This is a genomic window from Pseudomonas sp. 91RF (assembly GCF_003576265.1).
Taxonomy (GTDB): domain Bacteria; phylum Pseudomonadota; class Gammaproteobacteria; order Pseudomonadales; family Pseudomonadaceae; genus Aquipseudomonas; species Aquipseudomonas kribbensis.
The window spans coordinates 1-225,031 of the sequence record NZ_QWFC01000014.1 but is presented as its reverse complement, the minus strand read 5'-3'; the positions used below and the strand labels follow the sequence as shown (position 1 = coordinate 225,031).

At 59.6% G+C, this 225,031-nt stretch carries 200 protein-coding genes, 3 tRNA genes, 1 other RNA gene and 3 pseudogenes; 91 read left to right on the top strand and 116 right to left on the bottom strand.

Annotation, left to right across the window (positions count from 1 at the left end; translation table 11 throughout):
* Positions 1-668 precede the first annotated feature (668 nt).
* Both DXT77_RS04395 and DXT77_RS04390 read left to right on the top strand, forming a co-directional pair.
* Entirely contained in the window at positions 669-1,643 is a 975-nt protein-coding gene (locus tag DXT77_RS04395) for a D-glycerate dehydrogenase (RefSeq protein ID WP_119426756.1), read from the top strand.
* 137 nt (positions 1,644-1,780) lie between these two features.
* Positions 1,781-2,290, top strand: a complete 510-nt coding sequence (locus tag DXT77_RS04390; RefSeq protein ID WP_119426755.1) for a DUF2165 family protein — start codon at positions 1,781-1,783, stop codon at positions 2,288-2,290.
* Positions 2,291-2,310: 20 nt separating this feature from the next.
* Here the strand turns inward: DXT77_RS04390 and DXT77_RS04385 are convergent, their stop codons facing one another.
* Positions 2,311-3,213 carry a DMT family transporter gene (locus DXT77_RS04385; protein WP_119426754.1) on the bottom strand — a complete coding sequence of 301 codons (903 nt, stop codon included), beginning with the start codon at positions 3,211-3,213 and terminating at the stop codon, positions 2,311-2,313.
* Positions 3,214-3,355: 142 nt separating this feature from the next.
* Here DXT77_RS04385 and DXT77_RS04380 point away from each other — a divergent pair, with 142 nt between their 5' ends.
* Positions 3,356-4,231, top strand: coding sequence for an AraC family transcriptional regulator (locus tag DXT77_RS04380; protein WP_119426765.1), 876 nt, complete (start codon positions 3,356-3,358; stop codon positions 4,229-4,231).
* Here DXT77_RS04380 and DXT77_RS04375 read toward each other — a convergent pair whose 3' ends face one another.
* The 6 genes from DXT77_RS04375 to DXT77_RS04350 form a co-directional block, all read right to left on the bottom strand.
* Positions 4,232-6,661, bottom strand: coding sequence for a TonB-dependent receptor (locus DXT77_RS04375; protein ID WP_119426753.1), 2,430 nt, complete (start codon positions 6,659-6,661; stop codon positions 4,232-4,234).
* 104 nt (positions 6,662-6,765) lie between these two features.
* Positions 6,766-7,755, bottom strand: coding sequence for a FecR family protein (locus tag DXT77_RS04370; protein ID WP_119426752.1), 990 nt, complete (start codon positions 7,753-7,755; stop codon positions 6,766-6,768).
* Entirely contained in the window at positions 7,752-8,318 is a 567-nt protein-coding gene (locus DXT77_RS04365) for an RNA polymerase sigma factor (RefSeq protein WP_119426751.1), read from the bottom strand. The genes DXT77_RS04370 and DXT77_RS04365 overlap by 4 nt, the downstream gene beginning before the upstream one ends.
* Position 8,319: 1 nt before the next feature.
* Complete coding sequence (locus DXT77_RS04360; RefSeq protein WP_119426750.1) at positions 8,320-8,643, bottom strand: DUF3325 domain-containing protein; 324 nt, start codon at positions 8,641-8,643, stop codon at positions 8,320-8,322.
* The gene (locus tag DXT77_RS04355; RefSeq protein WP_119426749.1) at positions 8,644-10,233 is read right to left on the bottom strand and encodes a PepSY domain-containing protein; all 1,590 of its coding nucleotides are present in this window, start codon (positions 10,231-10,233) and stop codon (positions 8,644-8,646) included.
* Positions 10,230-10,535 (bottom strand): DUF3649 domain-containing protein, encoded by a 306-nt coding sequence (locus tag DXT77_RS04350; protein ID WP_119426748.1) that lies wholly within the window; start codon positions 10,533-10,535, stop codon positions 10,230-10,232. The genes DXT77_RS04355 and DXT77_RS04350 overlap by 4 nt, the downstream gene beginning before the upstream one ends.
* Positions 10,536-10,710: 175 nt before the next feature.
* Here DXT77_RS04350 and DXT77_RS04345 point away from each other — a divergent pair, with 175 nt between their 5' ends.
* The 3 genes from DXT77_RS04345 (at position 10,711) to fecA (ending at position 14,551) form a co-directional block, all read left to right on the top strand.
* Positions 10,711-11,199 (top strand): sigma-70 family RNA polymerase sigma factor, encoded by a 489-nt coding sequence (locus tag DXT77_RS04345; protein WP_119426764.1) that lies wholly within the window; start codon positions 10,711-10,713, stop codon positions 11,197-11,199.
* Positions 11,196-12,125: a DUF4880 domain-containing protein gene (locus tag DXT77_RS04340; RefSeq protein ID WP_119426747.1), complete on the top strand. Its 930-nt coding sequence runs from the start codon at positions 11,196-11,198 to the stop codon at positions 12,123-12,125. Before DXT77_RS04345 ends, DXT77_RS04340 begins: the two co-directional genes overlap by 4 nt.
* A gap of 92 nt (positions 12,126-12,217) precedes the next feature.
* Entirely contained in the window at positions 12,218-14,551 is a 2,334-nt protein-coding gene (gene fecA, locus DXT77_RS04335; RefSeq protein ID WP_119426746.1) for a TonB-dependent Fe(3+) dicitrate receptor FecA, read from the top strand.
* A 116-nt stretch (positions 14,552-14,667) separates the two neighbouring features.
* Here the strand turns inward: fecA and DXT77_RS04330 are convergent, their stop codons facing one another.
* Both DXT77_RS04330 and DXT77_RS04325 read right to left on the bottom strand, forming a co-directional pair.
* Positions 14,668-15,075: an HPF/RaiA family ribosome-associated protein gene (locus DXT77_RS04330; RefSeq protein ID WP_119426745.1), complete on the bottom strand. Its 408-nt coding sequence runs from the start codon at positions 15,073-15,075 to the stop codon at positions 14,668-14,670.
* Positions 15,076-15,275: 200 nt separating this feature from the next.
* Positions 15,276-16,223, bottom strand: a complete 948-nt coding sequence (locus DXT77_RS04325; RefSeq protein WP_085711731.1) for a LysR substrate-binding domain-containing protein — start codon at positions 16,221-16,223, stop codon at positions 15,276-15,278.
* 135 nt (positions 16,224-16,358) lie between these two features.
* Here DXT77_RS04325 and DXT77_RS04320 point away from each other — a divergent pair, with 135 nt between their 5' ends.
* The 3 genes from DXT77_RS04320 to DXT77_RS04310 all read left to right on the top strand — a co-directional run bounded on the left by DXT77_RS04320 (position 16,359) and on the right by DXT77_RS04310 (position 19,617).
* Entirely contained in the window at positions 16,359-17,735 is a 1,377-nt protein-coding gene (locus tag DXT77_RS04320) for an L-serine ammonia-lyase (protein WP_119426744.1), read from the top strand.
* Positions 17,736-17,798: 63 nt separating this feature from the next.
* Positions 17,799-19,100 (top strand): HAAAP family serine/threonine permease, encoded by a 1,302-nt coding sequence (locus DXT77_RS04315; RefSeq protein WP_119426743.1) that lies wholly within the window; start codon positions 17,799-17,801, stop codon positions 19,098-19,100.
* A 199-nt stretch (positions 19,101-19,299) separates the two neighbouring features.
* The gene (locus DXT77_RS04310; protein ID WP_085729667.1) at positions 19,300-19,617 is read left to right on the top strand and encodes a DUF3509 domain-containing protein; all 318 of its coding nucleotides are present in this window, start codon (positions 19,300-19,302) and stop codon (positions 19,615-19,617) included.
* Here the strand turns inward: DXT77_RS04310 and DXT77_RS04305 are convergent.
* The gene (locus DXT77_RS04305; protein WP_003221775.1) at positions 19,614-20,114 is read right to left on the bottom strand and encodes a phosphate-starvation-inducible protein PsiE; all 501 of its coding nucleotides are present in this window, start codon (positions 20,112-20,114) and stop codon (positions 19,614-19,616) included. The two genes, DXT77_RS04310 and DXT77_RS04305, sit on opposite strands and share 4 nt — an antisense overlap.
* 293 nt (positions 20,115-20,407) lie before the next feature.
* Between DXT77_RS04305 and DXT77_RS04300 the strand changes: the two are divergent.
* Positions 20,408-20,665: pseudogene (locus DXT77_RS04300) on the top strand (YebG family protein); the annotation flags it as partial.
* A gap of 153 nt (positions 20,666-20,818) precedes the next feature.
* On the opposite strand, the gene DXT77_RS04295 reads toward DXT77_RS04300, so the two are convergent.
* Entirely contained in the window at positions 20,819-21,838 is a 1,020-nt protein-coding gene (locus tag DXT77_RS04295) for a Glu/Leu/Phe/Val dehydrogenase dimerization domain-containing protein (protein WP_085711736.1), read from the bottom strand.
* A gap of 184 nt (positions 21,839-22,022) precedes the next feature.
* Here DXT77_RS04295 and DXT77_RS04290 point away from each other — a divergent pair, with 184 nt between their 5' ends.
* Complete coding sequence (locus DXT77_RS04290; RefSeq protein ID WP_119426741.1) at positions 22,023-22,826, top strand: SirB1 family protein; 804 nt, start codon at positions 22,023-22,025, stop codon at positions 22,824-22,826.
* On the opposite strand, the gene DXT77_RS04285 is transcribed toward DXT77_RS04290, so the two are convergent.
* The 4 genes from DXT77_RS04285 to hmgA all read right to left on the bottom strand — a co-directional run bounded on the left by DXT77_RS04285 (position 22,750) and on the right by hmgA (position 27,543).
* Positions 22,750-24,147, bottom strand: a complete 1,398-nt coding sequence (locus DXT77_RS04285) for an aromatic acid/H+ symport family MFS transporter (RefSeq protein WP_119426740.1) — start codon at positions 24,145-24,147, stop codon at positions 22,750-22,752. The two genes, DXT77_RS04290 and DXT77_RS04285, sit on opposite strands and share 77 nt — an antisense overlap.
* A gap of 144 nt (positions 24,148-24,291) precedes the next feature.
* Complete coding sequence (gene maiA, locus DXT77_RS04280) at positions 24,292-24,927, bottom strand: maleylacetoacetate isomerase (RefSeq protein WP_119426739.1); 636 nt, start codon at positions 24,925-24,927, stop codon at positions 24,292-24,294.
* A 12-nt stretch (positions 24,928-24,939) separates the two neighbouring features.
* A complete protein-coding gene (gene fahA / locus DXT77_RS04275; RefSeq protein WP_119426738.1) occupies positions 24,940-26,244 on the bottom strand; it encodes a fumarylacetoacetase in 1,305 nt (434 codons plus the stop codon).
* A 3-nt stretch (positions 26,245-26,247) separates the two neighbouring features.
* Complete coding sequence (gene hmgA / locus DXT77_RS04270; RefSeq protein ID WP_119426737.1) at positions 26,248-27,543, bottom strand: homogentisate 1,2-dioxygenase; 1,296 nt, start codon at positions 27,541-27,543, stop codon at positions 26,248-26,250.
* A gap of 163 nt (positions 27,544-27,706) precedes the next feature.
* Here hmgA and DXT77_RS04265 point away from each other — a divergent pair, with 163 nt between their 5' ends.
* A complete protein-coding gene (locus tag DXT77_RS04265) occupies positions 27,707-28,492 on the top strand; it encodes an IclR family transcriptional regulator (RefSeq protein ID WP_119426736.1) in 786 nt (261 codons plus the stop codon).
* Positions 28,493-28,515: 23 nt separating this feature from the next.
* Here the strand turns inward: DXT77_RS04265 and DXT77_RS04260 are convergent, their stop codons facing one another.
* From DXT77_RS04260 to DXT77_RS04220, 9 genes are all read right to left on the bottom strand, one after another.
* Positions 28,516-31,947 (bottom strand): hypothetical protein, encoded by a 3,432-nt coding sequence (locus tag DXT77_RS04260; protein WP_147406982.1) that lies wholly within the window; start codon positions 31,945-31,947, stop codon positions 28,516-28,518.
* A gap of 141 nt (positions 31,948-32,088) precedes the next feature.
* Positions 32,089-34,641, bottom strand: a complete 2,553-nt coding sequence (locus tag DXT77_RS04255) for a LuxR C-terminal-related transcriptional regulator (protein ID WP_119426734.1) — start codon at positions 34,639-34,641, stop codon at positions 32,089-32,091.
* Between the two features lie 137 nt (positions 34,642-34,778).
* A complete protein-coding gene (locus DXT77_RS04250) occupies positions 34,779-36,146 on the bottom strand; it encodes a DUF1329 domain-containing protein (protein WP_119426733.1) in 1,368 nt (455 codons plus the stop codon).
* A 23-nt stretch (positions 36,147-36,169) separates the two neighbouring features.
* The gene (locus DXT77_RS04245; protein ID WP_119426732.1) at positions 36,170-37,963 is read right to left on the bottom strand and encodes a DUF1302 domain-containing protein; all 1,794 of its coding nucleotides are present in this window, start codon (positions 37,961-37,963) and stop codon (positions 36,170-36,172) included.
* 519 nt (positions 37,964-38,482) lie between these two features.
* Entirely contained in the window at positions 38,483-39,394 is a 912-nt protein-coding gene (locus DXT77_RS04240) for an SDR family oxidoreductase (protein ID WP_119426731.1), read from the bottom strand.
* 152 nt (positions 39,395-39,546) lie between these two features.
* Positions 39,547-40,449 (bottom strand): alpha/beta fold hydrolase, encoded by a 903-nt coding sequence (locus DXT77_RS04235; RefSeq protein ID WP_119426730.1) that lies wholly within the window; start codon positions 40,447-40,449, stop codon positions 39,547-39,549.
* Entirely contained in the window at positions 40,449-41,231 is a 783-nt protein-coding gene (locus DXT77_RS04230; protein ID WP_119426729.1) for a class II aldolase/adducin family protein, read from the bottom strand. The genes DXT77_RS04235 and DXT77_RS04230 overlap by 1 nt, the downstream gene beginning before the upstream one ends.
* Before the next feature lie 131 nt (positions 41,232-41,362).
* The gene (locus tag DXT77_RS04225) at positions 41,363-42,049 is read right to left on the bottom strand and encodes an LrgB family protein (RefSeq protein ID WP_119426728.1); all 687 of its coding nucleotides are present in this window, start codon (positions 42,047-42,049) and stop codon (positions 41,363-41,365) included.
* Positions 42,039-42,425 (bottom strand): CidA/LrgA family protein, encoded by a 387-nt coding sequence (locus tag DXT77_RS04220; RefSeq protein ID WP_119426727.1) that lies wholly within the window; start codon positions 42,423-42,425, stop codon positions 42,039-42,041. The genes DXT77_RS04225 and DXT77_RS04220 overlap by 11 nt, the downstream gene beginning before the upstream one ends.
* A gap of 95 nt (positions 42,426-42,520) precedes the next feature.
* Here DXT77_RS04220 and DXT77_RS04215 point away from each other — a divergent pair.
* Positions 42,521-43,407 (top strand): annotated as a pseudogene (locus DXT77_RS04215) (LysR family transcriptional regulator).
* Here the strand turns inward: DXT77_RS04215 and DXT77_RS04210 are convergent.
* The gene (locus DXT77_RS04210; RefSeq protein ID WP_119426726.1) at positions 43,397-43,852 is read right to left on the bottom strand and encodes a flavodoxin; all 456 of its coding nucleotides are present in this window, start codon (positions 43,850-43,852) and stop codon (positions 43,397-43,399) included. The pseudogene DXT77_RS04215 and the gene DXT77_RS04210 sit on opposite strands and share 11 nt — an antisense overlap.
* 153 nt (positions 43,853-44,005) lie before the next feature.
* On the opposite strand from DXT77_RS04210, the gene DXT77_RS04205 reads away from it, so the two are divergent.
* Positions 44,006-44,482, top strand: coding sequence for a PAS domain-containing protein (locus DXT77_RS04205; RefSeq protein WP_119426725.1), 477 nt, complete (start codon positions 44,006-44,008; stop codon positions 44,480-44,482).
* A 54-nt stretch (positions 44,483-44,536) separates the two neighbouring features.
* Positions 44,537-45,142 (top strand): hypothetical protein, encoded by a 606-nt coding sequence (locus DXT77_RS04200; RefSeq protein WP_119426724.1) that lies wholly within the window; start codon positions 44,537-44,539, stop codon positions 45,140-45,142.
* Positions 45,143-45,145: 3 nt separating this feature from the next.
* Here DXT77_RS04200 and DXT77_RS04195 read toward each other — a convergent pair whose 3' ends face one another.
* Positions 45,146-46,105 (bottom strand): MerR family transcriptional regulator, encoded by a 960-nt coding sequence (locus tag DXT77_RS04195; protein ID WP_119426763.1) that lies wholly within the window; start codon positions 46,103-46,105, stop codon positions 45,146-45,148.
* A gap of 212 nt (positions 46,106-46,317) precedes the next feature.
* Here DXT77_RS04195 and DXT77_RS04190 point away from each other — a divergent pair, with 212 nt between their 5' ends.
* The 6 genes from DXT77_RS04190 to DXT77_RS04165 all read left to right on the top strand — a co-directional run bounded on the left by DXT77_RS04190 (position 46,318) and on the right by DXT77_RS04165 (position 49,305).
* Positions 46,318-46,887 carry an antibiotic biosynthesis monooxygenase gene (locus DXT77_RS04190; protein ID WP_119426723.1) on the top strand — a complete coding sequence of 190 codons (570 nt, stop codon included), beginning with the start codon at positions 46,318-46,320 and terminating at the stop codon, positions 46,885-46,887.
* A gap of 56 nt (positions 46,888-46,943) precedes the next feature.
* Positions 46,944-47,654, top strand: coding sequence for a dihydromonapterin reductase (folM, locus tag DXT77_RS04185; RefSeq protein ID WP_119426722.1), 711 nt, complete (start codon positions 46,944-46,946; stop codon positions 47,652-47,654).
* Between the two features lie 22 nt (positions 47,655-47,676).
* On the top strand, positions 47,677-48,237 hold the full coding sequence (folE, locus tag DXT77_RS04180) for a GTP cyclohydrolase I FolE (RefSeq protein ID WP_085711759.1): 561 nt from the start codon (positions 47,677-47,679) through the stop codon (positions 48,235-48,237).
* The gene (gene folX / locus DXT77_RS04175) at positions 48,238-48,609 is read left to right on the top strand and encodes a dihydroneopterin triphosphate 2'-epimerase (protein ID WP_090281808.1); all 372 of its coding nucleotides are present in this window, start codon (positions 48,238-48,240) and stop codon (positions 48,607-48,609) included.
* 68 nt (positions 48,610-48,677) lie between these two features.
* Positions 48,678-48,974, top strand: coding sequence for a DUF1244 domain-containing protein (locus DXT77_RS04170; protein WP_119426721.1), 297 nt, complete (start codon positions 48,678-48,680; stop codon positions 48,972-48,974).
* Positions 48,967-49,305 (top strand): HopJ type III effector protein, encoded by a 339-nt coding sequence (locus tag DXT77_RS04165; protein ID WP_119426720.1) that lies wholly within the window; start codon positions 48,967-48,969, stop codon positions 49,303-49,305. The genes DXT77_RS04170 and DXT77_RS04165 overlap by 8 nt, the downstream gene beginning before the upstream one ends.
* A gap of 64 nt (positions 49,306-49,369) precedes the next feature.
* On the opposite strand, the gene trxB is transcribed toward DXT77_RS04165, so the two are convergent.
* Positions 49,370-50,332, bottom strand: coding sequence for a thioredoxin-disulfide reductase (gene trxB, locus DXT77_RS04160; RefSeq protein ID WP_119426719.1), 963 nt, complete (start codon positions 50,330-50,332; stop codon positions 49,370-49,372).
* A 312-nt stretch (positions 50,333-50,644) separates the two neighbouring features.
* On the opposite strand from trxB, the gene cysZ reads away from it, so the two are divergent.
* Positions 50,645-51,397 (top strand): sulfate transporter CysZ, encoded by a 753-nt coding sequence (cysZ, locus tag DXT77_RS04150; RefSeq protein ID WP_119426718.1) that lies wholly within the window; start codon positions 50,645-50,647, stop codon positions 51,395-51,397.
* A gap of 42 nt (positions 51,398-51,439) precedes the next feature.
* Positions 51,440-52,660 carry a glycosyltransferase family 1 protein gene (locus tag DXT77_RS04145; protein ID WP_119426717.1) on the top strand — a complete coding sequence of 407 codons (1,221 nt, stop codon included), beginning with the start codon at positions 51,440-51,442 and terminating at the stop codon, positions 52,658-52,660.
* Here DXT77_RS04145 and DXT77_RS04140 read toward each other — a convergent pair.
* The 3 genes from DXT77_RS04140 to DXT77_RS04130 all read right to left on the bottom strand — a co-directional run bounded on the left by DXT77_RS04140 (position 52,629) and on the right by DXT77_RS04130 (position 54,980).
* Positions 52,629-53,732, bottom strand: a complete 1,104-nt coding sequence (locus DXT77_RS04140) for an NADH:flavin oxidoreductase (protein ID WP_119426716.1) — start codon at positions 53,730-53,732, stop codon at positions 52,629-52,631. The two genes, DXT77_RS04145 and DXT77_RS04140, sit on opposite strands and share 32 nt — an antisense overlap.
* A 157-nt stretch (positions 53,733-53,889) precedes the next feature.
* On the bottom strand, positions 53,890-54,372 hold the full coding sequence (locus tag DXT77_RS04135; protein ID WP_007959082.1) for a glutathione peroxidase: 483 nt from the start codon (positions 54,370-54,372) through the stop codon (positions 53,890-53,892).
* Positions 54,373-54,494: 122 nt separating this feature from the next.
* The gene (locus tag DXT77_RS04130; RefSeq protein ID WP_085711766.1) at positions 54,495-54,980 is read right to left on the bottom strand and encodes a peptidylprolyl isomerase; all 486 of its coding nucleotides are present in this window, start codon (positions 54,978-54,980) and stop codon (positions 54,495-54,497) included.
* Between DXT77_RS04130 and DXT77_RS04125 the strand changes: the two genes are divergently transcribed.
* The 3 genes from DXT77_RS04125 to DXT77_RS04115 all read left to right on the top strand — a co-directional run bounded on the left by DXT77_RS04125 (position 54,949) and on the right by DXT77_RS04115 (position 58,346).
* Positions 54,949-55,275 carry a DUF3565 domain-containing protein gene (locus DXT77_RS04125; protein ID WP_085711877.1) on the top strand — a complete coding sequence of 109 codons (327 nt, stop codon included), beginning with the start codon at positions 54,949-54,951 and terminating at the stop codon, positions 55,273-55,275. The genes DXT77_RS04130 and DXT77_RS04125 overlap by 32 nt on opposite strands.
* A gap of 61 nt (positions 55,276-55,336) precedes the next feature.
* A complete protein-coding gene (gene pta, locus DXT77_RS04120; protein ID WP_119426715.1) occupies positions 55,337-57,436 on the top strand; it encodes a phosphate acetyltransferase in 2,100 nt (699 codons plus the stop codon).
* Positions 57,437-57,440: 4 nt separating this feature from the next.
* Entirely contained in the window at positions 57,441-58,346 is a 906-nt protein-coding gene (locus DXT77_RS04115) for an acyltransferase (protein ID WP_007959087.1), read from the top strand.
* A gap of 532 nt (positions 58,347-58,878) precedes the next feature.
* Here the strand turns inward: DXT77_RS04115 and cysN are convergent.
* The 3 genes from cysN to DXT77_RS04100 all read right to left on the bottom strand — a co-directional run bounded on the left by cysN (position 58,879) and on the right by DXT77_RS04100 (position 62,612).
* A complete protein-coding gene (gene cysN / locus DXT77_RS04110; RefSeq protein ID WP_119426714.1) occupies positions 58,879-60,777 on the bottom strand; it encodes a sulfate adenylyltransferase subunit CysN in 1,899 nt (632 codons plus the stop codon).
* Between the two features lie 9 nt (positions 60,778-60,786).
* On the bottom strand, positions 60,787-61,704 hold the full coding sequence (cysD, locus tag DXT77_RS04105; RefSeq protein ID WP_119426713.1) for a sulfate adenylyltransferase subunit CysD: 918 nt from the start codon (positions 61,702-61,704) through the stop codon (positions 60,787-60,789).
* Positions 61,705-61,853: 149 nt separating this feature from the next.
* On the bottom strand, positions 61,854-62,612 hold the full coding sequence (locus DXT77_RS04100; protein WP_119426712.1) for a Nif3-like dinuclear metal center hexameric protein: 759 nt from the start codon (positions 62,610-62,612) through the stop codon (positions 61,854-61,856).
* Between the two features lie 103 nt (positions 62,613-62,715).
* Between DXT77_RS04100 and algW the strand changes: the two genes are divergently transcribed.
* Both algW and DXT77_RS04090 read left to right on the top strand, forming a co-directional pair.
* Entirely contained in the window at positions 62,716-63,870 is a 1,155-nt protein-coding gene (gene algW / locus DXT77_RS04095) for a Do family serine endopeptidase AlgW (protein WP_085711771.1), read from the top strand.
* Positions 63,871-64,101: 231 nt separating this feature from the next.
* A complete protein-coding gene (locus DXT77_RS04090; protein WP_119426711.1) occupies positions 64,102-64,503 on the top strand; it encodes a hypothetical protein in 402 nt (133 codons plus the stop codon).
* A gap of 87 nt (positions 64,504-64,590) precedes the next feature.
* On the opposite strand, the gene hisC is transcribed toward DXT77_RS04090, so the two are convergent.
* The 10 genes from hisC to DXT77_RS04040 form a co-directional block, all read right to left on the bottom strand.
* Positions 64,591-65,643: a histidinol-phosphate transaminase gene (gene hisC, locus DXT77_RS04085; protein ID WP_119426710.1), complete on the bottom strand. Its 1,053-nt coding sequence runs from the start codon at positions 65,641-65,643 to the stop codon at positions 64,591-64,593.
* Positions 65,644-65,645: 2 nt separating this feature from the next.
* Positions 65,646-66,971 carry a histidinol dehydrogenase gene (gene hisD / locus DXT77_RS04080; RefSeq protein WP_119426709.1) on the bottom strand — a complete coding sequence of 442 codons (1,326 nt, stop codon included), beginning with the start codon at positions 66,969-66,971 and terminating at the stop codon, positions 65,646-65,648.
* A gap of 125 nt (positions 66,972-67,096) precedes the next feature.
* Positions 67,097-67,732 (bottom strand): ATP phosphoribosyltransferase, encoded by a 636-nt coding sequence (hisG, locus tag DXT77_RS04075; protein WP_039769308.1) that lies wholly within the window; start codon positions 67,730-67,732, stop codon positions 67,097-67,099.
* A 127-nt stretch (positions 67,733-67,859) separates the two neighbouring features.
* Positions 67,860-69,125 (bottom strand): UDP-N-acetylglucosamine 1-carboxyvinyltransferase, encoded by a 1,266-nt coding sequence (gene murA / locus DXT77_RS04070; RefSeq protein WP_119426708.1) that lies wholly within the window; start codon positions 69,123-69,125, stop codon positions 67,860-67,862.
* Between the two features lie 22 nt (positions 69,126-69,147).
* Positions 69,148-69,387: a BolA family protein gene (locus DXT77_RS04065; protein WP_039769303.1), complete on the bottom strand. Its 240-nt coding sequence runs from the start codon at positions 69,385-69,387 to the stop codon at positions 69,148-69,150.
* A 115-nt stretch (positions 69,388-69,502) separates the two neighbouring features.
* Positions 69,503-69,808, bottom strand: a complete 306-nt coding sequence (locus DXT77_RS04060) for a lipid asymmetry maintenance protein MlaB (protein WP_085711775.1) — start codon at positions 69,806-69,808, stop codon at positions 69,503-69,505.
* Positions 69,805-70,455: a phospholipid-binding protein MlaC gene (locus DXT77_RS04055; protein ID WP_085711776.1), complete on the bottom strand. Its 651-nt coding sequence runs from the start codon at positions 70,453-70,455 to the stop codon at positions 69,805-69,807. Before DXT77_RS04055 ends, DXT77_RS04060 begins: the two co-directional genes overlap by 4 nt.
* 11 nt (positions 70,456-70,466) lie before the next feature.
* Positions 70,467-70,934: an outer membrane lipid asymmetry maintenance protein MlaD gene (gene mlaD, locus DXT77_RS04050; protein WP_085711777.1), complete on the bottom strand. Its 468-nt coding sequence runs from the start codon at positions 70,932-70,934 to the stop codon at positions 70,467-70,469.
* Positions 70,934-71,731 carry a lipid asymmetry maintenance ABC transporter permease subunit MlaE gene (mlaE, locus tag DXT77_RS04045; protein WP_119426707.1) on the bottom strand — a complete coding sequence of 266 codons (798 nt, stop codon included), beginning with the start codon at positions 71,729-71,731 and terminating at the stop codon, positions 70,934-70,936. Before mlaE ends, mlaD begins: the two co-directional genes overlap by 1 nt.
* A complete protein-coding gene (locus DXT77_RS04040; RefSeq protein WP_085729619.1) occupies positions 71,731-72,543 on the bottom strand; it encodes an ATP-binding cassette domain-containing protein in 813 nt (270 codons plus the stop codon). The genes mlaE and DXT77_RS04040 overlap by 1 nt, the downstream gene beginning before the upstream one ends.
* 275 nt (positions 72,544-72,818) lie before the next feature.
* Here DXT77_RS04040 and DXT77_RS04035 point away from each other — a divergent pair, with 275 nt between their 5' ends.
* From DXT77_RS04035 to DXT77_RS03990, 10 genes are all read left to right on the top strand, one after another.
* Positions 72,819-73,793, top strand: coding sequence for a KpsF/GutQ family sugar-phosphate isomerase (locus DXT77_RS04035; RefSeq protein WP_085711780.1), 975 nt, complete (start codon positions 72,819-72,821; stop codon positions 73,791-73,793).
* Positions 73,794-74,318: an HAD family hydrolase gene (locus DXT77_RS04030; RefSeq protein ID WP_119426706.1), complete on the top strand. Its 525-nt coding sequence runs from the start codon at positions 73,794-73,796 to the stop codon at positions 74,316-74,318. It begins immediately after the preceding gene.
* 8 nt (positions 74,319-74,326) lie between these two features.
* Positions 74,327-74,899 (top strand): LPS export ABC transporter periplasmic protein LptC, encoded by a 573-nt coding sequence (gene lptC, locus DXT77_RS04025; protein WP_119426705.1) that lies wholly within the window; start codon positions 74,327-74,329, stop codon positions 74,897-74,899.
* A complete protein-coding gene (gene lptA, locus DXT77_RS04020) occupies positions 74,886-75,431 on the top strand; it encodes a lipopolysaccharide transport periplasmic protein LptA (RefSeq protein WP_119426704.1) in 546 nt (181 codons plus the stop codon). The genes lptC and lptA overlap by 14 nt, the downstream gene beginning before the upstream one ends.
* Positions 75,431-76,156, top strand: a complete 726-nt coding sequence (lptB, locus tag DXT77_RS04015) for an LPS export ABC transporter ATP-binding protein (protein ID WP_007953572.1) — start codon at positions 75,431-75,433, stop codon at positions 76,154-76,156. Before lptA ends, lptB begins: the two co-directional genes overlap by 1 nt.
* A gap of 186 nt (positions 76,157-76,342) precedes the next feature.
* Complete coding sequence (locus DXT77_RS04010) at positions 76,343-77,836, top strand: RNA polymerase factor sigma-54 (RefSeq protein WP_085711783.1); 1,494 nt, start codon at positions 76,343-76,345, stop codon at positions 77,834-77,836.
* A gap of 73 nt (positions 77,837-77,909) precedes the next feature.
* Complete coding sequence (hpf, locus tag DXT77_RS04005; protein ID WP_007953578.1) at positions 77,910-78,218, top strand: ribosome hibernation-promoting factor, HPF/YfiA family; 309 nt, start codon at positions 77,910-77,912, stop codon at positions 78,216-78,218.
* Between the two features lie 11 nt (positions 78,219-78,229).
* Positions 78,230-78,694, top strand: coding sequence for a PTS IIA-like nitrogen regulatory protein PtsN (gene ptsN, locus DXT77_RS04000; protein ID WP_119426703.1), 465 nt, complete (start codon positions 78,230-78,232; stop codon positions 78,692-78,694).
* Positions 78,695-78,696: 2 nt separating this feature from the next.
* Complete coding sequence (gene rapZ / locus DXT77_RS03995) at positions 78,697-79,554, top strand: RNase adapter RapZ (RefSeq protein WP_096818961.1); 858 nt, start codon at positions 78,697-78,699, stop codon at positions 79,552-79,554.
* Between the two features lie 15 nt (positions 79,555-79,569).
* Positions 79,570-79,845, top strand: a complete 276-nt coding sequence (locus DXT77_RS03990) for an HPr family phosphocarrier protein (RefSeq protein WP_119426702.1) — start codon at positions 79,570-79,572, stop codon at positions 79,843-79,845.
* A 37-nt stretch (positions 79,846-79,882) separates the two neighbouring features.
* Here the strand turns inward: DXT77_RS03990 and DXT77_RS03985 are convergent, their stop codons facing one another.
* The 6 genes from DXT77_RS03985 to pmbA form a co-directional block, all read right to left on the bottom strand.
* On the bottom strand, positions 79,883-80,776 hold the full coding sequence (locus DXT77_RS03985) for a ZIP family metal transporter (RefSeq protein WP_119426701.1): 894 nt from the start codon (positions 80,774-80,776) through the stop codon (positions 79,883-79,885).
* Between the two features lie 30 nt (positions 80,777-80,806).
* Positions 80,807-81,418: a superoxide dismutase gene (locus DXT77_RS03980; RefSeq protein WP_119426700.1), complete on the bottom strand. Its 612-nt coding sequence runs from the start codon at positions 81,416-81,418 to the stop codon at positions 80,807-80,809.
* 1 nt (position 81,419) lies between these two features.
* On the bottom strand, positions 81,420-81,860 hold the full coding sequence (locus tag DXT77_RS03975) for a hypothetical protein (RefSeq protein WP_114881426.1): 441 nt from the start codon (positions 81,858-81,860) through the stop codon (positions 81,420-81,422).
* Positions 81,861-81,887: 27 nt separating this feature from the next.
* Positions 81,888-83,264 carry a lyase family protein gene (locus DXT77_RS03970; RefSeq protein WP_119426699.1) on the bottom strand — a complete coding sequence of 459 codons (1,377 nt, stop codon included), beginning with the start codon at positions 83,262-83,264 and terminating at the stop codon, positions 81,888-81,890.
* Positions 83,245-83,652: a FagA protein gene (locus tag DXT77_RS03965; RefSeq protein ID WP_085711791.1), complete on the bottom strand. Its 408-nt coding sequence runs from the start codon at positions 83,650-83,652 to the stop codon at positions 83,245-83,247. Before DXT77_RS03965 ends, DXT77_RS03970 begins: the two co-directional genes overlap by 20 nt.
* A 159-nt stretch (positions 83,653-83,811) precedes the next feature.
* The gene (pmbA, locus tag DXT77_RS03960) at positions 83,812-85,158 is read right to left on the bottom strand and encodes a metalloprotease PmbA (RefSeq protein ID WP_119426698.1); all 1,347 of its coding nucleotides are present in this window, start codon (positions 85,156-85,158) and stop codon (positions 83,812-83,814) included.
* A 108-nt stretch (positions 85,159-85,266) separates the two neighbouring features.
* Here pmbA and yjgA point away from each other — a divergent pair, with 108 nt between their 5' ends.
* Positions 85,267-85,791: a ribosome biogenesis factor YjgA gene (gene yjgA, locus DXT77_RS03955; RefSeq protein ID WP_119426697.1), complete on the top strand. Its 525-nt coding sequence runs from the start codon at positions 85,267-85,269 to the stop codon at positions 85,789-85,791.
* A gap of 51 nt (positions 85,792-85,842) precedes the next feature.
* Here the strand turns inward: yjgA and tldD are convergent, their stop codons facing one another.
* The 8 genes from tldD to mreB form a co-directional block, all read right to left on the bottom strand.
* Positions 85,843-87,285, bottom strand: a complete 1,443-nt coding sequence (gene tldD / locus DXT77_RS03950) for a metalloprotease TldD (protein ID WP_119426696.1) — start codon at positions 87,283-87,285, stop codon at positions 85,843-85,845.
* Positions 87,286-87,290: 5 nt separating this feature from the next.
* The gene (locus tag DXT77_RS03945) at positions 87,291-88,151 is read right to left on the bottom strand and encodes a carbon-nitrogen hydrolase family protein (protein ID WP_119426695.1); all 861 of its coding nucleotides are present in this window, start codon (positions 88,149-88,151) and stop codon (positions 87,291-87,293) included.
* 58 nt (positions 88,152-88,209) lie between these two features.
* Positions 88,210-92,013 carry a YhdP family protein gene (locus DXT77_RS03940; RefSeq protein ID WP_119426694.1) on the bottom strand — a complete coding sequence of 1,268 codons (3,804 nt, stop codon included), beginning with the start codon at positions 92,011-92,013 and terminating at the stop codon, positions 88,210-88,212.
* A gap of 75 nt (positions 92,014-92,088) precedes the next feature.
* Positions 92,089-93,546 carry a ribonuclease G gene (rng, locus tag DXT77_RS03935; RefSeq protein WP_065260839.1) on the bottom strand — a complete coding sequence of 486 codons (1,458 nt, stop codon included), beginning with the start codon at positions 93,544-93,546 and terminating at the stop codon, positions 92,089-92,091.
* A gap of 58 nt (positions 93,547-93,604) precedes the next feature.
* Complete coding sequence (locus DXT77_RS03930; protein WP_085711797.1) at positions 93,605-94,201, bottom strand: nucleoside triphosphate pyrophosphatase; 597 nt, start codon at positions 94,199-94,201, stop codon at positions 93,605-93,607.
* Between the two features lie 63 nt (positions 94,202-94,264).
* Positions 94,265-94,756 carry a rod shape-determining protein MreD gene (gene mreD / locus DXT77_RS03925; protein WP_085711798.1) on the bottom strand — a complete coding sequence of 164 codons (492 nt, stop codon included), beginning with the start codon at positions 94,754-94,756 and terminating at the stop codon, positions 94,265-94,267.
* Entirely contained in the window at positions 94,756-95,889 is a 1,134-nt protein-coding gene (mreC, locus tag DXT77_RS03920) for a rod shape-determining protein MreC (RefSeq protein ID WP_119426693.1), read from the bottom strand. The genes mreD and mreC overlap by 1 nt, the downstream gene beginning before the upstream one ends.
* 141 nt (positions 95,890-96,030) lie before the next feature.
* The gene (gene mreB, locus DXT77_RS03915) at positions 96,031-97,068 is read right to left on the bottom strand and encodes a rod shape-determining protein MreB (protein ID WP_002555108.1); all 1,038 of its coding nucleotides are present in this window, start codon (positions 97,066-97,068) and stop codon (positions 96,031-96,033) included.
* A 211-nt stretch (positions 97,069-97,279) separates the two neighbouring features.
* On the opposite strand from mreB, the gene gatC reads away from it, so the two are divergent.
* The 6 genes from gatC to DXT77_RS03885 all read left to right on the top strand — a co-directional run bounded on the left by gatC (position 97,280) and on the right by DXT77_RS03885 (position 102,439).
* Positions 97,280-97,567: an Asp-tRNA(Asn)/Glu-tRNA(Gln) amidotransferase subunit GatC gene (gatC, locus tag DXT77_RS03910; RefSeq protein ID WP_007953612.1), complete on the top strand. Its 288-nt coding sequence runs from the start codon at positions 97,280-97,282 to the stop codon at positions 97,565-97,567.
* A 16-nt stretch (positions 97,568-97,583) separates the two neighbouring features.
* Positions 97,584-99,035, top strand: coding sequence for an Asp-tRNA(Asn)/Glu-tRNA(Gln) amidotransferase subunit GatA (gene gatA / locus DXT77_RS03905; RefSeq protein WP_119426692.1), 1,452 nt, complete (start codon positions 97,584-97,586; stop codon positions 99,033-99,035).
* Between the two features lie 10 nt (positions 99,036-99,045).
* Positions 99,046-100,491, top strand: coding sequence for an Asp-tRNA(Asn)/Glu-tRNA(Gln) amidotransferase subunit GatB (gatB, locus tag DXT77_RS03900; RefSeq protein ID WP_114881417.1), 1,446 nt, complete (start codon positions 99,046-99,048; stop codon positions 100,489-100,491).
* 88 nt (positions 100,492-100,579) lie between these two features.
* Positions 100,580-100,954, top strand: coding sequence for a septal ring lytic transglycosylase RlpA family protein (locus DXT77_RS03895; protein ID WP_085711801.1), 375 nt, complete (start codon positions 100,580-100,582; stop codon positions 100,952-100,954).
* A 46-nt stretch (positions 100,955-101,000) separates the two neighbouring features.
* Positions 101,001-102,062 carry a calcium/sodium antiporter gene (locus tag DXT77_RS03890; protein WP_119426691.1) on the top strand — a complete coding sequence of 354 codons (1,062 nt, stop codon included), beginning with the start codon at positions 101,001-101,003 and terminating at the stop codon, positions 102,060-102,062.
* Complete coding sequence (locus tag DXT77_RS03885) at positions 102,059-102,439, top strand: carboxymuconolactone decarboxylase family protein (RefSeq protein WP_119426690.1); 381 nt, start codon at positions 102,059-102,061, stop codon at positions 102,437-102,439. Before DXT77_RS03890 ends, DXT77_RS03885 begins: the two co-directional genes overlap by 4 nt.
* A 9-nt stretch (positions 102,440-102,448) precedes the next feature.
* Here the strand turns inward: DXT77_RS03885 and DXT77_RS03880 are convergent, their stop codons facing one another.
* From DXT77_RS03880 to kdgD, 5 genes are all read right to left on the bottom strand, one after another.
* A complete protein-coding gene (locus DXT77_RS03880; protein WP_085711802.1) occupies positions 102,449-103,390 on the bottom strand; it encodes an AEC family transporter in 942 nt (313 codons plus the stop codon).
* A gap of 184 nt (positions 103,391-103,574) precedes the next feature.
* A complete protein-coding gene (garD, locus tag DXT77_RS03875; protein ID WP_119426689.1) occupies positions 103,575-105,128 on the bottom strand; it encodes a galactarate dehydratase in 1,554 nt (517 codons plus the stop codon).
* Between the two features lie 11 nt (positions 105,129-105,139).
* Positions 105,140-106,504: an MFS transporter gene (locus DXT77_RS03870; protein ID WP_096819325.1), complete on the bottom strand. Its 1,365-nt coding sequence runs from the start codon at positions 106,502-106,504 to the stop codon at positions 105,140-105,142.
* A 98-nt stretch (positions 106,505-106,602) separates the two neighbouring features.
* On the bottom strand, positions 106,603-108,042 hold the full coding sequence (locus DXT77_RS03865; protein WP_119426688.1) for an aldehyde dehydrogenase family protein: 1,440 nt from the start codon (positions 108,040-108,042) through the stop codon (positions 106,603-106,605).
* Between the two features lie 61 nt (positions 108,043-108,103).
* Positions 108,104-109,015 carry a 5-dehydro-4-deoxyglucarate dehydratase gene (gene kdgD / locus DXT77_RS03860; RefSeq protein WP_119426687.1) on the bottom strand — a complete coding sequence of 304 codons (912 nt, stop codon included), beginning with the start codon at positions 109,013-109,015 and terminating at the stop codon, positions 108,104-108,106.
* 235 nt (positions 109,016-109,250) lie between these two features.
* Between kdgD and DXT77_RS03855 the strand changes: the two genes are divergently transcribed.
* The 3 genes from DXT77_RS03855 (at position 109,251) to DXT77_RS03845 (ending at position 111,229) form a co-directional block, all read left to right on the top strand.
* The gene (locus tag DXT77_RS03855; protein WP_119426686.1) at positions 109,251-110,549 is read left to right on the top strand and encodes a phospholipase; all 1,299 of its coding nucleotides are present in this window, start codon (positions 109,251-109,253) and stop codon (positions 110,547-110,549) included.
* Positions 110,550-110,560: 11 nt separating this feature from the next.
* Positions 110,561-110,752, top strand: coding sequence for a hypothetical protein (locus DXT77_RS03850; protein WP_119426685.1), 192 nt, complete (start codon positions 110,561-110,563; stop codon positions 110,750-110,752).
* A gap of 102 nt (positions 110,753-110,854) precedes the next feature.
* On the top strand, positions 110,855-111,229 hold the full coding sequence (locus tag DXT77_RS03845) for a hypothetical protein (RefSeq protein ID WP_096818914.1): 375 nt from the start codon (positions 110,855-110,857) through the stop codon (positions 111,227-111,229).
* 4 nt (positions 111,230-111,233) lie between these two features.
* Here DXT77_RS03845 and DXT77_RS03840 read toward each other — a convergent pair whose 3' ends face one another.
* From DXT77_RS03840 to DXT77_RS03825, 4 genes are all read right to left on the bottom strand, one after another.
* Positions 111,234-111,980: a FadR/GntR family transcriptional regulator gene (locus DXT77_RS03840; protein WP_085711808.1), complete on the bottom strand. Its 747-nt coding sequence runs from the start codon at positions 111,978-111,980 to the stop codon at positions 111,234-111,236.
* Between the two features lie 106 nt (positions 111,981-112,086).
* A complete protein-coding gene (locus DXT77_RS03835; RefSeq protein WP_119426684.1) occupies positions 112,087-113,814 on the bottom strand; it encodes an ABC transporter ATP-binding protein/permease in 1,728 nt (575 codons plus the stop codon).
* A gap of 96 nt (positions 113,815-113,910) precedes the next feature.
* Positions 113,911-114,471, bottom strand: a complete 561-nt coding sequence (locus DXT77_RS03830) for a response regulator transcription factor (RefSeq protein WP_003221630.1) — start codon at positions 114,469-114,471, stop codon at positions 113,911-113,913.
* Positions 114,464-115,726: an ATP-binding protein gene (locus DXT77_RS03825; protein WP_085711810.1), complete on the bottom strand. Its 1,263-nt coding sequence runs from the start codon at positions 115,724-115,726 to the stop codon at positions 114,464-114,466. Before DXT77_RS03825 ends, DXT77_RS03830 begins: the two co-directional genes overlap by 8 nt.
* A 226-nt stretch (positions 115,727-115,952) precedes the next feature.
* Between DXT77_RS03825 and DXT77_RS03820 the strand changes: the two genes are divergently transcribed.
* Complete coding sequence (locus DXT77_RS03820) at positions 115,953-116,669, top strand: SIMPL domain-containing protein (RefSeq protein ID WP_119426683.1); 717 nt, start codon at positions 115,953-115,955, stop codon at positions 116,667-116,669.
* A 169-nt stretch (positions 116,670-116,838) separates the two neighbouring features.
* On the opposite strand, the gene DXT77_RS03815 is transcribed toward DXT77_RS03820, so the two are convergent.
* Complete coding sequence (locus DXT77_RS03815) at positions 116,839-117,201, bottom strand: DUF6124 family protein (protein WP_119426682.1); 363 nt, start codon at positions 117,199-117,201, stop codon at positions 116,839-116,841.
* A gap of 907 nt (positions 117,202-118,108) precedes the next feature.
* On the opposite strand from DXT77_RS03815, the gene DXT77_RS03810 reads away from it, so the two are divergent.
* From DXT77_RS03810 to DXT77_RS03770, 9 genes are all read left to right on the top strand, one after another.
* Complete coding sequence (locus DXT77_RS03810) at positions 118,109-119,710, top strand: ABC transporter substrate-binding protein (protein ID WP_119426681.1); 1,602 nt, start codon at positions 118,109-118,111, stop codon at positions 119,708-119,710.
* A gap of 260 nt (positions 119,711-119,970) precedes the next feature.
* Entirely contained in the window at positions 119,971-121,593 is a 1,623-nt protein-coding gene (locus DXT77_RS03805; RefSeq protein WP_119426680.1) for an ABC transporter substrate-binding protein, read from the top strand.
* Between the two features lie 295 nt (positions 121,594-121,888).
* The gene (locus tag DXT77_RS03800) at positions 121,889-123,487 is read left to right on the top strand and encodes an ABC transporter substrate-binding protein (protein WP_119426679.1); all 1,599 of its coding nucleotides are present in this window, start codon (positions 121,889-121,891) and stop codon (positions 123,485-123,487) included.
* 178 nt (positions 123,488-123,665) lie between these two features.
* Positions 123,666-125,078, top strand: a complete 1,413-nt coding sequence (locus DXT77_RS03795) for an OprD family porin (RefSeq protein WP_085711816.1) — start codon at positions 123,666-123,668, stop codon at positions 125,076-125,078.
* Positions 125,079-125,156: 78 nt separating this feature from the next.
* Positions 125,157-126,752, top strand: a complete 1,596-nt coding sequence (locus DXT77_RS03790) for an ABC transporter substrate-binding protein (protein ID WP_119426678.1) — start codon at positions 125,157-125,159, stop codon at positions 126,750-126,752.
* A 73-nt stretch (positions 126,753-126,825) separates the two neighbouring features.
* Positions 126,826-127,836 (top strand): ABC transporter permease subunit, encoded by a 1,011-nt coding sequence (locus DXT77_RS03785; protein ID WP_119426677.1) that lies wholly within the window; start codon positions 126,826-126,828, stop codon positions 127,834-127,836.
* 11 nt (positions 127,837-127,847) lie between these two features.
* Complete coding sequence (locus DXT77_RS03780) at positions 127,848-128,774, top strand: ABC transporter permease subunit (protein ID WP_119426676.1); 927 nt, start codon at positions 127,848-127,850, stop codon at positions 128,772-128,774.
* Between the two features lie 10 nt (positions 128,775-128,784).
* Positions 128,785-129,753 (top strand): ABC transporter ATP-binding protein, encoded by a 969-nt coding sequence (locus DXT77_RS03775; protein WP_085711820.1) that lies wholly within the window; start codon positions 128,785-128,787, stop codon positions 129,751-129,753.
* A complete protein-coding gene (locus DXT77_RS03770; protein WP_119426675.1) occupies positions 129,753-130,733 on the top strand; it encodes a peptide ABC transporter ATP-binding protein in 981 nt (326 codons plus the stop codon). Before DXT77_RS03775 ends, DXT77_RS03770 begins: the two co-directional genes overlap by 1 nt.
* Positions 130,734-130,838: 105 nt before the next feature.
* Here DXT77_RS03770 and DXT77_RS03765 read toward each other — a convergent pair whose 3' ends face one another.
* The 3 genes from DXT77_RS03765 to DXT77_RS03755 all read right to left on the bottom strand — a co-directional run bounded on the left by DXT77_RS03765 (position 130,839) and on the right by DXT77_RS03755 (position 134,280).
* Positions 130,839-131,096 (bottom strand): hypothetical protein, encoded by a 258-nt coding sequence (locus DXT77_RS03765; RefSeq protein ID WP_114881403.1) that lies wholly within the window; start codon positions 131,094-131,096, stop codon positions 130,839-130,841.
* Positions 131,097-131,252: 156 nt separating this feature from the next.
* Complete coding sequence (locus DXT77_RS03760; RefSeq protein WP_119426674.1) at positions 131,253-132,488, bottom strand: MFS transporter; 1,236 nt, start codon at positions 132,486-132,488, stop codon at positions 131,253-131,255.
* A gap of 208 nt (positions 132,489-132,696) precedes the next feature.
* Complete coding sequence (locus DXT77_RS03755; RefSeq protein WP_085608055.1) at positions 132,697-134,280, bottom strand: peptide chain release factor 3; 1,584 nt, start codon at positions 134,278-134,280, stop codon at positions 132,697-132,699.
* Between the two features lie 357 nt (positions 134,281-134,637).
* On the opposite strand from DXT77_RS03755, the gene DXT77_RS03750 reads away from it, so the two are divergent.
* From DXT77_RS03750 to DXT77_RS03735, 4 genes are read left to right on the top strand one after another with little or no spacing between them, the layout of a single operon-like run.
* Positions 134,638-135,327, top strand: a complete 690-nt coding sequence (locus DXT77_RS03750; protein ID WP_170931630.1) for an ABC transporter permease — start codon at positions 134,638-134,640, stop codon at positions 135,325-135,327.
* A gap of 21 nt (positions 135,328-135,348) precedes the next feature.
* Complete coding sequence (locus DXT77_RS03745; RefSeq protein ID WP_119426673.1) at positions 135,349-136,242, top strand: glycine betaine ABC transporter substrate-binding protein; 894 nt, start codon at positions 135,349-135,351, stop codon at positions 136,240-136,242.
* A 13-nt stretch (positions 136,243-136,255) separates the two neighbouring features.
* A complete protein-coding gene (locus DXT77_RS03740) occupies positions 136,256-136,909 on the top strand; it encodes an ABC transporter permease (protein WP_007953690.1) in 654 nt (217 codons plus the stop codon).
* The gene (locus DXT77_RS03735) at positions 136,906-138,063 is read left to right on the top strand and encodes a betaine/proline/choline family ABC transporter ATP-binding protein (protein WP_119426672.1); all 1,158 of its coding nucleotides are present in this window, start codon (positions 136,906-136,908) and stop codon (positions 138,061-138,063) included. The genes DXT77_RS03740 and DXT77_RS03735 overlap by 4 nt, the downstream gene beginning before the upstream one ends.
* Before the next feature lie 53 nt (positions 138,064-138,116).
* Here the strand turns inward: DXT77_RS03735 and DXT77_RS03730 are convergent, their stop codons facing one another.
* Together DXT77_RS03730 and DXT77_RS03725 are read right to left on the bottom strand one after the other, a co-directional pair.
* A complete protein-coding gene (locus tag DXT77_RS03730) occupies positions 138,117-139,127 on the bottom strand; it encodes a hypothetical protein (protein WP_256662878.1) in 1,011 nt (336 codons plus the stop codon).
* Between the two features lie 6 nt (positions 139,128-139,133).
* Positions 139,134-140,078 carry a hypothetical protein gene (locus tag DXT77_RS03725; RefSeq protein ID WP_256662877.1) on the bottom strand — a complete coding sequence of 315 codons (945 nt, stop codon included), beginning with the start codon at positions 140,076-140,078 and terminating at the stop codon, positions 139,134-139,136.
* A 994-nt stretch (positions 140,079-141,072) separates the two neighbouring features.
* On the opposite strand from DXT77_RS03725, the gene DXT77_RS03720 reads away from it, so the two are divergent.
* Complete coding sequence (locus DXT77_RS03720; protein ID WP_039769212.1) at positions 141,073-142,236, top strand: type III PLP-dependent enzyme; 1,164 nt, start codon at positions 141,073-141,075, stop codon at positions 142,234-142,236.
* Between the two features lie 60 nt (positions 142,237-142,296).
* On the opposite strand, the gene DXT77_RS03715 is transcribed toward DXT77_RS03720, so the two are convergent.
* Both DXT77_RS03715 and DXT77_RS03710 read right to left on the bottom strand, forming a co-directional pair.
* Positions 142,297-142,998: a tetratricopeptide repeat protein gene (locus DXT77_RS03715; protein WP_119426761.1), complete on the bottom strand. Its 702-nt coding sequence runs from the start codon at positions 142,996-142,998 to the stop codon at positions 142,297-142,299.
* Positions 142,999-143,055: 57 nt separating this feature from the next.
* A complete protein-coding gene (locus DXT77_RS03710; RefSeq protein ID WP_119426670.1) occupies positions 143,056-143,736 on the bottom strand; it encodes a Fe2+-dependent dioxygenase in 681 nt (226 codons plus the stop codon).
* 208 nt (positions 143,737-143,944) lie between these two features.
* Here DXT77_RS03710 and DXT77_RS03705 point away from each other — a divergent pair, with 208 nt between their 5' ends.
* Positions 143,945-146,269 (top strand): TonB-dependent siderophore receptor, encoded by a 2,325-nt coding sequence (locus DXT77_RS03705; RefSeq protein ID WP_119426669.1) that lies wholly within the window; start codon positions 143,945-143,947, stop codon positions 146,267-146,269.
* Between the two features lie 132 nt (positions 146,270-146,401).
* Positions 146,402-148,930, top strand: coding sequence for a sulfite reductase flavoprotein subunit alpha (locus DXT77_RS03700; RefSeq protein ID WP_119426668.1), 2,529 nt, complete (start codon positions 146,402-146,404; stop codon positions 148,928-148,930).
* A gap of 121 nt (positions 148,931-149,051) precedes the next feature.
* Here the strand turns inward: DXT77_RS03700 and DXT77_RS03695 are convergent, their stop codons facing one another.
* The 4 genes from DXT77_RS03695 to ptsP form a co-directional block, all read right to left on the bottom strand.
* Positions 149,052-150,593, bottom strand: coding sequence for an alkaline phosphatase (locus DXT77_RS03695; protein ID WP_119426667.1), 1,542 nt, complete (start codon positions 150,591-150,593; stop codon positions 149,052-149,054).
* Between the two features lie 171 nt (positions 150,594-150,764).
* Entirely contained in the window at positions 150,765-152,498 is a 1,734-nt protein-coding gene (locus DXT77_RS03690; protein WP_119426666.1) for a PTS fructose-like transporter subunit IIB, read from the bottom strand.
* Between the two features lie 11 nt (positions 152,499-152,509).
* Positions 152,510-153,451 carry a 1-phosphofructokinase gene (gene pfkB / locus DXT77_RS03685; RefSeq protein ID WP_119426665.1) on the bottom strand — a complete coding sequence of 314 codons (942 nt, stop codon included), beginning with the start codon at positions 153,449-153,451 and terminating at the stop codon, positions 152,510-152,512.
* The gene (gene ptsP / locus DXT77_RS03680) at positions 153,451-156,312 is read right to left on the bottom strand and encodes a phosphoenolpyruvate--protein phosphotransferase (protein WP_119426664.1); all 2,862 of its coding nucleotides are present in this window, start codon (positions 156,310-156,312) and stop codon (positions 153,451-153,453) included. Before ptsP ends, pfkB begins: the two co-directional genes overlap by 1 nt.
* A 306-nt stretch (positions 156,313-156,618) precedes the next feature.
* On the opposite strand from ptsP, the gene cra reads away from it, so the two are divergent.
* Both cra and DXT77_RS03670 read left to right on the top strand, forming a co-directional pair.
* On the top strand, positions 156,619-157,614 hold the full coding sequence (gene cra / locus DXT77_RS03675) for a catabolite repressor/activator (RefSeq protein WP_119426663.1): 996 nt from the start codon (positions 156,619-156,621) through the stop codon (positions 157,612-157,614).
* A gap of 3 nt (positions 157,615-157,617) precedes the next feature.
* The gene (locus tag DXT77_RS03670; RefSeq protein WP_119426662.1) at positions 157,618-158,394 is read left to right on the top strand and encodes a TatD family hydrolase; all 777 of its coding nucleotides are present in this window, start codon (positions 157,618-157,620) and stop codon (positions 158,392-158,394) included.
* On the opposite strand, the gene DXT77_RS03665 is transcribed toward DXT77_RS03670, so the two are convergent.
* The 5 genes from DXT77_RS03665 to DXT77_RS03645 form a co-directional block, all read right to left on the bottom strand.
* Complete coding sequence (locus tag DXT77_RS03665; RefSeq protein WP_119426661.1) at positions 158,395-158,784, bottom strand: hypothetical protein; 390 nt, start codon at positions 158,782-158,784, stop codon at positions 158,395-158,397. It lies immediately after the preceding gene.
* Between the two features lie 152 nt (positions 158,785-158,936).
* On the bottom strand, positions 158,937-160,967 hold the full coding sequence (locus tag DXT77_RS03660) for a methyl-accepting chemotaxis protein (protein ID WP_119426660.1): 2,031 nt from the start codon (positions 160,965-160,967) through the stop codon (positions 158,937-158,939).
* A gap of 184 nt (positions 160,968-161,151) precedes the next feature.
* Complete coding sequence (gene ampE / locus DXT77_RS03655) at positions 161,152-161,988, bottom strand: regulatory signaling modulator protein AmpE (RefSeq protein ID WP_119426659.1); 837 nt, start codon at positions 161,986-161,988, stop codon at positions 161,152-161,154.
* Positions 161,985-162,545 (bottom strand): 1,6-anhydro-N-acetylmuramyl-L-alanine amidase AmpD, encoded by a 561-nt coding sequence (gene ampD, locus DXT77_RS03650; protein ID WP_119426658.1) that lies wholly within the window; start codon positions 162,543-162,545, stop codon positions 161,985-161,987. Before ampD ends, ampE begins: the two co-directional genes overlap by 4 nt.
* 64 nt (positions 162,546-162,609) lie before the next feature.
* Positions 162,610-164,799: a DUF1631 domain-containing protein gene (locus DXT77_RS03645; protein ID WP_119426657.1), complete on the bottom strand. Its 2,190-nt coding sequence runs from the start codon at positions 164,797-164,799 to the stop codon at positions 162,610-162,612.
* Positions 164,800-165,053: 254 nt separating this feature from the next.
* On the opposite strand from DXT77_RS03645, the gene nadC reads away from it, so the two are divergent.
* A complete protein-coding gene (nadC, locus tag DXT77_RS03640) occupies positions 165,054-165,902 on the top strand; it encodes a carboxylating nicotinate-nucleotide diphosphorylase (RefSeq protein ID WP_119426656.1) in 849 nt (282 codons plus the stop codon).
* A gap of 51 nt (positions 165,903-165,953) precedes the next feature.
* Here the strand turns inward: nadC and DXT77_RS03635 are convergent, their stop codons facing one another.
* Positions 165,954-166,253, bottom strand: a complete 300-nt coding sequence (locus DXT77_RS03635) for a DUF6388 family protein (protein ID WP_119426760.1) — start codon at positions 166,251-166,253, stop codon at positions 165,954-165,956.
* A gap of 276 nt (positions 166,254-166,529) precedes the next feature.
* On the opposite strand from DXT77_RS03635, the gene DXT77_RS03630 reads away from it, so the two are divergent.
* Entirely contained in the window at positions 166,530-167,033 is a 504-nt protein-coding gene (locus DXT77_RS03630) for a hypothetical protein (protein WP_085711844.1), read from the top strand.
* 7 nt (positions 167,034-167,040) lie between these two features.
* Here DXT77_RS03630 and DXT77_RS03625 read toward each other — a convergent pair.
* From DXT77_RS03625 to rlmE, 16 genes are all read right to left on the bottom strand, one after another.
* Positions 167,041-167,116 (bottom strand) — tRNA-Thr (locus tag DXT77_RS03625).
* A 129-nt stretch (positions 167,117-167,245) separates the two neighbouring features.
* Positions 167,246-169,351, bottom strand: coding sequence for a polyribonucleotide nucleotidyltransferase (gene pnp / locus DXT77_RS03620; RefSeq protein WP_119426655.1), 2,106 nt, complete (start codon positions 169,349-169,351; stop codon positions 167,246-167,248).
* Between the two features lie 193 nt (positions 169,352-169,544).
* The gene (gene rpsO / locus DXT77_RS03615; RefSeq protein WP_085698397.1) at positions 169,545-169,814 is read right to left on the bottom strand and encodes a 30S ribosomal protein S15; all 270 of its coding nucleotides are present in this window, start codon (positions 169,812-169,814) and stop codon (positions 169,545-169,547) included.
* A 115-nt stretch (positions 169,815-169,929) separates the two neighbouring features.
* Complete coding sequence (gene truB, locus DXT77_RS03610; RefSeq protein ID WP_007953739.1) at positions 169,930-170,847, bottom strand: tRNA pseudouridine(55) synthase TruB; 918 nt, start codon at positions 170,845-170,847, stop codon at positions 169,930-169,932.
* Positions 170,848-170,851: 4 nt separating this feature from the next.
* Positions 170,852-171,250 carry a 30S ribosome-binding factor RbfA gene (gene rbfA, locus DXT77_RS03605; RefSeq protein WP_119426654.1) on the bottom strand — a complete coding sequence of 133 codons (399 nt, stop codon included), beginning with the start codon at positions 171,248-171,250 and terminating at the stop codon, positions 170,852-170,854.
* A 160-nt stretch (positions 171,251-171,410) separates the two neighbouring features.
* A complete protein-coding gene (gene infB, locus DXT77_RS03600) occupies positions 171,411-173,930 on the bottom strand; it encodes a translation initiation factor IF-2 (RefSeq protein WP_085711845.1) in 2,520 nt (839 codons plus the stop codon).
* 27 nt (positions 173,931-173,957) lie between these two features.
* Positions 173,958-175,439: a transcription termination factor NusA gene (gene nusA, locus DXT77_RS03595; RefSeq protein ID WP_003221546.1), complete on the bottom strand. Its 1,482-nt coding sequence runs from the start codon at positions 175,437-175,439 to the stop codon at positions 173,958-173,960.
* A 47-nt stretch (positions 175,440-175,486) separates the two neighbouring features.
* Entirely contained in the window at positions 175,487-175,945 is a 459-nt protein-coding gene (rimP, locus tag DXT77_RS03590) for a ribosome maturation factor RimP (protein WP_065260004.1), read from the bottom strand.
* Between the two features lie 137 nt (positions 175,946-176,082).
* Positions 176,083-176,159 (bottom strand) — tRNA-Met (locus tag DXT77_RS03585).
* Between the two features lie 97 nt (positions 176,160-176,256).
* Positions 176,257-176,342 (bottom strand) — tRNA-Leu (locus tag DXT77_RS03580).
* Positions 176,343-176,364: 22 nt separating this feature from the next.
* Positions 176,365-176,748: a preprotein translocase subunit SecG gene (gene secG, locus DXT77_RS03575; protein WP_011332406.1), complete on the bottom strand. Its 384-nt coding sequence runs from the start codon at positions 176,746-176,748 to the stop codon at positions 176,365-176,367.
* Positions 176,749-176,752: 4 nt separating this feature from the next.
* Positions 176,753-177,508 carry a triose-phosphate isomerase gene (gene tpiA, locus DXT77_RS03570; RefSeq protein WP_119426653.1) on the bottom strand — a complete coding sequence of 252 codons (756 nt, stop codon included), beginning with the start codon at positions 177,506-177,508 and terminating at the stop codon, positions 176,753-176,755.
* A 65-nt stretch (positions 177,509-177,573) separates the two neighbouring features.
* Positions 177,574-178,911, bottom strand: a complete 1,338-nt coding sequence (gene glmM / locus DXT77_RS03565; RefSeq protein WP_119426652.1) for a phosphoglucosamine mutase — start codon at positions 178,909-178,911, stop codon at positions 177,574-177,576.
* 16 nt (positions 178,912-178,927) lie between these two features.
* Positions 178,928-179,779 carry a dihydropteroate synthase gene (gene folP, locus DXT77_RS03560; RefSeq protein WP_119426651.1) on the bottom strand — a complete coding sequence of 284 codons (852 nt, stop codon included), beginning with the start codon at positions 179,777-179,779 and terminating at the stop codon, positions 178,928-178,930.
* An 8-nt stretch (positions 179,780-179,787) separates the two neighbouring features.
* A complete protein-coding gene (gene ftsH, locus DXT77_RS03555) occupies positions 179,788-181,698 on the bottom strand; it encodes an ATP-dependent zinc metalloprotease FtsH (protein WP_085711849.1) in 1,911 nt (636 codons plus the stop codon).
* A gap of 202 nt (positions 181,699-181,900) precedes the next feature.
* Positions 181,901-182,530, bottom strand: coding sequence for a 23S rRNA (uridine(2552)-2'-O)-methyltransferase RlmE (gene rlmE, locus DXT77_RS03550; RefSeq protein ID WP_085711850.1), 630 nt, complete (start codon positions 182,528-182,530; stop codon positions 181,901-181,903).
* A 101-nt stretch (positions 182,531-182,631) separates the two neighbouring features.
* Here rlmE and DXT77_RS03545 point away from each other — a divergent pair, with 101 nt between their 5' ends.
* Positions 182,632-182,940, top strand: a complete 309-nt coding sequence (locus DXT77_RS03545; RefSeq protein ID WP_011332401.1) for a YhbY family RNA-binding protein — start codon at positions 182,632-182,634, stop codon at positions 182,938-182,940.
* A 9-nt stretch (positions 182,941-182,949) separates the two neighbouring features.
* Here DXT77_RS03545 and DXT77_RS03540 read toward each other — a convergent pair whose 3' ends face one another.
* The 8 genes from DXT77_RS03540 to grpE form a co-directional block, all read right to left on the bottom strand.
* Positions 182,950-183,354: an MFS transporter gene (locus DXT77_RS03540; RefSeq protein ID WP_119426650.1), complete on the bottom strand. Its 405-nt coding sequence runs from the start codon at positions 183,352-183,354 to the stop codon at positions 182,950-182,952.
* A gap of 28 nt (positions 183,355-183,382) precedes the next feature.
* On the bottom strand, positions 183,383-183,859 hold the full coding sequence (gene greA / locus DXT77_RS03535; protein WP_085711852.1) for a transcription elongation factor GreA: 477 nt from the start codon (positions 183,857-183,859) through the stop codon (positions 183,383-183,385).
* Positions 183,856-187,077 (bottom strand): carbamoyl-phosphate synthase large subunit, encoded by a 3,222-nt coding sequence (gene carB / locus DXT77_RS03530; protein ID WP_119426649.1) that lies wholly within the window; start codon positions 187,075-187,077, stop codon positions 183,856-183,858. Before carB ends, greA begins: the two co-directional genes overlap by 4 nt.
* A gap of 126 nt (positions 187,078-187,203) precedes the next feature.
* The gene (gene carA, locus DXT77_RS03525; RefSeq protein WP_085711854.1) at positions 187,204-188,340 is read right to left on the bottom strand and encodes a glutamine-hydrolyzing carbamoyl-phosphate synthase small subunit; all 1,137 of its coding nucleotides are present in this window, start codon (positions 188,338-188,340) and stop codon (positions 187,204-187,206) included.
* Between the two features lie 257 nt (positions 188,341-188,597).
* Positions 188,598-189,404: a 4-hydroxy-tetrahydrodipicolinate reductase gene (gene dapB / locus DXT77_RS03520; protein ID WP_119426648.1), complete on the bottom strand. Its 807-nt coding sequence runs from the start codon at positions 189,402-189,404 to the stop codon at positions 188,598-188,600.
* A gap of 9 nt (positions 189,405-189,413) precedes the next feature.
* Entirely contained in the window at positions 189,414-190,538 is a 1,125-nt protein-coding gene (gene dnaJ, locus DXT77_RS03515) for a molecular chaperone DnaJ (protein WP_085711856.1), read from the bottom strand.
* Positions 190,539-190,834: 296 nt separating this feature from the next.
* Positions 190,835-192,751 carry a molecular chaperone DnaK gene (gene dnaK / locus DXT77_RS03510; RefSeq protein WP_119426647.1) on the bottom strand — a complete coding sequence of 639 codons (1,917 nt, stop codon included), beginning with the start codon at positions 192,749-192,751 and terminating at the stop codon, positions 190,835-190,837.
* Between the two features lie 102 nt (positions 192,752-192,853).
* Complete coding sequence (grpE, locus tag DXT77_RS03505; RefSeq protein ID WP_085685597.1) at positions 192,854-193,423, bottom strand: nucleotide exchange factor GrpE; 570 nt, start codon at positions 193,421-193,423, stop codon at positions 192,854-192,856.
* Between the two features lie 240 nt (positions 193,424-193,663).
* Between grpE and recN the strand changes: the two genes are divergently transcribed.
* Positions 193,664-195,337 carry a DNA repair protein RecN gene (recN, locus tag DXT77_RS03500; RefSeq protein ID WP_085729539.1) on the top strand — a complete coding sequence of 558 codons (1,674 nt, stop codon included), beginning with the start codon at positions 193,664-193,666 and terminating at the stop codon, positions 195,335-195,337.
* Positions 195,338-195,412: 75 nt separating this feature from the next.
* Here the strand turns inward: recN and fur are convergent, their stop codons facing one another.
* A complete protein-coding gene (fur, locus tag DXT77_RS03495; protein WP_064119476.1) occupies positions 195,413-195,817 on the bottom strand; it encodes a ferric iron uptake transcriptional regulator in 405 nt (134 codons plus the stop codon).
* Positions 195,818-195,914: 97 nt separating this feature from the next.
* Between fur and DXT77_RS03490 the strand changes: the two genes are divergently transcribed.
* Positions 195,915-196,442, top strand: coding sequence for an outer membrane protein assembly factor BamE (locus DXT77_RS03490; RefSeq protein ID WP_085711859.1), 528 nt, complete (start codon positions 195,915-195,917; stop codon positions 196,440-196,442).
* Positions 196,443-196,503: 61 nt separating this feature from the next.
* On the opposite strand, the gene DXT77_RS03485 is transcribed toward DXT77_RS03490, so the two are convergent.
* Genes DXT77_RS03485 through DXT77_RS03475 form a run of 3 tightly spaced genes read right to left on the bottom strand, consistent with a single transcriptional unit; the run spans position 196,504 to position 198,656 of the window.
* Entirely contained in the window at positions 196,504-196,818 is a 315-nt protein-coding gene (locus tag DXT77_RS03485) for an RnfH family protein (protein WP_119426646.1), read from the bottom strand.
* Positions 196,811-197,245, bottom strand: a complete 435-nt coding sequence (locus DXT77_RS03480) for a type II toxin-antitoxin system RatA family toxin (RefSeq protein ID WP_003221509.1) — start codon at positions 197,243-197,245, stop codon at positions 196,811-196,813. Before DXT77_RS03480 ends, DXT77_RS03485 begins: the two co-directional genes overlap by 8 nt.
* Positions 197,246-197,252: 7 nt before the next feature.
* Positions 197,253-198,656 carry a sodium-dependent transporter gene (locus DXT77_RS03475; protein ID WP_119426645.1) on the bottom strand — a complete coding sequence of 468 codons (1,404 nt, stop codon included), beginning with the start codon at positions 198,654-198,656 and terminating at the stop codon, positions 197,253-197,255.
* 119 nt (positions 198,657-198,775) lie between these two features.
* Here DXT77_RS03475 and smpB point away from each other — a divergent pair, with 119 nt between their 5' ends.
* Entirely contained in the window at positions 198,776-199,258 is a 483-nt protein-coding gene (smpB, locus tag DXT77_RS03470; protein WP_007953781.1) for an SsrA-binding protein SmpB, read from the top strand.
* A gap of 50 nt (positions 199,259-199,308) precedes the next feature.
* Here smpB and DXT77_RS03465 read toward each other — a convergent pair whose 3' ends face one another.
* Positions 199,309-200,076: an FCD domain-containing protein gene (locus DXT77_RS03465; protein WP_085711862.1), complete on the bottom strand. Its 768-nt coding sequence runs from the start codon at positions 200,074-200,076 to the stop codon at positions 199,309-199,311.
* A gap of 261 nt (positions 200,077-200,337) precedes the next feature.
* Between DXT77_RS03465 and DXT77_RS03460 the strand changes: the two genes are divergently transcribed.
* The 17 genes and pseudogenes from DXT77_RS03460 (at position 200,338) to DXT77_RS03385 (ending at position 217,712) form a co-directional block, all read left to right on the top strand.
* Positions 200,338-202,032, top strand: coding sequence for a lactate permease LctP family transporter (locus DXT77_RS03460; protein ID WP_085729534.1), 1,695 nt, complete (start codon positions 200,338-200,340; stop codon positions 202,030-202,032).
* Between the two features lie 161 nt (positions 202,033-202,193).
* Positions 202,194-203,018 carry a (Fe-S)-binding protein gene (locus tag DXT77_RS03455; protein WP_119426644.1) on the top strand — a complete coding sequence of 275 codons (825 nt, stop codon included), beginning with the start codon at positions 202,194-202,196 and terminating at the stop codon, positions 203,016-203,018.
* A complete protein-coding gene (locus DXT77_RS03450; protein WP_119426643.1) occupies positions 203,015-204,469 on the top strand; it encodes a LutB/LldF family L-lactate oxidation iron-sulfur protein in 1,455 nt (484 codons plus the stop codon). Before DXT77_RS03455 ends, DXT77_RS03450 begins: the two co-directional genes overlap by 4 nt.
* Complete coding sequence (locus tag DXT77_RS03445) at positions 204,469-205,140, top strand: lactate utilization protein (RefSeq protein WP_119426642.1); 672 nt, start codon at positions 204,469-204,471, stop codon at positions 205,138-205,140. The genes DXT77_RS03450 and DXT77_RS03445 overlap by 1 nt, the downstream gene beginning before the upstream one ends.
* The gene (locus DXT77_RS03440; RefSeq protein ID WP_119426641.1) at positions 205,137-207,959 is read left to right on the top strand and encodes an FAD-binding and (Fe-S)-binding domain-containing protein; all 2,823 of its coding nucleotides are present in this window, start codon (positions 205,137-205,139) and stop codon (positions 207,957-207,959) included. The genes DXT77_RS03445 and DXT77_RS03440 overlap by 4 nt, the downstream gene beginning before the upstream one ends.
* Before the next feature lie 130 nt (positions 207,960-208,089).
* Complete coding sequence (locus tag DXT77_RS03435) at positions 208,090-208,368, top strand: hypothetical protein (RefSeq protein WP_085711868.1); 279 nt, start codon at positions 208,090-208,092, stop codon at positions 208,366-208,368.
* A 95-nt stretch (positions 208,369-208,463) separates the two neighbouring features.
* Positions 208,464-208,853, top strand: a transfer-messenger RNA (tmRNA) gene (gene ssrA / locus DXT77_RS03430).
* A gap of 167 nt (positions 208,854-209,020) precedes the next feature.
* Positions 209,021-210,254, top strand: a pseudogene (locus tag DXT77_RS03425) (tyrosine-type recombinase/integrase).
* Positions 210,255-210,519: 265 nt separating this feature from the next.
* Positions 210,520-211,368 carry a hypothetical protein gene (locus DXT77_RS30040; RefSeq protein ID WP_236193297.1) on the top strand — a complete coding sequence of 283 codons (849 nt, stop codon included), beginning with the start codon at positions 210,520-210,522 and terminating at the stop codon, positions 211,366-211,368.
* Between the two features lie 93 nt (positions 211,369-211,461).
* Positions 211,462-211,743, top strand: a complete 282-nt coding sequence (locus DXT77_RS03415) for an AlpA family transcriptional regulator (RefSeq protein WP_119426640.1) — start codon at positions 211,462-211,464, stop codon at positions 211,741-211,743.
* Positions 211,740-212,348 carry a hypothetical protein gene (locus DXT77_RS03410; RefSeq protein WP_064383919.1) on the top strand — a complete coding sequence of 203 codons (609 nt, stop codon included), beginning with the start codon at positions 211,740-211,742 and terminating at the stop codon, positions 212,346-212,348. Before DXT77_RS03415 ends, DXT77_RS03410 begins: the two co-directional genes overlap by 4 nt.
* Positions 212,345-212,650: a hypothetical protein gene (locus tag DXT77_RS03405; protein ID WP_119426639.1), complete on the top strand. Its 306-nt coding sequence runs from the start codon at positions 212,345-212,347 to the stop codon at positions 212,648-212,650. The genes DXT77_RS03410 and DXT77_RS03405 overlap by 4 nt, the downstream gene beginning before the upstream one ends.
* Before the next feature lie 376 nt (positions 212,651-213,026).
* Positions 213,027-213,185, top strand: a complete 159-nt coding sequence (locus tag DXT77_RS29870; protein ID WP_170930078.1) for a hypothetical protein — start codon at positions 213,027-213,029, stop codon at positions 213,183-213,185.
* Entirely contained in the window at positions 213,182-213,466 is a 285-nt protein-coding gene (locus DXT77_RS03400) for a hypothetical protein (RefSeq protein WP_119426638.1), read from the top strand. The genes DXT77_RS29870 and DXT77_RS03400 overlap by 4 nt, the downstream gene beginning before the upstream one ends.
* Complete coding sequence (locus DXT77_RS03395; RefSeq protein WP_119426637.1) at positions 213,463-213,735, top strand: DUF3077 domain-containing protein; 273 nt, start codon at positions 213,463-213,465, stop codon at positions 213,733-213,735. Before DXT77_RS03400 ends, DXT77_RS03395 begins: the two co-directional genes overlap by 4 nt.
* Entirely contained in the window at positions 213,732-216,650 is a 2,919-nt protein-coding gene (locus tag DXT77_RS03390; protein WP_119426636.1) for a DUF927 domain-containing protein, read from the top strand. Before DXT77_RS03395 ends, DXT77_RS03390 begins: the two co-directional genes overlap by 4 nt.
* Before the next feature lie 219 nt (positions 216,651-216,869).
* Complete coding sequence (locus DXT77_RS03385; protein WP_119426758.1) at positions 216,870-217,712, top strand: chromosome segregation protein SMC; 843 nt, start codon at positions 216,870-216,872, stop codon at positions 217,710-217,712.
* Between the two features lie 392 nt (positions 217,713-218,104).
* Here the strand turns inward: DXT77_RS03385 and DXT77_RS03380 are convergent, their stop codons facing one another.
* The 3 genes from DXT77_RS03380 to DXT77_RS03370 are packed head-to-tail and all read right to left on the bottom strand — an operon-like array spanning position 218,105 to position 223,005.
* The gene (locus tag DXT77_RS03380) at positions 218,105-219,289 is read right to left on the bottom strand and encodes a response regulator (RefSeq protein ID WP_147406981.1); all 1,185 of its coding nucleotides are present in this window, start codon (positions 219,287-219,289) and stop codon (positions 218,105-218,107) included.
* On the bottom strand, positions 219,282-219,731 hold the full coding sequence (locus DXT77_RS03375) for a two-component system response regulator (RefSeq protein ID WP_119426634.1): 450 nt from the start codon (positions 219,729-219,731) through the stop codon (positions 219,282-219,284). The genes DXT77_RS03380 and DXT77_RS03375 overlap by 8 nt, the downstream gene beginning before the upstream one ends.
* Positions 219,706-223,005, bottom strand: coding sequence for a hypothetical protein (locus DXT77_RS03370; RefSeq protein ID WP_119426633.1), 3,300 nt, complete (start codon positions 223,003-223,005; stop codon positions 219,706-219,708). Before DXT77_RS03370 ends, DXT77_RS03375 begins: the two co-directional genes overlap by 26 nt.
* A 799-nt stretch (positions 223,006-223,804) precedes the next feature.
* Here DXT77_RS03370 and DXT77_RS03365 point away from each other — a divergent pair.
* Complete coding sequence (locus tag DXT77_RS03365) at positions 223,805-224,782, top strand: ATPase (RefSeq protein WP_119426632.1); 978 nt, start codon at positions 223,805-223,807, stop codon at positions 224,780-224,782.
* Positions 224,783-225,031 lie beyond the last annotated feature (249 nt).

The window sequence follows — 225,031 nt, the reverse complement described above, 5'->3', positions numbered from 1 at the left end:
GCGGCTCGCTGATCCATCGGGGACTCTTGATTCCAGGGCATGGTCAGTACCTCCTGACCATGATTGATACCTGTAAACCATGTCCCCGGTCTCAAACGTAAAGGATGTACCCGGTCTTTACCCACCCTAACCCTCTCCCAGAGGGAGAGGGGACTGACCGCGTTGTTCGGGAGAGGTACGCCGACGTGAACGACCGAGTCGAACTCAAGAAAAAAAGCACACATTCCGCTTCTGCTTTGGCTTCCCACCACTCAACACAATGAGCGTTAGCTCGAGTACCGCTTTTGACGTGCCGGCCCCTTCGGCCGGCTGAGTGGAGGGATTCATCCGGGGGTGGGCGCGTAGCGCCGTTCGACGAAGTCGAACACACCGAGAGGAGGTGCAGCGAAGCAAACCGGAGGCGGTGCCCCCGGATGAATCCCGGAGCGAAGGAACACCGAGCCACAGCGAGGTGCCGAACGCCGGGGCCAAGCGTTTTGGTTACTTTTGGGCGTCTGCAAAAGTGACTCGCTGTAAGAGCGAAACCGCCAGCCGCAACACCCGCAGAAACGGATATTCACCCAAAACCCCAAAAGCCTGGTCGGCCCAGAGGCCGCCAAGACAACCCCAAACAGAAAATGTTAGCTTGCTTGGCATCACACCAGCCGCCAAGTCCGAGCCCAATGCCAATGAAAAAAACAGTCCTGGCCTTCAGCCGCATCACCCCACCCATGATCGAACGCCTGCAACAGGACTTCGACGTCATCGTCCCCAACCCGAAAAACGGTGACATCAACGCCCAGTTCAACGAAGCCCTGCCCCACGCCCACGGCCTGATCGGTGTCGGCCGCAAACTCGGCAAGGCTCAACTGGAAAACGCCGCAAGACTCGAAGTCGTCTCCAGCGTCTCCGTCGGCTACGACAACTACGACCTCGCCTACTTCAACGAGCGCGGGATCATGCTCACCAACACCCCGGACGTCCTGACCGAAAGCACCGCGGACCTGGCCTTCGCCCTGATCATGAGCAGCGCCCGCCGCGTCGCCGAACTGGACGCCTGGACCAAGGCCGGTCAATGGCAGGCCAGCGTCGGCGCGCCGCTGTTCGGTTGCGACGTACACGGCAAGACCCTGGGCATCGTCGGCATGGGCAACATCGGCGCCGCCGTCGCCCGTCGCGGACGCTTCGGCTTCAACATGCCGATCCTCTACAGCGGCAACAGCCGCAAGACCGGACTGGAACAGGAACTTGGCGCACAGTTCCGCAGCCTGGATCAGTTGCTGGCTGAAGCGGATTTCGTCTGCCTGGTGGTCCCACTCAGCGACAAGACCCGCCACCTGATCAGCCATCGCGAACTGGCACTGATGAAGCCCGAGGCAATTCTGGTGAACATCTCTCGTGGCCCGGTAGTCGATGAACCAGCACTGATCGAAGCCCTGCAAAACAACCGCATTCGCGGCGCCGGCCTTGACGTCTACGAGAAAGAACCGCTGGCCGAATCACCGCTGTTCCAGCTGAAAAACGCTGTGACCTTGCCGCACATTGGTTCGGCCACGAATGAAACCCGTGAGGCCATGGCCAATCGGGCGCTGTCCAATCTGCGCAGCGCCCTGCTTGGCGAGCGGCCGCAGGATCTGGTCAATCCGCAAGTCTGGCGCGGTTAAAAAAGATCGGGCAAGTGTTGTATCGCACTTGCCCGACTTTTTATCCGGTGCACATAACTTGCAATTCAACCAAACAACAAAACAGACATTGGCGCTATAGACTCTTCAGAAATTAAAACTTATGGAGAGCCCCCACCTTGAATAGCCTGACCACCGACCAAATTGTCCGCTACAGCAAAGTCATACTCATGGCTTACATCAGCTTCTTCGGGATCCTCGTGATGTACAGCAACTTCACCGACTATCCGTCAAACTATGAATATGTCGGACACATCCTCAGCATGGACACCACACAGGTCAACGAAAACATACGATATCGGGCAATCACCTCACCCATGCTACACCACCGCATTTACTGGCTGATCATTACCCTCGAGGTGATTTACACCGTTTGTTGCCTGCTGGGCACTTATCACCTTTATCGAAAAATCAACGAATCGGCAGAAGCTTTCCACGACGCAAAGAAACTTTCGATCATTGGTCTGATGATCGCCATGTTCGTTTATTACGTCTGCCTGCAAACCATCGGCGTTGAATGGTTCGACATGGACACTTCACAAACATGGAATGCCAAGGACTGGGCCCGGCATATTGTCGATTTCATATTTCCGCTATTGATTTACATCGTCATAAAAGTTGAGCGCTGAATATTCAGCGCTCATGTGCATCAGGCCAGTTTGCCTTGAGTCGGCAGTATCGGTGCGCGGGGTTTGCGAAACACCAGCACGTTGCCCAGCATGACCAGCACCAACCCGGCCAACGCCGGCGCCGTCCACTGGTAGCCTTCGGCAAACGCCGAAACGTTCAACGCCACCACCGGGAACAGCACTGTGCAATAAGCCGCACGTTCCGGCCCCATGCGACCGACCAGGGTCAGGTACGCGGTGAAGCCGATCACCGAACCGGGGATGACCAGGTACAGCAGCGCGCCGATGTAGCGCGACGTCCATTCCATCTCGAACGGAATGCCTTTGACCAGGCACCACACCGACAGCATCACCGCGCCGTAGGCCATGCCCCACGCATTGGTGGTCAGCGGTTTGAGGCCGGCCTTCTGTTGCAGGCTCGACAACATGTTGCCCGCCGAGAAACACAGGGTGCCACAAAGCGCCAAGCCAAGGCCGAGTAAGGTTTGCGGACTGGCGTGATGCCCCGCCAATTCCGGCCAGAACAACAGGCCCAGACCGAACAACCCCAGCGCTCCGCCCATCAACACATTGCGCGCAATACGCTGGCCGAAGAACACCCGTGCATTCAGCGCGTTCCACAAGGTCGCGGTGGAAAACACCACCGCCACCAGACCGCTGGGGATCCATTGGCTGGCGGTCAGGAAACACATGAAGTTGACGCAGAACAGGCACAGGCCCTGCGCCACACAGATCAGATGCCCGCGCCGGTTCATCGGTTGCAGACGGCGGCTGAGCAGCAACAGCGCAAACAACACCATCGCGGCGAGGCCGAAGCGATAGACGATCGACACCGGAATCGCCACCACGCCCAGTTGCCACTTAAGGGCGATCCAGGTGGTGCCCCAGATCAGTACGGTCAACAAATACAACGACAGGTTCATGGCAGACACTCCTTGATTGGGTTTCAGTGTCGTCCGCGCCATCCGCTCACGCTTGCATAAACTTGCGCTTTTGTCGGGCCGCAGGCTGGCAGCGGAAAATCCAAGGAGTAGGATGCAAGGCGTTGAAGAGAACCGACTGACCATGGCCGCCATCGATACCCTGCAAGTCTTTCAAGCGTTGAACAGCTCGCCGAACGCACGCCTTGTGCACAGCGCCGAGCTGGGTGACGGCTTGTCTGCCGCTTTGTGGACCAACCACCACGATGCGCAGAATTATGAAGCGCCGAGCCATCACACCCTGTCCTGCTACATCGCCGGCGGCACCGGTACATTCCGTCGCGATCAACCCGGGCAGAAAGGCGGGCCGGACAAACTCTGTATCCTGCCCGCCGATCATGAGTCGGGCTGGGTGATCAACGGTGATATCCGTCTGGCGCATCTGTATTTCAGCGCCGAACAATTTGCCCTGGGTTGCGTCACGCTGCTGGATCGCGAGCCCCGGGAAATGCAGTTGCGCGAACAGACATTTCTCGAAGATCCGCAACAGGCCCAGCGGTTTCGCCAGTTACTCACCCTCAATTGGGACGAACCCGCCGAACGTTTGCTGACCAGCAGCCTGGCCCATGAACTGATCAGCCATACCTTGCTCAGCCAGGTCGGCGTACGTGAGGGTTTGCGTCTCAAGGGTGGACTGGCACCGCATCAGCGCCGGCAACTGGTGGAGTTCATCGACAGCCAACTGGCCGAGCCGATCAGCCTCGGGCAACTGGCGGGATTGTGTGCGTTGTCGGAATACCACTTTGCGCGGATGTTCCGGGTGAGCTTCGGCTTGCCGCCGCATCAGTATGTGCTGGCGCGGCGCTTGAGCCGGGCACGGGAATTGTTGCGCGGGACGGCGTTGCCGTTGGGGGAGATTGCGCTGGCGTGCGGGTTTTCCAGTGCCAGTCACTTCACCAACCGCTTTCGCCAGGTGCTGGGCGGAACGCCCGGCGAGTATCGCCAGGCGTTTTTGCGCTGATCAGAACTCCAGCGTGCTCGACAACGAAATCTGCCGCGAATCGCCCATCGACACGAAGAACCGGCTGGCCGCCGAGGTGTAGTAGGTGCGGTCGAACAGGTTCTTCACGTTGAACTGGAACTTGACCTTCTGACCTTCCACCTTGGTGTCGTAAGTGGCAAACGCATCGGCCACGGTGTAGCTCGGCAGCTCGAAATCATTGACCGCGTTGCCTGCCCGCTCACCAACATACCGCGCGCCGGCGCCGACCCGCAGTTGATCACCGCCGATCACGCTGCCGAAGTCGTAGACCGCCGACAGCGAGCCGGTATTTTTCGCCACGTTCTGCAGCTTGTTGCCTTTGTAGTCCGGATCTTCCGTGACCTCGGCGTCGGTGTAGGCATAGCTGCCGATCATGCTCCAACGGTCGCTGAGCTGGCCGGTCAGGTCCACTTCCAGACCACGGGAACGCACTTCACCGGCAGCGCTGTAAATCGTGGTCGGGCCTTCGGCGTTGGCCACCAGCACGTTGCGTTTCTTGATGTCGAACAGGGCGATGTTGCCGGTAACACGGCCCGGAATATCGAGGCGTGCGCCCAGCTCCCAGGACTTGGCTTCTTCCGGCGCGATGCTGCCGTCGAGCACGGTACTGCTGCCGCTCAACGGGGCGATGGTCGAGTTCGGTTTGAACGACTCGGTGTAACTGCCGTAGAACGACAACGCGTCGGTGTAGCGATACACCAGACCTGCGCGCGGCACCCACTTCTGCCCGTTGCTGTCGGTGTTGGCCTTGAACGGCACGCCTTTGCCGGCGTACTGGTCGTACTCCTGGAAGCGTCCGCCGGCCACCAGAATCCACTGGTCGTTGAGGTGGATCGAGTCCTGCAGAAATACCGAATCGCTGCGCAGCAGATCGGTCTGTGCACTGTCCGCCGGGCTGACGGTGGTGCCGGCGACTTCACGGCCGTACACCGGATTGACGTAGCTGAAAGTGCTCAGGCTTTTCTGGCGGATCAGGTCGGCGCGGTAGATCTTGCGGTACTCGTCGTCGACGCCGAACACCAGGTCATGCTGCATGCCCAGCACGTTGACCTTGCCTTCGAGGCTGGCGGTGGTGAAACGGTCGGTGCTGATCGCGCCCTGAGTGCCATCCATGCTGCGAGTCAGGGTGCCTTTCTTGGTGTCGATGGCCGTCACGCGGACCTGGCTGGCGTCATAGGTCTCGCGGTTCCAGCTGTAGCCGAAATGGGCTTTCCAGTCGTCGTTGAGTTCGTGGTCGGCCTCAAAGTGATAGAGGTCCGAGCGCCCTTCCATGTCGTTGAATTCCTCGTCCAGACGCTCGTTGCGCGAGATATCCAGCGGATGGTTGGTGCGCGGATCGATCAGGGTGCCACGGTCGAACGGCGTCAGGAATTCCCGATGCTCATACGCGAACAACAGCTTGGTGCGCTCGCCGTACCAGGCCAGCGACGGTGCAATCAGGCTTTCACGGTGGGTACCGAAGTTGCGCCAGTAATCTTCGTCTTCATGGTCCAGCACCATGCGATAGGCCAGGCCGGAGTCCCCCAGCGCACCGGTGCTGTCGAAGGAACCGCCGCTGCCGTTCTTGCCGTCGCCGTAGGTCGAGCCGCGCAGGGTCAGCGCGTTGTACTGAGTCAGTTCGGGCTTTTTGCTGACCATGTTGACCACGCCGCCCGGGTCCTGAATCCCGTACAGCAACGAGGCCGGGCCCTTGAGCACTTCGACGCGATCCACGGTGGCGTTCATCCCTCGGCCCTGCACCACCGGCATGCCGTCGCGCATGATCGAGCCGTTGCGGTTGTCGCCGAAGCCACGGGTCATCACCGAATCCTGGGTGCTGCCCAACGTGTTGCCCTGGGTGATGCCGCTGACGTTGGCCAGTGCATCATCGAGATTGCGCGGTGCCTGGTCGCGAATGACCTGGGCCGGGATCACGTTGACGGTCTGCGGGATTTCCTGGAGCGAGGCCGAGGAGCGCATCACCGAACTGGTTTCCGGTGGCTGGTAGCTCATCGGTTGATCGATGACCGAGGTGATGTTCGTCGCGCCGAGGTTCAGCGCGCCTGCGGTCGGTTGCGGTTCAAGGGCCAGGGTATGGCTGTCGGTGCGGCGGAAGGTCAGGCCGGAACCGTTGAGCAATCGTTGCAGTGCCTGTTCGGCGCTCATCTGTCCGTTGACCGCCGGTGCGTTGAGGCCGTACGGCGCTTCGACGGTGTAGACCACGCTCTGGCCGGTCACGCGACTGAAATCGCTCAAGGCCTGCGGCAGCGGTTTGGCAGCCAGGGAAAAACTGAACTGTTTCTGTGGCTGGCTGCTGTTGCTTTCAGCGGCCTGCGCCACGCTCATCGGCAGCAACGCCAACGCCGCAAAACTCAGCGCCGAGGCGCCGAACCACTGTTTGACCGAACCCGAATTTGCCCTGGACTTCATTGCTCATGACCTGTGTAGAACCGCAACGGATGCGAATGACTCGCAGTTTCAGTCACTACACGGATGGCGTCGGGATTTACCTCACCACAAATTTGAAAATATTTTCAGCGCAGGATGATCAGCTTCCCCAACACCTCATGCTGCTCGAATCCCAGAACCCCTTGCAGCGAATTCAACACCGCTTGCGGATCCTTGCTCGGGAAACTCCCGCTGACCTTGCGCGCGCCCAGTTCGTCGTTGAGCAACACGATGCGCCCCGGGTAATACCGCCGCAGATCCTGCACCACATCGGCCAGTGTCGATTTGTAGTAAGTCAGCCAGCCCTGACGCCAGGCCAGTTGCGCCTCGCTGTCCACGGCGTGCAGTTTTTGCGCTGAACCTTCGCCATACGCAACCTGCTGACCGGCGGTGAGAATCTGCTGTTGATCATCACGGGATGCCGTCACGCCGACGCGCCCGGACAGCACAGTGACTTGTGCGCCGTGTGGCTGCAGGCGCACTTCGAACTGCGTGCCGAGCACCCGCGCCTGGCCCTTTTCAGCCTCGACCACGAACGGCTCGCCGGTGTGAGTCACGCTGAAAAATCCGGCACCGCGGCGCAATTGCACATGTCGCTCGCCGTGACTGAAATCCACGGCGATGGCGCTGTCGGCGTCCAGCGTGACCCGGGATTTGTCGGCCAATGTCACGGTGCGGATTTCACCGGGGGCCGAAACATAATCAGCACCCAGATCGTCGATCCAGCGCTGCGGCTGCCAACCGGTGCCGAGGCTGATCATCAACAACAGGCAGGCCGCCATTGCCAGCGCTCCGGCCCAACGTCGAACCTGTGGACGGCGAGGCCGGTCCATCGCATTCAGGTAACCCTGCAAGGCGAACGCTTCTTCATCGGCCAGAGTGCGGGCCGGTCCTTCGCTCAATTCCCAGATGACTTGCGCCCGGGCGTAAGCCTCGGCGTGGGCGGGATCGGCATGCAGCCATTGGCTGAAGGTCAGTTGATCGCCGGTGCTGGGGCGGTCGTGCAGCAGGCTCAACCAGGCAAAAGCCGCCTGCTCCTGAGCGGGCGTCGGCGTGACGCGGTCGGTGTGATTCACGGTGCTTTCCCTGGCAGGCGTGGCGCGGGTTCGCGCAGGCTGGCCTTGCAGGCCTCGAGGGCGCGCATCATATGTTTTTCCACGGCGCTTTGGGACAGGCCCATGGCTTTGGCGATCTCGGCGTACTTGCGCCCGTGGATGCGATTGAGCAAAAAGATCTGCCGCGTGCGCTCGGGCAAGGCGCGCAACGCCGCTTCGACATGGCGCAGATCGTTGCCCGCCTCGAGCGCGGCTTGCGGTTCGCTGGCACTGCTGTCCGGTTCATCCGGCTGCCAGCCTTCGTTGACCCGCACTCGCGTGCCTTCACTGCGCAGATGGTCGATGGCGATGTTGCCGGCGCAACGCAACAGATAGGTGCTGAGTTCTTCGACCTGCACCAGCGGCCGACGCCAGAAACGCAGGAACAGATCCTGCACCAGGTCTGCCGCGGTTGCCCGGCAGCCGACGCGGCGGTTCACCAAAGCTTCCATTTGTGAACGTTGGGACAGAAACACCTGCAGAAAATGCGCACGGGCGCCGTGGGGTTCGTCGTCGCGGGACTCGGGCGGATGGCTGATCAGCATGTCAGTTCAAGGCCCATGCGACCGGGCTGGCGAGCAGGCTCAGCGCGGCCATGGTCAATGCCAGGCGCGGGCGATAAGACAACAACAGAACCAGTGCCAATGCGCTGAGCATCAACACAGCGAACCAGTCGACCAGACCGAAGCTCCAGCCGTTGCCGGCAATCGCAGCCCATAACGACAGCCCGAGCAGAAGCCATCCACCAAGGCTCAGTCCGCGACGACGCCCGATTGAAGGTTTGCCACCGAGCAGTTCGTCATGGTGCCCGGGCATCGCCAGGCACAGCGCTGTGAAACCGGAATAACAAAGCAAAAGCGCCAACAACATTCAATTTGTCCCTTGTTCGAGGGAGATGGGTCGGGGGGATTCACGGCGTGTTTTTTTTACAGCCACAACCTGCCCGCCGCGTTGCATTTTCCATGCGGCCCACAGAAGGAACAGGCCGGTGGCCACGCACGTCAGGTCAAAACCGGCCATGGCCCAGTCGTGCCGGATCAACGTCACGCCGAGGTGCTGCGAGGTGGTCAGCGCATTGAGCACTGGCAACGTTCCAAACAGCAGCGATGCCAGCGACAACTGCTCGATCCAGGCCTGGCGTCCCGGACGCAACAGCGCATGCACCACACTTAAACCCCAGACAATGAAAAACGCGTTTACCTCCCAGCCTGCCCGGCCGGCGAGACCGGCCGGCAACAGTCGATTGGCCCAGAAGAACGCCGCCACTGCCGCCACCAGCCCGACCATACCGGCAATGTTCAAGATTTCCACCAGCCGCAGTTCGAAGGGCATCACGCCGTTCTTCGCGTGTTTGAGCTGACGCTTGCCGAGCCAGATCACCAGCCCGGTGCCGATCATCGCTGTACCGGCCAGCCCGCAGAAGAAATACAACCAACGCAACACAGGTGTGGCGAACTTGCCCATGTGCAGGCCGTAGAAACCTCCCGCAATCGCCATCGGCAACGCCTTGTCCGGCGTGCTGCCGAGCAGTTGCCCGGTGACGGCGTTGAAGGTCATGTCATTGCCGTATTCGTAGACCACCTGATCGCTACTGGCCCGGGACAGCACGGCCGACGCATTGGCATCGCCCGGATTGTTCACCGTCACGTACGCTACACGGCCGCCGGGCCAGTGCTCGTTGGCTCGGATCAACAGTGGCGTCAGCGACGGGAGGATTGCCGGAAGACCGGAGCGTTCCGGAGTGGGTGTTTCGGGAAACACTTCCTCGAAAAACACGCCGAAGTTGTTGCCGTAAGTCGCCAGAATGCTGGCCGGCATCACCATCGACATGAAGATCACCAGACTGCTGTAGGTGATCATCAGGTGAAACGGCAGCACCAGAACCCCCACCGCGTTATGTCCGTCGAGCCAGGAACGCTGGCCCTTGCGCGGACGGAAGGTGAAGAAGTCCTTGAAGATTTTCTTGTGGGTGATGATCCCGGTGATGAGCGCGATGAACATCACCATCGCAGCAGCGGTGGCGAGCCAGCGCCCCCACGGGTAAGGCATTTGCAGCTGGAAATGGAAACGGTAAAAGAATTCGCCACCCATGCTTTCCCGGGGCTGCACTTCGTCGCCGGTTTGCGCATCAAGCGTCTTGCGGATGAATTTACCGCGCTCACCGGGTTGGGCTGGCGCTTGTTGCCAGCGCACACTCAGACCGGGGTCACGGGTATCGGGCAGACCAATGACCCAGCGTGACGCGTCGGGTGCATGTTGTTGCAGATAGTGCTGGGCCAGGGTAAGGCTCGCCTCGGCATTCAACGGACGCGATGGTATCTCCGGCTGCATCCAGTGGCTGGTCTCGTCTTTGAAATACGCCAGCGTCCCGGTCAGGAAAATCGCGAACAGCAACCAGCCGAAGACCAGTCCGGTCCAGGTGTGCAGCCAGGCCATCGCCTGGCGGAAACCCTCTTTCATGCGTAACCCAGCCCCCGGGCAGCGCCGGAGATCGTCGCCAGAATCACACTCGGCACCAGCAAACCGACCCATGCCGACCATGCGCTGCGACAGGCGAAACACCAGAGCACGGCCACCAGATAGACCAGGAACGAGACGGTCATGCCGGTGATGACCGCTTCGGCGCGGTTCAGCGGTAGCCACAGGGTCAGCGTGACACTGGCCAGCGCCGCGACCAGATAGCCGCCAAACACCGCCGCGAGCACCCGCGACGTGACGGCCAGACGATAGGACATGGGGAGTGCGGCGAGTTTGGCTTTCATGTTTCGACCCTGAAACGGTTAACGCCCGGCCAACAAGCCGAGACGACAGGCGAGCGATATTAATGATAAATATTCTCATACGCAAAAGAGTCTGATTGCCGGCATGCATTCGCAGCCCTAAAATGCGAACCATTCTTGTTCTCTAACGCATCCGCATGCGCCCGGAGTGATGCCGTTGTCGTCCGCCCATCCCGTCGAATCGCTGTACCAGGCCCATCACCGCTGGCTCACCGGCTGGCTGCGGCGCAAGCTCGGCTGCCCGGACAGCGCCGCCGATCTGGCCCAGGACACCTTCATCCGGGTGCTGACCGCCCGCGAGCCGCCGGTGATCATCGAGCCGCGCGCATTCCTCACCACCCTGGCCAAGCGTGTGTTGTTCAACCATTACCGCCGCCAGGATCTGGAGCGCGCCTACCTCGACACCCTGGCGCAGATGCCGGAAATGGTCGCGCCTTCGGAAGAAGAGAAAGCGATCATCCTGCAAACCCTGATGGAGCTGGATCAGTTGCTCGACGGTCTGCCGCGCGCGGTCAAACGCGCATTTCTGCTGGCGCAGGTCGATGGCCTGACCTATCCGCAGATCGCCGCTGAACTGGATATTTCCGTGGCGACGGTCAAACGTCATCTGAACAAAGCGGCGATGCGCTGCTACTTCGCCCTGTGAACCCGCCAATGGATTTTTCCGCGCAGGTCGCCGAACAGGCGGTGCACTGGTTGCTGGAAATGCAGCAAGGCCCGTTGAATCCGCGTCAGCAGCAAGCCTGGCAACAATGGATCGACGCCCACAGCGAACACCGCCGTGCGTGGGAGCACATTCAGCGGGTCAACTCGCGGTTGCGCGGGTTGTCGTCGCCACTGGCCCATGCCGCGTTGAACGCGCCGAAGTCCGGCAGCCGTCGTCAGGCGCTGAAGTTGTTGCTGATTCTCGGCGCCGGCTCGGCGGTCACTTGGGGCATGCGCGAGCACAATCCGTTGCCGTCGTTGCTGGCCGATTACCGCAGCCCGGTCGGTCAACGCCGCAAGATATCGCTCGGCGCGGGCGGCGAGTTGCAGCTCAACACTGCAAGTGCGGCGGACGTCCGGGGCGATGGTCTGATCCGTCTGCTCGAAGGTGAAATGCTGCTGACCGCCACTCAATCCTTCGAAGTGCAAACCGCCCAAGGCCTGCTGAAAACCCAAGGAGCACGGATCAATGTGCGGCAGTTTGCCGACCGCACGCAGGTTGCGTTGTTTGAAGGTCGGGTCGAATTGAACGCAAAGGGTCGCGCGCCGATGTTGCTGCCGGTCGCCCGGCAATTGAGTTTCAGCACCACCTCTGTCGGCGAAGCCAAACCGCTGGACGCCAACAGCGGCGCCTGGGCCGACGGCATGCTGGTGGCCGCGCACATGCGCCTGGGTGACTTCCTCGACGAACTCGGCCGCTACCGTCGCGGGCAACTCCATTGCGATACGAAAGTGGCTGACCTGCTGATCTCCGGGACTTATCCACTGGACGACAGCGAGCGGATTCTCGATCTGCTGGAAATCAGCCTGCCGGTAAAAGTGAAGCGCTTTACCCGCTACTGGGTGACGGTCGAAGCCAAGGTTTGATCCATCGCAAAAAAAAAATGAGCCGTTTTTCAGATCTGGCGTGACAGAGAAGGAAAGCCCCCCTTGATTCAACCTTCTCAGGACCGTCCTCCATGCACTCCACCCGCCTCACGCCATTGGCCCGAACCCTGCGCAATATTGTCCTCGGTGCCAGCCTGAGCTTCAGCGCCCTGCCCCTTGCGCAGGCAGCCGAGACCAAGGCTTATCACATCGCCCCGTCGTCGCTGGAAAATGCGCTCAACCAGTTCGGCCGTGAAGCCGGTGTGCTGATTTCCTTTGGCTCGCAGGTCACCAGCGGTGTGCAAAGCCGTGGACTGGAAGGCAGCTACACAGCGGAACAAGGTCTGAACGCGCTGCTCGAAGGCACCGGCCTTCAAGCCCGCGCCGAAGGTGGCAACGCCTTCAGCCTGCAGCCGTCGAGCGACAGCGCCCTGGAGCTGGACACCTCGAAAGTGGTCGGCGACTGGCTGGGTGAAGCCGCGCAGGTCAACGTCTTCGAACATCCCGGTGCCCGTGACGTGATCCGCCGCGAAGAATTCGAACGCCAGGGCGCGACTCAGGCCCGCGATGTGCTCAACCGCATTCCCGGGGTCAACGCCCCGGAAAACAACGGCACCGGCAGCCACGACATGGCGCTGAACTTCGGCATTCGCGGCCTCAACCCGCGCCTGGCTGCACGTTCGACCGTTTTGATGGACGGCATTCCGGTGCCGTTCGCGCCTTACGGTCAGCCGCAGTTGTCCTTCGCGCCGATCAGCATGGGCAACATGGACGCAGTGGATGTGGTGCGAGGCGGCGGCGCCGTGCGTTACGGTCCGCAGAACGTCGGCGGCGTGGTCAACTTCGTGACCCGGGCAATTCCGGACGAGCCGACCGTCAAGGGCGGTTTCCAGACCGAAACCAGCCCATCGTCCAGCCATGACGGCTTCAAGACCAGCGCCAACCTGCTGGCCGGCGGCACCAACGAGAACGGACTGGGCGGTGCGCTGCTGTACTCCGGCACCCGCGGTGGCGACTGGCGCGAACATAGCGACACGGAAATCGACGACCTGATCCTCAAGGGCAAATACCAACTCGACGAAGCCAACAGCTTCAACGCCATGGCTCAGTATTACGAGGGCAAGGCTGACATGCCCGGCGGTCTGAATGTCGCTGACTACGATGCCGATCCGTATCAGTCGACTCGGCCGAAAGACCAGTTCTGGGGTCGCCGCACGATGTTCAACTTCGGTTATCGCTATCAGGAAGATCGCCGCGAGTTCACCGCCAACACCTTCTTCACCAAGACCCTGCGCAGCGGTTATCTGGATCAGGGCACATTCCTGTCGCTGTCGCCGCGCGAATACTGGGTTCGCGGTCTGGAAACCCGTTTCGCTCAAGGTTTCGACCTCGGCCCCACCAGCCATGAAGTCGGCGTCGGTTATCGCTACATCAACGAGGCCGGCCACGAGTTGCGCTATCGCACCCCGATTACCAGCAACCAATACCCGACCACCAACAGCCGCAACGACCGCGACACCCGTGGCGGCACCGAAGCCAATGCGTTCTTCGTCGACGACCGCATCGACATCGGCAAGTGGACGATCACGCCGGGTGTGCGCTACGAGATGATCGAGTCGCAGCAGACCAACAACCTGACCAACGTCAAATACAAGGGCGACTACAACACTGCGCTACCGGCGTTGAACGTGCTGTATCACCTGACCGACACCTGGAACCTGTACGCCAACACCGAAGGTTCGTTCGGCAGCGTGCAATACAGCCAGATGCCCAACCGCGTGAGCAGCGGCGAAGTGAAACCGGAGAAGGCCCGCACCTGGGAACTCGGCACCCGTTACGACAACGGTGCGCTGCGCGCGGAAATCGGCGCGTTCCTGATCAACTTCGACAACCAGTACGAAAGCAACCAGACCAACGATTCGGTGATCGCCCGTGGCGAAACCCGGCATCAGGGCATCGAGACCAGCGTCAACTACGCCCTCGACGATTTGAGTCCGGCGCTGGCTGGCTTCGATGTCTACGCCACTTACGCCTATGTCGACGCGACCATCCGCGAAGACGGCCCGAACAAAGGCAATCGTGTGCCGTTCTCGTCCAAACACAAAGGCACGATCGGCGTCGGTTACACCGAAGGGCCGTGGAAGCTGAACCTGGACAGCAGCTTCCAGAGCGACCAGTTCGCCGACAACGCCAACACCTCGAAAGAAAGCGCCGACGGCAGCACCGGCAAGATCCCGGGCTACATGCTGTTCAGCAGCCGTGCCGGCTATGACTTCGGCCCGCAGCTGTCGGACCTGAACGTGGCAGTGGGGGTGAAGAACATCTTCAACACCCAGTACTTCACCCGTTCGTTCGATGACAACAACAAGGGCAAGTATGTCGGTGAGCCGCGTACGGTGTACGTGCAGACATCCGTTGCCTTCTGATAACAACATGCACCTTGCCCTCTCCCCAAGGGAGAGGGGTTTCAAACCCGCCACAAACAAAAACGGGCCTGCAATTGCAGGCCCGTTCTCATTGGGTGACTTATAAAATCAGCGCATCAACTGTTGATCGCTGCCTGTTCGTTTTCCAGAAATTCTTCCTCCAGCAACCGGTCATTCGCCTTTCTTTCGAACGGCACCACAGCGGCTCGCGGTTTGCCCCGCAGTTTGCCAAACAGGTGCTCCAGCGCGTGCTCCAGTTTTTCGGCTGCACCATCGATCGCCTGTTCCAGCGAATCGGCTTTGTGGGTGACGGAAATCGGTTGATGGCCTTTTGGCCGCGCTTCCAGTTGGCAGCGCAAGTCATGGGGACCCGGCTTTTCACCGTTCTCGTCGCTCAGATGGACTTCGACACGGGTCAGGTCTTCCTCATAACGGTCGAGCGTGCTCTCAATTGTGGTTCGTACCCACTCCTCCAGTCGTTTGCTGCTTTGAATATGGTTGTCGCTGTTGACTTGGATTTGCATAGTTCATCCCTTATTTCAGCTAGCTCGCAAGAGGCCTTGAACAGGATTTCGTGACCTCTTGATTACAACAATCGGCCCGCTTGACGAACATTTCAACCCCTGAAAAAAGATAAATATTCATACGCAAAAAAAGCCGGACAACCGAGTGAAGCGCTGGTAAGGTCGGGAGTTGGGTCGCCCCGTCACCCTGAAAAATCTGCTCACAATTGGCCATCACCCAACGGGTGCAGGCCACGAAAAATCTCCGCCTCTTCCACCAGCCAGTCATGCACCGCGCGCACGCCCGGATGGCTCAAGGCCCCCGGCGCATAGAGCAATACATAGCGCTTGTGATTGGGCACCGAAATCCCGAACGGTACGATCAATGTCCCCCGCTCCAGCTCATCGTTGAGCAGCGTGCGCCGGGCAATCGCCACACCCATGCCGGCAATCGCCGCTTCGATGGTCAGGTGATTGCGGTTGAACGTGTGCCCGCGCCGTACGTCGGCACCCTCGAAACCGACAGCGTTGAGATAGAACTCCCACTCCGCATACTCATAACTGCCGCGCCACGCGGTGATGTCGTGCAGCAACGGGAAATGCACCAGATCCGCCGGCCCATGCAGCGGTGGCCGCCCTCGCAGCAGGCCCGGCGCGCACACCGGGAAAATCTGCTCGTCGAGCAAGGCTGTGGATAACAGGCCCGGATAACTGCCGTCGTTCAAGTCGATGGCCAGGTCGAAATCCCCTTCATGTAACGGCACGCTGCTGTCTTCGGCCACCAGCCGCAGCTGGATGTCCGGGTAACGCTGTTGCAGGCGCGGCAGACGCGGGGTCAGCCATTTGCTGAGGAACGACGGAATCGAGCGTACCCGCAAAATCCCGCTGATCATCCCCGCATCGAGACGACGCAATTCCGCATCGATGCTGCCGTAAGCCTCGTTGACCGTGATCGCCAGTCGCTGCCCTTCCGCACTCAGCTCCACACCCCGTGCGCGACGGTGAAACAGGCGAAAGCCCAGGCGCTCTTCCAGTTGTCGGATTTGTTGGCTGACCGCCCCCGGCGTGATGTGCAGTTCTTCGGCACAACGGGTGAACGACAGGTGCCGTGCGGCACAGGAAAACACCTGCAGCCAGACGTAAGTCTGGGCATGCAATTGACGGCTCATGGTTTAGTCCTGCTAAAGGCTTACTTAGGAAGTTTCGTTAGTCACGTTGAAGCGAGGTAGGCAGTATCGCCGACATTGCGCTTGTCCTACAAAAAATGGCGGCGATTCCTACTCCATTGCTTGTAAGGCTTTAGCATGGCTATCAGTGTTTTCGATCTATTCAAAGTCGGCATCGGTCCGTCCAGTTCCCACACCGTCGGCCCGATGCGCGCCGCCGCGACCTTCGCCCAGGCCCTGATCGACCAGCATTTGCTGCTGGATGTGAACCGGGTGGAAATCCGTTTGTATGGCTCGCTCTCGGCCACAGGCGTCGGTCACGCCACCGACCGCGCAACGGTCATGGGCCTGATGGGCGAATGGCCGGACAGCATCGATCCGTCGACCATCGATCCGCGCATCCAGCAACTGCGGGAAACCGGCCAACTCTGTCTGGCCGGGCAGAGAGACATTGCCTTCAACTGGCAGCACGATCTCCTGCTGCTGGACGAGAGCCTGCCCTACCACCCCAACGCCATGTCGCTGACAGCCTTTGGCGAAACCGCCGAGCTGTTCACGCAAACGTACTACTCGGTCGGCGGCGGTTTCATCATCGAAGCGGCTGAAGCCGAATCCGGCGTAGCACCGGCCGGTGACGTCGAGTTGCCCTACGATTTTTCCAGCGCCGTCGAACTGCTGGCACTGTGCAAGCAGCACAACCTGCGGGTTTCCGAACTGATGATGGCCAACGAACGGGCCTGGCGCAGCGATGCCGAGATCCGTCAGGGCCTGCTGCATATCTGGTCGGTGATGCGCGAATGCGTCGAGCAAGGTTTGCGTCACGAAGGCGTCCTGCCTGGCGGTCTGAATGTTCCGCGTCGTGCGGCGAAATTGCACCGTAGTCTGCTGGAAATCGGCAAGCCGAATGTCATCAGCTCGACCCTGTCGGCGATGGAGTGGGTCAACCTGTTCGCCCTCGCCGTCAACGAAGAAAACGCCGCCGGCGGGCGCATGGTCACCGCGCCGACCAACGGTGCCGCCGGGATCATTCCGGCCGTTCTGCACTACTACATGAAATTCAATCCGGATGCGTCCGACGATGACGTGGTCGCATTCTTTCTGGGCGCGGCCGCCGTCGGCATCCTGTGCAAGAAAAACGCTTCGATCTCCGGTGCCGAAGTCGGCTGCCAGGGCGAAGTCGGCTCTGCCTGCGCGATGGCCGCTGCAGGTCTGGCCGATGTGCTCGGTGCCACGCCGGAGCAACTGGAAAACGCCGCAGAGATCGGCCTGGAACACAACTTGGGCCTGACCTGCGATCCGGTCGGTGGCCTGGTGCAAGTACCGTGCATCGAGCGCAACGCCATCGCTGCGGTGAAGGCGATCAACGCTACGCAAATGGCCCTGCGCGGCGACGGCAAACACTTCATTTCCCTCGACCGGGTAATCCGCACCATGCGCGATACCGGCGCCGACATGCATGACAAATACAAAGAGACTTCACGGGGCGGCCTGGCCGTGAGCTGGGTGGAGTGCTGAGGAGCGCTCCCTGACCGCCTGTAACACGTGAGCCCGAGCAAGAATAATAACGAGGCAAAAACGATGACCGATGTACGTACACCTGCTGCCGAAAATCCTGCTGTAGACCGCACACGCAATAACGAAACCGCCCACAAGGGCTGGAGCAAATTCGACACCACCTGGATGCTCGGCCTGTACGGCACCGCGATCGGTGCCGGTACGCTGTTCCTGCCGATCAACGCCGGTGTCGGCGGCTTCTGGCCGTTGCTGATCCTGGCATTGCTGGCGTTCCCGATGACCTTCTTCGCGCACCGGGGCCTGACCCGCTTCGTGCTGTCGGGCCGCTCCGGTGACATCACCGAAGTGGTGGAGGAACACTTCGGCATCGGTGCCGGCAAACTGATCACGCTGCTGTATTTCTTCGCGATCTTCCCGATCCTGCTGGTGTACAGCGTGGCGCTGACCAACACCCTGAGCAGCTTTCTCGAACATCAGTTGCACATCGCCCCGCCGCCGCGCGCAGTGCTGTCGCTGGCGTTGATCCTCGGTTTGATGGCCATCGTGCGTTGCGGTCAAAGCGTCATCGTCAAAGCCATGAGCGTGCTGGTATATCCGTTCGTCGCCGCGTTGTTGTTGCTCGGCATCAGCCTGATTCCGAACTGGAACGGCGCATTCTTCGCCAGCGCCCAGGAACCGATGGAAATGTCGGTGTTCCTCAAGACCCTGTGGCTGGCGATCCCGGTGATGGTGTTCTCGTTCAACCATTCGCCGATCATTTCCGCCTTCGCCGTCGAGCAGAAACAGCGCTACGGCGACCAGGCCGAACGCAAGAGCAGCGGCATCCTCGCCATGGCCCACGGCATGATGGTGGTAACGGTGATGTTCTTCTGCTTCAGCTGCGTGCTGGCACTGTCGCCAGCCGATCTGGCAGCGGCCAAGGCGCAGAACATTTCGATCCTGTCGTACCTGGCCAATCACTTCCAGACGCCGGTCATCGCCTACGCCGCGCCGCTGATTGCGCTGGTGGCGATCACCAAATCCTTCCTCGGCCATTACATCGGCGCCAGCGAAGGCTTCCAGGGCATGATCGTCAAAAGCCTGCGCGGTCGTGGCCGGGTGATGTCGGCCAGCTGGCTGAATCGTGCGACCGCGCTGTTCATGATCCTCAGCTGCTGGGCCGTGGCGACTTTCAACCCGAGCATCCTCGGCATGATCGAAACCCTCGGCGGGCCAGTGATTGCCTGCCTGTTGTTCCTGATGCCGATGTACGCGATCCGCCGTGTGCCAGCCTTGCGCCAGTATTCGGGCCAGGTGTCCAACGTGTTCGTGGTGCTGATCGGCCTGATTGCACTGTCGGCGATCATCTACTCGGTTCTGCCCTGAAACGGGCCGTAAACGAAAAAGGCGAGCCATGGGCTCGCCTTCTTTTTGGCCGGTTTCATTGTTCGACAATTTTCCCGGCATGTCCCTTGCTACATCGTTGAAGGAGACAAGACCACGGAAGGGCCGACGGTCAGGTTTGGCGAACCAACCCGATCAAGGCCGGTCAACAACTGCACGTTCAATCAGGCGGTGACGCATCATGGACAATCCTTTTCAGATCATTACCGATGCCTTCGCGCCGGACTATCAGATCAACCTGAGCATTCAGGGCCTCGACGGCAGCATCATGCTGACCCTTTCCAACAGCGGCCGGATCGTCGCCAAACGGATGATCAGCGCCGAACAGCGCAACGATCCCAAACGCCTCAAACGCTTGGTGCAAAGCATCCAGTTCGGCATCGCAATCGAGCAGGGCCACAGCGCCATGGCGATCCTCGAAGCCATGACCCGTGGCGACGGGCTCACCCCGCCACCGCGGCAGATCAAGGGCCAGCATCGACCCTCGATCGGGCTTTAAAGCTCGCCCTTCTCGATCTCCGGGTGCTCACCGGAACCCGCACCGAGCTTGCGTTGCGGCTTCTCGATTTTCACCGAAGGGAATTGCGACGAAGCGTAACGCACCACCAGGATCGAGAACGCCAGTAGCAGAATTCCGCCGCACAGGTAAATGATGCCCATGTCCGGCGGGTTGTGGTGCGAGACGTTGGAGATCAGCAGGCGCGTCAGTGCGGTGATCGCCACGTAGATCAGGAAGCGCACCGGCATGTGGTTGGTCTTGAAATAAATCCCGACCATCGCCCCCAGTTCCAGATAGATGAACAGCAACAGAATGTCATCGATCTTGATGTGCCCTTCCTCGAGCATCCCGAGAAACTCCATCACCGCCGCCCAGGCGGTCACCGCACCAATGGCGAACAGCGCCAGGTAGTGGAAGGTCTCGACGAACAGGTTGCCCAGGGACTCGGCCAGTTGATGCACGTTTTGCCGCAGTTTCTCGGCCCAGTTGATTTTCACGATGAAGGTTCCTTAGCCCGGTTCGAGCGGATGTTGCGTGCTGGACGTGACGGTTATTGCGCACGTACGCAGATGCATGCAGAAAAGAGGCCACGCCATCATGGCGAGGCGCCGCGAAACCTGCGCCGTGGCGTTTGGTCGCACCTGCGCATGACCGTCGGGCTGACAAAATCCGAATCCGGTCTACATTAAAAAGCCACTACCCAAAGCGCAGGGATTCGCTTATCCTTTTCGCTGTATATAGATACAGTAGTCGCAAAGACAACTTAATGTGAAGGCATGTGAGGTGGTGAATGGCCGTCGAAGTGGTATACCGCAGCAGCCGAGATCTGGAGCGCTTGTTCATGGATAAAGCCGAAGCTGACCGTCATGACAAAATGCTCGAACTGGCCGAACTGTTGGCCGAAGTGCTGGAAAAAGCCGTTCCTTCGTTGAGCGAGCAGCAAGTGGAAGAAGTCGGGATCTACATGGCGAAGAACCGCGATGTGTTTGCCCGGGCGTTCAAGAGCCAGCCTGATGCCCTGTCGGAGCTGATCAACGCACCGGCGGCACCGGTTGTAGCGACCGAGACGGCAGACGCGGCCGAACCGGCAGAAGCCCCGGCCAAACCCGCCAAGGCGGCGAAGACTGCAAAGTAAGCGACACTTGAATTGAATAGCCCCTGAGTTGAACGACTCAGGGGCTTTTTCATGCCCGGACAAATCTCAGCGATACAACACTTTCTCCGCCAGCTCATCCGCCACCCGCGCGGGTGAACGTTTTTCCGCCTGGGCATGAGCGAAGACTTCGGTCAGCCGCGAACTGATCTTAGACAGGTGCGCGGTGATGGTCGTCAGCTCTTCACCCCGATGCTTGAGGGAAACGTAGATCAACCCGCCGGCATTGATCACATAATCCGGTGCATACAGGATGCCCCGCCGCTCCAGTTGATCGGCGACGTCCAGATGGGTCAGTTGATTGTTGGCCGAGCCTGCCACCGCCGAGCAGCGTAACTGGGTGACAGTATGGCTGTTGAGCACACCGCCCAAACCGCACGGCGCAAGAATGTCACACGGCGTGCTGAGTAGAGCGTCGTTGGCAATCGGATGGGCGTTGAGCTGCTCCATCGCCAGTTGCACCTTGCCATGGTCGATGTCGCTGACCAGTAGTTCCGCGCCAGCGGCGTGCAGCTGTTCGGCCAGTGCGTAACCGACGTTGCCCAGCCCCTGAATCGCTACGCGCAAGCCTTCGAGGTTGTCGCTGCCCAGCCTTGCCATGGCCGTGGCGCGAATTCCGGTGAACACGCCCATCGCGGCATGGGGCGCCGGGTCGCCGGCGGACGTGGTGCTGGTGACATGCTGGGTCTGCTGGGCGATGCAGTCCATGTCCGCCACCGACGTGCCGCTGTCGATGGCGGTGATGTAACGACCGTCGAGCTGATCGATGCAACGTCCGAATGCTTCGAACAGCGCGCCACGGTTTTCCACATGGGCCGGCCGTACGATCACGGCGACGCCGCCGCCCTGGGCCAGACCGGCCAGCGCGGCTTTGTAACTCATGCCCTGGGCCAGGCGTATGGCGTCCGCGACGGCGGACTCGTCATTCGGATAGGCAAGATAACGACACCCGCCCAGGGCTGGCCCGAGGCGACTGTTATGGATGGCAATGACCGCCTTCAATCCGGAGACCGGATCAACGCTAAGGTGCAGCGATTCCAGGCGAGTGCTTTGCATGAGAGCGAACATCGGCAGGCTCCCGAATCACTTCTGGTAGTCGCCAGTATAGGCTTGCGCCCAAAAATTGCTGAAGCGCACGGGAATAAGGCCCGACAGCGACCAATGCGTTGCGGCATAACCCGATGGCAGAGCGGCGCGGCACTGGACGAATGTCAGAGACGGGGCTAAAACGAGGCATTCTCCGGAGATTTTGATGAGTCCGCGCCAACGTTTTTTCGAGTGTCTGCACCGTTCACCGCCTGCGCTGCTGGAGGCAGCGTTGTGGATGGCCGCCGAGCACGATAAGCACGTCGATCCCGATGCGCTGTTGCAGGACTTCATCGAGCTGCAGCAACGGGTCAGCTTTGGTTTGCCGTTGTTGCCAGTCAGCGAGCTGGCGCAACCGATGTTGCGGCGCATGGTCGAGCTGGGCTTCGCGCAAGACGATTTTGCGCCAGTGCGCCCGCAGGCGGCGCTGCTGAACAAGGTGTTACAGACCCGCCGCGGTCAACCACTGGCTCTGGCGTTGATTGCTCTGGAACTGGCCCGAGGCCTGGAGATTCCGCTGGTGGGCGTGAACTTCCCCGGGCATTTCCTGCTGAAGGTTCCCGGCGCCGATCACTTGCTTGATCCCTGCGGAGGACGGCGCCTGTATCCGAACGATTGTCGCGAACTGCTGCATCGCCAATACGGCCACCAGATGCAACTCAAGGCCGAACACCTGCTGACCGCCACACCACTGCAAATGCTGCAACGTCTGTCACGCAATCTGCGTCAGTTGCATTTGACCCACGATGACTACATCGCGGCGCTGATTGATGCCGAGCGAGTGCTCGAACTGGGCAATGCCAGCGTCGCCGACTACCTCGCCCGAGCCAGCCTGTACCAGCGCCTGGACTGCCCGAACGCCGAGCGCTTCGACCTGGAACACGCGCTGTTGCTCAGTGACGACCCGATCCAGCGGCTTCGCCTGACGGAGCGGCTGGGACATCTGCCGCCCAATTCGGTGGTGCACTGACTGACCCCGCCGAAGGCGAACGCACCTGAATGATCAACAATGCCGCGATCACCGCCGGAATCGCGCAGAAGAAGAAAATCTGCTCCACCGGAATGTGCATCGCCAGCAACAGGCTGCCGAACAACGGCCCGAGAATCGATCCGAATCGTCCGACACCCAACGCCCAACCAGTGCCGGTGGCGCGCACGTGGGCTGGATAGAAATTGCTGGCGAAGGCATTCAGCGTCAGTTGGCCACCGATGATGCAGACCCCCGCCGCAAACACACAGGCCACCAGATAACGCGGATTGTCGTGATTCAGGCCCAGCAGAATCGTGCAGACCGCCGCGCCGGCCAGCACACCGGACAGCAGACGCACCTTGCTTTTCAAACGGTCGGCGAACCACGCCATGCAGATCGCACCCAGCGTACCGGCGAACAGGAACATCGACGTCACCAGGTTCGCTTCATTGAGTTTCAGGCCACTTTCCAGCAGCAGCGACGGCAGCCAGCTGATCATGAAATACAGCAGGATCAGGCTGACGAAAAACGTCGCCCAGATCAGCAAGGTCGGGCGTGCGTAACCGTTGCGGAACAATTCCACCACGGTCAGTTTGCTGCCCTGCTCCCGCTCGTTCTGCTCGACCGACGCGGCGGGCGGTTGCCAGTCCGGCAGCATCCGCGCGGTGACCTTGCGCAGGCGTGCATACGGTGGCGCATCACGCAGCAGGCGTGGCAAGGATTCCGGCAGCATCCACCAGAGAAACGGGAACAACAGCAACGGTGTGACACCACCAGCGAGGAACACTGCCTGCCAGCCAAAACGGTCGATGAATCCGGCCGCCACAAAACCACCTGCCGCCCCGCCGAAAGAGAAACCGCACGCCGCCAGCGTCACCATCAGCGTGCGCAGGCGTGGCGGTGAATATTCCGACATCAACGCCATGGCGCTGGGCATTGCGCCGCCCATGCCGATGCCGCAGATGAAGCGCGCGATCATCAGAGTATTCAGGGAGTCGGCGAACACCATCAGCACGGTGAGGCTGGCGTAGATCAGCACACAGGCGAGCAGAATCCGCCGCACGCCGAAGCGGTCGGCCAGCGGCGTCACGGCCAGCGAACCGAGGGTCAGGCCCAGCAGGTTGGCACTGAACACCGGGCCGAACGCCGATTTCTCCAGGCCCCAGTCCTGCGCCAGCGCCGGTACCACGTAACCGAGCACCTGGGCGTCATAGCCGTCAGTGACCAGCAGCAAGGCGAGAAGAATCAGGAGCAACCACTGAAAGCGGGACACAGGACGGGCGTCGAGTGCCGCCCGGAAGCTGGCAATCTGGTTGTGCATCGCAAGGTACCTGTTTTGTTTTTATGATTTTTGGTGCCGCAACTAAAGCCTTGTGGGAGCGAGCCTGCTCGCGATGACGGCGGCACATCCACGATCGATGTGACAGAGATACCGCTATCGCGAGCAGGCTCGCTCCTACAGGGGTTACGGGGTGTCCGGCTGATTCGCCGGATGCGCCGCAATGAATGCCGGATGTTCAGCGGCCAACGCGGCCACCCGACGAATCCGGGGAAAAGCCTCCAGCGAAACGTTGAAACGCTCGGCCGCGTACAGCTGCGGAATCAGGTACACGTCAGCCACGCACGGCCACTCGCCGAAACAGAAGCCGCTGTCGCCGATCAACTGCTCCACAGTCGCCAGCCCCTGACTGATCCAGTGGCCGATCCATTCGTTCACCTGCGTTTCGTCATGGCCCAGACCGCGCAGGCGATTGAGCACGCTGACGTTGTGCAGCGGATGCACGTCGCAACCGATCACCGCCGCCACGCCGCGCACCTGGGCGCGGGCAACGAGGTCTTCGGGCAGCAACGGCACTTGTGGATAACGCTCTTCCAGGTACTCGATGATGGCCGGCGACTGAATCAGCAGCTTGCCGTCGTCAGTGCGCAGCGCTGGCACGCGGCCCTGGGGATTGATCGCCAGGTACGCCGGTTGCCGATGCTCGCCACCGGGCGGTGCGATCAGGTTGACCGGCAACGCCTGATAGTCGAGGCCCTTGAGCGCCAGCGCGATCCGCACCCGATACGACGAGGTGGAACGGTAATAGGTATAGAGATCCATGAGCCGCTCCTGTCAGCGTGCCGCCAGCACGGTGCCACGGCATTCGCCGAAACCGATGGAGGCAAAACCTTCGCGGGCGCATCGAGCGCGCAGGATGATTTCATCGCCATCTTCGAGGAACTTGCGCACCTCACCGGAGGCCAGTTCGATCGGCTTTTTGCCGCCCTCGGTGATTTCGAGCAGGCTGCCGAACTGACCGTTTTCAGGGCCGGACAACGTGCCCGAACCGAACAGGTCACCGGCCTGCAACTGGCAGCCGTTGACGCTGTGGTGCGCGACCATTTGCGCGACGGTCCAGTACATGTAGCGGGTGTTGCTCAGGGTCAGACGATGAGCCGGCAGGTTCTGCTCGCGCATTTTCTCGGTGAGTAGCAACACCTCCAGCTCGATGTCGAAACCACCGCCATCCTGATCACGCTTGTCGAGCAGATACGGCAGCGGCTGCGGATCGCCTTGCGGACGCGCCGGTTGCGCGGTGCGGAATGGCGCCAGCGCTTCGGCAGTCACCACCCATGGCGAGACGCTGGTGATGAAGCTCTTGGACAGGAACGGGCCGAGCGGCTGATATTCCCACGCCTGGATGTCACGGGCCGACCAGTCGTTGAGCAGACAGAAACCGGCGATGTGTTCTGCGGCATCGCCAATGGCAATCGGCTCGCCCATCTCGTTGCCCTGACCGATCCAGATCCCCAGCTCCAGTTCATAGTCCAGCCGCGCGCAAGGGCCGAAAGTCGGCTCTGTCGCACCCGCCGGCAGGGTCTGGCCTTTCGGACGGCGCACGTCGGTGCCGGAAGCACGCACGGTGGACGCACGACCGTGGTAGCCGATCGGCACGTGTTTGTAGTTCGGCAGCAGCGGGTTGTCCGGACGGAACAGTTTGCCGACGTTCTGCGCGTGCTCGATGCCGACGTAGAAGTCGGTGTAGTCACTGATGCGCGCCGGCAGGTGCAGCTGGCAATCGGCGGCCAGCGGCAGCAGTTTCGCGCCCTGGGCTTCGATGTTGCCGCGATGGGTACTGCCCTCGCTGAACAGTTCCAGCAGACGTTCGCGCAGGGCAACGCGGGCATCGCGACCGAGTTCAAAGAATGCGTTCAACTGACCGCCGTGCATGGCTTCGACTGCACTGCGCGCGGCGCCGTCGAACAGCCCGGCCTCCAGCGCCACTTGCAGATCGAAGATGTGTTCGCCAATCGCCACGCCCGCGCGCGGCGCCGAGCCATTGACGCTGAACACGCCCAGCGGCAGGTTCTGCAACGGGAAATCGGTGTGGCCGTTGGCCGAAGCGACCCAGCTGCGGGTGATGGAATTCTGAGTCATGGGTTATCTCCGGGTCGGGTCGAACGTGGCGGGCAGCGTGGCCCAGCAAGCGTCGTAAGTGGATTGCAGTTGCGGGCAGTCGAGGGCGAAGCGGCTTGGGCGCAGCACCTGGCTGGTCTCGAACATGAAAGCCATGGTGTTGTCGATCTTCGCCGGTTTCAGGTCCGCGTTGATGGCCTTGGTGCAGGTCTCGCCGTCCGGGCCGTGAGCGCTCATGCAGCTGTGCAGGGACGCACCGCCGGGCACGAAACCTTCGGCCTTGGCGTCGTATTCGCCCTGGATCAGGCCCATGAATTCGTTCATCAGGTTGCGGTGGAACCACGGCGGACGGAAGGTGTTCTCGGCCACCATCCAGCGCGGCGGGAAGATCACGAAGTCGAGGTTGGCCAGACCGTGGACGCTGGTCGGCGAGGTCAGCACGGTGAAGATCGACGGGTCCGGGTGATCGAAACTGACGGTGCCGATGGTGTTGAAGCGGCGCAGATCATACTTGTACGGCACGTTGTTGCCGTGCCAGGCCACCACGTTCAGCGGCGAGTGATTGAGTTCGGTGCCCCACAGCTGGCCGAGGAATTTCTGCACCAGCGTCGTCGGTTGTTGCAGGTTTTCGTAAGCGGCGACCGGGGTCAGGAAATCCCTTGGATTGGCCAGACCGTTGCTGCCGATCGGCCCCAGGTCCGGCAGGCGCAGCGGCGCGCCGTGGTTCTCGGCGATGTAACCGCGCGCCTGCGCATCGAGCAATTCGACGCGGAATTTCAGGCCCCGTGGCAGCACGGCGATTTCCAGCGGCGCCACTTCCAGCACGCCGAGCTCGGTGGCGATACGCAGGCGACCCAGTTGCGGCACCAGCAGCAGCTCGCCGTCGGCGTTGAAGAACACCCGTTCCATCGAACGGTTGGCGCAATAGTGGTAGATGCTGATCCCGGCAGGTTTTTCGGCGGCGGAATTGGCCGCCATGCTCACCAGTCCGTCGATGAAATCGGTCGGCTCGGACGGAATCTCCAGCGGATTCCAGCGCAAGCGATTGGGGGTGACTTCACCCAGCGGGCCGCCCGCCAGCTGCCGCTCCAGTTTGACGAATGCCGGGTGATTGGCCGACGGCTGGATCCGGTACATCCAGGTGCGCCGCGCTTCGCTGCGGGTCATGGTGAACGCGGTGCCGGAGAACAGTTCGGTGTACAGACCGTAAGGGGCTTTCTGCGGAGAGTTCTGGCCGACGGGCAGTGCACCCGGCAACGCTTCGGAGCTGAATTCGTTGCCGAAACCGGACTGGTAAGCCAGGGCTGAATCGAGGTTCATGGAGCCTCCTGAACAGGGAGTCGGCATGGCCGGACGCTCTGGATCAGAGGTCTTGGCACGCCGGGGTTATTTTTATCGTAATTCAATTACGCATAACGTAATTTGCTCGCTATCCAGCGTCAAGCTATAAAGACGCCCATTCGTTCCGGGACACGGCAGCACCATGGAAAAAACCAGCGACAGCAACGGCAAACAGAAAGTCCGCTCCGCCGAAGTCGGCACCGACATCCTCAAGGCTCTGGCCGAGTTGTCGCCGTCCACTTCGCTGTCGCGCCTGGCCGAACATGTGCAGATGCCGGCGAGCAAGGTGCATCGCTATCTGCAGGCCTTGATCGCCAGCGGTTTCGCCGAACAGAACACCGCCACCAACCATTACGGTCTCGGCCGCGAAGCGTTGCGTGTGGGTCTGGCCGCACTCAACAGTATGGACGTGCTGAAAGTCGCCGCCCTGCCGCTGGCCGAACTGCGCGACGAACTCAACGAAACCTGTTTCCTCGCCGTGTGGGGCAATCAGGGCGCGACCGTTGTACACATCGAACCGGCGGTGCGCGCGGTGACGGTGGTGACGCAACTGGGCTCGGTGCTGCCGCTGCTCAGTTCATCCACCGGACTGGTCTTCGGCGCGTACCTGCCGCACCGGGAAACCGACGAATTGCGCGAACAGGAAACCGCCAGCGGCGGCCATCCGCTGGCAGACGAAAAAGCCTATACGGCGTTATGCGAACAGATCCGCGAACGCGGTCTGCATCATGTGCACGGTTTGCTGATGCCCGGTGTCGATGCCCTCTCGGCACCGGTGTTCAACGCCCTCGGGCAGATCGCGGCGGTGTTGACCATCGTCGGCCCGACGTCGCTGTTCCACGCCGACGAAAACGGCCCGGCGGCGCAGCGGTTGCTGGCGGCGACACGGGCCGTGAGTTGGCGGATGGGCCATGAGCCTCAAGCCTGAACGCTTGAGTCTGTATCGATTTATCAGTGCACGGTGGTCTGACTACTGCGGCTCTGATGATCGTTCATCAATTGCTCGATGATTTCGAGCATACGTTTTTCTCCCAGCGTCTGCCCTGTAGCCTGGGACATCCAGCCCACCACGGTCCTGGCATCCTTGCCCAGATCAAACAAAGTCTTTTGAGCAAGCGTGACCTTGACCGGCTTGCCGGCTGCAGCTGCTTTTCCGAGACTCACCAGTCCGATCAGCGCGGCTTTGCCATGGCCAAGAGCGGCAGAGTAATCCCCCGACTCGTACGCTTTGGCACCGTCATACAGAGCCTTTAATGCCTCCACGGCGGTGACGGCTACGCCGATCGGTGGGAACACCAGGCTGATAATGTTGGCGGCAAAAATCACGTTGTCATACACCAGACCGGCAATCACCTCATTCAGACTTGTGGTCCGTGCGTCGATGTCACTGAGAACGCGATAGATCCTGTCGTCATGAAGCGTAGAGAGCCCCAACATCCGCATCTGGCCTTCCGGCCGAGGGGGGGCGACGGTGTTGACCGTGGCAACCAGATTGTCGAAGTAATCATTCACAACCTTCCGGTCTTCAATCTTCACCCGCTGCAGGTAGTAATCGCGGAACGGCCCGTAGCGAAAACGTATCGAACCGACGAATTCGTTGGCGGAGCGGAAAGCCACATCGTCCGGTGCATCGGGCGTGTAAAGATAGTCATAGAAAGCTCCATAAATGGAAATGCGGAAAATATAGACACCTTCGACAATTCGACGGCTCGGCAGGCGGAACTTGTATATCCCCTCGCTGGTATTAGACGGAAACGGAGAGGGGTCAGTACCTGCGGTTTCACTCAGGTTGTCCACCAGGCGTTGAATCCCTTTGAATACGTCCGTAGAAAATCGCTCGGAGAAATACTGATGGCAGGCGTCGAAGTGCATCTTGCAGCGGACTTTCGTGGCATGCACAGCCTGCTTGAACTTGTAGCCCGGGTGATTCCGATCCAGAAATTCGCTGCGCAACATCCGGGTGTAGTGGTCTCCAGGACGCAAGGTTTTCGACCAACTGGAAAGATCCCTGATATCCAGCTTTTCAATCGACGGATGCCCACCCGTCACGTAGAACTTCGGATTGTCATCAATCGTCCGGCCAGGCGTCGCCGGGACTTCAAAGTGGCGGCCCTCAATCAGGACGGTGGTCAGGTCCAAATGGAATTCGTCGGTCTGAATCATGATTTTGTCGGGATCGACCTGAACTTTCTGGCCGCGTGACAACAACACTTCTTCAATCCGCTGCTTGATCAGATCACGGGAAAACTGCTCGAAAGTGGGATAGCCGTTCTCTCTGGAATCCACCATCGACAATGCTTTGAGTTCAGTGCCGAGGCGGGCGTAGCTTTGCCGTGCCTGCGGTCCTGCATAGACGTAGGCAGCCGGCGCCAACGCTCGGATACGGGCGACCTCACCCGCGTAAGCCTGTTCAGCATGACCGAACAATTGGTCACCGGCATTCAATGCCAGGTTTGCCGGAATCGAATCCAGTTCATACACGTAGTACAGCGGAGTCGCTCCTCCCCCCATCAATACACCGACAGCGGCCAGATCGTCAGGCGGGATCAACGATTCGGCGTAAGTACGATTATTGGACAGCATGGACTCCATCCAACGATTGAACTGGTAGATGTCGGCGAACTTCACATAGTCGAACTGACCGTGGGGCATTTTCATCAACGCATAACGAGTTGCTGCTGTGCGCGGCATGAACAGCAGCACGTCTTGCAATATCGATGGCCGTTTTTTCAGCTTCACTCCCCGAATTTCCACGGAGGGATCACCTTTCAAGGTGCGCTGGATCAACGCAACGTCTGCTGCGTTGAAACGTGCTGAATGTTGGGCAACGAACAGCGCGAACTCCGCCTGACTACGCAGATAGTTGAAATAAGCCTCGCGAAACTCCTGCGGAGTACTGGAAGGCTGGGATCTGCTGAACTCCACACGCAGATCCCGATTGGCCAACCAGCCTTCCAGTTTGGCCACGGTCAACCCGCTGTCCGCCGGAGCGCCTTCGATACGCAGGGTCGCGCGATTGCCTGCATCATGCAGGCCGATAACGATGAACTCGGTTAACGTGTAAATATCTTCCTGCTCGATCGTGCGCCCGCCGACTTTTATCCGGTAAAGGCTATGGACCTTGATTGCATCCGGGTCAAGCCGCGTTCCCAAAGCGCTGTCACACCAGAGACCGAAGCGCTGCACGACGTAGTCGTGCAGCGAAAACAGCTGATTGGATACCTGGGTATATTCGAATTCATATCCCTCTTTCGAAGTTTCAAGGGATTCGTAGGCATCGCGTATCGACTCACTGGCCGATTTTAACCAGTCAGGCCACTCTTGGCGTTTGGCCAGTATGCTTAGCGCCCTGATCCGCTGGTACAGGTCAGAATGCATCGCAGAAACCTGATGGATATCGTCCAGTTCGCGGACAAATCCCTCTTTGCGTGGCTCACCGGATCCGATCCGACCGGCAAATTGTGCCTCCTGATCCTTGAGTCGGCTGGCTACACAGTGCGAAAACACGCTGACAGACAGTGCCGGATACCTGATTGCATCAGGAGCAACTGCCAGTCGGCTGCACAATGCTGTATGCAGGTCGGCACTGCTGGAGAAATATTCGAAACCGTTGCCCGGTGTGTACAGAAACCAACCGTAAGAGTCACCGGACAACTTGATTTCGGAAGTCGCGATGTTCGAATAGGACATGACAAAGCCGGATACCAGATCCTGCTCAATGCCAGATGCCTGACGGAGACTGATTTTGTAGGCGCTGGATAACTTCGTCTTCAGCAACTCGGTGGCCCGCAGAACCTGGAAGGTTTTAAGCGAACCAGCCGCGCCCGTCAGGGCCAACTCGGCTTGCAGTGCTTCGGCAAAGGCAACTTCCAGCAATGCCTTTTGAGTTGTCGATTCTTCGGATTCGCCGCGGGCCGGGCTGCTCCAGTATTGACGAAGTGCGCTCGCCTGATCAGTTGCCACCTGCCGCAACGCTTCATTCAAAACATCATCAACATCGGAAATATTTATATTTTCAACTTTCAATCGCGCATCGGTTGTATTTCGACGCAGATAGACAAAATCAAGATTCACCACATAATTCGGATAAGCGCCGCGCGCCAGGCAATCCAAAAAAACATCAAGTATCGAACCGGACGGCCTTTTCCAAATCTCATACGGATCATCACCGGCATTAATAAATAGACGTTCTACATCAATAGACGGCCCCAGTCGTTCGAATCGTTCCGAGAGTCTATTCCGCAGGATATCCCTCAAGGATGGAGAGCGTTCCAGCATCGCTCTCAATTCATCCCCCGCACCCTGTACGTTATCCAACGCTACCTGAACATCAGGATTTTTCAGAACAGCGTCGGCCATTGAATTATTGAACATCACACCCATTGGATACTTCCTGTACATTCGTCAATGTGGAAACAGCCTCATGCCACTTCCTTACAGGACCAAAGACTACTCATCTGATTTAAAATCTAAAGACGATGCTTATTTCAATATATCTAGTCAGCAACACCCAGCCTTAATTACTCAACATAAATTTAGTAACTTTGCCCTGGCCACTGCTTGAGTCCGGCGCTCAACACCTAACTTCCCATGTATGCGTCGCACATGAGTTTTAACTGTATGCAATGAAATGAACAACTTCTCGGAAATTTGCTGATTCGAGTCGCCGAAGGCAATCAACTCCAGGACTTTAAGTTCTCGCCGACTGAGGGGATTGAGCGGCGTAACTTGTTCTTCCACAGGTACCGCTGTTTCAACAGCGCGCCAGTGCAGGGGAACCTCCGCGCACCGGGCGTATAGCTCGGCCAACATTTGCTGCAGGTTGCAACGCTTGATGATCTGGCAGCCCTGTTCGAAGAAGTTTCTGGCTTGGGCCGGCTCACCGAGAACCAGCGCCACCTCGGTCAGAGTCAACAGCAACTCGGCCTCCAGTCTGGTCAGCCCGAGAGCCTGAGCCGACGCCAGCAAGGCACCTAACCGGATCAGAGGCGTTTGCATCTGATCCAATCGGGTCTCGGCCAGAACCAGTAAACATTCGATGCGTGGAATCAGCTCAAGCGTCGCCGGCGGTGCCTGCCGTGCACGTGGGCCACGATAATGTCTGAGCACCCGGCTCAACGCCTCGTGAGCCAATTCGGGTCGCCCTTGTTGCAACCAGAACTCGCTGCTGACCTGTAACAGGACGCCGCGATAAACCGTGTCCGGAATCTGTCGCTGTTGCATCAATCGTTCGGCGTCCCGCAGTCGCATGAATGCTTGAGCGTAATCGCCCTGATCGGCAGCCAGTTGCGCCTGCCCCAAAAAGCCATAAAGCACACGCTTGTCAAAGCTGCGCAGGCAGTCGTCGAGCCCCTGTTGAAAGAACTCGGCCGCCCGTACCTGTTGCCCCATGCTCAATGCCAGCCGCCCCCGGCGCAGAGCGATACGCCCCAGCAGCGGCGTCGGTTGCTCGACAGACGAACTAAGCATTTCGCAAAGACCGGCCAGCAACTCTTCGGCGCGAGCCGAGGCCCCTCGCTGTTCCAGCAATTGGGCGTGATCAAGTTCCAGCAATGCCTCGAACAGCAATGAACCCTCTGCCCGGGCCAGGCAAAGTGCTTCACGATTGATCGAATGAGCCAGCTCCAGATCCCCACACAACAACGCCTGCTGAGTGCGACCCGACAGGCACAGCAGACGCGCCGTCCAGGCCTTCGGCGACAGATCGATCAAGGCTTGCTCAAAGTGATCACGCGCCTCGTCCATCCGTCCTTGCAGATGCAACAGCCAGCCTTGCTGAGCCTGCCAGCGGGCGATCAGTTGCCGTTGCTGAGCAGCCGACGGCGGCGGCAAAAAACGCGACAGTTGCCCGATGCAATCCGCCGCCTGGACAAAGCGCCCGGCGAACAACAACGCAGCCGTGATCAAGCCGACCAGTTGCGCCGAACCCAGCATCAGTTCCTCGCCGCGTTGCTCATAAAGACGCAGCAACAGCACGACCGTCTGTTCCTCGAACAGATGCTCGAAACTGAAGTGTTGCAACAGACTCACCGCAACCTCGTACTCTTCAGCCAGCAACGCCTGCTCGAAAGCACACTTCCAATGTTGTCCGGCGGCAAACCACTGACAGGCCCGGCGATGCCAGGAACGCCCGGCAGGCCACGGTTCGTCACGCATCAGGCGCGACAGTGGAGCACATACCTGCAACCAGTCCGGAGATCCATGCCAGGGTTCGATGAAACACCCGAGGGTTTGCAGACTGCGCATCCATTGCGCCCCGTCCCCGGCACCGAACAGGTGATCGCACAGGCTGGCATTGAAGCGCGGCAAATGCGCCAGCACCCGCCAGGCTTCAGCCAGTTCCGGGCTCAGGCCGCTGAACAGTTCGTGTTGCAGGTAGTCCAGCAAAGTGTCCATGCGCTGCTGCGGCAAGGTCTTTTGCGACCAGTCGCATTTTTGCATCATCAGCATCCGTACCCCGGCGCACCAGCCGCCGCTACGCTGATGAATACGAGCAGCCACGCTGTCGGCCTGGGCTGGCGGCAAGTGAAGCAATACTTGGGCGATCTCGTCCCGGGTCAGCGCCAGCATCGCGCCTTCACATTCGTACAAGGCATCATCGAGCAGCAGGCGCGGCCAGTTGCAGGGCGGACGCCGCCGGGTACCGATCCACCATGTCAGGGCCGGACTGCTGATCGCCAGCATTCGGTCGAGCAGTGCGTCCAGGGCAGGTTCCGGATTCCGACAGTAATCGTCGATCACCACCCAGGTTGCCGAGGATCTTCGCGCCAGTTCATAAAGCAACGAAGCCTCGTCCGAGGCCGTCAGTCCCATCGCACGGGCAAGCCGTTCGCAAAACTCGCCGACGCTCAAGGACGCCCCTGCCAACGGCAACCAGCAGACGGTGCAATTGACCGGGGCTTGCAGCAGGCACTCGGTGAGCAGCGCGGTTTTACCGCTGCCGGCCGGCGCGCAGATCAGTTTGACCCGGGCCGTCGAATCGAACAGTGCCTCGCAAAGGCGCGGGCGTGGCAGATGATGGGGAGACAGTCTCGGGAGAAAATCCGGTCTATCCAGACGGGGTGTCATGGCGGTCATCGGGGGCGCCTTTTTATCGTTGTACGCTCACCCTAGCCCGCTCCCCGACGCTTGTTGACGAGTATTCAGATCGCTGATTGCTGCCCATAAAAAAGGCGACCGCCCGGTCGCCTTTTTCCCACGAGTGTATTGATCCCTTACCGGACACCCTCGGCACGCAAGGCTGAAGGGGTGAAGTCGGCGACCTTGGCTTCAAAGCCGAATTCGAAGCTGTGCTTCTCCTCGTTCTTCATCCCGAGAGCGATGTAGCGACCGGCGATGATGTCGTAGAGCGCTTCAAGCGTGTAGGCCTGAGCCTGATGATCGTAGTAGTACTGGGCGTGCCCTTCGGCCACTCGCCACAGCTGCCCGCGACCATCGTAGTGATCGACCAGAGCCACCTGCCAGCTGTCCTCGTCGATGTACATGTGGCGCTTGGCGTAGATGTGCCGCTCGCTCGGTTTGACCGTACCGATCACTTCCCAGACGCGGTGCAATTCATATCGGGTCAGGTCCTGATTGATGTGCCCGGCCTTGACGATATCGTCGTACTTGAGCTTCGGCGAATCGAGCTTGTAGCTGTTGTACGGAATGTACATTTCCTTCTTGCCGACCAGCCTCCAGTCGTAACGATCCGGCGCGCCGGAGAACATGTCGAAGTTGTCCGAAGTCCGCAGGCCATCGGCGGCAGTACCAGGCCCGTCATACGCAACCTGCGGTGCACGGCGAACCCGACGCTGCCCGGCGTTGTAGATCCAGGCCAGGCGCGGCTCCTTCACCTGATCGAGGGTTTCGTGCACCAGCAACACGTTGCCGGCCAGGCGCGCCGGCGCGGTCACTGACTGCTTGAAGAAGGTCAGTACGTTGGCCGCCTGCTGCGGATCCAGGTCCTTCATCAACTGCGGCACGGCAATCTCTTCCTCGAAGCGGATCGGTGTGTAGCTGCCATTGGTCTGCGGTGTCACCTGAGTGATGATCCGCCGCAGATTGCCGCCGTGATAACGGGTGATGTGGTTCCACAACACCTCGACGCCGTTCTTCGGAATCGGGAAGGCGTAGTAGCGATTGCCGGTGAAATTGGCCAGGCCGTTGCCGTCGTTGATCGTGGTCACGTTCAACGCGCTGCGCTTGGCCGATTCGTAGATTTCCGGCGGCACGGCGACGGTGCGGTGGGTCGGGTAGACCGGAATTTTGTAGGTTTCCGGGTAGCGCTTGAACATCGCCACCTGCCCCTCGGAAAGTTTGGCCTTGTACTGGTCGACGTTGGCGGCGGTGATGGTGAACAGCGGTTTTTCATTGGCGAACGGGTCGGCGAGAAAACCCTTGCTGTCCACCGCCCCGGCGTTTTTTGGAATGCCGCCGGTCCAGGCCGGAATCGTGCCGTCGGCGTTACCGGCCTTCTCGGCGCCGAGCGGCGTCAGGCTGGTGCCGAGCTTGTCGGCCTCTTGCGGCGACACCGCCGCGATCACGTTGGCAGCCAGCAGGCTCAGGGCCAGGACACCGCATTGCAGAATCATCTTGCGCATGGATTTCATCCTTCTCTGGCAGATCAGAAGTTCACGCCGAAGCTCAGGGCCACGAAGTCACGGTCGGTGAGGACGTTGTAATCGCCGCCAAAAAAATCGGTGTAACTGAGGCTGGCGGTGTAGGTGTTGCGGTAGTCGGCATCGACGCCGACGCTGATGGCCTTGGCGCCCTCGTTGAACAGCCCGTTGGGGCCGAAACCGGAAACGTCGTGGGACCAGGACAGGTTGGGTTTGAGGTTGATCCCGCCGATCACGTTGGCGTAATCGAGTATGGCCCGGGCGCGATAACCCCAGGAGGTCGACGTGACGAAACCGCCGGTGTCGCCGCCGAAACCGTACTGGCCGTACACCGAATCTCGGCCGTAACGCAGCTTGCTTCGCGACTCCAGACCACCGACCCGGACCACCGCCGCCTCGCCGACCACGGTCAGGCGCTCGGCGCCCAGCACTTGATCGAAGAAGTGCGTGAGGGTGCTCTGCAGTTGCGTCACTTCCTTGCGTCGATAGCCTTTGTTGTCGGCACCCGGCGACGTGGTCAGCGGCGACGCCGTGCCGCCGGCAATCGGGTTGAGCAAGGCCAGGGTCAAGTCGTTGGTGTTGACCTGCACCGGGGCATTGGGCCGGTAGCTGAGTTCGCCGGTCCATGCGGTGCCGGTGGGCAGTGTGGTGGCGAAACTTGCGCCATACAGACGGATGTCTTCCGGGTATTCGAGGTAGTACTGACCGCGTCCGAGCATCACGCTTTGCGCCAGCCCGGAACCGCTGCCGGGGGCCAGGCGGTTGGCGGTGCTGACCATCCCCGGCAGTGCCGACAGCGTCGACAGCCCGGCTGTGGTGGTGCCGACCGTGGGCGTGCGGCTGTGGTAATTCATGAAGTACAGGCCATATTCGGTATCGTCGCCGAGCCAGCGCAGCGCCGTCCCCCACTGCCCGGAGTCCCGCGCATCCCGATCACCGCCACGGGGCACGACCACGCCTTCGCGAGTGACCTGGATGGGTTGTCCGAAGGCAGCGGCCAGCGGCGCCAGCGGAGCAATCGCCGGGCTGCCGACGGTGTAACCGTTGTTGCAACCATCCGCCGCCACATCGACACCGAAGAAGGTGCCGCAGTTGTCGAGAACGGTCTGGTCCCATTCCAGTTGATAGAAACCCTCGACCGACAGTTTGTCCGTCAGGCTCTGGGAGCCGAACAGCATGTTCACCGGAATCAGGCCCTCCTTGATCTCCGCACCCGGCCGGCGGAACGCCGAGACGTCGATCGGGTTGATGCTGTTGATCGAGTTGCCGATGAAGGTACTTTCGCCCCAGCTCACCACCTGCTTGCCGGCGCGCACGGTGCCCGGCAGGTCGGCGATGGAATAGTTGTGATAGACGAACGCGTCGAGAATCTGCCCGCCTGAAGACTTGGCGCCCTCCTTGCGGCCCTTGTCGCTGATCGGCTTGAACTCGCGGTCTTCGTCCTTGAGTTCGAAGTCGTACCAGTACTTGCCGCGCACGAACACACCGGTGTCGCCGTACTTCAACTCAAGGTCGTGGATGCCCTTGAATATCTTGGAAAAGGTCTCGCCCTTCTTGAAGTTCAAGCGCCCGTCATCTCCGGTCGAAGACTGGCCCGTACCGCCATTGACCGTGCCGACCAGCGACTTGTCCGCATCGCGCATGCCCCAGCTCGCGCCGACCGACAGCGACGAGTCGAACGTGCCTTCGATTTCGCCGATATTGAAATCCACGGCATGGGCCTGGGCCCAGCAACCCAAGGCAACCGCAGCCGCCAGCGCCTGCGGTTTGAAGATGGCGCGCATTGTTGTTTTTGTCATGCGTCTTCCCCGGTGAGTGACAGAAGGCCCCACCCTACTGCCGCCACACAGGGACGATAAGCGCACCAAGGAGGTATTCGCGCTGTCGCTCGAAAGGATGAATCGCCGCCTGGGACGGGGTTTCGCGCCACTCATGGACCGGCTGGATGATCCACGATCAGTGGAGCGCATGATGCGTCGCACTGTTACATGCCCCGTAACAGTGCATGTCCGGAATCGCTATTTTTCCTTTGCCCTCAGGCGCTTATTCTGAGCGGGCTTTCACGGCAGACCGCCACGAAGCCAAAGTCCGCGACCGAGTCGTCGGCAACCGATTTCTGATGGACCGAAGCGTTTTTCGCTCCATCGCCCAGGTGTTCACTGACGTTGATTTGTAGCTCCTTGATCCAACGTCTTACCTTGGCCGCTGCGTTTGCAGCGGCCTTTTTTATGGGCGGTGTTTTTTGCGGGAACTGGAAGGGGGGATATTCGGCGGGAGCGGCAGGACCCGGACGAGTCCTGCCAGACGACGCAAAGGCGTCAGAGCGAATACTTCTGCAGATTCGCCATCATTTCTTTCAGCGCTTCGATATTGTCTTTCGGATGCGCGGCCCCTTCGAAATCACAGATCTGCCGCCAGTGCGCCGCGACATCTTCCGGGGAAAACCCGACGCGAGGATCGAACCCGGCGCCCAGGCTGCGCTCCCAGCGCACCTTGCCCATCCAGCCGCCGCCGACCTCGAACAGGCCCGAGGTTTCCTGGCACTGCTCGCTGGCCAGGTACACCACCAACGGGCTGACCAGTTCCGGTTTGAGTTGTTCGAACACTTGCGGCGGGATCAGGCCTTCGGTCATGCGGGTGCCGCCGGTAGGAGCAATGGCGTTGACCAGGATGTTGTTCTTGCGGCCTTCGATTGCCAGGGTGCGCGTCAGGCCGTAGAGACCGAGTTTGGCCATGCCGTAGTTGGACTGACCGAAGTTGCCGTAGATGCCGGAGGTTGATGCGGTGAAGATCACCCGGCCGTAGTTCTGCTCGCGCAAGTGCGGCCACGCGGCGCGGGTCACTTTGTAGGCGCCTTCGACGTGAACGCGGTAGACCAGATCCCAGTCAGCGTCCTCCATCTTGTGGAAAGTCTTGTCGCGCAGGATGCCGGCGTTGTTGACCACCACATCGACGCGACCGAATACATCGAGGGCGTTCTGCACCAGTTTGTCGCCGTCAGTCACCGAGTCATGGTTGGCCTCGGCGATGCCGCCGGCCTCGCGGATTTCCGCCACCACGCGGTCGGCAGCCGAAGCGTTGGCACCTTCGCCCTGGGTCGAGCCGCCGAGGTCGTTGACCAGCACTTTGGCGCCCTGTTTGGCGAACAGCAAAGCATGAGCGCGCCCCAGGCCACCACCGGCTCCGGTGACGATCACGACTTTATCTTCAAAACGCACAGACTCATTCATCGAGGCAACTCCAGCAGGCCTGAGGGACAGTGTCCCCGAGTGTCAGGCACAGAGCGTGCGGTCACAACGAACACGGCTGAGGCTGAATGGTGCGCGATAAGGCTGGGGGATGATGAAACCGTGCAGAGGCGCAACGCGCCTCCGCCCTGCGATCAGGAACACGCCACCTTGCGCGGCGGCAGCACGAAGTGATCACGAAATTCCAGGTAGTGCTTGAGCACCAGCACCGGCGCTTCGCTTTGCGGGTAATGACCGATGCCGGGCAACAGCACGGTGTCCGCATCGGGGATCAACTCGCGATAACGCTCGATCATATGCGCGCCGGAGATCGGATCGACTTCGCCATCGATCACCCGCAACGGCACCTCGCCGCGCTGCATTGCCGCGACCCAACGATCACGCTGCACCCGGCGTTCCGGAATGTAGGTGATCAGTTTGTGCATGATGCGCGGCCCGCGATTGCACTCGACCAGGCTCCAGAAATCATCCATTTCACTTTCACTGGGCCGGGTGTCCGGACCGAAGATCTGCCGGAAGCTTTTCACCAGTGCATCGCGGGTAAACGCGCGGCCGATCATCCAGCCCAGCGGGCTGAGCAGCAGTTTTTGCGCCAGCAGCGGACGATGGGTTTCCGGGAACAGACCACCGTTGAGGAACACGCAACTGGCGACTTCGATCTTCTCTTCGTAATGCCGGGCCAGCAGTTCCTGGGCAACGCTGTCGCCGTAGTCATGGGCAAGGAGATGCACCGGTTGCTCGACCTGAAGGTGAGTGAGCAACGCCTGTTGTAGATCCGCCTGTTCCAGCAGGCTGTAGGTGTGGTTCAACGGTTTGGCCGAGTCGCCGAAGCCGAGCATGTCGCAGGCGATCACCCGAAAGCGCTGGGCCAGCGGCTGCCACAGGTAATGCCAGTCCCAGCTGGCCGTCGGGAAGCCATGGATCAGCAATAGTGGCTCACCCTGCCCGGCCGTCCAGTAACGGATCGGCTGACCACGGAAGACAAACGACTGGCTGCGTTTGCGCCAGGCACTCAGAGGAATCTCGGCGAGAGGCATTAGAGTTTATACCCCGGGTCTTGTTTATCGAGTTTGCGCAGCAGCGCTGGCCAGGCCAGCGCGCCGCCCATGCCTTGAGCACTTTTGGTGACGCCGGCGATCATCGCCTTGGCGCCTGCCAGAATCTGCGGTTCGATGGCGATCAGTTCGGCACCGCCGGTCTGCGCCATGACCTGGATGTCACAGGCTCGCTGGAAGGTGAACATCATCAGGAACGTGTCGGCGATGGTGCCACCACAAGTCAGCAGACCGTGGTTGTGCAGCATCAGGAAATTGCAGTCGCCCAAGTCTGCCTGTAATCGCGCCTTCTCCTCATGATTGAGGGCCACGCCTTCGTAGGCGTGAAAGGCCAGGCTCGACAGCACGAACAACGATTGCTGACTGATCGGCAGCACGCCCTGCCTCTGAGCCGACACCGCGACACCGGAAGCGGTGTGGGTATGCAGCACGCAGGTCACATCATGGCGCACTTCGTGGACGGCGCTGTGGATGGTGTAGCCGGCGGGATTGATTTCGTAGGGGCTGTCCATGAGCTTGTTGCCGGCCTGGTCGACCTTCACCAGACTGGACGCGGTGATCTCATGGAACATCATCCCGAACGGATTGATCAGGAAATCTTCGGTGCCCGGCACCTTGGCCGAGATGTGGGTGAAGATCAGATCGTCCCAGCCATGCAGGGCGACCAGTCGATAGCAGGCGGCGAGATCGACCCGGGTCTGCCACTCCGCGGCGCTGACCTGATCTTTGACATTCAAGGAGGAAGGGACGGGGGCTACGCTCACTGTATGCACCTCTGTTTTTGTTTTTTTCGGCAGGTGTCAGCAGTCTAGTCAGCCCCGGGGTTTCGCGTAGTTGCATTGGCAGCCAGCTTGATGACTGAGCGAGTCAGCTGCGCAAACTGCTTGGATCCATGTCAAAGCAACGACGCCAACAAAGGTGCGGCGAACAGATTGAGTAGCCCGGTGAGCACCATCACCAGCCCCGCCACCGAACCTTCTTCGCCACCCACTTCATGGGCGCGACTGACGCCCGCACCATGGGCGCCGACGCCAAACAAAGCGCCACGTGCCAGGGCGCTGCGCAGTGGCAGCCACTTGAGCAATACCCCGCCGAGCATTGCGCCGAAGACCCCGGTGAACATCACGAACACGGCCGTCAATTCAGGCACCCCGCCGAGATCCTGCGCCAGCGGCATGGCAAACGGTGTGGTGATCGAGCGCGGCACCAGCGACAGCGTCACCGAACTGTCCAGCGCCAATGCCCTGGCCAGACCGAACGAGGTAGCAATCGATGCGGCACTGCCGGCCAGCATGCCCAGCAACAACGCCGACCAGTGCCGCACCAGCAGACGTCGCTGTTGCCAGATCGGCACCGCAAACGCGACGGTGACCGGGCCGAGCACCAGCATCAGCCAGTGGGTGTTGCTGGAGTATTCTGCATAAGCGGTATGCAACGGCACCGCGAGCGCCAACAGCAACGCGGGGACCAGAATCAGTGGTGACAGCAGGTACCGCCCGGTACGGCGATACAGCCAGCGACTGAACAGGTAGGCCAGCAAGGTGAACGCCAGCCAGAACATCGGCATCAGTTCAAGCTTCATGGGACCGCCTCAGGCGCACGGCCACCTCAACGGTGAACGCCGTCACCAGCATCACCATCAGCGTGCTGGCGGCGATCACCAGCAAGATCCGCCAGCCGTCGTCACGCAACAAGGCGCCGTAATCCAGCAGGCTCATCAGCGCCGGAATGAAGAACAGCAGCATCTCGGCCATCAGCAATCCCGCGCCCATTTGCAACGCCGCCGGCTTGACCCAGCCGAATGCAAACGCCAGCAGCAACAGTGCCATGCCGATCACGCCGCCGGGGATCGGCCAGGCCAGCCATGCGGCCAACTGGCAGCCGAGCAGGTAGAGACCGAGCAGCACGGCCAGTTCAGCCAGCAAGCGAGAGAGGTATTTGAGGGTCGAGGCTTTCATCGGTGGGCTCCTTTCAGGTGCCCATTTTACGAAGCCGACTGCCATCTCCGAAGCGAATTGTTAGACTCAAAGCCATTCCAATCTGGAATCAGGCCATGGAATTCAAACAGCTCAAAAGCTTCGTCGAAGTCATGCATCAGGGTGGTTTCACCCAGGCGGCGAAAACCCTGCACATCAGTCAGTCCGCCGTGAGCAAGCAGATCGCCCAGCTCGAACAGAGCCTCGGCACTCCGCTGCTCGATCGCCTGGGCTCGCAGTTGCGCCTGACCGCCGCCGGCAGCGTGGTGCTGCAACGGGCCGAAGGCATGCTGCGCTTGCGCGATGAATTGCTCACGGAACTGGATGATCTCAGTCATCTGGCACGGGGCGAGTTACGCCTCGGCTTGCCCTTGCTGGGCAGCGATGCGCTGTTCGCCGGGTTGTTCGCCGAATACCGACGGCGTTACCCGAACATCAGCGTGCAATTGCTCGAAGGCGGCAGTCGCCATATCGAACAAGCCGTGTTGAGCGGTGAACTGGAGTTGGGCGGCAGTCTGCTGCCGAAAGATCCGCAGTTCGATTTTCAGCCGTTCTGCGATGAACCGCTTGATGCGCTGCTGCCGGTGGATCACCCGTTGGCGACGAAAGGTGAAGTCGGTCTGGAGGAACTGGCCGACACGCCGTTCTGCTGTATCAGCGCAGTTTCGTGCTCAATGACCGTTTGCTTCAGGCGTGCCAGCAGATGGGCTTCACCCCGAAGGAAGGTGGCCGTAGCGGTCAGGCGGACTTTCTCGCGGCACTGGTGGCCGCCGGGCAAGGCGTGGTGCTGCTGCCCAGCGTGGTGGCCCGCGGGCTGGTGCGGCCAGGCGTGGTGCGCCTGACCTTGAACGCGCCGGACTACCTGCGCTGGGACATCGCCTTCATCTGGCGCCGGGGCGCCTATCTGTCGAAGGCTGCGCAGGCCTGGCTCGCGCTGCTGCGCGAACGCGGGATCAGCCTTTGAGCGTGGCGATCAACTGCTCGATCCATGGCTCTGCGTCGGTTTCCGGGGTGACGCTTTCGCTGGCGTCGATGCGCAGCATGTCCTGCACTTCACGCACGCCCAGCTCACCGAACAATTCACGCATCTGCTCGCCACCGCCGCAGAACGTGTCGCCGTAACTGGCGTCGCCCAAGGCGATCACCGCGCCAGGCAAACCGCGCCAGGCAGCCGGCAACTGGTCGCGAATGCTTGAATACAGCGGTTGCAGGTTGTCCGGCAACTCGCCCATGCCGGTGGTCGAAGTCACGGCGAGCAACGCCTCGGGGCCAAAGCCCTGGAGATCGGCAAGGCTGGCGCGCGAGTTGTAGAAGGTTTCAAAACCGGCGGCTTTCAGCAGGCTTTGCGCGTGGCGAGCGACTTCTTCGGCCGTGCCGTACACCGAGCCGGAGAGGATGGCGACTTTCATCAATCTGATCCTGAAACTGAAAAAAAGAGCGGCGATAGTAACAGCCACCGGCGCAATGTTGCGATTGGCTCTCGATAAGCGCTGATGGCCAGTAGACAGCGCCGATTGATCTTCTAGAATGCCAGCCACCGACAACCTTGAAGGGATTCAAAGATGATCAATGCCAGCCTGCTGCAGATGGTGATCAACGCGTCGAACGATGGAATCGTGGTGGCCGAGCGAGAAGGCAAGGAAGACAACATCCTGATTTACGTGAACCCGGCTTTCGAACGCCTGACGGGTTACACCAGTGAAGAGATCCTGTATCAGGATTGCCGTTTTCTGCAGGCCGGAGACCGGAACCAGGAAAATCTGCCGCTGATCCGCGAAGCTTTGCGCAGTAACGGTTCGTGTCGGGAAATCATCCGTAACTATCGCAAGGACGGCACGCCGTTCTGGAATGAGCTGTCGCTGTCGACGGTAAAAAACGCTGATGACGGACAGACTTACTTCGTCGGAGTGCAAAAGGACGTGACCGTGCAGGTCAAGGCACAGCAACGGGTTGCGCAGTTGGAAGCCCAGGTCGCGGCACTCGAAGCCGAGCTTGCTGCCCTGAAAGCGACGAACGGCGCAAACAAAACTACGAACTAAGTGTCATTAACTACAATCACCAATGACTTTGTAATTATTTATTTCGAGTTAGCCATGCAACGCGACGCCCTCCTGACCCAGGATGAGCTGGATTTCATCCAGACCATGCAACACAACCCGCAGCTCAATGTGCGGGATGCGACGTCGAGTCTGCTGGTCAATGGTGGTTCGCAGATCCGTGATCTGCTCACGCGCCTGGCGGCCCATGAGCAAGTCACCATCCAGGCCAACTTCGAAAACCAGCAGATGACCTTTCCGCTGCATCTGGTGGAAGACGAATTCCATGCCCTGCATTTGCGCCTGGGTGTGCCAAGCATTTATGAAGACGGGCCGATGGTTCGCCCATGGCGTCTGGCCCTTGTAGAACCGGTAGCGCTGGAGAATGCCAAGGGCCAACCGGGCATGCTCTGGGTCCACGAGGTTTCGCATAAAGGCGTGTTGCTGGAAGTGCGCAACAAGACCAAGCCACCGAAGCATTTCGCCCTGTGGTTCAGCCCTTCAGGCTATGAGCGGATTTCCCTGCGCGGCACTTTCGAACGGGAAACGGAGAGCGGTTTCTTCGCCTACGACCTGAGCCAGAGCGACGCCGACGAAACCGAGCGCCTGCGCCAGTTCATCCTTCAGCAACATCGCCTGACCCACCCTGCCCTGCACACCTGAACCTCAGGTATCCAGCGTCCCCGCGAGAAACTGGTTCAAGCGCTGGCGCATGGTTGACCCTTCATTGCCCAGACAGCCCACCGATGATCCGGCCAGGCTGTCCTGCGCCAGATCCGACGCATCGCCCGCCAGCATCAGCTGACAATCCAGGCTCAGGGCCAGGCGGTTCAGACGCCGGGGCAATTCGACAGTCGGAGCGTGATTGGAAAACAGCACCAGCGCCTGGGGTTTGATCTTTTCGCAAACCAGTGTCAGCTCATCGAACGGCTGGCCGGTGGTCAACACCCGAACGCCTGCATCGTTGCCACTGAGAAACAGTGCCGCCACCAGCAGCTCGAGCTCGCGGCATTGCCCGGCCAGGGCACTGACAATCACCTTGCGCGGATGCGAGCCACGCAACACAACGATGCGCTGCAGTACCCGCGCCCTCAGGAAACCGTCGAGGAACAGCCACTCGCTGGTTTGCCCGAATGAGTCCTGGCGCTGCAACAGCTGCAGCCACAGCGGCATCAGGATGTCCTGGAACACCACAGGCAGCGTGTAGGAAGAGAAAATCTGCCCGTAGACCCGATCCAGTTCCTGGTCATCGAACGAACTGACCGCTCGCTGAACCTGCTCCTGCCATTGCAGGTAGTCGGCCTGCACCAGGTCATCGGTAATGATGTGTGCCAACGCCTTCATCGGCTCGGTCTTGGCGAGGATCCTGCCGACCTTGCTCACAGAGACACCACGATCGATCCAGTCAACGATGCTGCGAACGCGCTCGATATCGGTCATCGAATACAACCGGTGCCCACTTTCGGTGCGTGTCGGCTGGATCAGACCATAACGCCGCTCCCATGCACGCAGCGTGACCGGATTGACGCCGGTCAGCCGTGCCACCTCGCGTATGGGGAAAAGCTCCTCGCGCTCAAGCGCAACAGAGGCCTGCGAGGCAAGGCGAACGTCAGTAATGACAGGCATGTGTGCGGACACGTCCTTGTTGGCGTAGTTGGATCCCATTCTACCTCTGAAGCCCCATTCCGATTCAAGCGATGAAATGGGACGAACGTCTCTGGTTTCGTCACAATAATCAGGAATAATCCTTGCTTGTCGAAAGCGCAGCCCTCTACCCCGGTGCTGCGTCAGGCGAAGTTCCTACCCGGAGCGACGCATATGCAATTCGGAGATACACAATGTCTACTTCCCCCGTCACGCTGATGGTCGCACGTCGTGTTGCTGCAGGTCGCTATCAGGAAATGATGGCCTGGCTGCGCGAAGGTGAACAACTGGCCACCGATTTCCCCGGTTATCTCGGTTCCGGCGTCCTGGCGCCGCCTCCCGGCGATAACGAGTTCCAGATCATTTTCCGCTTTGTCGACGAACAGACCCTGCATGCCTGGGAGCACTCTGCATCGCGCACCGCGTGGCTGTCCCGTGGCAGTGATCTGTTCGCCCATCCGAAGGAGCATCGGGTCAGCGGCATCGAAGGCTGGTTTGGCGCAGCAGGCGTCCGCCCACCGCGCTGGAAACAGGCCGTAGCCATCTGGCTGGCGTTCTTTCCGGTGTCGCTGCTGTTCAACTTCGTGCTGGGCCCGCTGCTCGGTGAGATGAGCCTGTTGCCCCGCGTATTCATCAGCACGCTGTGCCTGACACCGTTGATGGTCTATTTCTTCATCCCGCTGTCGACACGTCTGCTGACCGGCTGGCTCAACGGCGCCCCGGCCCGCCCATTGCCCGGTGCGGCGCCCGCGCAAAATCGCTGAAACCATCGCTCGCGTCGCTGTTATAGTTTTTACACTGACCTCGACGCGAGCCGTTCATGACCCTTTCCACAGCCCCCATTCTCATCACTGGCGCCGGCCAGCGCGTCGGGCTGCATTGCGCGCAGCGACTGCTGGAAGACGGCCACCGGGTCCTCTTCACCTACCGCAGCGAACGTGCGGGGGTGAAAATGTTAAGGGATCTGGGGGCCATTGGCGTATTCGCGGACTTTTCCAGCGAGATCTCGATCCTCGCTTTCATCGCTGAACTGAAGACCCACACCGACAGCCTGCGGGCCATCGTGCACAACGCCTCCGAATGGCTGGCGGAAAACGGCGACGGTGAAGCCGAAGCCTTCACCCGCATGTACAACATCCACATGCTGGCGCCGTACCTGATCAACCTGCATTGCGCTGATCTGCTGCAACGGTCGAGCCCCGCCGACATCATCCACATCAGCGACGACGTCACGCGCAAGGGCAGCAGCAAACACATCGGATACTGCGCCAGCAAGGCCGGGCTCGACAGCCTCACGCTGTCCTTTGCCGCGCGCTACGCGCCGTCAATCAAGGTCAACGGCATTGCACCGGCCCTGCTATTGTTCAATCCCGACGACGACGCAGCATACCGTGCCAAGGCGCTGGCCAAGTCCGCGCTGGGTATCGAGCCGGGCAGCGAAGTGATCTATCAGAGCCTGCGTTATCTGCTCGACAACCCTTATGTCACCGGCACCACCCTGACCGTCAACGGCGGGCGGCACGTCAAGTAATACGCCCCCGCGAGGATGCTCCATGACCCGTTCCCTGCCCGAAAACTACCGCGAGATACTGATCGGCCTTGGTGAAGATCCTGACCGAGAAGGCTTGCTCGACACACCGGTGCGCGCGGCCAAGGCCATGCAGTATCTGTGTCACGGCTATGAACAGAGCGTCGACGAGATCGTCAATGGTGCGTTGTTCGCGTCCGACAGCGACGAGATGATCATCGTCGCCGACATCGAGCTGTACTCGTTGTGCGAACATCACCTGCTGCCCTTCATCGGCAAGGCCCATGTGGCTTATATTCCGACGGGCAAGGTGCTGGGGCTGTCGAAGATCGCGCGACTGGTGGACATGTTCGCCCGCCGCCTGCAGATCCAGGAAAACCTCACCCGCCAGATCGCCGAAGCGGTCCAGCAAGTCACCGATGCCGCCGGTGTCGCGGTGGTCATCGAAGCCCGACACATGTGCATGATGATGCGCGGTGTCGAGAAACAGAATTCGACCATGAACACCTCGGTCATGCTCGGCGCCTTCCGCGAGTCGAGCAACACCCGCCAGGAGTTCCTGCAATTGATTGGACGGAGCAAGTAAATGCCACAACTTCAACCGGGAATGGCGCGCATCCGGGTCAAGGATCTGCGCTTGCGCACCTTTATCGGGATCAACGAGGACGAAATCCTCAACAAGCAGGATGTGCTGATCAACCTGACCATCCTGTACGCCGCACAGGAAGCGGTACGAGACAACGACATCGACCACGCGCTGAACTACCGCACCATCACCAAGGCGATCATCGCCCACGTGGAGGGCAACCGTTTCGCACTGCTCGAACGCCTGACCCAGGAGCTGCTGGATCTGGTGATGACCAACGAATCGGTGCTGTACGCCGAGGTCGAAGTCGACAAGCCGCACGCGTTGCGTTTTGCCGAGTCGGTGTCGATCACCCTCGCCGCCAGCCGCTGAGTGCGTCTGGCGCTCCGGGCGTCAGACTTTTATCATCCGCGCCACGATTTGACTGCACAGAGCCCATCATGACCGAGCAACAACGCCTCGAACTCGAAGCCGCCGCCTTCCGCCGGCTGGTCACCCACCTGGACAGCCGCAAGGATGTGCAGAACATCGACCTGATGAACCTCTCCGGGTTCTGCCGCAATTGCCTGTCGAAGTGGTACAAGGCCGCCGCCGACGAGCGCCAGATCGACGTCAGCCTCGACGATGCCCGGGAAGTGGTTTACGGCATGCCGTACGCCGAGTGGAAAGCCCAATATCAGCAAGAAGCAAGCGCCGAACAACAAGCGGCGTTCGCCAAAGGAAAACCCAATGAGTGATCTGAACACCCTGCGCGCCAGCCTCAAGAGCGGCGAACACGTTTTTGCCGACACCCTGGCGTTCATCGCCGCCGGTTACGACTACCAGCCTCAGGCGTTCAACAACGGCGGCGTGGAAAACGCCGCCGGGCAGAACGAAGGTTCGTGCAAGACTCTGGGTCTGGCGCTGCTGGAAGGCTTGAGCGATGAAGAAGCGCTGCTGGCGTTCGGCGAACACTACCGTTCGGTCGTGGCAACGCCTGAAGGCAGCGATCACGGCAATATCCGTGCGCTGATCAACCACGGTCTGGCCAGTGTGAAGTTCGACGCGCAGCCGCTGACCCGCCGCTGATTCCCGAGCGAATCGCAGGTACAAAAAAACCGGCCAATTGGCCGGTTTTTTTATGTCTGCGATCTTAGAACGAAGCGTTCTGCAGATCGTCCAGGTAACGCTCGGTGTCCAGTGCCGCCATGCAGCCGGCGCCGGCCGAGGTGATGGCCTGACGGTAAACGTGGTCGGCCACGTCACCGGCGGCGAAGATGCCTTCGACGCTGGTCGCGGTGGCGTTGCCTTCACGGCCGCCCTGAACGACGAGGTAGCCGTCTTTCAGCTCCAGCTGACCTTCGAACAGCGAGGTGTTCGGGGTGTGGCCGATCGCGATGAACACGCCGTCGACCTTGATTTCGTCGAAGCTGCCGTCGTTGTTCTTCAGACGCGCACCGGTCACGCCCATCTTGTCGCCCAGCACTTCGTCCAGGGTTGCGTTCAGTTTCAGCTCGATCTTGCCTTCGGCCACACGGGCGTTGAGCTTGTCGATCAGGATCTTCTCGGCGCGGAAGGTTTCGCGACGGTGGATCAGGGTGACCTTGCTGGCGATGTTGGCCAGGTACAGGGCTTCTTCGACAGCGGTGTTGCCGCCACCGACCACGGCAACCGGCTTGTTGCGATAGAAGAAACCGTCGCAGGTCGCGCAGGCCGAAACGCCTTTGCCCATGAACGCCTCTTCCGACGGCAGGCCCAGGTAACGAGCGCTGGCGCCGGTGGCGATGATCAGGGCGTCGCAGGTGTAGGTGCCGCTGTCGCCGGTCAGGCTGTACGGTTTGGAAGCGAAGTCCACGGCGTTGATGTGATCGAAGACGATCTCGGTTTCAAAACGCTCGGCGTGCTCGCGCATGCGCTCCATCAGCACCGGACCGGTCAGGCCGTGGACGTCGCCCGGCCAGTTGTCGACTTCGGTGGTGGTGGTCAGTTGACCGCCGGCCTGCATGCCGGTGATCAGCAGCGGCTTGAGGTTGGCACGGGCAGCGTAGACAGCAGCGCTGTAACCGGCAGGGCCGGAACCGAGAATGATCACTCGCGAATGACGGACTTCAGACATGAACCTGTCTCCTGTTGACCGGCCGATACATCAGGCGCGGACGCCGGACTGCCGGCGAGAATAAAAAAGGACTGTGGATAACCTTGGGGAAGGCGTGAGCTCGACAGTCCTGTAAAAAGTTGGGTGCAGCGTATCGAGGGGGGCAAGATTAAGGAAATACGGTTTAACAATCCAGCTCATAGGTGGTCTCTATGCCGACACACTGACGAGATGGACGTCTTTGTTACAGTGAATGTCGATCCCGCTGCCGCGCTTTCACAGCTTATGCAAAGTCGGTAAGGTCGGCGCGTTTTCCCTTGCTCGGAGCACCCTATGCCCGCCCCTGTTCTCTCCGGCCCGCAATACCTGCGCGAAGGCCTGAAACTGGTCCTCAGTCCTGGCCTGCGCCTGTTCGTGCTGCTGCCACTGGCGATCAACCTGGTGCTGTTCGTCGGATTGATCTATTTCGCCGGACACCAGTTCAGCCTGTGGGTCGATTCCCTGATGCCGTCGCTCCCCGACTGGCTGAGTTTCCTGAGCTACATCCTGTGGCCGCTGTTCGTGGTGCTGGTGGCGTTGATGGTGTTCTTCACTTTCACCATGCTGGCTAACGTGATCGCGGCGCCGTTCAACGGTTTTCTCGCGGAAAAAGTCGAAGTCGTGGTGCGCGGCACCGACGACTTCCCGGCCTTCAGTTGGGGTGAACTGATCGCGATGATCCCGCGCACCCTCGCCCGTGAAATGCGCAAACTGGGCTACTTCCTGCCCCGGGCCATCGGCCTGTTCATCCTGTCGTTCATCCCGATGGTAAACATTATCGCTGCGCCGCTGTGGCTGCTATTCGGCGTATGGATGATGGCGATCCAGTACATCGACTACCCGGCGGACAACCATAAACTGGGCTGGAGCGAGATGCTCGCCTGGCTGCGCCAGAAACGCTGGCAGAGCATGAGCTTCGGCGGGATCGTCTATCTGGCGTTGCTGATCCCGGTGGTGAACATCCTGATGATGCCCGCTGCCGTGGCCGGGGCGACCTTGTTCTGGGTGCGCGAGCGCGGTGCCGAAAACCTCGTGACACAACGCTGAGCGCACGTCACAAATCCATCATCCGAACGTCACAAGCGCGACATGGCCTCAGCCGACACTGAGGCCATGACGACAGCTCTACACATCACCCTGATCAGCGAAACCTTCCCACCGGAAATCAACGGCGTGGCCAATACCCTTGGCCGCTTGTGCGACGGTTTACGCGCGCGCGGGCATCGGGTAGAGCTGGTGCGGCCGCGTCAGGGTGACGATCCGCAGCGTAGTGAAGACGACGCGCTGTTGTTGTGCCGGGGCTGGCCGCTGCCGGGTTATCCGGGGTTGCAGTGGGGTCAGTCGTCGATGCACAAGTTGCTGCGGCGCTGGACACGCCAGCGCCCGGACGTGCTGTACATCGCCACCGAAGGCCCGCTCGGGCTGTCGGCACTGCGCGCGGCGCGTCGTCTGGGCATCGCCGTGGTCAGCGGCTTCCACACCAATTTCCAGCAGTACACCAATCAGTACGGTCTCGGCCTGCTGACGCGTTTGCTGACGCATTATCTGCGCTGGTTCCACAATCGTTCGGCGCTGACCCTGGTGCCGAGCGTCAGCCAGCGACTGGAACTGGAACGGCGGCATTTCGATCGTCTGGCGCTGCTGTCACGAGGGGTCGACAGTCAGTTGTTCCACCCGACCAAACGCCTGAACGCCTTGCGTGAGCAATGGGGATTGAGTGAGCAGGACATCGCCGTGATTCACGTAGGACGCCTGGCGCCGGAAAAAAATCTTGGTCTGCTCAAACGCTGCTTCGACAAGCTCGCCAGCGCGTACCCGCAACGCAATCTGAAACTGATCATCGTCGGCGACGGGCCGCAACGGGTGGCCCTGGAAAAGGAATTGCCCGACGCGATTTTCTGCGGCTCCCAACGCGGCGAAGCATTGGCGGCGCATTACGCGTCCGGCGATCTGTTCCTGTTTCCGAGCATGACCGAAACCTTCGGCAACGTCGTTCTGGAAGCTCTGGCATCAGGTCTTGGCGTGGTGGCCTACGATCAGGCGGCCGCTGCGCAGCACATTCGCCACGGCTACAACGGCGTGTTGGCAATGCCAGGGGATGAAGAAGCGTTTTGCGATGCAGCGCAGTGGCTGCTGGAAGAGGATGAGACCTTGCGCTGCGTCAGATTGAATGCCCGCCAGCATGCCAGTCGTCAAGGCTGGGCGGCGATCATCGAGCAGTTTGAACACCATTTGCAGGGAGCTTGCCGCGACCTGCGCGACAAGCCCCCCACTGCAATCAAACCAGCGTCATCAACGCCTCACGGCTGAACGGCAGAATGTCCTGCTCGCGGCCTTCGCGCACTTTCTGCGCCCAGTCCGGATCCACCAGCAGCGCACGGCCCACGGCCACCAGATCGAACTCATCATTGTTCAGACGCTCCAGCAGCTTTTCCAGACTGGCCGGTTGCGCCACCTTGTCGGTGTTGACCATGAACTGCAGGAATTCGCCATCGAGGCCGACGCTGCCGACGGTGATGGTCGGTTTGCCGGTCAGCTTGCGGGTCCAGCCCGCCAGGTTCAGTTCGGAACCGTCGAATTCCGGATCCCAGAAGCGGCGTGTCGAGCAGTGGAAAATATCCACGCCCGCGTCGGACAGCGGTTTGAGGAACTCGCCCAGCGCCTCCGGGGTTTGCACCAGGCGCGCGGTGTAGTCCTGCTGCTTCCACTGCGAGAAGCGGAAGATGATCGGGAAACCTTCGCCTACGGCAGCGCGCACGGCCTGGATCAGCTCGATGGCGAAACGCGACCGGTTGGCCAGACTGCCGCCGTATTCGTCGGTGCGCTGGTTGCTGCCTTCCCAGAAGAACTGGTCGATCAGGTAACCGTGGGCGCCGTGGATTTCCACGCCGTCCATGCCGATGCTCTTGGCATCTTTGGCGGCCTGGGCGAAGGCCGCGATCACGTCCCGGATGTCTTGCTTGGTCATACCGTGCACCACGACCTGACCGTCCTTGAGTTTCTCGGTCGGGCCATAACCCGGGACGCTGGCATCCGGCTCGGTACCGATACGACGAACGCTGCCGACGTGCCACAGTTGCGGGACAATCTTGCCGCCCTCAGCGTGCACCGCGTCGACGACTTTCTTCCAGCCGGCCAGTGCCGCTTCGCCGAAGAACTGCGGCACATTCGGGTAGCCGTTGGAGGCCTGGTGGCCGACGGTGGTGCCCTCGGTGATGATCAGGCCGACACCGGCCGCCGCACGACGACGGTAGTACTCGATCACTTTGGAGTTGGGCACGCCACCCGGAGAGAACGAACGGGTCATCGGCGCCATGACCACGCGGGTCGGCAGTTCGAGGGCACCGAGCTGGAACGGTTTGAACAAGGCTTGAACAGGCATGGGAGGCTCCACGAAAAATTGATCGGCGGGCATTGAATTCATATGACGGCGATAATATGCGCAGTTCCAACAGTGTCATAGCACTATTGATCTGAATGATTAAGGGTCAAAAGGCAGGCAAAAAAAATCGCAGCTCGATGGCTGCGATTTTCGCGTTTCAGCTCAGGGCTTTTTCAATCGCCGTGATCACCGAAGGATCATCCGGCGCCGTGCGCGGCGAGAAACGCGCCAGTACGCGACCGTCCTTGCCGAGCAGGAATTTCTCGAAATTCCAGGTGATGTCGCCGGGAAACTCGGCGCCCTCGCCCGCCAGCAGACGGTAGAGCTGATGACGATCGTGGCCGTTGACCTCGAGCTTTTTCGACAACGGAAAACTCACGCCATAGTTGAGGCTGCAGAATTCCTGAATCTCCTGCTCGCTGCCCGGTTCCTGACCGGCAAACTGGTTGCACGGCAGGCCCAGCACGCTGAAGCCTTTGCCCTTGTATTGCTGATAGAGGTTTTCCAGCGCCGCGTACTGTGGGGTCAAGCCGCATTTGGAGGCGACGTTGACCACCAGCACGACTTGGCCCTTGAAGGGTGCCAGCGGTAGCTCCTGACCATCCAGGGCTGTCAACTTAAGGTCGTGAAAAGCACTCATGACGAACTCCAGATTCCCGTGTTCTACTCGAAACAGCCACTTGGAGAGACTACCAAGGACAGCCGCGGACTAAAAAGGCGCCCTCGGGCGCCTCTCCAGTTCTCTGAGCTTAGCGCAGAAAATCAGTGGTGATGGCCACCTTCGCCATGGACGTGACCATGAGCGACTTCTTCCTGGCTGGCGTCACGGATGGCAACGACCTTCACTTTGAAGTTCAGGCGCTGACCGGCCAGCGGGTGGTTGCCGTCGACAGTGACGTCGTCGCCGTCCAGGTCACGGATGGTGACGATCTGCATCTGGCCGTCCGGCGCCGAAGCGTGGAACTGCATGCCGACTTCCAGCTCGTCGACGCCTTCGAACATGCTGCGGCTCAGGGTGCTGACCAGTTCGGCCGAGTACTCGCCGTAGGCATCTTCCGGCTCGACGGAAACTTCCAGCTCGTTGCCGACTTCTTTGCCTTCCAGGGCTTTTTCCAGGCCCGGGATGATGTTGCCTGCGCCATGCAGGTAAACCAGCGGAGCGCCGCCGGCGGAGCTGTCGATGACCTCACCAGCGTCGTTGGTCAGGGTATAGTCGATGGAGACAGCCTTATTGGCGGCGATCAGCATGGGGCGAGACCTTTTGCATAAGAATATAGAAAGGCCAAGTTTAGCGAAGCAATCGCTCGAAAGCGAACACAACCCTGACAAACGGGATTCGACGATCACAGGCTTCCATCAGGACGAGGACGGTCACTGGGTGGCCGAGCTCTCCTGCGGCCACACCCAGCATCTGCGCCACCAGCCGCCGTGGCAGTCGCGGGCATGGGTGCTGGATGCAACGCAACGTATTGAAAAAATAGGCCAACCCTTTGCTTGCGGTTGGTGCGCTCAAGGCGCGGTTAGCGCTAACCTTGACGCCTGAAAAACCGGTGGAAGGCCAGCCATAGGCCCACGCCCTTGCCATGCACCCTTAGAGAATCCGCATGCAAACTTTTTTTATCGCGCCCACCGATTTTGGTGTGGGTCTGACCTCCATCAGCCTCGGGCTGGTGCGGACGCTGGAACGGGCCGGGCTGAAAGTCGGCTTCTTCAAACCGATTGCCCAGCCGCATCCGGGTGATACCGGCCCTGAGCGTTCCACCGAACTGGTGGCCCGCACCCATGGCCTGAAACCGCCGCAGCCACTGGGTCTGGCTCACGTCGAGCGGATGCTTGGCGACGGTCAGCTCGACGAGTTGCTCGAAGAAATCATCGCGCTCTACCAGCAGGCCGCCATCGGCAAGGACGTGCTGGTCGTCGAAGGTATGGTGCCGACTCGCAGCGCCAGCTATGCCGCGCGGGTCAACCTGCACCTGGCCAAGAGCCTGGATGCCGAGGTGATCCTGGTTTCGGCGCCGGAAAACGAAGTACTCACCGAACTGTCCGGCCGCGTCGAGTTGCAGGCGCAACTGTTCGGCGGACCGAAAGACCCGAAAGTCCTCGGCGTGATCCTCAACAAGGTCAAGACCGACGAAAGCATGGACGCCTTCGCAGCGCGCCTGAAAGAGCATTCGCCGTTGCTGCGCAGCGGTGATTTCCGCCTGCTCGGCTGCATTCCGTTCCAGCCGGAACTCAACGCCCCACGCACCCGCGACGTCGCCGACCTGATGGGCGCCCAGGTGCTCAACGCCGGCGACTACGAAACCCGGCGCATGACCAGGACCATCATTTGCGCGCGCACCATGCGCAACACCGTGGATCTGCTCAAGCCCGGCGTGCTGGTGGTGACCCCCGGCGACCGCGACGACATCATCCTCGCCGTCAGCCTCGCCGCGATCAACGGCGTACCGCTGGCCGGCTTGCTGCTGACCAGCGACACCCTGCCGGATCCACGCATCATGGACCTGTGCCGTGGCGCATTGCAGGCCGGTCTGCCGGTGTTGTCGGTGAGCACCGGCTCCTATGACACCGCCAACCTGCTCAACGGCCTGAACAAGGAAATCCCCGTCGATGACCGCGAACGCGCGGAGATCATCACCGATTTCGTCGCCAGTCATCTGGATGCCAAGTGGTTGCATCAGCGCTGCGGCACGCCGCGGGAAATGCGCCTGTCGCCGGCCGTATTCCGTTATCAATTGATTCAACGCGCGCAGGCCGCCAACAAGCGCATCGTCTTGCCCGAAGGCAGCGAACCGTTCACCGTGCAAGCGGCGGCGATCTGTCAGGAACGCGGAATCGCCCGTTGTGTGTTGCTGGCCAAACCGGCAGACGTCGAAGCCGTCGCCCGGGCCCAGGGCATCGTGTTGCCGCCGGGGCTGGAAATCCTCGATCCGGATCTGATTCGCGAGCGCTACGTCGAACCGATGGTGGCCTTGCGCAAGAGCAAGAGTCTCAACGCGCCGATGGCCGAGCAGCAGCTGGAAGACACCGTTGTGATCGGCACCATGATGCTGGCGCTGGATGAGGTCGACGGGCTGGTTTCCGGCGTCATCAACACCACCGCCAACACCATCCGCCCGGCCCTGCAATTGATCAAGACGGCGCCGGGCTGCACCCTGGTGTCGTCGGTGTTCTTCATGCTGTTCCCCGAAGAAGTGCTGGTCTATGGCGACTGCGTGATGAACCCGCACCCGAGCGCCGCCGAGCTGGCGGAGATTGCCCTGCAAAGCGCCGATTCGGCCGCCGCGTTCGGCATCACTCCGCGCGTGGCGATGATCAGCTACTCCAGCGGTGAATCCGCCACCGGCGAAGAAGTCGAGAAAGTCCGCGAAGCCACCCTGCTCGCCCACGAACAACAGCACTCGCTGCTGATCGACGGGCCATTGCAGTACGACGCCGCCGCCAACGAAACCGTGGCCCGGCAACTGGCGCCGAACAGCCAGGTCGCCGGCCGCGCCACGGTGTTCGTGTTCCCCGACCTGAACACCGGCAACACCACCCACAAAGCCGTGCAACGCAGCGCCGATTGCGTGAGCCTCGGCCCGATGCTGCAAGGCCTGCGCAAACCGGTGAACGACCTGCCGCGCGGCGCGCAGGTCGACGACATCGTCTACACCATTGCCCTGACTGCGATTCAGGCTGCCAACCGACCTCTGGATATCTGACCCGATGCTGGCTTTTCTCCCTGCCACCCTGCGCGGCGTGATCGCCGCGCTGCTGCTGGCGCTGAACACGATCCTGCTGTGCTCGTTCCTGTTTCTGGTCGCGCTGATCAAAGTGCTGCCGTTCGACCTCGCACGCCGCGCCTCGCGCTGGCTGATGAGCCACACCCACGAAGCCTGGATCAGCAACAACAAAGGCTGGATGAACCTGGTACGCCGCACCCGCTGGCACCTCAGCGGGCTGCAAGGCCTGGACTATCAACACTCGTACCTGATCACCAGCAACCATCAGAGCTGGGTCGACATCCTGGTGCTGCAATACGTGCTCAACCGTCGTATCCAGCCGCTGAAGTTCTTCCTAAAGCAGGAACTGATCTGGGTCCCGGTGATCGGCCTGGCATGGTGGACGCTGGGCTTTCCGTTCATGAAACGCTACTCGAAAGCCTACCTGGAGAAGCACCCGGAAAAGAAAGGCAAAGACCTGGAAACCACTCGCAAGACCTGCGCGAAATTCCGCGACAACCCGGTGGGCATCTTCAACTTTGTCGAGGGCACACGCTTCACCGAAGGCAAGCACGCACAGCAGCAATCGCCGTTCAAATACCTGCTCAAGCCCAAAGCCGGCGGCATCGCATTCGTGCTGGATGCGATGGGTGAACAACTGGAATCGATCGTCAACGTGACCATCCACTACCCGGGTGGACGTCCAGGCTTCTGGGACCTGCTGTGCGGCAACGTGCGGGACGTGGTGGTGCATTTTGAAGAACTGAAAATCCCGCCGCAGTTCATCGGCAAGAACTACGACCAGGACGGCGAATACCGCCTGCAATTCCAGGGCTGGATCAACCAGCTGTGGCAGGACAAGGATGCGTTGCTGGAGCAGATGCATCGCGAGTATCCGAACCAACGCTGATTACCCTGAAAGAGCCACGACAGAAACTGGCCGGCCGTCAGGCCGCCATCGTCAGCAGGCTGACTCCCACGGGAAAGCAAAAGCAGTTCGCCTCTCGCTTCCCACCACTCAACACGATGAGCGTTAGCTCAAGTACCGCTTTTGACGTACCGGCCCCGTCGGAAGGCTGAGTGGAGGGATTCATTCGGGGGGTGGGCGCGTAGCGCCGTTTGGCGAAGCCAAACACATCGAGAGGAGGTGCAGCGAAGCAAACCCTAGGCGATGCCCCCGGATGAATCCCGGAGCGAAGGAACACCGAGCCACAGCGAGGTGCCGAACGCCGGGGCCCAGCGTTTTGCTTACTTTTGGGCGTCTGCAAAAGTGAGTCGCTGTAAGAGCGAAACCGCCAGCGGCCCCCCCCGAAGAAACGGATATACACCCAAAACCCCAAGAGCATGGCCGGCCCAAAGGCCGCCACAGCCAGCAGACCAACCACAAAAGAAAAGCCCGCCGATGATCACTCATCGACGGGCTTTTTATTGGCAGCTAACGCTTAAATCGCGCCACGCTTACGCAACAGATCCATCACTTGCTTGACGCCTTCTTCCAGCGACAGCGACTGGGTATCGATCACCAGATCGGCATCCAGCGGCACGTCATACGGGAAAGACTCACCCGGAATGTTATCGCCACCGGCCGCGTACAACCCTTGCGGATCACGCTCGGCGCAAACAGTCGGCGAAGCCTGGACATAGACCGTCAGCAGACGCTCCTTGCCGATCAGCTCCCTGGCCTGTTCACGACCCTCAGCGCTCGGCGCCACAAACGCAGCAAGCGTCAACAGACCCGCTTCGTTGAACTGACGCGCCACATGCGCGGCACGACGCCAGTTCTCGGTGCGACCGGCGCGATCCTGCGGCAGACCTTTATTCAGGTCGTGACGCAGGTTCTGGCCGTCGAGTACAAACACCGCACGCCCCATGTCGAACAACTTACGCTCGACCGCGTAGGCCAGCGTGCTCTTGCCCGCGCCGGACAGGCCGCTGAACAGCACGGTCGCCGGTTGCTGACCGAAACGCTGGGCGCGCTCGGTGGTCGCGACATGAGCCAGTTTGCCGTGATGGGTGGCAGTGCCATGAGCCAGCGGCTGGGCGACGATCATGCCGGCGCCGACGGTGCCGTTGGTCAAACGATCGATGACGATGAACGCGCCGGTGGTGCGGTTGCTGTCGTAACCGTCGAGGGCGATCGGCGCATCGAGCGCGATCTTCACCTTGCCGATTTCGTTGAGCTGCAACGCGCTCGCCGGGCCTTCTTCGAGGGTGTTGACGTCGACCTTGTTGACGATGCTGGCGATGGAGCCCGGCACGTAACTGGTGGCGCGTTTGATGTCGTATTTCTTGCCCGGCAGCATCGGCTCTTCAGCCATCCACACCAACATCGCTTCAAAGCTGTCGGTCACCGGCGGAACGTTGTCGGCGTGTACCAGCAGGTCGCCACGGGAGATGTCGATCTCGTCTTCCATGGTCAACGTTACAGCTTGGCCAGGGCCGGCATGCTCCAGTTCACCTTCGAAGGTGACGATGGATTTCACGCGGCTGCTCTTGCCCGAAGGCAGGACCACGACTTCGTCGCCTTTCTTGACGATGCCGCTGGCCAGGGTGCCGGCGAAACCGCGGAAGTTCAGGTTCGGACGGTTGACGTACTGCACCGGGAAACGCAGATCGGTGAAGTTACGGTCGCCTGCCACTTCCACGGTCTCGAGGATTTCCATCAGCGACTGGCCGGTGTACCACGGCGAGCGCTCGGACTTGTTCACCACGTTGTCGCCTTTCAGGGCGGACATCGGCACGAAGTGCATGCTGGTCGGCTTCATCTTCAAGCCTTCGGCGAACTTCAGGTAGTCGGCCTTGATCGACTCGAACACGCCCTGATCGAAGCCCTTGAGGTCCATCTTGTTGATGGCGACAACGATGTGCTTGATGCCCAGCAACGAGGCGATGAAGCTGTGGCGACGGGTCTGGGTCTGCACGCCGTAACGGGCGTCGACCAGGATGATCGCCAGGTCACAGGTGGACGCACCGGTGGCCATGTTGCGGGTGTACTGCTCATGGCCGGGGGTGTCGGCGATGATGAACTTGCGCTTGGCGGTGGAGAAATAGCGGTAGGCGACATCGATGGTGATGCCCTGCTCACGCTCGGCCTGCAGACCGTCGACCAGCAATGCCAGGTCGATGTCGTCACCGGTGGTGCCGACTTTCTTCGAATCGCGGGTGATGGCTTCGAGGTGATCTTCGTAGATCATCTTCGAGTCGTGCAGCAGGCGCCCGATCAGGGTGCTCTTGCCGTCATCGACGTTACCGCAGGTCAAAAAGCGCAGCAGCTCTTTACGTTCGTGCTGGCCCAGGTAGGCGAGGATGTCCTCGCTGATCAAATCAGATGCGTGCGACATGACAGCCCCTTAGAAATAGCCTTGACGTTTCTTGTCTTCCATCGAGCCTGCGCCATCGTGGTCGATGACACGGCCCTGGCGCTCGGAAGTTCGCGTCAGGAGCATTTCCTGAATGATGTCCGTCAGGCTTTCGGCCTCGGACTCCACCGCGCCCGTCAACGGGTAGCAGCCAAGGGTACGGAAACGCACTTTCTTTTTGACGATGCGCGCCTTGTCCTCGTCGGACAGGTGCTCGAGGATGCGCTCGTCGTCGATCATGATCAGCGTGCCGTTCTTCTCGATCACTTCGCGTTCGGCGGCGAAATACAGCGGCACGATCGGGATGCCTTCGAGGTAGATGTACTGCCAGATGTCCAGTTCGGTCCAGTTCGACAGCGGGAACACACGAATGGATTCGCCCTTGTTGACCTTGCCGTTGTAGACGTTCCACAGCTCCGGACGCTGGTTCTTCGGATCCCAGCGGTGCTTGCTGTCACGGAACGAGTAGACGCGCTCCTTGGCGCGGGACTTCTCTTCATCGCGACGGGCACCGCCGAAGGCGGCGTCGAAACCATACTTGTCGAGCGCCTGCTTCAGACCCTCGGTCTTCATGATGTCGGTGTGTTTGGCGCTGCCGTGGGTAAACGGGTTGATGCCCTGCGCAACGCCATCCGGGTTGACGTGGGTGATCAGGTCCAGACCAAGCTCTTCGACCATCTTGTCGCGGAACTTGTACATCTCCTGGAATTTCCAGCGGGTGTCGACGTGCATCACCGGAAACGGCAGTTTGCCCGGGAAGAACGCCTTGCGTGCCAGATGCAGCATCACGGCGGAGTCTTTACCGATGGAGTACAGCATCACCGGGTTGTCGAACTCGGCGGCCACCTCGCGGATGATGTGGATGCTTTCCGCCTCCAGCTGTTTCAGATGCGTCAGTTTGTCGACCATGGCTACTCACGAAAGCTTTCTTATGAACGGCCAGCGGGCCGTGTTCGAGCGGGGAATCCTAGCACAGCGCCCTTCTTCTAATCAGGGCGCGGACTAGAACGAAAGAGCATATGAATATGCCCGCCCGTTCGGGTGCTTTCAGGGGAAAGTCAGATCGGATTCGGGCAGTCGATGAAGATGTGTTCCAGGGCAAACCGCTTCGCCAGATAATCGCCCAGCGCCTGCACGCCGTAGCGTTCGGTGGCATGGTGGCCGGCGGCGATGAAGCTGATATCGTTTTCCCGGGCACTGTGGAACGTCTGTTCGGACGCCTCGCCACTGATGAACAGATCGACGCCGGCAGCAATGGCGTTGTCGATGTAGCCCTGGCCGCCGCCGGTGCACCAGCCGACCCGACGGATCATCGCGCTACCTTCGACCAGAAGCGGTTCACGGCCCATGCGTTCCTGAACACGGCGGGCGAAATCCCGGGCGGTCACCGGTTCGTCCAGCGAGCCGACCAGCCCGACGATCTTCAGGTTGTCCGGGGCCAACGGCCCTTCGACTGTGATGTCGAGCTGCCGGGCCAGTTGCACGTTGTTGCCGACGTCCGGGTGCAGATCCAGCGGCAGGTGATAGGCCAGCAGACTGATGTCGTGCTTGAGCAGCGTCTTCAAGCGCCGCTGCTTCATGCCGGTGATGCACGGGTTCTCGCCCTTCCAGAAGTAACCGTGATGCACCAGCACCAGATCGGCCTCGGCTGCGACGGCGGCATCGAGCAATGCCTGGCTGGCAGTGACGCCGCTGACGATGCGCATCACCTGCGGGCGGCCCTCGACTTGCAGGCCGTTGGGGCAATAATCGGCAATTTTCGCACTGCCGAGGTAGCGGTCGGCTTCTTCGACCAGGGTACTGAGGGCAACGGCCATGAAAGACTCCTGAAAATCCCGTTCAGAGGCGCGCGCGGCCTCGTATAATGCGCGACATTATGGGCGGTCTGACCCCGCCTGCAACTTTTCCAGGACGTGCTTAATGCTCAAGGCGCTGCGTTTTTTCGGCTGGCCGCTGTTGGCCGGTGTGCTTATCGCTCTGTTGATTATTCAGCGTTACCCGCAGTGGGTCGGGCTTCCGAGCCTCGACGTCAACCTGCAACAGGCTCCGCAGACCACCAGCGTGCAACAGGGACCGGTGTCCTACGCCGACGCGGTCGTGATTGCCGCGCCGTCGGTGGTTAACCTCTACACCACCAAAGTCATCAACAAACCGGCGCATCCGCTGTTCGAGGATCCGCAGTTCCGCCGTTTCTTCGGTGACAATTCACCGAAGCAGAAACGCATGGAATCGAGCCTCGGCTCCGGTGTGATCATGAGCCCGGAAGGCTACATCCTGACCAACAACCACGTCACCACCGGCGCCGACCAGATTGTCGTGGCGCTCAAGGATGGCCGTGAAACCCTGGCCCGGGTGATCGGCAGCGACCCGGAAACCGATCTCGCAGTCCTGAAGATCGACCTGAAGAACCTGCCGGCGATCACCGTCGGTCGCTCCGACAACATCCGCATCGGCGACGTCGCACTGGCCATCGGCAACCCGTTCGGGGTCGGGCAGACCGTGACCATGGGCATCATCAGCGCCACCGGCCGCAACCAGCTGGGCCTGAACAACTACGAAGACTTCATCCAGACCGACGCGGCGATCAACCCGGGCAACTCCGGCGGCGCGCTGGTCGACGCCAACGGCAACCTCACCGGCATCAACACCGCGATCTTCTCGAAGTCCGGCGGCTCCCAGGGCATCGGCTTCGCGATTCCGGTGAAGCTGGCGATGGAAGTGATGAAGTCGATCATCGAGCACGGTCAGGTGATTCGTGGCTGGCTGGGGATCGAGGTGCAACCGCTGACTCAGGAACTGGCCGAATCGTTCGGTCTGTCGGGGCGTCCGGGGATTGTGGTAGCGGGTATTTTCCGCGACGGCCCGGCACAGAAGGCCGGCCTGCAACTGGGTGACGTGATTCTCAGCATCGACGGCGAACCGGCCGGCGATGGCCGCAAGTCGATGAACCAGGTGGCGCGGATCAAGCCGACCGACAAGGTCACGATTCAGGTGATGCGCAATGGCAAGGAATTGAAGCTGACTGCCGAGATCGGCCTGCGTCCGCCGCCGGCGCCAGTGAAAGAAGAAGAATAAACACAACGTGATGTGGGAACGAGCGTACTCACTCCCACATCAATTTTCCGATATTCGCTAACGAATTCCTTAACAACCTAATCAACGGTTAAATTCAGAAGTCATTCAGAAAAGCTCTTAAAGCCTGTAATTTCTGACAGTTACCTCGCTCTCCGAATATAAGTAGCCTTTTCGAACAAGGCAGCTTATTCGTGCTACCCCAAACTTCTTACTGCATAAAAGGGATTGAGCATGCAAACCAAGAAAACGAAAACGGAGCAGTATTTCGAAGGTGAGATTCGGTTAGTCACTGAACGCGAAATACTGACTCTCACAGATGTCAGCAGGTCTGAGTACACCGACGGCTTTGGAGGGTACTTCAGCGGGTCTGATGGAAAGCACAGCATCTGGCTGGGATATCCCGAAACAATTGACAAGGGAAAAAGCAAAGACTTTTCTTACCCAACAGACTTTTCACACTCGCCCCATATACCTTGGGTATATATAGAAAACGGCAAGCAGCACCCTATCAAGTCCGGCGAAATCACTGTAAGCCACGAACCGGATTCAAGTTACGAAGGTAGCTTTCGTGACTTAATCGGGGAAAACAATTTAAAAATCAAAGGCACGTTCATCATCAAATGGCGAAAATAAACATCGTTTCTTGCCCTTAGCCATATAAAAGAGGCAACGCGAAGCTTTTTTCCTTCGCGTTGCCATCCATTACTGAAAGACAAATTGTCAGAGATCGCCGAGACCGTCGATCAACGCCTGATTCTGCTCCGGCGTACCGATCGAGATCCGCAGGAACTGGGCAATCCGTTCCTGCTTGAAGTGGCGCACGATCACACCCTGCTCTCGCAGCTTGGCCGCCAGCCCTGCCGCATCGTGTTGTGGATGCCGGGCGAAGATGAAGTTGGCCGCTGACGGCAGCACTTCAAAGCCTTTGGCCTGCAACTGAGCAACCACCCACTCACGACTCTCGATGACCAGTGCGCAGGTCTTGTCGAAGTATTCGCGATCCTCGAACGCCGCCGCTGCACCGACATTGGCCATGCGATCCAGCGGGTAGGAGTTGAAGCTGTTCTTGATCCGCTCCAGCGCCTCGATCAGGTCCGGATGGCCGACCGCCAGACCGACCCGCAGGCCCGCCAGCGAACGGGACTTGGACAGAGTCTGGGTCACCAGCAGGTTCGGGTAACGGTCCACCAGACTGATCGCGGTTTCGCCGCCGAAGTCGATATAGGCCTCGTCGACCACCACCACGGAATCCGGGCTGGCCTTGAGGATCTGCTCGACCGCTTCCAGCGCCAGCAGGCAACCGGTCGGCGCGTTCGGGTTGGGGAAGATGATCCCGCCGTTCGGTTTGGCGTAGTCCGCCGGGTTGATGCGGAACTGCGCGTCCAGCGGCACCGCGTCGAACTTGATGCCGTACAGGCCGCAGTAGACCGGATAGAAGCTGTAGCTGATGTCCGGGAACAGCAGCGGCTGATCGTGTTGCAGCAAACCGTGGAAGATGTGCGCCAGCACTTCGTCCGAACCGTTGCCGAGGAACACCTGATTGCTCTGCACACCGTAGTAGTTGGCGACGGCGTTTTTCAGCCGATCGCTGTTCGGGTCCGGGTACAGACGCAGATTGTCGTTGAGTTCGGTCTGCATCGCCGCCAGGGCTTTTGGCGACGGGCCGTACGGGTTTTCGTTGGTGTTGAGTTTGACCAGCCGGGTCAGCTTCGGCTGCTCGCCCGGCACGTAAGGCACCAGATCCTTGACGAACGGGCTCCAGAATTTACTCATGTTCAGTTCCCCTTCACTTCGTCTTTGATGCGGTATTCGGCGCTGCGAGCGTGAGCGCTCAGGGATTCGCCACGAGCGAGGATCGAGGCGGTCTTGCCCAGTTCCGAAGCACCGGCCTCGGAGCAGAAGATGATCGAGGAACGTTTCTGGAAGTCGTACACACCCAGCGGCGAGGAGAAACGCGCGGTGCCGGACGTCGGCAACACGTGGTTCGGGCCGGCGCAGTAGTCGCCCAGCGCTTCGGAGGTGTGGCGGCCCATGAAGATCGCGCCGGCGTGGCGAATCTGCGGCAGCCAGGCCTGTGGGTCGGCAACCGACAGTTCAAGGTGTTCCGGCGCGATGCGGTTGGCGACTTCGATGGCCTGGGCCATGTCGCGCACGTGAATCAGGGCGCCACGGCCATTGATCGAGGTTTCGATGATATTGGCGCGATCCATGGTCGGCAGCAGTTTGTCGATGCTCGCGGCGACCTTGTCGAGGAATTCGGCGTCCGGACTGACCAGAATGGCCTGGGCGTCTTCGTCGTGCTCGGCCTGGGAGAACAGGTCCATGGCGATCCAGTCCGGATCGGTCTGGCCGTCGCACACCACGAGGATTTCCGACGGACCGGCGATCATGTCGATGCCGACCTGACCGAACACGTGACGCTTGGCAGTCGCCACATAGATGTTGCCCGGGCCGACGACCTTGTCCACTTGCGGCACGCTTTCAGTACCGTAGGCCAGTGCGGCAACGGCCTGGGCGCCACCGATGGTGAACACCCGGTCGACACCGGCGATGCACGCCGCCGCCAGTACCAGTTCGTTGACCTCGCCACGCGGGGTCGGCACCACCATCACCACTTCGGTGACACCGGCGACCTTGGCCGGAATCGCGTTCATCAAGACCGAGGACGGGTACGACGCCTTGCCGCCCGGAACATACAGACCGGCGCGATCCAGCGGCGTGACTTTCTGGCCCAGCACCGTGCCGTCGGCTTCGGTGTAGCTCCAGGAGTCCTGCTTCTGTTTTTCGTGGTAGCTGCGAACGCGGGCGGCGGCTTTTTCCAGCGCTTCGCGTTGCGCCACGGTGATACGGGTCAGGGCCAGTTCCAGACGCTCGCGCGGCAGGATCAAGTCTGCCATCGAGGCGACTTCGAGGCCGTCGAATTTCTGGGTGAACTCGACCAGCGCCGCGTCACCGCGCTCGCGCACAGCCTTGATGATGTCCAGCACCCGCTGATTGACCGAGTCGTCAGACACACTTTCCCAGCTCAGCAGATGATCCAGATGATGCGCGAAATCCGGGTCAGCAGCGTTGAGTCGGCGAATTGCAGTCGGTGCGGTCATAGCGAGAGCCTCATAGGAATGGCAAAAAACTCAGGCGCCCGAAACTACCATTCGATCCGCTTGGGCACCTGAGATTCTGGCTATGAGGCGGATAGACGGGCGCGACTTAACGTCGCGCAGGTACATCAGCCGCGGTGTCGAGACTCCACTGCCTTGCGCAGTGTGTCGATCAACGCCTGGATTCGGGCGTGTTGCATTTTCATCGAAGCTTTATTGACCACCAGACGTGAGCTGATCGTGGCGATCAGTTCCTGGGGTTCAAGACCGTTTGCACGCAGAGTGTTGCCGGTGTCGACTACGTCGATGATCTTGTCGGCCAGACCGATCAGTGGCGCCAGTTCCATCGAGCCGTACAGCTTGATGATGTCGACCTGACGCCCCTGCTCGGCGTAGTAGCGCTTGGCAACGTTGACGAACTTGGTGGCGACGCGCAGACGGCCCTTGGGCTCGGCCGCGCCGACCTTGCCGGCGGTCATCAGCTTGCACTGGGCAATCTGCAGGTCCAGCGGTTCGTACAGGCCTTGCCCTGTGTATTCCATAAGCACGTCTTTACCGGCAACGCCGAGGTCGGCCGCGCCATGCTCGACATAGGTCGGCACGTCGGTGGCGCGCACGATCAACAGGCGTACGTCTTCCTGGGTCGTGGGAATGATCAGCTTGCGGCTCTTGTCCGGATTCTCGGTCGGCACGATGCCCGCTTCGGCGAGAAGCGGCAGGGTGTCGTCAAGGATGCGGCCCTTGGACAGTGCGATGGTCAACATGGGAAACGTCAGTCCTTATCAAGGTACTCATGTCCGGTCGCAATCGGCGCCGGACATACTTCGAGGGTGTCACCACCCCCGATCAAAACGAATTCAACGGACACTTCCCTGTGTCCCGATGCAGCGACTAGCCCGGAACGCGACGAATCCTGGCGCCCAGCATCTGCAGCTTTTCCTCGATGCACTCGTAACCACGGTCGATGTGGTAGATGCGGTCGATCAGGGTATCGCCTTCGGCCACCAGAGCCGAAATCACCAGGCTGGCCGAAGCCCGCAGGTCGGTCGCCATGACTGGCGCGCCTTTGAGAACGTCAGTACCGGTAACGATGGCGGTGTTGCCTTCGACCTGGATCTTGGCGCCCATGCGGTGCAGCTCGTACACGTGCATGAAACGGTTTTCGAAGATCGTCTCGATCACGGCACCGGTGCCTTCGGCAATGGCGTTGAGCGAGATGAACTGCGCCTGCATGTCGGTCGGGAAGGCCGGGTACGGCGCGGTGCGCACGTTGACAGCCTTCGGACGCTTGCCGTGCATGTCCAGCTCGATCCAGTCTTCGCCGCTGGTGATTTCAGCACCGGCTTCGCGAAGCTTTTCCAGAACGGCTTCGAGGATGGTCGGATCGGTGTCCTTGACCTTCACGCGGCCACCGGTAACCGCAGCGGCTACCAGATAGGTACCGGTTTCGATACGGTCAGGCATGACCTTGTAGAAGGCCGAACCCAGACGCTCGACGCCATCGATGGTGATGGTGTCGGTGCCGGCACCGGATACCTTGGCGCCCATGGCATTGAGGAAGTTCGCCAGGTCGACCACTTCCGGCTCGCGGGCGGCGTTCTGCAGCACGCTGCGGCCTTTGGCCAGAGCGGCAGCCATCATGATGTTCTCGGTACCGGTCACGCTGACGGTATCGAAGAAGAAGTTTGCACCGCGCAGGCCACCTTCAGGCGCCTTGGCCTTGATGTAGCCGCCTTCGACGTCGATGATCGCACCCATGGCCTCAAGACCACGGATGTGCAGGTCGACCGGACGCGAACCGATGGCGCAACCGCCAGGCAGAGCGACTTCGGCTTCACCGAAACGGGCGACCATCGGGCCAAGCACCAGGATCGACGCGCGCATGGTTTTCACCAGCTCGTACGGAGCGACCAGGGTCTTGATGGTGCGCGGATCGATTTCGACGCTGAGCTTCTCGTCGATCACCGGCTCGATGCCCATGCGGCCGAACAGCTCGATCATGGTGGTGATGTCGTGCAGGTGCGGCAGGTTGCCGACGGTGACCGGGCCATCGCACAGCAGGGTGGCGGCCAGGATCGGCAGGGCGGAGTTCTTCGCCCCGGAAATGCGGATCTCGCCATCAAGACGAGCGCCACCGGTAATAATCAATTTATCCATAACAATCTCGACGCCCTAGGGCTCAGGTGCGCTCGGCCCAGGCCGCGCTGCTGAAAAATTTCATAGTGACCGCGTGGATGCTGCCATCGGCGATCCAAGGGTTCAAATGGGCATAGATGCTTTGCTGACGCTTGACCGGGCTCAATGCCGCCAGTTCATCACTAATCACGTTCAGCTGAAAGTTGCAGCCTTCGCCTTCAACTTCCACCAGCGTTCCTGGCAGCTTTCCTTCAAGGAAGCTCTTCACTTCTACGGCCTGCATGCTCAACCTCAATCGGCGCCCTGTGCGCACGGGTCGGACATCATACAAAAAAGCCCCGCGCCTGCGAACCCCGCTGCGCAGGACTCTGACGGGGGGCTTCTTTATAGATGCGGGTTCAGGGTTGCGCCAACAGCTCGGTCAGCTCGCTGACCTGAGCAATTTCACGCATGTCTTCCGGCATCCCGCGAATGCTGACCGCCTTGCCGGCGGCTTTCGCATCGCGAATGAAGCACAGCAGCAACGACAGGCCGACGCTGCTGGACTTTTCCACCGCCGAACAGTCGATCACCAATGCCGGGGCATTGCACGACTTGATCAGCGCCCGGCCCTGCTCGCGAAGGCCGGGACCGGTGCGGTAATCCAGCACACCGGTGAGCTGCAGCTGACTGGCTTCGTCCAGACGGATGGCCGACTCGGTCATTGGGCAGGCTTCTCTTGCTTCTCGGCAGTCTGCTTGGCCTTGGCCACTTCGCCGGCCCAGCCGTTGATGGTCTTGTCCAGGTCGTTGCCGTTACGCTGCATCGCGTCGGCGAACTGGTCACGGAACAGCTTGCCGATGTTGATGCCGTTGATGATCACGTTGCGCAGTTTCCACTCGCCGTTGATCTTCTCCAGCGTGTACTGAACCGGATAGATCGCGCCGTTGTTGCCCTTGACGGTCATGCCGACGCTGGTGCGGTCGCCCGACTCATCCTTCGGCGCATCGACGGTGATGCCCTGGTTGTTATATTCCAGCAAGGCGTTGCCATAGAACTGGAACAGGCCGCGCTTGAAGTTTTCCTGGAAGGTCTGCATCTGCGCCGGGGTCGCCTTGCGCGAGTACTTGACCGTCATGATGCTTTTGGAAATGCCTTCGGCATCCACCACCGGACCCACGATGGTATTCAGCGCGGTGTAGAAGTCCTGCGGGTCCTGCTTGTACTTCTCTTTGTTTGCCGCCAGATCGGCGAGCATCCGGTTGGTGGTGTCCTGGACCAGATCGTGCGCCGACTGCCCGGGCGCAGCGTTTGCCAGCAGTGGCAGTGTCGCGAGCAACACCAACAGGCCACGTCGCAAGGTAGAGATCATTCAAAAGCTCCTCATTTGGCGTCTTTGCTAACGGTATTGAGCAGGAATTTACCGATCAGGTCTTCCAGCACCAGAGACGACTGGGTGTCGTGAATGGTTCCACCATCCTTGAGCCGGGTTTCTTCCCCGCCCACGCTGATGCCGATGTACTTCTCGCCCAACAGGCCTGCGGTCAGGATAGACGCTGTGGAGTCGGTCGGCAGATTGTCGACCTTTTTATCCACCAGCAGGGTCACCCGGCCGGTAAAGCTGTCGCGGTCCAGATCGATCGCCGTGACCTTGCCGATGGTCACACCGGCCATGGTCACTTTGGCTCTGACCGTCAGACCGGCGATATTGTCGAAGTAGGCATATAGCTTGTAGGTATCGGTGGTCGAAGTCGGAGACAGGCCACTGACCCGCAGGGCAAGCAGCAACAAGGCCAGGATCCCTGCCAGCAGGAACAGGCCGACACCGATTTCCAGGGTGCGGTTTTGCATCAGAAATCTCCAAACATCAAAGCGGTCAGAATAAAGTCCAGGCCGAGCACTGCCAGCGAGGCGAATACTACGGTCTTGGTGGTGGCACGACTGATTCCCTCGGAAGTGGGCTCACAGTCATAGCCTTGGAATACGGCGATCCAGGTCACGACAAAGGCGAAAACGATACTTTTGATCACGCCGTTGAGCACGTCGCTGGAGAAGTTCACGCTGTTCTGCATGTTCGCCCAGTAGGAGCCTTCATAGACGCCCAGCCAGTCGACCGCGACCCAGGAACCGCCCCAGATGCCGACCACGCTGAAGATCATCGCCAGCACCGGCAGGGAAATGAAACCGGCCCACAGACGCGGAGCGATGATGTACTTGAGCGGATCGACACCGATCATTTCCAGGCTGGACAACTGCTCGGTGGACTTCATGTTGCCGATTTCCGCCGTCAGCGCCGAACCGGCACGACCGGCGAACAGCAGCGCCGTCACCACCGGGCCCAGCTCACGCAGCAAGGTCAAGGCAACCATCTGCCCCACCGCCTGCTCCGAGCCATAGCTCGACAGGATGTTGAAACCCTGCAGCGCCAGCACCATGCCGATGAAAATCCCGGAAACCACAATGATCACCAGCGACATCACGCCGACCGAGTGCAGTTGCTTGACCAGCAGGCCGAAACTGCCACCGATGCCGCCGCGCCCCAGCAGGGCGTGAAACAGGAACAGGGTCGAGCGACCGAACACGGCGACGACATCAATCCCGGCCTGGCCGAAACGACGTATGCGCTCCATTAATGTAATTCTGCGCATCAGCGGCGCTTCCCCAGAAGATCTGCGCGGTAATCCGTCGCTGGAAAATGATATGGCACCGGACCGTCGGGTTCACCGGTCATGAATTGACGGATACGCGGCTCGTCCGAGTTCATCAGTTCATCCGGCGTGCCCTGCCCCAGCACCTGACCATCGCCCACCACATAGATGTAATCGGCAATGCTCGCGGTTTCGGCGAGATCGTGGGAAACCACGATACTGGTGATCCCCAACGCATCGTTGAGCAGGCGGATCAGGCGCACCAGAACGCCCATGGCGATCGGGTCCTGGCCGACGAACGGTTCGTCGTACATGAGAATCTGCGGATCGAGCGCAATCGCCCGGGCCAGAGCCACGCGGCGTTTCATGCCACCGGACAGTTCATCGGGCATCAGCTCGATGGCGCCCCGCAGACCGACCGCTTGCAATTTCAGCAGCACGATGTCGCGGATCATCTCTTCCGGCAGCTGGGTATGAACGCGCAGGGGAAAGGCGACGTTCTCGAACACATCGAGATCGGTGAACAGCGCGCCGCTCTGAAACAGCACGCCCATGTGCTTGCGCGCATCAAACAGATCGCTGCGCGACAGCTTCGGCAGGTTCTGGCCGTTGACCCAGACCTCGCCCTGCGATGGCCGCAACTGGGCACCCATCAGGCGCAGCAGCGTGGTCTTGCCACACCCGGAAGGCCCCATGATGCCGGTGACCTTGCCGCGCGGGATGCGGATATCGACGTTATTGAAAATGCTCCGCGCACCGCGCTTGAAGGAGACTCCCTTCAGCTCGACCGCGTAGGCGTTATCGGCACTCATCTAAACTCCTTGCGATGCAGCCTCTCACTCGGACGCCTGGCTTTCTGGAGAAAGCCCTTACATCCCGGGCAGGCCGAACTGGCGGCGAACTATATCACTGCAAAGGGCAAGCGCCCAAGGCCTCTCCCCGGCCACGTTCAGCGATATGACAGGCCCGAAGCTTCTGTTAAGAGGTTTTAGTAACCGGGAATGACAAAGCACGACGAACTTGCGTGAGGCTTTTCAACATAACCGCTATAATCGCCGCCTTTTCATCGGGCTATACGATTTCTGACATGAGCCAAACCAGCGACCTGATTCAATCGGCACAACGCACCATCCGCCTCGAAGTGGAAGCCGTACAAGGCTTGTTGCCCCATATCGACGCCGATTTCGTACGCGCTTGCGAGATGATTCTGGCCAGCAAGGGCCGTGTAGTGGTGGTCGGCATGGGCAAGTCCGGTCACATCGGCAACAAGATTGCCGCGACCCTGGCCAGCACCGGCACCCCGGCGTTTTTCGTACACCCGGCCGAGGCCAGTCATGGCGACATGGGCATGATCACCCGTGACGACGTGATCCTGGCCCTGTCGAATTCCGGCTCCACCAACGAAATCGTCACGCTGCTGCCGCTGATCAAACGCCTGGGCATCCAGCTGATCAGCGTGACCGGCAACCCGCAATCGCCTCTGGCAAAGGCGGCCGAGGTCAATCTCAACGTTCACGTCGAGCACGAAGCCTGCCCGCTGAACCTGGCGCCGACCTCCTCGACCACTGCCGCACTGGTCATGGGCGATGCCCTGGCCGTGGCGTTGCTGGAAGCCCGCGGCTTCACCGCCGAAGACTTCGCCTTTTCCCACCCGGGTGGCGCACTCGGCCGACGCTTGCTGCTGAAAGTGGAAAACGTCATGCACGCAGGTCAGGAACTGCCGCAGGTACAACGCGGCACCCTGCTCAAGGACGCACTGATGGAAATGACCCGCAAGGGTCTGGGCATGACCGTCATTCTTGAAGCCGACGGCAAGCTTGCCGGGATCTTCACCGACGGCGACCTGCGCCGCACACTGGATCGCAGCATCGATATCCACAGCGCGACCATCGATCAGGTGATGACCGTACACGGCAAGACCGCACGCGCCGAAATGCTCGCCGCCGAGGCCCTGAAAATCATGGAAGACCATCGAATCAACGCGCTTGTCGTCGTGGATGAGGACGATCGCCCGATCGGCGCCTTCAACCTCTCCGACCTGCTGCGCGCAGGAGTGATGTAAATGAGCACCGATCTGCTGCAACGCGGCAAAGCCATCAAACTGGCGGTTTTCGACGTCGACGGCGTCCTCACCGACGGACGCCTGTACTTCCTTGAAGACGGCAGCGAATTCAAGACCTTCAATACTCTCGACGGCCAGGGCATCAAGATGCTGATGAACGCGGGCGTACAGACTGCCATCATCAGCGGTCGCAAGACCCCGGTGGTCGAGCGTCGGGCGAAGAACCTGGGGATTGCGCACCTGTTTCAGGGCCGCGAAGACAAACTCGTCGTCCTCGACGGCCTTCTCGAGCAACTGGGCCTAAGCTATGAACAGGTCGCCTATCTCGGTGACGACCTGCCCGATCTGCCGGTGATCCGCCGGGTGGGACTTGGCATGGCGGTGGCCAACGCGGCCCCCTTTGTGCGCGAGCATGCCCATGGCGTTACCCAGGCCCGTGGTGGCGAGGGTGCCGCCCGTGAATTCTGCGAACTGATCCTGCGCGCCCAAGGCAGCCTCGACGCCGCCAACAACGCGTACCTGTGAGTCAAACCATGTTTAGCAAAAAGTTTCGCAACATCCTGCTGTTCGGTTGCATCGCCGCCATTTTCGGTGCGGTCGGCTACTGGAACATCAGCCCGGAACGCTTCCTCGACAAGCCTCCTGTCTCGGCAGAAGAGAGCCCGATCGACTGGTACGCGACCAACACCCACACCTTGCAATACCTGGAAGACGGCAAGGTGCAGTATGAAATGACTTCCGACAAGGCCGAGCACGTCAAGGCGACCGACATTACACTGGTCACCAAACCCGACCTGAACATGTATCGCGGCACCGACTTCCCGTGGCACGTGACCAGCGAGCGCGGTGAAGTGAACTCCGGCGGCACCGAGGTCGAGCTGATCGACTCGGTTCGCGTCAAGCGCACCGATGAAAAGAAACGCGACACCCTGATCACCAGCACCCGAATGACGGTGTTCCCTCAGCAGCAATATGCGCAGACCCAGCAACCCGTTAGAATCGACGGCGCTGGCGGTGTATCGACCGGCGTGGGAATGAAAGCGTATTTGAAGGAAAGCAGGATACACCTGCTATCGAACGTAAGAGGACAGTATGAGGCTCGTTAAAACCCTCCCTATTTTGCTCAGTCTGGGCGCAGCACTGGGAAGCGTGAGCGCCTGGGCTCTGCCGAACGATCAAGAGCAGCCAATCCGCATTCAGGCCGACGATGCCCAGCTGGACGACAAGAATGGCGTTGCCACTTACAAAGGTGCGGTGATCATCACCCAGGGTTCGATGATCGTCAAAGGCGACACTGTAACGCTGACGCGCAACCCGGCCGGCGAGATCGACGTGGTGACTTCGGTAGGCAACCTGGCCTATTTCGAACAACTGCAAACCGCTGGCGACACAAAACCCGTCCAGGGTTGGGGTGTGACCATTCAGTACCACGCGCAGCAAAACCGTGTCGTACTGATCGACAAGGCCAAGGTCATCGACAAGGACAACAACACCACTCAAGGCGAGAAGATCGTCTATGACACGGTGAAAAAGCTGGCCAGCGCAGGTCGCGCCACCGGCAACAAGGTCACCGAAGCGCGCCCGCGCATCGACATGGTGATCCAGCCGAAGAAGAAAACCGACGAGAAAACCCAGTAATGGCAACTCTGAAAGCTCAGCACCTGGCCAAGGCCTACAAAAGCCGCCAGGTCGTGCGCGATGTCAGCCTGTCGATCGACAGCGGCCAGATCGTGGGCCTGCTCGGCCCCAACGGCGCCGGCAAGACCACCTGCTTCTACATGATTGTCGGCCTGGTGCAGGCCGATCAGGGCCGCGTGCTGATCGACGACCTGGACGTCAGCCACCAGCCAATGCACGGCCGCGCCAAGGCCGGTATCGGCTATCTGCCGCAGGAAGCCTCGATCTTCCGCAAGCTGTCGGTGGCTGACAACATCATGGCCATCCTCGAGACCCGACAGGAGCTCGACAAGGCCGGCCGTCGCAAGGAGCTGGAAAGCCTGCTGCAGGAATTCCACATCAGCCACATCCGCGACAACCTCGGCATGAGCCTGTCCGGTGGCGAGCGTCGCCGGGTGGAAATCGCCCGCGCACTGGCCACCGCACCGAAATTCATCCTGCTCGACGAACCGTTCGCCGGTGTCGACCCGATCTCCGTGGGCGACATCAAGCAGATCATTCACCATCTCAAGGCCAAGGGCATCGGTGTACTGATCACCGACCACAACGTCCGCGAGACGCTGGATATCTGCGAAACAGCCTACATCGTCAATGACGGCCAGCTGATCGCCGAAGGCGACTCCGCGACCATCCTCGCCAACGATCTGGTGAAGGAAGTGTATCTGGGTCACGAGTTCCGCCTGTAAGCGCGACAGCATTCGACCAGCCGTCCGGGTGCTGTAACGTTGAAGCGCATTTTTATACGCTTTTATTGTTACAGCGCTCTAGGCAAACACGACAGTTTCAGGCATATAATTTGCTTAAGTTTGGCGCCTCGGCGCCCTGTAGTGGATGGCGCATAGCGCCGGCGAATAAGGTGTTAAGCCCCTGCCATGAAACCATCGCTAGTCTTGAGAATGGGCCAGCAGCTGACGATGACACCGCAGCTGCAACAGGCCATCCGCCTGCTCCAATTGTCGACCCTGGATCTGCAACAGGAAATCCAGGAGGCTCTGGAATCCAACCCGATGCTCGAACGCCAGGAGGACGGCGACGACTTCGACAATTCCGACCCGCTGGCCGACAACGCCGAACAGAAGCCCAATACCGAGATCCAGGAACCTTCCTACCAGGAAACCGCGCCGACGGTCGACAATCTCGAGGACGGCGAATGGAACGAGCGAATCCCCAACGAACTGCCTGTCGACACCGCCTGGGAAGACGTCTACCAGACCAGCGCCAGCAGCCTGCCGAGCAGCGATGACGACGAGTGGGATTTCACCACCCGCACCTCCGCCGGCGAAAGCCTGCAAAGCCACCTGCTGTGGCAGCTGAATCTGGCGCCGATGTCCGACACCGATCGCCTGATCGCCGTGACCCTGATCGATTGCATCAACAATCAGGGCTACCTCGACGAAACCCTCGAAGAAATCCTCGACGCCTTCGATCCGGAGCTCGACATCGAGCTGGACGAGATCGAAGCCGTCCTGCACCGCATCCAGCAATTCGAACCCGCCGGCATTGGCGCACGCAACCTGGGCGAATGCCTGCTGCTGCAATTGCGCCAGCTGTCGGCCAAGACCCCTTGGCTGGCCGAAGCCAAGCGTCTGGTCACCGATTACATCGACCTGCTCGGCAGCCGCGACTACAGCCAGCTGATGCGGCGCATGAAGCTCAAGGAAGATGAACTGCGCCAGGTCATCGAACTGGTCCAGAGCCTCAACCCGCGCCCCGGCTCGCAGATCGAATCCACCGAAGCCGAATACGTGGTGCCTGACGTGATCGTGCGCAAGGACAACGAGCGCTGGCTGGTCGAGCTGAACCAGGAATCGGTGCCGCGCCTGCGGGTCAACGCTCAATACGCCGGTTTCGTGCGTCGCGCCGACACCAGCGCCGACAATACCTTCATGCGCAATCAGTTGCAGGAAGCGCGCTGGTTCATCAAGAGCCTGCAGAGCCGCAATGAAACCCTGATGAAAGTGGCCACCCAGATCGTCGAGCATCAGCGCGGTTTCCTGGAGTACGGCGACGAAGCGATGAAGCCACTCGTGCTGCATGACATCGCCGAGGCAGTCGGCATGCACGAGTCGACGATTTCCCGGGTGACCACACAGAAATTCATGCATACCCCCCGGGGCATATATGAACTGAAATACTTTTTCTCCAGCCACGTCAGCACCTCCGAAGGCGGCGAATGCTCGTCCACGGCGATCCGCGCGATCATCAAGAAACTGGTCGCCGCGGAAAATCAGAAAAAGCCGTTGAGTGACAGCAAGATCGCTGGTTTACTGGAGGCACAAGGCATTCAGGTGGCTCGCCGCACCGTCGCCAAGTACCGCGAATCCCTCGGGATCGCGCCTTCGAGCGAACGCAAGCGGTTGATGTAAGCCACGTTACAGCGTTCCAGTGGCAGGCTCTTCGGCCTGCCGCTTTATGCACTGGCAACGAAGGAGAAGCTGTATGCAAGTCAACATCAGTGGACACCAACTGGAAGTTACCCAACCTCTCCGTGAATACGTTGAGCAGAAGCTCAAGAGGCTTGAGGGACATTTCGACAAGATCACCAACGTGCAAGTCACGATGTGCGTCGAAAAGCTGAAACAGAAAATCGAAGCCACGCTGCATATTCCCGGCAACGAGGTCGTCGCAAACGCGGAACATACCGACATGTACGCAGCGATCGACGCGCTGACCGACAAGCTTGATAAACAACTCAAAAAGCATAAGGAAAAGACCCAGAGCCTGCTTCAGGGCGCTACCGGTCGATAACCCCCACCCCCATGATCCGACTTGAAAGCATCCTGACCCCCGGCCGTTCCCTGGTGAACGTGCCGGGCGGCAGTAAAAAGAAAGCCCTCGAACAAATTGCCAACCTGATCGCCCGGGAAAAACCGGATCTGGAGATGCAAGATGTCTTCGAGGCGCTGATTGCCCGTGAAAAACTCGGTTCGACCGGTTTTGGCAACGGCATCGCCATTCCCCATTGCCGCCTCAAGGGTTGTGAATCCCCCATCAGCGCCTTGATGCACCTTGAAGCCCCTATCGATTTCGATGCCATCGACGGCGCACCGGTGGACCTGCTGTTCGTGCTGCTGGTCCCGGAAGCTGCCACCGATGCACACCTGGAACTGCTGCGCCAAATTGCCAGCATGCTCGATCGCAAGGATGTACGCGAAAAGCTGCGTCGCGCCACCACCAACGAAGCCTTGTATCAGGTTGTCCTGGACGAGCAAAACGGGCACTAAACATGCGCTTGATCATCGTCAGTGGCCGCTCCGGCTCGGGTAAAAGTACCGCTCTGGATGTCCTCGAGGACAACGGCTACTACTGCATCGACAATCTGCCGGCCGGCCTGCTGCCGGAGCTGGCGGAACGCGCACTGATTCATACGGAACTGTCTCAGCCACTGGTCGCGGTATCGATCGATGCGCGCAACCTGCCAAGCCACCTTTCGCGCTTTCCGGAGTTGCTCGAGGAAGTCCGCAGCCGGCACATCCAGTGCGACGTTCTGTATCTGGATGCCGATGAAGAAACCCTGCTCAAGCGCTTCTCGGAAACCCGTCGTCGCCACCCGCTGAGCAGCGCCAATCGTTCGCTGGCCGAAGCCATCAACGATGAAACCGCCCTGCTGGGCCCGATCGCCGACCTGGCCGACCTGAAGGTCAATACCACCAATCTGAACCTGTACCAGTTGCGCGACACCATCAAGCTGCGGCTGTTGAACCAGCCGGAGCCCGGTACGGCGTTTCTGGTGGAGTCGTTCGGTTTCAAACGCGGCATGCCGGTGGATGCGGATCTGGTGTTCGATGTACGCTGCCTGCCCAATCCGTACTGGAAGCCGGAATTACGTGCGCAATCCGGGCTCGATGAGCCGGTGGCCGAATATCTGGCGGCACAGCCGGAAGTCGAAGAGATGTTCCAGGACATCTACGCCTACCTGTTCAAGTGGTTGCCGCGCTTCGCTGCGAGCAATCGTGCCTACGTGACCATTGCCATTGGCTGCACCGGCGGACATCACCGTTCCGTCTACCTGACCGAACGCCTGGGTCAGGCCCTGCAGAAAACCCTGAAGAACGTCCAGGTTCGCCACCGCGACCTCAGCTAAAGGATTCACACCGCGATGCCTGCTCTGGAAATTGAAATCATCAACAAGCTGGGCCTGCATGCCCGGGCGTCGGCAAAGTTCGTGGGCGTGGCGGGGCAGTTTCCCGACTGCACGATCAGAGTGGGTCGCACCCCGGAAACCACGGTAGATGGCAAAAGCATCATGGCAATGATGATGCTCGCTGCCGGCAAGGGCACCAAAATCTTCCTGAGCACCGAAGGGCATCAGGAACAGGAAGCCATGGATGCTCTGGTGGCATTGATCAACAACTACTTCGACGAAGGCGGTTGAAAATCCTTTGTGGCGAGAGATACGTCTCTCGCCACGCTTATCCCAACGCCGTGTCCATCACCATCATCAGGCAGAACCCGATCAACAATCCCAGGCTCGCCAGTTTGTCGTGACCATTGCGTCGCGACTCCGGGATTACTTCGTGGGTCACCACCAGCAACATCGCCCCGGCCGCCAGCGCCAACCCCAGGGGCAACAACAATTCCGCCAGGCTGACCAGCCACGCACACAGCAGTGCGAACACCGGTTCGACCAAACCTGACGCCGCCCCGATCAGAAACGCCTTGACCCGTGACATCCCGGCCCCGGCGAGCACCAGCGCAATCACCAGACCTTCCGGCACATCCTGCAAGGCGATGCCCATCGCCAGGCTGTCGGCGTCCGGCATGCCGCCGCCCGCGGAGACGCCGACGGCCATGCCTTCCGGAATGTTATGGGCAATGATGGCAAACACGAACAGCCAGATCCGCGGGGGAATCACTGGATGCTCGACAGTGCCGATGAGCATTTCCGGTGAAGCGCCGGACACCTTGCGGTCCACCAGATACAGACCGAAAGCACCGAGCATGATGCCGAAACAGATCAGGCCACTGGAGCCCCAAGGGCTCAGGCCAAGGCTTTCTGCGGCGGCAATCCCCGGCACGATCAGCGAAAACGCGGTCGCCGCCAGCATCACGCCGGCGCCAAACCCCAGCAGCGTGTCGCCCAATGCCTGAGGCATGTTGCGGATCACCAGCACCGGAACCGCACCGAGTGCCGTGCCGAGCGCGCAGATTGCACCGCCCTGCAATGCCCGGGACAGTTTCGGCTCCAGGTTCAGCCATTCGAGTCCGTGAGCCACCAGCAAGGTCATGCCCGCCAACAGCAACAGCGACCCGAATGCGTAACGAAACATACGCCCACTTCCGATCGCCAGTGTTTCAGTGCCCATAGTCAGCCCTGGATTGTTTTTATAGGAGACTTAATCCAGCGCAACCTGATAACGCGCAGCGACTTCAGGCCAGTTGATCACGTTGTAGAACGCGCTGATGTATTCCGGGCGGCGGTTCTGATAACGCAGGTAGTAGGCGTGTTCCCACACATCAAGTCCGAGAATCGGCGTATTGCCGCCCATCAGCGGGCTGTCCTGGTTGCCGCTGCTTTCCACCACCAGTTTTTTGTCCGGGGTCACGCTGAGCCAGGCCCAGCCGCTGCCGAAACGCGTCAGCGCGGCTTTGGTGAACGCTTCCTTGAAGCTGTCGAGGCCGCCCAGTTGCTCATCGATTGCCTGGGCCAGCGCGCCGTCCGGCTTGCCGCCACCGCCGGGCACCATCACTTCCCAGAACAGCGAATGGTTGGCATGCCCGCCACCCTGATTGATCACCGCCACACGCAGTTTTTCCGGCAGTTGCTGGACGCTGGCCACCAATTTTTCCACCGGCCATTCGGCGTATTCCGTACCCTCGACCGCAGCGTTCAGATTGTTGATGTAGGTCTGGTGATGCTTGGTGTAGTGAATCTCCATGGTCTGCGCATCGATGTGCGGCTCCAGTGCGTCGTAGGCGTAAGGCAGGGCTGGCAGGGTAAAAGCCATTTCAGTGGACTCCATGGTGATGTTGGGCTGGGGCGCGGCGCGCATTGCCGGTATCCGGGTGCAGCAAGCGCTGCGTGCGCGGGTATTCGCCGTGTTCGCTGATGAAATTGAGCAGTTCGACATAGGTCTTGCTGCTCTGGCGCAACGCCGCTTCACGCAGGGCCGGGCGCAGGCGCTCGTCCTGCATGGTCTGCAACAGGCGCTGATGGATCGCGCACAGATATTCGGCGCTCTCCTCCGGCTGGTTCAGGCGCAGATGCAAGTCGGCCAGGTTGTGATGGGAAATGACGCAGGCCGCCACCGCTTCGTCGGCATCGGCCCAGCGCTCGAACAGCACTTGCGCCAGGGCCAGCGCTTGCAGATAAGCCTCGCGGGCATCGATCAGCTCGCCCAGCATGAAGCAGCGATTGGCCCGTTCGATCGTACGTTTCCAGTGCTCCATGATGAGCCTCCAAAGCGGTTGCGGTGTTTACACGCCGCCGGCGGTGAGTTTCTCGGGATTGAGCAACTCTTCCAGCTGGCTGCGCGACAAGTCGGTGTGTTCCAGCGCGACGTCGATTACCGGGCGACCCTGTTTGTAGGCCTGCTTGGCGATTTCGGCGGCCTTCTGGTAACCGATGATCGGGTTGAGCGCGGTGACCAGAATCGGGTTGCGCGACAGCGCTTCCTTGAGGCGCGATTCGTTGACCTTGAAGCTGGCAATCGCCTTGTCACCCAGCAGACGGCTGGAACTGGCCAGCAACTCGATGCTGCTCAGCAGGTTCTGGGCGATGATCGGCAGCATCACGTTCAGTTCAAAGTTGCCTGACTGACCGGCGATGGTGATCACCGAGTCGTTACCGATGACTTGCGCCGCCACCATCGCAGTGGCTTCCGGAATCACCGGATTGACCTTGCCCGGCATGATCGACGAACCCGGTTGCAGGCCTTCCAGTTCGATTTCGCCAAGGCCGGCAAGCGGGCCGGAGTTCATCCAGCGCAGGTCGTTGGCGATTTTCATCAACGACACGGCGGTAGCCTTGAGCTGGCCGGAAACGGCCACGGCCGTGTCCTGCGAACCAATCAGCGCGAACAGATCCTTGCCTTGGGTGAATTGCACGTTGGTCAGTTGGCTCAACTGACGGCTGAAACGCGCGGCGAATTCCGGATGCGCATTGATCCCGGTACCGACCGCCGTACCGCCCTGAGCCAGGGATTGCAGGCTTGGCAGCAAGTCCTGCAAATGACCGATATTGGCCTTGAGCTGCTGCGCCCAACCGTTAAGTACCTGACTCATACGCACCGGCATGGCGTCCATCAAATGAGTACGGCCGGTTTTGACGTGGTGATGCACCTCCCCGGCCTTGCGCTCGATGACTTGCACCAGATGCAGCAGCGCCGGCAGCAGTTGTTCGTGCAGGGCCAGCGCGGCGCTGACGTGGATGGTGGTCGGGATGATGTCGTTGCTGCTCTGCCCGCAGTTGACGTGATCGTTGGCATTCACCGGCTCGTCGAGCAAGCGGCTGGCCAGAGTGGCGATCACTTCGTTGGCGTTCATGTTGGAGCTGGTGCCGGAACCGGTCTGGAAGATATCCACCGGGAAATGCTGCATGAAGTCGCCTTCAAGCAGCCCCTGGGCCGCGTCGCTGATGGCTTTGCCTTGCACGGCGCTGAGCTGATTGAGTTCGACGTTGGCCCGGGCGGCAGCGGCTTTTGCCAGGATCAACGCGCGGATGAACTGGGTCGGCATCGGCTTGCCGCTGATCGGGAAGTTATCCACTGCGCGCTGGGTCTGCGCGCCGTAGAGAGCGTCCACCGGCACCTGCAGTTCGCCCATGCTGTCGCGCTCAATACGTGTCTTGGTCATCTGAAAATCCTTGCACCAGTTCAATAAGAGGAATGGAGGGTTGCAACTCGCAGGTGGCGAGCTGCCAGGTGTAGCTTTGCCAGCGTTTGAGCCGGCATTTGCACAGCGACAGGCGTTCCATTTCACGCAATGGGCGCCAGGCTTGATCGAGACAGAGGCTGCGCCAGTGCCACGGCAGCGCGATGTCGGTGGCCGTGTCGAGCAGCAGACGGAAAGAGGTTTCAGCGACGGTCCAGGGCGAGGTCGCCGTGCAGCAGGCCAGATACCGGCCTTCGGCCAGGTAGTGTTCAATCAGACGTGGTTCGTCGGGATCCATGGCGCAACGGATCTGGCGACTCATCCAGCGCCAGCTTTCGAGGTACGGCTGCTCGTGCAAGGCAGAACTCATGATCCTGGGCTCATCCGATAATGAGATTTATTATTAGATGATAATGAGAACCAAAACAAGAGTGGCTTTTTAGCTGCCCCGACCGGCTCTAATAAATTCCGGACACAAAAAAGGCGCGCCACCCAATCGGGTGGCGCGCCTTTTTGTATTGGCCCGGGCTTAGCTGCCCGCGACAGTCATCCGCTCGATCAACACCGAACCGGTGCGAATGTTGCTGCGCAGTTCCAGATCGTTACCGACCGCGACGATCTGCTTGAACATGTCCCGCATGTTGCCGGCGATGGTCACTTCCTGCACCGCGAACTGAATTTCACCGTTCTCGACCCAGAAACCCGCCGCACCCCGCGAGTAATCGCCAGTCACCATGTTCAAACCATGCCCCATCAGTTCGGTGACCAGCAACCCACGCCCCATACGCTTGAGCAGAGCAGCCTGATCTTCATCACCATGAGTGACGAACAGGTTGTGCACCCCGCCGGCGTTGGCGGTGCTCGGCATGCCGAGTTTGCGCCCGGAATAAGTGCCGAGGATGTACGACACCAACTCGCCCTTTTCGACGAACGGTTTGGCATAGGTTGCCAGACCGTCACCGTCGTACGACGCACTGCCCATGGCACGTATCAAGTGCGGGCGCTCGTCGATGGTCAGCCACTCAGGGAACAGCTTCTGCCCCAGCGTGCCTTCCAGGAACGACGACTTGCGATACAGACTGCCGCCGGAAATCGCCGACAGGAAGCTGCCGAACAATCCGCCCGCCAGCTCCGCCGAAAACAGCACCGGCACTTCGCAGGTCGGCACCGGACGCGCGCCCAGACGGCTCGCTGCTCGCTGTGCAGCACGCTGGCCAATACTCACCGGGTCGGCCAGCAAGCTGCCCTGACGGTTCACGTCATACCAGTAATCGCGCTGCATCTGGCCGTCGGCCTCGGCGATCATCACGCAGCTCAGGCTATGCCGGGTCGACGCATAACCGCCGATAAAACCGTGGCTGTTGCCGTATACGCGGCAGCCCTGATGAGTGCTCAACGTGGTGCCATCGGCGTTCTTGATGCGCGCATCGGCGTCGAACGCCGCCGCTTCACAGAGCAGCGCCTTCTCGATGGCCTGTTCCGGAGTGATGTCCCATTGGTGGAACAGGTCGAAATCCTGAATATCCCTGGCCATCAGCGCGGCGTCGGCCAGTCCCGAGGCTTCGTCTTCGGAAGTGTGCTTGGCAATCGCCAGCGCCGCAGCGACGGTCTCGCGAATCGCATCCGGCCCGGTGGCGGACGTGCTGGCCGAGCCCTTGCGCTGACCGACATACAAGGTGATGCCAAAGCCCTGATCGCGGTTGAACTCGACCGTTTCGACTTCACGTTGACGCACGGAGGTCGACAGGCCCTGCTCCAGCGACACCGCCACTTCGCAGGCACTGGCACCCTGACGCTTGGCTTCGGCGATGATCTGCTCGACCTGTTCCTGCAGTGCCGGCAATGCCTGTGGGCCGACGCTTTCAACTGCACTCATGCTCATCTCCACTCAAATTCTGCTTTCGGCTGGGGCCTTCGAGCGACCGGGCCGGACAAGCGGCCCCCGACTGGTTATCATGGCGGCGTTTCTTTGCGGACTGCCACCATGGTTGATTCTTACGACGACTCCCTCGATACGGGAGAAAAAAGCAAATCCCAGGTCAAACGCGAGCTGCATGCTCTGGTTGACCTTGGCGAGCGCCTTACAACGCTCAAGCCGGACCGACTGGCCAAACTGCCACTGACCGACGCCCTGCGCCGGGCGCTGGCCGATGCGCCTAAACACGTTGCGCACATCGCACGTAAACGGCATTTACAGTTCATTGGCAAACTCATGCGCGATCAGGACACCACCGCGATCCTTGAGCTGCTCGATCAACTCGATGCCTCTACCCGTCAGTACAACGAGCGTTTCCACAACCTCGAACGCTGGCGTGACCGCCTGATCGGTGGTGACGATGCCGTGCTGGAGAAATTCGTCGTCGAGTACCCGGACGCCGACCGCCAGCAACTGCGCTCCATGATCCGTCAGGCCCAGCACGAGATTGCGCATAACAAGCCTCCTGCCTCGAGCCGTAAAATCTTCAAGTACATCCGTGAGCTGGACGAGACTCAACGCGGTCTGCGTTGATATTCGTCACCGGGTGGCCGCACCGCGCGCCACCCGAAGCTCCATCCCTTCTTACGCGCCCGTGCCACCCACGGTGATCGCATCGATTTTCAGCGTCGGCTGCCCCACGCCCACCGGCACCGACTGCCCGTCCTTGCCGCACGTGCCCACACCGCTGTCCAGCGCCAGATCGTTACCGACCATCGACACCCGGCTCATCGCTTCCGGGCCGTTGCCGATCAACGTCGCGCCCTTGACCGGCGCGGTGATCTTGCCGTCCTCGATCAGGTAAGCCTCACTGGTGGAGAACACGAACTTGCCGCTGGTGATGTCGACCTGACCGCCACCGAGGTTGGCGCAGTAGATGCCCTTCTTCACCGACGCGATGATTTCCGCCGGATCGCTCTGACCACCCAGCATGTAGGTGTTGGTCATCCGAGGCATCGGCAGGTGTGCGTAGGATTCGCGACGCCCGTTGCCGGTGCGGGCCACGCCCATCAGGCGTGCGTTGAGCTTGTCCTGCATGTAGCCCTTGAGCACGCCGTTTTCGATCAGCGTGGTGCACTCGGTCGGCGTGCCTTCGTCGTCGACGCTCAGGGAACCGCGACGACCGGCCAGCGTGCCGTCATCGACGATGGTGCACAGCTTGGAAGCAACCATCTCGCCCATGCGCCCGCTGTAGGCAGAACTGCCCTTGCGGTTGAAGTCACCTTCCAGACCGTGGCCGACCGCTTCGTGCAGCAGCACGCCAGACCAGCCCGAGCCCAGAACGACCGGCAAGGTGCCGGCCGGGGCCGGAATCGCTTCCAGATTCACCAATGCCTGACGCAGCGCCTCACGGGCGTAACCCATGGCACGGTCTTCGGAGAGGAAATAACGGTAGTCGGTACGCCCGCCGCCGCCATGGCCACCACGTTCGCGACGACCGTTCTGCTCGACGATCACACTGACGTTGAAACGCACCAATGGGCGCACGTCGGCAGCAAGACCGCCGTCGGTCGAAGCCACCAGAATCCGCTCCCAGACCCCGGCCATGCTCACACTGACCTGCTGGATACGCGGGTCGAGGGCGCGGGTGGCAACGTCGATGCGCTTGAGCAATTCGACTTTTTCGGCGCGGCTCAACACTTCCAGCGGGTTGTCCGGCGCATACAGCTGGGCGACATCCTGGGTGCTGAACGCCTGCACCGTACCGTTCTGCCCGGCGCGGGAAATCGAACGGGCCGCACGGGCCGCCGCGCCGAGGGCTTCGAGGGTGATCGCGTTGCTGTAGGCAAAACCGGTTTTTTCCCCGGACTGTGCACGCACGCCGACACCCTGATCGAGGTTGAAACTGCCTTCCTTGACGATGCCGTCTTCCAGCGACCAGGACTCGGAAATCTGCCCCTGGAAATACAGGTCGGCCGCATCGATGCCTGGACCCGCCAGATCACCGAGCACGCCTTGCAGGCTCTCGATCGTCACGCCGCCGGGCGCCAACAGGTGATCACTGACTGAGGACAACAACTCGCTCATAGGTTTTACGCCTTAAATTCGTGTTCTGAAGCAGGTCGCTGTGCGCCCTGCGAAAAAAACCGCCGATGACCGGTCACCGGCATTCGCGCCCGGATGGACGCCTGTTCGTTGCTGTCGCGCTCGGCCAGCAACACGGCTTCGCCTTGTTCCTGCTGCGCCAGAACGCGGCCCCACGGATCGATAATCGCCCCGTGGCCAAAGGTTTCTCGCGGCCCCGGATGCGTCCCGCCCTGGGCTGCCGCCAGCACGTAGCACTGGGTTTCAATCGCCCGTGCCCGGATCAACACGTCCCAGTGCGCCGCCCCCGTCACCGCGGTGAAGGCCGACGGTGCGGTAATCAATTCAGCCCCGGCCGCACGCAATTCGCTGTACAGCTCCGGGAAGCGCAAGTCATAACACACCGTCAGGCCGAGCCGGCCGACCGGTGTGTCCGCCACAACCACGTTACTGCCATAAGCATAGTCATCGGATTCGCGGTAACGCCCACGATTGTCCGCCACGTCCACATCGAACAGATGCAACTTGTCATAGCGGGCAACGATTTCGCCCTGATCGTCCACCAGCAACGAGCAGGCATTTGATTTCGCTTCGGGTTGCCCCGCCGGCGGCAACGGCAAGGTGCCGGCCACTATCCATAACTTGAGGTCGCGGGCGGTCTGTTTCAACCACGGCAGGATCGGGCCTTCGCCAAGTGCTTCGGCACGGCCGATATCGGCGATGTCGCGACGCCCCATGGCGGCGAAGTTTTCCGGCAGCACCGCCAGCTTCGCGCCAGCGTTGGCTGCTTGTTCGAGCAAACGCCGGGCATCGCGCAGATTGGCCAGCACGTCGCTCTGGCTGACCATTTGAATCACCGCAAAAGACATGGCGAACTCCGCAAGAGGTAGGCAGCCATGCTACTCCATCGGTTTATAGCCTGGCTGATCAAAAAGGCTTGTCGAAGGTGATTTTCGGCTCTTTCCACGGGCCTTTGACGGTGTATTTGACACTGGCGAACCGCGCCACGCGATCACCGATCAGTTTGTCGATCAGGAAAAGCGCGCCACCGACCGCGGGAGCACCAACGATCAACGCTGCGATCGGCAGGTTATTGGTCACCGGCAGGGTCACCAGCAATTTGGCGTCGACCTGATCGCCGACCAGATCCAGCGTACCGTTCAGCTCAATGTTGCTCGACGGTCCGGTCAGTTTGATCGGCTCCTGCGTCACATACACGCCGTTGTTCGCCACCAGCAATCCCTTGACCCGGTCATAGCTCAAGCCTTTGCCGAACAGGTCGGAGAAGTCGAGGCGCAGACGCCGGCCGATGGAGTTGAAGTTAAGCAGACCGAACACCCGCAGCGCCTGGGCGCCGCCCTCGACCTCGACGAACTGGCCCTTGTTCAGCGACGCATCGAGCGTGCCGGAGAAGCGCTTGGTCGCCAGCCACGCCGGCGAGCCCGGCCAGCGGCCATCGACATCCATATGGAATTCTTCACTGGTCACGCTCGGCGCAAAGCCCCAGCCCTTGAGCACGTCGGCGAGATTCTTGCCGCCGATCCGGCCCTTGTACCAACTGCTGGTGGCACCGGGTGTCCCCTCCCAGCCACCGCTGCCCTGCAACAGAATGCCTTTGAGGCCCATGTCCAGATTGTTCAGGGCGATACCTTTGGCCGTCGGCCGGACTTTCAGCGACCAGCCACCGACCAGATCCTGGCCCTGGAACAGCTGATTGATCGTGATATCGAGCGCCGGGATTTTGGTCGGATCGACCGAGGCCAGCGGGTCAGGCGCGTTCTCGTCGGCCTGCACCGTCGGGTCCGGCGCCGGCAGACGCACATATTGCAGGTTCACCACAATCGGCGCGGCCTTGGCGTCGGGAATGCCGGCGGTGCCTTTGGCCTGCTGACTGTCGAGGGCCAGGGCCCAGGCGCCGGGCTTGCGATCCAGTTGCACCGCTGCCTGATCCAGCGTCGTGCCGAAGGCCGTCAGTTTGCCGACCTTGAAGTCCGCGCTGCTGAGCAGTTGCTTGGCGCTGCCGCCCGGGTCCTGACCGGCGTACTTGTCCACCAGATCCTGCCAGGGTTTGACGTCCAGCTCCGACAGCACGCCGCGTATGCGCAAGCCTTTGTTGCCCGGCAATACCGCTTCGCCGGCGCCGAGGAACAGCTCGCCACGGCCATCGGCGAAATTGCTCGGAGGCGCGGCGAACGTGAAGTTGGCCAGTTGATCGTAATTGACCCAGTAACGCCGCTCCTGACCTTGCAGGGTCATGCGGAATACCGTGTCACGTCCGACATCGGCGGTCATGCCGAACGGCGCAGGCAGATCCACCGCCACGCCCTTCATACTGGAGCTGACCATCAACTGGCTGTCAGCACCGTCCAGATTCACTTGTAACTGGTAAGGAATCGTCCCGGACACCGGCAGTGGCTGAGTCACGCCGAGCCAGTCGGTGAGTTTCTTGACCTCGACCTGCCCCGACGCCGCCACCCGGGTCTTGAGCTTGCCAGGGCCGCCGTCTGCAAATATCTGCGCAGTGACCGGTTTGTCGAAAGCCCGGGCGCTGATGTTCTGCCCGCTCAAACCCTTGGCGCTGTCGAAGCGGAAGTCGCCCTTGAGCTGGCTCAATTCCAACTTCGGCTCGGCCAATTTCAATCGCGCATTGGCGGTCTTGAAGTCCACGAGGATCTTCGGCTGATCGCCCTTGGCCAACGGCACATCCAGTTTGAGTTTGCCTTGCAGATCACCCTCGCCTTCCCAGCCGGCGAAGGTGTCGGCGGTGCCGATCGGCGCTTCCTGGAGAATCTTCAAGCCGTCGCCCAGGCCGCCGGCAAATGCGCCGTCGAGGAACATATGGCTGTGTTCGCCACTCGGCACATGGGGAATATTGACGAAGACGTCGCTGACCTGGGTATCGAGCAACTGCCCCTTGCTGGCGACGATGCGCACACCGCTGTCCTCGATGAACACATCGCCGCTGACCTTGCTCACGTGTGGCCAGCCAGGCTGGAATGCCAGTTCGGCGTCGTGCACCTTGAAGAACAGGCTGATGCTGCGATCCGCATCTGCGGCGCCTTTGTTCAGGGAACCCTGATACTGAAAGAACCCTTGATCCACCGCGCCTTTGAGAATCGCCGTGCGCAGCCATTCGTCGAGGGCCGGGCTCAGGACTTCCGGCAGGTATTTGGCGGTGTAGCGACCGTCGCCGTCCACCAGGCCGACCCGCAGGTCCATGTAGTCTTCCTGGGTGTGGTCGAAATGCAGGCGGATCAGGAAGTCGCCGGCAATCTTGCCCTCTTCGCCGAGTACCTTCAGGTACGGCGCGATCAGGGTGAAGCCTTCCTTATCGAGTTTCCAAGTCAACCGGGCGTTGGCCTGAATGTATTGCCATGGTTTGGCGAAGATCGGATCGAGGTGCAGGACGAAGTCCTTGCTGTCCATGCGCAACTCACCGCCGCCGAGGTTGCCGGTCAGGCTGCCGCTGACATTCCGCGCTGCGGGTGCGCCGTGATAGGCGTCGAAGCCGACCTGATCAAGATTGGCGGCGAAACTGAATTTGCTGTCATCGGTGGCATTCGGTCGCAGATCCAGCAGTACGTTGCGCAAGCCACCGGTCACTTTCAGATGTTCGACCACAGTCGCAAAACCCTGCGGCAGCGGCCCCAGCGCGTTGAGCAATGGCGTGATCGGGGTCAGGTCGAGGCGGTCGGCCTGCAGGTGCCAGAGTTCCTCGACTTTGTCGGTGGCGGCGGTCTGCTTGACCTGAACACGGGACTCCCAACGGGTTTCGCCAAAATTCATTGCCAGCGAATCGAGAGTGACGGTCGCGCCCTCGGCACTGCGCTGGAAGTAACCGTTGAGGGCCAGGTTGTTGATCCGGATCGGCTTGCGCTCGCCGTAGGCACCGTTGAGTTGCGGAGCGTTGAGGCGGATGGCGGCGCTTTGCAACGCACCCTCGCTCCAGTTGACCCACAGTTCGCCGCCGGCCTTGATCTCGGAGAAATTCCATTGCTGGGTCAGGCGCTCGGGCAACCATTTCGCCCAGTCGCTTTGCGGCAGGCTGACATAGCCTTCGACCGCACTGTCCTGCAACTGGCTGGCACGAATCCGCGTACGCAGGCTCAGTGCGACGGGTTGTCCGTCGGGCAAGGTCAACCGCGCGTCGAGGCGCTGGCGATTGAGACCGGTCTTGAGATTGAGTCCGACGTAGGTGAACGTCAGTGGAGCGTGATCCAGCGGCTGCAAGGTCACCTGACTATCGAGCACCGACAACTGCTGGACCATTTGCATGCGGTTGAACAGTTGCTCGGGATCCATGGGCTGATCATTCTGCACCGGCAAGCCTTCGAGCGCCCATTGGCCGTCTTCACCCTCCTTGAGGCTGATCTTCAGACCATTGAGTTCAAGATGCGCGATGCGTACTTCCCGGGCCAGCAGACTGGCCCACAGATCCGGCACTGCGCGCACCCGATCCAGACGCAAGGCATTGGCGCCTTCGCCGACCATCACGTCGTGAGCCAGCAGGATCGGCGCAAAGCCGCTCCAGTTGCCTTCCAGCTCACCGATCTGCAACGGCATGCCCAGGGCCGCGCTGGCCTTGTCTTCGATGTCGGCGCGATATTCGGCCACCAGTGGCGTGAGTTCCCGGCCGAGGCTGACGTACAGCGCCATCAACACCAGAACCAACGCGCACAGGCCCAGACCCCAGCGAGTCAGTGCAGCCAAAATGCGTGTCAGACGTTCCATGTCAGTTGGCTCCCATGGCAAAAATACTGCAAAAAGCTGAGGCCAGCCGTTTCAGGAAAAAGGTGACGCAGGGGATCAGAGCAGCACCACGTCATATTGTTCCTGGGAATACATGGTTTCCACCTGGAAGCGTATGGTGCGCCCGATAAACCCTTCAAGCTCGGCGACGTTACCGGACTCTTCATCGAGCAGCCGGTCGACGACTTTCTGGTTCGCCAATACGCGATAACCCTCGGCCTGATAGGCCCGCGCCTCGCGCAGGATCTCGCGGAAAATCTCGTAGCAAATGGTTTCCGGCGTCTTCAGCTTGCCGCGTCCCTGACAACTGCTGCAAGGCTCGCACAGCACCTGCTCCAGGCTTTCGCGAGTCCGTTTGCGGGTCATCTGCACCAGACCCAGCTCGGTAATGCCGATGATGTTGGTCTTGGCGTGATCGCGCTCCAGCTGTTTTTCCAGGGTACGCAGTACCTGACGCTGGTGCTCTTCATCTTCCATGTCGATGAAGTCGATGATGATGATCCCGCCCAGATTGCGCAAACGCATCTGCCGGGCAATCGCGGTGGCGGCTTCGAGGTTGGTCTTGAAGATGGTTTCTTCGAGGTTGCGATGCCCGACGAACGCGCCGGTGTTCACGTCGATGGTGGTCATGGCCTCTGCCGGGTCCACCACCAGATAACCGCCGGACTTCAGCGGCACCTTGCGCTCGAGGGCTTTCTGGATTTCGTCTTCGACGCCGTACAGGTCGAAAATCGGCCGTTCGCCCGGATAATGCTCCAGACGATCGGCGATTTCCGGCATCAGTTCGGCGACGAACTGCGTGGTTTTCTGAAAGGTTTCCCGGGAGTCGATGCGGATCTTCTCGATCTTCGGGCTGACCAGATCCCGCAAGGTGCGCAGGGCCAGACCGAGGTCTTCGTAGATCACGCTCGGCGCGCCGATGGTCTTGATCTGTTCGTTGATCTGATCCCACAGGCGGCGCAGGTAGCGGATGTCCATCAGGATTTCATCGGCCCCGGCGCCTTCGGCAGCGGTGCGCAGGATAAAACCACCGGCCTCCTTGATGCCTTCTTTGGCCACGCAATCGCTGACCACCTGCTTGAGGCGTTCGCGCTCGGCTTCGTCTTCGATCTTCAGGGAAATACCGACGTGAGCGGTGCGCGGCATGTACACCAGATAGCGGGAAGGGATCGACAGCTGAGTGGTCAGACGCGCCCCTTTGGAGCCGATCGGGTCCTTGGTGACTTGCACCACCAGGCTCTGGCCTTCATGCACCAGCGCGCTGATGCTTTCCACGGCCGGGCCTTCACGCAGGGAAATTTCCGAAGCGTGGATGAACGCCGCACGATCCAGGCCGATGTCGACGAAGGCCGCCTGCATGCCCGGCAATACCCGCACGACCTTGCCTTTATAGATGTTGCCGACGATCCCGCGTTTTTGCGTGCGCTCGACGTGCACTTCTTGCAGCACACCGTTTTCGACCACCGCCACGCGCGATTCCATCGGCGTGATGTTGATCAGAATCTCTTCACTCATGGCAGGGTCTCGTTCAGGCATGTTCACGATAATGGCCGCATCTTGTTCCGTTCGACGCTTACTGCGCACTCAGGTTTTGCCAACAGGGTATGCCGAAATGGCCGAGCAGTTCTGCGCTTTCGCACACCGGCAAACCGACCACAGCTGAATAGCTGCCGTTGAGACCGGCGACGAACACCGCGCCCAGTCCCTGAATGCCGTAACCGCCGGCCTTGTCCCGAGGTTCGCCGCTGGCCCAGTAGGCGGCGGCTTCTTCGCGACTGATCGCCCGGAACCGTACCAGACTGCGCACCACTTGCGACTCGCAGCGCTCACCGTCAAGCACGGCGATGGCGGTCAGCACTTCGTGCTCCTTGCCGGACAACATCATCAGCATGGCGCATGCGTCGGCTTCGTCCACCGGTTTACCGAGAATTTTGCCGTCCAGCACCACAGCGGTATCGGCGCCCAACACGCAAAACGGTTTATCGCTGACGACAGAACGCTGCCCGGCCTCAGCCTTGCCGCGCGCCAGGCGCTCGACATAGGCCGATGGGGATTCATTGGCGAAAGGGGTTTCATCGATATCCGCACTGATGGCGGTGAACGGAACGCCGATCTGCGTGAGCAATTCACGTCGACGCGGCGATCCAGAGGCGAGGTAAAGCGGCTTCATCCAAACATCTCCCTGTTGAGTGCCCTGCCTCATGGCACCGGTGGGGGCCCATGCCTGACCGAATCAGTTGATTTTGTAGCGCCGGCGCAATCCACGCAAAGCGAAGCTGACCCAAGGCCAGAGCAAGGCGCTGACCAGTGCCGGCAAAACCAGCGCCAGGGTCGGCTGGCGGTTGCCAGTCAGGGCACTGAGCCACAATTGCACAAGTTGCGCGAGGCCGAAGATCACCAGGATCACCAGGCACTGCTGCCACATCGGGAACATCCGCAGGCGTTGCTGCAACGACAACACCAGGAACGTGATCAACGTCAGGATCAACGCGTTCTGTCCCAGCAGCGTGCCGTACAGCACGTCTTCAGCCAGCCCGAGGCAAAATGCGGTGACCATGCCGACCTTTTGCGGCAGGGCCAATGCCCAGAATGCCAGGAGCAAGGCCAGCCACAGCGGGCGCAGGATTTCCATGAATTGCGGCAACGGCGACACGCTGAGCAGCATGCCGATCAGAAACGTCAGCCAGACGATCCAGCCGTTTCGGGAGGCTTTGACACCGACCATTATTCTCGTCCCCCAGTGGTGGCCGGCGCAGTGACAGGCGGTTTGGCGGCCGGCCGTGCACTGGCGGGCTGAGCGGCCGGCGGCTTGCTGGCGGCCGGCGTCGCTGCGGGTGGTTTGGCTGGCGGCTTGCTCGCGGCGGGTTTGGCCGGCGTAGCAGCAGCGGGTGCAGTGGCTGGCGTACCCGACGCAGCAGGAGCCTGAGCCGGCGTATTCACCGTTTTCGGCACCGTGGCTGGAATGATCGGGCCACCGCCAAACGCATCAAGATTTTCCTGAGCCTGCGCCGCATCGTTCGCACGTTCTTCAGCCGTACGGTTGTCGCTGAACACCAGCAACAGGTAGCGGCTGCGGTTCAGCGCTGCAGTCGGCACGGCACGGACAATGGCGAATGGCTGGCCGGAATCGTGGATCACTTCCTTGACCGTCGCCACCGGATAACCGGCCGGGAAGCGCTGTCCCAGACCGGAGCTGACCAGCAGATCGCCTTCCTTGACATCGGCGGTGTCGGCCACATGCCGCAGCTCCAGACGCTCAGGGTTACCGGTGCCGCTGGCAATCGCCCGCAGACCGTTTCGGTTCACCTGTACAGGAATGCTGTGGGTCGAGTCGGTCAGCAGCAAGACACGGGAGGTGTACGGCATCAGCTCGACCACCTGCCCCATCAGGCCACGCGCATCAAGCACCGGCTGACCGAGCACCACACCGTCGCGCTCACCTTTATTGATGATGATGCGATGGGTGAAGGGATTCGGGTCCATGCCGATCAGTTCGGCCACTTCGACCTTCTCATTGACCAGCGCGGAGGAATTGAGCAACTCGCGCAGACGGACGTTCTGCTCGGTGAGGGCGGCAAGCTTCTGCATGCGGCCCTGCAACAGCAGGTTCTCGGTCTTGAGTTTTTCGTTTTCGGCGACCAGCTCGGTGCGGCTGCCGAACTGACTGGCGACACCTTCCCACAGCCTGCCGGGCAGGTCGGTGATCCAGTAAGCGTCCATCAGCACCAGCGACATCTGGCTGCGGGCAGGCTTGAGCAGGCTGAAACGGGCATCGACCACCATCAGCGCGACCGACAGCACGGCCAGCACCAACAAGCGCACGCCCAGTGAGGGGCCCTTGGCGAAAAGCGGTTTAATAGGCCGCTCCTCCCAGGCAAATGTTCTGTTTATTCATACGGCATCAAACCGGCCTGGATGAAGACTGACAGAAGATAAACGCCAACAGGCAGCACTGCAAAGTGCTGCCTGCGCGCTCACCCACGTATTGCACCCGGCGACTTATTCGCTGGAGAGCAGGTCCATGGTGTGCTTGTCCATCATTTCCAGTGCACGGCCACCGCCGCGAGCCACGCAGGTCAGCGGATCTTCGGCAACGATCACCGGCAGACCGGTTTCCTGGGCCAACAGCTTGTCGAGGTCACGCAGCAGCGCGCCACCACCGGTCAGCACCAGGCCACGCTCGGCGATGTCGGAAGCCAGTTCCGGCGGCGATTGCTCCAGGGCGCTTTTCACAGCCTGAACGATGGTAGCCAGGGACTCTTGCAGAGCTTCCAGCACTTCGTTGGAGTTCAGGGTGAATGCGCGTGGAACGCCTTCGGCCAGGTTGCGACCGCGAACGTCGACTTCGCGAACTTCGCCGCCCGGGTAGGCCGTGCCGATTTCCTGCTTGATGCGCTCTGCAGTCGACTCGCCGATCAGGCTGCCGTAGTTGCGGCGCACGTAGGTGATGATCGCTTCGTCGAAGCGGTCGCCGCCAACGCGGACGGATTCGGCATAGACCACGCCGTTCAGGGAGATCAGCGCGATTTCGGTGGTACCGCCACCGATATCCACGACCATCGAGCCGCGAGCTTCTTCAACCGGCAGGCCGGCACCGATCGCCGCAGCCATCGGTTCTTCGATCAGGAACACTTCACGGGCACCGGCGCCAAGGGCCGATTCACGGATGGCGCGACGCTCAACCTGGGTGGACTTGCAAGGAACGCAGATCAGCACACGAGGGCTGGGCTGCAGGAAGCTGTTTTCGTGAACCTTGTTGATAAAGTATTGCAGCATCTTTTCGCAGACGCTGAAGTCGGCGATCACGCCGTCCTTCATCGGACGAATGGCAGCAATGTTGCCCGGCGTACGGCCAAGCATGCGCTTCGCTTCGGTGCCGACAGCAACGACACTTTTCTGGTTACCGTGTGTCCGAATGGCCACAACCGATGGCTCATTCAGGACGATACCGCGCTCGCGCACGTAAATAAGGGTGTTGGCAGTGCCCAGGTCAATGGAAAGATCGCTGGAAAACATGCCACGCAGTTTCTTGAACATGGGAAAGGGACCCTAGGCAACGCGTGGGTAAAAAAGTGCGGCAAACTCTAACAACGACAGGGATTTTGGGCAAGGCGCCAATATGTTAAATTGGCCGCTTTTCTGTGCACCAAGCCCCACAATCGCGGCCTTATGACCGTAGAAGTGCGGTAGTGTTCCGACAATCTAACACACGGACGCCGTCCGTCCTGTTTTCCACTGGAGAAACCCGATGGCGCTAGAACGCTCCGACGTGGAAAAAATCGCTCATCTGGCCAGCCTTGGCCTGAATGACGCCGATCTTCCACACATCACTTCGGCCCTCAACAGCATTCTCGGGCTGGTCGACGAAATGCAGGCGGTCAATACCGACGGTATCGAGCCGCTGGCCCACCCGCTGGAAGCCAGTCAGCGCCTGCGCGCCGACGTCGTGACCGAAAGCAATAACCGCGAGGCTTATCAGTCCATCGCACCAGCGGTCGAAAACGGCCTGTATCTGGTTCCGAAAGTCATCGACTAAAGGGAAAGAGCCTGCAATGCATCAAATGACTCTGGCCGAGATCGCCCGCGGTCTCGCCGATAAAAAGTTTTCCTCCGAAGAGCTGACCAAAGTCCTGCTGGCGCGCATTACCCAGCTCGATCCGCAGCTCAACAGTTTCATCAGCCTCACCGAAGAGCTGGCCCTCGAGCAGGCGAAAACCGCCGACGCGCGCCGGGCCAACGGTGAGAGCGGCGCGCTGCTGGGTGCGCCGATCGCCCACAAAGACCTGTTCTGCACCCAGGGCATCCGCACCAGCTGCGGCTCGAAGATGCTCGACAACTTCAAGGCCCCGTACGACGCCACCGTGGTGTCGAAGCTGGCTGCCGCCGGCACCGTGACACTGGGCAAGACCAACATGGACGAATTCGCCATGGGTTCGGCCAACGAGTCGAGCTGGTACGGCGCGGTGAAGAACCCGTGGAACCTGGAACACGTACCGGGCGGTTCGTCCGGTGGTTCGGCGGCGGCGGTTGCCGCTCGCCTGTTGCCTGCCGCCACGGCCACAGACACCGGCGGCTCGATCCGCCAGCCGGCCGCGTTCACCAACCTCACCGGCCTGAAACCGACCTACGGTCGTGTTTCGCGCTGGGGCATGATCGCTTACGCTTCCAGCCTCGATCAGGGTGGCCCGCTGGCTCGCACCGCCGAAGACTGCGCGATTCTGTTGCAAGGTATGGCCGGCTTCGATCCTAACGACTCCACCAGCATCGATGAACCGGTGCCGGACTACGCCGCCGGCCTGAATGGCTCGCTGCAAGGCCTGCGCATCGGCGTGCCGAAGGAATACTTCGGTGCCGGTCTCGACCCGCGCATCGCCGACCTGATCCAGAACAGCATCAAGGAGCTGCAGAAGCTCGGTGCCGTGATCAAGGAAATCAGCCTGCCGAACATGCAGCACGCGATTCCTGCGTACTACGTGATCGCTCCGGCGGAAGCCTCTTCCAACCTGTCGCGTTTCGACGGCGTGCGCTTCGGCCACCGCTGCGAAGACCCGAAGAACCTGGAAGACCTGTACAAGCGCTCCCGCGGCGAAGGCTTCGGTGCCGAAGTACAGCGCCGGATCATGGTGGGTGCCTACGCGCTGTCCGCCGGTTACTACGACGCCTACTACCTGAAAGCGCAGAAGATCCGTCGTCTGGTGAAGAACGACTTCATGGCTGCCTTTAATGAAGTCGACATCATCCTCGGCCCGACCACGCCAAACCCGGCCTGGAAACTCGGCGCCAAGAACAGCGACCCGGTCGCTGCCTACCTGGAAGACGTCTACACCATCACCGCCAATCTTGCGGGCCTGCCGGGCCTGTCGATGCCGGCCGGTTTCGTCGACGGCCTGCCGGTCGGCGTGCAACTGCTCGCTCCGTATTTCCAGGAAGGCCGTTTGCTCAATGTTGCGCACCAGTATCAGTTGAACACTGACTGGCACACCCGCACCCCAACCGGCTTCTGAGGAGACACACATGCAATGGGAAGTCGTGATCGGGCTGGAGATTCATACCCAGCTCACCACCCGGTCGAAAATCTTTTCCGGTAGTTCCACCCAGTTCGGTTCCGAGCCGAACACCCAGGCCAGCCTGATCGACCTGGGCATGCCCGGCGTACTGCCGGTGCTCAACCAGGAAGCGGTGCGCATGGCGGTGATGTTCGGTCTGGCGATTGACGCCGAGATCGGTCAGCACAACGTGTTCGCCCGTAAAAATTATTTCTACCCGGACCTGCCGAAGGGCTACCAGATCAGCCAGATGGAATTGCCGATCGTCGGCAAGGGCCACCTGGACATCGCCCTGGAAGACGGCACGGTCAAACGTGTCGGCATCACCCGTGCGCACCTGGAAGAAGACGCCGGCAAGAGCCTGCACGAAGAATTCAGCGGTGCCACCGGCATCGACCTGAACCGTGCCGGCACGCCGCTGCTGGAAATCGTTTCCGAGCCTGACATGCGCAGCGCCAAGGAAGCCGTGGCCTACGTCAAGGCGATCCACGCGCTGGTGCGTTACCTGGGCATCTGCGACGGCAACATGGCCGAAGGCTCGCTGCGTTGCGACTGCAACGTGTCGGTGCGTCCGAAAGGCCAGGTCGAGTTCGGCACTCGCTGCGAGATCAAGAACGTCAACTCGTTCCGCTTCATCGAGAAGGCGATCAACTCCGAGATCCAGCGTCAGATCGACCTGATCGAAGACGGCGGCAAAGTGATCCAGCAGACCCGTCTGTACGATCCGAACAAGGACGAAACCCGTCCGATGCGCAGCAAGGAAGAAGCCAACGACTACCGTTACTTCCCCGATCCGGACCTGCTGCCGGTGGTCATCGAGGACTCGTTCCTCAATGACGTGCGCGCCACCCTGCCGGAACTGCCACCGCAGAAGCGCGAGCGCTTCCAGAGTGCCTTCGGCCTGTCGGCCTACGACGCCAACGTGCTGGCCACCAGCCGTGAGCAGGCGGACTACTTCGAAAAAGTCGCGAGCATTGGCGGCGACGCCAAACTGGCGGCGAACTGGGTGATGGTCGAGTTGGGCAGCCTGCTCAACAAACAGAACCTGGACATCGAGGATTCGCCGGTTTCGGCCGAGCAACTGGGCGGCATGCTGCTGCGCATCAAGGACAACACCATCTCCGGCAAGATCGCCAAAGTGGTGTTCGAAGCGATGGCCAACGGCGAAGGCAGCGCAGACGAGATCATCGAAAAGCGCGGCCTGAAGCAAGTGACCGACACCGGCGCGATCTCGGCGGTGCTGGACGAAATGCTCGCGGCCAACGCCGAGCAGGTCGAACAATACCGTGCGGCAGACGAAGCCAAGCGCGGCAAGATGTTCGGTTTCTTCGTCGGTCAGGCCATGAAAGCCTCCAAGGGCAAGGCCAACCCGCAGCAAGTGAACGAACTGCTGAAAAGCAAGCTCGAAGGCTGATGAAAATGGGGCCAGTTCCAACGCCTGGCTCCATTCCCTGTGGGAGCCGGCAGGCTGGCTCCCACATCTGTTTTCGGGAAACCTTTGAATGAAGCGTCTATTCATCAGCTGCGCCCTGCTCTCTCTGTTGGCCGGTTGCGCCAGCACCGATGTCATCGACCCGCACGGTTACGACCAGACCGGCGTCGCCTCCTATTACGGAGCCAAACACCACGGTAAACGCACCGCCAGCGGCGAAGCGTTCAACCAGAATTCCCTGACCGCCGCCCACCGCCAGTTGCCGTTCGGCACGCGGGTGAAGGTCACCAACCTGAAAAACGACAAATCCTGCGTGGTGCGTATCAACGACCGCGGGCCGCATACCCGTGGGCGCATCATCGATGTTTCACGGGAAGCCGCCGAACGCCTCGGCATGATTGGCAGCGGCACGGCGCGGGTTCGCGTGCAGGCCCTCGACGACTGATGGAGCGCCCGCCATTTTCGGACTGACCGATTTACCGCTGATCAACGTGATCGAACTGCTCTGCGGATTGTTCCTGCTGATCGCCGGTGCCGAACTGATGGTGCGCGCCGCCGTCCGCCTGGCCGCGCGCCTGCATGTACGGCCGCTGATCATCGGCCTGACCATCGTCGCCCTCGGCAGCAGCGCCCCGCAAATGGCGGTCAGCCTGCAAGCGACCCTGACACACAACCCCGACATCGCGGTCGGCAGCGTGATCGGCAGCAGCATTTTCAACATCCTTGTGACCCTCGGCCTGTCGGCGCTGATCATCCCGTTGCGCGTCTCACGGCAACTGGTGCGCCTGGATATTCCGATGATGATCGGCGCCAGTCTGCTGGTGTTCGTACTGGCCTGGAACGAACAGATCGGCCGCTTCGACGGCCTCCTGCTGCTGGCGGCTCTGGGGTTGTACCTCGGCTTGCTGCTGCGCCAGTCGCGCCACTCTGCCCGGCCACATTCCGATCATCCTCAGACTCAGCCCGCCCCCTGGTTCACCAGCCTGCTGATGATCATCGCCGGTCTCGCCATGCTGGTGTTCGCCGGGCATTTGCTGCTGGGTGCAGCGGTCGCAGTGGCCACCGATCTCGGGTTCTCCGAACGGGTGATCGGCCTGACCGTGGTCGCTGTCGGCACTTCGCTGCCGGAACTCGCCACTTCGTTGATCGCTGCATTGCGCGGTCAGCGGGACATTGCCGTGGGCAACGTGATCGGCGCCAACCTGTTCAACCTGCTCGGGGTCCTCGGCATCACGGCGTTGATCGCCCCGACGCCACTGTCGGTGTCGCCGAATGCGCTGGATTTCGACCTGCCGGTGATGCTCGGCGTCGCCACGCTGTGCCTGCCGGTGTTCTACTCCGGCTACCGCGTGACCCGGGCCGAAGGCTTGCTGCTGCTCGGCTTGTACCTCGCGTATGCGCTGCATGTGGTGTCCTTCACCACCGGCATGCCGCTGGCCGGCAAGCTCGAACGGTTGATGCTGTTTTATGTTTTGCCGACGCTGCTGACGTTTCTGTTTTTCACGTCCGTGCGCGCCTGGCGCCGCCAACACCACAAGAGGGATGTGCCATGACCGAATCGAAGAAATCCGGGGTCGAAATCCGCCGCCAGGTAATGGGCGATGCGTTCGTCGACCGCGCCCTGGGCAATGCCACCCAATTCACGCAACCGCTGCAGGACTTCGTCAATGAACATGCCTGGGGCGGTGTGTGGAATCGCGAAGGTCTGCCGCTGAAGACCCGCAGCCTGATCACCCTCGCCGCGCTGACCGCGTTGAAGTGCCCGCAGGAATTGAAGGGCCACGTGCGCGGCGCGTTGAACAATGGCTGCACGGTCGACGAGATCCGCGAGGCGCTACTGCATTGCGCGGTGTATGCCGGGGTGCCGGCGGCGATCGATGCGTTTCGGGCTGCGCAGGAAGTGATCGACAGTTACCAGAAGCCTGAGTAACAGCCAGCCTCAGATCCAACCGCCCCACTGCAACAGAAAGATCCCGACGTTGGTGGTCACCGCCGCCATCAACGTGGTCAACACTATGATCGCCGCCGCCAGTTCATGGTTACCCTGGGCCGCCCGTGCCATGACAAAACTGGCGGCCGCCGTCGGGCTGCCGAAGTACAGAAACAGAATCCCCAGCTCCGCCCCGCGAAAGCCCCACAGCCATGCGCCCAGCGTGGCGAACACCGGCAAGCCGATCATCTTCACCAGACTCGAACTGAGCGCCATGCTCCCGCTCTTGCGCAGCGCCGCCAGCGACAGCGTGCCGCCGATGCAGATCAACGCCAGTGGCAGCGTGGTTTGCGCCAGGTACTGGCCGGACGTCTCCAGCCAGCCCGGCAAGCCGATCTTGAACCAGGCAAACGGCGCCGCCGCGATCACGCTGATGATCAGCGGATTGCTGAACACGCTTTTGCAGATGCTCCACGGATCGGACTTGATCACCGGGCTGTACACCGCCAGCACAATGGTCGACAGCGTGTTGTAGAACAGGATCACCAGCGCCGCGAGAATCGCCCCGAGGGAAATCCCGTAGTCGCCATACATGCTCGCGGCCAGTGCCAGACCGATCACCCCGTTGTTGCCGCGAAACGCGCCTTGCGTGTAGATGCCGCGATCCTCGCGCGGGCAGCGGAGAATCGCCCAGCCCCAGGCCAGGGCAAAACTGGCCAGGGTGGCGACGGCGAAATAGATCAGCAGCGCCGGTTGCAGCGCGGCGTGCAGGTCGGCATGGAGGATGCCGAGAAACAGCAGTGCCGGCATGCTGACGTTGAACACCAGCGACGACGCCGTGTGGATGAAGTTGTCGTTGATCCAGTCGATGCGCTTGAGCAACACCCCGAGAAACAGCATGGCAAACACCGGCGCGGTGATGTTCAGGGTTTCGAGGAAGATTGCCAGCATGCCGGAGAGCCTTGGAGGTAAGCGTCGTTAGGGGGCTAATGATAAGCCACAAGTTCTCCGGCGTCTGGTCGAACGCTATCGCGAGCGGGCTCGCTCCCACATTGATCTTCGGTGCACACACAATTTGTGCAACGAAGGAGATCTCGGTGGGAGCGAGCCTGCTCGCGATGCAGGCGACTCGGACTCAGGTGATAGGCGCCGGATTGAACAACGTAATGTCGTTATGCAGCTTGTGCTTCTCGGCCCACGTCTGCTGCTTGCCGCTCGCCACATCCAGATAGTAGTGGAACAACTCCCAGCCCAACTCCTCAATGCTTGCGCGACCGGTAGCAATCCGCCCGGCATCGATGTCGATCAGGTCCGGCCAGCGCTGTGCCAGTTCGGTCCGGGTCGACACCTTCACCACCGGCGCCATGGCCAGACCATAAGGCGTGCCACGCCCGGTGGTGAACACGTGCAGGTTCATCCCCGCCGCCAGTTGCAAGGTGCCGCAGACAAAATCACTCGCCGGCGTTGCACAGAAAATCAAACCCTTCTGCTTGAAGCGTTCCCCAGGGCCGAGCACACCGCTGATCGCACTGCTGCCGGACTTCACGATCGAGCCCAAGGACTTCTCGACAATGTTCGACAACCCGCCCTTCTTGTTACCCGGCGTGGTGTTGGCGCTGCGATCCGCCTCGCCCTTGGCCAGGTAACGGTCGTACCAGTCCATCTCGCGCACCAGTTCCTCGGCAACGGTTTTGCTCTGGGCCCGTGAGGTCAGCAGATAAATCGCGTCGCGCACTTCGGTGACTTCGGAAAACATCACCGTCGCCCCCGCCCGCAACAGCAAGTCCGAGGCATAACCCAGCGCCGGGTTGGCGGTGATCCCGGAAAACGCATCGCTGCCACCGCACTGCATGCCGAGGATCAGCTCGGACGCCGGCACGGTTTCCCGGCGGCGCTGGTCGAGTTTCTTCAGGCGGGTTTCGGCCAGTTCCATGATCTGCTCGATCATCTCGGTGAAACCGTGACTGGAATCCTGCAAGCGATACAGCCATGGCTCGCTCAAATCCACCGACGCGTCGTCTTCGTGCATCACCTGCCCGGCCTGCAATTTCTCGCAGCCCAGGCTGATCACCAGCGCCTCGCCACCGAGGTTCGGGTTGCGCGCCAGATTGCGCACGGTGCGGATCGGGATGTAGGCGTCGGTGGCCGTAATGGCCACGCCGCAACCGTAACTGTGAGTCAGCGCCACCACGTCATCGACGTGGGGGTACTTCGGCAGCAGTTCATCCTTGATGCGTTTGACCGCGTGATCCAGCACCCCGGTGACGCACTGCACGGTGGTGGTGATCCCGAGGATATTGCGCGTTCCGACGGTGCCGTCGGCATTGCGATAACCCTCGAACGTGAAGCCTTCCAGCGGAGCCTGCGCGGCCGGCACGTCGGTGGACAGCGGCAAGCTGTCCAGCGGCGGCGCGGTCGGCATGCGCAGTTGATCTTCCTTGACCCAACTGCCACGGGGAATCGGCTGCAACGCGTAGCCAATTATCTGACCGTAGCGAATCACCGTGCCGCCCTCGGGGATGTCCACGAGGCTGACCTTGTGACTCTGCGGCACAAAATCCACCGTCACCAGGCCATCGGCAAATGCGGTGCCGGCCGGAACGCCCTGGTCATTGACCACGACCACTACGTTGTCCCGCTCGTGCAGGCGGATGTAGCGCGGCGAGTCGGAATGTTCAATCAACTGCATGGCGCCGCTCCTCAGGAATGCGCTTGAGACAATTTACCGGTGGCTTCGGAACCGCCATTGGCTGGCGGCTCTTTCAGTACCACACGTTTGATCGGGCCGACGATCACCAGGTAGCTGAACACCGCCACCAGCGCGTTGGCACCGACGAACACCAGCGCCCACTTGAACGAACCGGTGGAGCTGATGATGTAGCCGATGACGATCGGCGTAGTGATCGAGGCAATGTTGCCGAAGGTGTTGAACAGGCCGCCACTGAGACCGGCGATCTGCTTCGGCGAAGTGTCGGACACCACCGCCCAGCCCAGTGCGCCCACACCTTTGCCGAAGAACGCCAGGGCCATGAAACCGACCACCATCCATTCCACCTCGACATAGTTGCACGCGACGATGCTGCTGGAGACCAGCAGACCGGCAATGATCGGTGCCTTGCGGGCGAAGGTCAGCGAGTGGCCCTTGCGCAGCAGGTAATCGGAAATCACACCGCCGAGGACGCCGCCGATAAAACCGCAGATCGCCGGCAACGAGGCGATGAAACCCGCCTTGAGAATGGTCATGCCACGTTCCTGCACCAGGTACACCGGGAACCAGGTCAGGAAGAAATAGGTGATGCCGTTGATGCAGTACTGGCCCAGGTACACGCCGAGCATCATGCGGTTGGTCAGCAACTGGCGGATGTAGTCCCACTTCGGGCCGTCAGCCTTTTTGCCTTGTTTCTGGTCCATGTCGACCATGCCGCCGTTGTCGGCGATGAACTTCACTTCCGCTTCGTTGGCCATCGGGTGCTGGCGCGGGCTGTGGATAACCTTCAGCCAGATCAGCGAGAACAGGATGCCGAACACGCCCATGACAATGAACACGTGTTCCCAGCCGAAGGCATAGACGATCCAGCCCATCAGCGGCGCGAACAGTACGGTGGCGAAGTACTGCGCCGAGTTGAAAATCGCCGAAGCAGTGCCGCGTTCGGCGGTCGGGAACCAGGCAGCGACGATGCGTGCATTGCCGGGGAACGATGGCGCCTCGGCCAGACCGACCAGGAAGCGCAGCATGAACAGCGCGACGATGGCCGTGGACATGCCGAACTCACCGACAAAGCCTTGCAGCACGGTGAACAGCGACCAGGTGAAGATGCTCAGGGCATAGACTTTTTTCGAGCCGAAGCGATCGAGCAGCCAGCCGCCGGGGATTTGCCCGGCCACGTAGGCCCAACCGAATGCAGAGAAGATGTAGCCGAGGGTGACCGCGTCGATGCCGAGGTCTTTTTGCAAACTGGAACCGGCGATCGCGATGGTGGCGCGGTCGGCGTAGTTGATCGTGGTCACCAGGAACAGCATGAGCAGAATCAAATAGCGGACGTGAGTCGGCTTGGACGATTGCATGTAGATGTACTCCCACTGATTATTTTTATGCGGGTAAAACATTCTTTGGTCTTGTGCCGCGCAGGGCCTTGGCAATAACCCTGCGCGGGTGCAGCGACTTACGAACCGATGTAGGCGGTTTTCACCACGGTGTAGAACTCTTGCGCATAGCGGCCTTGCTCACGTGAGCCATAGGATGAACCCTTACGGCCCCCGAACGGAACGTGGTAATCGACACCGGCGGTCGGCAGGTTGACCATCACCATCCCGGCCTGGGAATGACGCTTGAAGTGGTTGGCGTACTTCAGCGACGTGGTGGCGATACCCGCCGACAGACCGAATTCGGTGTCGTTGGCCATGGCCAGCGCGGCGTCGTAGTCGGCGACGCGGACGATGTTGGCCACCGGGCCGAAGATCTCTTCGCGGCTGATGCGCATCGACGCTTCGCTGTCGGCAAACAGGGTCGGCGCGAGGAAATAACCCTCGGTGTCGCAGGTCACCAGACCACCGCCGCTGACTACGCGAGCGCCTTCGGACTGGCCGATGTCGATGTATTTCAGGTCCTGCTCAAGCTGCGCTTGCGAGACCACCGGACCGATGTCGGTGCCGGCCTTCAGCGCGTGACCGACCTTGATCGACTTCATGCGCTCGGCCATGGCTTCGACGAACTTGTCGTGAATCCCGGCAGTGACGATCAAACGGCTCGACGCGGTGCAACGCTGGCCGGTGGAGTAGAACGCGCTCTGCACCGATAGCTCCACCGCCTGCTTGAGGTCGGCGTCGTCGAGAATGATCTGCGGATTCTTGCCGCCCATCTCCAGTTGCACCTTGGCCTGGCGCGACACGCAGTTGACGGCGATCTGACGGCCCACACCGACGGAGCCAGTGAAGCTGATGCCATCGACTTTCGGGCTGTTGACCAGCGCTTCACCCACCACACGACCGCTGCCCATCACCAGGTTGAACACGCCGGCCGGGAAGCCTGCGCGGGAGATGATTTCGGCCAGCGCCCAGGCGCAACCCGGCACCAGATCCGCCGGTTTCAACACCACGCAGTTGCCGTAGGCCAGGGCCGGGGCGATTTTCCACGACGGAATCGCAATCGGGAAATTCCACGGAGTGATCAGACCTACTACGCCGAGGGCTTCGCGGGTGACTTCAACGTTGACGCCCGGACGCACCGACGGCACGTAGTCGCCGGACAGACGCAGGCACTCGCCGGCAAAGAACTTGAAGATGTTGCCGGCGCGGGTCACTTCGCCGATGGCTTCCGGAAGGGTCTTGCCCTCCTCCCGGGCCAGCAGGGTGCCGAGTTCTTCGCGACGGGCGAGGATCTCGGTGCAGACCTTGTCCAGCGAATCGTGACGAGCCTGAATGCCCGAAGTCGACCACGCCGGGAACGCGGCGCGAGCGGCGTCGATGGCGGCGTTGACCTGAGCCAGGTCAGCCTTGGCGTAGTCGCCGATGGTGTCACTCAGCTCGGACGGGTTGATGTTGACCGAGTAATCGTTGCCGACGACCCATTCACCGTTGATGTAGTTGTCATAGCGCTTGGTCACGAATCATTCTCCTGACGCAAAAGGCCGCTGATTGCTCAGCGGCCTTGTTTAGAGGGTTGTGTTACTGCGCACCTTGCTTGTCGATCAGCGCGGCGAGCATTTCGTACTCTTCGCGGGTCAGGTCGGTCAGCGGCGCCCGCACCGGGCCTGCGTCATGGCCGGCGATCCTGGCGCCTGCCTTGACGATGCTCACGGCGTAACCGGCCTTGCGGTTGCGGATGTCCAGGTATGGCAGGAAGAAGTCGTCGATGATCTTGCCGACGGTGGCGTGATCTTCGCGGGCAATCGCATGGTAGAAATCCATCGCGGTTTTCGGGATGAAGTTGAACACCGCCGACGAGTAGACCGGCACGCCCAGAGCCTTGTAAGCCGCGGCGTAGACTTCAGCGGTCGGCAGACCACCGAGGTAGCTGAAGCGATCACCGAGGCGACGACGGATCGACACCATTAGCTCGATATCACCCAGACCGTCCTTGTAGCCGATCAGGTTCGGGCAGCGCTCGGCCAGACGTTCCAGCAGCGGCGCGGTCAGGCGGCAGACGTTACGGTTGTAGACCACCACACCGATGTTGACCGATTTGCACACCGCTTCAACGTGGGCGGCGACACCGTCCTGGCTGGCTTCGGTCAGGTAGTGCGGCAGCAGCAACAGGCCTTTGGCGCCCAGACGCTCGGCTTCCTGAGCGTATTCGATGGCCTGGCGGGTCGAACCACCGACACCGGCGAGGATCGGCACGCTGCTGGCGCAGGTGTCGACCGCAGTCTTGATGATTTCCGAATATTCGCTGGCCGCCAGGGAGAAGAATTCACCGGTGCCACCGGCGGCGAACAGGGCCGAAGCACCGTACGGGGCCAGCCATTCCAGGCGTTTGATGTAGCCCGCGCGATTGAAATCGCCCTGGGCATTGAAATCGGTGACCGGGAAAGACAACAGGCCGGCGGAGAGGATGGACTTCAGTTCTTGTGGATTCATTATTCGAACACCCTGGTAGCAACGTTTTTTTGTGAGTGGACCGTTCAGCCTTCGCCGAAGTTGTAGGTCATCGTACAACTTAAAAGATAACCGTCAACTGCATTTCATCGCTGGGGGCATTTTTTGTCGGACAAGATTTCTTTTTGACGTAGGCGTTTTCTCGACTAGGCTCGATTTTACTGTATATCCATACAGCAAAATAAGAACCCACCGACGACATATCAAGGAGAAAGAAATGTCCGGTCTACAACCAAAATGCCTTGAACAACCCACACCGGTCATCGCCCGTTTCGATGATCTTTTTACCCCAGGCGGCATCGCCTTCAGTGCCGAAAACCCGCACCTGGTACTGCACATTGCCGACTCGCACAGCGATGTCGAACCCGTTGCCTCCCGGCCCGGCAAAGCCATGAAAGTCAAACCGCCACTGCGCTTCGAAGGCGCGGAACACACGGCGATCGGTGATAGCACCCGGCTGCGCTTCGTTGAAAACGCCGAGCCGGTGCTCGCGCAAAACGTGCCCCTGCATCTGCCGAATGGACTGGCGCTGACCTATGGCCAGGTGCTCGCGCTGGGCGGTGATTTCTATGGAGTCGTCGACCGGCCGATCAACGAGGGCGTCACCCCGGCGGATCGCCTGCAACGCTTTTCAGCGGCGTTCGACACGCTAGCGACGCTCCCCGCCTCCCCGGCCGAAGCGCCGCAAATTCTGGCGATCATGCAAAAAGAGATCGATGCGGTTAAACAGGCGATCACGGATGGCAAAACACCCCACGAAGCCTACGACGCACTGGGAGATACGTTGTCGGAGGAGTGGAACAAAATCACCGGCGGCGGCAGTTTCGTCTCGGCGCTGTTCCCCCTCGGTCGCTATCTGAAACTGGCAGCCAACAACGCCGACCACTTCGGCGAATGGGCCCGGCAGGCCTACATCGCCGGGCACACTGCCGCGTTGCAAACCGCCGCAGCCGCCCACGCCAGTCAGGACGAGCTGCAACTGGAACGGGCTTACGCGATGAATGCGTTCGCCGACCACTACCTCACCGACCTGTTCTCCTCCGGGCATTTGCGGGTGCCGCGCAAGGCCATGGCCGCCGTCGTAACGCCGAGCGATCTGGGCTCGCTCATCACTCGCTTCATGCACGACGAAGACAGCAAGTTCGGTCTCAAGGTGCGCAACGGACATGGCGAGCAATGGCGTGCGTTCGGTGACAAGCGCTACTTCGACGCCACGGATGCCGACAACCGAAATCAAGTGAATCAAGCCGTACAGGATTCGGCGGACGAAGTGTATGCAGCGTATTCAAGCGGCAACGTACCGACCACCTTCAACGCGCTGCAACGGCTGCCGGATCTGACTGCCGTGATGAACCTGGCCAACAACTTCTCGCCACTGTTCCGCCTTCAGGGCAACAAAGTCCTGCGGCGCAAGGACGTGAACAACCTCAACGATACCGCCACCGTCGACGACTGGTGGGGCTGGAGCACTTACCTGCTGCTCAAGGACTATCACCCGACCGGCAACACGAATTAAGGAGCGATTCGATGAGCATCAAATTGAAACTGGAACTGGCCTCGGGCCAATCGTTGAAAGGTGCGCCGCTGCAATTGCTGCGCGACGGCGTGGCCATCGCCCGGACGTCGGTGGACGCTCAGGGGCACGCAACATTCGACGTCAGGCCCGGCCCGGGCAAACTGGCGGTCAGGGTCGATCGTTCGATTCTGCCCAAGAGCTGAAATGCCCGGACAAGATTGCCCCGGCGCGAATCGCTGATTCGCCGGGTAAAGTGCGACGACTGCCGCGAAGGATCGCGGCAGATCTTTCAAGGAGAACGAAGCATGACGTTTGCCGCTGCACACCTTCCACAGTTCCCCGATCACGCCAGCGACTCGATCATCCTGAGGCTGTCGACGCTGGATGACGATTTGATCGTTCAGGTACCCGATGGCCAGAACACACCGCCAAACTGGGATGTGTACCCGATCCTCGGCGATGATCCGGAAGAGCCTGAATGGCTGGGCTTGTCGGAGCCGACCGGCGTCTGGGATGACGCACTGGATGACATGGTCGGCCTGACCGGAATCGAACTGAGCATCCCCAGATTCGAGCTGGAAAAGTACCTGAACAGCACCGTCGAACTGCGTTACAAGTTTGCCGACGAGTCCAGTCTCGAACCTTGTTCGGAACCGCTGAGACTCTACGTCGAAGCCTGACCCCTCAACCCTGTGCCTGCGCCTCTTCATGGGCCTGACGCAGCCGTTCGCGGCTGTTGGTCAGGTGCAGGCGCATGGCCGCGCGGGCGGCATCGGCATCCTGACGGGCGATGGCCTCGTAGATTTCCTCATGCTCACGGCTCAGGCGATTCATGTAGTGCTGCTGATCGTCATGGGCCAGTCGCGCGGAGTTCAGCCGCGTGCGCGGAATGATGCTGGTGCCCAGGTGGGTCATGATGTCGGTGAAGTAGCGGTTGCCGGTGGACAGCGCGATTTGCAGATGAAACTGGAAATCCGACGCCACCGCATCGCTGGCATGGGCAACGCTTTCGTTCAGCGCATCGAGGGCGGCGCGCATCGCGGCCAGTTGTTCGGCACTGCGACGCTGTGCGGCGAGGCCGGCGGATTCGACTTCCAGGCTGATGCGGAACTCGAGAATCGCCAGTACGTCACGCAGGGTGACCACGGTGGCCGGGTCGATCCGGAAACCGCTCGGGCTCGGGGTGTCGAGAACGAAGGTGCCGATACCGTGGCGGGTTTCGACCTGTCCTGCAGCCTGCAACCGGGAAATCGCCTCGCGCACCACGGTGCGGCTGACACCATGGGCTTCCATGATCGCCGACTCGGTGGGCAACTTGTCGCCACGCTTGAGCAGACCGTCGCGGATCTGCTCGGTCAGCACCGTCACCAGTTCCTGTGCCAGGCTGCGGCGCTTGCGAGGGAGGCGCGGGGTGTCGATCGGGGTTTCCATGGTCTGCGTTTGTCTCGAAAATTCGGTAAGAGGGGCATCATAGCCCAAGGGAGTTGTACGATCACCGTCCTCTGTGGGAGCAGGCTCCCACAGAGGACGGTGCACATCAGGCCGTCACGGTCTGCTCGACCAGATGCCCGCTGTCGATCCGCACATGCCGTGGATGGAAGCGCTTGAGGCTGCTGCGATGGCCGACGCTGACGATGCTCAGGCCCGGCAGCTGATCGATCAGGGCCTGATACAGCGTGGCCTCGTCTTCTTCGTCCATCGCCGACGTCGCTTCGTCCATGTACAGCCAGTGCGGTGCGTAGAGCAGCGCACGGGCGAAGGCCAGACGTTGCTGCTCACCCGGCGAGAGCATGCGTTGCCAGTGGTTGGCTTCGTCCAGTCGCGCTACCAGGTGCGGCAGACGGCAGGTTTCCAGCACTTGTGCATAACGCTCAGGCGAGTAGGTGTCGCCCGGTTGTGGATAACTCAAGGCGTCGCGCAGGGTGCCGATCGGCAGATACGGCTTCTGTGGCAGGAACAGATAACGTGCCGACGGCAAGCGAATGCTGCCGTGACCCGACGGCCACAGATGCCCCATCGCCCGGAACAGCGTGGATTTGCCGCTGCCGGAGCGGCCACTGAGCATCACCCGGTCGCCCGGTTTTACGGTCATCGTGGCACTGGTCAGCAGATGACGACCATCGGCCAGATCGAGCCCGAGGTTGTGTACCTTCAATTCGCTGCCCTGATTCTGCACGTCGATGGCCGGTGCACGTTCTTCGTTGCTGGTCATGGCCTGATGGAAGCTCAGCAGACGATCGCACGTGGCGCGCCAGGAAGCGAGGTTCTGGTAAGCACTGATGAACCAGCTGAAACTCTCCTGAACGTTGCCGAATGCCGAGCTGATCTGCATGAGTTCACCGAGCTCGATCTTGCCGGCGAGGTAACGCGGCGAGGCGACGATGAATGGGAAAATGATCGCGGCCTGGCTGTAACCGGCCGTGAAAAACGTCAGGCGCTTGGAGACTTTCATGATGTCCCAGAAGTTGTGCCAGACATTGCCGAAGCGGCCGCTCAAGCGACGATTCTCATTCGGCTCGCCGTTGTACAGAGCAATGCTTTCGGCATTTTCCCGAATCCGCACCATGGAAAAACGCAGGTCGGCTTCGAAGCGTTGTTGTTGGTTGTTCAGACCGATCAAACGACGACCGATCAAGTGCGTCAACCAACTGCCCACCACCGCGTAAACCAGCACGCACCAGAACATGTAGCCGGGAATGGTGATGCCATAGACTTCGATGCTGCCCGAGACGCCCCACAAAATAATCGAAAACGATACCAGGCTGACGATATTGCGCAGCAGCCCGATACCCAGCTCAAGGGTATTGGAGGTGAAATTGTTGAGGTCTTCGGAAATCCGCTGGTCCGGGTTGTCGGTGTAACCACCCTGCTCCAGCTGGTAGTAATTCTTGTCGGCGAGCCAACGGGAAAAATGCTTTTCAGTAAGCCAGGCTCGCCAGCGGATCGTCAGCATCTGAGTCAGGTAGAGCCGATACACCGCACCGACAATCGCGACCGCAGCAATCGCGCAGAAGTACAGGATCAGATGCCAGAACGCCGCTTCATCTTTCTTTTGCAGCGCATTGTAGAAATCCTTGTACCAAGTGTTGAACCACACCGAGATGCCCACGCTGAGCAGCGAGAGTGCAATCACGGCAATCAGCAATGTCCAGGCCTTGCCCTTCTCTTCGCTGCGCCAGTAAGGCGTGGTCATGGCCCACACCTTGCGAAAAAACTGCCCGCGCACAGCATCGTTGACCGCGGAATATTCAGCGTTCTGATTCATGGAAAAGGCTCGATAAAGAAAAGAACAGACACGCACCGATCATAGTTGATCGGTGCGCTTTATCGCGAGGACTGGCGATGGCCGTTCAGCGCAGGTTCAGCGACGAACCGGGCGCTTCTGCAGCTTGCGCTGCAAGGTACGGCGGTGCATGCCCAGGGCGCGGGCAGTGGCGGAGATGTTGCCTTCGTGCTCGGTCAGCACGCGCTGGATGTGTTCCCACTGCAGACGGTCCACCGACATCGGGTTTTCCGGCACCAGGCTGTCGAGGTCGGCGTGTTCGGACAGCAGCGCCGCCAGCACGTCGTCGGCGTCCGCCGGTTTGCACAGGTAGTTGCAGGCGCCGCGCTTGATCGCTTCGACCGCCGTGGCGATGCTCGAGTAACCGGTGAGAATCACCACGCGCATTTCCGGGTCCAGCTCCAGCAGCTTCGGCAGCAGGACCAGGCCGGAGTCGCCGTCCATTTTCAAGTCCAGCGCCGCATAGTCCGGCAGATCGGCCTGGGCGATGGTCAGGCCTTCCTCGGCGGAACCGGCGGTGCTGACGCGAAAACCACGGCGAGCCATGGCACGAGCCATCACCCGGGTAAAGGTCGCGTCGTCATCGACCAGCAGCAAATGCGGCAGTTCTTCGCCTTCGACTTGGATTTCGTCACTCATGTTGCTCTCCTCGGGCGCCGTGGGGCAGGCGCAGCTCGGTGAGCGTGCCGCCTTCCTCATGACTATAGAGTTTCACTGAGCCGCCGGCGCGTGTCACGCTGGCCTTGCTCAAAAACAGGCCCAGGCCGAAACCTTTGCCCTTGGTGGTAAAAAACGGTTTGCCGATCTGCTCGGCGATGGCCAGCGGCACACCGGCGCCATGATCGCGAATGCTGATGGTCAGGTCTTCGGCAGTCCAGTCCAAGGTCACCTGAAGATTTTCCGGGCAGGCGTCGGCGGCGTTGTTCAACAGATTCAACAGTGCCTGGGTCAGATCCGGCGGCGGAGCCACGCGCGGCAGCGTGCCCTGGCCCAAACGCTGGAAACGGTAACTGGCTTCGGGGCGCATCAGGTGCCAGCGGTTGAGCGCTTCGTCGAGCCACTCGGTGACATCCTGCATCTCCACCGCCATCCGGCGATTGGCTTCGGCGGCGCGCACCAATTGTTGCAGGGTCTCCTTGCAGAGCTTGACCTGATCCTTCAACACCTTCAGGTCTTCCTGAAGCATCGGGTCGTGATGATCCTGCTGCATTTCGTTGAGCAACACGCTCATGGTCGCCAGCGGCGTGCCCAGTTCATGAGCGGCACCGGCGGCCTGAGTCGCCACGGCCAGCAATTGCTGATCGCGCAGACCTTCTTCGCGGCGGATTGCACGCAACTCTTCCTGGCGGCGCAGCTCTTCAGCCATGCGCGCCGCGAAGAAGGTAATCACCGCGGCAGCAAGGGCGAAGCTCAGCCACATGCCGTAGATCTGCAGGTTCTCCCGGGCCACCGGCAAGGTTTCCAGCGGATAGAAGTGCGTCAGCATCAGGGTGTACAAGGCCAGCGCAATGCCGGACAGCACCACCGAATAACGCCACGGCAGTGTCACTGCAGCGATGGTCAGCGGCACCAGATAATACGAAACGAACGGGTTGGTCGACCCACCGGAGAAGTACAGCAAGGCGCTGTGGATAACCAGGTCGCAGGCCAGCTGCAGCGCGTATTCGAGCTCGGTGACCGGCCACGACGTGCGCAAGCGCACGGCGGTGAACACACACAGCAGAATCGAACAGCCGAGGGTCATCACCAGTTGCACCCACGGCAACGGCAACAGTTCCAGCCAGTAGGCCAGGCCCACGGAACCGGCCTGCGCGGCGAGCACCAGGGTGCGGATGAAAGTCAGCCGCCAGAGGTTCTGGCGAGTGGCGGAAGTCAGTTGTACGGGGGCGAGCATGAGCTCTCCTGATGAGCGCTCCAGGCGGATCGCACGGAGTATAACCAAGGCGCGGGCTTGAGAGGCGAAAGTGCGGCAAACGACCACATGGCAAAAAGCGGCGCGGCGGCTATAAGGCCCATCTGTATAGAAGTTGTAACTGGGCGAACCGGATCATAAAAGCTAGAGTCTGATGGTTTCACGCAGGCCCCCGAACCATCACCTGCGCCCTCATCAAGGAGCTTTCATGCACACATTTCGCCGCAGCGCCGCCCTTCTCGCCCTGACCGTCGGCAGCGTCGCCAGCCTTCCGGCCCTGGCCGCCGATGAGCTGCACTACAACCAGATTTCCCTGCGCGCCGAAGTCAGCCAGGAAGTGGCCCGCGACCTGATGATCGTGACCCTCTACACCGAAGAACAGAACACCGACCCGGCCAAACTCGCCGCCGACGTCAGCACCACCATGAACAAGGCCCTCGCCCAGGCCAAGCAGGTCAAAGACATCACCCTGCGCCAGGGCAGCCGCAACAGCTACCCGATCTACGACACCAAGGGCCAGAAAATCACCGGCTGGCGCGAACGCGCCGAACTGCGCCTGGAAAGCACCGACTTCGCCGCCCTGTCCAAACTCACCGGCGAGTTGCTGACCGACCTGAAAATGGGCGGCATGGACTTCGCCATCGCCGACCCGACCCGCAAGGCCAGCGAAGACAAACTGCTGAAAGAAGCCGTCACCGCCTTCAAGGCCCGCGCCCAACTGGCCACCGACGCCCTGGGCGGCAAGGGCTACAAAATCGTCAACCTGAACCTCAACAGCAACGGCTTCCCGCAACCCTACATTCGCGCCCCGATGATGATGAAAGCCGCCGGCATGGACGCAGCACCGGTCACGCCTGAAGTCGAAGCCGGCACCAGCCAGGTCAGCCTGACCGCCGACGGCTCGATTGAAGTGTTGATGCAGTGATTGAATGACGGCTGAATGAAAAACCGGCGATCAGAAAATGATCGCCGGTTTTTTTATGCCCGGGATATGGGTTGTCAGCTCCACCGTCATCGCTAGCAGGCTAGCTCCCACATTTGGAATGCGGACTCCTGTGGGAGCCAGCCTGCTGGCGATGAACGATGACACGGTCTCAGGTTTGCGGATCAACCCGGTCCAGCGCCCGGTTCACCGCAAGCTCGGCCAGCATGATGATCTGCTGGATGCCGAGCGCCGTACTGCGCTGCGAACCGCTGAGTTCATTGCTGAAATTGCTGGCGATGGTACTGGCCGACGCCAGGGACTCGCAGGCATTGGCCAGCAGGCTTTCGGTGTCGACGTTGGGCGTGACCATGTACATCGTGCTCGGCGGGCGTGGTTTGGAAAGGTTGGGGCAGAGATAGAAATCGAGGGCACGCTTGATGGCTTCGCGGTTGCGGGCGAGGTCTTCGGCGCGCATGGCTTCTTCGAGGGGCGTGGAGGTTTCGAGGGGTGGGTCGGGGACTGGCTTGTTCATGGAACATTTCCTTATGAATGTGCGCCACTCATTTCCGATCTCACTCGCGAAATGAGGTGGCAACTATGTACGGAGTGAGATTACCGGTAAGGAAACCAACCCGGCCGGACCGAAGTCCGCCCGTACATAGCCGCCATAAAGAACTGCCGACAGCATGAACTGGCGGCGATTATGGGGCGGCTTGCGCTGGTTTCCAAATTCAGTAACCGGGAATCTCACTTCCCGATCGCAGAATCTTCTGCGACAACCAAAGACTAGGGACCGTGCTTCCGACGGACAACCTGAAAACCTTGTGGGAAGGTTCAGTGAATCCCACACATCTTTAAACATTCGAAAATGGAACGCGGAGCGTCCCGGGCTGCATTCCCACGCGGAGCGTGGGAACGATCAATCCCCACAAGATCTGGTCGGCTGTCAGGCCGCCATCGCCAGCAGGCTGGCTCCCACAGGAAAGCAGTTCGCTTTCCGCTTCCCACCACTCAACACGATGAGCGTTAGCTCGAGTACCGCTTTTGATCTTCGGGCGACGTCGGAAGGCTGAGTGGAGGGATTTATCCGGGGGTGGGAGCGCAGCGACCGTTTGGCGAAGCCAAACACATCGAGAGGAGGTGCAGCGAAGCAAACCGTAGGCGATGCCCCCGGATGAATCCCGGAGCGAAGGAACCCCGAGCCTCAGCGAGCGGGCCGAACGTAGGAGCAAGCGTTTTTGGTTACTTTTTAGGCGTTTGTAAAAAGTGACCCGCCGTAAGGGCGGAACCATAAGCCGCAGCACCCGAAAAAACGGATATGCCCAAAAACCGCTGGATATACCGAGATAGACGCATCCCCTCAAAAAACGATATTTCCGATCCCCCCCAAATCCCCGCTAACCTCAAACCACAACCACCTAAAAACCCACGGGCCAGACATGCATAGATTCACTCTAAAACCACTTCTAATAACCCTGGCCCTGACCGCCATAACCCCAATCGCAAACGCAGCAACAACCCTGGTCTACTGCTCCGAAGCCAGCCCCGCAGGCTTCGACCCGAGCCAATACACCAGCGGTACCGACTTCGACGCCTCCGCCGAAACCGTCTTCAACCGCCTCACCCAATTCAAACGCGGCGGCACCGAAGTCGAACCCGGTCTGGCCACAAGCTGGGACGTAACCCCGGACGGCCTCCAGTACACCTTCCACCTGCGCCAGAACGTAAAATTCCACACCACGGATTACTTCACCCCGACCCGCCCCTTCAACGCCGACGACGTACTGTTCACCTTCCAGCGCCTGCTCGACCCGGACAACGCCTTCCGCAAGGCCTACCCCGCCGAGTCCCCCTACTTCACCGACATGGACCTGAACACCACGATCAAATCCGTGGAAAAACTCGACGAAAACACCGTGCGCTTCAACCTGAACAACGTCGACGCCGCGTTCGTGCAAAACCTCGCCATGAGCTTCGCCTCGGTGCAATCGGCCGAATACGCCGCGCAGTTGCTGAAGGAAGGCAAGGCAGCAGACATCAACCAGAAACCGGTCGGCACCGGTCCGTTTGTGTTCAAGCGTTACCAGAAGGACTCGCAGATCCGCTACGCGGCGAACAAGGACTACTGGAAACCCGAAGATGTGAAAATCGACAACCTTGTGTTCTCGATCACCCCGGACGCCGCCGTCCGCCTGCAGAAGCTCAAGACCGGCGAATGCCAGGTCAGCGGCTACCCGCGCCCGGCCGACATCGACGTGATGGAAAAAGACCCGAACCTGCGCGTGTTGAAGCAGGCCGGTTTCAACCTCGGTTTCCTCGCCTACAACACCACCCATCCGCCGCTGGACCAATTAAAGGTGCGTCAGGCCCTGGACATGGCCATCGACAAACCGGCGATCATCAAGGCGGTTTATCAAAGTGCCGGGCAACTGGCACAGAACGCCTTGCCACCCGCGCAATGGTCCTATGACCCGAACATCAAGGACGCACCCTATGACCCCGTGAAAGCCAAGGCGCTACTCAAGGAAGCAGGGGTTGCACCGGGTACAACCATCAACCTCTGGGCGATGACCGTGCAGCGTGCTTCCAACCCCAATGCGCGAATGTCGGCACAGATGATCCAGCAGGATTGGGAGAAGATCGGCATCAAGGCCAACATCGTCAGCTATGAGTGGGGCGAGTACATCAAGCGCGCCAAGAATGGCGAACACGACGCGATGATCTATGGCTGGACCGGTGACAACGGCGACCCGGACAACTGGCTGGGCGTGCTTTACAGCTGCGCGGCTGTGAAAGGCAGCAACTACGCCAAATGGTGCGATCCGGCCTACGACAAGCTGGTGCAGCAGGCCAAGGTGTCCACCGATAAATCGCAACGGGTAAAACTGTATCAACAGGCGCAACTGATCCTTAAACAGCAGGTGCCGATCACACCGATCGCCAACTCCACGGTGTTCCAGCCACTGCGCAAGGAAGTCACCGACTTCAAGATCAGCCCGTTCGGTCTAACCCCCTTCTATGGCGTGGGTATAAATAAGTAACACCCGGCCCCAAGGCGGCGCGCAAATCGTGACCAATGCACCGTTTTGGGGCTTCATTTGCACCGTAAAAACCGACCGCAAACGGTCAAATGCGTCAGAAGTTATACAGATGCGACATTAAGGTACGTTCGTGCCACCGTTTGATGCCGCCGGGCGCTCTGGATCTTGCATTGGGTATGGGCCCTGCATAAGTATCCGCAGGCACGACTCACGAGGTCGTACCTCAATATTAAAAAATGACAACAAATCATGAGGCCAACATGCTTAAACACGCGGTCATTCCGTTTTTAGTCGGCGCAGGCTTGTTAGCCTCCGCACCTTTCGCTTCCGCTGCGACTAACCTGGTGTTCTGCTCCGAAGGCAGCCCGGCCGGTTTCGACCCAGGCCAATACACCACCGGAACCGACTTCGACGCCTCAGCCGAAACCATGTTCAACCGTCTGACCCAGTTCGAGCGTGGCGGTACCGCCGTGATTCCTGGTCTAGCGACCAAGTGGGACATCTCGGATGACGGCCTGACTTACACCTTCCACCTGCGTGAAGGCGTCAAGTTCCACACCACCCCGTATTTCAAGCCGACTCGTGAGTTCAACGCCGACGACGTGCTGTTCACCTTCAATCGCATGATTAACAAGGATGACCCGTTCCGTAAGGCGTACCCGACCGAATTCCCGTACTTCACCGACATGGGGATGGATACCAACATCACCAAGATCGATAAAGTCGACGACCACACCGTCAAGTTCACTCTGAAAGAAGTCGACGCCGCGTTCATCCAGAACATGGCCATGAGCTTCGCGTCGGTTCAGTCCGCCGAGTACGCAGCGCAGCTGCTGAAGGAAGGCAAGGCGGCCGACATCAACCAGAAGCCGATCGGCACTGGTCCGTTCGTGTTCAAGAGCTACCAGAAAGACTCCAACATCCGTTACACCGGCAACAAGGATTACTGGAAACCTGAAGACGTGAAGATCGACAACCTGATCTTCGCCATCACCACCGACCCGTCGGTACGTATCCAGAAGCTGAAGAAGAACGAGTGCCAGGTCACTCTGTTCCCGCGTCCGGCCGACCTCGCCGCACTGAAAGCCGATCCTGCGTTGAAGATGCCTGACCAGGCCGGTTTCAACCTGGGCTACATCGCCTACAACGTGATGGACAAGGTCAAGGGCAGCAACGAAGCCAACCCGCTGGCCGATCTGCGCGTTCGCCAGGCGCTGGACATGGCCGTCAACAAGCCACAGATCATCGACTCGGTTTACCAGGGCGCAGGCCAACTGGCCGTCAACGCCATGCCGCCGACCCAGTGGTCCTATGACACCACCATCAAGGACGCCAAGTACGATCCCGAGAAAGCCAAGCAGTTGCTCAAGGAAGCCGGCGTCAAGGAAGGCACCGAGATCGTCCTGTGGGCGATGCCGGTTCAGCGTCCGTACAACCCGAACGCCAAACTGATGGCCGAAATGCTCCAGTCCGACTGGAAGAAGATCGGTCTGAACGTGAAGATCACCAGCTATGAGTGGGGCGAGTACATCAAACGCTCCAAAGGTGGCGAGAACCAGGCCATGATCATTGGCTGGAGCGGTGACAATGGTGACCCGGACAACTGGCTCAACGTGTTGTTTGGTTGCGACTCGCTGAGCGGCAACAACTTCTCCAAATGGTGCGACAAGAAATTCGACGGCCTCGTGAAAGAAGCCAAGCGCACCACTGACCAGGCCAAGCGCACCGAACTCTACAAAGAGGCGCAGCACGTCCTCAAAGACGCAGTCCCCATGACACCTATCGCTCACTCGACGGTGTATCAACCCATGCGCGCCAACGTGCAGGACTTCAAGATCAGCCCGTTCGGCTTGAACTCCTTCTACGGCGTCAGCATCAAGTAAAAAAAGCAGCGGCGACGTTTTCAGCGTCGCCGCTGCTTTTTTCTGCCGAATAGTCAGGAATTTGCCTACATCCATTTCCACTCGGTCTGACCGTGTTGGTTTAGGACGTGTCGCCTTTTCCTACGAGTCTTTAGGACTCAGCGCATTTACTGCCAGACCTGCGGCCCCTACCGTCAGGTTCTGACCAGTGACTGCGTGGGCTATCGGTTTGCTGTGGGTTTGAGCTCAATGCAGCCACAACTTCCCTGGAAGGGATCGCGGCGCATTGAAAAACACTGAGACAAGAGGGAGCGTCATGCGCCACACCTTGGTTTTTTCCGCATTGCTGGGCGCCGGCCTGTTGGCCGCCACGTCCGCGAGTTTTGCCGCCAGCGACAGTCTGGTGTTCTGCTCCGAAGGCAGCCCGGCCGGTTTCGATACTGCGCAGTACACGACCGCGACCGATAACGACGCCGCCGAACCGCTGTACAACCGTCTGGCCGAGTTCGAAAAAGGCGCGACCAATGTCGTACCGGGCCTGGCAACGAGCTGGGATATTTCCGAGGATGGCCTCAAGTACACCTTTCACCTGCGTGAAGGGGTGAAATTTCATACAACGCCGTACTTCAAGCCTACCCGCGATTTCAACGCCGACGACGTGCTGTTCACGTTTAACCGCATGCTCGATCCGCAACAGCCCTTCCGTAAGGCTTATCCGACCGAGTTCCCGTATTTCAACGGGATGAGCCTCAACAAGAACATCGCCAAGGTCGAGAAGACCGGGCCGCTGACCGTGGAGTTCACGCTCAACAGCGTCGACGCCGCGTTCATCCAGAACATCGCCATGAGCTTCGCCGCCATTCTGTCCGCCGAATACGCCGACAAGCTGTTGGCCGAAGGCAAACCGAGCGACATCAACCAGAAGCCGGTCGGCACTGGTCCGTTCGTGTTCAAGAGCTATCAGAAAGACTCGAACATCCGCTACACCGGCAACCCGCATTACTGGGATCAGAGCCGGGTGAAGCTGAAGAACCTGATTTTCGCGATCAATACCGACGCCTCGGTCCGCGTGCAGAAGCTCAAGGCCGGCGAATGCCAGGTCACGCTGCATCCACGCCCGGCGGATGTGCCGGCACTGAAGAACGACACGAAACTGCAACTGATCGAAAAGCCGGGCTTCAACCTCGGCTACATCGCCTACAACGTGCGCCACAAACCGTTCGACCAGCTCGAAGTGCGTCAGGCGCTGGACATGGCGGTGAATAAACAGGGGATTCTCAACGCTGTTTACCAGGGCGCCGGTCAACTGGCGGTCAACGCCATGCCGCCGACCCAATGGTCCTACGACACCAGCATCAAGGACGCCGCCTACAACCCGGAAAAAGCCAAGGAACTGCTCAAGGCTGCCGGCGTCAAGGAAGGCACCGAGATCACCCTGTGGGCCATGCCGGTGCAGCGCCCGTACAACCCGAACGCCAAGCTGATGGCCGAAATGCTCCAGGCAGACTGGGCGAAGATCGGTCTGAAAGTGAAGATCGTCAGCTACGAATGGGGCGAGTACATCAAGCGCACCAAGAATGGCGAACACGATGTCAGCCTGATCGGCTGGACCGGTGACAACGGGGACCCGGACAACTGGCTCGGCACGCTGTACAGCTGCGACGCCATTGGCGGCAACAACTATTCCATGTGGTGCGACCCGGCTTACGACAAGCTGATCAAAGAGGCCAAGGTCGTCACCGACCGCGACCAGCGCACCGTGCTCTACAAACAGGCCCAGCAATTGCTCAAGCAGCAAGTGCCGATTACGCCTGTCGCCCACTCGACGGTCAACCAGCCGCTGAGCGCCAGGGTTGAAGGATTCAAGGTCAGTCCCTTCGGCCGCAACGTGTTTTCGGGTGTCAGCATCGATTAAACCCATAACCGATTAGCCGCAATGCTGAGGAGGCTGTCTACCTCCTCACGCAAGCGCTTTGCCGAAATTTGCCGATCAGGCTTTTTGCAAACGTTTGCGATGTGTGAATGAGTTCTAAAACCAAAAACCGGCCCTACAAAAAAAGCCGGCATAAAAAGAAAGTAAAGGAGCTTCACCCATGAAACTGAGCAGCACCGCGATACTGGCCTTGGCCATCAGCAGCATCACCGCCACGGCGTTTGCCGAGGAGCAGAGCCAGGCGTTCACCCCGGTGACCGTCAACGAGAAAAGCGCCCAGGCTGACGCCACCGGCTTCCTCGAAGGCTCCAAAGTCAGCGGCACGACCCGTAACTGGTACGCCAACGAACAACTGAAGCGCGGCGGCAAGTTCACTTACCGCAAAGACGGCGTTGCCACCCCGACCGATCGTCGTATCAACTGGGTACAGGGCACCATCGTCAACTTCACCTCCGGCTTCACTCAGGGCACCGTGGGTGTCAGCACTGAAGTGGCCGCCTACAACGCCGTGGCGTTGGAGCGTGACCGCAAGGCCCTGGCCTCCAACAACGGTGGTGCACCGGGTTCGCGTCCAGGCGCGGGCAACAACCGTACCCTGACCAAGGAAGGCGGTGATGCCGAAGGCCAGTGGAGCAAACTGGGTCTGGCCAACGTCAAGTTCCGTGTTTCCAACACCACCCTGACCGCCGGTCGCCAGAACTTCAGCACGCCAATCGTCGACACCATCGGCAACCGTGCGCTGCCTTCGAGCTTTGAAGGTGTGAGCCTGCACAGCGAAGAGCTGAACAACCTGTCGTTCGACGCCGGCAGCTTCGACCGCGTATCGCCGCGTACCGAAGAGAGCCTGTCGAAATTCCGCACCGAGTACAGCGCCAACGGCGCCGAAACCGATCGCGTGAGCATCGTCGGCCTGAACTACCAGCCGCTGCAGAGCCTGAAGACCAGCCTGTACGCCTCCAAGGCTGAAGACTTCTGGAACCAGTACTACTTCGGCGCCACCCACGAACTGGGTGACAGCAACGTCGTGAGCCTGACCACCGGCCTGAACTACTACAAGACCGTCGATACCGGCAAGAAAGAGATGGGCAACATCGACAACGACACCTACTCGCTGTCGTTCGGCCTGACTCACCAGGCTCACAGCCTGACCTTCTCGTACCAGGCGATCAACGGCGACGAATACTTCGACTACCTGCACGAAACCAACGGCATCTACCTGGCCAACTCCCTGCTGTCCGACTTCAACGGCCCGAACGAGAAATCCTTCCAGGTCGCCTACGGTCTGAACATGGCCGAATACGGCGTGCCAGGCCTGAAGTTCAACATTTACCAGGCCCGCGGCTGGGGCATCGACGGTACTCACTACACCGGCACTGCGTATGACGTACGCAGCATGGACGGCGAGCACCACTACGAATACGGCATCGGTGCCACTTACGCGGTACAGAGCGGCCCGCTCAAGGCGACCACCGTGCGTGCCACCTACACCGCTCACCGCGCCAGCGAAAACCAGGCTGACGGCAGCATCAACGAGTTCCGTCTCGTGACCACCGTACCGTTCAACATTCTGTAAAAACGCGTGCCAGCGGCTGACTCAGTGACGAGTCAGCCGTTCGGCTTTTTGTCTTCAACCGATTGCAGAGGGTTATCGATGAAAATGCTTCCCCTACGTGCGGCCGTCGCTGCCGCCCTGTTGAGCGCCGCCATCGGCGTCTCGGCCAAACCCTTGGTGGTCTGCACCGAAGCCAGTCCGGAAGGCTTCGATATGGTCCAGTACACGACTGCAGTCACTGCCGACGCGGTGGCCGAAACCATTTTCAACCGCCTGGCCGACTTCAAGCCCGGCACCACTGAAGTGATCCCGGCACTCGCCGAGTCCTGGGACATCAGCGACGACGGCCTGACCTACACGTTCCACCTGCGCCAAGGCGTCAAGTTTCACACCACCGACTATTTCAAGCCGACCCGCGACCTGAACGCCGACGACGTGGTCTGGAGCTTCCAGCGTCAGCTGGACCCGAATCACCCGTGGCACAAGCTGTCGAGCGTGGGCTTCCCGTACTTTGAAAGCATGGGCTTCAAGGAACTGCTCAAGAGCGTCGAGAAAGTCGACGACAACACCGTCAAGTTCACCCTGACCCGCCGCGAAGCGCCGTTCCTGGCCGACATCGCCATGGCGTTCTCCTCGATCTACCCGGCCGAATACGCCGACCAGTTGCTCAAGTCCGGCAAGACCGGCGACCTGAACAACAAACCGGTCGGCACTGGCCCGTTCGTCTTCCAGCGCTACAACAAGGACGCCCAGGTTCGCTTCAAGGCCAACCCGGACTACTTCCGTGGCAAGCCGCCAGCCGACGCGTTGATCCTGGCCATCGCCACCGACAACAATGTGCGCCTGCAGAAGCTCAAGGCCAACGAGTGCCAGATCGCGCTGTATCCGAAGCCGGATGACATCCCGAGCATCAAGAAAGACGACAAGCTGAAAGTCGATGAAATGGACGCGATGACCGTCTCGTACATCGCCATGAACACCCAGCACAAATACATCAGCGACGTGCGCGTGCGTAAAGCGATCGACATCGCCTTCGACAAGGAAGCCTATGTCAACGCCCTGTTCGGCAAGGGCAACGCGACCGTGGCGGTCAACCCATACCCGCCGACCCTGCTGGGCTACAACCACGAGCTGAAAAACCCGCCACGTGACCTCGACGCAGCGCGCAAACTGCTCAAGGAAGCCGGCGTGCCGGAAGGCACCGTGTTTACCCTGTTTACCCGCAACGGCGGCGGCCCGACCAACCCGAACCCGATGCTCGGCGCGCAAATGATGCAGGCTGACCTGGCGAAAGTCGGGATCAAGATCGACATCCGCGTGATGGAATGGGGCGAAATGCTCAAGCGCGCCAAGGCCGGCGAACACGATATGGTGTCGGCCGGATGGGCGGGCGACAACGGCGACCCGGATAACTTCCTGACGCCTATGCTCAGTTGCGAGGCCGCCAAGAACGGCGAAAACTACGCCCGCTGGTGCAACGAGAAATTCCAGACCCTGCTCGACGAAGCACGGGCTAAAGTAGATCCGGCCGAACGCGCCAAACTGTATGAAGAAGCCCAGGCCATCTTCAATCAGGACCAACCGTGGATCAGCATGGCCCACACCCGGATGTTCACCGCAATGCGCAACAACGTAGAGGGTTATCACATCAGCCCTCTGACAACCAATAACTTCGCCACCACCCAGGTGAAGTAGATAAGAAACTCCCGGCCTCCCTGACCCCAGGGTCGCCGGGCACGCCTAACCGGCTGATGAGGTACCACACAAGATGTTTAGTTTTATTGCCCGCCGACTGGGGTTGTTGATCCCCACGTTTTTCGGCATCACCTTGCTGACTTTCGCGTTGATTCGCATGATTCCCGGCGACCCCGTGGAAGTGATGATGGGCGAACGTCGGGTCGACCCCGAAATGCACGCTCAGGCAATGGAACGCCTCGGTCTGAACAAACCGCTGTACGCCCAGTACCTGGACTACATCGGCAAACTGGCCCACGGCGATCTCGGCGAATCCCTGCGCACCCGTGAGAGCGTATGGACCGAGTTCACCTCCCTCTTCCCGGCGACCCTGGAACTGTCCATGGCCGCCCTGTTATTCGCCGGCGTCCTGGGCCTTCTGGCCGGGGTGATCGCGGCCCTCAAGCGAGGATCCCTGTTCGACCACGGAGTGATGGGCATCTCCCTGGCGGGGTATTCGATGCCGATCTTCTGGTGGGGCCTGATTCTCATCATGTTCTTCTCGGTGAGCCTGGGCTGGACCCCGGTGTCAGGGCGGATCGACCTGCTCTACGACATCGAGCCACGCACCGGTTTCATGCTGATCGACACCCTGCTGGCCAATGACACCGGCGCTTTCCTGGATGCGCTGCATCACCTGATCCTGCCGGCCATCGTCCTCGGCACCATTCCGCTGGCGGTGATCGCGCGGATGACCCGTTCGTCGATGCTCGAAGTGCTGCGTGAAGACTACATCCGTACCGCCAAGGCCAAAGGCCTGTCGCCGTCGCGCGTGGTGTTCGTGCACGGTCTGCGCAACGCGCTGATCCCGGTGCTGACCGTGGTCGGCCTGCAAGTCGGCACCCTGCTGGCCGGTGCGGTCCTGACCGAAACCATCTTCTCGTGGCCCGGCATCGGCAAATGGCTGATCGAAGCCATCGGCGCCCGGGACTATCCGGTCGTGCAGAACGGCATTCTGTTGATCGCCTGCCTGGTGATCCTGGTCAACTTCGTGGTGGACATCCTCTACGGCTTTGCCAACCCACGCATCCGTCATCAGCGCTGAGGTCAATACCCATGAGCACTCCAACATCCTCAGTAGTCACCGCTGCACCTGGCGCGGATCAAAGTCTGCTGTACCCGTCGCCGTACAAAGAATTCTGGCAAGCCTTCGCCAGGAACAAGGGCGCCGTTGCCGGCCTGCTGTTCATGCTGCTGGTGATTTTCTGCGCGATCTTCGCGCCGTGGGTCGCCCCGCATAACCCGAGCGAGCAATACCGTGACTTCCTGCTGACGCCGCCGGCGTGGCTCGAAGGCGGCCAGATGCAGTTCCTGCTCGGCACCGATGAACTGGGTCGCGACCTGCTGTCGCGTCTGATCCAGGGTTCGCGCCTGTCGCTGCTGATCGGTCTGTCGTCGGTGGTGATGTCGCTGATTCCGGGGATCCTGCTGGGTCTGTTCGCCGGTTTCTTCCCGAAAGTGGTCGGCCCGACCATCATGCGTCTGATGGACATCATGCTGGCCCTGCCGTCGCTGCTGCTGGCCGTGGCGATCGTCGCCATCCTCGGCCCAGGCCTGATCAACACCGTGATCGCGATTGCCGTGGTTTCGCTGCCGTCCTACGTTCGTCTGACCCGTGCTGCGGTGATGGGCGAACTGAACCGCGACTACGTGACCGCTGCGCGTCTGGCCGGTGCCGGCCTGCCGCGCCTGATGTTCATCACCGTGCTGCCGAACTGCATGGCACCGCTGATCGTTCAGGCGACCCTGAGCTTCTCCTCGGCGATCCTCGATGCCGCCGCCCTGGGCTTCCTCGGCCTCGGCGTCCAGCCGCCAACCCCTGAGTGGGGCACCATGCTGGCCTCGGCCCGCGACTACATCGAACGCGCCTGGTGGGTCGTGAGTCTGCCGGGTCTGACCATTTTGCTCAGCGTGCTGGCAATCAACTTGATGGGCGACGGCCTGCGCGATGCGCTGGACCCGAAACTCAAGAACGCCGCCTGAGGAGATTCCCATGTCACTGCTAGAAATCAAGAATCTCAACGTTCGCTTCGGCGACAAGAACGCCACACCGGTGGTCGACGGCCTCGATCTCAAGGTCGACAAGGGCGAAGTGCTGGCCATCGTTGGCGAATCGGGTTCCGGCAAGTCCGTGACCATGATGGCGCTGATGGGCCTTATCGAGCACCCGGGGATCGTCACCGCCGACTCTCTGAGCTTCGACGGCAAGGACATGCTCAAACTGAGCAATCGCCAGCGTCGGCAGATCGTCGGTAAAGACCTGTCGATGGTGTTCCAGGACCCGATGACCGCACTGAACCCGAGCTACACCGTCGGTTTCCAGATCGAGGAAGTGCTGCGCCTGCACCTGAAAATGTCCGGCAAGGCCGCTCGCAAGCGCGCCATCGAACTGCTGGAAAAGGTTGAAATCCCCGGCGCTTCCAGCCGCATGGATGCCTATCCGCACCAACTGTCCGGCGGCATGAGCCAGCGTGTGGCAATTGCCATGGCGATTGCCGGCGAGCCGAAACTGCTGATCGCGGACGAGCCGACCACCGCACTCGACGTAACGATCCAGGCGCAGATCATGGACCTGCTGCTGGCGTTGCAGAAAGAGCAGAACATGGGCCTGGTGCTGATCACCCACGACCTCGCCGTGGTGGCCGAAACCGCCCAGCGCGTCTGTGTGATGTACGCCGGCCAGGCCGTTGAAGTCGGTCAGGTGCCGCAACTGTTCGACATCCCGGCCCACCCGTACAGCGAAGCGCTGCTCAAGGCGATTCCGGAACACAGCCAGGGTGCCGAGCGTCTGGCAACCCTGCCGGGCATCGTTCCGGGCCGTTACGACCGTCCGCAAGGCTGCCTGCTGTCGCCGCGCTGCCCGTACGTGCAGGACAGCTGCCGCGCGCAGCGTCCGACCCTTGATCCGAAAAGCCACAGCCTCGCCCGCTGCTTCTACCCGTTGAACCAGGAGGTGGCGTAATGGCCGTCGTACTAACCGCCCGCGACCTGACCCGTCACTACGAAGTCTCCCGTGGCCTGTTCAAGGGCCATGCGACCGTACGCGCCCTCAACGGTGTGTCGTTCGAGCTGGAAGCCGGCAAGACCCTCGCCGTTGTGGGCGAATCGGGCTGCGGCAAATCCACCCTCGCCCGTGCCCTTACCCTGATCGAGGAGCCGTCGTCCGGTTCCCTGAAAATCGCAGGGCAAGAAGTGGCCGGCGCCGACAAGGCCCAGCGCAAGCAACTGCGCAAAGACGTGCAGATGGTGTTCCAGAGCCCGTACGCCTCGTTGAACCCGCGGCAGAAGATCGGTGATCAACTGGCCGAGCCTTTGCTGATCAACACCAACCTGTCGGCCGCCGAACGTCGCGAACGAGTCCAGGCGATGATGAAGCAGGTCGGCCTGCGTCCCGAGCACTACCAGCGTTATCCGCACATGTTCTCCGGCGGTCAGCGCCAGCGTATTGCGCTGGCTCGCGCCATGATGCTGCAACCGAAAGTGCTGGTGGCGGACGAGCCGACCTCGGCGCTGGACGTGTCGATCCAGGCGCAGGTGCTGAACCTGTTCATGGACATGCAGCAGGAGTTCAACACCGGTTACGTGTTCATCTCGCACAACCTGGCGGTGGTGCAGCACGTGGCCGATGACGTGATGGTGATGTACCTCGGGCGCCCGGTGGAAATAGGTCCGAAGCACGACATCTATGCCCGTCCTCTGCACCCGTATACCCAGGCGCTGCTGTCGGCGACTCCGACCATCCACCCGGATCCGGACAAGCCGAAGATCAAGATCGTCGGCGAGCTGCCCAACCCGCTGAACCCGCCACCGGGCTGCGCGTTTCACAAGCGCTGCCCGTACGCGACCGAACGTTGCAGCGTGGAAGAGCCGGCCCTGCGCCAGCTCGATACGCGTCAGGTAGCGTGCCACTACGCCGAGCAGTTCCTCGACGGCGCGGCATAAAAAACCCGCCCTGTTGCCGGGGCGGGTCGTTAAAGCGTTGACCAAACCTCTTCTTTCTCGATTGCGCATCAGTCGGGGAAGAAGAGGTTTTCTTTTGTCTGCGATCTATGTCTGGCTGTCGCCATCGTCCGGATCATCGGTGTCCGGCTCGTCGGTGGTCGAATCGTCATCGTCCTTGCTGCCACCCTGATCCTGATCACCGGGTTCGGATTCGGACTTGGCGAGCATGATCACACCCGCGTGCCCCTGGGCCGCATTGAAACCCTGCGCAGGCGCCGCGTTGCTCGCCCACGCCGCCGTGGTGCCAAGCGTCAGCATCACCAAAACCTTAAGCAACAACACTATGCGTTGAAAAATGCTCATAAGCGTTTCCATCCTTTCGTGGTTGAAGCCAGAGTGCCGGTCCGGCGCTGAATAAAATCTAGTTCCGATCAGCCGGGTTCACCAGATAGGACGCTAACCAATGCCCGGAAATGCCATGGCTGGACAGACCGCTTTCGAATAAACCTCATAACCGGATCAGCTAAGCGAGGTGGCCTTGCGGGTTTGCACGGGCTGGCTGGTCGAGACGCGCAGGCGGGTCGCCAGACAAACCGGCGGAACCGACATCACAGCCAGCACCGCACTGGCTACCCAGACGCTGTGACCACCGAACAGCCCGTAAAGCTGTCCGCTGAGCACCGGCGAGAGCAATGCACTTGCGCTCCAGGCCATGAAGAACAGACCGAAGTACTGGCCGCTTTTGCCGCGTTGCGCATGCTGCATGACCAGCACATTCAGCGGCGGCATGAACAGCGCCTCCCCCAACGTCCAGACCACCGTCGACAGGCAGGCATAAAACAGCCCGGAACCCAGTGGCAGCATGCCAAGCCCTAGCGCCAGCAACACGCAACCGGCGATCAAGGGCCGCCGCGAGCCCCAGCGTTCGCCCCAATGCGAGATTGGAATCTGCAACGCCACGACAAGGACAGCGTTGATCGCAAACTGCCAGCCGATGGCTTCGGTACTCAAGCGATAGAAGTCGCGCAGATAGTTGCCGAGGGTGCTGTAAACGGTGTCGAACGCCATGCCGAGCAGGACGGTCGCCGCCAGCAGCCAGAGAAATGGTTTGTCGCGATATGGCAGACCTGAGCCGGTCTGCGTCTCTGGCGTTTCGTCCGGGATCAGCACCGTTCGCCGCCAGGTCGTGCGGACAAACCAGAGCAGCGCCACCAGCGTCAGCGCCGCACTGATGAAGAACACCCAGCGAAAATCCGTCTGCGCCAGCACACCGCCCGCTATACCGGCGGCGGCCATCCCGAGATTTCGCGCAATACGACTCAAGGCCTGGGCCCGTGGGCGCTGGGCAACCTCGCAATACTCCATGATCAGGCGTTGATGCAGCGTACGAATCGCGCCGTCGATCGTGCCGCTGAGCAGCAGCAACAAGGCCAGCAACCACATCTGCGTCACCAGCCCGAGTCCGAGCAGTACCCACGTCGAAACGAAGAACAGCGCCGCCGTCAGCCGCGCGGTGCGGATATGGTCGCTGAGCAAACCGCCCAGCATCGAACCGATCAACAGCCCGCCGCCGTACGCCGCCAACAGCCAGCCAACGGTCTCGATGGCGAAGCCCAGCTCCTGGCGCAGATACAACGCCATGAACAGCTTGACCATGCTGCTCAGGCGATTGATGAACAACAGCGCCGCAAGTACCCAGGCCATCGTGGAGAAGTAACCATCGAATCGCAGCCAGTGAATGAGCCGACCGGTCATTCCGTTGATCCTTCAGAAAGCTCGCTTTGGGCCTTGAACACTAGACCTCGTCGCCCGGATTGTCGCGGCTAAAAACGCCGCTGCGGTAAAAGCAGACACAAACCACAAGCGTTCGGGAAAGAACCTACAACGGCAGTCACCACCACCGCCCGGGCAATAAAAAGCCCCGAGGCTCGCGCCTCGGGGCTCTGGATGTTGCAGTCAACGCTTAGTGATGCTCACGGGTTGCACGGAATTTCACGTCCGGCCAGCGCTCTTCCATCAGGGCCAGATTGACCCGGGTCGGAGCGAGGTAGGTCAGGTGACCACCGCCGTCCAGCGCGAGGTTTTCCACAGCCTTGTTGGAGAATTCCTCAAGCTTCTTCTTGTCGCTGCATTCGATCCAGCGCGCGGAGTACACGGTGATCGGCTCGTAGGAGCACTCGACCTTGTATTCCTCTTTCAGGCGGCTGGCGACCACATCGAACTGCAGCACACCGACGGCGCCGAGGATGATGTCGTTGCTGCGCTCCGGGAAGAACACCTGGGTCGCGCCTTCTTCGGCCAGCTGTTGCAGGCCCTGACGCAGTTGCTTGGATTTCAGCGGATCACGCAGGCGTACGCGGCGGAACAGTTCCGGGGCGAAGTGCGGGATACCGGTGAAGCCCAGGGTTTCGCCTTCGCTGAAGGTGTCGCCGATCTGGATCGTGCCGTGGTTGTGCAGACCGATGATGTCGCCGGCGTACGCCTCTTCCAGCTGTTCACGCTCGGACGAGAAGAACGTCAGGGCGTCGCCAATGCGCACGTCCTTGCCGGTGCGCACGTGGCGCATCTTCATGCCTTTCTCGTACTTGCCGGAGCAGATACGCATGAAGGCGATGCGGTCGCGGTGTTTCGGGTCCATGTTCGCCTGGATCTTGAAGATGAAGCCCGAGAACTTCTCTTCCACCGGCTCCACGGTGCGCTCGTTGGCCACCCGTGGCAGCGGACGCGGTGCCCAGTCGACCACGGCGTCGAGTACGTGGTCGACACCGAAGTTGCCCAGCGCGGTACCGAAGAACACCGGGGTCAGTTGACCGTCGATGAACTCCTGCTGATTGAATTCGTGGCAGGCGCCCTGCACCAGTTCCAGCTGTTCGAGGAAACGATCGTACTCGTCGCCCAGGTGAGCGCGGGCTTCGTCGGAGTCGAGCTTCTCGATGATCTTGGTTTCGGTACGTTCGTGACCGTGACCGGCGGTGTAGACAATGATGTAGTCGTCCGCCAGGTGGTACACGCCCTTGAAGTCTCGGTAGCAACCGATCGGCCAGGTGATCGGCGCAGCCTTGATCTTCAGAACGGCTTCGATTTCGTCGAGCAGTTCGATCGGGTCGCGGATGTCACGGTCGAGTTTGTTGATGAAGCTGACGATCGGCGTGTCACGCAGACGGCAGACGTCCATCAGCGCGATGGTCCGTGGCTCGACACCTTTACCGCCGTCGAGGACCATCAGGGCCGAGTCCACCGCGGTCAGGGTGCGGTAGGTGTCTTCGGAGAAGTCTTCGTGGCCCGGGGTGTCGAGCAGGTTGATCATGTGTTCGCGATACGGGAACTGCATGACCGACGTGGTAATGGAAATACCCCGCTGCTTCTCCATCTCCATCCAGTCGGATGTCGCATGGCGGTCGGATTTACGGGATTTCACCGTACCGGCCACTGCAATCGCCTTGCCCATCAACAGGAGCTTCTCGGTGATCGTGGTTTTACCGGCATCGGGGTGGGAAATAATGGCGAAAGTGCGGCGTTTCGCGACTTCGGCGGCCTGTCTGGTCATGGGAAATCGCCTGGCGGTGATTCAAAAAAGGGCCGCGATTATAGCCCAAGTCAAGACAATAACCGAACCGTTGAGCACATTAAGGGTGGCCAAATGCTGCCTCAGATGGGAACCTTTTAAAGCACGGAGACGTCCATCCCCTGTTACGACTTTTCGTCAGGGGCTGAAAAATCAGCAAGTTAGCCTGACGAGGCTGCGCTCATGGCTCGCTTTCAGACCGCTTTTCGCCGGTGCTGGGGGAGCTGCTTCTCGCGAACGTTCACTCCCGGCAGCCAGGCATGGCATGCCACTCGGGACAGCGTCCGCCGACTATAAAAAAGGAGTCCGCCTGTGGCTATCCGCTATGGCAAAGGGCTGATGGGAGGTGCGGTGGTGATCGCGCTCCTGGCCCTGCTGGTCCACTGGATCGGCATCAACACGATCGAACACTACCGCGACGATTTGTTGTTTTACCTGCAAGCTCATCTGATTCTCGTCCTCGCTTCAATGCTGGCCGCCCTTGTCGTGGGCATCCCCGCCGGTATCTTCCTGAGCCGCCCGACCATGGTCGGCCGCGCCGAACGCTTCATGCAGATCTTCAACATCGGTAACACCGTGCCACCGCTGGCCGTACTGGCGATTGCCCTGGGGATTCTCGGCATCGGCAGTGGCCCGGCGATCTTCGCTTTATTCCTCGCCTCGCTTTTGCCGATTGTGCGCAACACCTACGAAGGCCTGAAAAACGTCCAGGGCTCACTGAAAGAAGCCGCCACCGGCATCGGCATGACCCCGCGCCAGGTGTTGTGGCAGGTCGAGTTGCCCAATGCCGTGCCGATCATCGTCGGCGGTGTGCGAGTGGCCTTGGCGATCAACGTCGGTACGGCGCCGCTGGCGTTCCTGATCGGGGCCAACAGCCTCGGCAGCCTGATTTTCCCCGGCATCGCCCTGAACAATCAGCCGCAACTGCTGCTCGGCGCCGCGTGCACCGCGCTGCTGGCCCTGTTGCTCGATGGCGTGGTCACCCTCGCCAGCCGTCTCTGGCTGGAACGCGGTTTGCGCCCGTCTTAAGGCTTCGGCAAAGGAATATTCATGAAACGACTTAGCTTGATCTTGGGCTGCGTTCTGCTGTTCGCAGGATTTGCCCAGGCGGCGGAAAAGCCGCTCATTCGCCTCGGCGCCCGGGTATTCACCGAACAGACCCTGCTCGCGGAAATCACCGCGCAATACCTGCGCAGCAAAGGCTACGACGCGCAGATCACCGGCGGACTGGGCAGCAACCTGGCCCGCAGCGCCCACGAAAGCGGGCAACTGGACATGCTCTGGGAATACACCGGCGTGTCGCTGGTGGCCTACAACCATGTCACCGAAAAACTCGACAGCGAACAGTCCTACGCCCGGGTGAAAGAACTCGACGCGAAAAAAGGTCTGGTCTGGCTGACGCCGTCGAAATTCAGCAACACCTACGCCCTCGCTCTTCCGAAGAAAGTGGCCGAGGAATATCCGCAGATCAGCAACATCAGCCAGTTGAACGACGTTCTACGCGCTGAAGCCAAGACCAATCACCTGGTGGCGCTGGACACCGAGTTCGCCAACCGCTCCGACGGTCTGGACGGCATGGTCAAGCTCTACGACATGAACCTGACCCGCAAAAACATCCGGCAGATGGACGCGGGCCTGGTCTACACCGCGCTGCGTAACGGCCAGGTGTTTGCCGGCCTGGTCTACACCACCGACGGTCGCCTCAACGCGTTCGGGCTGAAGCTGCTGGAAGACGACAAGCATTACTTCCCGGACTACACCGCCGCGCCCGTCGTGCGCCAGGCCTACCTCGACGCTCACCCGCAACTGGCTGAGCAACTCAAGCCGCTGGCCGAGCTGTTCGACGACGAAACCATGCGTCAGCTCAATGCGCGGGTCGACGTCGATCACGAAAGCCCATCGAAAGTCGCTGCCGATTTCCTGCACCAGCACCCACTGAACTAAAGGAGGAAAAGTCATGGAATTTTTGAACGCCTTTTCCCACCTCGACTGGCAGCAGGTGATGCACCTGACCTGGCAGCACATCACCCTGGTCGGCATCGCCGTCAGCCTGGCGATTCTCATCGGTGTGCCGCTGGGCATTTTGATGACGCGCTTCCCGAGCCTCGCCGGTCCCTTGCAAGCCAGCGCCACAGTGCTGCTGACCGTGCCGTCGATTGCGCTGTTCGGCCTGTTGCTGCCGTTCTACTCGAAGTTCGGGCAGGGCCTCGGCCCGATGCCGGCGATCACCGCCGTGTTCCTTTATTCACTGCTGCCGATCATGCGCAACACCTACCTCGCCCTGACCGGCGTCGAACCGGGCATTCGCGAAGCCGCACGCGGCATCGGCATGACCTTCGGCCAGCGCCTGCGCATGGTCGAACTGCCGATTGCGGTGCCGGTGATCCTCGCCGGTGTGCGCACGGCCGTGGTGATGAACATCGGAGTGATGACCATCGCCGCGACCATCGGTGCTGGCGGTCTTGGCGTGCTGATCCTCGCCTCCATCAGCCGCAGTGACATGTCGATGCTGATCGTCGGCGCACTGCTGGTCAGTCTTCTGGCGATCTTCGCCGACCTCATATTGCAGTGGCTGCAACGTTCGCTGACTCCAAAAGGACTCCTCAAATGATCGAACTTCAAAACCTCAGCAAGACCTTCCAAAGCAACGGCAAAGATGTGAAAGCCGTGGACTCGGTAAGCCTGACCGTCAATGAAGGCGAAATCTGTGTGTTCCTTGGGCCATCGGGTTGCGGCAAAAGCACCACGCTGAAAATGATCAACCGCCTGATCAAGCCGACCTCGGGCAAGATCCTGATCAACGGCGAAGAGACCACCGACCTCGACGAAGTGACCCTGCGTCGCAACATCGGCTACGTGATCCAGCAAATCGGTCTGTTCCCCAACATGACCATCGAAGAGAACATCGTGGTGGTGCCGAAGCTGCTCGGCTGGGACAAACAGAAATGCCACGACCGCGCCCGCGAACTGATGAGCATGATCAAGCTTGAGCCCAAGCAATATCTGCATCGTTATCCCCGTGAACTGTCCGGCGGCCAGCAACAACGGATCGGCGTGATCCGCGCACTGGCGGCGGATGCACCACTGTTGTTGATGGACGAACCGTTCGGTGCGGTCGACCCGATCAACCGCGAAATGATCCAGAACGAGTTCTTCGAGATGCAGCGGGCGCTGAACAAGACCGTGATCATGGTCAGCCATGACATCGACGAAGCGATCAAACTCGGCGACAAGATCGCGATCTTCCGCGCCGGCAAGCTGTTGCAGATCGACCACCCGGACACCCTGCTCGCCCATCCGGCGGACGACTTTGTCAGCAACTTCGTCGGCCAGGACAGCACCCTCAAGCGCCTGCTGCTGGTGAAGGCGGAAGACGCAGCGGACAACGCTCCATCGGTGAGCCCGGAAACTCCGGTGGCCGATGCGCTGGAGTTGATGGACGAGCATGACCGTCGTTACGTGGTGGTCACCTGCGCAGAGAACAAGGCACTGGGTTATGTGCGGCGTCGCGACCTGCATCGTCAGACCGGTACGTGCGCGCAGTTCCTGCGTGAGTTCAACTCCACGGCTGCGTACGACGAGCATTTGCGCATCCTGTTGTCGCGCATGTATGAGTTCAATCGGGCGTGGTTACCGGTGATGGATGCCGAGCGGGTGTTCCTCGGGGAGGTTACCCAGGAGTCGATTGCCGAGTATCTGAGCTCGGGTAAATCCCGTGGGGGCAAGACCAGCATTGTGTCGCCGGCAGAAGTTGCGTTGGCGTGAAGAAGGGGCTGTAAAAAGGGCGGTGCTTGTGGGTAAGCACCGCCCTTTTTTGCTCAGGAGGAAATGGCCTGATTGGCTGCAATGAATTCAAATTTCGCATCAGCCGCAGGGGTCGGGGGAAGTGTCATCCGGATCATTGGAATCCAGATGCCGGTTTGCGTCTTGAAATCACGCTGGTCGTATTGCGCCCCGGCCTTACCCGCCTCATTGAGATAGAACACTGCTTCTATTGGCACGGTGGTACCCAGGTTCTGCCCCCACTTCTCAATACGAAACTCATTCTGTGTATTGAACGCAAAGGTCCCCCCCTGTCCTTGCGCCTTGACCGCCTCATTGAAAGCTACGGTTGCCGCCTGGTTCAAATCATCGCGTACATCAAATCCGCAAAGCGATCCATATTTCGCCGACTGACTGTTGTAGAGCGCGATGTATTGCGCGGCAGTCTTAATATTCTGCGATTGGCACGGAACGCTTGTAGCGTATCCCGGATACTGCCCACACCCTTTATCCCCGCGAAGATCCGTGGCGCCGTCCACAGGAAAAAAGCACAAAATCTCCGGTTCAAACTTACCAAAGGGTTTAAAGAAATAAGGATAAAAAATAAAGCCATTATTGTACCCAAACACCAACTTGCTAAATTTTGCATCCTTACGTAGCCAGGAGAACGAGACTCCAGTGGAGCTCGGGTTTGGATTCCAGAAATGGTATTGCGTGGAATGCTGGGTCGCACGCAACAATACCCCTGTACACAGGAAAGCCGGTGCTGAGGGGTTATTTCTACACATGTTCAACGTGTTGTTGTAGGCCTCCGTCAGATAAGCCGCAATCTCGGGTCCTGTACCTGCCCCCTGTATCCCGACTTCTGAGGAGTGCACGGCCGCTGCACTTTTTACAGAATCGACGCTCGGTGCAGGAGCGTGATTCGCACACCCTGAAAACAGGAGCATAAACAGCAAAATCACTATTCGTCTCATCTCGTTCACCTTCTCAAAGTTACTGGATGTTGCGTTGGCGCGACGCAGAGGTTGTGAAAAAGGCGATGCCACTGGATAAGCGCCGTCCATTTTTGGTCAGGAAGAGATGGCTTGATCGGCGGTGATGAATTCAAACTTCGCATCAGCTGCCGGTGTTTGGGGAAGTGTCATCCGGATCATTGGAATCCAGATACCGGTTTGCGTTTTGAAATCACGCTGGTCGTATTGCGCCGCAGGTTTGCCGGTGTCGTTGAGGTAAAAAATAGCCATGATCGGCAATACCGGGCCTTTACCCTGACCCCAGTTTTCCAGTCGGAATTCGTTTTGTGTATTGAAGGCAAACGTTCCGCCTTGCCCCTGAGCCTTGACGGCTTCATTGAATGCTTGCGTGGCCTTTTCATTCAGGGCATCGCGGACATCAAATCCGCAAAGGTACCCGTATTTGTTCGGCTGGCTGTTGTAGTGGGCGATATATTGCGCAGCCGTATTAATATTCTGCCCCTGACATGGATAGCTGCTAGGGACGCCGGGCGTTTCTCCGCAGCCACTGTTGGTGCGTGAAGTTGTGGCGCCATCGACTGGAAAGAAGCACAGGATTTCCGGTTCAACTTTTCCGGCGGACTTATAGAAATATGGGCTAAAAATAAAACCATTGTTGTAGCCGAACACCAGCTTGCTGAACTTGGCGTCCTTGCTCAGCCAGGAAAATGAAACACCTGTGGAGTTCGGGTTCGGATCCCAAAAATGGAAGGCAGTAGAGTGCTGTGTCGCTCGCAGCATCACACCGCTGCACAGGAACTTCGGTGCTCTGGGGTTGGCTCGGCACATGGAGATAGAAATATTATTGTAGTACTCGGTTAAATAAGACGCCGTCTCGGGCCCGGTATAAGACTGTGTTACTCCGTAACTATCGAACTGTACAGCTTGTGCACTTTTGTCGGGTGTGACATTCGGGGCAAGCTCATGACTCACACACCCAGAAATTAATAAAATAACTAGCCACACCAATATCCTGTTCATTTTCCCTGTCTCTAAAAACATGAGCCAAACCCGGACTCTGAACTTGACTCGTGCAAAAAATGCACTTTCAATTTCAGATTTCGAAATAGCATCGAAACTTGACGACCGTACAATTACCCTAATAACTATTCAGAAATAAAGCACCTGTCAGAACTGACAGTAGGTAACAGGCCAGCCATATTTTTTCGAGATTAAAACAGGTGAGGCTATAGCCAGACTGCGATTGAATGTCTGTTCGGCCAGCAGCAGCGGATCGACATGATCCGCGCGCTGGCCGAGGCGGTGGTCTGATCAAGATCCAAAAGAATGTTCGATAGCTGTTTTTTTTCGACCACCGGATTCTGAAGGCTGCGTTTTTTACTCCGCCCTTGACCCGGCAAGAAATATCAACACCTCGGGAGGCCGAACTCGACCGAAACTGTCAGCCACAGCCAGCAAATCCCCCCTCAGCTGCCCTTCTTGCCGCCAACGTCGCCGATGTTGAAGTGATCATACTTAGCAATGACCTGGCACGCATCAGCATCGAACGTGCAGGCATTTTTAACACCTGAAAATTATTTCGGAACATCTGACCGTCATCTCGGTCGGCTACAAAGAGTGATATCCGCTACGCACGTCAGAAGCGTGCAAAAACGCGACATTTTTAGTTGATCTCAGGCCCCTCACGCCCTAAAGTTCGCGCCGAACGTCCATGCTGGAAACGATCCATCCGGCTCAAGTACTGACGACGAGACAGCAAGGCCAAGGGCAACGACCCCAGATCGTTTGAGAGCGTAGCGAGCGCAGGCAAGACAAGGCGGGAAGAGGCGAGGAAGCGGAGTTTACTGGTTGTAAATGAGCATTCCGAGCCTCTTCCCAACGCAGTATTGCCAAGCGCAGTAGCTCTCAAATGATCTGAATGGCCTTTTTGCTTTCGGCGCCATTGCCTTGGGAAGTAGGCGAACCAAAGTGGGGATACGGAGGACGTTCATATGCACCCATTGATTAACGACGTTTGCCACTAGGAGTCCCAAGTATGTCGATCCAGGTCGAAGACTATTTCGCGCGCGAAACCTTTCAGAAAATGAAGGCGTTCGCCGACAAACAGGAAACCCCGTTCGTGGTGATCGACACCGCGATGATCGCCCAGGCCTACGATGACCTGCGCGCCGGTTTCGAATTCGCCAAGGTCTACTACGCGGTCAAGGCCAACCCGGCCGTCGAGATCATCGACCTGCTCAAAGAGAAAGGCTCGAGCTTCGACATCGCCTCGATCTATGAGCTGGACAAAGTGCTGAGCCGTGGCGTCAGCCCGGACCAGATCAGCTACGGCAACACCATCAAGAAGTCCAAGGACATTCGCTACTTCTATGAGAAGGGCGTGCGTCTGTTCGCCACCGACTCCGAAGCCGACCTGCGCAACATCGCCAAGGCTGCGCCGGGCGCCAAAGTCTATGTGCGCATCCTGACCGAAGGCTCGACCACGGCCGACTGGCCACTGTCGCGCAAGTTCGGCTGCCAGACCGACATGGCCATGGACCTGCTGATCCTCGCCCGCGACCTGGGTCTGGTGCCGTACGGCATCTCGTTCCACGTCGGTTCGCAACAGCGCGACATCAGCGTCTGGGACGCCGCGATCGCCAAGGTCAAAGTGATCTTCGAGCGCCTGAAGGAAGAAGACGGCATCCACCTGAAGTTGATCAACATGGGCGGCGGCTTCCCGGCCAACTACATCACCCGCACCAACAGCCTGGAAACCTACGCCGAAGAAATCATCCGCTTCCTGAAGGAAGACTTCGGTGATGATCTGCCGGAAATCATTCTGGAGCCGGGCCGTTCGCTGATCGCCAACGCCGGTATCCTGGTCAGTGAAGTGGTACTGGTTGCGCGTAAATCCCGCACCGCCGTCGAGCGTTGGGTTTACACCGATGTGGGCAAGTTCTCCGGCCTGATCGAAACCATGGACGAAGCCATCAAGTTCCCGATCTGGACCGAAAAGAAAGGCGAGATGGAAGAAGTCGTGATCGCCGGCCCGACCTGCGACAGCGCCGACATCATGTACGAAAACTACAAGTACGGCCTGCCGCTGAACCTGGCGATCGGTGATCGTCTGTACTGGCTTTCGACCGGTGCGTACACCACCAGTTACAGCGCCGTAGAGTTCAATGGCTTCCCGCCGCTGAAGTCGTTCTACGTGTAAGCGATGCTGCCGTAATGCAAAAAGCCCATGACGTGTCATGGGCTTTTTTGTGGCTGCGATTCAGGTGTTCTGTAACTCGGCGCAGCGGTGAGCGTAGGCCTGCGCCAGTGCCTGGATTTTAGGATCGGTTGCGCTCGCCAGCATCTGGCTCGCCACTCGCAGGAAATTCAGATTACCGACGGCCAATGCTTTCTCCAGCCAGACCAGCGCGTCATCAACGCGCCCCTCATCCGCCAGCACCGCCGCATGACTGAACTGTCCGCGAAAATCTCCGCCCTCGGCCGAGCGTCGATACCAGTCACGGGCCGCTGCGGGATTCGCCGGGCACACTTGCCCTTCTTCCAGATAACGCCCGAACAGGTTCATCGACTTGGCATGCCCGGCTTCGGCCGCGCGCTGATAGAGCGCCATGGCCTGAAGATGATCAACCACTACACCGCGCCCGGTCGCCAGCAGATTGGCGAGGTTGTACATCGCCCAGTCCAGCCCGGCATCGGCAGCGATTCGATAGTGCTGCGCGGCAATCGACGCACCTGCTGCACAACCCCATCCGTGCTCATGACAACGGCCGAGCATGTTGCGCGCCATCAGATGACCTTGCCCGGCGGCGATTTCAAACCAGCGCAATGCCAGCGGCTGATCCTGCGCAATCCCATGGCCATCGAGCAGAATCTGTCCGAGCAGCGCCTGTGCTTCCAGCACGCCCTCACCTGCCGCCATCAGAATGGCTTGAGCCGCACGGGCCGGACTTTCTTCAAGCATCGCGGTGAGGCGTTCGCCGTCGAGGACTTCCTCGCGGCGCAAACGAAAGTCCGCCACTTACACCTCGACCCAGCGACGCAACAGGTTGTGATAGGTGCCGGTGAGGCGGATCAGCGAAGGGTGATCGGGCATGTCCTGGGTCAGTTGCTGGATCGCACCGTCCATCTCGAACAGCAGGGCGCGCTGGCTGTCTTCGCGCACCAGGCTTTGGGTCCAGAAGAACGAGGCATAACGCGCGCCGCGAGTGACGGCGTTGACCTTGTGCAGGCTGGTGCCGGGGTACAGCACCATGTCGCCGGCGGGCAGTTTCACTTGCTGGGTGCCGTAGGTGTCCTGGATCTCCAGCTCGCCGCCGTCGTAGTCCTCGGGCTCACTGAAGAACAACGTGGCGGACAAATCGGTGCGTACCCGCTCGATGCTGCCCTTGGGCTGACGCACCGCGTTGTCGATGTGGAAATCGAAACTGCCCCCCGCCGTGTAGCAGTTGAGTAACGGCGGGAACACTTTGTGCGGCAGCGCAGCCGACATGAACAGCGGATTATTCCACAGGCGTTCAAGCATCGCGGCGCCGATTTCCTTGGCCAGTGGATGGCCTTCCGGCAGTTGCAGATTGTGCTTGGCCTTGGCCGATTGATAGCCGGCGGTGATCTTGCCGTCGGCCCAGTCGGCCCGTTCCAGAGCCTCGCGGATGCGCCGCACTTCGTCTTTCTCGAACAGAGCGGGGATGTGCAGCAGCATGTCAGAAGTCACCTGAAGGCAAAGAGGCGGCAATGGTATTGATTCTTATTGGCTGTGTAAAACCCGCTAGACGAATGAATCGGCAAAAACCGTAAGGTTAAATTGTAAAGAATGTAAATTCGTCGCGAATAACAATGTTTCGCAATTGATACGAATACCTGTTTACCCTATATTCCGCCGCCTCAAATCCTTGGGGAGGGGAATAAAAATGTCACGTCAACACGCACAATTACCCGTCAGCTCACCACGTCTGCTCGCCTCTGCCATCGGCGTCGCACTGACCGCCGGCTCCGCAGGCCACATGGTGTTCGCGGCCGAAAAGACCGACAGCAAAGCCTCCGGCAATGCCATTGCCCTGGACGCCACCGCCATCACCGGCGAAGCCCAGGACTCGACGTCCTACCAGGTCGAGAAGGCCTCCTCGCCCAAGTACACCGCGCCGCTGGTCGATACGCCGCGCTCGGTCACCGTTATTCCGCAACAAGTCCTGAAAGACACCGGCGCCCTGAACATGCAGGATGCGCTGCGCACCGTGCCAGGCATCACCTTCGGTGCCGGTGAAGGTGGCAACCCGCAGGGCGACCGTCCATTCATCCGTGGTTTCGATGCCCAGGGCGACACCTACCTCGACGGCGTGCGCGATACCGGCTCCCAGAGCCGCGAGATCTTCGCCGTGGAAAACATCGAAGTCAGCAAGGGCCCGAACTCCGCCATCGGCGGTCGCGGTGCGGCTGGCGGCAGCATCAACCTGGTGAGCAAAAAAGCGCACTTGGGCAATTCGTTCGACGGTGGTTTCACCTGGGGCTCCGACCAGACCCAGCGCTACACCCTGGACGGCAACTACCAGTTCAGCGACACCGCTGCCGGCCGTCTGAACCTGATGAGCCACGAGAGCAACGTCGCCGGTCGCGACAGCGTCGACTACGACCGTTGGGGCATCGCGCCGTCCCTGGCCTTCGGCCTGGGCACCGACACCCGCGTCAACCTCGACTACTACCATCTCGAAAGCAACGACACCCCAGACTCGGGCATCCCGTACACCATTCCGAAAGCAGGCTCGGCGGCACGCACCAAATCCAACCCGGACAAGCCGTACTCGGGTGGCGATCACAGCAACTTCTACGGTCTGGACGGTCGCGACTTCCGCAAGGGCCGCACCGACACCGCGACCTTCGCCATCGAGCATGACCTGAGCGACTCGCTGACCATCAAGAACACCCTGCGTCACGGCACCAGCATGCAGGACTACATCCTGACCCAGCCGGACGACAGCAAGGGCAACGTCAACAACGGCAGCGTCTGGCGTCGTGCGAACACCCGCGTGAGCAACACCGAGACCACCACCAACCAGACTGACCTGTTCGGCAACTTCTACGTTGCAGGCTTCAAGAACAGCTTCTCCACCGGAGTCGAATACACCCGTGAGGAAAGCAGCAAATCCTCGTACAACGTCAACACCGACACCACGCCGCGCACCAGCGCCGCGACCACCAACTGCACCCCGTCGATGATCGGCGCGTCGAGCGGCTACAACTGCACCTCGCTGTCGAACCCGAACCCGAACGATCCGTGGAACGGCGCCATTTCGCGCAACTACGCCGGCACCGACACCCAGTCCGATACTTACGCGCTGTATGTGTTCGACACCCTGGAGTTGTCCCAACAATGGCTGGTGAACATGGGCCTGCGTTACGACCACTTTGAAACCGGCTACAACACCTACAACAACGCTGGCCGTACCACCTCAAAAGGTTCGGACACCAGCGAGTTCGTCACCGGTCAGTTCGGTATCGTCTACAAGCCGGCACCCAACGGCAGCATCTATGCCTCCTATGCCACATCCGCCACGCCACCGGGCAGCACCCTGGGCGAAGGCATGGACGGCAACCCGCTGGGCGGCACACCGGACCGCAACGGCAACCTGCTCAAGAGCGACATGGAGCCGGAAACCACCAAGAACTACGAAATCGGCACCAAGTGGGATCTGCTGAACGATCGCCTGTCGCTGACCGCCGACATCTTCCGCACCGAGAAAGAGAACGCGCGTGTCCAGGTGGATACCACCTCGTACGAAAACGCCGGCAAGACGCGTGTACAAGGTATCGAGCTGTCCGCCAGCGGCAAGATCACCGACAAGTGGCAAGTGTTCGCCGGCTACGCCTACATGGACAGCGAACAGGTTGACGGTGGTGACCTGCCGGCCAACAAGGCCAACAACGGCAACGAACTGCCTAACACCCCGAAAAACAGCGCCAGCCTGTGGACCACTTATCAGGTCACGCCGAAGCTGACCATCGGTGGCGGTGCGTTCTACGTGGATGACGTGTACGGCAGCGTGGCCAACACCACCATGGTCGATTCCTACGTTCGCTACGACGCGATGGCCGCGTACAAGCTGAGCAAAAACGTCGACCTGCAATTGAACGTGCAGAACCTGACCAACGAAACCTACTACGACAAAGCCTTCTCGACTCACTTCGCCAACCAGGCGGCGGGCCGCACGGCATTGCTAAGCACCAACTTCCACTTCTGATCGAAGAGGGAAGTCGCGAGCCCCGTTCATTCACTTGAACGGGGCTTTTGTGCGTAATAAAGAACGCTTCTCGATAACCCACGGCATAATGCACGCCGTGAACACCACTTTCGAACGGACAAGGCTAGCGACGTGTTGAAGAAAACCCTGTTCCAGTTGCACTGGTTTTTTGGCATCACTGCCGGGCTGGTGCTGGCCCTGATGGGCATCACCGGCGCTGCCTATTCGTTTCAGGACGAGATCCTGAAAGCCCTCAACCCCTCCGTGTTGCAGGTGGAGAAACAGGTCGCCGGCGTCCTGCCGCCCGCCGATCTGGTGGCGCACATCGAAGCGGCCTCGGGCAAGACAGTCTCGATGCTCTCGGTCGAGACCGAAAGCGGCACCGCCGGGCGCGTCTGGTTCACCCCGCCGAAAGGCGAGCGCCGTGGCGAGATGCGTTACTTCGATCCCTACACCGCCGAATTCAAGGGCGAGGCCACCGGCCAGGATTTCTTCGGCCTGATGCTGCAGCTGCACCGGTTTCTCGCCATGGGCGATACCGGCCGCAACATCACCGGCGCCTGCACTCTGATGCTGCTGTTTTTCTGCCTGTCCGGCCTGTACCTGCGCTGGCCGCGGCAGTGGAACAGCTGGCGCGTCTGGCTGACCCTGGACTGGAAGAAAAAGGGCCGCAGCTTCAACTGGGACCTGCACTCGGTGTTCGGCACCTGGTGCATGCTGGTTTACCTGCTGCTGGCGCTGACGGGATTGTCCTGGTCCTACGAGTGGTACAACAAAGGCCTGACGAAATTGCTGTCGGATGCGCCTCAGAACGAGCGCGTGCGCGGCGGTCGTGGCCCGGCACCCGAGGGTCCGGCGCCGACTGCCGATTACGCAGCCATGTGGATCAGCATCTACAGCGCAGCAGGTCCAGGCCTCGCCTCCTACAACATCCGCATGCCGCCAGTGGCCGGCCAACCGGCGACCGTGTTCTACCTGCTCGACAACTCACCCCACGAGCGCGCGCTGAACCAGATCACCCTCGATCCGGCCACCGGCGTCGTCAAACGGGTCGACCGCTACGCCGACAAGAGCTTCAAGGCGCAATTGCTGACCAGCATTTATGCGTTGCACGTCGGCAGCTATTTCGGTCTGGTCGGGCGAATCATCGTGACCGTCGCGGCGGTGCTGATGCCGCTGTTCTTCATCACTGGCTGGCTGCTGTACCTTGATCGCCGACGCAAGAAAAAGCAGATCAAGGATGCCCGCCAGGGTCTCGAACAACCGGCCGGCGATGGCCCGGCGTGGCTGATCGGTTTCGCCAGCCAGAGCGGTTTTGCCGAACAACTGGCGTGGCAGACCGCAGGCCAGTTGCAGGCTGCCGGCCTGCCGGTGAAGGTGCAGCCGCTGGCGAATGTCAGCGAACAGGACCTGCAGGAATCAAACAACGCACTGTTCGTGGTCAGCACCTTCGGCGATGGCGAGGCACCGGACAGCGCTCGCGGTTTCGAACGCAAAGTACTGACCCGAACCTCGGCTCTCGACAACCTCAACTACTCGGTGCTCGGTCTCGGCGACCGTCAGTATCAGCACTTCTGCGGTTTCGCCCGACGCCTGCATCAATGGCTGGGCGAGCATGGTGGCAAAACCCTGTTCGCTCCGGTGGAAGTCGACAGCGGCGACCCTTACGCGTTGCGGCATTGGCAGACCCAGCTCGGCCTGATCACCGGCCAGGTGCCGGTCGACACCTGGCAGGCACCGAGCTACGGCAACTGGACGCTGGTCCGTCGTGAGTTGATGAACCCTGACAGCAGCGGTTCACCGGTTTTCCTGCTGGGACTTTCCGCACCGGATACCAGCAGCTGGCTGGCCGGCGATCTGGTGGAAGTACTGCCGCGCAACTGCCCGTGGGCCATCGAACACTTCCTCGACGGCCTCGGCATTCGCGGCGAAACCAGCGTAAAGGTCAACGGTCTGGAGGAATCGCTGGAAGTCGCCCTCGCCACCCGCCAGTTGCCCGAGCACCGCGCCCATCTGGTGGGCCTGCACGCTCAGGCGCTGGTGGATGCGATGGTGCCGCTGGCCATGCGCGAATACTCGATCGCTTCGATTGCCGCCGACGGCGTACTGGAGTTGATCGTGCGTCAGGAACAACACAGCGACGGCACTCTCGGCATCGGCTCCGGCTGGCTGACCGAGCACGCGCCGGTGGGCGGCAGCATCAGCTTGCGGGTGCGGCGCAACAGCGGTTTCCACCTGCCGAACCAGCCTGTGCCGATGATTCTGCTGGGCAACGGCACCGGGCTTGCCGGACTGCGCAGTCTGCTCAAGGCGCGGATTGCCGATGGGCAACAGCGCCAATGGCTGTTGTTCGGCGAGCGCAATCGGGAACACGATTTCCTCTGTCGCGCAGAACTCGAAGAGTGGTTGATCAATGGTGATCTGGCGCGCCTGGACCTGGCGTTCTCCCGGGATCAGGCCGAGAAGATTTACGTCCAGGATCGCTTGCGCGAATCGGCGGCCGAGCTGAAGAAGTGGCTGGCGGACGGTGCCGTGATCTACATCTGCGGTAGCCTGCAGGGGATGGCGTCGGGTGTCGACCTGGCACTGCATGACATCCTCGGCGCCGAAGAAGTCGAACGTCTGATCGAACAGGGTCGCTACCGCCGCGACGTTTACTGACCACACACAATAACTGTGGGAGCGAGCCTGCTCGCGATGACGGTTTTACATTCAACACATCTGTTGTCTGTTTCACCGCAATCGTCGGATCGCCGCCCGGAGCAAGCTCGCTCCCACAAACTCAGGTCGGTGTCAGCTTCTGCTCAAACACCGCCACCCCGTTCAGATCCCGCAGCACCACACTCATCTCCCCGCTCTGCCCCTCGATATTCACCTCGCCAAAAAACTGGAATCCGGCAAACGGCGAGGCGTTTTGCGTCGGCGGTGCTTTCTGGAACACCACTTCCGGGCCGAAGGTCTTGTCCAGCGGATTGGGCCCGAAACTCCCCGCATTCAGAGGCCCTGCGACAAACTCCCAGAACGGTTCGAAATCCTGGAACGCCGCGCGATCCGGGTGATAGTGATGGGCTGCGCAGTAATGCACGTCCGCTGTCAGGAACACGAAATTGCGCACCTGATGTGCGCGCAGGAATCCGAGCAGTTCGGCGACTTCCAGCTCACGGCCCTGAGCCGGGCCGGGGTCGCCGTTGGCCACCGCTTCCCAACGCGGCACGCCGGGGCTGATTTCACCGTCCGGCACGCCAAGGCCGATCGGCATGTCGGCCGCGATGACTTTCCACTGGGCTTTCGAGGCCTTCAATCCGCGCTTGAGCCAGTTCAGTTGCTCACGCCCGAGGAACGGTTTTTCCGCCCCGAGATTGTCGTCGTTGGCGCCGCGATAGCTGCGCATGTCCAGCACGAACACATCGAGCATCGGCCCATAGCTCAGCTTGCGATAAATCCGCCCGCCACCGTCTGCTGCCTGACGGCGCATCGGCGAATATTCGAGCCAGGCCTGACGCGCGCGCCCGACCAGGGTGTGGATATCTTTTTCCTGATAACGCTCGTCGAGCTGCTTGCCCGGCGACCAGTTGTTGACCACTTCATGGTCGTCCCACTGCCAGATCTGCGGCACTTCGGCGTTGAAGCGGCGGATGTTTTCATCCATCAGGTTGTAGCGGTAATTGCCGCGATAATCGTCGAGGGTCTGGGCGACCTTGCTCTTGGCTTCCGTGGTGAGGTTGCGCCAGACGCGGCCACCTTCGGTGGTCAGTTGCGCCGGCACCGGGCCGTCGGCGTAGATGGTGTCGCCGCTGTGGATAAAGAAGTCCGGCAGGCGCAAACGCATGGATTCGTAGATGCGCATGCCGCCGATATCCGGATTGATGCCGAAGCCCTGGCCGACCGTGTCGCCGCTCCAGACGAATCGGATATTGCGTCGCGCCGTCGGTGCACTGCGCAGGTGGCCGAGCCACGGTTCGCTGGCGACGCCGGTCTGGGCGTCCTTGAAATACACGCGATAGAAAATCGCCTGATCCGCGGGCAATCCGGTGAGTTCGACGCGGGCGGTGAAATCGCTGCGGGTATCGGCCAGCGCGGAGATGACGCGGCGCGGATGGCGGAACTGACTGCGGGTGTCCCACTCCACCACCATCCGCGCCGGGCGGTCGCTGCGGCTCCAGATCATCGCCCGGTCGCCCTGCAGGTCGCCGGACTGCACGCCGTCGGTGAGTTGCGGTCGATCCTTGACCGAAGCAATGACTGCCGGGGCCAGCCCCGGCATCAGCAAACCGGCGCCGACCACTTGCATCACACGCCGGCGACCGAGGTTGAAATCGCTCATGCTGTTCTCCCTGAAAAAAGGAAAACTTAAGCACGGGATCATGAAATAGACATGACACCAATAACCCAAGTGGGAGCGAGCCTGCTCGCGAAAGCAGTGTGCCAGTCAACATCCATTTGACTGACAGACCGTATTCGCGAGCAGGCTCGCTCCCACAGTTTTAGTACGGTGTCATGCCTTGGCGGGTTCCATTGCCAAGTCGACGGCTTCCGGCCGCTTGACCAGCGCATACACCACTGCCGTCAGCAAACTGCCCGCAACGATGGCCAGCAGGTACAGCAGCGCATGGTTGATCGCATTCGGAATCGCCAGCACAAACAGGCCTCCGTGGGGCGCCATCAGCTTGCAGCCGAAGTACATCGACAGCGCACCGGTCAGCGCACCGCCGGCAATGCTTGCCGGGATCACCCGCAACGGGTCTTTCGCGGCAAACGGAATCGCCCCTTCGGAGATGAAACACAAGCCCAGGACCAGCGCCGCTTTACCCGCCTCGCGTTCGGTCTGGGCAAATTTGCGCCGGGCGATGAAGGTGGCGATGCCCAGACCAATCGGCGGCACCATGCCGGCGGCCATGGTCGCGGCCATCGGTGCGTAACTCTGCGAAGCCAGCAGCCCCACCGAGAACGCATACGCAGCCTTGTTGATCGGCCCGCCGAGGTCGACGCACATCATGCCGCCCAGCAGCACACCGAGCAGGATCGCGTTGGTGGTGCCCATGCTGTCAAGGAAATGCGTGAGCGCCGCGAGCATCCCGGCCACCGGTTTGCCGACCACGTAAATCATCACCAGCCCGGTGATCAGGCTGGCGAACAGCGGGATGATCAGAATCGGCTTCAGCGCTTCCAGACTTTGCGGCAATGCCACATAACGACTGATCAGCTTCGCCGCATAACCGGCAATGAAACCGGCGACGATCCCGCCGATGAACCCGGCGCCCAACGTACTCGCCAGCAAACCGCCGATCATTCCCGGTGCCAGTCCCGGACGGTCGGCAATCGAGTAGGCGATGTAACCGGCCAGCAACGGCACCATCAATTTGAACGCGGTCTCGCCACCGATCTGCATCAGCGCTGCCGCCAACGTGCCTTCCTCCTTGAACGCGGTAATGCCGAACACGAACGACAACGCAATCATCAAACCGCCCGCCACCACCATCGGCAGCATGAACGACACACCGGTCAGCAGGTGTTTGTAGACGCCGGTTTTCTCTTGTTTGGCCGGGGCCTTGCCGTCGCTCGCAGCGCTTTCCTGCTTGCCTTCGGCCAGGGCTTTTTTCAGCGTGGCTTCGGATTGCTTCAACGCGATCCCGGTGCCGCAGCGGTAGATCTTTTTGCCAGCGAAACGCTCGGTGGCGACTTCGATATCCGCCGCGAGTAGCACCACGTCGGCCTCGGCAATCGCCGTTGCGCTCAGGGGATTTTTTGCTCCCACCGAGCCCTGGGTTTCCACTTGAAACTCATAGCCCAGACGCTTGGCGGTTTGCTGCAACGCTTCGGCTGCCATGAAGGTGTGAGCCACGCCGGTCGGGCATGCGGTGACGGCAACGATGCGCGGCACGCGCTGCTCGACCGCAGCCGGGACAGCTTCGCTGGCGATATGAATTTCGGCTTCTTCGGCACCGCGACGCAGCACCGCTTCGACATCCTGCAGCGCTTGCGCCGGCGCGATGCGGAATACGCGCTTGCCGATGAAACGCATCATGTCGATATCGCCGGTGGCTACCAGCAACACCCACTCCGCGGCCTCGATGGTGGCCGCCGACAAGGCGCGTTCCGGATGCGCCGCATCCACCACTTCGACGCTGGTGCTCCAGCCCTGACGCTGGGCCGCAGCATCCAGCAGCCGGGCGCACAGCACACTGGTGACCATGCCGTTCGGGCAGGCCGTGACAATGGCTAACTTCATGACAAACCCTCTTATTGTTCTGTCAGGGGACGCACGCGCACGCCCTGTTCGAGCTGCGTCAGTTGCGCAGCATCGTGAATACCGAAGCCGATCTGGGTCACCGCCTGCGCCGCAATCGCCGTGGCCGTGCGCAGGGTTTGTTCCGGTGTATCGGCGCTGAGCAGACCGTGGAGCATGCCGGCCACCAGCGAATCACCGGCGCCGACCGTGCTGGCGACGCTGACCTTCGGCGGCGTGGCATGCAACGCCGAGCCGACGCTGAACCAGTTCACACCGTCGGCACCGTGGGAAATCACCACGTGCTCGATGCCTTGGGCGTGCAAGCGACTGGCCGCTTCTGCCTCTGCGACGTGGGACAGCACTTCACACCCCAGCGCGTCGGCCAGCTCTTCGGTGTTCGGTTTGATCAGCCACGGGCCAGCCTTGAGTGCGGTGCGCAACGCTTCGCCGCTGGTGTCCAGCGCCACCTTCAGACCCAGCCCCTTAAGGCGTTCGATCAACTCGCGCAACCACTTCGCACTGACCCCGCGCGGCAGACTGCCGGCCACCACCACCGCGTCATGCCCCGGCGCGATCTGCACCAGTCGATCCAGCAACGCCTGTTGCGCCACCACGCCCACTACCGGTCCCGGACCGTTGATGTCGGTGATTCGTCCGTCCTGCTCCGCGACTTTGATATTGCTGCGGGTCTCGCCCGGAACGCGGATGAAGGCGTCGACGAAGCCGCGCTTGGCGAACAGGTTTTCGAATGCCTGCAAATTGTCTTCGCCGAGAAAGCCACTGACCGTCAGTTGATGACCGAGGTCGGCCAGCACTTGAGCAACGTTCACGCCTTTACCGGCAGCGTGGGTGTGCATCTCGTCGCTGCGATTGACCTGACCGGGCTCCAGACGCGGCAACTGCACCGTGAGGTCCAGCGCCGGGTTGAGGGTCAGGGTAAGAATCTTGGCCATTACAGGGCCTCCACTAATGCGCGCACTTCGTTGGCGCTGCCCACGGCCAGGGCTTGTTGAGCAAGGGTTTGCGTCTGGGTCAGGCTGAGTTCGCGGATGCGTGCCTTGACCTCGGCGATGCTGCGTCCGGAGACGCTCAATTCATCTACACCGAGGCCGACCAGCACCGGCACCGCCAGCGGATCCGCCGCCAGCTCGCCACAGACACCGACCCATTTGCCGTGGGCATGGGCCGCGCGCACAGTGATGTCGATCAGTTGCAGCACCGCCGGGTGCAGGCCGTCAGCCTGGGCAGACAAGGTCGGGTGACCACGGTCGATGGCCAGGGTGTATTGGGTCAGGTCGTTGGTGCCGACGCTGAAGAAGTCCACCTCTTTGGCCAGCACCGGCGCCAGCAACGCGGCGGACGGCACTTCGATCATGATCCCCAGTTGCAGGTCGGCGACCGGGATTTCCAGGCGCAGGCGTTCGGTCATGTCCCGGGCCTGACGCCATTCGTCGACGCTGCCGACCATCGGGAACATGATGCGTAGCGGACGGTTGTCCGCCGAGCGCAGCAAGGCGCGCAACTGCGCTTCCATGATCTGCGGGCGCTGCAGGGTCAAGCGAATCCCGCGTACACCGAGGAACGGGTTTTCTTCCTTGGCAATCGGCCAATACGGCAACGGTTTGTCGCCGCCGACGTCGAGGGTGCGCACCACCAGCGGCCGACCGGCGAGGCCGTCGAGGACGCGGCGGTATTCGGCTTCCTGAGTCGCCTCGTCCGGCACCTGCGGGTGAGCCATGAAAATCAGTTCGGTGCGCAGCAGACCGATGCCTTCGGCGCCCTGCTCCACCGCGCTGATCACACCGGCGCTTTCGCCGATGTTGGCGAACACTTCCACGGCGTGGCCATCGGTGGTGTGCGCCGGTTGGTGACGTTGTTCGGCGGCGGCTTTCAGGCGTTGTTCGCGGGTGTCGCGTTCTTCGGCGGCGCGTTGCAGGGTCGCGGCATCGGCATCGACATGCAGGCGACCGCGCTGGCCGTCGAGCAGCAGCGGTGTACCCGGTATCAGCAGCAACACCGCTGCGCCCGCACCGACCAGTGCCGGAATGCCCAGCGCGCGGGCAACGATTGCGCTGTGAGCAGTGGCACCGCCACGGGCGGTGAGAATTCCCGCAACCCGCGCCGGATCGAGCCGCGCCACATCGGACGGACCGACTTCATCCATCACCAGAATGTACGGTTGCTCAGGCTCGGCGGGCGTCTGCACGCCGCACAGTTGCGCCAGCACCCGACGCCCGATATCACGCAGATCGGCGGCGCGTTCGGCGAGCAAGGCGTCCTGCAACGCTTCCTGTTGTTTCGCGGCGACCTCGATCACGGCCATCCACGCTGCCTCGGCGCTTTCGCCGTGCTTGAGGCGGGTATCGACTTCATCGGTGAGTTCCGGGTCGTCGAGCATTTCCTGATGGGTGATGAAAATCTCGCGGATCGCCTTGGCCTTGCTGCGTTCGATCAGACCTTGAATATCCTGACGCACCTCGGCCAATGCGTTTTTCAGACGCTCCCGCTCGATGGCTGCAGACTCGCCACGCAACGGGTAATCGATGGTTTGCTGGACCTGAATGTGCGCCGGGCCGATGGCGATGCCGGGGGCGGCGGGAATCGCTTGCAGCAGGCTGCCGGAGGCCGGGGCGCTCACGACTTCGGCAATGTCGGCGATGACTTCGCGCTGCTGACTGACTGCCGGCAACGGTTCGACTTCTTCGCCGAGGCCTTCTTCGATGGCCGCCAGCAAGGCCGGCAAGGCATCGGCGGCGATGCTCGGCTCGGCGATGATTTCCAACACCTGACCGCGACGGGCGCCGAGGCTCAGCAGTTTACTCAGGCTTTTCACCGACACGGCGCTGTCCTGACCGTCGACGATGCGGACACGGATTTCACCCTCAAAACTCTTCGCCAGTTGCGCGAGGATCTTCGCCGGCCGCGCATGCAGACCATGGGCGTTGGCCAGCGCAATCCGAGCACTCGGCCAGTCGGCCGGCAATTCGCCGCCGAGCACTTCGAGGACTTTTCGGCTGCTGGTGGCGCGACCCAGTTCATGGCCGCGACCTTCGATCAGCAACGCGCACAACCGCTCGAGCAACGCCTGATGCGCTTCACCGAGGCTGGCCAGACAGAACAGACCGCTGAGCGGCTGGCCGAGGTAACGCATCGGTTTGTCCGGGGTGACGAACGCCAGACCCGGACGCTTCACGGTCTGCTCGCTGTGCAGCCACCACAGACCATCGCCCAGCGGCAGCGCTTCGACTTGCTGCAATACACCGGCGAAACCGTTGCTCACGCAATCGGCTTGGCGCAGCAGACGTGCACCGCGCCAGACCAGCTCTTCGAAATCGTCGGCGGAGACCCCGAGACCGATCATCTGCGCATCCAGCGCCAGCTCTTGCGGCGCGCCTTGCAGCAGTTTCAGCAGGGCTTCGGGCGAACTGGCGCGGCGCAGGGCCTGGCCCAGATCAGTCTCGCCGAGGGCACGGGTCAGCAGTTGCAGCAGGCGCAAGTGTTCGTCGGATTTGGCCGCGATGCCGATGGCCAGATAAACGATCTGCCCGTCGCCCCAATCCACACCGTCGGGAAACTGCATCAGCCGCACGCCGGTGGCGAACACCTGATCGCGGGTTTCGGGCGTGCCATGTGGGATCGCAATCCCCTGACCGAGAAAGGTCGAGCCCTGGGCTTCCCGCGCCTGCAATCCGGCCAGGTAACCGTCGGCGACCAGACCGTCAGCGACCAGATGACTGGCCAGCAGTTGCAGGGCGGCGGGTTTATCCACAGCCGATTGGCCCATGGATATCTGCTCTACAGTGAGCTCGAGCATGCGATCTCCTTTTTGACGCGTTGGTGCGCCAGGTATTGTTTTGAATGGTTGCAGCTTAGGCGCTGGTAGGCTTCTCTTTCAGGAGGCAGTTTTGGCGGTTTCACGGCAGAACCGGCCAAAGGCGTCTAAAACGTAGAAAATACGCTTGCTGAAACGTTTAATCTAGATTGATCGGCACGTTACTCGATAATGTCTCATCCTTGAAGTCCAACTTGTCGGATGCGCTGCGACAATGGTCGCCTGCCTGAATCGGGTAGGATTGGCGAAAATGTGGCGGCAAGCTCGAAAAAACAAGGAAATCCCGGGTTGAAACTCAGTGATATCGCGCGGTTGGCCGGAGTGTCCGTGACCACCGCCAGCTACGTCATCAACGGCAAGGCCGAACAGCAACGCATCAGCACCGCGACCGTCGAGCGGGTGCGGGCGGTGGTCGATCAGCACGGCTTTACTCCCAATCCACAGGCCGCCGGGCTGCGCAGTCGGCACACCCGGACCCTGGGTTTTATCCTGCCGGATCTGGAAAACCCCAGCTACGCGCGGATCGCCAAGCTGCTGGAACAAGGTGCCCGGGCGCGCGGCTATCAGTTGCTGATCGCCAGCTCCGACGATGCGCCGGACAGCGAGCGGCAGCTGCTGCAACTGTTCCGCGCCCGACGCTGCGATGCGTTGATCGTCGCCAGTTGCCTGCCGGCCGGTGACGACAGCTACCGCCAGTTGCAGGCCAAGGGCTTGCCGGTCATCGCCATCGACCGGGTGATGGATCCCGAGCATTTCTGCTCGGTGGTCAGCGACGACCGCGAAGCCAGCCTGCATCTGACCGAAAGCCTGCTCGATCCGCAGCCGAAACAGATCGTGCTGCTCGGCGCTCGCCCGGAACTGAGCATCAGCCAGGAACGTGCCGCCGGCTTCAAACAGGCCCTCACCGGCTTCAAGGGCGAAGTGCTGGTCGAGCATGCCGAGTCCTTCAGCCGCGAGTGCGGCAAGCAATTGATGGAAGAACTCCTGCAACGTCTCGGGCATTTGCCGGATGCGCTGGTGACCACGTCCTACGTGCTGTTGCAGGGTGTGTTCGACGCACTGCATGACTTCCCGCTGAAAAACCGCCCGTTGCGTCTCGGCACGTTTGGCGACACCCAGTTGCTGGACTTCCTGCCGCTGCCGGTCAACGCCATGGCCCAGCAGCACCAGTTGATCGCCGACAAGGCGCTGGCATTGGCGCTGGCGGCGGTCGAGCAATCTGATTACCAGCCTGGCGTGCAGGCCATCGCCCGTACCTTCAAGCAGCGTATTCACCGGGACTGAGCCGTGGAGCTGATCGACAGCCACACCCATCTGGACTTTCCCGACTTCGACGTCGACCGTCCGGCGTTAATGGCCGAAAGCCGTGCCCTCGGGGTGCGGCGGATGGTGGTGTTGGGAGTGTATGAAGGCAACTGGCAGCGGGTGTGGGATCTGGTGCAAAGCGATCCCGAGCTGTACGCGTCTTTCGGTTTGCACCCGGTCTATCTCGATCAACATCGGCCAGAGGATTTGCTTGCACTGGGCGACTGGCTGACACGGCTGCACGGTCATCGACAACTGTGCGCCGTCGGCGAAATCGGATTGGACTATTTCATCGAAACCCTCGACCGCGAACGCCAGCAGGCGCTGTTCGACACGCAACTGCAACTGGCAGCGGATTTCGAGTTACCGGCGTTGATTCATGTGCGGCGCAGTCATGCGGCGGTGATTGCCACGCTCAAGCGCTTCAAGCTCAAACGCGGAGGCATCATCCATGCCTTCGCCGGCAGCCGTGAAGAGGCGCGGGAATACATCAAGCTGGGTTTCAAACTGGGTCTCGGCGGCGCGCCGACCTGGCCTCAGGCGTTGCGCATGCATCGTGTACTGGCGGATTTACCGCTGGGCTCGGTGGTACTGGAAACCGACTCACCGGACATGGCGCCCGCCATGTACCCCGGCGTGCGCAATACTCCGGCGCATCTTCCGGCGATCTGCAACGCGCTGGCGGGATTGATGAATATCAGTGCAGAACAACTAGCCGAGGCCAGCACCGCCAACTGCTGTGAAGTGTTCGGCTGGTAGTCAGTCGCCGTGAGCTTTGGCCGCATCGAGAATCAAGGTCATGTGCTGACGGTGGCGGACAAAACGTGTCAGCGCGAAGTACACGAAAATCACGATCAGTGAGGCATTCAACTGTTCAGTCACACTGAGCAGTCCTACCCATTCCATCACCAGCGCCACCAGCAGCGCGGTGCACACTGTCACCGATGCACTGAAGCGCAACAGGCCCAGCGAATCCAGGGATTTGAAGCGTCTGATCTGTTTCGGGCAACGCAGCTCCAGGGTTTTCTGGCAGTGAGCGCAGGTGAACGGTTCATTGATCGCGATGGCATTCAGTTGCCAGGGTTTGAGCAGCAGCGTGGTCTGGCAATGGGCACAGCGGCCCTGGACTCCCAGGGTTGCAACAGACATGTATGGCCTCCTCCAAACGGTCAGTTGATGTGATCTTGATCCATTGAAGACGAAAAATCAGAGCCCGGAGGAAATCAGGAAATTGCTTACAAACGTAAGCAAAGAAGTACTACAAATTATTCCGACACACCTGCCTCGGAGAGGCAGGCTGCTCAAACCCGGAAGGCGCTGATCAACTGCTTCAACTCAACCACCTGCGCCGACAGTGCCCGACTGGCATTTTCGGTCTGATGGGCACCTTCGGCCGTGCGCTCGCCGGCGCGGTTGATCTCGACGATATTCTGGTCGATGTCATGGGCGACGGCCGTCTGCTGCTCCACGGCAGCGGCGATCTGCTGGTTCTGATCGACGATCATGCCGACCGCACCGAGGATGTTTTCCAGCGCCTGCTGAACCTTTTCCGACTGTCCGACCGTGCCGCTGGCCATCGAGTGGCTGACGCCCATGGCTTTCACCGCCGCGCCGACACCGCCGTGCAGTTTGGCGATCATCTGCTCGATTTCTTCGGTCGATTGCTGAGTGCGCTTGGCCAGTGTCCGCACTTCGTCCGCCACCACCGCAAAGCCCCGGCCCTGCTCGCCGGCCCTCGCCGCCTCGATCGCCGCGTTGAGCGCCAGCAGATTGGTCTGTTCGGCGATGCTTTTGATCACCTCCAGCACGCTGCTGATCGACTGACTGTCGCTGGCCAACTGATTGATCACCCGCACCGACTGATCGATCTCGCTGGCCAGTGCGGCGATGCTGCCCTGCTGCGACTCCACCAGGCCACGTCCGCTGATGGTTTCGTCGTTGACGCTGTGGGCGCTGCTCACCGCAGCCGCCGCACTGCGCGCAACTTCCTGCGAGGTCGCCGACATCTGGTTCATGGCCGTGGCGACCTGTTCGATCTGGGTACGTTGCCCGGCCACGGCCTGGTTGCTCTGCGCCGAAACATCTTCCACTTGCCCGGCCTGACGCTCGACTTCGCCGACCGTATGGCCGACCCGCTCGATCAGGTCGTGAATTTTGCGCACCGTGCCATTGAACACCTCACCCAGTTCACCCAGTTCATCGCGGCTATGGGCCACGAAATTGACCGTCATGTCCCCGGCCGCGACTTTGTCCATCATCGCGCCAAGGCGTTTCAGCGTATTGCGGGTCGAGGCGTAGAAGCCGCCATAGAGGTAGAAAATCAGCACGAACACCACCGACAGCGCCACGGCCTGCAACACCATGTGCGTGCGGTTCTGCGTCAGGCGCTGTTGCAATTGGGTGTCGAGGAATTTCAGGGTGGCTTCGTTGAGCTGACACGTGCGATCCATCAGCCCGGTGACCTGATCGTAAAAAGCCTGCCACGGCGCATCGAGGGTCTCGGCGACCACCACTTGCTCTTCGAAGATTTCGCTGGCCTGCTTCAGCGAGGCCTTACTGGCGTCGGCCGCCGCACTCAACGAATCCCGCGCGGCTTTGCTTGAGCCCAGCGCGTCCTGCAGTTTCAGCCCGTACTCGCCCTGTAGTTTTTCGATTTGCGCCAGCAGTTCATCGAAGCGCGTGCTGGAGGAACTGTTGAGAAACCCCTGCCCCAACGAAAAAGAGCCCATGGCCCGGCCTTCGCCAAGGGTCTGGGTGATGGCTGGCGTGATCGCGGTGACCAGTTCGCTGAGTTGGCGGATATCACTCTGGGTGTCGCGGCTCAGACCGGCCTGGCTGGCGACGATCTGACTGAAAATCTGCGCACTGCCCAGCAGCTTGCCGATCAGCGCACTTTTGCTTTGCAGAGAGTTCTCCGCTTGCTGGGCCTTGAACGCGGTAATCATCTCATCGCGCTTGGCATCGAAGACCTTGATTTGCTCCGGGTCGTCGGTCATGGCCGTCAGCCCTTGCAGGCGCGCCAGAACGTTTTGCTCGAGGCTGGTGATTTGCGACTCGACATTACCGGCCTTGCCCGACTGGCCGAGGGTGACGTTGATCTGCACCAGATTGTTCAGGGTTTCCAGATCCCGACGCAGGGTCAGGCTGCTGCCCAGCAGGTCGAGGCTTTGCAACTCCACCCGGGTGCCCTGGAATTCGCGATAGGAATCGCGCACCAGATAGAAGTTGGTCACCAGCATCGGTACCAGGAACAGCACGCTGATCAGGCTGAACTTCATGCCGAAGCTCAGGCGGTTCATCAGCGAGACGGCGGGATAGAGCAAGCTCTTCACTGGAAGTCTCCCTTGGTTTTTTCTTGTTTTTATTGGCAGGCGCGGGGCGACAGCAGATAGCCACTATCGGGCGCTATCTCTGTATAGCTCAAATCGAAGGGAGGTTTTGTAACTTAAGGTTAACGGCAGAGGATCGCCCGAACGCGGGCTGCGTTCGGGCGACATTTTGATCTTCAGGCAGGCATCAGTGGATCAGGACGGTCCAAAGGGCAAACCCGGCGTACCACAACACCGCTGCACGCAGCAGCAGCTCCCACAGGCAATCGAGAGTGTTGATGCCTTCCGGGCCAACGGCGGCGGGCGGAATTTCTCCGGCGGCCAGGCCGACCCTGTTGATCAATTGCGCGGCGCTGATGTTCCAGTTCAACAGCTCATGCAGCATGATCCGGCTGACCGCGACGAAGTTGCCGACCAGAGCCAGACTCGCCGCCAGCAGGCGCACCGGCACCCAGTCGAACGCGTGCCGCAGCTGCCCTGCCCGCTCGGCCAGTGCCGGGTTCTGTGCGTTTTCCTCCGCCAAGGCCAGCAGGCGATAGCTGAGCGCGGCAACCGGGCCCAGCAGGAAGTACCAGAAAATCACCGCAAAAAAGCTCTGGTAGGCTTGCCACAACAGATGCCGCTGCACTTGTTCCAGCAATTGCTCGCCACTCTCGGCGCAGATATCCAGATCGCGCTTGGCCACGTGAGCGGCGGCTTGCAGATCTTCCCGACGCCAGGCATCACGGAACGGGCCGAGACCGCCGAGCAGATCGCCGCGCCCCAGGCTGTAAATCACCACCAGCAAATGCACCGGCAAGGCCAGCAAACCATAGGCAACCGGCTCCAGCACCAGCAGCAACAACCCCAACAATGCCACCGGCAGCAGCACCAGAATGACCAGCACCAGCCACGGCCGTTTTGCCAGGTTGCCGCTTTCAAGCTTGTGCAGTTCGCGGATCCATCCGCCATCGCGTTGAACCCGATGGCGCAGGGCCGAGAACTTCTCGATCCATACCGCCAGCAGTAACACCAGAAAACTCATTGTCCTTCCTCTTTTGCCAGGGCGGCGCGGTAGCGTGCCCAGTCGAATGCGGGTCCGGGGTCGGTCTTGCGTCCGGGTGCGATGTCGCTGTGTCCGCAGATACGTTCGACAGTGATCGCTGGAAACGCTTTTTGCAAATGCCGGGTCAGCACGATCAACGCCTGATACTGCGCATCGGTGAATGGCAGATCATCGGTGCCTTCGAGTTCGATGCCCACGGAAAAATCGTTACAGGTTTCCCGCCCTTCGAACACCGACACGCCGGCATGCCAGGCACGCTCAAGGCAGGAGACAAACTGGGTGACCTTGCCGTCACGTTCGATCAGGAAATGCGCGGAGACGCGCAGGTCGGCGATCCCTGCAAAATAGGGATGCTCCGTGACATCCAGACGATTCTGGAAAAATTCCTGCACCTTGCCGGTGGCAAACTGCGCCGGCGGCAGGCTGATGTTGTGGATGACCAACAGGGAGACTTCGCCCGCCGGGCGTTCATTGAAGTTGGGCGAGGGGCAGACCTGCACCCCGTGACACCACCCGCTTGCGGGATCCAACTGCATACCGATTCCTTCAACGCCGACTGTGTTGGCGCCCAGTATGCCGTGATCGGCCCCCGGCGCGCGATCACTTGCCGCGATTGAGCCGTCGCAGATTGCCGAGCACAGACTCCAGCGCGCGATCGAACAACAACGTGTCATCCAGCGCCCGCACCGTCCCGCGACGGAACTCCATGGCCAGGGCGATGCGGTTACGCTCCTGCACTTTCGTTCCGGTGCGGTCGACAAACACATATTTGCCGGTCGCCTCGATGATCGCCGCCAGTTTGCAGCGCAAGGTGTGCTCTTCATCCTCTTGGAACGACACCCAGCTACCCAGGCGCAATTGGTCGACCTGACGCAAACTGGCGTCATCGGCCGGCAAACGCTCCGGGCCCAACATCGGATGCCCTTCGTCGGCGGTCTGCAGAACGATGGCCTGAGACACCTGGATCATCGGCGGCGATTCGGCCTGATCCGGCTCGGCGGAAGGCTGGAGCAAACGGACGTGCAACGCTTCCAGCGCACTGAAAAACTCGCTGGTGGCGAACGGATCGAACGCCGAACTGCTCAGCCCGTCACGCAGCGATTTGAGCAGTCCCGGCACCAGCGACAGCAAACGCAGGCCCGACTCGGCATCCTCGTGACGCTGCACGCTCCAGATCAACTGCTCCATGGTCTGCACGTCGGCCTGCCATTCGGCGGACTGATCGCCGTGCTTGAGGCACGTCAGCAGCAAGACTTTGCTCCAGGCCGCCTGGACGAAGGTCACCACCGACGGCGGCAGGACTTTGCCCAGCATCGCCTGGTTCAACGCCTGCTCGACACGCAGGCGGGCCAGTTCGGTCTTCGCCCGGCCCTCTTCGGCATCGCGCAGGCGCTGCTCAAGCAGTTCGCTGCGGCGGCGCTCGTCGCTGGTGAAGGTGAGGAAGTCCGCCAGCAACTCGGAGAAAATCGCCGGGTCATCGACGAAATCCGCCAGCAAACGCTGCACCACTTGCTCGATGCGCAGATAGAGGCTGTCGCGCGCATCACCGTCGCATTCGCCCCAACCCATGGCCGCTTCGGCGATTTCATTGAGCAGGCGTCGTGCCGGATGGCTGCTGCGACTGAAAAAACTCTTGTCGATCACCGCAACTTTCAACATCGGGATCTGCAACCGGGCGATCAGCGCCTTGAGCGAATCCGGCAGGTTGCGGTCGTCGAGAATGCAGTCGAACACCATGGCAACCAGATTGATCACATCCTCGTCCGCACCGCCGACGATCCGCGATTTGCCGCTTTTTACGCTGACTCGGGTCAGCAGTTGTTCAAGCTGATTGCGCAAATCGAAATCTTCCTGCCCCGCCAACGCCGGCACGTACTGCTGCAAGTGCGAGAGCAGACGCAGCAGGTCACGGGTGGAAATCGGCTGGGGTGCCGCACTCGGTTCAAGGGTCGGCGCGACACTGCCGCGCACGTGCAACAGCAACTCCTGGAGTGCGGCGAAAACTTCCTGCACGCCCGCGTCCGCCGGCGATTGATCGTGTTCGTCAAACTCGCTGTGCGCGCTGGCCGAGGCGTGATCCCTGGCCCGGCGGGCCGGTGCAGGCTTGAGCTCGGGCAACACCCCGGTGGCGACCAACAGTTGGTTGGCCTCCGCGAAAAGTTGGTCGGTGTCGGCCAGCACATAGCGCTCGAACAGTTTGAGCAGGATCAGTTTGACCTTGATCTCCACGCCCAGGTTGCGCCCGGCCTGGAGGAAATACTCACACAGCATCGCCGGGCCCAGCGGGTTGTGTTGATCGTCCAGGGATTTGCCGAGCAGCGCATTGAATCGCGCGGTCAATTGATCAAGGGCGAAACCGTCGCGATTCAGTACGCGCCCCACCATCGTTTCGATCGCGACGCTGCGCTCCATGTCGTCGGTGCGCGCCGTGGTTTCCTCGTACTGCAACGCGTGAGGCACGACGTTCGGTACGGGATCATATTGAGTGAGGCCGACAAAGGCCTCGAAGAATTGCTCGAGAAATCCACGCTCGATGTTCTTGCGCTTGAGGCGCAGGTCGCGCATGGCTTCGAAAAAGATGTTCTGTTCGACGTCGTTGCGGGCCCGGTCGGCCATTTCGAACAGGGTATCGTCGGCGTTATCGAACAGTTCCTGCAGGCCGTTGCGCAGGCGCTGTGCAGCCTTGTCGCGAACCTGAAGCAGAATCACAGGCAGGCGGGCGAGCGGCGAGTGAGTCGCCTGATCGGTAGCAGCCTTGTGCAAAGGCACTACGTTCCCGTCGTTGTGCATCCAAGCCTCCTGAAACGGTGATTTGCCGACGTCAAAGTCATGGCGTCAAATGCAAGGCGGATTATCTTGCAAAAGTTGTCTCCGGCGCCAGAGCCGTCAGGGTTTCCCCTATGCGCGATACCTTTCAGTGACCACGCCGGAATCGGGTTTGCTCAAAGAAAATCGACCGGATGCAGCGCTACGTAGCCGTTCTCGCCTTGGGTTGGCCGACGCCATGCCCCTATAATCGGGCCACTTAGTTTGTGGAGCCCGTTATGCCGAATCTACGTCTCGCCGATTTGACCGCCGAAATCGAAGCCAACGTGCGCCGTGCGTTGCTCGAAGATATCGGCAGCGGCGACATCACCGCGCAACTGATCCCGGCCGAACGCCTGGCCAAAGCCACCATCATCACCCGTGACGCTGCTGTGATTTGCGGCACAGCCTGGGTCGATACGGTGTTCCGTCAGCTCGACCCTCGGGTGGCGGTGCACTGGCAAGTGCGCGATGGCGAGCGAGTTTCCCCGAACCAGCCGTTGTTTCACCTGGAAGGCCCGGCCCGTTCCCTGCTGACCGGTGAACGCAGTGCCCTGAACTTCCTGCAGTTGCTGTCCGGCGTGGCCACCCGCGCGCAATACCTCGCGGACTTCGTCGCCGAAACCGACGTGAAACTGCTCGACACCCGCAAGACCCTGCCGGGCCTGCGCCTGGCGCAGAAATACGCGGTCACCTGCGGTGGCTGCCATAACCACCGCATCGGTCTGTACGACGCGTTCCTGATCAAGGAAAACCATATTGCCGCCAGCGGCGGAATCCCGCAGGCCATTGCTGCCGCACACAAGATCGCGCCGGGCAAACCGGTGGAAATCGAAGTGGAAAGCCTGGATGAACTGAAGGAAGCGCTGGCAGCCGGTGCCGACATCATCATGCTCGACGAACTGAGCCTCGACGACATGCGCGAAGCCGTGCGCCTGAACGGCGGCAAGGCCAAGCTGGAAGCCAGCGGTGGCATCAACGAAAGCACATTGCTGCCGATTGCCCAGACCAGGGTGGATTACATCTCGATCGGTGCGATGACCAAGGATGTGAAGGCCGTGGACCTGTCGATGCGCCTGAGCCTCTGAATCGAGCGCGCAATAAAAAACGCCAGCCCTTTCGAGGCTGGCGTTTTTGTTTCAGACCACCAGATTGTTCATCTCGCAGTACTCTTCCCAATCGACACCCAGCACTTCGGCCGCCTCCTTGTGCAGCTCCAGGCGCTTGGCCTCGAACTCCTCAGGCATGCTGGTGTACTTGAGGGTCAATTCCCACGGTTGCAGGCCCTGGGCTTCAGCTTCGTCTTCGAACGCCCACTGGATCTGGTCCTTCTGCTCATCGGGACTCAGGTCCTTGATCTCGTCCATCAACTCGGGCGCATCAAGTTTGTACTTCTCCAGCGCTTGTTCGTGGCGTTGCTCTTGGGTCAATTCAGTCATGGCGTTCTCGCTGATCATGGGAATGGAAGATGGATCTGGATCATCAAGGATCTCTCTGACGCGGATTGTCCGGCCTTCGGAACCATTCGGGATCATCTGAAAACTGCTGGGCGATGCTCATGCAGACAGCGAATATAGGACGTTTGGCGAGCGAATTACACGGGTCTTTACATCTCTCCCACAAAAAGTTGACCTGCGGAACATAAACCGGATTTCCAAGTCATAGCGATGTGCCATATCGGCACTCACCTTCGCTGTCCACAAGGAAACCCAGTGATGCGCAGCTTTTCGAAGATTTCTTCTGTTGTGTCCGCCACCGCTCTGACCGCCCTGCTGGGCACACTGGCCCTGCCGGCCAGCGCAATGGCCGTTGAACTGAGTAGCAGCAGCCCTTCGTATGGCGACCAGATCTCCGCCATTCACAACGATTTCGGCAAAGACGTGGTGATCAAGAGCGGTATCGGTGTCGAAGATCTGAAAAAGATGCGCGACACCGTCAACGACCAGTCGCGTCAGATCGAAGAACTCAAGCGCAGCAGCGGTTCGAGCTCAAGCTCCAGCGGCAGAGAGATTGATGATCTGAAGAGCAAGGTCAAGGAACAGGACCGTCAGATCGATACGCTGAGCCGTCAGGTCGACGACCTCAAGCGCAACAGCGGCTCAAGTTCCAGTTCCAACAACAGCGAAATCTCCAGCCTGAAGCAGAAGCTCAACGATCAGGATCGCGCGATGGATCAGCTCAAACGCACCGTCGAGGAGTTGAGCCGCAAGGTGAAATAAGGGGAAGTGGTGCCCGAGACAGGAATCGAACCTGCGACCTTCGCGTTACGAGTGCGCTGCTCTACCGGCTGAGCTACACGGGCGGTGGGCTAAACCTAGCACCGGTATTGAAGGTCGGCAACTTCGTAGAATGACTCGATATTTCGCAGACAAAAAAATGCCCCGCCGTTTTCACGGCGGGGCATTTTTATTGTGCTAAAGCGGCGGGGTGATTAAACGCCCGAAGCCTTGGCCGCTGCCACGTCTTTGATGGACAGCTTGATACGGCCGCGGTTGTCCACGTCCAGTACCAGCACTTCCACTTCCTGGCCTTCTTTCAGGATGTCGGTCACTTTCTCTACGCGAGCGTCGCTCAGCATCGAGATGTGCACCAGACCGTCCTTGCCCGGCAGGATGTTGACGAATGCGCCGAAGTCGACGATGCGCTCAACCTTGCCGACGTAGATCTTGCCGATCTCGGCTTCTGCGGTGATGCCCAGAACGCGCTGACGTGCCGCTTCAGCCGCTTCCTTGGTTTCGCCGAAGATCTTGATCGAACCGTCGTCTTCGATGTCGATCGAAGCCTTGGTTTCTTCGCAGATCGCACGGATGGTCGCGCCGCCTTTACCGATAACGTCACGGATCTTGTCGGTGTCGATCTTCATCGCGATCATGGTCGGAGCGTTGGCCGACAGCTCGGTACGCGACTGACCGATGATCTGGTTCATCTGGCCGAGGATGTTCAGGCGCGCTTCCAGGGCCTGGCCCAGAGCGATTTCCATGATCTCTTCGGTGATGCCCTTGATCTTGATGTCCATCTGCAGCGCGGTAACACCTTTGGCGGTACCGGCTACTTTGAAGTCCATGTCGCCCAGGTGGTCTTCGTCACCCAGGATGTCGGTCAGAACAGCGAATTTCTCGCCTTCTTTAACCAGACCCATGGCGATACCGGCAACCGGTGCCTTCATCGGAACACCAGCGTCCATCAGGGCCAGGGAAGCACCGCAAACGGAAGCCATCGAGCTCGAACCGTTGGATTCGGTGATTTCCGAAACCACACGGATGGTGTACGGGAACACGTCAGCGGCTGGCAGCATCGCCGAAACCGAACGACGGGCCAGACGGCCGTGACCGATTTCGCGACGACCGGCGCCCCCCATGCGACCACACTCGCCCACCGAGAACGGAGGGAAGTTGTAGTGCAGCATGAACGGGTCTTTTTTCTCGCCTTCCAGAGTGTCCAGCAGCTGTGCGTCACGGGCGGTGCCCAGCGTCGCGACGACCAGAGCCTGGGTTTCGCCACGGGTGAACAGTGCCGAACCGTGGGTCTTCGGCAGAACGCCGACTTCGATGTTCAGCGGACGTACGGTGCGGGTGTCGCGACCGTCGATACGTGGCTTGCCGTTTACGATGTTTTCGCGAACGGTGCGGTATTCGATTTCGCCGAAAGCGGCTTTGACGTCGGAAGCAGAAGGCTGGCCTTCTTCGCCGGACAGCTTGGCAACCACCTGGTCACGCAGCTCGCCCAGACGCGCATAACGGTCGGCCTTGATGGTGATGGTGTAAGCCTGGGAGATCGCTTCGCCGAACTCGGAACGGATGGCGGCCAGCAGCTCGGTAGCTTCCGGAGCCGGTGCCCAGGTCCAGGTTGGCTTGGCCGCTTCGGCAGCCAGTTCTTTGACTGCGTTGATCACGGCCTGGAACTCGTCGTGAGCAAACAGTACCGCGCCCAGCATCTGGTCTTCGGTCAGCTCTTTGGCTTCCGATTCAACCATCAGTACGGCGTCCGAAGTACCGGCAACGACCATGTCCAGGCTCGAAGCAGCTTGCTGCTCGTAGGTCGGGTTCAGCAGGTAGCCGGTGCTTTCGTGGAAAGCAACGCGGGCGGCGCCGATCGGGCCGTCGAACGGGATGCCCGAGATCGCCAGGGCAGCCGAGGTACCGATCATCGCAGCGATGTCCGGATCGGTCTTCTTGCTGGTGGAAACGACGGTGCAGACAACCTGCACTTCGTTCATGAAGCCTTCCGGGAACAGCGGACGGATCGGACGGTCGATCAGTCGGGAAGTCAGGGTTTCTTTCTCGGAAGGACGGCCTTCACGCTTGAAGAAACCGCCAGGGATCTTGCCGGCAGCGTAAGTCTTTTCCTGGTAGTGAACGGACAGAGGGAAGAAGCCCTTGCCCGGATCGGCTTGCTTGGCACCGACTACGGTCACCAATACGCTGACGTCGTCGTCAACGGTGACCAATACTGCGCCGGAGGCCTGACGGGCGATACGGCCAGTCTCGAGGGTAACGGTCGACTGACCGAACTGGAATTTTTTGATTACCGGGTTCACGGTGTCCTACCTTCTTTGTGGCTCTTGGGGGAACTGGTTTCTTGCGAAATTCTTGGGCAACGTCGGGAATCGGCCCGCTGATTGTCCGGGTAAAACGGTAGTTCAGATAAAACTTGAGGCTGGGAGCCTGCCATGCGCCAGCGGGAAACCCGTTGACGCACGACAGACAACCAACCTCTAGCGCAATCGCTGATTAGCGACGCAGACCCAGGCGAGCGATCAGAGCGCTGTAACGGCTCAGGTCCTTGCCTTTCAGGTAGTCCAGCAGCTTGCGACGCTGGTTAACCATGCGGATCAGACCACGACGGGAGTGGTGGTCTTTACCGTTGGCCTTGAAGTGACCTTGCAGTTTGTTGATGTTGGCGGTCAGCAGTGCAACTTGCACTTCTGGCGAACCAGTGTCACCAACAGCTTGCTGGTAGTCAGCTACGATTTGGGCTTTTTCTTGAACGTCGAGAGCCATGAGGCAATCCTTTTATCAGGAAACCGTTACAAAAACGGTTTCAACAGGCCAGGGACAAATCCCTGTATCTATAAATGAGTAGTGACCGTGCCTGTTAACAGCCACACTCGTTCGGTCATTCTGACCGAATCAGTCGACGCGGCGCGATGCGCCCGTCTTCGCTCACTTCACCGATACCGATGAAGCGACCGTTATGATCCTGTACCCGCACCATGCCGAACTTCGGAGCATCCGGGGCACGTACCGGCTGGCCGTTGAGCCAGTAGAACGCGCTCGCTTCCGAGAACTGCAGCAGTGGCCAATCCTGCAGGCCGCTGTCCGATGGCATCAGGAAGCGGTCGACCGCTTCGTTGCCGCCTTCGGCATGTACCGCTTCCAGCTCTTCGAGGGTCACGGTCTGCGCCAGGGTGAAAGGCCCGGCCTGGGTACGACGCAGTTCAGCGACGTACGCACCACAACCGAGTTGCTCACCGATATCCTCCACCAGGGTACGAATATAGGTGCCCTTGCTGCAATCCACCGCAAGACGCGCAGTATCGCCTTCGAAGGCCAGCAATTCCAAGCGCGCAATAGTAACAGAACGCGGTTCGCGCTCCACTACTTCGCCTGCACGGGCCAGCTTGTACAGCGGCTGACCATCACGCTTGAGAGCCGAGTACATCGGCGGTATCTGACTGATTTGACCGCGAAATTTCGGCAGGACCGCTTCAATGTCGGCCTGACCAACGGTCACCGGGCGCTCCTGCAAAACCTCGCCTTCGGCGTCTGCCGTGGTGGTGGTTTTGCCCAGTTGCGCCAGGGTTTCGTAACCTTTGTCGGAATCGAGCAGGTACTGCGAGAACTTGGTCGCCTCGCCAAAGCACAGCGGCAACACGCCGGTGGCCAGCGGGTCGAGACTGCCGGTGTGACCGGCCTTCTCGGCGTTGAGCAGCCAGCGAACCTTCTGCAACGCGGCGTTGGAGGTGAACCCCAGCGGCTTGTCGAGCAGGATGATGCCGCTGACGTTACGACGGATACGTTTGACCTGAGCCACCGAGTTACTCCTTGGTGTCTTCGGGTGCAGCAGTTTCGTGCTGGCTGTCTTCGGCCACCGCGCGCTCGATCAGAGCCGACAGGTGTGCACCACGGGCGACACTCTCGTCGTAGTGGAAATGCAATTGCGGCACGCTGCGCAGCTTCATTTCGCGCCCTAGCTGCATACGCAGGAAGCCGGCGGCGGCGTTGAGCACCTTGATGGTCTGTGCGATATCGGCAGCGCCTTCCTGCCCCATCACGGTGATGAAGATCTTCGCGTGACCGACGTCACGGCTGACATCAACAGCGGTAATGGTGACCAGGCCAACACGCGGATCTTTGACTTCACGACGGATCAGCTGGGCCAGCTCGCGCTGCATCTGATCGCCGATACGTTGGGTACGGCTGTATTCTTTTGCCATGATTTGTTACCTGTTACTGCCCTGCGGTGAAACCCGCAAGGTCTGAAAGCGGCAAACGCCCGGCCTGACAAAAAGCCAGACCGGGCGTTGCGTTTAGAGTCCTGACGCCGTGCCGCGCATTTTCATGCGACGACCCGACGTGGCCCTTGAAGTGCGCGAGTCAGAGGCTGCGAGCAACCTGAACCTTCTCGAAGACTTCGATCTTGTCACCGACCTTGACGTCGTTGTAGCTCTTCACGCCGATACCGCATTCCATGCCGGCACGTACTTCGGAAGCGTCATCCTTGAAGCGGCGCAGGGATTCCAGCTCGCCTTCGAAGATCACGATGTCTTCACGCAGTACACGGATCGGACGGTTACGGTGAACAGTACCCTCGATCACCATGCAGCCGGCGATGGCGCCGAACTTAGGCGAACGGAACACGTCACGGACTTCGGCCACACCGAGGATGTTCTCGCGAACATCGCTGCCAAGCATGCCGGTCAGGGCTTTCTTGACGTCTTCGATGATGTCGTAGATCACGTTGTAGTAACGCATGTCCAGACCTTCCTGCTCGACGATCTTCCGTGCGCCGGCATCGGCACGCACGTTGAAGCCGAACAGTACAGCGTTGGAAGCCAGTGCCAGGTTGGCGTCGGATTCGGTGATACCACCGACACCGCCACCGACCACGCGCACTTGCACTTCGTCGTTGCCCAGGCCGTTCAGAGCGCCCTGCAGTGCTTCCAGCGAACCACGGACGTCGGATTTGAGGACGATGTTGAGCGTCTTCTTCTCTTCCTGACCCATGCTTTCGAAGATGTTTTCCAGCTTGCCGGCGTGAGCGCGAGCCAGTTTGACTTCGCGGAACTTGCCTTGACGGAACAGAGCCACTTCACGGGCTTTCTTCTCGTCGGCAACCACGCTCATCTCGTCGCCAGCATCAGGCGTACCGTCCAGGCCGAGGATCTCGACCGGAATGGCCGGGCCCGCTTCCTTGATCGGCTTGCCGTTCTCGTCGAGCATGGCGCGCACGCGGCCATAGTTCGAGCCGACCAGCACCATGTCGCCTTGACGCAGCGTACCGTCCTGAACCAGAACAGTCGCTACCGGGCCACGGCCCTTGTCCAGACGCGATTCAACCACGACACCACGGCCAGGAGCCGATGGGGTTGCAGTCAGCTCGAGAACTTCGGCTTGCAGCAATACCGCTTCAAGCAGTTCGTCGACGCCGGTACCCATTTTCGCCGAGACCGGAACGAATGGAGTGTCACCACCCCAGTCTTCGGAGGTCACGCCGTGGGCCGACAGTTCGCTACGGATGCGATCGAGATCAGCGCCCGGCTTGTCGATCTTGTTCACCGCAACCACCAGAGGAACGCCAGCCGCCTGAGCGTGCTGAACGGCTTCGATGGTTTGTGGCATCACGCCGTCGTCCGCCGCAACCACCAGGATCACGATGTCGGTCGCCTTGGCACCACGGGCACGCATTGCGGTAAACGCGGCGTGACCCGGGGTGTCGAGGAAGGTGACCATGCCGCGTTCGGTTTCAACGTGGTAGGCACCGATGTGCTGGGTGATACCACCGGCTTCGCCAGCGGCTACCTTGGCACGACGGATGTAGTCGAGCAGCGAGGTCTTGCCGTGGTCAACGTGACCCATTACGGTCACAACCGGCGCACGAGGAACAGCCTCACCTTCAAACTTGAGGGACTCGGCCAGGGAATCTTCCAGGGCGGTGTCGCTGACCAGGGTCACTTTGTGGCCCAGTTCTTCGGCTACCAGTTGAGCAGTTTCCTGATCAAGCACCTGGTTGATGGTCGCTGGAGTACCCAGTTTGAACATGAACTTGATGATTTCAGCAGCCTTCACCGACATCTGCTGAGCGAGATCGCCAACAGTGATGGTTTCGCCGATCTTCACTTCACGCACGACAGGGCCGGTCGGGCTCTGGAAACCGTGGGCGTTGCGTTTCTTCAGCTTGGCCTTGCCGCGACCGCCGCGACGGAAGCCATCGCTTTCTTCGTCGGTAGTGCGTGGCGCCACACGTGGAGCCGGTGCCTTTTCCTTGACCGAAGCGCGATGCGGAGCGTTCTTGCGCTCGCCATCGCCGCTGCCGCGACGGTTGTTGTCGTCGGCGCGTGGCTTGTCCGGACGGCGCTGTTCGTCACGCTTGCGAGTGTCGGCAGCTGGCGCAGCAGCCACAACCGGTGCAGCTTCGCGCACGGGTTCAGCGGCTGGCGCAGGCGCAGCAACAGGCTCGGCGGAAGCGGTCGGTGCAGCAGCAGGCTGGCGACGCGCTTCTTCTTCGGCGCGAACACGGGCTTCTTCTTCAGCCTTTTGACGGGCAGCATTTTCTACTGCGCGACGCTCATCCAGTTCACGCTTGCGCTCGGCTTCGATTTCTTCCGGGCTACGCTGTACGAAAACTTTCTTCTTGCGGACTTCAACGCTGATGCTTTTGCTGCCAGCCACACGCAGGGTGCTGGTGGTTTTACGCTGCAGCGTGATCTTGCGTGGTTCTTCCACTTTCGCCTTGTGGCTGCTCTTCAAGTGAGTCAGCAGGGATTGCTTCTCACTGTCAGTCACATGTTCTTCGGCGGCGGTGTGCGGCAGACCTGCCTCACGCATCTGCTGCAACAGGCGCTCTACCGGTGTTTTGACCTCATCGGCCAGTTGTTTCACCGTGACTTGCGTCATGCATTTCTCTCCTCAGGCCGCGCCTAATTACTCGAACCAGTGGGCTCGGGCGGCCATGATCAACTTGCCGGCACGATCATCGTCAATGCCGTCGATGTCGAGCAGGTCGTCAATAGACTGCTCGGCCAGGTCTTCGCGGGTAATTACGCCGCGCACCGCCAGTTCCATCGCCAAATCCTTGTCCATACCCTCAAGCGAGAGCAGGTCTTCGGCCGGATGGGCGTCTGCCAGCTTTTCCTCAGTAGCGATGGCTTTGGTCAACAAGCGATCCTTGGCACGAGCGCGAAGCTCGTTGACGATGTCTTCGTCAAAGCCGTCGATGTTGAGCATTTCTTCCAACGGTACGTAGGCAATCTCTTCCAGGCTGGTGAAGCCTTCGTCGACCAGCACCTGAGCCAGTTCTTCGTCGACTTCCAGCTCGTCGATGAAGTTGCGCAGGATGTCACCGGTCTCCGCTTGTTGCTTAGCCTGGATGTCCGATTCGGTCATCACGTTCAGGGTCCAGCCAGTCAGCTGGCTCGCCAGACGCACGTTCTGACCACCACGACCGATGGCCTGAGCCAGATTGTCTGCGCCAACGGCGATGTCCATGGCGTGGGCATCTTCGTCAACGATGATGGCCGCCACTTCTGCCGGCGACATGGCATTGATCACGAACTGCGCCGGGTTGTCGTCCCACAGGACGATGTCGACACGCTCGCCACCCAACTCGCCCGACACGGCCTGGACGCGCGAACCGCGCATACCGATGCACGCGCCCTGCGGGTCGATGCGCTTGTCCTTGGAGCGGACAGCGATCTTGGCGCGCGAACCCGGATCACGGGAAGCGGCCATGACTTCGATGAGGCCTTCAGCGATTTCCGGCACTTCGATACGGAACAGCTCGATCAGCATTTCCGGTGCGGTACGCGACAGGATCAACTGCGGGCCACGGTTCTCGGTGCGGATTTCCTTGAGCAGCGCACGCAGACGCACGCCAACACGGAAGGTTTCGCGAGAGATGATGTCTTCACGGGCCAGCAACGCCTCAGCGTTATTACCCAGGTCGACGATCACGTTGTCGCGGGTCACTTTTTTCACGGTGCCGGAGATGATTTCTCCCAGGCGCTCGCGATAAGCGTCGACCACTTGAGCGCGCTCGGCTTCGCGCACTTTCTGCACGATGACCTGCTTGGCGGTCTGCGCAGCAATGCGGCCGAATTCGATGGATTCGATCTTTTCTTCGACGACGTCACCGACCTTGGCACCAGGATGCGTTTCAGCAACCTTGCTTGGCCAGGTTTCGATGGCCGGATCATCGAGATCATTCTCTTCGACGACCGTCCAGCGACGGAAAGTTTCGTAAGAACCGGTGTGGCGATTGATTTCCACACGCAGATCAACTTCGTCTTCAAAACGCTTTTTGGTAGCAGTGGCCAGAGCCAGCTCCAGCGCTTCAAAAATTACGCTTGCCGGTACGCCCTTTTCATTGGATACCGACTCAACAACCAGCAGTACTTCTTTGCTCATCGTACGCCTCGCCTTTCGCAAGCCATTGGATCCGCGGGATCCGCGTCTCAGTCAAAACTGGGAATAATGTTGGCCTTGTCGATCATATCGATCGGCAACAGGAACTCATGGTCATCTACCTGCACCACGACATCCTGTTCTTCTACACCGCGCAGAAGGCCCTGAAAGTTGCGTCGTCCTTCAAAAGGCGAGCGCAGCCTGATCTTTACTTGTTCACCGGCAAATTTGGCAAACTGCTCAAGAGTGAACAGTGGGCGTTCCATGCCAGGCGAGGAAACTTCAAGGGTGTATTCAACGGAGATCGGATCTTCAACATCCAGCACACCGCTGATCTGACGGCTGACGATGGCGCAATCGTCCACCAGTACGCCGCCTTCCTTATCGATATAAACGCGCAACATTGAGTGACGACCTTGAGCCGAGAACTCAATACCCCAGCATTCATAGCCCAGGGCCACGACCACCGGGGCCAACAAGGCCTGCAACTCTTCTAGCTTGCTCGACACCTGAACCCCCTCGTGCATGTATGTGCATGCTTTGCAAAATAAAAAATGGGCGAAACGCCCATCCTTGAAACGCCGTCGAACAGCGGCGTTGAAAGTGTCCAGCTAACAAAAAGCCCCTTAAAAGGGGCTCCTTAAACTGGTTGCGGGGGCCGGATTTGAACCGACGACCTTCGGGTTATGAGCCCGACGAGCTACCAGACTGCTCCACCCCGCGACAAAGCTGGGGCGGAAGTATACGACCGATCCCCAGTAGGGTCAATGTAACCTTCCACCTGCAAGAAAGCCCGCAACAGCGGGCTCTCCTGACTAATTGGTACCGAGAAGGGGACTCGAACCCCTACACCCTATGGGCACAACCACCTCAAGGTTGCGTGTCTACCAATTCCACCACCTCGGCAATACTACGTTTGAAACCCTTCTTACTTCTGCTCTTGAGCTGGAGGTACGTCAGTCGCTGGAGTAGCCGACTTTTGCTCTTGAAGCACCGGGACATCATCAGAAGCCGGTTGTTGCTTTGGAACTTCCAACACTGCCGGATTTGGCAAACCTGCCTGAGTCAGCTGATGAGCCTTCTCTTTAGCAAAGTATCCTAACCCCAAGCTGGTTATGAAGAAACCGGCGGCAAGTATAGCAGTAAACTTACTAAGAAAGGTAGAGGAACCTTGGCTTCCGAACACAGTATTTGAAGCACCTGCTCCGAAAGACGCGCCAGCGTCCGCACCCTTACCCTGCTGCAGCAAAACCAGAGCAACTACGCCCAATGCACCCAGCAGATGAAAAACGACTACGACTGTTTCCAGCATTTTTTCAGTTTCCCGCGGCGCGACAGATCGCACCGAACTCATCTGCATTCAGGGAAGCTCCACCAATGAGCCCCCCATCGATATCCGGCATGCCGAACAGTTCGACCGCATTGGCCGCCTTCACGCTGCCGCCGTATAGAAGCCGCACATTTCGTGCGACCTCAGAATTCTCTGCCGCCAACTGCTCCCGAATGGCTTTATGCACATCCTGAGCCTGCTGCGGCGTTGCAGTCAGCCCGGTACCAATGGCCCAGACCGGCTCGTAAGCGATCACTGCATTGGCAAAAGCACCGACACCCAGCTCCTCGATGATGCTGCCCAGCTGACGCCCGACAACTTCAAGAGTCTTTCCGGCTTCGCGTTGCTCCAGGGTTTCCCCTACACACAACACCGGAATCAAGCCACATGCCTGCGCCGCTGCGAACTTGCGATTCAGCATTCCGTCTCGCTCGCCCATGATCTGGCGGCGCTCGGAGTGCCCGACAAGCACCAGGGAACAACCTGCATCCACCAACTGACTCGGTGCAATTTCACCGGTCAATGCACCTTGCATCGATTCCACCGCAGAATTCTGCGCGCCGACCGAAATCGACTTTCCTTTCAAGCCATCAATCACTTGATTGATATGCAGGCAAGGCGGGAATACCGCGACATCAACACCGCTTGGCAAGGCCAGATGACGAAGGCCATTGATCAGCTCAGCGACGCTGGCGCGGGTACCGTGCATCTTCCAGTTACCAGCTACCATAGGGCGACGCATGCTGTACCTCGTCGGTCAAAGTGGGCGCAGATGTTACCCAACACAATCATGGCTGGCAAGCCGTATCAGGCAGAAACTTCAGTTACCAGTTTTGCCAGTTCTTCGGCATAGCTGCGAACCTGGGTTTCGTCCTCGCCTTCGACCATGACACGCACCAGAGGCTCTGTCCCGGACTTGCGCAGAAGCACACGCCCACGACCCGCCATCGCCTCGGTCACACGCTTGCTGGCTTCCTTGACAGCCGGGTGATCGAGCGGACTGTCGCCACCGCCGAAACGGACATTGATCAACACCTGAGGGCACTTGCGCAACGCCTGACGGGTTTGCGCCAGACCTTCGTTTCGGGTTTTCAGCGCCATCAACACCTGCAGGGCTGCGATGATCGCATCACCTGTCGTTGTGTGGTTGAAGCAGACAACATGCCCCGAGTTCTCGCCACCCACCAGCCAATCGCGCTCAAGCAGCTCGGCAATCACATAACGGTCGCCGACATTTGCACGCACGAACGGAATACCGAGATCCGCCAGCGCCAGCTCCAGGCCAAGGTTGCTCATCAGCGTACCGACCACGCCACCCTGCAATTTGCCACGCTCATGCAGGTCGCGCGCAATAATGAAGATCAGCTCGTCGCCATCAACAATTGCACCCGTGTGATCAACCATCAGTACCCGGTCGCCATCGCCGTCAAATGCGATACCCAGGTCGGCATGCTCGGCAAGCACCGCAGCCTGCAGCTGCCCCATGTGCGTCGAGCCGCAGTTGTCGTTGATGTTCAGACCGTTTGGCTGGGCGGACAACACCACAACTTCGGCACCCAGCTCGCGGAATACACTTGGCGCGACTTTATAGGTCGCTCCGTGTGCGCAGTCGATCACGATCTTGAGACCGGCAAAACTGGTGTTGGTCGGCACACTGCTCTTGCAGAACTCGATGTATCGGCCGGACGCGTCATTGATTCGCGATACCTTGCCGATCTTGCTCGACTCGACAACAGTCATCGGCGCATCGAGCAACTCCTCGATCATCAGCTCCAGCTCATCCGGCAACTTGGTGCCGCGACCGGAGAAAAACTTGATGCCGTTATCGTCGTGAGGATTGTGCGATGCACTGATCACGATTCCTGCTTCTGCCTGGAAAGTACGCGACAGGTAGGCGATAGCCGGCGTCGGCATCGGACCGAGCAGCATCACATCAGCACCCGCCGACGTCAGGCCGGCTTCCAGCGCCGACTCGAACATATAACCGGAGATTCGTGTGTCCTTGCCAACAAGTACCTTGCAGGCACCCATTTTCCGGAATGCCATGCCCGCAGCCCAGCCGAGCTTGAGCATGAAGTCAGGCGTAATCGGGTATTCACCGACACGACCACGAATGCCGTCGGTACCAAAGTATTTCTTGCTCATAAGCGCTCCATCATTCTTATTCGGCTGATTCCACGGCCGCGATCATCCGCACAACATCCACCGTCTCCGCCACGTCATGGACGCGCAATATACGCGCCCCCTTGACGAATGCCAGCGCCGCCAGGGCCAAACCACCATGCAGACGTTCGCCCACAGGACGATTCAGGGCCTGTCCAATCATGCTTTTTCGCGATACACCAACCAGTAGAGGTCGCCCCAATGCATGAAGGGCATCCATGTGCTTGAACAAGCTTAGATTGTGCTGCAGGGTTTTGGCGAAGCCGAAGCCAGGATCAAGAATGATCCGCTCGGCAGGAATGCCGACCGAAGCGCATCGCTCCATACGCTCGGCGAGAAACTCACTCACTTCCCGGGTGACATCCTGATATTGCGGATTGTCCTGCATGTCACCCGGCTCACCCAGCATGTGCATCAGACAGACCGGCAACCCGGTGGCTGCGGCAGCATCCAGCGCACCGTCACGCTGCAGCGATCTCACGTCATTGATCAACCCGGCGCCCAGTCGCGCAGTTTCCCGCATGACCGCCGGAGTCGACGTATCGACAGAGATGATCACATCCAGCTCGCGATTGATCAGCTCCACGATCGGCGCCACACGCTCCAGCTCTTCGAGTGGCGAAACCGCTCGCGCACCAGGCCGAGTGGACTCTCCGCCAACATCGATCAGCGTCGCACCGGCCAACACCATTGCCTCGGCATGACGCAGGGCCGCGTCAAGCTGGCTGTATCGGCCACCATCGGAGAAGGAGTCGGGAGTGACATTGAGAATGCCCATGACATGTGTCCGGGCCAAATCAAGAACCCGGTTGCCGCAAGGCAACCGGGTCAGGGACTGTACAGAAGTCATTTCAAACCTTAAACGTCAGCAGCCGGACCGCCAATCGGTGTTTCCGGACGCTCATCCTGAACCACCGGAGGAGGCGTGCCAGTGCCGGTGCCACCCGACCAGTCACGAGGTTCGCGAGGTGTGCGCCCCGCCATGATGTCGTCGATCTGTTCAGCATCGATCGTCTCGTACTTCATCAAGGCATCTGCCATGGCATCGAGCTTGTCACGATTGTCGGTCAGGATCTGCTTGGCGGTGCCGTAGCACTGATCGATGATGCTGCGCACTTCCGAGTCGATCAGCTTAGCCGTTTCGCCCGAGAAGCTGGCGTTCTGACCGCCACCGCCACGACCGAGGAACACCTCGCCTTCTTCTTCCGCATACATCAACGGACCGAGTTTTTCAGACAGCCCCCACTTGGTCACCATGTTCCGTGCAATCTGGCTGGCACGCATGATGTCGTTGGAGGCGCCGGTAGTCACCCCGTCGAAGCCCAGTGTCATTTCTTCGGCGATACGGCCGCCGTACAGCGAGCAGATCTGACTGATCAACGCACGCTTGGACAGGCTGTAGCGATCTTCTTCCGGCAGGAACATGGTCACACCCAACGCGCGACCGCGCGGGATGATCGACACTTTGTAGACCGGATCATGCTCGGGCACAACGCGACCGACGATAGCGTGACCCGCTTCGTGGTAGGCAGTGTTCTGCTTTTCTTTCTCGGACATGACCATGGATTTGCGCTCGGCGCCCATCATGATCTTGTCTTTGGCCAGCTCGAACTCCTTCATCTCGACGATGCGTTTGCCGGCACGGGCAGCAAACAGCGAAGCCTCGTTGACCAGGTTGGCCAGGTCAGCACCGGAGAAGCCCGGAGTACCACGCGCGATAACGGCCGGAGCCACGTCATCACCCATTGGCACTTTACGCATGTGCACCTTGAGGATCTGCTCGCGACCACGGATGTCCGGCAGACCGACCACTACCTGACGGTCGAAACGACCCGGACGCAGCAGAGCCGGGTCCAGTACGTCAGGACGGTTGGTTGCAGCGATGACGATGATTCCGTCATTCATTTCGAAGCCGTCCATCTCCACCAGCAACTGGTTGAGGGTCTGCTCGCGCTCGTCGTGACCGCCACCCATGCCCGCGCCACGATGGCGACCAACGGCGTCGATCTCGTCAATGAAGATAATGCAGGGTGCGTGCTTCTTGGCCTGTTCGAACATGTCGCGAACACGGCTGGCACCCACACCGACGAACATTTCGACGAAGTCGGAACCGGAAATGGTGAAGAACGGCACCTTGGCTTCGCCGGCAATTGCCTTGGCCAGCAAGGTCTTACCGGTGCCCGGAGGACCAACCATCAGCACGCCGCGAGGAATACGGCCGCCCAGGCGCTGGAACTTGCCCGGATCACGGAGGAACTCGACCAGCTCACCAACTTCTTCCTTGGCTTCGTCGCAACCGGCAACGTCAGCCAGGGTGGTTTTCACCTGATCTTCGGACAGCAGACGCGCCTTGCTCTTGCCAAAGCTCATCGGCCCGCCCTTGCCGCCCGCACCGCCCTGCATCTGGCGCATGAAGAACATGAACACCGCGATGATCACCAGGATCGGGAAGCTGGCTACCAGAAGCTGGGTCCAGATGCTTTGCTGCTCAGGCTGCTTGCCTTCGACCACGACATGATTGTCGACCAGGTCGCCGATCAGGCCATTGTCCTGGATTGCCGGACGAATGGTCTTGAAGCTGTCGCCATCGTTGCGCTTGCCGGTAATCACGTAGCCGTCGACGGCCACGCGCTCGACCTTGCCATCCTTGACCTGCTGGATGAAGTCGGAATAGTTGAGGGTCTGCGGCTCGTTAGGGCTGGAGAAGTTGTTCATCACCGTCACCAGGACAGCCGCGATGATCAACCACAGGATCAGATTCTTTGCCATATCGTTCAATTAACTACCCTCTGAAGCAAGCTCCGCTACTGGCGCGCGCTTCGCATGATATTCACCGGCCTAACTTACTACATTACCTACAGCTCTGGCAGGCGCCGTCTGTAACCCTTTGTGAAACACTTTCTACACAATATTCGCTTATGCACGCGGGGCGAAATACGAAAAACCTATCACCCCGACAAAAAACCTTGTTTTACTCGCTGCGACCGCGATAACCCCAAGCCAGCATGTATTGCTCGCGGGAACTGTCGCGGGAAGAGTCCGGCTTGATCATCTGGACCTTGTCGAATTTCCGACGAGCGTCCTTCAGGTAAACATCGAACCCTTCACCCTGAAAAATCTTGATCAGGAAATTGCCGCCCGGCTTGAGAATCCGCTCCGCCAGGTCAAGCGCCAGCTCGCAAAGGAACATGGCTTTCGGCATATCTACGGCAGGCGTACCACTCATATTGGGGGCCATATCGGAAATCACAAGGTCCACCTGCGAATTACCCACCGCCTCAAGAATTTGAGCGAGCACTTCATCCTGAGTGAAATCCCCCTGAATGAAGGTCACGTCCGGAATGCTGTCCATTTCCAGGATGTCCGAGGCGATCAGACGCCCCTGGCCACCGATCAGCCGGCTGGTGACCTGAGACCAGCCGCCGGGCGCCGCGCCCAGGTCGACCACGCTCATGCCTGGGCGAATCAGTTTGTATTTCTCCTGGACTTCCAGAAGCTTGTAACTCGCACGCGAGCGGTAGCCATCCTTCTGCGCCTGTTTCACATAAGGATCGTTGACATGTCGTTTCAGCCAACCAAGGCTTGTCTTGGAACGCGCCATTGGGCACCTCGTTGATTAGGGTCGTGATTAATTGGGCGGATCCACGAGCCCTCGGGTAAAATGGCCGCCATTTTACAGAATCCAGACGAAAGGGTCAGATTATGCCGCTCACTCCAGAGCAGAAGAAACAGTACAAATCCATCGGCCACCACCTCAAACCAGTTTTGACGGTAGCTGACAACGGTTTGACTGAGGGTGTTTTAGCCGAACTCGAACGCGCTTTGGCAGATCACGAGCTGATCAAGATCAAGCTCAACATTCTCGATCGCGAGGCGCGCCTGGCGTCCGTTGCAGAGCTGTGCAAGGTCGGCAAGGCCGATCTGGTTCAGGTCATCGGCAAGATGGCACTGATTTATCGCAAGAACTTCAGCGTCAACAAGCAGCTGTCGAACGTCCATCGCTTCAAGTGATGACAAGGGTCAAGGGTGTGCTTCGCGCACCCTGCCACTCCACCCTGGCACCGGCTGCATCACCAGAACCAGCCCGGAAAAGCCCAGAACAAGATAGCTGAACACCTGCCAGCGCTGCGCATCCGGCCAGCCGACTCGCACTGCGACATACATCGCACTTGCATACAACGCCATCAGCAGCACTTGCCCGCGAAAATCTCGCCATAGACTGACAAGGCCTTCGGCCCGTACCAGCACCAAAGCCTGAAAAACCACGCACACGGCAGCAAAACCTACCACCGGCACTTCAAACGCACTGGCGACTTCGTCGATCAGCAGCGGTGCCAGCCCAATCTGACCCAGCACCGGTCGCAGACCGAGATGCACCAGCCACAGGCCGCCAACCCACAACATCTGGGTCAGCTGCCAGAGCATGGCGCCCGCCTGCAGCGGGCGCCCTGTTTCAGATGTGACGGACTTCGACAATCTCATACTCGATATCGCCGCCCGGCGTTTTCACGACGACCGTGTCGCCCTCTTCCTTGGCAATCAAGGCGCGGGCGATCGGCGAGCCGACCGAAATCTTGCCGAGCTTGATGTCCGCCTCGTCTTCACCAACGATCTGGTAAGTCACGCTTTCATCGGTCTCGACGTTGGCGATCTCGACGGTAGTGCCGAAAATCACTTTGCCGGTGTGCGGGATGGTCGTCACATCAATGATCACGGCATTCTGCATGCGACCTTCGATGTCACGGATCCGCGCCTCGACCATGCCCTGCTGTTCGCGGGCGGCATGGTATTCGGCGTTTTCCTTCAAGTCACCCAACTCGCGGGCCGTACCGATGTCCTGGCTGAGCTTCGGACGAACGACCTTGGTCAGATGAGCGTGTTCCTCTTCCAGGGCTTTCGCGCCCTGGACGGTCATTGGGTATTTATTCATGCCTTCAATCCTGCGTGTAGATCCTGCAAGCGGCGCACGGTCTTCTCGGGACCGAACTTCAGCGCTTCGCAGATGGCTTCGCCAGCAGCAATGGTGGTGGTGCAGTAGATCTTGTGCTGCAAGGCGTTACGACGAATGGAGTAAGAGTCGGCGATCGACTGACGACCTTCGGTGGTGTTAATGATCAGCGTGACTTCGTCATTCTTGATCATGTCGACCACGTGCGGACGACCCTCGGTCACCTTGTTCACGCGACGCACTTTCAGACCTGCAGCCTCGATCAGCTTGGCAGTGCCGGCAGTGGCGACCACTTCGAAGCCCAAGTTGATCAGATCACGAGCCACACCTGCAACCAGCGGCTTGTCGTCATCACGCACGCTGATGAACGCAGTACCGCCGGTCGGCAGCACTTCGCTCGCACCCATCTGGGCTTTGGCAAAGGCTTCGCCGAAGGTATCGCCGACACCCATCACTTCACCGGTGGACTTCATCTCCGGGCCGAGGATCGGGTCAACGCCAGGGAATTTGGCGAACGGGAACACCGCCTCTTTCACGCTGTAGAAGTTCGGGATGATTTCCTTGGTGAAGCCGATTTCCTTCAGAGTTTTACCGGCCATCACGCGAGCCGCGATCATGGCCAGGGAAACACCGATGCACTTCGACACGAACGGTACGGTACGGGAAGCACGCGGGTTGACTTCGATGACGTAGATGTCTTCGCCTTGCAGCGCCAGCTGAACGTTCATCAGGCCGACCACGCCCAGCTCCAGGGCCATTTTCTTGACCTGTTCGCGCATCTCGTCCTGGATGTGCGCCGGCAGCGAGTACGGCGGCAGCGAGCACGCGGAGTCACCGGAGTGAACGCCCGCCTGTTCGATGTGCTGCATGATCGCGCCGATCACTACATCCTTGCCGTCGCAGACCGCATCCACGTCCATCTCGATGGCGCAGTTGAGGAAGTGGTCGAGCAGCACCGGGCTGTCGTTCGACACTTGCACCGCGTCACGCAGGTAACGCTTGAGCTCTTCTTCCTTGTAGACGATTTCCATTGCCCGGCCGCCCAGTACGTAGGACGGACGAACCACCAGCGGATAACCGATCTTCGCGGCAGCGCGAACGGCTTCGTCTTCGCTGCGCACGGTAGCGTTTGGCGGCTGACGCAGGTTCAGACGCTCGACCATCTGTTGGAAGCGCTCACGGTCTTCGGCGCGGTCGATGGCGTCAGGGCTGGTGCCGATGATCGGCACGCCGGCCGCTTCGAGGGCGCGAGCCAGTTTCAGCGGAGTCTGGCCGCCGTACTGGACGATAACACCTTTCGGCTTCTCGACACGGCAGATTTCCAGCACGTCTTCCAGGGTCACCGGCTCGAAGTACAGACGGTCGGAAGTGTCGTAGTCAGTGGAAACGGTTTCCGGGTTGCAGTTGACCATGATGGTTTCGTAGCCGTCTTCGCGCAGGGCGAGAGCGGCGTGTACGCAGCAGTAGTCGAATTCGATGCCTTGGCCGATACGGTTCGGACCGCCACCAAGGATGATGATCTTGTCACGACCGGACGGCGCCGCTTCGCACTCTTCCTCGTAAGTCGAGTACAGGTAAGCGGTGTCGGTGGCGAACTCGGCAGCGCAGGTGTCGACGCGCTTGTAGACCGGGAACACTTCCAGCTTTTGACGGTGAGTGCGCAGGTTCTTCTCGGTGACGCCCAGCAGCTTGGCCAGACGCTGGTCGGAGAAGCCTTTGCGCTTGAGCTTGAACATCAGGTCGCGGTCGATAGCGGACAGACCCAGGGTCTTGACCTTCTCTTCGTCCTTGATCAGATCTTCGATCTGCACCAGGAACCACGGGTCGATCATGTTCATGCCGAAGATTTCTTCGACGGTCATGCCGGCGCGGAAAGCGTCCGCCACGTACCAGATACGCTCGGCGCCCGGCACGGTCAGTTCGCGCTTGAGCACGCTCATGCTTTCCGGATTGCTCAGGTCGACTTTCTCGTCCAGACCGCAAACGCCCACTTCCAGACCGCGCAGGGCTTTCTGCAGGGATTCCTGGAAGGTACGGCCGATGGCCATGACTTCGCCTACGGATTTCATTTGAGTGGTCAGACGCGCATCAGCGTTGGCGAACTTCTCGAAGGCGAAGCGCGGCATCTTGGTGACGACGTAGTCGATGGACGGCTCGAAGGACGCCGGGGTCTTGCCGCCAGTGATGTCGTTCGACAGCTCGTCGAGGGTGTAGCCGACTGCCAGTTTGGCCGCGACCTTGGCAATCGGGAAACCGGTGGCTTTCGAAGCCAGGGCCGACGAACGTGATACACGCGGGTTCATTTCGATCACGACCATGCGGCCGGTGTTCGGGCAGATACCGAACTGAACGTTGGAACCACCGGTCTCGACACCGATCTCGCGCAGCACTGCCAGCGAGGCGTTACGCAGGATCTGGTATTCCTTGTCGGTCAGGGTCTGGGCTGGAGCCACGGTGATCGAGTCACCGGTGTGCACGCCCATCGGGTCGAAGTTTTCGATCGAGCAGACGATGATGCAGTTGTCCTTTTTGTCGCGGACAACTTCCATTTCATATTCTTTCCAGCCGATCAGCGATTCGTCGATCAGCAGTTCCTTGGTCGGCGACAGGTCCAGACCACGGGCGCAGATTTCTTCGAACTCTTCACGGTTGTAAGCGATACCGCCACCCGTGCCGCCCATGGTGAAGGACGGACGGATGATGCACGGGAAGCCCAGACGTTCGAGCACCGCGTTGGCTTCTTCCATGCTGTGGGCGATACCGGAACGCGGACATTCCAGGCCGATGGCCTTCATTGCCTTGTCGAAACGCGAACGGTCTTCAGCCTTGTCGATGGTGTCGGCGTTGGCGCCGATCATCTCAACGCCGAACTTCTCCAGAACGCCTTCGCGTTCCAGGTCCAGGGCGCAGTTCAGAGCGGTCTGGCCGCCCATGGTTGGCAGCACCGCATCCGGACGCTCTTTTTCGATGATCTTGGCAACGGTCTGCCACTTGATCGGCTCGATGTAGGTGGCGTCGGCCATGTCCGGGTCGGTCATGATGGTGGCCGGGTTGGAGTTCACCAGGATGACGCGGTAACCCTCTTCGCGCAGGGCTTTACAGGCCTGGGCGCCGGAGTAGTCGAATTCGCAGGCCTGGCCGATAACGATCGGGCCAGCGCCGAGAATCAGGATGCTTTTAATGTCTGTACGTTTTGGCATGGGTTTGTCACTCAAATCCGCAGGTCAGTCGGCAAGCCGTCTTGATCGATTTCTGAAGTCCCGAGGGGGCCGCCGGTTTCGGGGCCGCCCTCGAGGGGCTTCTCGCTACAGTCTCAAGGCGAGCGCTTAGCGTCGCTTGGCCATCTCGTTGATGAAGCGGTCAAACAGAGGGGCCACATCGTTCGGGCCCGGGCTCGCTTCAGGGTGACCCTGGAAGCTGAACGCGCTCTTGTCGGTACGCTCGATGCCTTGCAGGGTGCCGTCGAACAGCGATTTGTGGATCGCGCGGACGTTGGCTGGCAGGGTCGCTTCGTCAACCGCAAAACCGTGGTTCTGGCTGGTGATCATCACGACGCCAGTGTCCAGATCCTGAACCGGGTGGTTGGCACCGTGGTGACCGTGGCCCATTTTCAGGGTCTTGGCGCCGGAGGCCAGGGCCAGCAGCTGGTGACCGAGGCAGATGCCGAACACCGGAATCTCGGTTTCCAGCACTTCCTTGATCGCCTTGATCGCGTAGTCGCAAGGCTCCGGATCACCAGGGCCGTTGGACAGGAACACGCCGTCCGGATTCAGGGCCAGCACGTCGGCAGCCGGGGTTTGCGCCGGCACTACGGTCACGCGGCAGCCGCGCTCGACCAGCATGCGCAGGATGTTGACCTTGACGCCGTAGTCGTAGGCAACCACGTGGTATGGCAGCTCGGAAGCTTCGATGGTCGCGTGGCTGTCGGTTTTCAGATCCCAGACAGTGGAGCGCCATTCGTATTGGGTCTTGGTGCTGACGACTTTCGCCAGGTCCATGCCCTTCAGGCCCGGGAAGCCTTGCGCAGCGGCGATGGCCGCTTCTTCGGAGATGTTGTCGCCGGCCATGATGCAGCCGTTCTGTGCGCCTTTTTCACGCAGGATGCGGGTCAGGCGGCGGGTGTCGATACCGGCGATTGCCACAACATTGTTGGCTTTCAGGTAGTCGGACAGGGACATCGTGTTACGCCAGTTGCTCGCTACCAGCGGCAGGTCACGGATGACCAGGCCAGCGGACCAGACGCGATTGGACTCGGCGTCTTCCGGCGTGGTGCCGGTGTTGCCGATGTGCGGGTAAGTCAGGGTAACGATCTGTTGGGCGTAGGAAGGATCGGTAAGGATTTCCTGATAGCCGGTCATTGCGGTGTTGAACACCACCTCACCAACGGTCTGACCGTCGGCTCCAATGGCTTCGCCGCGAAAAATGCTGCCATCAGCAAGGGCGAGTATGGCTGGCTTAGTCAAGAAGACCTCCCGTAAATAACGCATGAAAGGGCAATCGCAGGTTGTAAAAAAGCGGAGTGACGTATGGACACGTCACCCCGCTTCTTCACTGAATTATTCTGCGCGCTTTTAGTGGACACACTAAAGCTGTAGCTTACAGAAAAAGGGATTTTTGGTCTACCGCCAATGAGCCCGAAAGGCCGGAGAATGCGACAGGGCGTCGCCAGGCGGAGCAAAACCGGCACAAACAGGGCGTTTGCGCCGGGTTCAAACAAGGTTCAACGCAGGTCGAGCACGTCTTGCATGTCGTAAAGACCCGGTTCGCGAGCATCCAGCCACAACGCTGCACGCACGGCACCCTTGGCGAATGTCATGCGGCTCGAAGCCTTATGGGTGATCTCCAGACGTTCGCCTTCACAGGCGAACAGCACCGTATGATCGCCCACCACATCACCACCACGAACAGTGGCGAAACCGATGGTTTCACGCTCACGCGCACCGGTGTGGCCTTCGCGACCATAGACCGCAACCTTCTGCAGATCACGATCCAGCGCACTGGCAATCACTTCACCCATGCGCAGGGCCGTACCCGATGGCGCATCGATCTTGTGGCGGTGATGGGCTTCGATGATTTCAATATCCGCATCATCACCCAGCACCCGTGCAGCCATGTCGAGCAGCTTCAGCGACAGGTTGACGCCAACGCTGAAGTTGGCGGCGAACACGATCGGAATATCCTTGCCCGCTTCGGCCAGCAACTGCTTCTGGGCAGCATCCAGCCCGGTGGTGCCGATCACCATCGCCTTGCCGGCCTTGCGGCAGAAGGCCAGGTTTTTCAGCATGACTTCCGGCAGGGTGAAGTCGATCAATACATCGAACTCTTCCGCGACCGATTCCAGATTTCCGGAAAGCGGCACACCGATCCGACCGAGCGAAGCCAGCTCACCGGCATCAACACCGATCAGCGTACTGCCAGGGCGGACAATCGCGGCCGTCAGACCGGTCAGCGGCGCGCACTGCTGCACGGCCTCGACCAGAATCTTGCCCATGCGCCCGGCAGCGCCCATCACAGCTATACGTCGCATGCCGACTCCTTACAGATCGCCGAAGAAGCGTTTCACACCGTCGAACCAACCGGTGGTTTTCGGGGAGTGACTGTTGTCGTCCGCCAGGGAGCTTCGGAACTCTTCCAGCAGTTCACGCTGACGACGGTTCAGATTGACCGGCGTCTCGACGGCCACACGACACATCAGGTCGCCCGCACCACCGCCACGCACTGGCGCAACGCCCTTGCCGCGCACGCGGAACTGCTTGCCGGTCTGAGTCCCTTCCGGAATCTTCAGCTTCACGCGACCGTCGAGGGTCGGGATTTCCAGTTCTCCACCCAGCGCCGCATCGACAAAGCTGATCGGCACTTCGCAGAACAGATGCTTGCCGTCACGCTGGAAGATCGCGTGCTCGCGCACGTTGATCACCACATACAGGTCGCCGGTCGGGCCACCCTGAGTGCCCGCCTCGCCTTCGCCGGACAGACGAATGCGGTCACCGGTATCCACACCGGCCGGCACTTTGACGGAGAGGGTTTTGTATTCTTCAACGCGGCCGTCACCGTGGCAGGAGTCGCACGGGTCGGAAATGATCTTGCCCTGGCCATGGCAGCGCGGGCAGGTCTGCTGCACGGAGAAGAAGCCTTGTTGCATGCGCACCTGGCCGATGCCGCCGCAAGTCGGGCAAGTCGATGGCGACGAACCTTTCTTGGCGCCCGAACCGTCGCACGGCTTGCAATTGACCAGTGTCGGAACGCGGATATTCACGGTAGTACCGCGCACCGCTTCTTCCAGATTCAGCTCCAGGGTATAGCGCAAGTCGCTGCCACGCTGGGCGCCACCACGGGAACCGCCGCGACCGCCACCGAAGAAATCACTGAAGACATCACCGAAAATATCGGAGAAGTTCTGACCGCCGAAACCGGCACCGCCGCCACCCATGCTTGGGTCGACACCGGCATGGCCGTACTGATCGTACGCCGCGCGCTTGCTGGAATCGGACAATACTTCGTAGGCCTCGTTGGCCTCTTTGAACAGCTCTTCCGACGCTTTGTCATCGGGATTACGGTCCGGGTGATGCTTCATCGCCAGACGGCGATAGGCCTTTTTCAGGTCCGCTTCGCTTGAGCCGCGCTCAACACCCAACACTTCGTAATAGTCACGCTTTGCCATAAGTCTTTGCACTCTTAAGGACGTTCGGCAAACCCCTCCTGAGCTTCGCCAAACTCGTTGAGCCCCAATACAGGCCCGGACCCAACTCACGTCTATTCAACGATCCTGGTCTTTGATTCATGCGGTATTTTCGGCGCGAAAAGCAGGAGCATTCCCGGCCATACCGCCAGCATTCGAGCCTTGTCGCATGCTGTAAAAATTCGCGTATTCCAGATACGCCAACGCGGGAGCAAGCTCCCGCGCGGCGACATCCTACCAGTCAGTGCCCAAAGGCAGTCAACCGGCCGACCAACAACTTACTTGTGGTCTTTGACTTCTTCGAACTCGGCATCGACAACATCGTCAGCCTTTTCATCTTTCTCTGCATGCGGTGCCGCGCCTTCGGCAGGCTGAGCCTGTTCGGCGTACATCTTCTGGGCAACCGGCGCGGAGACTTTCGACAGCTCTTCAACCTTGGCGTCGATGGCAGCCTTGTCGTCGCCTTTGACGGCGGCTTCCAGGGCAACCACGGCCGCTTCGATTGCAGTCTTCTCTTCTGCAGTCACTTTGTCGCCAGCGTCAGCGATCATCTTGCGAGTCGAGTGAACCAGTGCATCACCCTGGTTACGGGCAGCGGCCAGCTCCTCGAACTTGCGGTCTTCCTCGGCGTTCAGCTCGGCGTCGCGCACCATCTTCTGGATTTCTTCATCCGACAGACCGGAGTTGGCCTTGATGGTGATCTTCTGCTCTTTGCCGGTCGCCTTGTCTTTCGCGCCGACGTGCAGGATGCCGTTGGCGTCGATGTCGAAGGTCACTTCGATCTGTGGCACACCGCGTGGCGCTGGTGGAATCTCGGCCAGGTCGAACTTGCCCAGGGACTTGTTCTGTGCGGCTTGCTTGCGCTCACCTTGCAGGACGTGAATGGTCACTGCGCCTTGGTTGTCGTCGGCAGTCGAGAACACTTGCGATTTCTTGGTAGGAATCGTGGTGTTTTTCTCGATCAGCGCGGTCATCACGCCGCCCATGGTTTCGATACCCAGGGTCAGCGGGCTGACGTCGAGCAGCAGAACGTCTTTCACGTCACCGGCCAGAACGGCGCCCTGGATCGCAGCACCCATGGCAACGGCTTCGTCCGGGTTCACGTCTTTACGAGCTTCTTTACCGAAGAAATCGGTAACTGCCTTCTGCACCAGAGGCATACGAGTCTGGCCACCGACCAGAATCACGTCGTCAATTTTGCTGGCGTCGATGCCGGCGTCTTTCAGAGCGATGCGGCATGGCTCGATGGTACGGTTCACCAGGTCTTCGACCAGCGACTCGAGCTTGGCACGAGAAATCTTCACGTTCAGGTGCTTAGGACCGGTCGCATCTGCAGTGATGTACGGCAGGTTGACGTCGGTCGACTGCGAAGAAGACAGCTCGATCTTGGCTTTCTCGGCGGCTTCTTTCAGACGCTGCAGGGCCAGTGGATCGTTCTTCAGGTCCATGCCGGACTCTTTCTTGAACTCGTCGACGAGGTAGTCGATCAGACGCATGTCGAAGTCTTCACCACCCAGGAAGGTATCACCGTTGGTGGCCAGTACTTCGAACTGGTGCTCGCCGTCAACTTCAGCGATTTCGATCACGGAAACGTCGAAGGTACCACCACCCAGGTCGTAAACGATCACGGTGTGATCGCCCTTGGCCTTGTCCATACCGTAAGCCAGAGCAGCTGCGGTTGGTTCGTTGATGATACGTTTTACGTCCAGACCGGCGATGCGACCGGCGTCTTTGGTCGCCTGACGCTGGCTGTCGTTGAAGTAGGCCGGAACGGTGATCACCGCTTCGGTCACTGCTTCGCCGAGGTAGTCTTCGGCGGTCTTCTTCATCTTCTTCAGGACTTCGGCGCTGATTTGCGGCGGAGCCATCTGCTTGCCGGAGGCCTCGACCCAAGCGTCACCATTGTTGGCCTTGACGATCTTGTAAGGCACCAGCTTGATGTCTTTCTGCACGACTTCTTCGTCGAAGCGGCGGCCGATCAGACGCTTCACCGCGAACAGTGTGTTGTGCGGGTTGGTCACAGCCTGACGCTTGGCGGACTGGCCTACCAGAATTTCGCCATCGTTGGCGTAAGCGATGATCGACGGCGTGGTACGCGCGCCTTCGGCGTTTTCAATAACTTTGGCTACGCCGTTTTCCAGCACGGAGACGCAGGAGTTGGTAGTCCCCAGGTCGATACCGATAATTTTGCCCATGTTCACTCTCCCGAAACTTTGGATTTGGTTGCCGCAGCAGTGGTGGCTAACTGCGGTAATACTTAAACGCTTGACTTCTAAATGGGGGCCTTGCGGCTAATTTCAAGCCTTCTCGTCAATCGAAGGCGAAACCGGCGCCGGCGCCTTGCTGACCACGACCATCGCCGGACGCAGCAGGCGGCCATTGAGCTGATAGCCCTTCTGGAACACTTTCAGAACGCTGTTCGGTTCCAGGTCAGCACTTTCCTGCATGGCCATTGCCTGATGTTCCACGGCGTTGAACGGCTCGCCTTCCTGCGGACTTACGGCTACAAGCTGATAGCGCTTGAGGGTGTCCTGGAACATTTTCAGGGTCAGCTCAATACCTTCACGCATCGGACGGATGCTCTCGTCGTCCGGGCTCGACAGCTCAAGGCCGCGCTCCAGGCTGTCGACGATCGGCAGCAGGTCGCCGGCGAATTTTTCCAGTGCAAACTTGTGAGCTTTCTCTACGTCCTGCTCGGCACGGCGGCGGACGTTCTGCAGATCGGCAGCTACGCGCAGAGATTGATCCTGCGCGGCGGCCAATTGCTCTTCGAGCACTTGTACACGGGTCGCCAGGTCATCACCCGAAGCCTCGGGCGCCTGATTGGCTTCTGGATTTTGCGTATCTACTGTCTGTTCGTCAGCCATAGAATTCTCCTTTCAATATCGTCCGCGAGTTCGATTCGCGCTTCTGCCCCGGTATATGGGGCCGCAAAATCAGGCTTCAAGGGCTGACAATGATTAACCCTACAAAAAAGTGCTGCATTGTCATTCCCGGGCGCGATAAGCATTTGATCGGATCAAGCCAATCGAGCTAAGCGAGGGCATTGTCAGGCTGAAACAAAACACTGTATAAATAACCAGACCTAAAGCCTGGGAGCGGCCTTTATGCTGGTGCACCTGTCCGTACACAACTACGCCATCGTTGAACATCTCGATCTCGAACTCGATCGCGGGATGAGCGTGATTACCGGGGAAACCGGCGCCGGCAAGTCGATCATGCTCGACGCCCTCGGCCTGACCCTTGGCGACCGCGCCGACAGCGGCGTGGTGCGCCCGGGTGCCGACAAGGCCGATATCCTGGCGACCTTCGACCTGGCTGACATCCCCGAAGCCAGCGCCTGGCTGGCCGAGCGCGACCTGGAAATCGACGGCCCGTGCATCCTGCGCCGGGTCATCACCTCGGAAGGCCGTTCCCGTGGCTATATCAACGGCACGCCCTGCCCGCTCGGTGACCTCAAGGCCCTCGGCGAGCTGTTGATCGACATCCACAGCCAGCACGAACACCAATCCCTGCTCAAGACGGATACCCACCGTCGCCTGCTCGACGAGTACGCCGGCGCCACCGATCTGGCACGACAGGTACAACTGGCCGCCCAGCGCTGGCGCCAGACCCGCCAAGAGCTGGAGCGCCTGTCCAACTCCGGCGACGAGCAACGCGCACGTCATCAACTGCTCAGCTATCAGCTCGAAGAACTGGAAAACCTCGGTCTCGGCGAGAACGAACTGGAAGACCTTGAGCAGGAACACAAGAACCTGACCAACGCCGAAACCCTGCTGGGCATCTGCCGGCAAGTGGTCGAACAATGCAGCGAAAGCGATTCCGGAAATGTGCTGAATGCGCTGACCGCCAGCCTCAATCGCCTGTCCAGCGTGAACAACTCGATTGGTGCCTTGGGCGAAGCCAGCAGCCTGCTGACCAGCGCACAGATCCAGGTCGAAGAGGCTGTCGGCGAACTCAACCGCTTCCTCGACAACTTCGACGCCGACCCGGCACGCCTGCAATATCTGGAAGAGCGCCTGGACGCCATTTACACCCTGGCACGCAAACACCGGATCCAGCCGACCGAAGTCGCGGAGATGCAGCAAAAACTGCTGGATGAAATCGAAACCCTGAATGCCAACGACGAATCCATCGAACGACTGGGCGAAGAGCTTGCTTCATATGCCCGTCATTATCAGGAAAAGGCTCGTGAGCTGAGCGATCTGCGCCATCAGGCTGCGGGCAGTCTGGCAAGCGCGGTGGAACAGGAGATTCAACGCCTCGGCATGCCCGGCGGACGCTTCACCATCGAACTGCGCCCCAACGCCAGCGGCGAACTCCTGCCCAACGGACTCGAACAGGTCGAACTGCTGGTCAGCGCCAACCCTGGCCAGCCATTAAAGGCCTTGGCCAAAGTGGCCTCCGGCGGCGAACTCTCGCGGATAAGCCTGGCGATTCAGGTCATCACCGCCCAGACCTCACGCGTGCCGACACTGGTATTCGACGAAGTGGACGTCGGCATCGGCGGCCCTACGGCCGAGATTGTCGGCCAGTTGCTGCGACGCCTGGGCGAACGCGGTCAGGTCCTGACAGTTACGCACTTGCCGCAAGTGGCCGCGCAGGGCCATCAGCATTTGTTCGTGCACAAGGTGCGGGGCGATCAGGCGACTCACACCGCCGTCTCGAAGCTGAGCAAAAATGACCGTATAGAAGAAGTCGCACGGATGCTCGGCGGCATCGATCTGACCAAAGAGTCTCTGGCGCACGCCAAGAAGATGGTCGTTACCGCAAAGGTTTAAGCACGACAGAAAGCACGAAGGCGACCCTTGGGTCGCCTTCGTTCGTTTCGCGAACCTGAAATTCGCGCGACATGCTTACTTTTTCTTGCGTACGTACAGCACCAGGTTGTGATCTACCAACTCGACACCGTGCTCTTCGGCAATTGCCTTCTGGAGCTTTTCGATTTCGATGCTGACGAATTCGACAACCTCACCGGTTTCCACGTTGACCATATGGTCGTGGTGGCCACCGTCGGCCAATTCGAATACCGCGTGGCCACCGTCGAAGTTGTGACGGACCACGAGGCCAGCCGCTTCGAACTGGGTCAGAACACGGTAAACCGTGGCCAGACCGACGTCCTCGCCAGCTTCCATCAACGCCTTGTAGACGTCCTCGGCACTCATGTGACGCTGCTCGGTAGAGTCGAGCATTTGCAGGATCTTGACCCGTGGCAGGGTCACTTTGAGGCCGGCTTTGCGTAGTTCGCTATTTTCAACCATGGTCAGCTTTCTCGCGATGCTGCTTCGCAGCTTCTCTTAATGCGGGTATGATCGGCGTTTACGTTGTCCCAGCCAAGATAGTGGAAGTCGCCCACCGATGCAAAACACCAAGCTCTTGCTAACCAGTTTCACCTTTGTGGGACTGCTCGCACTCGCCGGTTGTTCATTCCCCGGGGTTTACAAAATCGACATCCAGCAGGGCAATGTCGTCACGCAGGACATGATAGACCAGTTACGCCCGGGAATGACCCGGCCGCAAGTACGGTTTATCATGGGCAACCCTCTGCTTGTCGACACGTTCCATGCCGATCGCTGGGATTATCTGTACAGCCTGCAACCTGGTGGCGGTGAACGCCAGCAGGAACGCATGAGTGTCATTTTCGACTCTAACGACCGCCTTGTCAGCCTGTCCGGTGACTTCATGCCGGGCGTGAGCCGTGACGAAGCCATTCTCGGCAAGGACAGTGGCACCAGCGTGACCGCTCCTGCCGAAAACGCCGAGAAGCCAAAACCGGAAAAACCGGTCAAGCCAGGCTCCTTGCTGGATCAGATCCAGAAGGACGTCGATGGTGTGGAAACCGTTCCGGTTCCGACACCAGAGCCGCTGGACACCTCGCCGCAATAATTTGCGACGCAATAAAAAACCCGGAAATTCCGGGTTTTTTATTGCCTGCAGATCGGCGCAATCACTGTTTTCCGGCTTTAGCCTCGGCAGCCTTGGCGGCCCGCAATCGGCGCACCTCTTTCGGATCAGCCAGCAGCGCTCGGTAGATTTCGAGACGATCCCCTGCCTGAACAACCCGCACATCCGGATCGGCAATCACTTTGCCGAAAATCCCGACCGGACAACCCGCCAGATCCAGCTCGGGAAAGTCGGCATCGATGCCGCTGGCCGACAGCGCAGCACGCACCGTCGAACCTTCTGCCACGCTGATCGTACGCAACACCTGACGATCAACCGCCGCGTACACCACTTCTATTTCGATCACCGGCTCAACCATGCATCTGCTTGGCGCGCTGGCAGAATGCATCTACCAGCGTGTTGGCTGCCTGATTGAACAGCGGCCCGAGCGTGGCGCGTACCAGCGGGCCGGCATAGTCGAAGGACAGATCGAGGCTGATCTTGCAGGCCTTCTCGTTCAGCGCTTTGAACACCCAGACCCCGTGCAATTGATTGAACGGACCTTCCTCAAGGTTCATCTCGATCGATTGCCCCGGCACCAGGGTATTGCGCGTCACGAAGTGCTGGCTGAGGCCGCCCTTGGCCACACCGACGCTGGCGCGCATATGTTCAGGCGAGCTTTCCAGGACTTCCGCGGACGAGCACCACGGCAGAAACTCTGGATAACGCGCCACGTCATTGACCAGGTCATAGAGAAATTGCGCCGGATAAGGCAGCAGCGCTGATCGTTGAATATGTGTCGTCATGTAAGCGTCACTTCCAGAGCTGGGTGGCAAACACTACGAGAATGCCGATGGGCGCCACATAGCGCATCAAGAACAGAGACAGGGCGAACAGCGCCGGGCTGCGAATCGACAATTCGTCACGCACCGCTTCACGCCCCATCACCCAACCGGCGAACAGCACAAAGCACAGCCCGCCGAGCGGCAACATGATCCGCGAGGTGAAGAAGTCGATCACACCAAAGAAGTCCAGACCGCCTGCGGCACCCCATTGGTAGAGATGGAACATCCCGCCTTCGTTCACGAAAAATTTCGCTTCCTTCCAGATATTGAAGGAAAACACCGTGCCCAGGCCGACAAACCAGCAGGTAAACGCCAACCAGAATGTCACCCACGCACGACTGATTTTAGTCCGCTCGACCAGATAGGCGACCATTGGCTCCAGCAGGGAAATCGCCGAACTCCACGCAGCGATCGCCACCAGAACGAAGAACACCACGCCCATCAACTGGCCGAACAGCACGTTACCGAAAGCAAATGGCAGGCTGACGAACATCAGCCCCGGACCTTCGCTCGGGTTCAAACCGCCGGCGAACACAATCGGAAACAACGCCAGACCGGCCACCAGCGAAACGAAGGTGTCGAGCAGCGCCACACCCACGACGGTGCCGGACAGCGACGCTTCCTTGGTCATGTAAGCGCCGTAGATCATGATCGAGCCCACGCCCACGCTCAGCGAGAAGAAGGCGTGACCCATGGCCGGCAGCAAGCCATCAAGGACTTTCTCCGGGTGGAAGTCGAACATGAAATGCACGCCCTCCATGAAATGCCCGGTGGTCATGCTGTAGCCCAGCAGGACGAGGACCATCACAAACAACAGCGGCATCATGATCCGCAGGCTGCGCTCAAGTCCGGCGACCACACCTTTGGCGATCACCACCGCCGACAGCAGCATGAACACCGTGTGCCACAGCGTGATGCGCCACGGGTCGGCGATGACATTACCGAAGTAGGCACCGACCTGATCGGCCGTCGCCCCCTGGAAATCCCCACGCCCCATATCAATGATGTAATCCAGCGACCAGCCGCCGACCACACTATAGAAAGACAGGATCAGCAGCGCCGTGATCATCCCGGCGAACGCGCCCCACGACCACTTGCCCGAATGCCCGGCCTCCCGCGCCAGCACCTTTAGGGCGTTGGCCGGACTCTGCCGTGCGCGCCGACCGATCAGGGTTTCCGCGAGCATCACCGGAATGCCGATCAGCGCGATACAGGCCAGAAACATCAGCACGAAGGCGCCGCCACCGTAGACCCCGACCATGTAGGGGAACTTCCAGATGCTGCCCAGTCCCACGGCCGAACCGGTCGCGGCGAATATGAAAACCCAGCGGCTAGCCCAACTGCCGTGGACAGAAACCTTGTCTGTCGACATCGTTTATCACGCCCAAGCGTTAGAAAAAGAGGCCGCATTGTCCGGGATTCAATCAACCTGCTCAAGCACGCAGCATCACCGTAGCCGACAGCCGTTTATCTCCATATAATGCCGCCCCTATGGCTAAACAGAAGAAACACCCAACAGGGACCATCGCGCAGAACAAAAAGGCGCGACACGATTACTTCATCGAGCACAAGTTCGAGGCTGGTCTGGTCCTGGCCGGCTGGGAAGTAAAAAGTCTGCGGGCAAGCAAGCTGCAACTGGTCGACAGTTACGTCCTGCTCAAGGACGGCGAAGCCTGGCTGCTCGGCAGTCACATCACGCCGTTGATGACTGCCAGCACCCACGTCATCGCCGACCCGGTCCGCACCCGCAAGCTGCTGCTCAACCGCCGCGAGCTGGACAAGCTGGCCGCCGCCGTACAGCAGAAGGGTTACGCCTGCGTGTGCCTGTCCTGGTACTGGAGCAAGCACATGGTCAAGTGCGAAATCGCTCTGGGCAAGGGCAAGAAGGAATACGACAAGCGTGATACCGAACGCGAACGCGACGCCGGTCGCGAATTGCAGCGTGCGGTGCGCAACAAGGGCAAGGAAGACTGATTCCTCTGCCTGAATGACCGTTCCCGTGCCCGGCACGGGAACGGTCATGCTTACATCCCCTTGCGCCGCTCGGCCCGAGCCATGCGCTGCACTTCCTGTCGCACTTCTTCCAGCACTTCCTGCACATACAGAATGTGTCGGCTGGAAACCTCTCGCGCCTGCTCCGCACGCCCTTCGATAATCGCCTGATACAGTTCCCGATGCTGCGTGATCAGCATGTCGCGGGTTTCCGTGCGCTGCTTGTACATGCCGCCGATGTTGGTCACCACGTTGCGCTTGAGCAGGTCGAACAGCCCGCGAATGGTGTGCAGCAACACAGCGTTGTGGCTGGCCTCGGCGATGGCCAGGTGGAATTTCGCGTCCGCCGCGCCCTCTTCCGCCCGACTCACTTCGTCATGGCGCGAGTAGCAGTCCTGTAATTCTTCAAACGCGGCGGTCAGTCGCTCGCGATCCACATCGGTGGCACGCAATGCCGCGTAATAAGCGCACGACGCCTCCAGCGTGTGGCGAAACTCCAGCAGATCGCGCTGGGCCTCCGGATTGCTTTCCAGCAATTGCAGCAAGGGATCACTGAAGGTCGAGCCCAGGCTTTCCACCACGTAGTTGCCGCCGCCCTGCTTGCTGACCAGCAGCCCCTTGGCCGCCAGTTTCTGGATCGCCTCGCGCAGCGAAGGTCGGGAAACACCGAACTGCTCCGCCAATGCGCGCTCCGCCGGCAGGCGCTCGCCAGACTTCAGCGTGCCCTCGAGGATCATCCCCTCGAGCCGCTCGACAATATCGTCAGACAAACGGCGCTGACGTATCTGATCAAACCCCATCACTCAATTCTCCACGAGCCCGACCACTCGCCGGGCTCTCTATTCTGGCCTATCGGCGCCTTGCCGACACCTGCCAGATGAAACGCCCCGGACCGGATCAGATCGAGTCTGCACCGGTGATTCGACGAAAGTTTCAGGGCGGCAAATTGACACACCGACATCAAGGCTTTTACCCTAGCCAACAGCGATTGTAAATTGGTCTTACCAATTAACCAAGAACGCTGACAGTGCCTGACCAACAACAATTAGGGGCCACCCCATATGCAAACCTGGCAACAGCTCTACAGCCCGCTCGGCAGTCTCGGCGTGTCCGCACTCGCGGCCGTCATCCCCATCGTTTTCTTCTTCCTCGCCCTGGCGGTGTTTCGCCTCAAAGGTCATGTCGCCGGCAGCATCACGCTGGCGCTGGCGATTCTTGTGGCGATCTTTGCGTTCCAGATGCCGGTCGATATGGCGTTCGCCGCCGCCGGGTATGGTTTCGCCTATGGTCTGTGGCCGATTGCCTGGATCATTGTCGCGGCGGTGTTCCTCTACAAACTGACGGTCAAGAGCGGTCAGTTCGAAGTCATCCGCAGTTCGGTGCTGTCGATCACCGATGACCAGCGTCTGCAGGTGCTGCTGATCGGTTTCTGCTTCGGTGCCTTCCTCGAAGGTGCGGCCGGTTTCGGCGCGCCAGTGGCAATTACCGCAGCATTGCTGGTAGGACTGGGCTTCAACCCGCTGTACGCCGCAGGCCTGTGCCTGATTGCCAACACCGCGCCGGTCGCGTTCGGTGCCTTGGGGATTCCGATCATCGTCGCCGGGCAGGTCACCGGTATTGACGCGTTCAAGATTGGCGCCATGACCGGCCGCCAACTGCCGCTGCTGTCGCTGTTCGTGCCGTTCTGGCTGGTGTTCATGATGGACGGCCTGCGCGGCGTGCGTGAAACCTGGCCTGCCGCGCTGGTTGCCGGCCTGAGCTTCGCCGTGACCCAGTACTTCACGTCGAACTTCATCGGCCCGGAACTGCCGGACATCACCTCGGCCCTGGCCAGCCTGATCGCACTGACCCTGTTCCTGAAAGTCTGGCAGCCAAAACGCACTGCGGGCGCACAGATCGCCGGTGCAACCTCGAACGTCGCGGTCACCGCCAGCGTCGGCGGTTTCGGCCAGAAACGCACCACCATCGAATCCCCCTACAGCCTCGGGGAAATCTTCAAGGCCTGGTCACCGTTCCTGATCCTCACCGTACTGGTCACCATCTGGACCCTCAAACCGTTCAAGGCGATGTTTGCCGCTGGTGGTTCGATGTACGCCTGGGTGTTCAACTTCGCAATCCCGCATCTGGATCAACTGGTGATCAAGACTGCGCCGATCGTCGCCACACCGACAGCCATCCCGGCAGTGTTCAAACTCGACCCGATTTCCGCCACCGGCACGGCGATTTTCTTCTCCGCGCTGATCTCGATGGTCATCCTGAAGATCAATTTCAAAACTGGTCTGACCACTTTGAAAGAGACCTTCTACGAACTGCGCTGGCCAATTCTGTCGATCGGCATGGTGCTGGCGTTTGCCTTCGTCACCAACTACTCCGGCATGTCTTCGACCATGGCTCTGGTACTGGCAGCGACCGGCGCAGCGTTCCCGTTCTTCTCGCCGTTCCTCGGTTGGCTGGGCGTGTTCCTCACCGGTTCCGATACCTCGTCCAACGCGCTGTTCAGTTCGCTGCAAGCGACCACTGCGCACCAGATCGGGGTCAACGACACCTTGCTGGTGGCGGCCAATACCAGCGGCGGCGTGACCGGCAAGATGATTTCGCCGCAGTCGATTGCCGTGGCCTGCGCCGCGACCGGACTGGTGGGCAAGGAATCCGATCTGTTCCGCTTCACCCTCAAGCACAGCCTATTCTTTGCAACGATTGTCGGCCTGATCACCCTGGCCCAGGCCTACTGGTTCACCGGCATGCTGGTGCACTGATAACGACAAGAAGACTACAAGAAGCATGGAAATAACCGACGCCGGTTCGTGATTCCGGCGTCAGCAATTCACGACCCGGTCTGTAAGGCTGCTGAAAGCAACACGCTCTATATTCGGCAGCCTCACAGACGGATAACCGGGCCCACCCGGAGACACGCCTGATGAGCGAGCTTTTTTACAACGCAGTGCCCAACGCCACTCGCGTCGCACCGCCACTGCCCGAACCCCGGCAATACCCCAACGAGAAACCGTCGCGGGTCTACCTGTTCGGCACCTGCGTGGTCGACCTGTTTTATCCCGAAGCCGGGATGGACGCGATCCACTTGCTGGAACGCGAAGGCATTCGGGTCGACTACCCGCAAGGGCAGAGCTGCTGCGGACAACCGGCCTACACCTCGGGTTACACCGAGCAGGCGCGGACGGTGGCGCGCTCGCAACTGGCGCTGTTTGCCGGGGATTATCCGGTGGTGGTGCCGTCGGGCTCTTGCGCGGGAATGATCCGTGAGCATTACGCCGACTTGTTCAAGGACGAGCCGGAAACGTTGAAACAGGTTCAGGCCCTCGCGGCCCGCACCTATGAACTGGCCGAGTTCCTGCTGTTCGTCTGCAAGGTGCAGCTCAAGGACAGCGGCGAGCCGGTCAAAGTGGCGCTGCACACTTCGTGTTCGGCGCGACGGGAAATGAACACCCATTTGCACGGCCGCGAGTTGTTGGCGCAGTTGAGCAACGTGGAACGGGTCAACCACGATCACGAAAGCGAATGCTGTGGCTTCGGTGGGACATTCAGCGTCCGTATGCCAGACATTTCCGGCGCGATGGTGGCCGACAAGACCCGGGCGTTGAAGGAATCCGGCGCGCATCAGGTACTCAGTGCCGATTGCGGCTGCTTGATGAACATCAACGGCTCGCTGGAAAAACAGCAGGAAGCGCTGCGCGGGCAACATTTGGCGAGCTTCCTGTGGCAACGAACCGGAGGTGCTCGATGAGCACTTCCACGATTATTCCTACGGTTGCCGTAGAAGAAGATTTCCGCACCCGGGCGCACAACGCCCTGGGCGACCAGCAGCTGCGGAACAACTTCCGCACCGCGATGGATTCACTGATGACCAAGCGGGCAGCGGCTTTCAGCGATGCCCACGAAAGAGAACACCTGCGTGAACTGGGCAATGCGATCCGTGCCCGCGCGCTCTCCAAGTTGCCCGACCTGCTCGAGCAACTGGAACAGAACCTGACCCGCAACGGTGTGACAGTGCACTGGGCGGAAACGGTGGACGAGGCCAATGGCATCGTCCTTTCGATCATCCGCGCTCACGAGGCGCGGCAAGTGATCAAGGGCAAATCGATGGTCAGCGAAGAGATGGAGATGAACCATTTCCTCGAGGCTCGGGACATTGAATGTCTGGAGTCCGACATGGGGGAGTACATCGTCCAGCTCGACCACGAGAAGCCTTCTCACATAATCATGCCGGCAATCCACAAGAATGCCGGTCAGGTCGCGTCCTTGTTCCACGACAAACTTGGCGTGGAATACACCAAGGACGTTGACCAACTCATTCAGATCGGTCGCAGGGTCCTGCGGCAGAAATTCTTCGAAGCGGACATCGGCGTCTCCGGTGTCAACTTCGCCGTGGCCGAAACCGGCACCCTGCTGCTGGTGGAAAACGAAGGCAACGGGCGCATGACCACCACGGTCCCACCAGTGCACATCGCCGTCACCGGCATCGAAAAGGTTGTGGAAAACCTGCGCGACGTGGTGCCGTTGCTGTCATTGCTGACCCGCTCGGCGCTGGGCATTCCGATCACCACCTACGTCAACATGATCTCCGGCCCGCGCAAGGAACACGAACTCGACGGCCCGCAGGAAGTGCATCTGGTATTGCTCGACAACGGTCGCAGCCAGGCGTTTGCCGACAGCGAACTGCGCCAGACCTTGAATTGCATCCGCTGCGGCGCCTGCATGAATCATTGCCCGGTTTACACCCGCGTCGGCGGCCACACCTACGGCGAGGTTTACCCCGGTCCGATCGGCAAAATCATTACCCCGCACATGGTCGGCCTGGCGAAAGTCCCGGACCACCCGAGCGCGTCTTCGCTGTGCGGCGCCTGCGGTGAAGTGTGTCCGGTGAAGATTCCGATCCCCGCACTGCTGCGCCGCCTGCGCGAAGAAAACGTCAAAGCCCCCGACAGTCCTCATCAAGTGATGCGCGGCCAAGGCAGCAAGTATTCGCGCAAGGAACGCTTTATCTGGAACGCGTGGGCGAAGCTCAACAGCTCGCCGACTTTGTATCGATTGTTTGCATTTTTCGCCACGCGCCTGCGGGCCCTGACACCGAACAATGTCGGCCCGTGGACGCAAAACCACAGTGCTCCGAAACCCGCCGCCCGCTCACTGCATGACATGGCTCGCGAGCATCTGGCCAAACAAGGAGACCGTTGATGAGCGCCAAGCAAAACATCCTCGGCAAGTTGCGTAAAAGTCTGACGGGCACCACGCCGATTGCCGACAACTTCGATGTCGATCTGGTGACCCAGCCTTACACCTACAGCGCCGAACAACGGATCCCGCAACTGCGCAAACTGATGGAAGCGGTGCACACCGAAATCCATCTGACGTCCGCTGAAGCGTGGCCGGCGCTGCTCGCACAGTTGCTGCGCGACCGTCAGTTGCCGAGCCTGTTGATCGCACCGACTACGCCTCACGGGCAGCGCATCACACAGCACTGGGCGAATAATCCGGATCTGCCGGCGCTGAAATCCTACGACCGATCGATGGAAGAGTGGAAAGCCGAGCTGTTCAACGACACCCCGGCCAGCCTCACCGGCACCCTCGGCGCCATCGCCGCCACCGGCAGCCTGATTCTGTGGCCAACCCGCGAAGAGCCACGACTGATGAGCCTGGTGCCGCCGGTGCATTTCGCCCTGCTCAAGGCCAGCCAGATCCGCGACAACTTCTATCAGGTCCAACAGGAATTCGAGTGGGCCCAAGGCATGCCGACCAACGCGTTGCTGGTGTCCGGCCCGTCGAAAACCGCCGATATCGAACAAGTGCTGGCCTACGGCGCCCACGGTCCGAAAGACCTGGTGGTGTTGATCCTGGAGGACCAATGACCTTACCGGCGACTTTCCTGCGCGACGCGCAGCAACTGATTCCGGCCGAACGGCGTTTCGACGATCCGCTGTCGACCCTGGCCTTCGGCACCGATGCCAGTTTCTACCGGCTGATTCCACAACTGGTGATCCGCGTCGAATCCGAAGATGAAGTGGTGGCGCTGCTGAAACTGGCTCAGCGCGACCAAGTCCCGGTGACCTTCCGCGCCGCCGGCACCAGCCTGTCTGGCCAGGCGATCAGCGATTCGGTGCTGATCGTGCTTGGGGATAACTGGAACGCCCGGGAGATTCGAGGGCAAGGCACGCAGATCCGCCTGCAACCCGGCGTGATCGGTGCCCAGGCCAACGCGTGGCTCGCGCCATTCGGGCGCAAGATCGGTCCGGATCCGGCGTCGATCAACGCCTGCAAGATCGGCGGCATTGTCGCCAACAACGCCAGCGGCATGTGCTGCGGCACCGCGCAAAATACCTACCACACGCTGGCCGGGATTCGTCTTGTTTTGGCCGATGGCACGCGTCTGGACACCGAAGACGCCGCCAGTGTCGCAGCGTTTCGCGCAAGTCACAGTGAGTTGCTGGAGCGCCTTGCGACATTAGGCCGCGAGACCCGCGCCAATGCCGAACTCGCCGCACGAATCCGCCACAAATATCGTCTGAAAAATACCACCGGCCTGTCGCTCAACGCCCTGGTGGATTTCGATGAGCCTGTGGATATCTTGAGTCACTTGCTGGTGGGCTCCGAGGGCACCCTCGGTTTCATCAGCGCAGTGACTTACGACACGGTGATCGACCACCCGAACAAGGCCTCGGCGCTGATCGTGTTCCCCGACGTGGAAACCTGCTGCAACGCCGTCACCGTGCTGAAAAGCCAACCGGTGTCCGCCGTGGAACTGCTCGACCGCCGCAGCTTGCGCTCGGTGCAGGACAAACCCGGCATGCCGGATTTCGTACAGCAGCTGTCGAACAATGCCTGCGCGCTGCTGATCGAATCCCGCGCCGCCTCTTCCACTTTGCTGCAAGAGCAACTGGCGCAGATCATGGCGTCGCTCAAAGGCTTCCCGGTGGAAAAACAGGTCGACTTCACCGAAGACCCGGTCGAGAACGCCCGCCTCTGGGCGATCCGCAAGGACACCTTCCCCGCCGTCGGCGCCGTGCGCAAGACCGGCACCACGGTGATCATCGAAGATGTCACCTTCCCGGTGGAACAACTGGCGATCGGCGTGAACCGTCTGATCGAGCTGTTCGACAAACATCACTACGACGAAGCGATCCTTTTCGGACACGCGCTGGAAGGCAATCTGCACTTCGTCTTCACCCAAGGCTTCAACAGCCCGGAAGAAGTCGCACGCTATCAGGCGTTCATGGACGACGTGGCGCAACTGGTGGCCGTGGAGTTCGGCGGTTCGCTGAAGGCCGAACACGGCACCGGGCGCAACATGGCACCCTTCGTCGAACTGGAATGGGGCAGCGACGCCTATCAATTGATGTGGCAGCTCAAGCGACTGCTCGACCCCAACGGCATTCTCAACCCGGACGTGGTACTCAGCGAAGACCCGCAGATTCACCTCAAGCACCTGAAGCCGCTGCCAGCGGCCGACGAGATTGTGGACAAGTGCATCGAGTGCGGTTTCTGCGAGCCGGTTTGTCCATCGAAGGGACTGACCCTGAGTCCACGGCAGCGCATTGTGATCTGGCGCGACATTCAGGCGCGAAAACGAGCCGGAATCGACACCACCGAACTGGAAAAAGCCTACGAGTACCAAGGCATCGAAACCTGCGCCGCGACCGGTTTGTGTGCCCAGCGTTGCCCTGTGGGCATCAACACCGGTGAGCTGGTGAAAAAGCTTCGCAGCCGTCACGCCACGCATCAGAAAACCGCCAACTGGATCGAAGGAAATTTCGCCACCACCCTGCAAGGAGCGCGCTTCACCCTGCACGTGGCCAACGGTGCGCGGATGCTGTTGGGAGCGCCGCGTCTGGCGAAACTTTCGGCGACGCTGACGCGCCTGTCCAAAGGCCAGGTGCCGCTGTGGACCAACGCCATGCCACAACCGGAAACAGCCATTCGCCTCAGTCCGACCGTCTCGGACGAACGTCCGCGCGTGGTGTATCTGCCGGCCTGCGTATCGCGGGTGATGGGACCGGCAGCCGGCGACAAGGAGCAAATGTCGCTGTACGACAAAACCCGTGGCCTGCTGGAGAAGGCCGGTTATCAGGTGGTGTTCCCGAACAATCTGGACAACCTCTGCTGTGGCCAGCCGTTCGCCTCCAAAGGCTACGCCGAACAGGCTGAACACAAGCGTCAGGAACTGATCGGCGCCTTGCTGCACGCCAGCCGTGGCGGGCTCGATCCGATCTATTGCGACACCAGCCCCTGCACCTTGCGACTGGTGCAGGATGTGGGAAATGTTCGCCTGGATCTGTATGACCCTGTGCGTTTTATCCGTACGCATCTGATCGATCGGCTGGAGTTCACCCCGCAGGAAGCACCGATTGCTGTTCATGTGACTTGCAGCACGCAGCACCTGGGGGAAAGCCAGGCGCTGATCGACCTGGCCCGCAAGTGCAGCAAAACCGTGGTCATTCCCGAGGGCATTCATTGCTGCGGCTTTGCCGGCGACAAGGGCTTCACCACACCGGAGCTGAACAGCCACTCCCTGCGCACCCTCAAGGATGCGGTGCAGCATTGCAGTGAAGGGATTTCCACCAGCCGCACCTGTGAGATCGGTCTGACGCAACACGGCGGAATCGACTACCACGGACTGGTCTATCTGGTGGATCGAGTAACCCGGGCCAAACCCCGTGAAACCGCCACCTGAAGAAAAATAGAACCCCTGCGAACGACCGCAGTCCACAGAACAGGCCCCGAACAATCGGGGCTTTTCCTCCATTCGGTTGCCCGTCCTGACGGCCAGCGAAGTCGGGATCCCTCAGTTCAAGGAGATTCATATGAAACGTTCTGTACTGTTAGGTCTGTTCGTTACTGCCTCGATGATGGCTTCCACGTCCTTTGCTGCAGACAAGCCTGCCGACCTGTGCGACGCCAACATCCAGACCATCAACAATGCCAAGGGGCAGCTGTCATCGTCGCCTGAACTGAGCCAGCGTGCTGAAACCAGCGTGCAAAAGGCTCAGGCGCTCAAGGCCCAGGGCAAGATCGATGACTGTGTTGCGGAAACCTCGCAAACCATTCTGGAACTGCGCAAATCCACCGGCACCAACAATTGATCCAGGCCCGGCCAACCTTCGGGTTGGCCTAGCGGGCCGTTTGGCGTACACTGCGCGTGCTTGTTGCTCGAACAGATGTACCGGGCAATGAGTTCGGGGCCGTTCAGGATTCGACGCCGGTTGCGAAACTCTAGGTGCATGCCGACTTGGTAACAGAAGTCGTAAATCCACTGTTGCAACTTCTTATAGTTGCCAATGACGACCAATACGGTGCTGCTCTCGCTGCTTAATTGCAGCTGACATGCACTCCTGGTGCCTTCGGGCCCAGCAATCATCAGGGGATGTCTGTAAACCCGAAATGATTGTCATATAGAACAGAATCGCCGTGCAGTACGTTGTGGACGAAGCGGCTAAAACTTACACAACTCGCCCAAAGCACCCTGCCCGTCGGGTCGCTGAGGGTTAACTTAATAGACACGGCTACGCATGTAGTACCGACAGCGGAGTACTGGCGGACGGGGGTTCAAATCCCCCCGGCTCCACCAAATAGAAATCTAGACCTGTCTCAAACAGTCTACGAAAAACCCCAAGAAGCCCGCCCCGTGCGGGCTTTCTTGTTTCTGGCTGTCCCTCTCTGTCTACCCCTATCCCAGCATGCGCTGTATCCTCCTGTGTACCACGGATGTAAATTGAAACTGATGGGTACAAGGAAATGAAGCGCACTGAAATTAAACGTCGTCCTCTAGCAGACACGGTTATAGCCACTCTGGAACCCGATTCAAAGGAGTACCGAGAGCACGATGGAAACAACGTGTATCTCCGTGTTCGGCCCGATGGCAAAAAGTCATGGCAGCTTAGATACAAGAAAGCGGACGGTAAGTGGTCATGGATAGGGCTAGGCAGTTACCCGGCTGTCACTGGATCTGCTGCGCGACAGAAAGCGACCGAACTGCGGGCTAGTACAGCTGAGGGGAGCAACCCCTTGGCCACGATGCGAGCCCAAAAAGCTGCGGAGTTGGAAAGCGCCAGTAATACCTTCGAGAAACTAGCTCGGGAGTGGTACGCGTCCAAGCGAAAAGGCTGGACCAACGGAACCGCCGTTCGAACCATCGGCGCTAGAGCTTCACGTCTTCCCGGTTTTCGGAACCCGTCCCTATCGGGAGATTCTGCCGATGGAATGGATGGACTTCCTTCGGGCTATGGAACGTAAAGGAATCATTGAGCAGACCAGCCGCGTTCGGGGAATGTGTCGTGAGATCTACGACCTTGCCAGGGTGACTGGCCGGGCAACCCACAACCCGCTAGAAGGCCTGCATAAATTTCTGCAGACGAAACCGGCAGAAAACTACGCTCATGTATCCCAAGAAGAACTGCCTCCACTGCTCCGAGCAATCCGTGCTTATCCCAGTGCTGTGGATATCCGTATTGGCCTGCACTTGCTTTCCATGTTGGCTTGTCGCCCCTCAGAAATTCGCGAGGCTCGATGGTCAGAGTTCGATTTGAAGAAAGCGGTGTGGACAATCCCGGCGGAGCGGATGAAACGTCGCCGAGAGCACCTCGTTCCACTTCCTCACCAGGCGGTAATTCTGCTGAAAGAACTGCATATTTTAACCGGCAGCTATCAGTTACTTTTCCCTGGCCGTAGCGATACAACCAAAGCGCGCTCCAATACCGTCTTCCTGATGGCGTTACGTCGACTCGGTTATGAAGGTCGACAAACCGGCCATGGATTCCGACACATTGCCAGCACGATACTGAACGAGCATGGTTTTGATGAAAACCACATTGAGGCCCAACTTTCACACGTGAAGGATGGAGTTGCCGGTGTTTACAACAAAGCTATCTACCTCAAGCAACGTACAACGATGATGCAGTGGTACGCGGATTACTTGGATCAGTTGGCTGCCGGAAATGTCGTTCACGGGCATTTCGATGAGGTGGTATGAGCAGGCATGCCCGTACCCCCTTCAAAGTCCATGTTACCGGTGTTACTCGTGTAACGACCTTGGCCAAACTCCCGGATTCATTGGCTTTCCAGCCCGTTACACTCATGAACGACTTTCCGTACACCTCGTGTGACGCCGCCCAAGGGTGTAACGCCAGAGCTATTCCTCACTCGCTGCAGGCAGACCTAGGGTTAGGCGTGTGCCGCTGGAGAAGATTGCACGACACAGGGCGCGGGATTGAGCCAAATGCTTTGGGGCAACACCAATGCTCATGAATGCGAGCGCGATCGGTGACAGCATTCAATGGCCAAACTCAACGGCCGGTTTGATTGAATACCTATCAGCCCAGCCGCTGTATCCCCTCTGCCGTGAACAGATCCTGAATGCCTGTCAGTTGATTGATCGATGCCATCTACGCCTTCACCAAGCCGGCATCGACGACACCCTCACTTCCATGTGTATCAAGGTGACGCAGCACGAGGAAACGATTTCAGAAAACGCCATGTCAGCCCCTCCCGAATATCTGGCGCGCGCTGTTCGCCAATATGGTCGATGCGATCTCATCACAGACGATCAGGCATACGCGGTGTACATCATGGCCTGCGCGGTCAAAGCCTTGGAGGTTTTGAATGATTGGATGCGTGATGTCGAGCGCTGCGCCCTACCCAAGGGAATATCTATGTCAGACCTGTCGCGGGACGTTTATTGCGAGTACATAGAAAGTCAGGTTAACGAAGCTGACCGCATTGATGCGCTGGAACTGTACGTTATTTATTTAGAACCGATCACCGTTCTGCCTGCGTTACGTCGCGATGAATTGAGACCGTTAACACTCAGCGCAATCAGAGAAGCGACCCGGCGAAAGGCCGGCATCATCAGCGGCAAAGACCGAGTCGACGAGGTGAGCGAACGCGATGTGGCACTTGTCGAAAAAGCTCGCGCTCTAAAGCTGGAAGGCATGTCACGGCGCTATGTGACCACCGAAGTACACCGCTGGTTTAAACAACAAGTCGCCAAGCCGTACAAGCAACGACCTGCCTGGATTTCCCAGGAAACGGACAAGGCACTCTCCCGCAAACGCGTGGAAGCGATCCTTAAGCAACACAGGGTGTAGTTCACCTGAATTTCAAATGGAACTTAACTCCTTTGAAAATTTAATCGCCTAGATCATTGCTCTCGTTGTCCAAATCAATCGAGAGCAATACCTATGAACACCTCTGTCACCGACCCTTCCCGCAAGACGCCCACCAATTCTCCCTCCCTTTTTGATGCCGCTTCGACTTTGATCAGAATGCGAGAGGTGGAAGGCATCGTAGGGATGAAGCGTTCGACCATCTACAAACTGATGCAGCGCACTGACTGCGGTTTTCCGCAGCCCGTCAAACTGAGCAACAGTAACGCACGCGGCGCCCCGGTCGCCTGGGTTCTTTCCGAGGTTCAAGCGTGGGCACGTAGCCGCATCGAGGCGCGTGATCAGGTGGCCGCATGAAGCGCAACTACAGCCCATTCAATGGGCCATTTCATGACACCTACGCCATCGGATTTCGTCTCTACGCTCCCGGATCGATCAACTGGCGGCATCGCACCATCGCGGGTGTGAGCTGGAACGGCAATGACCAGGAAGCGTTCTTTTTCAATCCCGACGGCCTCGCTCTACCCCTGACAGCCAACCCGTGGGAACTGCCAGAGCTGATTCGCCGTAACGCGGTGCGCAGAGAGTTCGCCAGTGTTCATGGCACCGGACACTTCGCCATGAAAATTGGCCGCCTCGCTTCGCTGAAATCTCTCGGCATGACCGACTGGGTCACCTATTGGCTGGTGGACCAGTCGGGCGGATACGCGAACGATCCAGCAGTGTGGCAACGCATCACCGAACAAGATCTTGCGGTTGAAAAAACGGCGAGCGAGCGCGCTCATCACGACAGGCGCTTGACCTCGGATCTAGCCAGCTACGTGGATGAGTGTGTTGCGCAACGCCGTGAGCATATGGCTGAACAGCACCGTCGTCGCTGCGTAGAGGACAGCAAGATTTTGGCATGGCTGAAAGGCGAAACACCGCCACCTCTGTTCGCCAGCGTGCAGGAGGCAGCATGAGCCAAGAGATCGCGAACAACTCCTTGATGCACCCCTTTTCCGTCTCGCGTCGGGTCGGCTTTTCGCCCTGCGTCATGCAGCGTCTTGAACGCTACCGCAGCCAACAGGACAGGGAAGGTCGAGTGGTTAGTGTGCTCAGTTGGGCCGACGGCACCTGGTGCGCCCTCTCCCTCCACTGCGAAAAGACTGGGGCCGTTGTCGTCGACGAAGGCCAGCAGGTCGACGCCTACGAAGACGCCCGCTCCATGCTCAGCGGCGGATTTCTACCCCGTCTCTCCCTGCGCTGGGAAGCCCACGCCTGAAACGAAAACGCCTCCGGGGGCGATCCGGAGGCGTTGAGGTCAATCTACATGCACGAACAATTTATGCCGCACCTGAAAAATCCGCAAGCCATCAGCGCAGTTGCACTTTCGAAAAACGGACGTTACTCTCTGGCCGTCGCTGCAAAATCAGCGACCGGGTTTGGCGACCCGAGTTTAAGAAGGCGCACAGGCGCCCCCATCTCGATTGCAGGCGCTTTTTTTGTGCCCGCATTCCTGCTTTATGGCGGCTGTGCGTGGGAGACCTTCGGGTCTGCCGGGTTCCTTCTTACCCGGTTCGCCAACCTGCGCACAGCTGCCACCCCAATTCGTTTGGCGACGAATCGTGGCAGTTCCCACTTAAGAAGGAGCTCCACCCATGCACGCCCTCAATCCGTCCAAAATTCGCGCCGCTGCACACCGTGCAATGGCTCTCGCCGCTTTACACGCCAATTCCAGCCTCGCTACACGCCTCTCCCGCTACAACGCTCACATGGCCAAAGCCCGCGCACTCGAAACCGCAGGCGGTGCCCAATGAACAACTCACTGAGTTTTGCCCTGCCCGAAAATCTGCTTTGCGTGAATCCGACCGCAGAGGCAGGCATTCCTATCGACGCCATCACCTGCGCTATCGACCGCGCTGACTCGGTGCTGACGTTGCTTGAGGATCACTTCGAAAACGAATCCTCGCGCCTTGCCAATCACGTCATTGCTGCCGTCCTCTGGGACGTGCGCGGCACCCTCGGTTTGATCAAAACGCTGGCCATGCACGGTGACAACACTTCGGCCCCTGCGGTGCAAAAAGGCGGTGTGCTATGAGCATTCCCACCACACCGGGCCACGCTACCTTTTCTCGCGCTAATGCCACCGACCTGAAGCTATTTCGGGTGAATGCCGGAATACCCGTCGAAGACGCGCTAGAGATGGTGTCGTTGCTGCAACATCACGCGAACCAGCTCAACTTCGACGCGGCCATGAGTGACCACGGCGAGCGTTTCAGTTGGCCCGCCCTGTACCTGGGCGAGATGGCGAAAGCGCTGATCGACGACATCAACGACGCGCTGTTTCTGCCGAGGGCTGACACATGAGCCAACGCCCGAACAGCACCGCGAAACGTCCAAGCTTTGCTGACGTGAAAGCCGCCGCACTGAAAGACATTGATCGTGTCCTGTCGCATTGGCTGCCCAACGGCAAGCGTGTGGACGGCGGCAAGGAATACACAGCCCCGAATCCTACCCGCAGCGACAAGCGCGCCGGTTCGCTCAAGGTCAATTTGAGCAAGGGCACCTGGGCCGACTTCGCCACCGGCGACAAAGGCGGCGACCTGATTGATCTGGTGCGCTATCTGGACGGCGGCACCGACGTCGAAGCGTGCAACAAGTTGGCAGATTGGCTAAACGTTGCGCCCGGCGCCGCAAAGATCACGGTCGCCTCGACTAAGCCCAAGGCGCCGACATGGAACGCCATCCAGCCGATCCCGACCGAGGCCATGAACAAGTGCCCGGCCAAGCACCGTGATCACGGCGTACCGTCGAAGGTGTGGATCTATCGCGATGCACAGGGTCAGCCACTCATGGCGCTGTATCGCTTCGACCTCGGCCCGGATGAGGACGGCAAGCCGAAGAAGGTCTTTGCGCCCCTGACGTGGTGTCAGCGCACCGATAGCCAAACCCAGCAATGGCGCTGGCAAGGTCTGCCGGATCCGCGCCCGCTGCTGCGCCTTGATGAACTGGCCCAGCGCGCTGACGCACCGGTGATTCTGTGCGAAGGCGAGAAAGCGGCCGATGCCGCCGCCGAGCTGTTGCCGACCTACGTGGCCACCTGCTGGCCGAACGGCTCCAACTCCTGGCACAAAGCTGACCTGACGCCGCTCAAGGGGCGCGACGTTTTGTTGTGGCCGGACAACGATGACAGCGGTAAAGCCTGCATGGCCACCGTTGCCGAGAAGCTGCGCGACATCGGCGCCGCCTCGGTCCGGGTCATTGCGCTAGAGGTGTTCAAACGCAAGCCGACGCTGAAGAACGACCGCGCCGCGTTCGCTAAAGGTGGTCAATGGGATGATGGCGACGATGCCGCCGATGCGCTCGCAAAAGGCTGGACCGTCGGCCACTTCACCGCGCTGGAAAGCGGCGGCGAGCTGTTCGGTGTGATCGAAGAAAAACCTATGGTTGCCCCGGTAGAACCCAAGCCGGAACCAGAGCCGGAAGCGAAACCCAAAGCAGCAGCCAAGCGCCCGGCAAAATCGAAAAACGACCTGATGCCGGGAGGCTTTCGCCTGACGCCCGAGGGTGTGTTTTACGCAGGCGACGACGGTGAAGCACGCCCGGTGTGTTCGCCACTGGCAATCCTTGCGCGCACCCGTGACGAGAAGGGCCACAACTGGGGTTTGCTGGTTGAGTTCGACGACCCAGACGGCACCAAGAAACGCTGGAACATCCCGGCACGCACCATGACCGGCGACTTCGGTAAGGACGTGCTAGGCCCACTGGTGGACATGGGGTTGCGTCTAGCCGGCAGTCGTTCGGGACGCAATGCACGCAACGATTTGCAGAGTTACCTGGGCGGCTTCGACAGCGCTCAACGTGCGCGACTGGTCACCCGTTTGGGCTGGCATGACAACGCCTTTCTGTTGCCCGAGCAGCAGGTTGGCATGCACCCGGAACACCTGCATTTCTACGAGGCCGGCGCGCAGCTTCCGCCGATCAGCGAAGCGGGCACGCTCGAACAATGGCAACAGCAGATCGGCGCGCTGTGCATCGGCAACCATCGCTTGGCGTTTGTCGTCGGCGTCGCCTTCGCCGGTCCCCTGTTGCACATGCTGGGCCACGAATCGGGCGGCTTTCACCTGTACGGCGATAGCTCCGGCGGCAAGACCACGCACCTGCAGGTTGCCGCCTCGATCTACGGCGGGCCGCGTCTGGTGCGATCATGGCGCTCGACCGACAACGCGCTGGAGTCGATCGCTGCCGCGCATTCCGACGGTCTTCTGGTGCTCGATGAAATCGGCATGTGTGATGCCCGCATCATCGGCGAGACGGTGTACATGCTCGGCAATGGCACCGGTAAGGCCCGCGCCAATGATCGAGGTCAAGCAGGCCGGCAGGTGCAGGAATGGCGCCTGCTGTTTCTCTCCACCGGCGAGAAGACCTTGGCCCAGCACATGGCCGAAGCCAACAAGGAACTGAAAGCCGGCATGGAGGTGCGCATGCTCGCCGTCCCGGCCGATGCCAGCAAAGGCCTTGGTATGTTCGACACGCTCAACGGTTTCGAAGACGCCGCCGCCCTATCCGACGCACTTAAGGCGCGCGTAGCGAACTACTACGGCACCCCGCTTACCGCGTTCCTGACTGCGCTGTGCGAACCCGGCAAGCGCCACGGCTGGGCGGCAATCCTGCGCCGCACGCTGGAAGGCTTTATTGCCCAAGCGCTCCCCGCCTCTGCCAGTGGACAGGCATATCGTGCTGCGGCGCGCTTCGGCCTTGCAGCGGCCGCTGGTGAGCTGGCCACCGCGATGGGCATCACGGGCTGGCCGGACGGCACGGCTACCACCGCCGCTCGGGTGTGCTTGAACGCTTGGCTCCATGAGCGCGGTGGCGCCGGTAACTTCGAGGGCGATGCGATCTTGGCGCGGCTGCGCCAGGTCATCGAGCGCTTCGGCGAAAGCCGCTTCACCCGGTGGGAATCGGCGGCAGCGAAGATCGACGAACACGGCCCGCGCACCATCGACCGCCTCGGCTTTCGCAAGACGCTGGAACATGGCATGGGCGACACCATGCACACCACCAACACCTATTACGTGCTGCCCGAAGCATGGCGCTCCGAGATCTTCCGGGGCATGAACATCAACGCCGTGAACAAGGAGCTGTTGCAGCGCGGCGTGCTGGAGCCGGCCAGCGATGGCAAGGCATCGAGTTTGGTCCGCCTGCCCGGCCTTGGGCCCCAACGCTGCTACATCGTGAAGAGGATTCCGGGAACGGATGAGAGCGAGGCTCGGGCTGCCTGAAGACACGTCCGCTGATCGAGGTAGCGCCGGCTTATTCCCGGCCTCGCCAGCCGCTCATTCAACCCAAATCCAATTTTTGAAGGAACAAGACAGATGAACGAATTCCAAGCTTCTACCGAACAACATGAACTGCTGGCCGGCCGCGAAAACAACGGGCTAGCTCTGCCGGTTTCGGACAGCACTGCCGCGACCGGTCATTGCGACAAGAAGCAACGGTTGATCGATGAAATCAACCAATTGACCGCCCAACGCGATAAGTACCTGAGCGACGCTGAACAGCACCACACCAAGATGGCGCCGTTAGAGGCGCTATTGGAAGGCGACGAAGTCATCGAGGAGGAACGGCTGACCGAAATCCGCAAGGAGCACAGCAGCCTGAAAGTTCCTTACGACGCCAGTAAGCACCGTGCCTGGCTGCTCGATGCGAAGATCACTCGCCGCGAGAAACTGCTCAATCATGAAACCCTGATGGCGGGTTACACCGAGTCGATGGCGAACTGGAAAGCCGACGAGCAAGAACTCAACGAAAAACGCGACAGCCTCAGCAGCCGTCTGGCACAGATCCAGCAGCAAGCGGAGGACGACATGACCAAGGCCCGGCAAGCCGAAACCGATGCCGCCACCGCCTACGCGCAGGCCGTGGCCTGGGGCGATACCGAGGGCGAAAAGAACGCCAATGCCGACGCGCAGAAGGCCGCGAAAAACCTCGCTACGGCGACCGAACACAATCGGCGCCAACACCTGATCATCACTGCACTGGAACAGGAGCTGGCCATCGTCGACCAGCACATTGCCGAAGCGCAAAGGGAATACAGTTCGATCCAAAAAACAGCGATGTTCCTTGCCCGCACAGTGCTGGAAGAACAGTGGAACGAACAAGCACAAGCGCTGATGGAGTTGGGCGGCAAGCTATGGAAAGTTCAAGGCATGCTAGGGGGCGAACATCTCAGCCTGATGAGGCTGGTACTTCCACAAGAAGGCGAAGACTTCCACAGCTGGAGCTGGCGCGAGCTGTTGGATCGATCCGGCCAATACAATGAAAAAGACTTACTTACAATGTAAATAACGTCTTAAATTCGAACCTGCATACAAGAGTAGTCAATTTAATTCGCAGCAATGGATTCCAACATGAACCCTACTCCATATAGCGCCATATGCTTAACCGATGATTTGAAAGCGAGAATAGCCCACTTATCCGCCTTACTGAAAATAATTGACAGCAACGGGAGCAAAAAAACAAAAATAGAGAGACTCTCTATCAGCACGATAAAAACCATGATCGACGCATTGGATACTCAGCTAAAAAAAAGAAGCTAACTATTCGAAAACATCAAGGTTCTCGCCTCGCTCAGAAAGCTTAAATTGTCTTTCGAGCTGTGGCGAGAACACACCAAAAATTCAACGCCTAGCACAGCCAGTCATCAAGGATACTATTGAAACATAACAGCAGCCACCTAACCAACTACTAGGCCAACGAAAAATTTAACCAAAAAATAAAAGCCAAAGCCGTACAAAATTGGTTTCAAAACAGTTAAAAACTTTATGCCAATATCAACAACATCCTCTGTTAAATATGGCTCTCTATCGTCATGCGAGATCGGCTTTTCGCCCGTAGCCATTAAAGGAAGCCAAAATCGCTGGTAAAAATTTGGAGTCCCTTTATCGTCAAAATAATGGGAGTGACCACCTTTATGCCATCTATTCATAAAACTTGAGGTATGCTCTCGCGTGAAGCCAACCCTTCCCGCATCTCCTAACCCAAGTAAAAAACATCGAGCCAACACTAAAATCCCATCCCTTGTACCGCATTCGTTAATAGTTATTTCGGATCGCTGAATTATATGCTCAATATCATGACTGTGCTTCAACGGACTTCCACACAAAATCACCGAACAAATTTTTACTTCAGAACCACACAGCTCAAGAGCTTTCGACAAAATATATGTCCCATAGCTATGGGCAACAATGTAAATATCTTTATCTGCACTACTATCAAGAACCGATGCGATCCTCCTCGCTATAGAGATGGCCTTCCTATTACGGAGATAGGGGAGAGAAAAGGAGAAGATGTCGAAGAAACCATACTTAAAATCGACACTATTAAAATCTCGAGAATATTTATTTAGATTCTCTTTTAGCTCTTGCTGCCACTTACCATATGTTCGAATTCCGTGCACGGTAATAAGAAGCTTATCCGTTTCCTTCTGGATTACTTTAAGTTGACTATCAAGAAGGCTTTTGATAGACCCCATAATACTGTATTTCCAATCGCTAGAATACAGCGACCCGTCCAATACGACTGTCACACTCCTCAAAAACTCAGCTTTATAATTATCTAACTCCTCAACATTTGCTGTCAGACCAATTATCAGTGTAGGCCGAATAAATTTCTTTTTTGCTCCGCATATATCATTAAGTAACGCCATACTGTTTGTTGGATGAGGTGTAGAGTCAACCTTCTTAGGCAATACCACGTCCAATATCAACAAATCAAATTTTGCAGAAAGTTCCAAGCGCGCTTCATCAGCTGATTCACACACAACCAAATTTACGAATGGAGAAAGCCCAGCTTTCGAAATTTCTCCAACAACCACTTCGACACGCGTCCGATTATCATCCACAATAAGAACATTAATCATTGCTTAGACCCAAGATTGCCGCGCTGAGATAATCATTCCAAGTGGAATTAGCGGAGTCAAAAAAAATAGTTCCTCGATATGCGTCCCCCATTAAAGCCATCAGATCATTTATTTGACCTAGATTAAGCTTATCGGTTTCCACGCTAAAGTCTGCAAACCCAGTTAATATAACAAAAGGAACCAAGCGGTTTTGTCGCCTTAACTTTGCTACAATTTCCTTACCTGCTAGGACTTTAAACCTTCCGCCCATGTCGCTTTCAGTACGGTCAAATGTTGGCATACTCATATCGAGTACCAGAAAATCGAAATTCTCAGATAATGCCAACGTTAACCCACTATTGTACGAGGCAGCCTCCACAACATCTATTTCACCTAGAGTCCGAAGAAAATCCACAACCTTCTCTCGCTTAAAAAAATTATCTTCCACTAATAAAATTTTCATTAATTAAACTCATAGTGGCAAAAAATTGATTGGCCTGTATCCGAATATCAAACCTGAACCCAGGAGAGGCATGCGACAAGAGGTTGTTAATTTTGTATAACCCACTCCCCCCTTCCTCTCGGCTTAATTTTGAACTAGCGTCACTCCACTTCACCTTCTGCCGGGCGATAAAATCTGACGAATCCAATATTGCTCTTTCATCGAACACATTGACAACTTCTACAATCTCCCCGTAGTCGACTCGCCTATGCAAAACACTTATCGCACCACCATCCCTGTATTTATTAGAGTTCTCAAGAGCGGTAAACAACGATATGAAAAGCGCTCTAGACTCTCTAAAATTTAGAACAAGCTCGCTATCACATGACGAACTGTTAATAATCAAACCATTATGACCATAAATTGAAATAAATGAAGCGACTGCTGCCTCCAAAACAACGCTTAGAGCTTGATAGCTTTCATCCCCATGAGAGCCAACGAATCGAAACCAATTCAAAACAGTTTCTATCTCTTTATTAAAATTAGTTCGAGCCGTTTTGATTTCACTGGTTAGACGATCAAGCTTAGTACCGCGGCGCGCAGCCACTAACCCCTGTTCCAGCAGATCAATTTGCTCAATGACTTTAAGCTTAAGCTCATCATTTATTAATGACTGTGCAGTTTTTGCGTGCTCCCCACAAAGCGTCCACATGTAGTCAAGAAGGTCGCGAAAGAAAACCTCAAAACTGGAGCTATCTTTAACTATTCTCGAAATCTCTACGACATTCTCATAATAAGAAGAAAAATCAAAAATATATAGTTCGGGGTTACCATCCACCCCAACCCTAAATTGATTACTCACCCTTTTCAATATATCGTCTACAGATCTCGAGAACTCCTTCAGCAGTACATCAACTTCATCCATCACAACAGCAGCAACGTACTCATACTCTTGCATCCAATACTTATTGGATAAATACTCGCCATTCTCACTAGTAGTCATCAAATTAGAAATCTCGAAACTAGATCTTAACTGCGCGACAAAAACTATATGACGTATTTCTGCGCTAAGATATTTATCTAGTCCAAAGTTCTCATTTAAAGCAAAATCCTGAGCGGCCTGAGCATAAATCTCTAAAAGTATATCCGTCTTTCTGTTGGTCGATATAGCTAAAGAAACCCCTTCAATTTTGTCAACACTAAAGAAATCCCCTGAAATACCTTTTTCGGATACAGACTCCATATTCTCAAGCAAAATATCGTCTATTAGTTTTGCCTTCTCATACATGGCGACGTAAGCGTGTTTCCGCTGGGCCTCCAGAGCCTGAATATCCACATATAACTTACCAGTCTCGATTTTCGTCCGAAGCTTGTCAGAAAACAAATTTTCAATAACTTTATGCTTTTCAATATTCAGCGACTCTAACTCATGATCACGACTATTAATAAGCAAATTAATTATCGTAACTCTCTCATGTATAACTGACATATTGCTTTTATACTGTATTATGCTATCCAACTGAGATGGAACACATATATTTTCTAGAAAGTAACTCTCTCTCTCCGACAATGTTTTCCCTGCGAAAATCTCAGATGGCTTATGCGTACCATTGAATGCCAACCAATCCTCAAACAACTCCGTCTTCTCTTCATCATATGCAGAGTTTATTTCACGCTTGTAAATATCAAGAGCTATCAAACATGATATAAAGGTATCATTATCCTCTTTTACCATAGCAGCTGCTTCTTTACATATTCTATTAACCGGCAGATGAATAAAAGCGTGCTTGTTTTTAGAGTATTCTCTAATCAGAAAATTTATAGCATTCAGCCACTCGGCGTTTTTAACATACAATGCAGACTGAACCTTTAAGTAATCTGCAGGGATAGGAAACACAGTCCTTACTAGTTCTAGCTTAGTAGGCGCGACTACTCCATAGCGGATAGCGCGTTGTAAAGGCATCGATTTTGAAATTGGATCATTGCTAACTACAGTCTTGAAGTCCGCGCAATTTGCCTTCGGAGTATTGAACGCGCCTAAGCACTTCGTATGTTTTCTGCTGAGCTCAACTACTTCTTTATCTTCAATTTCGGAAAGTATACTAACCAAATGAAACATTAACGAACGCGCCCATAATTCATTTCTGAATTTTACGCAGATCCTTTGTAGATAATTAATTTGCTCAGGGCAACTTTCATCCAGCGTGAGAATATTTGCCAAGCTATTAGCAATTTTCGAAAAGAAACTAACTTCAGAAGTATTGGCGCAGTAAATTTTAGCCTTGGCGTAAATTTCTATTAACCCGTACACCTCATTAGAGCCGGACTCGACGGCCGCATCAATCGACCTAATTACCTCTTCGTAGTCTCCAGCTGTGTACTTTTCTACCATGGACTTTATAAATTCGCCTGGCTCAGCTATTTCAAACAGACTTAAAAGCTCAATATCACCAACATCCTTTGCCAGGGATTTTATTCTTCTTACAAGCGCTGGTGATATTTCAGTACCTGAGGCAACAAGCTCAATCAAAGTAGTCTTTAAGAGCATATACTGATCAATCAAACTTTCATTACGATATAAAATCAGGCCCTCGAAATCAACCACCCTCTTTTGATCCCAATAGATAGGAAGAAGCATACATGAAAGAATGGCTCCATGCGCTATTGCCTCCCGATTACCAGAACTCCGCCGCTCATCAAGCTGACGGATTATGATTGAAGTAAAATGCTTCACCAAGCTGCTTTCAGACATCAGCAGCAGATATCTAGCTTTATGTAACGCTTGGCCAGGAGCAATTATTTTCTCAATGGCAGATACTGCTTCCCTGGTATCTTGCGACAATAATTCTTTTTGAATATGAATTCTATTTTCGAACGCCCACCAATTTGCAGATTTATTTTCGAGCTGGTCGAGAATGGCTAGCGAGCCTTTCTCATCACCTCGCAGAGTCGCGGCGTTGAACTCACTTCGACGCAAATTAAACTCTGCTATTACCTCTTTCTTTCCTTGAAGAAGGCCTAACAACCAGTAAATATAGTTTTCAGGACCTATATATCCTGCCACCGACCGATTATGGTAGTAGGTATCGATCGTAAAAAGCCGACAAAGATCGCTTGGCAACATAGAATGCTTTGCAAGCGCAACAATTGAATCCGTTTTATCCTTACTATCAAACTCCTTTAACTTTTTAAGAACCCGTTCGGTCGGATCGTCTTTAGCTCCTGCTTTTATAAAAAGTCTCGGACCGAAGCTATCACTATTTACGTTAGCTGCCTTTCTTTTTGAAGCAGACATCTGGCGTTCCCTGCAGAATTCTCATTTAAATATTCGGTGAATAGACCAATAACAATTCACCGACCTAATCCGTAGTCACTGCTACCTTTCGCACCCGCGGCCAAAGCTACCTTTAGGGGCGATTCTTTAAGCTTGCTACCTGCGCCGGGGTGTTGCTGAGCCCACTGCTGGCACAGATACGCGGCGACCGCATCAAATTTGCGTTGTAACACTAATTTGAAAAGTAACATCAGTCAAAGCTCTCATCCGCCCACTCGGTGTTACGTAAAAAATCATATAAATCAATCATTTAAAAGTCTTGTAACATGCGTAACCCTAGTAACACCCGCCATGCCCCACCTCCCCTTCTTGCAGTTACCACCAGCGGAAGACCTAATGGCTATTTCTGGAGGACAGCTGGCGGTCCCAAGAGTATTCAGAATCAATCGCAATAGGGATCAAACGACGGAAAATTTTGGGCTGATTTTCTGAAGTAGCTAAAATTGCCTAGAGAGGTGGCAGTCTCCGTAAAATGTTCACATCTGAACACAAATAGGGGGGCCATCACATAATTCACAACGATGGTCAATTTCTTCAAGGCTCTTTCAATTTCAACATTGAAATTTCAGTAAGCTGAGTTAACTGCTGCTAACAGAATGCTGCGGGTTTCCGACCCCGTATGCTCTGTAATTCCTCAGGGTCCCCCGCTCGATTTCAGTCCCCCGACCGCTCTAGCACTTCGGCTCTCCCTACGTTAGCCTCGAATAGCAGGCCAAGGAGTGTTGACCCAACGAAGAGCTGTTCAAGGAATGTCAGTCGGATGAAAACAAACAAACGCATCACACGTGCTTACTGTGTCGAGCTTGAAAAGGAGTTGTCTATTGCCGCCGCTCGGCGTGAATACCTCTCTCTAAAACCGCCACGTGCACGCTTCACATTCCTCTGCACCAATGAGGAGTGCAGAAGGCTCGACGCCAAGATCACCGGCGTCAACTACGATTTGAATCCCCAAGAAACTACGATATTGCAGGCTGCGCATTTCCGTGCCAATCCGAAGGATGAACACTGTCCAACCTGTGAGTGGATTGAACACGGTTCAAGCGGCGATCTGGACAGAAGCCGTCCAGGTGAAACAGAGGAAGAAGCAAAAGTTCGGCAAGCCAAACGCAAGCTCGATGACTACATCGATATCTTTGATCCAAACCTGAAGGAAAAGAAACCCGGGGGCGACCGTCCGGGTAAGGGAGGTGATGAGATAGACGGAGATGGTCAGGGGAGAGGGGCTCGTAGGACTAGCAGTGAATCGAACGACAAGCCTCGAGGTCCCACGAAAACCACCGATCTAGAGCGATTGGTGGAAAGTTACAGAAACGCCAAGACCTTACCGTGGGAAGAGTTCAACCTCCTGACATTGCAGGTTTCAGGATATGGAGTGATCCCTCTCCGCTCGTACTTCCGCCATATTGAAGCAGCAACGATGGGTGAAAACGGCTGCGTCTTGTTCGGTGGGGGCACAGTGAAGCGCTACGGCGAAGGATTCAGCTTCAACTTCATTGATCGGCTGGCGGAAAAACGTGTGTCCCTTTACGTCCCTCCGGATCAAATGAAGGCTTATCGCTTCCGCCGGTACCTGAAAGAGCTGGTCATCCAGGCAGAGGAATTGAGATATGTCACGCTTTACACGCTCGGACATCTCGAGGAAAACCCTAAGGGCAAAGGCATCGACCTGAAGGTGGAAGATCTAAGGCAGATAGCCTTCGTTCTCGGTCCTCCGAAGACCAAAACTGAAACGTCTTAATCGAAACCGCTCAGGATTTGTATCCCAATTTGTATCCCAAAAAATTTCACCCCTGAAAATACTCAATGTTTACAACGGATTTTCCAGCGGGTTCAAATTACCCCGGCCCACCAACTGTCAACGACGAGGCCCGCCAAGTGCGGGCCTTGTCGCATCTGGGGATTAAGATCCGGAGAGCGAGCTTCAATTTTACTCCGTTTGCATCCTAGGAATTTTCCCTCAACCCGCGTCGACTTCCATGAACTAGCC

Bases quoted from the DNA above. Each gene is read 5' to 3' on its own strand.
- lptA (WP_119426704.1), top strand. From the start codon at position 74,886: ATGAGGCTCGTTAAAACCCTCCCTATTTTGCTCAGTCTGGGCGCAGCA.
- DXT77_RS04055 (WP_085711776.1), bottom strand. From the start codon at position 70,455: ATGATCTCTACCTTGCGACGTGGCCTGTTGGTGTTGCTCGCGACACTG.
- folM (WP_119426722.1), top strand. From the start codon at position 46,944: ATGACCCTTTCCACAGCCCCCATTCTCATCACTGGCGCCGGCCAGCGC.
- DXT77_RS03765 (WP_114881403.1), bottom strand. From the start codon at position 131,096: ATGAGCATTTTTCAACGCATAGTGTTGTTGCTTAAGGTTTTGGTGATG.
- pmbA (WP_119426698.1), bottom strand. From the start codon at position 85,158: ATGAGTGCAGTTGAAAGCGTCGGCCCACAGGCATTGCCGGCACTGCAG.
- yjgA (WP_119426697.1), top strand. From the start codon at position 85,267: ATGGTTGATTCTTACGACGACTCCCTCGATACGGGAGAAAAAAGCAAA.
- gatC (WP_007953612.1), top strand. From the start codon at position 97,280: ATGGCGCTAGAACGCTCCGACGTGGAAAAAATCGCTCATCTGGCCAGC.
- DXT77_RS04255 (WP_119426734.1), bottom strand. From the start codon at position 34,641: ATGACCGCCATGACACCCCGTCTGGATAGACCGGATTTTCTCCCGAGA.
- DXT77_RS03735 (WP_119426672.1), top strand. From the start codon at position 136,906: ATGATCGAACTTCAAAACCTCAGCAAGACCTTCCAAAGCAACGGCAAA.
- tpiA (WP_119426653.1), bottom strand. From the start codon at position 177,508: ATGCGTCGCCCTATGGTAGCTGGTAACTGGAAGATGCACGGTACCCGC.
- DXT77_RS03690 (WP_119426666.1), bottom strand. From the start codon at position 152,498: ATGAAGTTAGCCATTGTCACGGCCTGCCCGAACGGCATGGTCACCAGT.
- grpE (WP_085685597.1), bottom strand. From the start codon at position 193,423: ATGGCTGACGAACAGACAGTAGATACGCAAAATCCAGAAGCCAATCAG.
- DXT77_RS04330 (WP_119426745.1), bottom strand. From the start codon at position 15,075: ATGCAAATCCAAGTCAACAGCGACAACCATATTCAAAGCAGCAAACGA.
- DXT77_RS03785 (WP_119426677.1), top strand. From the start codon at position 126,826: ATGTTTAGTTTTATTGCCCGCCGACTGGGGTTGTTGATCCCCACGTTT.
- DXT77_RS03840 (WP_085711808.1), bottom strand. From the start codon at position 111,980: ATGGAAACCCCGATCGACACCCCGCGCCTCCCTCGCAAGCGCCGCAGC.
- DXT77_RS03695 (WP_119426667.1), bottom strand. From the start codon at position 150,593: ATGAGCGATTTCAACCTCGGTCGCCGGCGTGTGATGCAAGTGGTCGGC.
- hisG (WP_039769308.1), bottom strand. From the start codon at position 67,732: ATGTTGACCATCGCACTGTCCAAGGGCCGCATCCTTGACGACACCCTG.
- DXT77_RS03810 (WP_119426681.1), top strand. From the start codon at position 118,109: ATGCATAGATTCACTCTAAAACCACTTCTAATAACCCTGGCCCTGACC.
- mlaD (WP_085711777.1), bottom strand. From the start codon at position 70,934: ATGCAAAACCGCACCCTGGAAATCGGTGTCGGCCTGTTCCTGCTGGCA.
- DXT77_RS03940 (WP_119426694.1), bottom strand. From the start codon at position 92,013: ATGGAACGTCTGACACGCATTTTGGCTGCACTGACTCGCTGGGGTCTG.
- DXT77_RS04145 (WP_119426717.1), top strand. From the start codon at position 51,440: ATGGCCTCAGCCGACACTGAGGCCATGACGACAGCTCTACACATCACC.
- DXT77_RS03830 (WP_003221630.1), bottom strand. From the start codon at position 114,471: ATGAGTGACGAAATCCAAGTCGAAGGCGAAGAACTGCCGCATTTGCTG.
- DXT77_RS04260 (WP_147406982.1), bottom strand. From the start codon at position 31,947: ATGGGTGTGATGTTCAATAATTCAATGGCCGACGCTGTTCTGAAAAAT.
- ptsP (WP_119426664.1), bottom strand. From the start codon at position 156,312: ATGCTCGAGCTCACTGTAGAGCAGATATCCATGGGCCAATCGGCTGTG.
- DXT77_RS03740 (WP_007953690.1), top strand. From the start codon at position 136,256: ATGGAATTTTTGAACGCCTTTTCCCACCTCGACTGGCAGCAGGTGATG.
- DXT77_RS03720 (WP_039769212.1), top strand. From the start codon at position 141,073: ATGTCGATCCAGGTCGAAGACTATTTCGCGCGCGAAACCTTTCAGAAA.
- DXT77_RS03880 (WP_085711802.1), bottom strand. From the start codon at position 103,390: ATGCTGGCAATCTTCCTCGAAACCCTGAACATCACCGCGCCGGTGTTT.
- DXT77_RS04265 (WP_119426736.1), top strand. From the start codon at position 27,707: ATGGAAAAAACCAGCGACAGCAACGGCAAACAGAAAGTCCGCTCCGCC.
- rpsO (WP_085698397.1), bottom strand. From the start codon at position 169,814: ATGGCTCTCGACGTTCAAGAAAAAGCCCAAATCGTAGCTGACTACCAG.
- ptsN (WP_119426703.1), top strand. From the start codon at position 78,230: ATGATCCGACTTGAAAGCATCCTGACCCCCGGCCGTTCCCTGGTGAAC.
- greA (WP_085711852.1), bottom strand. From the start codon at position 183,859: ATGAATAAATACCCAATGACCGTCCAGGGCGCGAAAGCCCTGGAAGAG.
- DXT77_RS04135 (WP_007959082.1), bottom strand. From the start codon at position 54,372: ATGAGTGCTTTTCACGACCTTAAGTTGACAGCCCTGGATGGTCAGGAG.
- DXT77_RS04385 (WP_119426754.1), bottom strand. From the start codon at position 3,213: ATGAACCTGTCGTTGTATTTGTTGACCGTACTGATCTGGGGCACCACC.
- nusA (WP_003221546.1), bottom strand. From the start codon at position 175,439: ATGAGCAAAGAAGTACTGCTGGTTGTTGAGTCGGTATCCAATGAAAAG.
- DXT77_RS04350 (WP_119426748.1), bottom strand. From the start codon at position 10,535: ATGAAAGCCAAACTCGCCGCACTCCCCATGTCCTATCGTCTGGCCGTC.
- murA (WP_119426708.1), bottom strand. From the start codon at position 69,125: ATGGATAAATTGATTATTACCGGTGGCGCTCGTCTTGATGGCGAGATC.
- DXT77_RS03380 (WP_147406981.1), bottom strand. From the start codon at position 219,289: ATGATTAATGTTCTTATTGTGGATGATAATCGGACGCGTGTCGAAGTG.
- DXT77_RS03410 (WP_064383919.1), top strand. From the start codon at position 211,740: ATGAAGCGCAACTACAGCCCATTCAATGGGCCATTTCATGACACCTAC.
- glmM (WP_119426652.1), bottom strand. From the start codon at position 178,911: ATGAGCAAGAAATACTTTGGTACCGACGGCATTCGTGGTCGTGTCGGT.
- DXT77_RS03705 (WP_119426669.1), top strand. From the start codon at position 143,945: ATGTCACGTCAACACGCACAATTACCCGTCAGCTCACCACGTCTGCTC.
- fahA (WP_119426738.1), bottom strand. From the start codon at position 26,244: ATGACTCAGAATTCCATCACCCGCAGCTGGGTCGCTTCGGCCAACGGC.
- pfkB (WP_119426665.1), bottom strand. From the start codon at position 153,451: ATGGCCAAGATTCTTACCCTGACCCTCAACCCGGCGCTGGACCTCACG.
- hisC (WP_119426710.1), bottom strand. From the start codon at position 65,643: ATGAGTAAATTCTGGAGCCCGTTCGTCAAGGATCTGGTGCCTTACGTG.
- DXT77_RS04365 (WP_119426751.1), bottom strand. From the start codon at position 8,318: ATGCTGATCAGCCATCCGCCCGAGTCCCGCGACGACGAACCCCACGGC.
- DXT77_RS03780 (WP_119426676.1), top strand. From the start codon at position 127,848: ATGAGCACTCCAACATCCTCAGTAGTCACCGCTGCACCTGGCGCGGAT.
- DXT77_RS03800 (WP_119426679.1), top strand. From the start codon at position 121,889: ATGCGCCACACCTTGGTTTTTTCCGCATTGCTGGGCGCCGGCCTGTTG.
- tldD (WP_119426696.1), bottom strand. From the start codon at position 87,285: ATGAGCGAGTTGTTGTCCTCAGTCAGTGATCACCTGTTGGCGCCCGGC.
- DXT77_RS03750 (WP_170931630.1), top strand. From the start codon at position 134,638: ATGGGAGGTGCGGTGGTGATCGCGCTCCTGGCCCTGCTGGTCCACTGG.
- DXT77_RS03405 (WP_119426639.1), top strand. From the start codon at position 212,345: ATGAGCCAAGAGATCGCGAACAACTCCTTGATGCACCCCTTTTCCGTC.
- hisD (WP_119426709.1), bottom strand. From the start codon at position 66,971: ATGACCGCACCGACTGCAATTCGCCGACTCAACGCTGCTGACCCGGAT.
- DXT77_RS03855 (WP_119426686.1), top strand. From the start codon at position 109,251: ATGTCCGGTCTACAACCAAAATGCCTTGAACAACCCACACCGGTCATC.
- DXT77_RS03990 (WP_119426702.1), top strand. From the start codon at position 79,570: ATGCCTGCTCTGGAAATTGAAATCATCAACAAGCTGGGCCTGCATGCC.
- DXT77_RS04195 (WP_119426763.1), bottom strand. From the start codon at position 46,105: ATGCCTGTCATTACTGACGTTCGCCTTGCCTCGCAGGCCTCTGTTGCG.
- ftsH (WP_085711849.1), bottom strand. From the start codon at position 181,698: ATGGCAAAGAATCTGATCCTGTGGTTGATCATCGCGGCTGTCCTGGTG.
- DXT77_RS03445 (WP_119426642.1), top strand. From the start codon at position 204,469: ATGAGCGCCAAGCAAAACATCCTCGGCAAGTTGCGTAAAAGTCTGACG.
- folE (WP_085711759.1), top strand. From the start codon at position 47,677: ATGACCCGTTCCCTGCCCGAAAACTACCGCGAGATACTGATCGGCCTT.
- hpf (WP_007953578.1), top strand. From the start codon at position 77,910: ATGCAAGTCAACATCAGTGGACACCAACTGGAAGTTACCCAACCTCTC.
- DXT77_RS03805 (WP_119426680.1), top strand. From the start codon at position 119,971: ATGCTTAAACACGCGGTCATTCCGTTTTTAGTCGGCGCAGGCTTGTTA.
- cysD (WP_119426713.1), bottom strand. From the start codon at position 61,704: ATGGTCGACAAACTGACGCATCTGAAACAGCTGGAGGCGGAAAGCATC.
- DXT77_RS03540 (WP_119426650.1), bottom strand. From the start codon at position 183,354: ATGCTCTGGCAGCTGACCCAGATGTTGTGGGTTGGCGGCCTGTGGCTG.
- DXT77_RS04170 (WP_119426721.1), top strand. From the start codon at position 48,678: ATGACCGAGCAACAACGCCTCGAACTCGAAGCCGCCGCCTTCCGCCGG.
- DXT77_RS03545 (WP_011332401.1), top strand. From the start codon at position 182,632: ATGCCGCTCACTCCAGAGCAGAAGAAACAGTACAAATCCATCGGCCAC.
- DXT77_RS04250 (WP_119426733.1), bottom strand. From the start codon at position 36,146: ATGCGCAAGATGATTCTGCAATGCGGTGTCCTGGCCCTGAGCCTGCTG.
- DXT77_RS04190 (WP_119426723.1), top strand. From the start codon at position 46,318: ATGTCTACTTCCCCCGTCACGCTGATGGTCGCACGTCGTGTTGCTGCA.
- DXT77_RS03665 (WP_119426661.1), bottom strand. From the start codon at position 158,784: ATGTCTGTTGCAACCCTGGGAGTCCAGGGCCGCTGTGCCCATTGCCAG.
- DXT77_RS03745 (WP_119426673.1), top strand. From the start codon at position 135,349: ATGAAACGACTTAGCTTGATCTTGGGCTGCGTTCTGCTGTTCGCAGGA.
- DXT77_RS04245 (WP_119426732.1), bottom strand. From the start codon at position 37,963: ATGACAAAAACAACAATGCGCGCCATCTTCAAACCGCAGGCGCTGGCG.
- cysN (WP_119426714.1), bottom strand. From the start codon at position 60,777: ATGTCGCACGCATCTGATTTGATCAGCGAGGACATCCTCGCCTACCTG.
- DXT77_RS04040 (WP_085729619.1), bottom strand. From the start codon at position 72,543: ATGAGTGCCGATAACGCCTACGCGGTCGAGCTGAAGGGAGTCTCCTTC.
- carB (WP_119426649.1), bottom strand. From the start codon at position 187,077: ATGCCAAAACGTACAGACATTAAAAGCATCCTGATTCTCGGCGCTGGC.
- DXT77_RS03945 (WP_119426695.1), bottom strand. From the start codon at position 88,151: ATGTCTTTTGCGGTGATTCAAATGGTCAGCCAGAGCGACGTGCTGGCC.
- DXT77_RS03930 (WP_085711797.1), bottom strand. From the start codon at position 94,201: ATGAAGCCGCTTTACCTCGCCTCTGGATCGCCGCGTCGACGTGAATTG.
- DXT77_RS03820 (WP_119426683.1), top strand. From the start codon at position 115,953: ATGCACACATTTCGCCGCAGCGCCGCCCTTCTCGCCCTGACCGTCGGC.
- DXT77_RS04030 (WP_119426706.1), top strand. From the start codon at position 73,794: ATGAGCACCGATCTGCTGCAACGCGGCAAAGCCATCAAACTGGCGGTT.
- DXT77_RS03390 (WP_119426636.1), top strand. From the start codon at position 213,732: ATGAGCCAACGCCCGAACAGCACCGCGAAACGTCCAAGCTTTGCTGAC.
- DXT77_RS29870 (WP_170930078.1), top strand. From the start codon at position 213,027: ATGCACGCCCTCAATCCGTCCAAAATTCGCGCCGCTGCACACCGTGCA.
- DXT77_RS04200 (WP_119426724.1), top strand. From the start codon at position 44,537: ATGCAACGCGACGCCCTCCTGACCCAGGATGAGCTGGATTTCATCCAG.
- DXT77_RS03775 (WP_085711820.1), top strand. From the start codon at position 128,785: ATGTCACTGCTAGAAATCAAGAATCTCAACGTTCGCTTCGGCGACAAG.
- DXT77_RS03365 (WP_119426632.1), top strand. From the start codon at position 223,805: ATGAAAACAAACAAACGCATCACACGTGCTTACTGTGTCGAGCTTGAA.
- DXT77_RS04060 (WP_085711775.1), bottom strand. From the start codon at position 69,808: ATGACCGAGTCGGCCATCCGTCTGGACGAAGCCAGTCAGCTGCAGCTC.
- recN (WP_085729539.1), top strand. From the start codon at position 193,664: ATGCTGGTGCACCTGTCCGTACACAACTACGCCATCGTTGAACATCTC.
- DXT77_RS04125 (WP_085711877.1), top strand. From the start codon at position 54,949: ATGGAGACAGCCTTATTGGCGGCGATCAGCATGGGGCGAGACCTTTTG.
- fur (WP_064119476.1), bottom strand. From the start codon at position 195,817: ATGGTTGAAAATAGCGAACTACGCAAAGCCGGCCTCAAAGTGACCCTG.
- nadC (WP_119426656.1), top strand. From the start codon at position 165,054: ATGCCGAATCTACGTCTCGCCGATTTGACCGCCGAAATCGAAGCCAAC.
- DXT77_RS04295 (WP_085711736.1), bottom strand. From the start codon at position 21,838: ATGTTCGCTCTCATGCAAAGCACTCGCCTGGAATCGCTGCACCTTAGC.
- ampD (WP_119426658.1), bottom strand. From the start codon at position 162,545: ATGCAGTTGGATCCCGCAAGCGGGTGGTGTCACGGGGTGCAGGTCTGC.
- DXT77_RS03710 (WP_119426670.1), bottom strand. From the start codon at position 143,736: ATGCTGCTGCACATCCCCGCTCTGTTCGAGAAAGACGAAGTGCGGCGC.
- DXT77_RS03795 (WP_085711816.1), top strand. From the start codon at position 123,666: ATGAAACTGAGCAGCACCGCGATACTGGCCTTGGCCATCAGCAGCATC.
- algW (WP_085711771.1), top strand. From the start codon at position 62,716: ATGCTCAAGGCGCTGCGTTTTTTCGGCTGGCCGCTGTTGGCCGGTGTG.
- DXT77_RS04290 (WP_119426741.1), top strand. From the start codon at position 22,023: ATGAGTCCGCGCCAACGTTTTTTCGAGTGTCTGCACCGTTCACCGCCT.
- folP (WP_119426651.1), bottom strand. From the start codon at position 179,779: ATGACTTCTGTACAGTCCCTGACCCGGTTGCCTTGCGGCAACCGGGTT.
- DXT77_RS04395 (WP_119426756.1), top strand. From the start codon at position 669: ATGAAAAAAACAGTCCTGGCCTTCAGCCGCATCACCCCACCCATGATC.
- DXT77_RS03870 (WP_096819325.1), bottom strand. From the start codon at position 106,504: ATGCAATCGTCCAAGCCGACTCACGTCCGCTATTTGATTCTGCTCATG.
- DXT77_RS03400 (WP_119426638.1), top strand. From the start codon at position 213,182: ATGAACAACTCACTGAGTTTTGCCCTGCCCGAAAATCTGCTTTGCGTG.
- dnaK (WP_119426647.1), bottom strand. From the start codon at position 192,751: ATGGGCAAAATTATCGGTATCGACCTGGGGACTACCAACTCCTGCGTC.
- DXT77_RS04220 (WP_119426727.1), bottom strand. From the start codon at position 42,425: ATGAAAGCCTCGACCCTCAAATACCTCTCTCGCTTGCTGGCTGAACTG.
- DXT77_RS04210 (WP_119426726.1), bottom strand. From the start codon at position 43,852: ATGAAAGTCGCCATCCTCTCCGGCTCGGTGTACGGCACGGCCGAAGAA.
- DXT77_RS03715 (WP_119426761.1), bottom strand. From the start codon at position 142,998: ATGCTTGAAGAAAGTCCGGCCCGTGCGGCTCAAGCCATTCTGATGGCG.
- DXT77_RS03725 (WP_256662877.1), bottom strand. From the start codon at position 140,078: ATGTTTTTAGAGACAGGGAAAATGAACAGGATATTGGTGTGGCTAGTT.
- DXT77_RS04225 (WP_119426728.1), bottom strand. From the start codon at position 42,049: ATGAAGCTTGAACTGATGCCGATGTTCTGGCTGGCGTTCACCTTGCTG.
- garD (WP_119426689.1), bottom strand. From the start codon at position 105,128: ATGCAGTTGATTGAACATTCCGACTCGCCGCGCTACATCCGCCTGCAC.
- DXT77_RS04235 (WP_119426730.1), bottom strand. From the start codon at position 40,449: ATGCCTCTCGCCGAGATTCCTCTGAGTGCCTGGCGCAAACGCAGCCAG.
- DXT77_RS30040 (WP_236193297.1), top strand. From the start codon at position 210,520: ATGCTCATGAATGCGAGCGCGATCGGTGACAGCATTCAATGGCCAAAC.
- DXT77_RS03965 (WP_085711791.1), bottom strand. From the start codon at position 83,652: ATGAGTTCTGCCTTGCACGAGCAGCCGTACCTCGAAAGCTGGCGCTGG.
- ampE (WP_119426659.1), bottom strand. From the start codon at position 161,988: ATGAGTTTTCTGGTGTTACTGCTGGCGGTATGGATCGAGAAGTTCTCG.
- kdgD (WP_119426687.1), bottom strand. From the start codon at position 109,015: ATGAATCCACAAGAACTGAAGTCCATCCTCTCCGCCGGCCTGTTGTCT.
- DXT77_RS03835 (WP_119426684.1), bottom strand. From the start codon at position 113,814: ATGAATCAGAACGCTGAATATTCCGCGGTCAACGATGCTGTGCGCGGG.
- DXT77_RS04115 (WP_007959087.1), top strand. From the start codon at position 57,441: ATGCTGGCTTTTCTCCCTGCCACCCTGCGCGGCGTGATCGCCGCGCTG.
- DXT77_RS03980 (WP_119426700.1), bottom strand. From the start codon at position 81,418: ATGGCTTTTACCCTGCCAGCCCTGCCTTACGCCTACGACGCACTGGAG.
- DXT77_RS04315 (WP_119426743.1), top strand. From the start codon at position 17,799: ATGACCGATGTACGTACACCTGCTGCCGAAAATCCTGCTGTAGACCGC.
- DXT77_RS03490 (WP_085711859.1), top strand. From the start codon at position 195,915: ATGCAAAACACCAAGCTCTTGCTAACCAGTTTCACCTTTGTGGGACTG.
- DXT77_RS04090 (WP_119426711.1), top strand. From the start codon at position 64,102: ATGCAAACCAAGAAAACGAAAACGGAGCAGTATTTCGAAGGTGAGATT.
- infB (WP_085711845.1), bottom strand. From the start codon at position 173,930: ATGACGCAAGTCACGGTGAAACAACTGGCCGATGAGGTCAAAACACCG.
- DXT77_RS04010 (WP_085711783.1), top strand. From the start codon at position 76,343: ATGAAACCATCGCTAGTCTTGAGAATGGGCCAGCAGCTGACGATGACA.
- DXT77_RS03485 (WP_119426646.1), bottom strand. From the start codon at position 196,818: ATGGTTGAGCCGGTGATCGAAATAGAAGTGGTGTACGCGGCGGTTGAT.
- DXT77_RS04310 (WP_085729667.1), top strand. From the start codon at position 19,300: ATGGACAATCCTTTTCAGATCATTACCGATGCCTTCGCGCCGGACTAT.
- DXT77_RS04355 (WP_119426749.1), bottom strand. From the start codon at position 10,233: ATGAAAGAGGGTTTCCGCCAGGCGATGGCCTGGCTGCACACCTGGACC.
- mreD (WP_085711798.1), bottom strand. From the start codon at position 94,756: ATGGTCGGTGTCAAAGCCTCCCGAAACGGCTGGATCGTCTGGCTGACG.
- DXT77_RS04065 (WP_039769303.1), bottom strand. From the start codon at position 69,387: ATGCAGGCCGTAGAAGTGAAGAGCTTCCTTGAAGGAAAGCTGCCAGGA.
- lptB (WP_007953572.1), top strand. From the start codon at position 75,431: ATGGCAACTCTGAAAGCTCAGCACCTGGCCAAGGCCTACAAAAGCCGC.
- DXT77_RS03815 (WP_119426682.1), bottom strand. From the start codon at position 117,201: ATGAACAAGCCAGTCCCCGACCCACCCCTCGAAACCTCCACGCCCCTC.
- DXT77_RS03415 (WP_119426640.1), top strand. From the start codon at position 211,462: ATGAACACCTCTGTCACCGACCCTTCCCGCAAGACGCCCACCAATTCT.
- DXT77_RS03970 (WP_119426699.1), bottom strand. From the start codon at position 83,264: ATGACCAAGACACGTATTGAGCGCGACAGCATGGGCGAACTGCAGGTG.
- DXT77_RS03460 (WP_085729534.1), top strand. From the start codon at position 200,338: ATGCAAACCTGGCAACAGCTCTACAGCCCGCTCGGCAGTCTCGGCGTG.
- secG (WP_011332406.1), bottom strand. From the start codon at position 176,748: ATGCTGGAAACAGTCGTAGTCGTTTTTCATCTGCTGGGTGCATTGGGC.
- DXT77_RS04205 (WP_119426725.1), top strand. From the start codon at position 44,006: ATGATCAATGCCAGCCTGCTGCAGATGGTGATCAACGCGTCGAACGAT.
- rapZ (WP_096818961.1), top strand. From the start codon at position 78,697: ATGCGCTTGATCATCGTCAGTGGCCGCTCCGGCTCGGGTAAAAGTACC.
- DXT77_RS03465 (WP_085711862.1), bottom strand. From the start codon at position 200,076: ATGGGGTTTGATCAGATACGTCAGCGCCGTTTGTCTGACGATATTGTC.
- DXT77_RS03480 (WP_003221509.1), bottom strand. From the start codon at position 197,245: ATGACGACACATATTCAACGATCAGCGCTGCTGCCTTATCCGGCGCAA.
- DXT77_RS03845 (WP_096818914.1), top strand. From the start codon at position 110,855: ATGACGTTTGCCGCTGCACACCTTCCACAGTTCCCCGATCACGCCAGC.
- DXT77_RS03755 (WP_085608055.1), bottom strand. From the start codon at position 134,280: ATGACCAGACAGGCCGCCGAAGTCGCGAAACGCCGCACTTTCGCCATT.
- gatB (WP_114881417.1), top strand. From the start codon at position 99,046: ATGCAATGGGAAGTCGTGATCGGGCTGGAGATTCATACCCAGCTCACC.
- rbfA (WP_119426654.1), bottom strand. From the start codon at position 171,250: ATGGCAAAAGAATACAGCCGTACCCAACGTATCGGCGATCAGATGCAG.
- dapB (WP_119426648.1), bottom strand. From the start codon at position 189,404: ATGCGACGTATAGCTGTGATGGGCGCTGCCGGGCGCATGGGCAAGATT.
- DXT77_RS04360 (WP_119426750.1), bottom strand. From the start codon at position 8,643: ATGTTGTTGGCGCTTTTGCTTTGTTATTCCGGTTTCACAGCGCTGTGC.
- DXT77_RS04375 (WP_119426753.1), bottom strand. From the start codon at position 6,661: ATGAAGTCCAGGGCAAATTCGGGTTCGGTCAAACAGTGGTTCGGCGCC.
- DXT77_RS03730 (WP_256662878.1), bottom strand. From the start codon at position 139,127: ATGGACGGCGCTTATCCAGTGGCATCGCCTTTTTCACAACCTCTGCGT.
- smpB (WP_007953781.1), top strand. From the start codon at position 198,776: ATGGCTAAACAGAAGAAACACCCAACAGGGACCATCGCGCAGAACAAA.
- DXT77_RS03450 (WP_119426643.1), top strand. From the start codon at position 203,015: ATGAGCACTTCCACGATTATTCCTACGGTTGCCGTAGAAGAAGATTTC.
- DXT77_RS03475 (WP_119426645.1), bottom strand. From the start codon at position 198,656: ATGTCGACAGACAAGGTTTCTGTCCACGGCAGTTGGGCTAGCCGCTGG.
- DXT77_RS04320 (WP_119426744.1), top strand. From the start codon at position 16,359: ATGGCTATCAGTGTTTTCGATCTATTCAAAGTCGGCATCGGTCCGTCC.
- DXT77_RS04130 (WP_085711766.1), bottom strand. From the start codon at position 54,980: ATGCTGATCGCCGCCAATAAGGCTGTCTCCATCGACTATACCCTGACC.
- DXT77_RS03760 (WP_119426674.1), bottom strand. From the start codon at position 132,488: ATGACCGGTCGGCTCATTCACTGGCTGCGATTCGATGGTTACTTCTCC.
- DXT77_RS04325 (WP_085711731.1), bottom strand. From the start codon at position 16,223: ATGAGCCGTCAATTGCATGCCCAGACTTACGTCTGGCTGCAGGTGTTT.
- DXT77_RS03790 (WP_119426678.1), top strand. From the start codon at position 125,157: ATGAAAATGCTTCCCCTACGTGCGGCCGTCGCTGCCGCCCTGTTGAGC.
- DXT77_RS04140 (WP_119426716.1), bottom strand. From the start codon at position 53,732: ATGCCTGTTCAAGCCTTGTTCAAACCGTTCCAGCTCGGTGCCCTCGAA.
- DXT77_RS03395 (WP_119426637.1), top strand. From the start codon at position 213,463: ATGAGCATTCCCACCACACCGGGCCACGCTACCTTTTCTCGCGCTAAT.
- DXT77_RS03895 (WP_085711801.1), top strand. From the start codon at position 100,580: ATGAAGCGTCTATTCATCAGCTGCGCCCTGCTCTCTCTGTTGGCCGGT.
- gatA (WP_119426692.1), top strand. From the start codon at position 97,584: ATGCATCAAATGACTCTGGCCGAGATCGCCCGCGGTCTCGCCGATAAA.
- trxB (WP_119426719.1), bottom strand. From the start codon at position 50,332: ATGTCTGAAGTCCGTCATTCGCGAGTGATCATTCTCGGTTCCGGCCCT.
- cysZ (WP_119426718.1), top strand. From the start codon at position 50,645: ATGCCCGCCCCTGTTCTCTCCGGCCCGCAATACCTGCGCGAAGGCCTG.
- DXT77_RS03440 (WP_119426641.1), top strand. From the start codon at position 205,137: ATGACCTTACCGGCGACTTTCCTGCGCGACGCGCAGCAACTGATTCCG.
- mreB (WP_002555108.1), bottom strand. From the start codon at position 97,068: ATGTTCAAGAAACTGCGTGGCATGTTTTCCAGCGATCTTTCCATTGAC.
- DXT77_RS03825 (WP_085711810.1), bottom strand. From the start codon at position 115,726: ATGCTCGCCCCCGTACAACTGACTTCCGCCACTCGCCAGAACCTCTGG.
- DXT77_RS03635 (WP_119426760.1), bottom strand. From the start codon at position 166,253: ATGACTGAATTGACCCAAGAGCAACGCCACGAACAAGCGCTGGAGAAG.
- DXT77_RS04100 (WP_119426712.1), bottom strand. From the start codon at position 62,612: ATGGCCGTTGCCCTCAGTACCCTGGTCGAAGAAGCCGACCGCTACCTC.
- pta (WP_119426715.1), top strand. From the start codon at position 55,337: ATGCAAACTTTTTTTATCGCGCCCACCGATTTTGGTGTGGGTCTGACC.
- maiA (WP_119426739.1), bottom strand. From the start codon at position 24,927: ATGGATCTCTATACCTATTACCGTTCCACCTCGTCGTATCGGGTGCGG.
- DXT77_RS03375 (WP_119426634.1), bottom strand. From the start codon at position 219,731: ATGAAAATTTTATTAGTGGAAGATAATTTTTTTAAGCGAGAGAAGGTT.
- DXT77_RS04035 (WP_085711780.1), top strand. From the start codon at position 72,819: ATGAGCCAAACCAGCGACCTGATTCAATCGGCACAACGCACCATCCGC.
- DXT77_RS04240 (WP_119426731.1), bottom strand. From the start codon at position 39,394: ATGAATGAGTCTGTGCGTTTTGAAGATAAAGTCGTGATCGTCACCGGA.
- DXT77_RS03630 (WP_085711844.1), top strand. From the start codon at position 166,530: ATGCGCAGCTTTTCGAAGATTTCTTCTGTTGTGTCCGCCACCGCTCTG.
- mlaE (WP_119426707.1), bottom strand. From the start codon at position 71,731: ATGCGCAGAATTACATTAATGGAGCGCATACGTCGTTTCGGCCAGGCC.
- DXT77_RS03850 (WP_119426685.1), top strand. From the start codon at position 110,561: ATGAGCATCAAATTGAAACTGGAACTGGCCTCGGGCCAATCGTTGAAA.
- DXT77_RS03455 (WP_119426644.1), top strand. From the start codon at position 202,194: ATGAGCGAGCTTTTTTACAACGCAGTGCCCAACGCCACTCGCGTCGCA.
- DXT77_RS03975 (WP_114881426.1), bottom strand. From the start codon at position 81,860: ATGGAGCACTGGAAACGTACGATCGAACGGGCCAATCGCTGCTTCATG.
- dnaJ (WP_085711856.1), bottom strand. From the start codon at position 190,538: ATGGCAAAGCGTGACTATTACGAAGTGTTGGGTGTTGAGCGCGGCTCA.
- lptC (WP_119426705.1), top strand. From the start codon at position 74,327: ATGTTTAGCAAAAAGTTTCGCAACATCCTGCTGTTCGGTTGCATCGCC.
- rng (WP_065260839.1), bottom strand. From the start codon at position 93,546: ATGAGTGAAGAGATTCTGATCAACATCACGCCGATGGAATCGCGCGTG.
- DXT77_RS04380 (WP_119426765.1), top strand. From the start codon at position 3,356: ATGGCCGCCATCGATACCCTGCAAGTCTTTCAAGCGTTGAACAGCTCG.
- folX (WP_090281808.1), top strand. From the start codon at position 48,238: ATGCCACAACTTCAACCGGGAATGGCGCGCATCCGGGTCAAGGATCTG.
- DXT77_RS04285 (WP_119426740.1), bottom strand. From the start codon at position 24,147: ATGCACAACCAGATTGCCAGCTTCCGGGCGGCACTCGACGCCCGTCCT.
- DXT77_RS03770 (WP_119426675.1), top strand. From the start codon at position 129,753: ATGGCCGTCGTACTAACCGCCCGCGACCTGACCCGTCACTACGAAGTC.
- DXT77_RS03985 (WP_119426701.1), bottom strand. From the start codon at position 80,776: ATGGGCACTGAAACACTGGCGATCGGAAGTGGGCGTATGTTTCGTTAC.
- rlmE (WP_085711850.1), bottom strand. From the start codon at position 182,530: ATGGCGCGTTCCAAGACAAGCCTTGGTTGGCTGAAACGACATGTCAAC.
- fecA (WP_119426746.1), top strand. From the start codon at position 12,218: ATGCACTCCACCCGCCTCACGCCATTGGCCCGAACCCTGCGCAATATT.
- DXT77_RS03645 (WP_119426657.1), bottom strand. From the start codon at position 164,799: ATGCACAACGACGGGAACGTAGTGCCTTTGCACAAGGCTGCTACCGAT.
- DXT77_RS03885 (WP_119426690.1), top strand. From the start codon at position 102,059: ATGACCGAATCGAAGAAATCCGGGGTCGAAATCCGCCGCCAGGTAATG.
- DXT77_RS03435 (WP_085711868.1), top strand. From the start codon at position 208,090: ATGAAACGTTCTGTACTGTTAGGTCTGTTCGTTACTGCCTCGATGATG.
- DXT77_RS04165 (WP_119426720.1), top strand. From the start codon at position 48,967: ATGAGTGATCTGAACACCCTGCGCGCCAGCCTCAAGAGCGGCGAACAC.
- hmgA (WP_119426737.1), bottom strand. From the start codon at position 27,543: ATGAACCTCGATTCAGCCCTGGCTTACCAGTCCGGTTTCGGCAACGAA.
- DXT77_RS03370 (WP_119426633.1), bottom strand. From the start codon at position 223,005: ATGTCTGCTTCAAAAAGAAAGGCAGCTAACGTAAATAGTGATAGCTTC.